The sequence below is a fragment of the Pseudomonas sp. HS6-2 genome (assembly GCF_049325675.2).
GTDB lineage: Bacteria > Pseudomonadota > Gammaproteobacteria > Pseudomonadales > Pseudomonadaceae > Aquipseudomonas > Aquipseudomonas putida_N.
Genome location: NZ_CM143906.1, coordinates 5464098 through 5688813, shown reverse-complemented (window position 1 = coordinate 5688813; position 224716 = coordinate 5464098). Strand labels below are relative to the sequence as shown.

General features: G+C 60.7%; 220 protein-coding genes, 1 tRNA gene, 3 pseudogenes, 1 riboswitch and 1 other annotated feature (2 of these 226 only partly in view). Of the genes and pseudogenes, 124 read left to right on the top strand and 100 right to left on the bottom strand.

All coding sequences use genetic code 11. From position 1 onward, the window contains the following. The 5 genes from ACOKS3_RS26660 to ACOKS3_RS26640 form a co-directional block, all read left to right on the top strand. On the top strand, positions 1–164 hold the 3' portion of the coding sequence (locus tag ACOKS3_RS26660; protein ID WP_103448774.1) for a formate dehydrogenase subunit gamma. It extends 493 nt beyond the left edge of the window; 164 of the gene's 657 nt are visible here — the last part of the coding sequence; its start codon lies beyond the left edge, outside the window; the stop codon is at positions 162–164. A gap of 4 nt (positions 165–168) precedes the next feature. Beyond that, on the top strand, positions 169–1089 hold the full coding sequence (gene fdhE / locus ACOKS3_RS26655; RefSeq protein WP_422763606.1) for a formate dehydrogenase accessory protein FdhE: 921 nt from the start codon (positions 169–171) through the stop codon (positions 1087–1089). Positions 1090–1234: 145 nt separating this feature from the next. Further along, positions 1235–2662, top strand: a complete 1428-nt coding sequence (selA, locus tag ACOKS3_RS26650; RefSeq protein WP_103448776.1) for an L-seryl-tRNA(Sec) selenium transferase — start codon at positions 1235–1237, stop codon at positions 2660–2662. Continuing rightward, complete coding sequence (gene selB / locus ACOKS3_RS26645; RefSeq protein ID WP_422763607.1) at positions 2659–4581, top strand: selenocysteine-specific translation elongation factor; 1923 nt, start codon at positions 2659–2661, stop codon at positions 4579–4581. The genes selA and selB overlap by 4 nt, the downstream gene beginning before the upstream one ends. Before the next feature lie 6 nt (positions 4582–4587). Beyond that, positions 4588–4683, top strand: a tRNA-Sec gene (locus ACOKS3_RS26640). 68 nt (positions 4684–4751) lie between these two features. Here the strand turns inward: ACOKS3_RS26640 and ACOKS3_RS26635 are convergent. Together ACOKS3_RS26635 and ACOKS3_RS26630 are read right to left on the bottom strand one after the other, a co-directional pair. Continuing rightward, positions 4752–5738: an asparaginase gene (locus tag ACOKS3_RS26635; protein ID WP_422763608.1), complete on the bottom strand. Its 987-nt coding sequence runs from the start codon at positions 5736–5738 to the stop codon at positions 4752–4754. 72 nt (positions 5739–5810) lie between these two features. Beyond that, positions 5811–7253, bottom strand: a complete 1443-nt coding sequence (locus ACOKS3_RS26630; RefSeq protein WP_103448779.1) for an alanine/glycine:cation symporter family protein — start codon at positions 7251–7253, stop codon at positions 5811–5813. Between the two features lie 178 nt (positions 7254–7431). Between ACOKS3_RS26630 and ACOKS3_RS26625 the strand changes: the two genes are divergently transcribed. Beyond that, positions 7432–8241: a helix-turn-helix domain-containing protein gene (locus ACOKS3_RS26625; protein ID WP_422763609.1), complete on the top strand. Its 810-nt coding sequence runs from the start codon at positions 7432–7434 to the stop codon at positions 8239–8241. A gap of 8 nt (positions 8242–8249) precedes the next feature. Here the strand turns inward: ACOKS3_RS26625 and ACOKS3_RS26620 are convergent, their stop codons facing one another. Continuing rightward, the gene (locus tag ACOKS3_RS26620) at positions 8250–9044 is read right to left on the bottom strand and encodes a TSUP family transporter (protein ID WP_422763610.1); all 795 of its coding nucleotides are present in this window, start codon (positions 9042–9044) and stop codon (positions 8250–8252) included. Then, entirely contained in the window at positions 9041–10102 is a 1062-nt protein-coding gene (locus ACOKS3_RS26615; RefSeq protein ID WP_422763611.1) for a Fe(II)-2OG oxygenase family protein, read from the bottom strand. Before ACOKS3_RS26615 ends, ACOKS3_RS26620 begins: the two co-directional genes overlap by 4 nt. Positions 10103–10380: 278 nt before the next feature. On the opposite strand from ACOKS3_RS26615, the gene ACOKS3_RS26610 reads away from it, so the two are divergent. Further along, positions 10381–11265 carry a sugar nucleotide-binding protein gene (locus ACOKS3_RS26610; protein ID WP_103448783.1) on the top strand — a complete coding sequence of 295 codons (885 nt, stop codon included), beginning with the start codon at positions 10381–10383 and terminating at the stop codon, positions 11263–11265. After that, positions 11258–12190, top strand: coding sequence for an NAD-dependent epimerase/dehydratase family protein (locus ACOKS3_RS26605; protein WP_103448784.1), 933 nt, complete (start codon positions 11258–11260; stop codon positions 12188–12190). The genes ACOKS3_RS26610 and ACOKS3_RS26605 overlap by 8 nt, the downstream gene beginning before the upstream one ends. Positions 12191–12220: 30 nt before the next feature. Here ACOKS3_RS26605 and ACOKS3_RS26600 read toward each other — a convergent pair whose 3' ends face one another. Beyond that, on the bottom strand, positions 12221–12664 hold the full coding sequence (locus tag ACOKS3_RS26600) for a winged helix-turn-helix transcriptional regulator (protein WP_422763612.1): 444 nt from the start codon (positions 12662–12664) through the stop codon (positions 12221–12223). 61 nt (positions 12665–12725) lie between these two features. Here ACOKS3_RS26600 and ACOKS3_RS26595 point away from each other — a divergent pair, with 61 nt between their 5' ends. Next, the gene (locus ACOKS3_RS26595; RefSeq protein ID WP_422763613.1) at positions 12726–13961 is read left to right on the top strand and encodes an MFS transporter; all 1236 of its coding nucleotides are present in this window, start codon (positions 12726–12728) and stop codon (positions 13959–13961) included. Here ACOKS3_RS26595 and ACOKS3_RS26590 read toward each other — a convergent pair. The 5 genes from ACOKS3_RS26590 to ACOKS3_RS26570 all read right to left on the bottom strand — a co-directional run bounded on the left by ACOKS3_RS26590 (position 13949) and on the right by ACOKS3_RS26570 (position 17819). Then, the gene (locus tag ACOKS3_RS26590; protein WP_054886541.1) at positions 13949–14632 is read right to left on the bottom strand and encodes an OmpW/AlkL family protein; all 684 of its coding nucleotides are present in this window, start codon (positions 14630–14632) and stop codon (positions 13949–13951) included. The two genes, ACOKS3_RS26595 and ACOKS3_RS26590, sit on opposite strands and share 13 nt — an antisense overlap. 109 nt (positions 14633–14741) lie before the next feature. Continuing rightward, on the bottom strand, positions 14742–15257 hold the full coding sequence (locus ACOKS3_RS26585; protein ID WP_103448786.1) for a DUF3299 domain-containing protein: 516 nt from the start codon (positions 15255–15257) through the stop codon (positions 14742–14744). A gap of 9 nt (positions 15258–15266) precedes the next feature. After that, a complete protein-coding gene (locus ACOKS3_RS26580) occupies positions 15267–16532 on the bottom strand; it encodes an ABC transporter permease (protein ID WP_103448787.1) in 1266 nt (421 codons plus the stop codon). Further along, complete coding sequence (locus ACOKS3_RS26575; protein WP_103448788.1) at positions 16532–17242, bottom strand: ABC transporter ATP-binding protein; 711 nt, start codon at positions 17240–17242, stop codon at positions 16532–16534. Before ACOKS3_RS26575 ends, ACOKS3_RS26580 begins: the two co-directional genes overlap by 1 nt. Before the next feature lies 1 nt (position 17243). Beyond that, positions 17244–17819 (bottom strand): DUF2796 domain-containing protein, encoded by a 576-nt coding sequence (locus ACOKS3_RS26570; protein ID WP_103448789.1) that lies wholly within the window; start codon positions 17817–17819, stop codon positions 17244–17246. A 130-nt stretch (positions 17820–17949) separates the two neighbouring features. On the opposite strand from ACOKS3_RS26570, the gene ACOKS3_RS26565 reads away from it, so the two are divergent. Next, positions 17950–18285: a hypothetical protein gene (locus ACOKS3_RS26565; RefSeq protein ID WP_103448790.1), complete on the top strand. Its 336-nt coding sequence runs from the start codon at positions 17950–17952 to the stop codon at positions 18283–18285. A 45-nt stretch (positions 18286–18330) separates the two neighbouring features. On the opposite strand, the gene trxA is transcribed toward ACOKS3_RS26565, so the two are convergent. From trxA to ACOKS3_RS26550, 3 genes are read right to left on the bottom strand one after another with little or no spacing between them, the layout of a single operon-like run. Then, the gene (trxA, locus tag ACOKS3_RS26560; RefSeq protein ID WP_422763614.1) at positions 18331–19203 is read right to left on the bottom strand and encodes a thioredoxin; all 873 of its coding nucleotides are present in this window, start codon (positions 19201–19203) and stop codon (positions 18331–18333) included. Positions 19204–19234: 31 nt separating this feature from the next. Further along, positions 19235–19894 (bottom strand): class I SAM-dependent methyltransferase, encoded by a 660-nt coding sequence (locus ACOKS3_RS26555; protein WP_103448792.1) that lies wholly within the window; start codon positions 19892–19894, stop codon positions 19235–19237. Beyond that, positions 19895–20347 carry a YbaY family lipoprotein gene (locus ACOKS3_RS26550; protein ID WP_103448793.1) on the bottom strand — a complete coding sequence of 151 codons (453 nt, stop codon included), beginning with the start codon at positions 20345–20347 and terminating at the stop codon, positions 19895–19897. Positions 20348–20452: 105 nt separating this feature from the next. Here ACOKS3_RS26550 and nrdR point away from each other — a divergent pair, with 105 nt between their 5' ends. The 12 genes from nrdR (at position 20453) to ACOKS3_RS26490 (ending at position 29172) form a co-directional block, all read left to right on the top strand. Beyond that, positions 20453–20917: a transcriptional regulator NrdR gene (nrdR, locus tag ACOKS3_RS26545; protein WP_009685710.1), complete on the top strand. Its 465-nt coding sequence runs from the start codon at positions 20453–20455 to the stop codon at positions 20915–20917. A 2-nt stretch (positions 20918–20919) separates the two neighbouring features. Next, on the top strand, positions 20920–22050 hold the full coding sequence (gene ribD, locus ACOKS3_RS26540; RefSeq protein ID WP_422763615.1) for a bifunctional diaminohydroxyphosphoribosylaminopyrimidine deaminase/5-amino-6-(5-phosphoribosylamino)uracil reductase RibD: 1131 nt from the start codon (positions 20920–20922) through the stop codon (positions 22048–22050). A 42-nt stretch (positions 22051–22092) separates the two neighbouring features. Further along, on the top strand, positions 22093–22758 hold the full coding sequence (locus ACOKS3_RS26535) for a riboflavin synthase (protein WP_103448795.1): 666 nt from the start codon (positions 22093–22095) through the stop codon (positions 22756–22758). A gap of 18 nt (positions 22759–22776) precedes the next feature. Continuing rightward, positions 22777–23868, top strand: coding sequence for a bifunctional 3,4-dihydroxy-2-butanone-4-phosphate synthase/GTP cyclohydrolase II (gene ribBA / locus ACOKS3_RS26530; protein WP_027917815.1), 1092 nt, complete (start codon positions 22777–22779; stop codon positions 23866–23868). Between the two features lie 91 nt (positions 23869–23959). Continuing rightward, on the top strand, positions 23960–24436 hold the full coding sequence (gene ribH, locus ACOKS3_RS26525) for a 6,7-dimethyl-8-ribityllumazine synthase (RefSeq protein ID WP_103448796.1): 477 nt from the start codon (positions 23960–23962) through the stop codon (positions 24434–24436). After that, positions 24433–24933 carry a transcription antitermination factor NusB gene (gene nusB, locus ACOKS3_RS26520; protein WP_003255393.1) on the top strand — a complete coding sequence of 167 codons (501 nt, stop codon included), beginning with the start codon at positions 24433–24435 and terminating at the stop codon, positions 24931–24933. The genes ribH and nusB overlap by 4 nt, the downstream gene beginning before the upstream one ends. 18 nt (positions 24934–24951) lie before the next feature. Further along, entirely contained in the window at positions 24952–25920 is a 969-nt protein-coding gene (gene thiL / locus ACOKS3_RS26515; protein ID WP_422763616.1) for a thiamine-phosphate kinase, read from the top strand. Continuing rightward, positions 25917–26420: a phosphatidylglycerophosphatase A family protein gene (locus ACOKS3_RS26510; protein WP_027917812.1), complete on the top strand. Its 504-nt coding sequence runs from the start codon at positions 25917–25919 to the stop codon at positions 26418–26420. Before thiL ends, ACOKS3_RS26510 begins: the two co-directional genes overlap by 4 nt. 16 nt (positions 26421–26436) lie before the next feature. Further along, positions 26437–27180, top strand: a complete 744-nt coding sequence (locus ACOKS3_RS26505) for a substrate-binding periplasmic protein (RefSeq protein WP_422763617.1) — start codon at positions 26437–26439, stop codon at positions 27178–27180. Positions 27181–27326: 146 nt separating this feature from the next. After that, positions 27327–27944 (top strand): GTP cyclohydrolase II, encoded by a 618-nt coding sequence (ribA, locus tag ACOKS3_RS26500; RefSeq protein WP_103448799.1) that lies wholly within the window; start codon positions 27327–27329, stop codon positions 27942–27944. Then, a complete protein-coding gene (locus tag ACOKS3_RS26495; RefSeq protein ID WP_103448800.1) occupies positions 27941–28360 on the top strand; it encodes an MFS transporter in 420 nt (139 codons plus the stop codon). Before ribA ends, ACOKS3_RS26495 begins: the two co-directional genes overlap by 4 nt. Continuing rightward, positions 28360–29172 (top strand): cobalamin-binding protein, encoded by an 813-nt coding sequence (locus ACOKS3_RS26490; RefSeq protein WP_422763618.1) that lies wholly within the window; start codon positions 28360–28362, stop codon positions 29170–29172. Before ACOKS3_RS26495 ends, ACOKS3_RS26490 begins: the two co-directional genes overlap by 1 nt. On the opposite strand, the gene ACOKS3_RS26485 is transcribed toward ACOKS3_RS26490, so the two are convergent. The 5 genes from ACOKS3_RS26485 to ribB form a co-directional block, all read right to left on the bottom strand. After that, complete coding sequence (locus tag ACOKS3_RS26485) at positions 29150–31021, bottom strand: TonB-dependent receptor domain-containing protein (RefSeq protein WP_103448802.1); 1872 nt, start codon at positions 31019–31021, stop codon at positions 29150–29152. The two genes, ACOKS3_RS26490 and ACOKS3_RS26485, sit on opposite strands and share 23 nt — an antisense overlap. Before the next feature lie 116 nt (positions 31022–31137). Further along, a complete protein-coding gene (dxs, locus tag ACOKS3_RS26480; RefSeq protein ID WP_422763619.1) occupies positions 31138–33033 on the bottom strand; it encodes a 1-deoxy-D-xylulose-5-phosphate synthase in 1896 nt (631 codons plus the stop codon). Between the two features lie 133 nt (positions 33034–33166). Next, positions 33167–34054 carry a (2E,6E)-farnesyl diphosphate synthase gene (gene ispA, locus ACOKS3_RS26475; protein ID WP_103448804.1) on the bottom strand — a complete coding sequence of 296 codons (888 nt, stop codon included), beginning with the start codon at positions 34052–34054 and terminating at the stop codon, positions 33167–33169. After that, positions 34051–34293, bottom strand: a complete 243-nt coding sequence (locus tag ACOKS3_RS26470) for an exodeoxyribonuclease VII small subunit (protein WP_008092375.1) — start codon at positions 34291–34293, stop codon at positions 34051–34053. The genes ispA and ACOKS3_RS26470 overlap by 4 nt, the downstream gene beginning before the upstream one ends. A 191-nt stretch (positions 34294–34484) precedes the next feature. Further along, positions 34485–35135: a 3,4-dihydroxy-2-butanone-4-phosphate synthase gene (gene ribB / locus ACOKS3_RS26465; RefSeq protein ID WP_103448805.1), complete on the bottom strand. Its 651-nt coding sequence runs from the start codon at positions 35133–35135 to the stop codon at positions 34485–34487. Between the two features lie 80 nt (positions 35136–35215). Then, positions 35216–35357, bottom strand: a riboswitch (FMN riboswitch). Positions 35358–35449: 92 nt separating this feature from the next. Here ribB and ACOKS3_RS26460 point away from each other — a divergent pair. Both ACOKS3_RS26460 and ACOKS3_RS26455 read left to right on the top strand, forming a co-directional pair. Beyond that, positions 35450–36655, top strand: coding sequence for an RtcB family protein (locus ACOKS3_RS26460; protein ID WP_103448806.1), 1206 nt, complete (start codon positions 35450–35452; stop codon positions 36653–36655). Further along, positions 36640–36774: pseudogene (locus ACOKS3_RS26455) on the top strand (DUF3077 domain-containing protein); the annotation flags it as partial. The gene ACOKS3_RS26460 and the pseudogene ACOKS3_RS26455, both read left to right, overlap by 16 nt. A gap of 210 nt (positions 36775–36984) precedes the next feature. On the opposite strand, the gene ACOKS3_RS26450 reads toward ACOKS3_RS26455, so the two are convergent. Continuing rightward, positions 36985–37659 (bottom strand): hypothetical protein, encoded by a 675-nt coding sequence (locus ACOKS3_RS26450; RefSeq protein WP_017736617.1) that lies wholly within the window; start codon positions 37657–37659, stop codon positions 36985–36987. 237 nt (positions 37660–37896) lie between these two features. On the opposite strand from ACOKS3_RS26450, the gene ACOKS3_RS26445 reads away from it, so the two are divergent. From ACOKS3_RS26445 to ACOKS3_RS26430, 4 genes are all read left to right on the top strand, one after another. After that, entirely contained in the window at positions 37897–39183 is a 1287-nt protein-coding gene (locus ACOKS3_RS26445; protein WP_017736616.1) for a hypothetical protein, read from the top strand. 68 nt (positions 39184–39251) lie between these two features. Beyond that, positions 39252–39482, top strand: a complete 231-nt coding sequence (locus tag ACOKS3_RS26440; RefSeq protein WP_017736615.1) for a helix-turn-helix transcriptional regulator — start codon at positions 39252–39254, stop codon at positions 39480–39482. 332 nt (positions 39483–39814) lie between these two features. Further along, entirely contained in the window at positions 39815–40780 is a 966-nt protein-coding gene (locus tag ACOKS3_RS26435; RefSeq protein ID WP_017736614.1) for a YagK/YfjJ domain-containing protein, read from the top strand. 178 nt (positions 40781–40958) lie between these two features. Then, positions 40959–41969, top strand: a complete 1011-nt coding sequence (locus ACOKS3_RS26430; protein WP_156796360.1) for a hypothetical protein — start codon at positions 40959–40961, stop codon at positions 41967–41969. On the opposite strand, the gene ACOKS3_RS26425 is transcribed toward ACOKS3_RS26430, so the two are convergent. After that, on the bottom strand, positions 41897–42628 hold the full coding sequence (locus ACOKS3_RS26425; RefSeq protein ID WP_231980899.1) for a GntR family transcriptional regulator: 732 nt from the start codon (positions 42626–42628) through the stop codon (positions 41897–41899). The two genes, ACOKS3_RS26430 and ACOKS3_RS26425, sit on opposite strands and share 73 nt — an antisense overlap. Before the next feature lie 474 nt (positions 42629–43102). Between ACOKS3_RS26425 and ACOKS3_RS26420 the strand changes: the two genes are divergently transcribed. The 9 genes from ACOKS3_RS26420 to ACOKS3_RS26380 all read left to right on the top strand — a co-directional run bounded on the left by ACOKS3_RS26420 (position 43103) and on the right by ACOKS3_RS26380 (position 53267). After that, positions 43103–44698, top strand: coding sequence for an ABC transporter substrate-binding protein (locus ACOKS3_RS26420; RefSeq protein WP_019751968.1), 1596 nt, complete (start codon positions 43103–43105; stop codon positions 44696–44698). A 67-nt stretch (positions 44699–44765) separates the two neighbouring features. Further along, complete coding sequence (locus tag ACOKS3_RS26415) at positions 44766–45806, top strand: ABC transporter permease (RefSeq protein ID WP_017736610.1); 1041 nt, start codon at positions 44766–44768, stop codon at positions 45804–45806. Next, positions 45803–46648, top strand: coding sequence for an ABC transporter permease (locus ACOKS3_RS26410; RefSeq protein WP_019818817.1), 846 nt, complete (start codon positions 45803–45805; stop codon positions 46646–46648). Before ACOKS3_RS26415 ends, ACOKS3_RS26410 begins: the two co-directional genes overlap by 4 nt. Continuing rightward, on the top strand, positions 46645–48303 hold the full coding sequence (locus tag ACOKS3_RS26405) for an ATP-binding cassette domain-containing protein (protein WP_017736608.1): 1659 nt from the start codon (positions 46645–46647) through the stop codon (positions 48301–48303). The genes ACOKS3_RS26410 and ACOKS3_RS26405 overlap by 4 nt, the downstream gene beginning before the upstream one ends. Beyond that, the gene (locus ACOKS3_RS26400; RefSeq protein WP_017736607.1) at positions 48300–49256 is read left to right on the top strand and encodes an NAD-dependent epimerase/dehydratase family protein; all 957 of its coding nucleotides are present in this window, start codon (positions 48300–48302) and stop codon (positions 49254–49256) included. The genes ACOKS3_RS26405 and ACOKS3_RS26400 overlap by 4 nt, the downstream gene beginning before the upstream one ends. Then, on the top strand, positions 49253–50176 hold the full coding sequence (locus ACOKS3_RS26395; protein ID WP_019751963.1) for an allantoinase PuuE: 924 nt from the start codon (positions 49253–49255) through the stop codon (positions 50174–50176). The genes ACOKS3_RS26400 and ACOKS3_RS26395 overlap by 4 nt, the downstream gene beginning before the upstream one ends. Beyond that, on the top strand, positions 50169–50930 hold the full coding sequence (locus ACOKS3_RS26390; protein ID WP_017736605.1) for an SDR family NAD(P)-dependent oxidoreductase: 762 nt from the start codon (positions 50169–50171) through the stop codon (positions 50928–50930). The genes ACOKS3_RS26395 and ACOKS3_RS26390 overlap by 8 nt, the downstream gene beginning before the upstream one ends. 154 nt (positions 50931–51084) lie before the next feature. Beyond that, positions 51085–52521 (top strand): dihydropyrimidinase, encoded by a 1437-nt coding sequence (hydA, locus tag ACOKS3_RS26385; protein WP_017736604.1) that lies wholly within the window; start codon positions 51085–51087, stop codon positions 52519–52521. Further along, complete coding sequence (locus ACOKS3_RS26380; RefSeq protein ID WP_019818812.1) at positions 52518–53267, top strand: fumarylacetoacetate hydrolase family protein; 750 nt, start codon at positions 52518–52520, stop codon at positions 53265–53267. The genes hydA and ACOKS3_RS26380 overlap by 4 nt, the downstream gene beginning before the upstream one ends. Positions 53268–54394: 1127 nt before the next feature. Here the strand turns inward: ACOKS3_RS26380 and ACOKS3_RS26375 are convergent. The 15 genes from ACOKS3_RS26375 to ehuR all read right to left on the bottom strand — a co-directional run bounded on the left by ACOKS3_RS26375 (position 54395) and on the right by ehuR (position 68501). After that, complete coding sequence (locus ACOKS3_RS26375) at positions 54395–54640, bottom strand: SDR family oxidoreductase (protein WP_256203226.1); 246 nt, start codon at positions 54638–54640, stop codon at positions 54395–54397. Between the two features lie 14 nt (positions 54641–54654). Then, complete coding sequence (locus ACOKS3_RS26370; protein WP_017736600.1) at positions 54655–54834, bottom strand: hypothetical protein; 180 nt, start codon at positions 54832–54834, stop codon at positions 54655–54657. 13 nt (positions 54835–54847) lie between these two features. Beyond that, positions 54848–55345 carry a RadC family protein gene (gene radC / locus ACOKS3_RS26365; RefSeq protein WP_017736599.1) on the bottom strand — a complete coding sequence of 166 codons (498 nt, stop codon included), beginning with the start codon at positions 55343–55345 and terminating at the stop codon, positions 54848–54850. Beyond that, on the bottom strand, positions 55317–56267 hold the full coding sequence (locus ACOKS3_RS26360) for a recombination directionality factor (RefSeq protein ID WP_017736598.1): 951 nt from the start codon (positions 56265–56267) through the stop codon (positions 55317–55319). The genes radC and ACOKS3_RS26360 overlap by 29 nt, the downstream gene beginning before the upstream one ends. 91 nt (positions 56268–56358) lie before the next feature. Then, positions 56359–57363 (bottom strand): YqaJ viral recombinase family nuclease, encoded by a 1005-nt coding sequence (locus ACOKS3_RS26355; protein WP_019818805.1) that lies wholly within the window; start codon positions 57361–57363, stop codon positions 56359–56361. Positions 57364–57438: 75 nt separating this feature from the next. Next, positions 57439–58407, bottom strand: a complete 969-nt coding sequence (locus ACOKS3_RS26350) for a DUF932 domain-containing protein (protein WP_422763620.1) — start codon at positions 58405–58407, stop codon at positions 57439–57441. Between the two features lie 92 nt (positions 58408–58499). After that, positions 58500–58829 carry a hypothetical protein gene (locus ACOKS3_RS26345; RefSeq protein ID WP_074059157.1) on the bottom strand — a complete coding sequence of 110 codons (330 nt, stop codon included), beginning with the start codon at positions 58827–58829 and terminating at the stop codon, positions 58500–58502. Between the two features lie 295 nt (positions 58830–59124). After that, positions 59125–60510, bottom strand: a complete 1386-nt coding sequence (locus ACOKS3_RS26340) for an aspartate aminotransferase family protein (RefSeq protein WP_017736594.1) — start codon at positions 60508–60510, stop codon at positions 59125–59127. A gap of 11 nt (positions 60511–60521) precedes the next feature. Next, positions 60522–61994 (bottom strand): NAD-dependent succinate-semialdehyde dehydrogenase, encoded by a 1473-nt coding sequence (locus ACOKS3_RS26335; RefSeq protein WP_017736593.1) that lies wholly within the window; start codon positions 61992–61994, stop codon positions 60522–60524. Positions 61995–62139: 145 nt separating this feature from the next. Continuing rightward, the gene (locus ACOKS3_RS26330) at positions 62140–62619 is read right to left on the bottom strand and encodes an Lrp/AsnC family transcriptional regulator (protein ID WP_017736592.1); all 480 of its coding nucleotides are present in this window, start codon (positions 62617–62619) and stop codon (positions 62140–62142) included. A 139-nt stretch (positions 62620–62758) separates the two neighbouring features. Next, positions 62759–63760 carry a N(2)-acetyl-L-2,4-diaminobutanoate deacetylase DoeB gene (gene doeB / locus ACOKS3_RS26325; RefSeq protein WP_017736591.1) on the bottom strand — a complete coding sequence of 334 codons (1002 nt, stop codon included), beginning with the start codon at positions 63758–63760 and terminating at the stop codon, positions 62759–62761. Positions 63761–63763: 3 nt separating this feature from the next. Beyond that, positions 63764–64954: an ectoine hydrolase DoeA gene (gene doeA / locus ACOKS3_RS26320; RefSeq protein ID WP_019818799.1), complete on the bottom strand. Its 1191-nt coding sequence runs from the start codon at positions 64952–64954 to the stop codon at positions 63764–63766. 43 nt (positions 64955–64997) lie between these two features. Next, complete coding sequence (eutC, locus tag ACOKS3_RS26315; RefSeq protein ID WP_017736589.1) at positions 64998–65990, bottom strand: ectoine utilization protein EutC; 993 nt, start codon at positions 65988–65990, stop codon at positions 64998–65000. A gap of 36 nt (positions 65991–66026) precedes the next feature. Next, positions 66027–66998 (bottom strand): hydroxyectoine utilization dehydratase EutB, encoded by a 972-nt coding sequence (gene eutB / locus ACOKS3_RS26310; RefSeq protein WP_019818796.1) that lies wholly within the window; start codon positions 66996–66998, stop codon positions 66027–66029. Between the two features lie 108 nt (positions 66999–67106). Continuing rightward, positions 67107–68501 (bottom strand): MocR-like ectoine utilization transcription factor EhuR, encoded by a 1395-nt coding sequence (ehuR, locus tag ACOKS3_RS26305; RefSeq protein WP_017736587.1) that lies wholly within the window; start codon positions 68499–68501, stop codon positions 67107–67109. A 276-nt stretch (positions 68502–68777) separates the two neighbouring features. Between ehuR and ehuB the strand changes: the two genes are divergently transcribed. From ehuB to ACOKS3_RS26280, 5 genes are all read left to right on the top strand, one after another. Further along, a complete protein-coding gene (gene ehuB, locus ACOKS3_RS26300) occupies positions 68778–69635 on the top strand; it encodes an ectoine/hydroxyectoine ABC transporter substrate-binding protein EhuB (protein WP_017736585.1) in 858 nt (285 codons plus the stop codon). A 69-nt stretch (positions 69636–69704) separates the two neighbouring features. After that, complete coding sequence (ehuC, locus tag ACOKS3_RS26295; protein ID WP_019818793.1) at positions 69705–70364, top strand: ectoine/hydroxyectoine ABC transporter permease subunit EhuC; 660 nt, start codon at positions 69705–69707, stop codon at positions 70362–70364. Then, positions 70361–71017: an ectoine/hydroxyectoine ABC transporter permease subunit EhuD gene (gene ehuD, locus ACOKS3_RS26290; protein WP_017736583.1), complete on the top strand. Its 657-nt coding sequence runs from the start codon at positions 70361–70363 to the stop codon at positions 71015–71017. Before ehuC ends, ehuD begins: the two co-directional genes overlap by 4 nt. An 80-nt stretch (positions 71018–71097) precedes the next feature. Further along, positions 71098–71892, top strand: a complete 795-nt coding sequence (gene ehuA, locus ACOKS3_RS26285; protein ID WP_017736582.1) for an ectoine/hydroxyectoine ABC transporter ATP-binding protein EhuA — start codon at positions 71098–71100, stop codon at positions 71890–71892. 100 nt (positions 71893–71992) lie between these two features. Continuing rightward, on the top strand, positions 71993–72232 hold the full coding sequence (locus ACOKS3_RS26280) for a hypothetical protein (RefSeq protein WP_017736581.1): 240 nt from the start codon (positions 71993–71995) through the stop codon (positions 72230–72232). A 484-nt stretch (positions 72233–72716) separates the two neighbouring features. Here ACOKS3_RS26280 and ACOKS3_RS26275 read toward each other — a convergent pair whose 3' ends face one another. Further along, positions 72717–73049 carry a hypothetical protein gene (locus ACOKS3_RS26275; protein ID WP_017736580.1) on the bottom strand — a complete coding sequence of 111 codons (333 nt, stop codon included), beginning with the start codon at positions 73047–73049 and terminating at the stop codon, positions 72717–72719. A 233-nt stretch (positions 73050–73282) separates the two neighbouring features. Here ACOKS3_RS26275 and ACOKS3_RS26270 point away from each other — a divergent pair, with 233 nt between their 5' ends. Then, a complete protein-coding gene (locus ACOKS3_RS26270) occupies positions 73283–73501 on the top strand; it encodes a hypothetical protein (protein WP_017736579.1) in 219 nt (72 codons plus the stop codon). A gap of 116 nt (positions 73502–73617) precedes the next feature. On the opposite strand, the gene ACOKS3_RS26265 is transcribed toward ACOKS3_RS26270, so the two are convergent. Then, positions 73618–74238 (bottom strand): tyrosine-type recombinase/integrase, encoded by a 621-nt coding sequence (locus ACOKS3_RS26265; RefSeq protein ID WP_017736578.1) that lies wholly within the window; start codon positions 74236–74238, stop codon positions 73618–73620. Positions 74239–74387: 149 nt separating this feature from the next. Then, positions 74388–75305 carry a LysR family transcriptional regulator gene (locus tag ACOKS3_RS26260; RefSeq protein WP_017736577.1) on the bottom strand — a complete coding sequence of 306 codons (918 nt, stop codon included), beginning with the start codon at positions 75303–75305 and terminating at the stop codon, positions 74388–74390. 143 nt (positions 75306–75448) lie between these two features. On the opposite strand from ACOKS3_RS26260, the gene ACOKS3_RS26255 reads away from it, so the two are divergent. From ACOKS3_RS26255 to ACOKS3_RS26245, 3 genes are read left to right on the top strand one after another with little or no spacing between them, the layout of a single operon-like run. Then, positions 75449–76873, top strand: coding sequence for a purine-cytosine permease family protein (locus ACOKS3_RS26255; protein WP_017736576.1), 1425 nt, complete (start codon positions 75449–75451; stop codon positions 76871–76873). Positions 76874–76923: 50 nt separating this feature from the next. Further along, positions 76924–78537, top strand: a complete 1614-nt coding sequence (locus tag ACOKS3_RS26250) for a class I adenylate-forming enzyme family protein (protein WP_017736575.1) — start codon at positions 76924–76926, stop codon at positions 78535–78537. Further along, a complete protein-coding gene (locus ACOKS3_RS26245) occupies positions 78534–79526 on the top strand; it encodes a thioesterase, FlK family (RefSeq protein ID WP_017736574.1) in 993 nt (330 codons plus the stop codon). Before ACOKS3_RS26250 ends, ACOKS3_RS26245 begins: the two co-directional genes overlap by 4 nt. 164 nt (positions 79527–79690) lie before the next feature. On the opposite strand, the gene ACOKS3_RS26240 is transcribed toward ACOKS3_RS26245, so the two are convergent. From ACOKS3_RS26240 to exaC, 10 genes are all read right to left on the bottom strand, one after another. Next, positions 79691–80896 (bottom strand): tyrosine-type recombinase/integrase, encoded by a 1206-nt coding sequence (locus tag ACOKS3_RS26240; RefSeq protein WP_017736573.1) that lies wholly within the window; start codon positions 80894–80896, stop codon positions 79691–79693. Between the two features lie 388 nt (positions 80897–81284). Further along, positions 81285–81983, bottom strand: coding sequence for a LexA family transcriptional regulator (locus tag ACOKS3_RS26235; RefSeq protein ID WP_103448807.1), 699 nt, complete (start codon positions 81981–81983; stop codon positions 81285–81287). A 176-nt stretch (positions 81984–82159) separates the two neighbouring features. Further along, positions 82160–82687: an inorganic diphosphatase gene (ppa, locus tag ACOKS3_RS26230; RefSeq protein WP_003255365.1), complete on the bottom strand. Its 528-nt coding sequence runs from the start codon at positions 82685–82687 to the stop codon at positions 82160–82162. Between the two features lie 93 nt (positions 82688–82780). Then, complete coding sequence (locus ACOKS3_RS26225; protein ID WP_103448808.1) at positions 82781–83596, bottom strand: M90 family metallopeptidase; 816 nt, start codon at positions 83594–83596, stop codon at positions 82781–82783. An 8-nt stretch (positions 83597–83604) separates the two neighbouring features. Beyond that, complete coding sequence (locus ACOKS3_RS26220; protein ID WP_103448809.1) at positions 83605–84252, bottom strand: DedA family protein; 648 nt, start codon at positions 84250–84252, stop codon at positions 83605–83607. Positions 84253–84533: 281 nt separating this feature from the next. After that, positions 84534–84992 carry a GNAT family N-acetyltransferase gene (locus ACOKS3_RS26215; RefSeq protein WP_103448810.1) on the bottom strand — a complete coding sequence of 153 codons (459 nt, stop codon included), beginning with the start codon at positions 84990–84992 and terminating at the stop codon, positions 84534–84536. A gap of 109 nt (positions 84993–85101) precedes the next feature. After that, positions 85102–85932, bottom strand: coding sequence for an ethanolamine ammonia-lyase subunit EutC (eutC, locus tag ACOKS3_RS26210; protein ID WP_103448811.1), 831 nt, complete (start codon positions 85930–85932; stop codon positions 85102–85104). Positions 85933–85941: 9 nt separating this feature from the next. Continuing rightward, positions 85942–87336 (bottom strand): ethanolamine ammonia-lyase subunit EutB, encoded by a 1395-nt coding sequence (locus ACOKS3_RS26205; protein WP_103448812.1) that lies wholly within the window; start codon positions 87334–87336, stop codon positions 85942–85944. A 46-nt stretch (positions 87337–87382) separates the two neighbouring features. Next, positions 87383–88831 (bottom strand): ethanolamine permease, encoded by a 1449-nt coding sequence (gene eat / locus ACOKS3_RS26200; protein WP_103448813.1) that lies wholly within the window; start codon positions 88829–88831, stop codon positions 87383–87385. Between the two features lie 116 nt (positions 88832–88947). Further along, complete coding sequence (gene exaC / locus ACOKS3_RS26195) at positions 88948–90468, bottom strand: acetaldehyde dehydrogenase ExaC (RefSeq protein WP_103448814.1); 1521 nt, start codon at positions 90466–90468, stop codon at positions 88948–88950. A 255-nt stretch (positions 90469–90723) separates the two neighbouring features. Between exaC and ACOKS3_RS26190 the strand changes: the two genes are divergently transcribed. The 4 genes from ACOKS3_RS26190 to ACOKS3_RS26175 all read left to right on the top strand — a co-directional run bounded on the left by ACOKS3_RS26190 (position 90724) and on the right by ACOKS3_RS26175 (position 95038). Next, positions 90724–92712: a sigma-54-dependent Fis family transcriptional regulator gene (locus tag ACOKS3_RS26190; protein WP_422763621.1), complete on the top strand. Its 1989-nt coding sequence runs from the start codon at positions 90724–90726 to the stop codon at positions 92710–92712. Between the two features lie 66 nt (positions 92713–92778). Then, positions 92779–94128, top strand: coding sequence for a UDP-N-acetylmuramate:L-alanyl-gamma-D-glutamyl-meso-diaminopimelate ligase (gene mpl, locus ACOKS3_RS26185; RefSeq protein WP_103448816.1), 1350 nt, complete (start codon positions 92779–92781; stop codon positions 94126–94128). Then, on the top strand, positions 94125–94754 hold the full coding sequence (gene ubiX / locus ACOKS3_RS26180; protein ID WP_060509549.1) for a flavin prenyltransferase UbiX: 630 nt from the start codon (positions 94125–94127) through the stop codon (positions 94752–94754). The genes mpl and ubiX overlap by 4 nt, the downstream gene beginning before the upstream one ends. 8 nt (positions 94755–94762) lie before the next feature. Further along, positions 94763–95038 carry a YceK/YidQ family lipoprotein gene (locus ACOKS3_RS26175; RefSeq protein WP_422763623.1) on the top strand — a complete coding sequence of 92 codons (276 nt, stop codon included), beginning with the start codon at positions 94763–94765 and terminating at the stop codon, positions 95036–95038. Between the two features lie 3 nt (positions 95039–95041). On the opposite strand, the gene ACOKS3_RS26170 is transcribed toward ACOKS3_RS26175, so the two are convergent. The 3 genes from ACOKS3_RS26170 to ACOKS3_RS26160 form a co-directional block, all read right to left on the bottom strand. After that, a complete protein-coding gene (locus tag ACOKS3_RS26170) occupies positions 95042–95686 on the bottom strand; it encodes an oxidoreductase (protein WP_103448818.1) in 645 nt (214 codons plus the stop codon). Positions 95687–95713: 27 nt separating this feature from the next. Next, the gene (locus tag ACOKS3_RS26165) at positions 95714–97447 is read right to left on the bottom strand and encodes a C13 family peptidase (RefSeq protein ID WP_422763624.1); all 1734 of its coding nucleotides are present in this window, start codon (positions 97445–97447) and stop codon (positions 95714–95716) included. Positions 97448–97639: 192 nt separating this feature from the next. Then, the gene (locus ACOKS3_RS26160) at positions 97640–98095 is read right to left on the bottom strand and encodes a MaoC family dehydratase (RefSeq protein WP_103448820.1); all 456 of its coding nucleotides are present in this window, start codon (positions 98093–98095) and stop codon (positions 97640–97642) included. Between the two features lie 143 nt (positions 98096–98238). Between ACOKS3_RS26160 and ACOKS3_RS26155 the strand changes: the two genes are divergently transcribed. From ACOKS3_RS26155 to ACOKS3_RS26145, 3 genes are read left to right on the top strand one after another with little or no spacing between them, the layout of a single operon-like run. Continuing rightward, complete coding sequence (locus ACOKS3_RS26155; protein ID WP_422763625.1) at positions 98239–98604, top strand: CidA/LrgA family protein; 366 nt, start codon at positions 98239–98241, stop codon at positions 98602–98604. Further along, on the top strand, positions 98601–99317 hold the full coding sequence (locus ACOKS3_RS26150) for an LrgB family protein (RefSeq protein WP_103448822.1): 717 nt from the start codon (positions 98601–98603) through the stop codon (positions 99315–99317). The genes ACOKS3_RS26155 and ACOKS3_RS26150 overlap by 4 nt, the downstream gene beginning before the upstream one ends. 9 nt (positions 99318–99326) lie before the next feature. Next, positions 99327–99917, top strand: a complete 591-nt coding sequence (locus ACOKS3_RS26145) for an LON peptidase substrate-binding domain-containing protein (RefSeq protein ID WP_422763627.1) — start codon at positions 99327–99329, stop codon at positions 99915–99917. Positions 99918–99944: 27 nt separating this feature from the next. On the opposite strand, the gene ACOKS3_RS26140 is transcribed toward ACOKS3_RS26145, so the two are convergent. Then, entirely contained in the window at positions 99945–101261 is a 1317-nt protein-coding gene (locus tag ACOKS3_RS26140; RefSeq protein WP_103448824.1) for a bifunctional DedA family/phosphatase PAP2 family protein, read from the bottom strand. A 3-nt stretch (positions 101262–101264) separates the two neighbouring features. Then, entirely contained in the window at positions 101265–101975 is a 711-nt protein-coding gene (locus tag ACOKS3_RS26135; protein ID WP_374755319.1) for a DNA-3-methyladenine glycosylase, read from the bottom strand. A 186-nt stretch (positions 101976–102161) separates the two neighbouring features. Between ACOKS3_RS26135 and ACOKS3_RS26130 the strand changes: the two genes are divergently transcribed. The 13 genes from ACOKS3_RS26130 (at position 102162) to ACOKS3_RS26070 (ending at position 114588) form a co-directional block, all read left to right on the top strand. Beyond that, positions 102162–103433 (top strand): glutamate-5-semialdehyde dehydrogenase, encoded by a 1272-nt coding sequence (locus ACOKS3_RS26130; protein ID WP_103448826.1) that lies wholly within the window; start codon positions 102162–102164, stop codon positions 103431–103433. 1 nt (position 103434) lies between these two features. Beyond that, a complete protein-coding gene (gene nadD, locus ACOKS3_RS26125) occupies positions 103435–104094 on the top strand; it encodes a nicotinate-nucleotide adenylyltransferase (protein ID WP_103448827.1) in 660 nt (219 codons plus the stop codon). A 44-nt stretch (positions 104095–104138) separates the two neighbouring features. Beyond that, on the top strand, positions 104139–104561 hold the full coding sequence (rsfS, locus tag ACOKS3_RS26120; RefSeq protein ID WP_103448828.1) for a ribosome silencing factor: 423 nt from the start codon (positions 104139–104141) through the stop codon (positions 104559–104561). Between the two features lie 9 nt (positions 104562–104570). After that, the gene (rlmH, locus tag ACOKS3_RS26115) at positions 104571–105038 is read left to right on the top strand and encodes a 23S rRNA (pseudouridine(1915)-N(3))-methyltransferase RlmH (protein WP_008090421.1); all 468 of its coding nucleotides are present in this window, start codon (positions 104571–104573) and stop codon (positions 105036–105038) included. 16 nt (positions 105039–105054) lie between these two features. Then, entirely contained in the window at positions 105055–106944 is a 1890-nt protein-coding gene (mrdA, locus tag ACOKS3_RS26110; protein WP_103448829.1) for a penicillin-binding protein 2, read from the top strand. Positions 106945–106982: 38 nt separating this feature from the next. Beyond that, complete coding sequence (gene rodA / locus ACOKS3_RS26105; protein ID WP_050437190.1) at positions 106983–108086, top strand: rod shape-determining protein RodA; 1104 nt, start codon at positions 106983–106985, stop codon at positions 108084–108086. 17 nt (positions 108087–108103) lie between these two features. Continuing rightward, positions 108104–109114 carry a lytic murein transglycosylase B gene (gene mltB / locus ACOKS3_RS26100; RefSeq protein ID WP_103448830.1) on the top strand — a complete coding sequence of 337 codons (1011 nt, stop codon included), beginning with the start codon at positions 108104–108106 and terminating at the stop codon, positions 109112–109114. Then, positions 109114–110115, top strand: a complete 1002-nt coding sequence (locus tag ACOKS3_RS26095) for a septal ring lytic transglycosylase RlpA family protein (RefSeq protein ID WP_103448831.1) — start codon at positions 109114–109116, stop codon at positions 110113–110115. The genes mltB and ACOKS3_RS26095 overlap by 1 nt, the downstream gene beginning before the upstream one ends. A 223-nt stretch (positions 110116–110338) precedes the next feature. Further along, entirely contained in the window at positions 110339–111499 is a 1161-nt protein-coding gene (locus ACOKS3_RS26090; protein ID WP_103448832.1) for a D-alanyl-D-alanine carboxypeptidase family protein, read from the top strand. A 73-nt stretch (positions 111500–111572) separates the two neighbouring features. Next, entirely contained in the window at positions 111573–111848 is a 276-nt protein-coding gene (locus ACOKS3_RS26085) for a DUF493 domain-containing protein (protein WP_103448833.1), read from the top strand. Next, positions 111848–112495: a lipoyl(octanoyl) transferase LipB gene (gene lipB, locus ACOKS3_RS26080; protein ID WP_103448834.1), complete on the top strand. Its 648-nt coding sequence runs from the start codon at positions 111848–111850 to the stop codon at positions 112493–112495. The genes ACOKS3_RS26085 and lipB overlap by 1 nt, the downstream gene beginning before the upstream one ends. A 2-nt stretch (positions 112496–112497) precedes the next feature. After that, on the top strand, positions 112498–113514 hold the full coding sequence (lipA, locus tag ACOKS3_RS26075) for a lipoyl synthase (RefSeq protein WP_060509515.1): 1017 nt from the start codon (positions 112498–112500) through the stop codon (positions 113512–113514). A 135-nt stretch (positions 113515–113649) separates the two neighbouring features. Then, a complete protein-coding gene (locus ACOKS3_RS26070; protein ID WP_103448835.1) occupies positions 113650–114588 on the top strand; it encodes a S66 peptidase family protein in 939 nt (312 codons plus the stop codon). 33 nt (positions 114589–114621) lie between these two features. On the opposite strand, the gene ACOKS3_RS26065 is transcribed toward ACOKS3_RS26070, so the two are convergent. The 5 genes from ACOKS3_RS26065 to leuS all read right to left on the bottom strand — a co-directional run bounded on the left by ACOKS3_RS26065 (position 114622) and on the right by leuS (position 120616). Continuing rightward, positions 114622–115938 (bottom strand): lytic murein transglycosylase, encoded by a 1317-nt coding sequence (locus ACOKS3_RS26065; RefSeq protein ID WP_103448836.1) that lies wholly within the window; start codon positions 115936–115938, stop codon positions 114622–114624. A gap of 60 nt (positions 115939–115998) precedes the next feature. Beyond that, positions 115999–116163 (bottom strand): alternative ribosome rescue factor ArfA, encoded by a 165-nt coding sequence (arfA, locus tag ACOKS3_RS26060; RefSeq protein ID WP_145190513.1) that lies wholly within the window; start codon positions 116161–116163, stop codon positions 115999–116001. A 105-nt stretch (positions 116164–116268) separates the two neighbouring features. Next, positions 116269–117306 carry a DNA polymerase III subunit delta gene (gene holA, locus ACOKS3_RS26055; RefSeq protein ID WP_103448838.1) on the bottom strand — a complete coding sequence of 346 codons (1038 nt, stop codon included), beginning with the start codon at positions 117304–117306 and terminating at the stop codon, positions 116269–116271. Between the two features lie 36 nt (positions 117307–117342). After that, positions 117343–117948, bottom strand: coding sequence for an LPS-assembly lipoprotein LptE (locus tag ACOKS3_RS26050; RefSeq protein ID WP_103448839.1), 606 nt, complete (start codon positions 117946–117948; stop codon positions 117343–117345). Positions 117949–118009: 61 nt separating this feature from the next. Then, on the bottom strand, positions 118010–120616 hold the full coding sequence (leuS, locus tag ACOKS3_RS26045; RefSeq protein WP_422763631.1) for a leucine--tRNA ligase: 2607 nt from the start codon (positions 120614–120616) through the stop codon (positions 118010–118012). 228 nt (positions 120617–120844) lie between these two features. On the opposite strand from leuS, the gene ACOKS3_RS26040 reads away from it, so the two are divergent. Together ACOKS3_RS26040 and ACOKS3_RS26035 are read left to right on the top strand one after the other, a co-directional pair. Continuing rightward, on the top strand, positions 120845–121159 hold the full coding sequence (locus ACOKS3_RS26040; protein WP_103448841.1) for a hypothetical protein: 315 nt from the start codon (positions 120845–120847) through the stop codon (positions 121157–121159). A 131-nt stretch (positions 121160–121290) separates the two neighbouring features. Continuing rightward, entirely contained in the window at positions 121291–122052 is a 762-nt protein-coding gene (locus ACOKS3_RS26035; RefSeq protein ID WP_422763632.1) for a YdcF family protein, read from the top strand. Between the two features lie 110 nt (positions 122053–122162). Here the strand turns inward: ACOKS3_RS26035 and lnt are convergent, their stop codons facing one another. Genes lnt through ACOKS3_RS26015 form a run of 4 tightly spaced genes read right to left on the bottom strand, consistent with a single transcriptional unit; the run spans position 122163 to position 126018 of the window. Then, positions 122163–123680 carry an apolipoprotein N-acyltransferase gene (gene lnt, locus ACOKS3_RS26030; RefSeq protein ID WP_103448843.1) on the bottom strand — a complete coding sequence of 506 codons (1518 nt, stop codon included), beginning with the start codon at positions 123678–123680 and terminating at the stop codon, positions 122163–122165. Positions 123681–123688: 8 nt separating this feature from the next. Continuing rightward, on the bottom strand, positions 123689–124528 hold the full coding sequence (locus ACOKS3_RS26025; RefSeq protein WP_103448844.1) for an HlyC/CorC family transporter: 840 nt from the start codon (positions 124526–124528) through the stop codon (positions 123689–123691). A gap of 25 nt (positions 124529–124553) precedes the next feature. Continuing rightward, positions 124554–125027 carry an rRNA maturation RNase YbeY gene (gene ybeY, locus ACOKS3_RS26020; protein WP_103448845.1) on the bottom strand — a complete coding sequence of 158 codons (474 nt, stop codon included), beginning with the start codon at positions 125025–125027 and terminating at the stop codon, positions 124554–124556. Then, a complete protein-coding gene (locus ACOKS3_RS26015; RefSeq protein ID WP_103448846.1) occupies positions 125020–126018 on the bottom strand; it encodes a PhoH family protein in 999 nt (332 codons plus the stop codon). The genes ybeY and ACOKS3_RS26015 overlap by 8 nt, the downstream gene beginning before the upstream one ends. Before the next feature lie 174 nt (positions 126019–126192). On the opposite strand from ACOKS3_RS26015, the gene ACOKS3_RS26010 reads away from it, so the two are divergent. Further along, positions 126193–126519 (top strand): DUF1820 family protein, encoded by a 327-nt coding sequence (locus ACOKS3_RS26010; protein WP_103448847.1) that lies wholly within the window; start codon positions 126193–126195, stop codon positions 126517–126519. 3 nt (positions 126520–126522) lie between these two features. Here ACOKS3_RS26010 and ACOKS3_RS26005 read toward each other — a convergent pair whose 3' ends face one another. The 4 genes from ACOKS3_RS26005 to ACOKS3_RS25990 form a co-directional block, all read right to left on the bottom strand. Continuing rightward, a complete protein-coding gene (locus tag ACOKS3_RS26005; protein WP_103448848.1) occupies positions 126523–127068 on the bottom strand; it encodes a tetratricopeptide repeat protein in 546 nt (181 codons plus the stop codon). A 198-nt stretch (positions 127069–127266) separates the two neighbouring features. Beyond that, positions 127267–128550 carry a glutamate-1-semialdehyde 2,1-aminomutase gene (gene hemL, locus ACOKS3_RS26000; protein ID WP_103448849.1) on the bottom strand — a complete coding sequence of 428 codons (1284 nt, stop codon included), beginning with the start codon at positions 128548–128550 and terminating at the stop codon, positions 127267–127269. 17 nt (positions 128551–128567) lie between these two features. After that, complete coding sequence (thiE, locus tag ACOKS3_RS25995) at positions 128568–129191, bottom strand: thiamine phosphate synthase (protein WP_422763633.1); 624 nt, start codon at positions 129189–129191, stop codon at positions 128568–128570. Between the two features lie 13 nt (positions 129192–129204). After that, positions 129205–130002 carry a hydroxymethylpyrimidine/phosphomethylpyrimidine kinase gene (locus tag ACOKS3_RS25990; protein ID WP_103449865.1) on the bottom strand — a complete coding sequence of 266 codons (798 nt, stop codon included), beginning with the start codon at positions 130000–130002 and terminating at the stop codon, positions 129205–129207. 265 nt (positions 130003–130267) lie between these two features. Here ACOKS3_RS25990 and ACOKS3_RS25985 point away from each other — a divergent pair, with 265 nt between their 5' ends. From ACOKS3_RS25985 to ACOKS3_RS25970, 4 genes are all read left to right on the top strand, one after another. Next, complete coding sequence (locus ACOKS3_RS25985; RefSeq protein WP_422763634.1) at positions 130268–132259, top strand: sensor histidine kinase; 1992 nt, start codon at positions 130268–130270, stop codon at positions 132257–132259. 117 nt (positions 132260–132376) lie between these two features. Beyond that, the gene (locus tag ACOKS3_RS25980) at positions 132377–134029 is read left to right on the top strand and encodes an acyl-CoA dehydrogenase family protein (RefSeq protein WP_422763635.1); all 1653 of its coding nucleotides are present in this window, start codon (positions 132377–132379) and stop codon (positions 134027–134029) included. Positions 134030–134113: 84 nt separating this feature from the next. After that, complete coding sequence (gene amn / locus ACOKS3_RS25975) at positions 134114–135577, top strand: AMP nucleosidase (RefSeq protein ID WP_103448853.1); 1464 nt, start codon at positions 134114–134116, stop codon at positions 135575–135577. Between the two features lie 6 nt (positions 135578–135583). Further along, positions 135584–136219, top strand: a complete 636-nt coding sequence (locus ACOKS3_RS25970) for a pseudouridine synthase (protein ID WP_103448854.1) — start codon at positions 135584–135586, stop codon at positions 136217–136219. A 4-nt stretch (positions 136220–136223) separates the two neighbouring features. Here ACOKS3_RS25970 and ACOKS3_RS25965 read toward each other — a convergent pair whose 3' ends face one another. Both ACOKS3_RS25965 and ACOKS3_RS25960 read right to left on the bottom strand, forming a co-directional pair. Next, a complete protein-coding gene (locus ACOKS3_RS25965; RefSeq protein WP_103448855.1) occupies positions 136224–136427 on the bottom strand; it encodes a DUF2788 domain-containing protein in 204 nt (67 codons plus the stop codon). Positions 136428–136479: 52 nt separating this feature from the next. Then, complete coding sequence (locus ACOKS3_RS25960; protein ID WP_003249795.1) at positions 136480–136956, bottom strand: Lrp/AsnC family transcriptional regulator; 477 nt, start codon at positions 136954–136956, stop codon at positions 136480–136482. Between the two features lie 391 nt (positions 136957–137347). Here ACOKS3_RS25960 and ACOKS3_RS25955 point away from each other — a divergent pair, with 391 nt between their 5' ends. Next, positions 137348–138178, top strand: coding sequence for a DUF6515 family protein (locus tag ACOKS3_RS25955; RefSeq protein WP_103448856.1), 831 nt, complete (start codon positions 137348–137350; stop codon positions 138176–138178). Between the two features lies 1 nt (position 138179). On the opposite strand, the gene ACOKS3_RS25950 is transcribed toward ACOKS3_RS25955, so the two are convergent. Together ACOKS3_RS25950 and ACOKS3_RS25945 are read right to left on the bottom strand one after the other, a co-directional pair. Next, positions 138180–139049, bottom strand: coding sequence for a cation diffusion facilitator family transporter (locus tag ACOKS3_RS25950; protein ID WP_422763636.1), 870 nt, complete (start codon positions 139047–139049; stop codon positions 138180–138182). A 25-nt stretch (positions 139050–139074) separates the two neighbouring features. Beyond that, the gene (locus ACOKS3_RS25945; protein WP_060509604.1) at positions 139075–139494 is read right to left on the bottom strand and encodes a hypothetical protein; all 420 of its coding nucleotides are present in this window, start codon (positions 139492–139494) and stop codon (positions 139075–139077) included. A 115-nt stretch (positions 139495–139609) separates the two neighbouring features. Between ACOKS3_RS25945 and hrpB (ACOKS3_RS25940) the strand changes: the two genes are divergently transcribed. The 6 genes from hrpB (ACOKS3_RS25940) (at position 139610) to hrpB (ACOKS3_RS25915) (ending at position 150699) form a co-directional block, all read left to right on the top strand. Continuing rightward, positions 139610–142093, top strand: coding sequence for an ATP-dependent helicase HrpB (gene hrpB / locus ACOKS3_RS25940; RefSeq protein ID WP_422763637.1), 2484 nt, complete (start codon positions 139610–139612; stop codon positions 142091–142093). Between the two features lie 98 nt (positions 142094–142191). Then, positions 142192–143685, top strand: a complete 1494-nt coding sequence (locus ACOKS3_RS25935; RefSeq protein WP_028698519.1) for a site-specific integrase — start codon at positions 142192–142194, stop codon at positions 143683–143685. After that, the gene (locus tag ACOKS3_RS25930; protein WP_028698520.1) at positions 143675–145567 is read left to right on the top strand and encodes a hypothetical protein; all 1893 of its coding nucleotides are present in this window, start codon (positions 143675–143677) and stop codon (positions 145565–145567) included. Before ACOKS3_RS25935 ends, ACOKS3_RS25930 begins: the two co-directional genes overlap by 11 nt. After that, positions 145567–147618, top strand: coding sequence for an integrase (locus ACOKS3_RS25925; protein ID WP_028698521.1), 2052 nt, complete (start codon positions 145567–145569; stop codon positions 147616–147618). The genes ACOKS3_RS25930 and ACOKS3_RS25925 overlap by 1 nt, the downstream gene beginning before the upstream one ends. Position 147619: 1 nt before the next feature. Continuing rightward, positions 147620–148033 carry a hypothetical protein gene (locus ACOKS3_RS25920; RefSeq protein WP_028698522.1) on the top strand — a complete coding sequence of 138 codons (414 nt, stop codon included), beginning with the start codon at positions 147620–147622 and terminating at the stop codon, positions 148031–148033. A gap of 131 nt (positions 148034–148164) precedes the next feature. Beyond that, positions 148165–150699 carry an ATP-dependent helicase HrpB gene (gene hrpB / locus ACOKS3_RS25915; protein ID WP_028698523.1) on the top strand — a complete coding sequence of 845 codons (2535 nt, stop codon included), beginning with the start codon at positions 148165–148167 and terminating at the stop codon, positions 150697–150699. Between the two features lie 79 nt (positions 150700–150778). On the opposite strand, the gene ACOKS3_RS25910 is transcribed toward hrpB (ACOKS3_RS25915), so the two are convergent. Further along, the gene (locus ACOKS3_RS25910; protein WP_028698524.1) at positions 150779–151264 is read right to left on the bottom strand and encodes a helix-turn-helix domain-containing protein; all 486 of its coding nucleotides are present in this window, start codon (positions 151262–151264) and stop codon (positions 150779–150781) included. Positions 151265–151488: 224 nt separating this feature from the next. Here ACOKS3_RS25910 and ACOKS3_RS25905 point away from each other — a divergent pair, with 224 nt between their 5' ends. The 3 genes from ACOKS3_RS25905 (at position 151489) to ACOKS3_RS25895 (ending at position 152989) form a co-directional block, all read left to right on the top strand. After that, a complete protein-coding gene (locus ACOKS3_RS25905) occupies positions 151489–151869 on the top strand; it encodes a hypothetical protein (protein ID WP_028698525.1) in 381 nt (126 codons plus the stop codon). Between the two features lie 3 nt (positions 151870–151872). Beyond that, positions 151873–152268, top strand: coding sequence for a DUF6957 family protein (locus ACOKS3_RS25900; RefSeq protein WP_028698526.1), 396 nt, complete (start codon positions 151873–151875; stop codon positions 152266–152268). Between the two features lie 79 nt (positions 152269–152347). Further along, on the top strand, positions 152348–152989 hold the full coding sequence (locus tag ACOKS3_RS25895; RefSeq protein ID WP_463581460.1) for a metallophosphoesterase: 642 nt from the start codon (positions 152348–152350) through the stop codon (positions 152987–152989). Between the two features lie 131 nt (positions 152990–153120). Here the strand turns inward: ACOKS3_RS25895 and istB are convergent, their stop codons facing one another. Further along, a complete protein-coding gene (istB, locus tag ACOKS3_RS25890; protein WP_013970780.1) occupies positions 153121–153921 on the bottom strand; it encodes an IS21-like element helper ATPase IstB in 801 nt (266 codons plus the stop codon). Then, the gene (gene istA / locus ACOKS3_RS25885; protein ID WP_169725187.1) at positions 153914–155413 is read right to left on the bottom strand and encodes an IS21 family transposase; all 1500 of its coding nucleotides are present in this window, start codon (positions 155411–155413) and stop codon (positions 153914–153916) included. The genes istB and istA overlap by 8 nt, the downstream gene beginning before the upstream one ends. Positions 155414–155867: 454 nt before the next feature. Between istA and ACOKS3_RS25880 the strand changes: the two genes are divergently transcribed. Then, a protein-coding gene (locus ACOKS3_RS25880; RefSeq protein WP_087535084.1) for an IS3 family transposase occupies positions 155868–157018 on the top strand; the annotation gives its coding sequence in 2 pieces (ribosomal slippage) (positions 155868–156102 and positions 156102–157018; 1152 coding nt in all). A gap of 396 nt (positions 157019–157414) precedes the next feature. Then, positions 157415–158395 (top strand): IS5-like element ISPa41 family transposase, encoded by a 981-nt coding sequence (locus ACOKS3_RS25875; RefSeq protein ID WP_014003920.1) that lies wholly within the window; start codon positions 157415–157417, stop codon positions 158393–158395. Positions 158396–158520: 125 nt separating this feature from the next. Here ACOKS3_RS25875 and ACOKS3_RS25870 read toward each other — a convergent pair whose 3' ends face one another. From ACOKS3_RS25870 to ACOKS3_RS25860, 3 genes and pseudogenes are all read right to left on the bottom strand, one after another. Beyond that, positions 158521–159378, bottom strand: a complete 858-nt coding sequence (locus tag ACOKS3_RS25870; RefSeq protein ID WP_028697826.1) for an SDR family oxidoreductase — start codon at positions 159376–159378, stop codon at positions 158521–158523. 252 nt (positions 159379–159630) lie between these two features. Beyond that, on the bottom strand, positions 159631–160170 hold the full coding sequence (locus tag ACOKS3_RS25865) for a type 1 glutamine amidotransferase domain-containing protein (protein ID WP_028697825.1): 540 nt from the start codon (positions 160168–160170) through the stop codon (positions 159631–159633). A 291-nt stretch (positions 160171–160461) separates the two neighbouring features. Then, positions 160462–160726, bottom strand: a pseudogene (locus ACOKS3_RS25860) (SDR family oxidoreductase); the annotation flags it as partial. 198 nt (positions 160727–160924) lie between these two features. Here ACOKS3_RS25860 and ACOKS3_RS25855 point away from each other — a divergent pair. The 4 genes from ACOKS3_RS25855 (at position 160925) to ACOKS3_RS25840 (ending at position 162607) form a co-directional block, all read left to right on the top strand. Beyond that, complete coding sequence (locus ACOKS3_RS25855) at positions 160925–161218, top strand: DUF6555 family protein (protein WP_028697823.1); 294 nt, start codon at positions 160925–160927, stop codon at positions 161216–161218. A gap of 212 nt (positions 161219–161430) precedes the next feature. Then, the gene (locus ACOKS3_RS25850) at positions 161431–161655 is read left to right on the top strand and encodes a DUF2188 domain-containing protein (RefSeq protein WP_028697822.1); all 225 of its coding nucleotides are present in this window, start codon (positions 161431–161433) and stop codon (positions 161653–161655) included. Then, positions 161652–162086, top strand: a complete 435-nt coding sequence (locus tag ACOKS3_RS25845; protein ID WP_028697821.1) for an HhH-GDP family DNA glycosylase — start codon at positions 161652–161654, stop codon at positions 162084–162086. The genes ACOKS3_RS25850 and ACOKS3_RS25845 overlap by 4 nt, the downstream gene beginning before the upstream one ends. An 83-nt stretch (positions 162087–162169) precedes the next feature. Continuing rightward, positions 162170–162607 carry a response regulator gene (locus ACOKS3_RS25840; protein ID WP_028697820.1) on the top strand — a complete coding sequence of 146 codons (438 nt, stop codon included), beginning with the start codon at positions 162170–162172 and terminating at the stop codon, positions 162605–162607. Here the strand turns inward: ACOKS3_RS25840 and ACOKS3_RS25835 are convergent. Further along, positions 162604–163020: a low affinity iron permease family protein gene (locus tag ACOKS3_RS25835; protein WP_028697819.1), complete on the bottom strand. Its 417-nt coding sequence runs from the start codon at positions 163018–163020 to the stop codon at positions 162604–162606. The genes ACOKS3_RS25840 and ACOKS3_RS25835 overlap by 4 nt on opposite strands. Positions 163021–163185: 165 nt before the next feature. Here ACOKS3_RS25835 and ACOKS3_RS25830 point away from each other — a divergent pair, with 165 nt between their 5' ends. Next, positions 163186–164520 (top strand): cation:proton antiporter, encoded by a 1335-nt coding sequence (locus ACOKS3_RS25830; RefSeq protein ID WP_028697818.1) that lies wholly within the window; start codon positions 163186–163188, stop codon positions 164518–164520. A 15-nt stretch (positions 164521–164535) separates the two neighbouring features. Here ACOKS3_RS25830 and ACOKS3_RS25825 read toward each other — a convergent pair whose 3' ends face one another. Beyond that, positions 164536–164916 carry a response regulator gene (locus ACOKS3_RS25825; RefSeq protein WP_028697817.1) on the bottom strand — a complete coding sequence of 127 codons (381 nt, stop codon included), beginning with the start codon at positions 164914–164916 and terminating at the stop codon, positions 164536–164538. Positions 164917–165058: 142 nt separating this feature from the next. Here ACOKS3_RS25825 and ACOKS3_RS25820 point away from each other — a divergent pair, with 142 nt between their 5' ends. Both ACOKS3_RS25820 and ACOKS3_RS25815 read left to right on the top strand, forming a co-directional pair. Beyond that, positions 165059–166039 (top strand): IS5-like element ISPa41 family transposase, encoded by a 981-nt coding sequence (locus ACOKS3_RS25820; protein ID WP_014003920.1) that lies wholly within the window; start codon positions 165059–165061, stop codon positions 166037–166039. Positions 166040–166271: 232 nt separating this feature from the next. Further along, the gene (locus tag ACOKS3_RS25815) at positions 166272–167825 is read left to right on the top strand and encodes a sensor histidine kinase (protein WP_028697816.1); all 1554 of its coding nucleotides are present in this window, start codon (positions 166272–166274) and stop codon (positions 167823–167825) included. A gap of 376 nt (positions 167826–168201) precedes the next feature. Here ACOKS3_RS25815 and ACOKS3_RS25810 read toward each other — a convergent pair whose 3' ends face one another. Together ACOKS3_RS25810 and ACOKS3_RS25805 are read right to left on the bottom strand one after the other, a co-directional pair. After that, entirely contained in the window at positions 168202–168486 is a 285-nt protein-coding gene (locus ACOKS3_RS25810; RefSeq protein ID WP_028699941.1) for a con-10 family general stress protein, read from the bottom strand. A gap of 136 nt (positions 168487–168622) precedes the next feature. Then, complete coding sequence (locus tag ACOKS3_RS25805) at positions 168623–169075, bottom strand: response regulator (protein ID WP_009681427.1); 453 nt, start codon at positions 169073–169075, stop codon at positions 168623–168625. 267 nt (positions 169076–169342) lie between these two features. Between ACOKS3_RS25805 and ACOKS3_RS25800 the strand changes: the two genes are divergently transcribed. Continuing rightward, positions 169343–169621 (top strand): hypothetical protein, encoded by a 279-nt coding sequence (locus tag ACOKS3_RS25800; protein ID WP_028697813.1) that lies wholly within the window; start codon positions 169343–169345, stop codon positions 169619–169621. 57 nt (positions 169622–169678) lie between these two features. Here ACOKS3_RS25800 and ACOKS3_RS25795 read toward each other — a convergent pair whose 3' ends face one another. Genes ACOKS3_RS25795 through ACOKS3_RS25785 form a run of 3 tightly spaced genes read right to left on the bottom strand, consistent with a single transcriptional unit; the run spans position 169679 to position 172486 of the window. After that, a complete protein-coding gene (locus tag ACOKS3_RS25795; RefSeq protein ID WP_028699940.1) occupies positions 169679–171004 on the bottom strand; it encodes an SDR family oxidoreductase in 1326 nt (441 codons plus the stop codon). 32 nt (positions 171005–171036) lie between these two features. Continuing rightward, a complete protein-coding gene (locus ACOKS3_RS25790) occupies positions 171037–171270 on the bottom strand; it encodes a PLDc N-terminal domain-containing protein (RefSeq protein ID WP_028697811.1) in 234 nt (77 codons plus the stop codon). A gap of 13 nt (positions 171271–171283) precedes the next feature. Next, a complete protein-coding gene (locus ACOKS3_RS25785; protein WP_028697810.1) occupies positions 171284–172486 on the bottom strand; it encodes a zinc-dependent alcohol dehydrogenase in 1203 nt (400 codons plus the stop codon). A 206-nt stretch (positions 172487–172692) separates the two neighbouring features. Here ACOKS3_RS25785 and ACOKS3_RS25780 point away from each other — a divergent pair, with 206 nt between their 5' ends. Continuing rightward, the gene (locus tag ACOKS3_RS25780; RefSeq protein WP_028699939.1) at positions 172693–173001 is read left to right on the top strand and encodes a hypothetical protein; all 309 of its coding nucleotides are present in this window, start codon (positions 172693–172695) and stop codon (positions 172999–173001) included. 1 nt (position 173002) lies between these two features. Here the strand turns inward: ACOKS3_RS25780 and ACOKS3_RS25775 are convergent. Further along, a protein-coding gene (locus ACOKS3_RS25775; RefSeq protein ID WP_154670344.1) for an IS3 family transposase occupies positions 173003–174225 on the bottom strand; the annotation gives its coding sequence in 2 pieces (ribosomal slippage) (positions 173003–173940 and positions 173940–174225; 1224 coding nt in all). Then, positions 173831–173947: a sequence feature (AL1L pseudoknot), on the bottom strand. It overlaps the preceding gene by 117 nt. A gap of 181 nt (positions 174226–174406) precedes the next feature. On the opposite strand from ACOKS3_RS25775, the gene ACOKS3_RS25770 reads away from it, so the two are divergent. Beyond that, a complete protein-coding gene (locus ACOKS3_RS25770; RefSeq protein ID WP_049275214.1) occupies positions 174407–175261 on the top strand; it encodes a hypothetical protein in 855 nt (284 codons plus the stop codon). Positions 175262–175416: 155 nt separating this feature from the next. On the opposite strand, the gene ACOKS3_RS25765 is transcribed toward ACOKS3_RS25770, so the two are convergent. Both ACOKS3_RS25765 and ACOKS3_RS25760 read right to left on the bottom strand, forming a co-directional pair. Then, on the bottom strand, positions 175417–176538 hold the full coding sequence (locus tag ACOKS3_RS25765) for a YiiX/YebB-like N1pC/P60 family cysteine hydrolase (RefSeq protein ID WP_028699936.1): 1122 nt from the start codon (positions 176536–176538) through the stop codon (positions 175417–175419). 86 nt (positions 176539–176624) lie between these two features. Next, on the bottom strand, positions 176625–177197 hold the full coding sequence (locus tag ACOKS3_RS25760) for a hypothetical protein (protein ID WP_028699935.1): 573 nt from the start codon (positions 177195–177197) through the stop codon (positions 176625–176627). Between the two features lie 388 nt (positions 177198–177585). Here ACOKS3_RS25760 and ACOKS3_RS25755 point away from each other — a divergent pair, with 388 nt between their 5' ends. Further along, positions 177586–178497, top strand: a complete 912-nt coding sequence (locus ACOKS3_RS25755; protein WP_028699934.1) for a CAAX amino protease — start codon at positions 177586–177588, stop codon at positions 178495–178497. An 88-nt stretch (positions 178498–178585) separates the two neighbouring features. Here the strand turns inward: ACOKS3_RS25755 and ACOKS3_RS25750 are convergent, their stop codons facing one another. The 4 genes from ACOKS3_RS25750 to ACOKS3_RS25735 all read right to left on the bottom strand — a co-directional run bounded on the left by ACOKS3_RS25750 (position 178586) and on the right by ACOKS3_RS25735 (position 183636). Continuing rightward, positions 178586–181066 carry a DEAD/DEAH box helicase gene (locus tag ACOKS3_RS25750; protein WP_028699933.1) on the bottom strand — a complete coding sequence of 827 codons (2481 nt, stop codon included), beginning with the start codon at positions 181064–181066 and terminating at the stop codon, positions 178586–178588. Then, complete coding sequence (locus tag ACOKS3_RS25745; RefSeq protein ID WP_422764593.1) at positions 181067–181822, bottom strand: Hachiman antiphage defense system protein HamA; 756 nt, start codon at positions 181820–181822, stop codon at positions 181067–181069. Positions 181823–182386: 564 nt separating this feature from the next. Beyond that, positions 182387–182881 carry a hypothetical protein gene (locus ACOKS3_RS25740; protein ID WP_422764594.1) on the bottom strand — a complete coding sequence of 165 codons (495 nt, stop codon included), beginning with the start codon at positions 182879–182881 and terminating at the stop codon, positions 182387–182389. Positions 182882–182979: 98 nt separating this feature from the next. After that, the gene (locus ACOKS3_RS25735; protein ID WP_422764595.1) at positions 182980–183636 is read right to left on the bottom strand and encodes a YciC family protein; all 657 of its coding nucleotides are present in this window, start codon (positions 183634–183636) and stop codon (positions 182980–182982) included. A 155-nt stretch (positions 183637–183791) separates the two neighbouring features. Here ACOKS3_RS25735 and ACOKS3_RS25730 point away from each other — a divergent pair, with 155 nt between their 5' ends. From ACOKS3_RS25730 to ACOKS3_RS25710, 5 genes are all read left to right on the top strand, one after another. Beyond that, positions 183792–184559: a DUF2076 domain-containing protein gene (locus ACOKS3_RS25730; RefSeq protein WP_103448873.1), complete on the top strand. Its 768-nt coding sequence runs from the start codon at positions 183792–183794 to the stop codon at positions 184557–184559. A gap of 68 nt (positions 184560–184627) precedes the next feature. Next, positions 184628–185107 carry an NYN domain-containing protein gene (locus tag ACOKS3_RS25725; RefSeq protein ID WP_103448874.1) on the top strand — a complete coding sequence of 160 codons (480 nt, stop codon included), beginning with the start codon at positions 184628–184630 and terminating at the stop codon, positions 185105–185107. 9 nt (positions 185108–185116) lie between these two features. Then, on the top strand, positions 185117–185722 hold the full coding sequence (locus tag ACOKS3_RS25720; protein WP_422764596.1) for a 3'-5' exonuclease: 606 nt from the start codon (positions 185117–185119) through the stop codon (positions 185720–185722). 109 nt (positions 185723–185831) lie between these two features. Continuing rightward, complete coding sequence (gene yedA / locus ACOKS3_RS25715; protein ID WP_422764597.1) at positions 185832–186746, top strand: drug/metabolite exporter YedA; 915 nt, start codon at positions 185832–185834, stop codon at positions 186744–186746. Between the two features lie 55 nt (positions 186747–186801). Then, on the top strand, positions 186802–188133 hold the full coding sequence (locus ACOKS3_RS25710; protein ID WP_103448876.1) for a DEAD/DEAH box helicase: 1332 nt from the start codon (positions 186802–186804) through the stop codon (positions 188131–188133). Positions 188134–188176: 43 nt separating this feature from the next. Here ACOKS3_RS25710 and ACOKS3_RS25705 read toward each other — a convergent pair whose 3' ends face one another. The 3 genes from ACOKS3_RS25705 to pmrG all read right to left on the bottom strand — a co-directional run bounded on the left by ACOKS3_RS25705 (position 188177) and on the right by pmrG (position 191201). After that, entirely contained in the window at positions 188177–189412 is a 1236-nt protein-coding gene (locus ACOKS3_RS25705; RefSeq protein WP_422764598.1) for a TIGR03862 family flavoprotein, read from the bottom strand. Positions 189413–189561: 149 nt separating this feature from the next. Further along, entirely contained in the window at positions 189562–190476 is a 915-nt protein-coding gene (locus tag ACOKS3_RS25700; RefSeq protein ID WP_103448878.1) for a histone deacetylase family protein, read from the bottom strand. Positions 190477–190514: 38 nt separating this feature from the next. Next, complete coding sequence (gene pmrG / locus ACOKS3_RS25695) at positions 190515–191201, bottom strand: lipopolysaccharide core heptose(II)-phosphate phosphatase PmrG (protein WP_103448879.1); 687 nt, start codon at positions 191199–191201, stop codon at positions 190515–190517. Between the two features lie 167 nt (positions 191202–191368). On the opposite strand from pmrG, the gene ACOKS3_RS25690 reads away from it, so the two are divergent. The 4 genes from ACOKS3_RS25690 to ACOKS3_RS25675 all read left to right on the top strand — a co-directional run bounded on the left by ACOKS3_RS25690 (position 191369) and on the right by ACOKS3_RS25675 (position 194661). Beyond that, on the top strand, positions 191369–191941 hold the full coding sequence (locus tag ACOKS3_RS25690) for a GNAT family N-acetyltransferase (RefSeq protein WP_103448880.1): 573 nt from the start codon (positions 191369–191371) through the stop codon (positions 191939–191941). A gap of 90 nt (positions 191942–192031) precedes the next feature. Then, positions 192032–192901 (top strand): acyl-CoA thioesterase II, encoded by an 870-nt coding sequence (gene tesB, locus ACOKS3_RS25685; protein WP_027917732.1) that lies wholly within the window; start codon positions 192032–192034, stop codon positions 192899–192901. Beyond that, positions 192898–193488: an HAD family hydrolase gene (locus ACOKS3_RS25680; protein ID WP_103448881.1), complete on the top strand. Its 591-nt coding sequence runs from the start codon at positions 192898–192900 to the stop codon at positions 193486–193488. Before tesB ends, ACOKS3_RS25680 begins: the two co-directional genes overlap by 4 nt. A 162-nt stretch (positions 193489–193650) precedes the next feature. After that, positions 193651–194661, top strand: coding sequence for a zinc-dependent alcohol dehydrogenase family protein (locus ACOKS3_RS25675; RefSeq protein WP_103448882.1), 1011 nt, complete (start codon positions 193651–193653; stop codon positions 194659–194661). A 40-nt stretch (positions 194662–194701) separates the two neighbouring features. Here ACOKS3_RS25675 and ACOKS3_RS25670 read toward each other — a convergent pair whose 3' ends face one another. Beyond that, a complete protein-coding gene (locus ACOKS3_RS25670) occupies positions 194702–195400 on the bottom strand; it encodes a FadR/GntR family transcriptional regulator (RefSeq protein WP_422764599.1) in 699 nt (232 codons plus the stop codon). A 258-nt stretch (positions 195401–195658) separates the two neighbouring features. Here ACOKS3_RS25670 and ACOKS3_RS25665 point away from each other — a divergent pair, with 258 nt between their 5' ends. The 4 genes from ACOKS3_RS25665 (at position 195659) to gabP (ending at position 200652) form a co-directional block, all read left to right on the top strand. Continuing rightward, on the top strand, positions 195659–197011 hold the full coding sequence (locus tag ACOKS3_RS25665; protein WP_103448884.1) for an MFS transporter: 1353 nt from the start codon (positions 195659–195661) through the stop codon (positions 197009–197011). A 19-nt stretch (positions 197012–197030) separates the two neighbouring features. Further along, positions 197031–198386, top strand: a complete 1356-nt coding sequence (gudD, locus tag ACOKS3_RS25660) for a glucarate dehydratase (RefSeq protein ID WP_103448885.1) — start codon at positions 197031–197033, stop codon at positions 198384–198386. A 102-nt stretch (positions 198387–198488) separates the two neighbouring features. Further along, positions 198489–199109, top strand: a complete 621-nt coding sequence (locus ACOKS3_RS25655) for an MFS transporter (protein ID WP_422764600.1) — start codon at positions 198489–198491, stop codon at positions 199107–199109. Between the two features lie 151 nt (positions 199110–199260). Further along, on the top strand, positions 199261–200652 hold the full coding sequence (gene gabP / locus ACOKS3_RS25650) for a GABA permease (RefSeq protein WP_103448886.1): 1392 nt from the start codon (positions 199261–199263) through the stop codon (positions 200650–200652). Between the two features lie 392 nt (positions 200653–201044). Here the strand turns inward: gabP and ACOKS3_RS25645 are convergent, their stop codons facing one another. Further along, positions 201045–201908 carry a LysR family transcriptional regulator gene (locus ACOKS3_RS25645; RefSeq protein ID WP_422764601.1) on the bottom strand — a complete coding sequence of 288 codons (864 nt, stop codon included), beginning with the start codon at positions 201906–201908 and terminating at the stop codon, positions 201045–201047. A 104-nt stretch (positions 201909–202012) separates the two neighbouring features. On the opposite strand from ACOKS3_RS25645, the gene ACOKS3_RS25640 reads away from it, so the two are divergent. Then, positions 202013–203539, top strand: coding sequence for an MFS transporter (locus ACOKS3_RS25640; RefSeq protein ID WP_422764602.1), 1527 nt, complete (start codon positions 202013–202015; stop codon positions 203537–203539). Between the two features lie 227 nt (positions 203540–203766). On the opposite strand, the gene ACOKS3_RS25635 is transcribed toward ACOKS3_RS25640, so the two are convergent. Beyond that, positions 203767–204441: a hypothetical protein gene (locus ACOKS3_RS25635; RefSeq protein WP_009683502.1), complete on the bottom strand. Its 675-nt coding sequence runs from the start codon at positions 204439–204441 to the stop codon at positions 203767–203769. 219 nt (positions 204442–204660) lie between these two features. On the opposite strand from ACOKS3_RS25635, the gene ACOKS3_RS25630 reads away from it, so the two are divergent. The 12 genes from ACOKS3_RS25630 to ACOKS3_RS25575 all read left to right on the top strand — a co-directional run bounded on the left by ACOKS3_RS25630 (position 204661) and on the right by ACOKS3_RS25575 (position 220910). Then, the gene (locus ACOKS3_RS25630; protein WP_031635429.1) at positions 204661–205968 is read left to right on the top strand and encodes a hypothetical protein; all 1308 of its coding nucleotides are present in this window, start codon (positions 204661–204663) and stop codon (positions 205966–205968) included. Positions 205969–206037: 69 nt separating this feature from the next. Further along, positions 206038–206268 (top strand): helix-turn-helix transcriptional regulator, encoded by a 231-nt coding sequence (locus ACOKS3_RS25625; protein ID WP_009683504.1) that lies wholly within the window; start codon positions 206038–206040, stop codon positions 206266–206268. Between the two features lie 337 nt (positions 206269–206605). Next, positions 206606–207613, top strand: coding sequence for a YagK/YfjJ domain-containing protein (locus ACOKS3_RS25620; protein ID WP_009683505.1), 1008 nt, complete (start codon positions 206606–206608; stop codon positions 207611–207613). Positions 207614–207680: 67 nt separating this feature from the next. Beyond that, positions 207681–208520, top strand: a complete 840-nt coding sequence (locus ACOKS3_RS25615) for a DUF2950 family protein (RefSeq protein WP_079279884.1) — start codon at positions 207681–207683, stop codon at positions 208518–208520. 141 nt (positions 208521–208661) lie between these two features. After that, positions 208662–209927: a cytosine permease gene (codB, locus tag ACOKS3_RS25610; RefSeq protein ID WP_023101490.1), complete on the top strand. Its 1266-nt coding sequence runs from the start codon at positions 208662–208664 to the stop codon at positions 209925–209927. Then, complete coding sequence (locus ACOKS3_RS25605) at positions 209924–211141, top strand: PucR family transcriptional regulator (RefSeq protein WP_023101489.1); 1218 nt, start codon at positions 209924–209926, stop codon at positions 211139–211141. Before codB ends, ACOKS3_RS25605 begins: the two co-directional genes overlap by 4 nt. A gap of 4 nt (positions 211142–211145) precedes the next feature. Then, positions 211146–212387, top strand: a complete 1242-nt coding sequence (codA, locus tag ACOKS3_RS25600) for a cytosine deaminase (protein WP_422764603.1) — start codon at positions 211146–211148, stop codon at positions 212385–212387. A gap of 210 nt (positions 212388–212597) precedes the next feature. Continuing rightward, a complete protein-coding gene (locus ACOKS3_RS25595) occupies positions 212598–213854 on the top strand; it encodes a beta-ketoacyl synthase N-terminal-like domain-containing protein (RefSeq protein WP_280076033.1) in 1257 nt (418 codons plus the stop codon). A 120-nt stretch (positions 213855–213974) separates the two neighbouring features. After that, positions 213975–215300: an MFS transporter gene (locus ACOKS3_RS25590; RefSeq protein ID WP_009683512.1), complete on the top strand. Its 1326-nt coding sequence runs from the start codon at positions 213975–213977 to the stop codon at positions 215298–215300. A gap of 117 nt (positions 215301–215417) precedes the next feature. Beyond that, complete coding sequence (locus ACOKS3_RS25585; RefSeq protein ID WP_023101487.1) at positions 215418–217508, top strand: hydantoinase/oxoprolinase family protein; 2091 nt, start codon at positions 215418–215420, stop codon at positions 217506–217508. Positions 217509–217525: 17 nt separating this feature from the next. Continuing rightward, a complete protein-coding gene (locus tag ACOKS3_RS25580; protein WP_009683515.1) occupies positions 217526–219286 on the top strand; it encodes a hydantoinase B/oxoprolinase family protein in 1761 nt (586 codons plus the stop codon). 142 nt (positions 219287–219428) lie between these two features. After that, on the top strand, positions 219429–220910 hold the full coding sequence (locus tag ACOKS3_RS25575) for an NCS1 family transporter (protein ID WP_023101486.1): 1482 nt from the start codon (positions 219429–219431) through the stop codon (positions 220908–220910). Here ACOKS3_RS25575 and ACOKS3_RS25570 read toward each other — a convergent pair. Beyond that, complete coding sequence (locus ACOKS3_RS25570; RefSeq protein ID WP_009683517.1) at positions 220901–221812, bottom strand: LysR family transcriptional regulator; 912 nt, start codon at positions 221810–221812, stop codon at positions 220901–220903. The two genes, ACOKS3_RS25575 and ACOKS3_RS25570, sit on opposite strands and share 10 nt — an antisense overlap. Before the next feature lie 124 nt (positions 221813–221936). Here ACOKS3_RS25570 and ACOKS3_RS25565 point away from each other — a divergent pair, with 124 nt between their 5' ends. After that, entirely contained in the window at positions 221937–222626 is a 690-nt protein-coding gene (locus ACOKS3_RS25565) for an isochorismatase family protein (RefSeq protein ID WP_009683518.1), read from the top strand. Between the two features lie 151 nt (positions 222627–222777). Next, positions 222778–222962: pseudogene (locus ACOKS3_RS25560) on the top strand (helix-turn-helix domain-containing protein); the annotation flags it as partial. Positions 222963–223291: 329 nt separating this feature from the next. Here ACOKS3_RS25560 and ACOKS3_RS25555 read toward each other — a convergent pair. From ACOKS3_RS25555 to ACOKS3_RS25545, 3 genes are all read right to left on the bottom strand, one after another. Beyond that, positions 223292–223480 (bottom strand): hypothetical protein, encoded by a 189-nt coding sequence (locus ACOKS3_RS25555; RefSeq protein ID WP_009683519.1) that lies wholly within the window; start codon positions 223478–223480, stop codon positions 223292–223294. Between the two features lie 56 nt (positions 223481–223536). Continuing rightward, entirely contained in the window at positions 223537–224430 is an 894-nt protein-coding gene (locus ACOKS3_RS25550; RefSeq protein WP_009683520.1) for a recombination directionality factor, read from the bottom strand. 87 nt (positions 224431–224517) lie between these two features. After that, positions 224518–224716 carry the end of a YqaJ viral recombinase family nuclease gene (locus tag ACOKS3_RS25545; protein ID WP_034023887.1) on the bottom strand. It continues 806 nt past the right edge of the window, so only the last 199 of its 1005 coding nucleotides appear in the window; the start codon falls outside the window, past its right edge; its stop codon occupies positions 224518–224520.

The window sequence follows — 224716 nt, the reverse complement described above, 5'->3', positions numbered from 1 at the left end:
GCATCATCGTGCACATCTACGCCGGTATCTGGATCAAGGGCTCGATCGGCGCCATGCTGCATGGCTGGGTCAGCCGCGCCTGGGCACGCAAGCACCATGAGTTGTGGTACCGCGAAGTGACCGGCGACAAGACGCCGGGCAATCACGGACGAAAAGAAGGATGAGCGCTTGAGCACGATACTCGAACCCGGGCAGATCGAAGCGTCGGCGGTGATGCCGCCGTTTCTGCATCTGCCGCCTGCCAATCTGTTTGCACTGCGCGCAGTGCGCCTGGAATACCTGGCCGAGGGCAACACCCTGGGTGATTACCTGCTGTTGATCGCTCAGTTGTGCCGCGTCCAGCAGCAGCTTGTGGATGACCCTCCCGGCGGGTTGCCGGTGGCCGAGGAGCGTCAGCGCCTGTGCATAAGTCATGGCCTGCCGCCGCTGGCAGCTGACAGCCTGGTGCGTGAGGGGCCGTGGCTGGTCTGGTTGCAGGCCTTGCTTTCGCACTTCGATAGCGAGGCCAGTGGCGCGCTGGGTGAGGCGCTGCAAACCCTGCGTGACAGTGACGAGACTCAGCGCAAGGGCTGGGGTATCGCCTTGCTGTCCGGGCAATACGACGCGGTGCCGGCGGCGTTGGTACCGTTCATTGGCGCTGCCTTGCAGGCCGCCTGGTCGAGCTGGTTGCTGGCGCTGCCTGCCCCTGAATTGAAGGCTGCCGGTAGCCTGGCGCAGTGCCCGGCCTGTGGTTCGCCGGCAATGGCCGGGGTGGTGCGCAACCGTGGCAAGCACAACGGCCTGCGTTATCTGGCCTGTTCGCTGTGCGCCTGTGAGTGGCATGTGGTGCGGGTCAAATGCGTGTATTGCGAGTCGAGCAAGGATTTGCGCTACACCAGCCTTGAAGACGACCGCCATGTGCCGGGGAAGGCGCCGCTGCGGGCCGAATGCTGCCCGGAATGCGAGAGCTACCTGAAGCAGAATTACCTGGAAAACGATGCGGCGGCCGAGCCGTTGGCCGACGACTTGGCCAGCCTGGCGCTGGACATTCGCCTGGACGAGGAGGGCTTCCATCGCCTGGCACCTAACCTGATGCTTGCGCCTGGGTAGTGAGGGAGTGTCTACACTGTAATACCGAGTCGCCTGTTTCGCTGGACAAGCCCGCTCCTACAGGGACATGCGTTCTCCCTGCAGGAGCGGGCTTGTCCAGCGAAAGGGCCATCAATGACAACGGATCAGTCCAAGGTAGTACCGCATGTCCTCCAGCCTAGCCAGCGACACCCCACGCCTGCCCTCCATCGACACCCTCCTGCGCCACCCGGCCTGCCTTGCGCTGATCGACCGCCACGGTCGCGACGCCGTGCTGGCCACCTTGCGCCAGCTGCTCGATGACCTGCGTGACCCCGCCCGCAACGGCGAGCTCAGCGGCGCCGAACTGGCCCCTGAAATCCTCCTTGGCCGTACCGGCGAACGCCTGTCGATTCAGCAGCGCAGCCAAGTCCGCCGCGTGTTCAACCTCACCGGTACCGTCCTGCACACCAACCTCGGCCGCGCACTGCTGCCCGAGGAAGCGGTCGAGGCCATGCAGACTGCCGCCCGCTACCCGCTCAACCTGGAGTTCGACCTGGCCACCGGCAAGCGTGGCGACCGTGACGACCTGATCGAAGGCCTGATCCGCGAGCTGACCGGCGCCGAGGCCGTCACCGTGGTTAACAACAATGCCGCCGCCGTGCTACTGGCGCTCAACAGCCTGGGCGCACGCAAGGAGGGCATCATTAGCCGCGGCGAGCTGATCGAGATCGGCGGTGCCTTCCGCATCCCCGACATCATGGCCAGGGCCGGGGTCAAGCTGCATGAGGTCGGCACCACCAACCGCACCCACGCCCGCGACTATGAAGCCGCCATCGGCCCGCGCACCGGCCTGCTGATGCGCGTGCACTGCAGCAACTACAGCATCCAGGGCTTCACCCATCAGGTACCGACGGCCGAACTGGCGCGCATTGCCCACCAGCATGATCTGCCACTGCTCGAAGACCTCGGCAGCGGCAGCCTGCTCGATCTCACGCGCTGGGGCCTGCCCGCCGAACCGACAGTACGCCAGGCCCTGACCGATGGCGCCGATATTGTCACTTTCAGCGGCGACAAGTTGCTGGGCGGCCCCCAGGCCGGGATCATTGTCGGTCGCAAAGCGTTGATCGCCAGGATCAAGAAGAACCCGCTCAAGCGTGCACTGCGCGTCGACAAGATTACCCTTGCGGCACTCGAGGCGGTGCTGGCGCTGTACCGCAACCCCGACCGCCTGGCCGAGCGCCTGCCGAGCCTGCGCCTGTTGACCCGCAGCCAGGCCGAGATCCAGGCCCAGGCCGAACGCCTTGCCCCCGAACTCAAGGCACACCTGGGTGAACAGTGGCGGATCAGCGTCGAGCCCGCGCTGGGCATGATCGGTAGTGGCAGCCAGCCGGTGGCGCGCTTGCCCAGTGCGGCGCTGTGCCTGCGCCCGCAAGTATCGAAGAAGCTGCGCGGGCGCAGCCTCCATGTGCTGGAGCGGGCCCTGCGCGACCTGCCGGTGCCGGTGCTCGGGCGTATCGATGACGACGCCTTGTGGCTCGACCTGCGCCAGCTTGACGATGAGGCCCAGTGGCTGGCGCAACTGCCGGCCTTGCAGTTGGGGCCAGTGCAATGATCGTCGGCACTGCCGGCCACATCGACCACGGCAAGACCGCGTTGCTTCAGGCCCTCACCGGGCAGGCCGGTGACCAGCGCCAGGAAGAACGCGCCCGTGGCATGACCATCGACCTCGGCTACCGCTACGCGGCGCTGGCCGAAGGTGCGGCGCTGACCGGTTTCATCGATGTGCCGGGGCATGAGCGGTTTATCCACAACATGCTGGCCGGCGCTCATGGCATCGACCTGGTGCTGCTGGTGGTGGCCGCCGACGACGGGGTAATGCCGCAGACCCGCGAGCACCTGGCGATCATCGAGCTGCTGGGTATTCCCCAGGCATTGGTGGTGATCAGCAAATGCGACCGGGTCGAGCCCGAACGCCTGGCCGAGGTGCAGGCGCAGGTCAGGGCATTGCTGGTAGAGGGGCCTTATGCCAAGGCCCGGCAATTCCCCGTGTCGAGCGTCACCGGGGAGGGTATCGATGTTTTGCGCCGGGCCTTGCTGGAGGCCGAAGTGCGGGTGCGCCAGCGCAGCGTGCGCGGCGGTTTTCGCCTTGCGGTCGATCGGGCCTTCGCCGTGACCGGCGCCGGGGTGGTCGTGACCGGCACGGCACTGGCCGGGCGCCTCAGTACCGGCGACACATTGCTGCTGGGCAAGGCCGGCAAGCCGGTGCGGGTGCGTGGCCTGCACGCGCAGAACCAAGTGGCATTGGTGGCAGAGGCCGGCCAGCGGGTGGCGTTGAACATCACTGCCGAACGCCTGGCGGTGGAGCAGGTGCACCGAGGCGACTGGTTGGTGCCCGAATGGCTGCATGCACCCAGCGTGCGGGTGGACATCGAACTGTGCCTGCTGCCCGGGGAAACCCGCATTTTCGAGCATTTCAGTGCTGTTCACGTACACCTCGGTACCCAGGATGTGACGGCCCGGGTGGCCTTGCTCGAAGGCGAAACCCTGGCCGCTGGCCAACGCATGTTTGCCCAGTTGCTGCTCAACGCGCCGTTGCAGGCGGTTCACGGTGACCGCCTGGTGCTACGGGATCAGCGTGCCCAGCGCACCCTTGGCGGCGGCAAGGTGCTCGACCCATTCGCGCCGAGTCGGCAGCGCCGCAGTGAAGAACGCCTGCGCCAGCTACAGGTGCTGCGTGATGCCGAGAGCCTGGAGGAGGCACTGCCGGCCTTGCTTGCCAGTGCGCTCGGTGGCCTCGACCCGCAGCGCCTGGAGCGCCAGTTCAATCGCCAGCGCGATACCTGGTTGTTGCCCAATGATGTACTGGTGGTAGCCACACGCCAGGGCCCGTTGCTGTTTGCCAAAGGTCGATGGCTTGCGCTGAAGCATCAGGTGCTGCAGCAGCTGGCGCGTTTTCACGAACAGGAGCCTGACCAGCTCGGCCCGGACCGTGACCGCCTGCGGCGCTTCGCCGCCTTGCCGCTAGAGCGTCCCGCGTTTGTCAGCTTGATCGATGAGCTGCTTAATGAGGAGGTGATAGCCAGCAGCGGACCATGGCTGCATTTGCCTGATCACAAGGTGCAGTTGAGCGCCGCCGACAGTGTTTTGTGGGAACGACTGCAGCCGAAGTTGCTGGCAGGGCAATATGACCCGCCCTGGGTCCGGACGTTGGCTGCTGAAGAAAACTGCGCGGAGGCGGATGTGCGCCTGCTGCTGCGCAAGCTGGCCCGTCTGGGCCTGGTGCATCAGGTAGTGCGCGACCTGTTCTACCCTGAGGTGACGCTAGGGCGCATGGCAGAGCTGCTGCTGGGGCAGGCCAGCGAGACGCCGATAGTGCAGGTTGCTGCGTTTCGCGATATGTTGGGCATCGGTCGCAAGCGCAGTGTGCAGATTCTCGAATACTTCGACCGCATCGGCTTGACCCGTCGGGTGGCCGACCAGCGCTACATTCGCGCCGACAGCGCCCTGGCCCAGCAGCAGGCCAGGCACTGAGTTCAAGGAAGGCAATCGCGCCCGGTGGCGCGGCCGGGCTTCAAACCCGGTTGGGGACGGCAGCCGTTCCCGGGCAGGTTCGACTCCCGCTGCCTTCCGCCATTCTTACTGCCAGTCAGGGCCTTTGTGTGAGCGGGCTTGCCCCGCGAAGAGGCCCTGGCAGGCGATAATCAGGCTCGCTCCCCGCACAGATCCAGCGCAAACCACCGCTCCGCCGCATCGACATCCAGCCCAGCCCCCAGCAGCGCAAACATCTTGCCCAGCGCCGCCTCACGGGTCATGCCACCACCACTGACCAGTCCGGCGCCACGCAAGCGGTTACCCGCTGCATAGGTATCAAACACCACCGCCCCTTCCGGACACTGGCTGATGGCAGCCAGCAGCACACCACGCTGGCGCGCTTCACGTAGCACGTCGAGCAGCGCCTGGTCATCCGACGGCCCGGTACCGCTGCCATAGCATTCCAGCAGCAGACCTTGCACGCCGCTGTCGAGCAGTGCCTTCAGGTGCCCGGCCTGCAGGCCCGGGAACACCGGCATCACCGCCAGGTTGACTGGCTGGCGCTGCTGCCGATAGCCCAGGGCAGCAGGCAGTTCGGCGGCACGCTCACCGTCACGATGGCGCGGCAGCGCGGCAAAGGCATCGAAGGCCTCGCTGCGCAGCTTCGAAGCCCGGCAGCCATGCAGCAGCTGGCCGTGGAAGTACAACTGCACGCCAGCTTCCAGGCCCTGTTCGACCAGGCGCAAGGCCCCGCACAGGTTAGCCCAGGCATCGCTGCCCGGCGCACCGGCCGGCAGCATCGAGCCGGTCAGCAGCACCGGCACCGGCAGGCCCAGCAGCAAGAACGACAGCGCCGCGGCGCTGTAGGCCAGGCTGTCGGTGCCATGCAGCACCAGCACACCGTCATGGCCGGCGTCCACCGCCTCGACGATGGCATCGCGCATCGCCAGCCAGTTGTGCTGCTGCATGTTGGCGCTATCGAGCAGCGGGTTCATATCCTGTAGTGTCCATTGCACCTGGGGCGCATCGGTCAGCTGGGCGAGGTGTTCGCGCATCCGCGCATCGAAACCACCGGCCGGTGCCAGGCCTTCGGCGGTTTCGAGCATGCCGATGGTGCCACCGGTGTAGAGGACAAGGAGATTCTTGACTGCACGCATGGAAAACATCCGTAGCGGTGAGCGGAGGTAGAGCAGCCGCCCACGGACGGGGCGGCTGGGCAGGGCAGGATATCAGCGCTGCAGCTGAGCTTGGCCGACTGCTTTGTCAGTGGCTGTTTCCGCCTGCAGATTGGCAGGCCAGGCGTTGCGGTCCAGATCCAGGTCGGCGAACTTCGACGAGTCGAACACTGGCTGCTTGATGCCAGCCTTGCGCTGGTCATCATAGTCGCGCATCACCCGCAGGCCGACCTTGAACAGCAGGGCCAGGGCCACCAGGTTGACGAAGGCCAGGCAGGTCATGGTGATGTCGGCGAAGGCGAACACGGTCGACAGGTCCTGCATCGAACCCCACACCACCAGCGCCAGTACCAGGGCGCGGAACGCCAGCAGTACCATGCGGTTGCGGCTGAGGAACTGCAGGCTGTTCTCGCCCAGGTAGTAGTTGTAGAGAATGCAGGTGAATACGAACAGCGACAGTGCCACGCTGACGAACAGGCGACCCCAGTCACCGACCACGGCGGCCAGCGAGTTCTGGGTCAGGACGATGCCGTCACCTTCGAAGCCTGGGGTGTAGAAGCCCGACAGCAGGATCAGCAGCGCGGTGCAGGTGCAGATCACGAAGGTGTCGAGGAACACGCTGAACGCCTGGACCACGCCCTGGGCGCCCGGGTGCTTCACCGCAGCCACGGCGGCCACGTTTGGCGCACTGCCCAGGCCTGCTTCGTTGGCGAACACGCCACGCTTCACGCCCATGACGATGGCGCTGCCGAGCAGGCCGCCGAATGCCGGGTCGAGGCCGAAAGCGCTCTTGAAGATGGTTTCCAGCATGGCCGGCACGTGCTCGATCTGGGTGCCGATCACGTACAGGGTCACGCCGATGTAGGCCAGGGTCTTGATCGGTACCAGCAGGTCCGACACCGCCGCGATGCGCTTGATGCCACCGAGGAAGGTGATGGCCAGCAATACGGCCAGGACAATGCCGGTGTGGCGCGGGTCGAAGGCGAAGGCGTTCTGCAGCGAGTGGGTCACGGTATACGACTGCAGGCCGATGAAGGCGAAGCCGTAGGTGACCAGCAGCAGGATCGAGAACACGATGGCCATGCTTTTGCGCTTCAGGCCGTGCTGGATGTAGTAGGCCGGGCCGCCACGGTACAGGCCGTCGCCGTCGGCGCGCTTGTACACCTGGGCCAGGGTGCATTCGAAGAAGCTGCTGGCCATGCCGACCAGGGCAGTGACCCACATCCAGAACACCGCGCCTGGGCCACCCAGGGTCACGGCGATGCCGACACCGGCGATGTTACCGGCGCCCACGCGGCCGGCGAGGCTCAGCATCAGGGCCTGGAAGGAGCTCAGCTGGCCTGCCTGGCCACGCAGCGATTCCTTGAATACAGCGAACATGTGGCCGAAGTGGCGGAACTGAACGAACCGGGAACGGATGGTGAAGTAGCTACCCAGCCCCACGATCAGCACGATGAGAAGTTTCCCCGAGAGGAAATCGTTGATTACTTCGAGCATTGGAAAATGACCTCGATTCTTATTGTTCGCGTGGAAAGACAGCGGACGGCAGGCGCACCGCTATTCGTTGGGGCGCATGGTTGGCCATGACAAAGGTGGTTACAATTTCGCGGGTTGCTCTGATTTGGTGCGACTTGATGCTAGACTGGCATCATTCGCGTCACCTGAGCCCCCTGTCATGAGCGATCATTTCGCGACCAACCTCAAACTGGCCTGCAGCCATTACCGCTCTATCTCGGAAGTTTGCCGCCAGCTGTCGATCAACCGCGCGCAGTTCAACAAGTACCTGAGCGGCCAGAGCCGCCCGACGCCGTTCAACCTCAAGCGCATCGGTGATTTCTTCGGTGTCGAGGATTACGAGCTGAATTTGCCGGCCGAACAGTTCGCTCGCCTGATCGGCGCACGTGTGTCGGCGGTCTCCGACCAACCCGACGACCCGATCAGCGAACTGTTCCGCCCACTGCACGAACACGCCGGCAACCTGTCACGCTATTGCGGCTATTACTTCGAGTATTCCAACTGCATGTCGGTACCCGGCACCATCCTGGTGTCGCTGGTGCACCTGTGGGAAGAACGCGGCCGCTTCCTGTTCGAGCGCCAGGAACGCCAGGAGCGCTCCAGCGCCACCGACCAGCATGCCGAGGTGCGCTGCCGCTACCTGGGCGCGGCGTTCCAGCTGCAGGACCGGATGTTCCTCATCGACTACGAGTCGCTGACTTTCAACGAGATGAGCCAGACCATCCTCATCCCCAGCTTCAAGAGCCGCATCACCCGCCTCAACGGTCTGAAGTCCGGGGTGTCCAGCGGCGACCGGCGCAACCCGGCATGTACCCGGGTGGTGTGGGAATGCCTGGGGGAGGAGATCAACCGCATCAATGCCTATCGGCAGGTCAGGCTGTACCGGCCGGATGACCCACGCATCGATGACGATGTGCGTGAGCGGTTAAGTGTAGGGCCGTTGCGTAACAGCCTGTTCGAAATCGAATGATGACGCCTTCAAAGCGTCAGCCGGCGTAGCCACTCGCCGATTGGGTTGCCTGAGTCGAGCAACAACTTGGTTGCCATGATGCAGCACACGCAGACCAATAATGGTTTGATCAGGCGGGGGCCGAAGTACACGGCGCAGCGAGCGCCCAGTTGAGCACCGACAAACGCCGCGCTTGCCATGGCCAGCGCTAGAGGCCAGATGATTGCTCCGCTCAGTGAAAACACTGACAGTGCGCCCAGGTTGCACGCGGCGTTCAGCAGCTTGCTGTTGCAAACGGCCTGTAGCAGATGCTGGCCCAACAGGATGACGCAGGCGAGCATGAAGAACGAGCCGACGCCTGGGCCGAAGATCCCGTCATAGAAGCCAATGACTGGCGCCACGGCAATGCAGAACACGCTGGTTGAAAGCTTCGCCTTGCGCGACTGCTCATTGGGTTTCGGGCTGAACGCGAAATACGCGGCTACCAGAATCAGCAGTATGGGAACGGATGCCTGCAGTAGCGTCTTAGGTATCAGGCTGACTGACAAGGCGCCGAGCGCGCCGCCGATGAAAGACATAAGTGCCATTGGGCTGCCACGTTTCCAATCGATCATGCCTTTACGGGCAAAGGCGCATGTAGCCGATACCGTAGCCGAAGCGGCCTGAAATTTGTTGGTGGCAATCGCCGCCAGAGGTTCGATACCGGCTACAAACAATACCGGCAGTGTAATCAGGCCGCCGCCGCCGGCGATCGCATCGAAGAAGCCGGCGGTGAAAGCGACTAGGGCGAGTATGAGAATGAATGAAAAATCGAGTTCGATCATCGGGTAACTTCCTGTTCTCTGCCACGAACCAGCAGCGGGTCTTCAGCGATCACGATGGGTGCAGCGAAACGGGAGTATCCGAACTGGCGCACCAGTAAGCGTCGGTTGTCCTGAATGATGTTGCGGCCATGCAAGGCGCGCCCGTTGTTGATCAGCAGCGCGGTGTCAGCCTGCAGGTCGAACGTCTCGGGTTGCGCGCTGTGCACGGCTTCCTGAAATGCATCAAAAGCACGGGCAACTGTGCTGTCAGCATTGTCATTGAGCGAAAAGCGGTAGCTGTTGTACCGAAGCGAGAAGCCGCCATTGGCGTTGTACTGCAGTATCGACACGGCTTTGCCTGGATTGCCGTGCCCGTGAGCGAAGCAGTCACTGCGGGTGAAGTCGAAAGAAGGCGAAGTAAGGGCAAGTACATCAAGGCTGGCCATGCCTTCGATGATGCCGCGAAGTGGAATTACATGCGTCGGTTCATGGGCAGGGTTCCAGCGTGCGGTGAGGATCAGTGCGCAAGGCGCGGGTGAGTGGCCATCACTGGCAATTGTTGAACAGTTGTAGGGCGCTTCGGTGTGTGGTCCCAGCTGCAATCCCGCATGTGAGCTGATTTCGATTTCAGCATCGGGTCTCTCGTCGGGCCTGGGGATGCAGCCGCCCCCTTTGAAGTTACCGACCAGGCGCACTTGCTTGCCTTCATTGTCGATGTCGAAAGCGAAACTTCGATGTTGCGCCAGCGCCAACAGCACTTGGTTGCGTGAAGCCAGGTATTGGCAGCGGTTGCTGCGCGCCATTACTGAAATGTCCGCCAACTGCTCTGGGGCCGAATCGGTGGGGCAAGGCATTCCCCTGAACATCAACGCGGATAGCAAGCCGTCGCTAAAACGCTGCAGTGTCGATTTTTGATCAGTACTCAATGTTGATTTGAGCTGCTTGGCGAACAAGCTTGCCTGATCTGCCACTTTTCCAGCCTGAGGTCCCCCTAAGCCGTTAAGAAAATCGCTTGCAAGGTCTATGGCGTGTGCTTGCCCCTGGTTGAAGTCCAGATACGCGACTTCTGAATGCGGCATGGAACGTTCCTTGTAAAAATGGGTGAAGTACCCCTGCCGCCGCTCGAAAAATGCTTCAGCAACCGGCAAGTAGACAGGTCAACAATTCAATGTCGTTATGCTGTTGAACTAAAGTCAGCTTGTTCGTTGAGAGCTGTAGGAGAATTCATCTTGTAATCGCGCTGATCGATGAGGAACCTGGACATTGGTGCCGTCCAGACCCCGTGTTGGACTTCCCCGCCCGGAAACCGCAAAATGGCTCCTTTCCTTCTATCAACCTGTTCGGATCTGCTGACTCTATGCGTATGCGCCTGATGCTGTTGGGTGGTGGCAATGCCCTCGGGCAAGCGCTGATTCGTCTCGGGGCCGAGGAGGACATCGCATTCCTGGCACCTCGCCCGCCGGAGAACGGCTGGGCTCCGGCCAGCCTCACTCAGCTGCTTGACGATCATCGCCCCGATGCCGTGGTCAACCTGGCCTACTACTTCGACTGGTTCCAGGCCGAGTCGGTCAGCGATCAGCGCCTGGCTCTGCAGGAGCGGGCAGTGGAGCGGCTGGCGGAGTTGTGCCAGCACCACCAGATCACCCTGGTGCAGCCTTCTAGCTACCGGGTGTTCGACGGTTCGCGGGCCACGGCCTACAGCGAGAAGGATGAGCCGGTACCGCTGGGCCAGCGTGGCCAGGCCTTGTGGCGTATCGAGCAGAGCGTGCGCGCGGCGTGCCCGCAGCATGTGCTGCTGCGCTTCGGCTGGTTGCTGGACGAAAGCATCGACGGTGCCCTTGGCCGCTTCCTGACCCGTGCCGAGCAACCGCAGGAGCTGCTGCTGGCTGATGACCGCCGCGGCAACCCGACGCCGGTCGACGATGCCGCGCGGGTGATCCTCTCGGTGCTCAAGCAGCTCGATTGCAGCGCACCGCTGTGGGGCACCTACCATTACGCCGGCAACGAAGCGACCACGCCGCTGGCGCTGGGCCAGGCAATTCTCAGCGAGGCTGGGCAGTACCGTCAGCTGGCCGTACAGGCGCCGACCGCGCAGGCCCATGCCGCACGGCCGGATGCCAGCGAAGAGCCGCAGCACGCGGTTTTGGCCTGCAAGAAAATACTTCACACTTTCGGCATCAAGCCGCGTGCCTGGCGCGCAGGCTTGCCGCCACTACTGGATCGATTCTACCGCCATGGCTGATGCCCCCATCCTGATCACCGGCGGTGCCGGCTTCATTGGCTCCCACCTGTGCGATGCGTTGCTGGCCAAGGGCTTTGCCGTACGTATTCTCGACGACCTTTCCACCGGCAAGCGCGACAACCTGCAACTGGGCAACCCGCGCCTCGAACTGATCGAGGGTGATGTGGCCGATGCCGAGCTGGTTCAGCGTGCCACTGCCGGTTGCGGTGCCGTGGTCCATCTGGCTGCAGTGGCGTCGGTGCAGGCGTCGGTCGAAGACCCGGTGAAGACCCATCAGAGCAACTTCATCGGCACCCTCAACGTGGCCGAGGCCATGCGCGTACATGGCGTGCGCCGCGTGCTCTTTGCATCGAGCGCGGCGGTATATGGCAACAATGGCGAAGGCGAGTCGATTGCCGAGGACACGCCGAAGGCGCCGCTGACGCCCTATGCGGTGGACAAGCTGGCCAGCGAGCAGTACCTGGACTTCTACCGCCGCCAGCATGGCCTGGAGCCGGTGGTGTTCCGCTTCTTCAACATCTTCGGCCCGCGCCAGGACCCATCCTCGCCGTACTCCGGCGTGATCAGTATCTTCAGTGAACGGGCGGTGCACGGGTTGCCGATCACCGTGTTTGGTGACGGCGAGCAGACCCGTGACTTCCTCTACGTCGGCGACCTGGTGCAGGTGATGGTGCAGGCGCTTGAGAAGCCGCAGGTGGAAGAGGGCGCGGTGAACGTCGGCCTGAACCAGGCAACTTCGCTGAACCAGATGCTCGAGGCACTGGAGCAGGTGGTGGGCAGCTTGCCGGCGATCAGCTACGGCCAGGCGCGCTCGGGTGACATTCGCCATTCGCGGGCGGACAACCAACGATTGCTGGCGCGCTTTGCTTTCCCTCAGCCGACCCCGATGGTCGAGGCTTTGGCCAAGCTGCTCGGCAAGGCTTGAGATAGCCGGGGCCGCAAAGCGGCCCCAGGTTCATGAATGCCGCACAACCTTGCGCAGGCAATCCTCCGCTGCCAGAAGCCTGCCATCCTCGGATCGCACCTGCAGAATTCCGACTGGTCGCCCCTTGGCACTGTCCACCAACTCCGACCGCGCTTCCCCCGTCGCGAACAGATACCGCTCCCCCCACTGGCGCAACCCCACCACTATCGGAAACAACGCCCGCCCTTTCTCGGTCAGCACATATTCCTTGTAGGCGCTGCCATCGGACGCCGGCTGCAACGCCAGCAACCCACTCTCCACCAGCAGCTTTAGCCGCGACGCCAGGATGTTCTTCGCCAGCCCTAGGTTCTTCTGGAACTCGCTGAAACGGCGTAGGCCATCGAAGGCATCACGCAGGATCATCAGCGCCCAACGGTCACCCAGCACTTCCAGCGCTCGGGCCACAGGGCATTGAGCATTCACTTCATCGAGCATTGGCAGCACCTGCATGATTCATCTGGTTGCAGATTAAAACCACATTTGCTAAATATCCATCATGTGGTTTCAAATTGAAACCAGATGTGAAGGAGTCAGCCCGATGAATCGCTGGATAACCCTGTTGCTTGCCGCCACCTGCGCCATGGCAGTGGCCACGGTCTATTTCGCCCAGCCTCTGCTCGAGTCGATCGCCAGCGATCTGGGGGTGGCGCAGCAGCAGATCGGTTGGGTAGTTGGTGCGACCCAGGCGGGTTATGCCCTTGGGTTGATCCTGATCGTACCGCTGGGCGATCTGATCGAGCGCAAGCGCCTGCTGCTGGTGCAGTTGCTGGTTGCCGCTCTGGCCCTGGTCGGTGTTGGCCTGGCACAGGACTGGCTGGGTCTGCTGGCAGCCCTTGCCCTGGTCGGGCTGATGGCGGTCATGGTGCAGGTGATGGTCGCCCACGCCGCGACCCTCGCCACCCCAGCCAGCCAGGGCCAGGCGGTGGGTACGGTCACCAGCGGGGTCGTGCTGGGCATCTTGCTGGCGCGTCTGGTCTCGGGAGCGCTCGCCGACCTGGCCGGATGGCGCAGTGTGTACTTCGTGGCGGCGGCACTGCTCATGCTGATGGCCGTGGTGCTCTGGCGCTGGCTGCCAGTGAGTCGGTTACCCGCGCAACGACCTGGCTACCTGCAACTGATTGGCTCTTTGTACGCCTTGTATCGCCACGACAGCCTGCTGCGCCGGCGTGGGTTGCTCGGCCTGCTGATCTTCGCTGCATTCAGCGTGCTGTGGAGTGCCATGGTGCTGCCCCTGAGCGCACCTGCGCTTGCGCTCAGCCATACCGAGATCGGCCTGTTCGGCCTGGCAGGTATCGCCGGCACCTTGGCGGCGTCGCGAGCCGGGCGTCTGGCTGATCGAGGGCTGGGCGAGCGCACCACCGGCCTGGCGCTGGCGCTGTTGACGCTGTCATGGCTGCCGACAGCCTTCGTTGGTCAATCGTTGGCGTTGTTCGTGCTGGGTGTGCTGATGCTGGATTTCGCCGTGCAGGCGGTGCATGTCACCAACCAGAGCCTGCTGCTGGCGGGGCGTGGTGCGATGGCCAGCCGCTTGATCGGCGCCTACATGTGTTGCTACTCGATCGGCAGCGGTTTGGGGGCGGTGCTGGCGAGCTGGGTGTATGCGCGCTGGGGCTGGACTGCGGTATGCGGGCTGGGGATGGTGATCAGTGCGCTGGCGCTGGGGTACTGGTCGTGGGGGCAACGAGAAAGGGCGGCCGAAGCCGCCCTGCCGTGTTCAGGTCAGAACTTGTAGCCAAGGCCGACCATGTACACCCAAGGGTCGACATCGACGTCGACTTTGGTCTTGCTGTAGCCCAAGGCGGTCGGGCCGTTGACGCTGGCCTTGGTGTCGATGTCGACGTACCAGACCGAGGCGTTGACCAGCAGGTTGTCGGTGATCATGTAGTCCATGCCCAACTGGCCGGCGATACCCACCGAATCCTGCAGCTTGAGGTTGCTGAAGCCCTGTTGCTTGCGCTCGCTGGTCAGGTCTTCGTCGAAGAACAGGGTGTAGTTGATGCCGACGCCGGCATAGGGCTGGAACTTGGAGTTAGGCTCCATCGGGTAGTACTGCACGGACAGGGTCGGTGGCAGCTGTTTGATGTCGGCCAGTTTGCCGTCCAGCCCGCCGCCCAGGCCTTTGACGCCTACGCTGTGCTTGAACGGGGTTGCGGCCAGCAGCTCCAGGCCGATGTGGTCGGTGAGCATGTAGGCGAAGGTCAGGCCCAGCTGGGTGTCGCTGTCCAGGGTCGCCTTGGTGCCCGACACCTTGTTGCCGTCGAATTTCAGGTCGCCGCTGCTTTCGTTCGGGGCAGTGGTGATGGCACCGGCACGGACGATGACATCACCCGCCTGGTGGGCGTGGGCAACAGGGGCGGCGAGCGCAAGGGCCACAAGCGAGGCGCCGAGCAAGGACTTGTTCATGGAAGCTCCCAAAGGACGTGAGTAATCGAGTAGTCCAATGGTACGGATGCGTCTGAACCGAAAGTTTGACCCAGCTCAAAGAAGCGTCGTCACGAATTCGAAACAGTTCTCACTTGAGAACATAAGCGTATATTTTCTCTGCTTCCATCTGATATCCGGCGTCGGCCAATTCGCTGCTGGAGGCTCTAACCTGCATCTTTCCCTCGATCCAGTAGGGCTGGTAGAGGTCCTCCACACGCACACCCATTTCGCTGAAAATGTGCACGATCTGGTTCGAGGGCGGGGGCGGCACATGGATGCAGGCGCCGTAGTAAGGCACCAGCAGGAACTCCGTGGTGCGGCCTTCTTCGCTCACCTCCAGCGGTACGATGTAGCCCGGGATCTTGACCTGTTGGCTATCGAGGCTTTTCACCACCGGGGCGTCGGGCGCCTGCTGGCGTGCCGGCGGGGCCGACTCGGCAGACAGCGCGTCGCTCAGCTGCGACATGTCGTGCAGCGGTGCCAGTTGTGGCGGGATGACCGGCGCGCCTTCGGGAATCAGCGCGGGCCAGTCCAGTTCGCGTACCTCGCCGGCCCACACAGGGGCGGCAAGGAACAGGATCGATAGCAGTAGTACGCGGAGCATGGTGCGTTCTCAAAGGTGAATGGACAGGCCATCGGCCAGCGACTGCCGATAGGCACGCCAGGCCGGTACGCTGCCCATCAGCAGCGCTGCGCCAAGGATGATAGCCAGCAGCGTCCATTCATGTGCGCTGGGCAAGGTCAGGGGCAGGTACAGTCCATAGTTGGCCTGAAGGTAGCCCTGGGCCAGGGCGATGCCCGCATACAGCAACCCAAGCCCTGCGGCGATGCCCGTCACCGCCAGTGCCAACGCTTCAAGCACCAGCAGCCCGGCGATATGCCATGGCCGCGCACCCACCGACCGCAAGATCGCCATCTCCCGGCGGCGTTCGTTGAGGCTGGTGAGAATCGCTGTGAGCATACCGATCAAGCCGGTCAGCACCACGAACAGCGACACCACGAACAACGCCTGCTCGGCGGTGCCCATCAGGCTCCACAGCTCCTGCAAGGCAACCCCAGGCAAGATCGCCAGCAACGGCTCGTTGCGGTATTCGTTGATCTCGCGCTGCAGGCTGAAGGTGGCGATCTTGTTGTTCAGGCCAAGCATGAACGCGGTGATGGCTGCTGGCTGCAGGTCCATGGTCCGCGCCTGTTCCGCACTGATGCGCCCTGCACCGCGGGCCGGCACGCCGTTGTGCCAGTCGATGTGGATGGCCTCCATGCCGCCAAGGCTGATGTGCAGAGTGCGGTCGACTGGCGTGCCGGTGCGCTTGAGCACGCCGACCACGGTGAACGGCTTGTCGTCGTGCTTGACCAGGCTGATCGCGGCGACACCGTGCGCCAGTACCAGCTTGTCGCCCAGCTTGTAGTGCAGCGCGTCAGCTACTTCGGCGCCGAGCACCACTTCGAACGGGTCGCTGGCGAATTCACGGCCCTGGCTCAGCTCCAGATGCTGCTTGCGCCCGTACTGGTAATGGCTGAAGTAATCGGTGGTGGTCCCCATCACACGGTAGCCACGGTGCGAGTCACCCAGCGAGATCGGGATCGCCCACTTCACCCGTGGGTCCTGGGCATAGTGCTGGAAGCTGTCCCAGCGGATGTTGTTGGTGGCGTTGCCGATACGGAACACTGAATACAGCAGCAGGTTCACCGAACCCGAGCGGGCGCCGACGATCAGGTCGGTGCCGCTGATGGTGCTGGCAAAGCTGGCGCGCGCTTCGGTGCGCACGCGTTCGACGGCCAGCAGCAGGCACACCGACAGGGCGATGGCGAAGGCGGTGAGGAATGCGGTGAATCGGCGGTTGGCCAAGCTGGCCAAGGCAAGACGGAGCAGGTACATCAGGCCTCCTGGGGCTTGGCGGCGCGGTTGAGTTCGGCCAGGGAAAGATGACGGTCGAACAGCGGTGCCAGGCTCTGGTCATGGCTGACGAACAATAGGCTGGAGCCGGCTGCGCGACATTCGTCGAACAGCAGGCGGATGAACGCTTCGCGGGTGTCGGCGTCCAGGGCCGAGGTCGGCTCGTCGGCTATCACCAGTTCGGGCTGGCCGATCAGCGCGCGTGCAGCAGCAACGCGCTGCTGCTGGCCGATCGACAGGCTGTCGGCACGCCGTGCGAGCAGCGCCGGGTCACCCAGGCCCAGGTGCGCCAGCAGCTCGCTGGCGGCCTGGTCGACACTACCGTGGCGCTGGATGGCACGCTCGGCGCGGCTGCGCGAGAAACGGCAGGGTAGCTCGACGTTCTCGCGCACCGAGAGAAACGGCAGCAGGTTGAACTGCTGGAAGATGTAGCCGGTATGGTCGACCCGGAAGCGGTCACGCGCACCCTGGCCGAGCAGGGCGAGGTCCTGCCCGAGCAACTGGATACGCCCCTGGCCCGGCCGGTTGACCCCGCCGAGCAGGCCCAGCAGGGTGGTCTTGCCACTGCCGCTGGGGCCCTTGAGGAACAGTGCTTCGCCGGCTTCCAGGCAGAACGCCGGGATATCCAGCAGCGGCGCCTGGCCGGGCCAGGCGAACACCAGGTCCTGCAGTTCAATCAACGCCTGGCTCATTTCAGAACGCGACCACGGCCTTGGCCGGCGAAGTCTCGACCCCTTTCTGGCCGTTCGGGCCGATCAGTTGCACGTTGATCTTCTGGGTGGCCGGGAAGGCCTTGTACAGCGGGGAAAGGTCGATCTGGGCGAGTTTTTCCGGGGTGGCGCAGGTCAGCTGGTAGTGGGCATTGATGTCGCTGTGCACGTGGCCTTTCTCGTGCTCGTCACCGTCGTCGTCAGCCTTGGCTGCATCGCCGAACAGCGGGCTTTCCAGCTCTTGCTGGTCTTCCTTGCAGCCGGCGGCCGAGGCCAGGGCGAACAGCTTCAGCGGCTGTTCGAGTTGCTGGCGCACGGCGGCAACCTTGGCCTTGTCGGCGTCGCTGCTGGCCATGTGCTCGAAGCCGACCAGGTTCATCGCCGGGCTGTCCAGCTCCAGCTCCAGGGTGTTGCCGTCGAGCACGGCATTGAGCTTGGCCACGCCATGCTCGTGGGCGCCGAGGGTGCCGTGGGCGTGATCATGGTCATGTTCGTCGTGGGCATGGGCCACGGCCAGGGGCAGCAGGGCGAAGGGCAGGGCGAGCAGCAGACGACGCATGGACGACTCCGGGAGCGGGCTGGAAGATTCGGTTATGTTATAACAACTTTTCTTCGCGTCGCCAGCCTGTGTGGCGCAGGTTTCATGTTGCGGTAGCATGGTGCATTGACCTGAGTTCAAGGAACGCATCGTGAGAATTCGTGGACAGATTGGTGACTGGCCGGTGGACCTGACCATCGAACTGGAGCCGCAGGAGTGGGCGCAGTTGGGGCGGCAGATCGAGGTGCCGGGGGCTGAACCGGTCGCCGCGGTAGCAGCGCCGCGCCAGGATGATAGGCAGTGGCACGCGGCATGTGAGGTGCTTCGCCTGGCCGGGCAGATGAGCGGGCCGGAGTTGCTCGACCGGCTGGAGGGGCTGGCCGGGAGTACGGCGGCGGGCAAGCGGCTGCTGGTGCGCTTGCGGCACAGCAGTGAGGTGAAGGTGGAAAGTGGCGTGGATGCGCCGGTGTATCACTGGGTGGGTTGAGGCTCTGGATTCTGGGGCCGCAAAGCGGCCCCGGCAATCTCAAATTCAGAACATGGCGGAGGACAAACGGCGGCGGTAAACACCCACCAGCGGATGATCACTGCCCAGCAGTTCGAACACTTGCAGCATCGCCTTCTGCGGCAAGCCGTTCTCATACCCACGATTACGCTGGAACAGCTTCAGCAACCCGTCCAGTGCTGCTTCATACTGCTGACGCGCCAACTGCTGTACACACAGCTGGTAGGTCGCCTCATCATCCTGCGGATTCTGCGCCAAGCGGCTCTTCAAGTCGGCAACTTCCGGCAGGCTGGCGGCCTGGCGCAGGAAGGTCAGCTGCGCCTTGGCACCGGTCAGTGCAGCCTTGTGCTCGTCAGTCTTGACCGCATCCAGCACCACTTGAGCCTCGCCCAGTTCGCCACGCTCGGCCAGGCAACGGGCATACAGGATCAGTGCTTCGGCATTGCTGTTGTCTTCACCCAGCAGTGCCTTCAGCGCAGCCTCGGCCTCGGCGAAACGGCTTTCGGCGAACAGCACCTTGGCCTGCTCCAGCGGCGAAGCGGCTGGCGCGGCCGGCAGCTGCACATGAGGCTCGAGCATGGCGCGGATCGCCGATTCCGGCTGCGCACCGGCAAAGCCGTCAACCGGCTGGCCATCCTTGAACAGCACCACGGTCGGCAGGCTGCGGATGCCGAACTGGGCCACCACTTGCTGCTCGACGTCGCAGTTGATCTTGGCCAGCAGCAGCTCGCCCTGGTAGCCCTCGGCGATCTTCGCCAGCAGCGGCATCAGCGCCTTGCACGGCGCGCACCACTCGGCCCAGAAGTCCACCAGCACCGGTTTGTGGAAGGAGTTCTCGATCACCAGTTGCTGGAAGGTGGCATCGGTAGCGTCGAAAATGTAAGGCGTGTCTTGGGTCATCGCGACTCTCGCAAACTCGTGGATAACACCACTATAAGGTGTCGCGGCTGGCGTGGTACAGGCTGACCCGGCGGAATTCGTGCGGCTCGGCCAGGTCCGGCAGGGTCAGGGCTTCGAGCACGCCAAGCTGGCGGTAAAGCGGGTGGCTGAAATCACGGACACGCGAGTCGGCCACCAGTGCCTGGCGGCCACGGCTCAGGAAGGCATCGAGCAGCGGCAGGTTGGCGCAGTCATAGAGCACGTCGGCGACCAGGATCAGGTCGAAGCGGTCGGCTTCGGCGAAGAAGTCGCTGCTGTATCCCAGTTCGACATCGTTGAGCAGGGCATTGGCACGGCAGGCTTCCAGGGCCAGCGGGTCGAGATCACAGGCGATCACTTCCAGTGCCCCGGCACGGGCCGCCGCGATCCCGGCGATGCCGGAGCCGGCGCCAAAGTCCAGCACGCGCTTGCCGGCGACCCACTCGGGGTGCGCACCCAGGTAGCGGGCCATGGCCAGGCCGCTGGCCCAGCAGAAACTCCAGTACGGCGGTTCTTCGAGGATGCGCCGGGTTTCCTCACTGCTGAAGGCGCGGTCCATGTTCTGATCATCGATCAGCCACAGCTTCAGTTCGCACTCGGGCAAGTCGCTGACCACCAGGCGCGCTTCGCCGATCAGGCCGCTGAGGGCCTGTTGCAGGGCAAGCGGCGCCACTTACGGCGCCTTCTCGAAGCGCAGCGGGCCAGTGGCCTGGGTCTGGGCCTGGATGATACGCACGGGGGGCAGGTGCATGATCAGCTGGCCGGAACTGCTGGCGCGCCCGCGCAGCTCGACGCGGGCCCCGGCAGGGAAGGCTTCGGGGTTGAAACGCAGGTGATAGGGCAGGGCCTGGCCGGTGCCGGTCAGGGTGCTGCTGGCCAGCAGCTGTTGCGGGCGGTCACGGTCGTCGATGACCAGCAGTGCCAGCTCCACGTCGGCGCCGGCGGGGATTTCCAGCAAGGTGCCGCTCAATTCACGCTGATAGGCCGGCAGCGGGCCAAGCGGTTCGGCATTTTTCGCCACCTTGGCCGCTGTTGGTGCGGGGACTGCTTCGGTCTTGGGGCGGTCACTGCCGCAGGCAGCGAGCAGGGAAGCGCAGCACAGCACGACGAGCGCACGAAGATGCATGGGTGGGTCCTTCACGGGCAGAATTGTATGGATGTTAACCCCTTTGGCTTGTCTTGCCAGTGCAATGCGCTACCATGGCCCTCCCTTTTTTTGTTGCCTGCCACCATGCACTGTCCCTTTTGCGGTGCCAACGACACCAAGGTCATCGACTCGCGTCTGGTCGCCGAGGGCGAACAGGTGCGCCGCCGCCGTGAATGCGTTGCCTGCGGCGAGCGCTTCACCACCTTCGAAACCGCAGAGCTGGTATTGCCCCGGCTGATCAAGCAGGACGGCACGCGCCAGCCCTTCGATGAAGACAAACTGCGCGCCGGCATGCAGCGTGCGCTGGAGAAGCGCCCGGTCAGCGTCGAGCGCCTGGAAGCTGCGCTGGCGCATATCAAGAGCCGCCTGCGCGCCACTGGCGAGCGTGAGGTCAAGTCACTGGTGGTAGGCGAAATGGTCATGGCCGAGCTGCGCAAGCTCGACGAAGTGGCCTATATCCGCTTCGCCTCGGTGTACCGGCGCTTCCAGGACCTTGACGAATTCCGCGAAGAAATCGACCGCCTGGCCCGCGAGCCGGCCAAAGAGTGAGCATGCCCAGCCAGACCGCGATCCTCGACGCCCATTACATGGCCCGCGCGCTGGAGCTGGCGCGCAAGGGCGTGTACACCACCCACCCCAACCCGCGCGTGGGTTGCGTGATCGTCCGCGATGGCGAGGTAGTCGGTGAAGGCTGGCATGTGCGTGCCGGCGAGCCGCATGCCGAAGTGCATGCCCTGCGTCAGGCCGGCGAACTGGCCCGCGGCGCCTGCGCCTACGTGACCCTGGAACCGTGCAGCCACCATGGCCGCACGCCGCCGTGCGCCGAAGCGCTGGTCAAGGCCGGCGTGGCCCGTGTGGTCGCCGCCATGCAGGACCCCAACCCGCAAGTCGCAGGCCGAGGCCTGCGGCGCCTGGCCGATGCCGGCATCATCGTGGCCAGCGGCGTGCTCGAAGCCGAGGCCCGCGCCCTCAACCCCGGGTTCCTCAAACGCATGGAACACGGCCTGCCGTTCGTTCGCGCCAAGCTGGCCATGAGCCTGGACGGCCGCACCGCCATGGCCAGCGGCGAAAGCCAGTGGATCACCGGGCCCGCAGCCCGCTCGGCGGTGCAGCGCCTGCGCGCCCGCTCCAGCGCGGTGCTGACCAGCGCGGCCAGCGTGCTGGCCGACAACGCGCGGATGACCGTGCGTGGCGCCGAGCTGGGCCTGGATGCCGAAACCACCGCCCTGGCGCTGAGCCGCACGCCGTTGCGCGTGCTGATCGACGGCCGCCTGCGTTTGCCGCTGGACGCGCCGTTCTTCCAGGCCGGCCCGGTACTGGTGGTCACCGCCGTCGCAGATGACCCGCGCTTTGCCGCTGCCGGCCATGAACTGCTTAGCCTGCCGGGCGACAATGGCCAGGTCGACCTGCCAGCACTGTTGCAGGTGCTGGCTGCGCGCGGCGTCAACGAAATCCTGCTGGAGGCCGGTGCCGGCCTGGTCGGCGCCTTTGCCCAGCTGGGCCTGATCGACGAATACCAGCTGTTCGTCGCCGGCACCTTCCTCGGCTCCCAGGCCCGGCCATTGCTGGACTGGCCGCTGGACAAGATGAGCCAGGCACCGCGGCTGAAAATCACCGAAATGCGCGCAGTGGGCGATGACTGGCGGGTCACGGCCATCCCTCTGCCAGCGCCCGGCGTATAATGCCGGGCTTGCCCCGCGCAACCTGTTTCTGAGGAAGTCCCCATGTTCACCGGCATCATCGAATCCATCGGCACCATCCGCAGCCTGACCCCCAAGGGCGGTGACGTGCGCGTCTACGTCGAAACCGGCAAGCTCGACCTGGGTGACGTAAAGCTCGGCGACAGCATCGCCGTCAACGGCGTGTGCCTGACCGCCGTCGAGCTGCCGGGCAACGGGTTCTGGGCCGACGTCAGCGTCGAAACCCTCAAGCGCACCGCGTTCATCGACCTCAAGAGCGGCAGCAAGGTCAACCTGGAAAAAGCCCTGACCCCGACCACCCGCCTGGGCGGCCACCTGGTCAGCGGCCACGTCGACGGCGTCGGTGAAATCATCTCGCGCAGCGATAACGCCCGCGCCATCCAGTTCCGCGTGCGCGCGCCCAAGGAGCTGGCCAAGTACATCGCCCACAAGGGTTCGATCACCGTCGACGGCACCAGCCTGACGGTCAACGAGGTCAATGGCGCCGAATTCGAGCTGACCATTGTCCCGCATACCCTGTCCGAAACCATCATGGCCGACTACCGCGCAGGGCGTCGGGTCAACCTTGAGGTCGACTTGCTGGCCCGTTACCTGGAGCGTTTGCTGCTGGGCGACAAGGCTGCCGAACCGAGCAAGGGCAGTGGCATCACCGAAAGCTTCCTGGCCGCCAACGGCTTCATGAAATCCTGATTGAGAAGGGGGTGCCGAGTGGCGCTCAACAGCATCGAAGAACTGGTCGAAGACATCCGCCAGGGCAAAATGGTCATCCTCATGGATGACGAAGACCGCGAGAACGAAGGCGACATCATCATGGCGGCCGAGTGCTGCCTGCCTGAGCACATCAACTTCATGGCCAAGCACGCCCGCGGCCTGATCTGCATGCCGATGACCCGCGAGCGCTGCGAAACCCTGAAACTGCCGCTGATGGCGCCGCGCAACGGTTCGGGCTTCGGCACCAAGTTCACCGTGTCGATCGAAGCCGCCGAGGGCGTCACCACCGGCATTTCCGCCGCTGACCGCGCGCGCACCGTGCAGGCTGCCGCTGCCAAGGACGCCAAGGCCGAAGACATCGTCAGCCCAGGCCACATCTTCCCGCTGATGGCCCAGCCGGGCGGCACCCTGGCCCGCGCCGGCCACACCGAAGCAGCTTGCGACCTGGCGCGCATGGCGGGCTTTGAGCCGAGCGGCGTGATCTGCGAAGTGATGAACGACGACGGCACCATGTCGCGCCGCGCCGAGCTGGAAGTGTTCGCCGCCGAGCACGGCCTGAAGATCGGCACCATTGCCGACCTGATCCACTACCGCATGATCCACGAGCGCACCGTGCAGCGCGTCTCCGAGCAGCCGATCGAGAGCGAGCTGGGCGAGTTCAACCTGGTTACCTACCGTGATGCGGTGGAAGGCGACGTGCACATGGCCCTGACCCTGGGCAACATCTGCGCCGAAGAGCCGACCCTGGTGCGCGTGCACAACATGGACCCGCTGCGCGACCTGCTGCTGGTCAAGCAGCCGGGCCGCTGGAGCCTGCGCGCGGCCATGGCCGCCGTGGCCGAGGCGGGCAGTGGCGTGGTACTGCTGCTGGGCCACCCGCTGGACGGCGACGTGCTGCTGGCGCACATCCGCGAGAGCGCGGGCGATGCACCGACCAAGGCACCGACCACCTACAGCACCGTCGGTGCCGGTTCGCAGATCCTGCGTGACCTCGGCGTGCGCAAGATGCGCCTGATGAGTTCGCCGATGAAGTTCAATGCGATATCCGGATTCGATCTGGAAGTTGTAGAATACGTGCCCTCCGAGTGACTTGAGGCGGCATTGACGCCCTGAGCTCGAGTCCAGACCCCTGTCGAGGCCGCTTGTATGCGGCCTCGCTCTTGAAGATGAGAATATCGGAATGACCCTGAAGACCATCGAAGGTACCTTCATCGCCCCCAAAGGTCGCTATGCTTTGGTGGTTGGCCGCTTCAACAGCTTCGTCGTCGAAAGCCTGGTAAGCGGCGCCGTTGATACCCTGGTACGCCACGGTGTCAGCGAAAGCGACATCACCATCATCCGTGCCCCGGGCGCGTTCGAAATCCCGCTGGTGGCACAGAAAGTCGCCCAGCAAGGTGAATACAACGCGATCATCGCCCTGGGCGCAGTGATCCGTGGCGGTACCCCGCACTTCGAATACGTGGCGGGCGAATGCACCAAGGGCCTGGCCCAGGTGTCCATGGAGTTCGGCGTTCCGGTGGCCTTCGGCGTTCTGACCGTCGACTCCATCGAGCAAGCCATCGAGCGCTCCGGCACCAAGGCTGGCAACAAAGGCGGTGAAGCTGCCCTGTCCGCTCTGGAAATGGTCAGCCTGCTGGCGCAGTTGGAGGCCAAGTGATTAGCGACGAAAGCGATCGTTTCAACCCGCGCGATCCAAAACCTGCGGATGCCGGCAAGCCATCGAAGAGCGCCAAGCGCCGCGAAGCCCGCAAGCTCGCGACCCAGGCTCTGTACCAGTGGCACATGGCCCAGCATTCGCTGAACGAGATCGAAGCGCAGTTCCGGGTGGATAACGATTTCACCGATGTCGACGGTGCCTATTTCCGCGAGATCCTCCACGGGGTCCCGGCGATCAAGGGCGAAATCGACAAGGCGCTGGTGCCTTGCATGACCATCGCCCTGGAAGAGCTCGACCCGGTCGAGCTGGCCGTGTTGCGGCTGTCCACCTGGGAACTGATCAAGCGCGTCGACGTACCGTACCGCGTGGTGATCAACGAAGGCGTGGAACTGGCCAAGGTCTTCGGTGCCACCGACGGCCACAAGTTCGTCAACGGTGTGCTGGACAAGCTCGCCCCGGCCCTGCGTGAAGCAGAAGTCAAGGCGAACAAGCGCTGATTCTGGCGCTGCCTGCCCATGGGTGAGTTCGAGCTGATCAACCATTACTTCGCCGCCGCGCCTTGTGCGCAGGGCGGCGAGGGTGTGGCCCTGGGTATCGGCGACGACTGTGCCCTGCTGGACCTTCCACCCGGTGAACAACTGGCGGTGTCGACCGACACCCTGGTCGCCGGGGTGCATTTCCCCGCGGTGTGCGATCCGCTGCTGCTTGGCCAGCGCACGTTGGCCGTGGCGGCCAGTGACCTGGCGGCCATGGGCGCGACGGCGATCGGCTTCACCCTCGCCCTGACCCTGCCTGATGTCGGCCCCGACTGGCTGGCGGCCTATGCCGACGGTCTCAGCCGTATGGCCCACCGTTGCCGCATGAGCCTGATCGGTGGGGATACCACCCGTGGTCCGCTGAGCATCACTGTCACCGTGTTCGGCCGCGTGCCGGCCGGCCAGGCGTTGCGCCGCAGCGGCGCACGGCCGGGCGACCTGCTGTGTGTCGGCGGCTCGCTCGGCAAGGCGGCAGGGGCGTTGCCGCTGGTACTGGGTGAGCGCGAGGCGCCGGTGGAACTGGCCGAGCCGCTGCTCCAGCACTACTGGTCGCCGATGCCTCAGCTCAACCTGGGCCAGCTGCTGCGCGGCCGGGCCACGGCGGCGTTGGACATTTCCGATGGCCTGCTCGCCGACTGTGGGCATATCGCCAAGGCGTCCGGGGTCGCACTAGAGGTGAACCTGGCGCAGGTGCCAGTGTCTCCTGCATTGGAAGCCTTCCTTGGCCAGGATGCGGCACGGCTGGCAGCGCTGACCGGTGGCGACGACTATGTACTGGCCTTCACCCTGCCGCCTGCGGCGCTCGCCCCGCTGACCGACCTCGGTTTCGCCGAGGTGCACGTGATCGGCCGCGTGCTCGAAGGCCAGGGCGTGACCCTGCGCGACTCGCAGGGCCAGGACATCACCCCGGTTCAACGGGGCTATCAACACTTTAGGGAGACACCGTGACCGACCACCCCAACCAGGTGCCTGCGGAGTTCGTTCCGCCATCGGTCTGGCGCAACCCGTGGCACTTCATCGCCTTTGGCTTCGGCTCTGGCACCCTGCCCAAGGCCCCCGGCACCTGGGGGTCGATGGTTGCGATCCCGTTCATCCCGCTGTGGCAGATGCTGCCCGACTGGGGCTACTGGCTGCTGCTGGGCGTGATGATGCTGTTCGGCTTCTGGCTGTGCGGCAAAGTTGCGAATGACTTGCGTGTGCACGACCATGAAGGCATTGTCTGGGACGAGATGGTCGGCATGTGGATCACCCTCTGGCTGGTGCCGGAAGGGTGGCAGTGGATCCTCGCCGGGTTCCTGATGTTCCGCTTCTTCGACATTCTCAAGCCATGGCCGATTCGCTGGATCGACCGCCATGTGCACGGGGGTGTCGGGATCATGCTCGACGATATCCTGGCCGGTGTTTTCGCCTGGCTGGGCATGCAGATTCTGGTGTGGGCGGTAGGCTGAAGCGGGGAGCGTTTCGATGGCCATAAGGACTGTGCTGCTGGCAATGATGCTGAGCCTTGCTCCTTGGGCGATGGCGGCCGATGCGCTACCGAAGCAGATTCATCTGGTCAGCGAAGAGTGGATTGATTACACCAACGCCGATGGCAGCGGTGTGGCCTGGGATGTGTTGCGCAAGGTGTTCGAGCCTGCCGGGGTCAAGGTGGTGCCTCAGAGTGCGCCTTACAGCCGCGCGGTTGGCCTGGTCAAGCGTGGCGAGGCGGATGCCTGGGTCGGGTCGTACAAGGAAGAAAACGACGACAACCTCTACCCGCGCTGGCATTTCGATATGGACCACATCTATGCCCTGGGCCTGGCCAGCAAGCCGGTGCCGACCTTGGCCACCGTCGGCCAGTACCGCCTGGCCTGGGTGCGTGGCTATGACTACAGCAGTTACCTGCCCAACGCGCACAACTTCCGCGAAATCCAGCGCCGTGAAGGCATCCTGCCGATGCTCGAACATGAGCGTGTGGATTTCTACATCGATGCGCAGACCGAAGTTGACTATGTGCTCGGGCAGGCCTCGCAGCCGGAGCGTTTTCGCAGCACCCATGTGGCCGAGCTGCCGTTGTACCTGGCGTTCTCCAGGAGCGAGCACGCCAAAGCCCTGTGCGACCTGTTCGACAAACGCATGGCCGAGCTGGTGCACAGCGGCGAGCTGAAGCCGATCTTCGAGCACTGGAAGCAACCGTATCCCTTCACAGCGGACAGCAAACCGCAATAACCCGTTCTGGCACAGCTCGCTCCCACAGTGACAGCTAAGCATCGAACTTTTCGATCTTAAGCCACGGTATTCAACGAGCGCACACGCGGCGACCTGCTGATACAATCGGCTCACGAGAAATTTCCTACTTTATCCAGGAGCACAACGTGCCCGTCGTCTTTGTTGCCGCCTCGAAACTCCCGACTCCTTTTGCGATCTTCACCATGCATGGCTTCCTCGACGAAGCCACTGGCCGTGAGCACGTGGTGCTCAGCCTGGGTGATATCGCCGACGGCGAGCCGGTGCTGGGGCGTCTGCACTCCGAGTGCCTGACCGGCGATGCCCTGTTCAGCCAGCGCTGCGACTGTGGTTCGCAGCTGGAAGCCGCGCTGCAGGCCATCGCCCGCGAAGGTCGTGGCGTGCTGCTGTACCTGCGTCAGGAAGGCCGCGGCATCGGCCTTTTGAACAAGATCCGCGCCTATGAGCTGCAGGACGGTGGTGCCGACACCGTCGAGGCCAACGAGCGCCTGGGCTTCGCCGCCGATCAGCGCGACTATGCCATGTGCCTGCCAATGCTCGAGCACCTGGGTGTGAAAGCGCTGCGCCTGATGACCAACAACCCGCGCAAGGTCAAGGCGCTGACCGACATGAACATCAAGGTCGCCGAGCGCGTGCCGCTGCACACCGGGCACAACCCGCACAACCGTTACTACCTGGCGACCAAGGCCGGCAAGCTCGGTCACATGCTGGGTAACGAACACCAGGGCGAGGTGCCCCAGGCGTGACCCGCGGCGAGGTCAAGCGGCGCCTGGCGCTGGCCTGGTGGCAGTACCTGGCAGTCGGCCTGGTGCCGCTGCCGGTGATGGCCTGGGCCTTTGGCGGCGGCGATGCGCTGATCCCGGTGCTGGCGATGCCGCTGTTCATCGCCGGTGCCGCGACCATGTTCCTCAGCCTGCCGCGCTTCGGCGCCTACAAGCGGGCACTGATCGCCACCTCGAAGGTGCTGGGCACGGCTGAAGAGCCAGCCGCCTGGATCATCCTGGCGCGGGTGCGGCGCATGGCCATGCTGTTTGCCTGCTTCCCGGCCTGGATCGCTGCGCTGTCGGTGCTGGTCGGGCTGGAGGCGGTGCCGCAGATCCTCCTCGCGCTGTCCACCGTGGTGCTGCTCTACCTCTACCGCATTCCGCGTCAGCTGGGCTGATGCGCATCCTGCTTTGCCTGCTGGCATTGCTGGCCCTTGGCGCAAGGGCCGACGAGCCTTTGCGCGTGGTCAGCCTCGCGCCGTCGATGAGCGAAATCATGCTCGAACTGCACGCCGATGACCTGCTGGTGGGCGTGCTCGACGGCGGTGAGCGGCCGCAAGCGCTGCATAGGCTGCCTTCGGTCGGGCGCCAGGGCCAGCTGGACATGGAAACCCTGCTCAGCCTCAAGCCCGACCTGCTGCTGCTCTGGCCCGGTAGCGTGGCGCCCGCCCAGCGCGACCAGCTCAAGCGCTTGGGCATTGCCACTTACAGCGCCGAACCCCACGACCTGAATCAGCTGCTCGAGCAGATCGAGGCCATTGCCGTGCACGTCGGGCGGGGCGAGCAAGGCAGGCCCTACGTGCAGGCGTTGCGCGAGCGCCTGCAGCAGCTGCGCCAGCAGTACCGGCGCGAGCAGCCGTTGCGGGTGTTCTATCAGGTGTGGGATCGGCCGCTGTACACCCTGGGCGGGCGGCAGGTGGTCAGCGATGCCCTGGCCGTGTGCGGGGCGCGCAATGTCTTTGCCGATCTGAGCCAGCCGGCACCGCAGGTGAATGTCGAGTCGGTGCTGATGCGTGACCCGCAGGTGATCCTGGCGGCTGATGAGGCGCAGCTTGCGAGCTGGAAAGCCTGGCCACGGCTGAGCGCGGTGGCCAGCGAGGGCTTGCTGGTGGTGCCGGACAAGGGCCTGGAGCGGCCCAGTGGGCAGATGATCGAAGCCACCGCCCGCCTGTGCGCGCTACTGGCGGCTAGAGTGCCGGCGTCCAGGTGACGCTGAACAGCGCGGTGCGGCCTTCTTCGCGGTAGCCGTAGCTGGCCCCATCGAAGCTGTACAGCGCCCGGCTGTAGTCTTTGTCCAGTAGGTTATCCAGCTTCATTTCCAGCTTCAGTTCCTCGGTTACCAGCCAGCCTGCCCGAAGGCCCAGCAAGCCGTAGCCACCGAGTCGATTGCGGTTGGCTTCGTCATCGTAGCTGGCGCTCACGGCCTGCCAGCTGGCGCCCAGAGTGAAACGTTCGAACTGGCGATCCAGGTCAAGGCTCAGGGTACGGCGGGCGCGGCGGGCGAGGGTATGGCCACTGTCGCGGTCGCGAGGGTCGATCAGCGCCAGGCCAAGTTGGCTGCGCCATTCGCCCCATTGCTGATCCAGTGCCATTTCCAGGCCGTTGATACGTGCCGTAGCGACGTTTTGCGGAATCGAGTCCTGGCCGAAGATGATCGCGTCGCGCAGGTCGGTGCGGTACAGCGAGGTCTCCAGGCGGCTGTCGTGGGTCAGCTGGCTGCGCCACTGTACTTCATAGCTCTTCGAACGCTCGGGCTTGAGGTCCGGGTTGCTGAATTGCGGGTAGTACAAGTCGTTGAACGTCGGGGCGCGGAAGCCTTCGCTGTAGGACAGCAGCACGTCATTGCGGGCATTCAGCGGCACGGTGAGGCTGCCGCTCCAGGTGGTCTGGCCGCCGAACTGCTGGTTCTCGTCGTGCCGTACACCCAGCTCGGTGGAGAAGTCTTCACCGCTGTAGCGGTGCTGGATGAAGGCCGCACGGTTCCAGCGGCTGTCTTCGGTAAAGTCGGTGCTGCCATGCACGCGGTCTTCGTACCAGTCACCGCCCAGCAACAGGTTGTGCCGCTCGGCCAGCTTCAGGTCGTTCTGCCAGGTGATCTGGTCGCGGTAGGTGTTGAACACGAAACGCTCGTCGCTGAGCTTGTCGCGCTTGTCGTCACGGTTTTCGCTGTGGGCAAGTTCCAGGCGCGAATGCCAGACATCGTTGAGCTGAGCGTCAAGATAGCTGCCCAGGCTGCTGACGCTGAAGTCGGTGTAGGGCTTTTGCCCGAAGCTCTCGAAGGTGACCGGGTCGAAGCGGCCGAATGGGTTGTCGTATTCGCTGCGGCCACGGCTGTCGAGCAGGTTCATGCCGGCCTCGAAGCGCTCGTCGAAGGTATGACTCAGGCTCAAGTTGAGCGACTGGTTGCGGTAGGCGTCGTGGTCGCCGTCACTGGCAAACGACGGGCCAGTCGAGTCGATGCCAGCGGTTTCATCGAGGCTGGCGCCGAGGTTGAAACGGGTTGCATCGTCACCGCCGGACAGCCCGAGGCTGCGCTGGAACGTCTGGTTACTGCCTGCTGCCAGGCGCAGGCGCGGTTGCAGGCCGGGGCCGCTGCTGCGGCGGGTGAAGATCTGGATAACCCCGCCAATGGCATCGCTGCCATACACCGCCGAGCGCGAGCCGCGCAGTACTTCGACGCGTTCGATCTGGTCGACATCGAGAAACTGCAAGCCGCTGTCGCCGGAGGTGGCATTGGCGATGCGCACGCCATCGACCAGCACCAGGCTCTGAGCGGTCTTGGTGCCACGGATGAAGATGCCCGGCAGGCTGCCGCGGCCTCCAGTGGGCGCGACTTGCACGCCGGGCACGCGGGTGAGCAGGTCGGTGACGCTGCTGGGTTGCAGGCGGTCGATGTCGGCGCGGGTGAAGACGGTGTTGGCGGCGCTGGTGGCGGTACGCGATTCGACCTGGCGGTTGGCGCTGATCAGCATGTCGGGGAGCTTGAGGGCGTCGTCGCGCTCGGCGGCCAGCAGGAAGGTGGGGGCGCAGAGTAGCGCGGCACAGGCAGACTTTTTCATGGGCAGTTCCATAGCATTCGCGGGACAAGTCGGGTCGCCGCACCGCCGCTCCTACAGGATCGTGAAGACCTGGAGGAGCGGCGGTGCGTCGATCCGACTTGTCCCGCGAAAGGGCCTTACAGGCCGAGCTTGGCCATTCGAGCTTTGACGGAGGCCTCGATACCAGCAGCATCCAACCCGCACTCGGCCAGCATCTGCGCAGGCTTGGCATGCTCGACATAGATGTCCGGCAGCCCCAGGTGCAGCAGCGGCTTGACCACGCCCTCATGGGCCAGGAACTCGCCCACGGCCGCCCCGGCGCCACCCATGATGCTGTTTTCCTCGATCGTCACCAACAGCGCATGGCTGGCAGCCAGTTCCAGCACCAGGGCTTCGTCCAGCGGTTTGACGAAGCGCATGTCGACCACGGTGGCGTTGATCTGCTCGGCAACCTGCAGGGCCTCGGCCAGCTGCACGCCGAACACCAGCAGGGCAACGTTCTCGCCTTTGCGGCGAATCACGCCCTTGCCGATCTCCAGCGGTTCGAGGTCGCCACTGATCGGTGCATTCGGGCCGGTGCCGCGCGGGTAGCGCACAGCGGCCGGGCCGTTGTACAGGTGGCCGGTGCTGAGCATCTTGCGCAGCTCGTTCTCGTCGCTCGGGGTCATCACCAGCATGCCAGGGATGCAGCGCAGGTACGACAGGTCATAGGCGCCGGCGTGGGTCGGGCCGTCTTCGCCGACCAGGCCGGCGCGATCGATGGCAAACAGCACATCGAGGTTCTGCACCGCCACGTCGTGGATCAGCTGGTCGTAGCCACGCTGCAGGAAGGTAGAGTAGATCGCCACCACCGGCTTGCTGCCCTCGCAGGCCATGCCTGCGGCCAGGGTCACCGCGTGCTGCTCGGCGATCGCCACGTCGAAGTAGCGCTCAGGGTAGCGCTCGCTGAAATCGACCAGATCGGAACCTTCCTTCATCGCCGGGGTGATGCCCACCAGGCGGTTGTCGGCGGCGGCCATGTCGCACAGCCACTGGCCGAACACCGCAGAGTACTTCGGCCCGCTGACCTTCTTCGGCGCAGCTGGCTTGTCGGCGGGTTCGAGCTTGGTGATGGCGTGGTAGCCGATCGGGTCGACCTCGGCCGGGGCGAAGCCCTTGCCCTTCTTGGTCACCACGTGCAGGAACTGCGGGCCTTTGAGGTCACGCATGTTGCGCAGGGTGGCGATCATGGTCGGCAGGTCATGGCCGTCGATCGGGCCGATGTAGTTCCAGCCCAGCTCTTCGAACAGCGTGCCCGGCACCAGCATGCCCTTGGCGTATTCCTCGGTGCGACGGGCAATTTCCCAGGCGCCTGGCAGGCGCGACAGCACCTTCTTGCTGCCCTCGCGCATGCTCGCGTAGGTGCGGCTGGAGAGGATCTTGGCCAGGTAGTTGGACAAACCGCCGACATTGCGCGAAATCGACATGTCGTTGTCGTTGAGGATCACCAGCATGTCGGCGTTGACTTCCTGGGCGTGGTTCAACGCTTCGAAGGCCATGCCGGCAGTGAGGGCACCGTCGCCGATCACGGCGATCGACTTGCGTGCGCTGTTCTGCAGGCGGGCGGCGATGGCCATGCCCAGCGCGGCACTGATCGAGGTGCTGGAATGGCCGACGCCGAAGGTGTCGTACTCGCTCTCGCTGCGGCGCGGGAAGGCGGCGATGCCGTCCTTCTGGCGCAGGCTGAGCATGCGCTTGCGGCGCCCGGTAAGGATCTTGTGCGGGTAGGCCTGGTGGCCAACGTCCCACACCAGCCGGTCGTCCGGGGTGTCGAAGACGTAGTGCAGGGCGATCGTCAGTTCGATGACGCCCAGGCCGGCGCCGAAATGCCCACCGGTCTGACCAACGGTGTAGAGCAACTCCTGGCGCAATTCGTCGGCCAGGGTCTCCAGGTCGGCTTCGGCCAGCCGGCGCAGGCCGGCAGGCGTGTCAGCGCGGTCGAGCAACGGCGTGACCGGGCGTTCGCGGGGGATCTCTTGAAACGTCGTGGGCATCAGGCGAGTCGTTATAGGTGTGTGAAGACGCGGCAGTTTACCCCATTGTGGGAAAAGTGCCCATTCGACCACGGGTTGCGCGAACCCTGTGGGAGCGGGTAAACCCGCTCCCACAGGGGATTGCTATCAGGCCTTAATGGCGGCGTTCGACGATATAGCGTGCCAACGCCCGCAGCGGCTCGGCATTTTCGCCAAACCCTTGCAGTGCGACCAGCGCCTGGTCGCGCAGTTCGATGGCATAGGCCTTGGCGGCTTCCAGCCCCAGCAGGGCCGGGTAGGTCGGTTTGTCACGGGCGATGTCGGCACCCTGGCGCTTGCCCAGGGTGGCGGTGTCGCTTTCCACGTCGAGGATATCGTCCTGCACCTGGAAGGCCAGGCCAATGGCCTGTGCATAAGTCTGCAGGGCGTCCAGCTGCGCTTGCTCGGCGCGGGCACTGGCCAGGGCGCCCAGGCGCACGCTGGCTTCGATCAGCGCACCGGTCTTGTGCCGGTGCATGAATTCCAGGGCCTGCTGGTCAAGCTTCAGGCCGACCGAGCCGAGGTCGATGGCCTGGCCACCGACCATGCCTGCAGGGCCTGCAGCCTTGGCCAGGGCCTGGACCATGGCCAGGCGGGTGCTATCGGCCTGCGGGCTCAGGCGTGGGTCGAGCAGGGCGCTGAACGCCAGGCTCTGCAAGCCGTCACCGGCGAGAATCGCGCAGGCTTCGTCGAAGGCCTTGTGGGTAGTTGGCTGGCCACGGCGCAGATCGTCGTCGTCCATGGCCGGCAGGTCGTCATGGACCAGCGAATAGGCGTGGATCAGCTCTACCGCACAGGCGGCACCGTTGGCTTGCTCGGCCGGCGCGCCAAGGGCTTCGCAGGCAGCGTAGGCGAGCAGCGGGCGCACGCGCTTGCCGCCGTTCATTACGCTGTAGCGCATGGCGGCATACAGGCGTTCAAGCTCTTTGGTCGGGGCGATGAACAGCGGCTCGAGGGCAGCATCGACACGGGCCTGGCAGCTGGCCTGGTAAGCGGTGATCATGCTTCTGGCTCCGCATCGAACGGCTGCGCGGCGAGTTCGCCGTCACGTTCCAGCAGGATCTGCACCTTCTGTTCGGCCTGGGCCAGGGCGCCCTGGCAATCGCGGGTCAGGGCGATGCCTTGCTCGAACGCGGCCAGCGAGTCTTCCAGCGACAGTTCGCCGTTCTCCAGGCGCTCGACCAGGGCTTGCAGGTCGGCGAGGGATTGTTCGAAATCGATGGAGGCTTTTTTGCGGGCCATGGCGACAGTCTCGTTGGCGGATCAGAACCGCGCGACGTTAGCAGAGCGGGGCTAGGGGAGCAAACTTCCGCTGGATTTGCCGGCCTCTTCGCGGGGAAAGCCTGCTCCTACAGGTATCGCACAGCCTCACAGCGCCCTGTAGGAGCGGGCTTGCCCCGCGAAGAGGCCGCAAAGCGGCCCCGTGCGGTCTATCAGGCCGGCTCGGCTTCCAGCTCCACCATGGCTTCACGGCACCGTGCCAGCTCTTCGATGGTCAGCACCGGCAGGTTGTACTGCCGCGCATACACCGCCACCTGCTCGCCCCGCGCCATGCTGCCATCGGGGTTCATCAGCTCGCACAGCACCGCCGCCGGCCGCAGACCGGCCAGGCGTGCCAGGTCCACCGAGCCTTCGGTGTGGCCGCGGCGGGTCAGCACGCCACCATCACGCGCACGCAGCGGGAATACATGGCCCGGGCTGACGATATGGCGTTGCTCGGCGGTCGAACGCAGCGCCGCTTCGATGGTGGTGATGCGGTCCTGCGCGGAAACGCCAGTGCTCACGCCTTCGGCCGCTTCGATGGTGACGGTAAAGCCGGTGCCGTGACGGGCCTGGTTGTTCTGCACCATCGGCGCCAGCTGCAGGGCATCGACCGTGGCTTCGTCCAGGCACAGGCAGACGATACCGCTGCAGTCGCGGATCATCATGGCCATGGTCTGCAGCGGCAGGTTCTCGGCGGCGGCGACGATGTCGGCTTCGTCCTCGCGGTCGTCATCGTCGAGCAGCAGCACAGGGCGCCCGGCCTGGAAGGCGGCGATGGCGGCGAACACATTGGGAAATTGTTTTTGCAGCAAAGGGGACATGAAACGCTCCTCGTGATTGATCGATGAACGTCTCGGGGCGAACAAAATGCGCGCGCAGGGGCGCCCGAATGGCCCCTGCCTGACGCCTTCTTTCATCCGGACTATGACCGTCGGCTCTGGAGTCGCACCAGATCTGCTGACCCCCGGCATGGCCGGGGCGCTCGCGGGCTCATCTTTCGATTTACCGCCGGTGGGGACTTTCACCCCGCCCTGAAGACCGGCCAAGCATACAGCACTGTGCCACCTTGCTGGCAAGCCGCTGCTCTACGACCTTCGGCGGTATCATGCAGGCATGGCTCAACAGGAACAGCTCCATGGACATTCTCCAGGTCGCCGGTGGCAAGCCGGTCAAACTGTGGACCGACGGCGTGCCGGTCGAAGACGACGCCCGCCGGCAACTGCTCAATACGGCGAAGATGCCGTTCATCTTCAAGCACCTGGCGGTGATGCCGGATGTGCACCTGGGCAAGGGCTCGACCATTGGCAGCGTGATCCCCACGGTCGGCGCGATCATCCCCGCCGCGGTGGGCGTCGACATTGGCTGCGGCATGATCGCCGCGCGTACCTCGCTGCACGCGCGTGACCTGCCGGACAACCTGCACGGCCTGCGCAGCGCCATCGAGCAGGCGGTACCCCACGGCAAGACCTTCGGCAAACGCGACCAAGGTGCCTGGGAAAAGGTACCGGGCTTGGCAGACAAAGCCTGGGGCCAGCTCGCCGGGCGTTTCAAGGCCATTACCGACAAGTACCCGCGCCTGGAAAAGACCAACAGTCGCCACCACCTGGGCACCCTGGGCGGCGGCAACCACTTCATCGAAGTGTGCCTGGACGAGGCCGACCGGGTGTGGTTCATGCTGCACAGCGGCTCGCGCGGTGTCGGCAATGCCATCGGCAACCTGTTCATCGAACTGGCCCAGGCCGACATGCGCCAGCACCTGGCCAACCTGCCCGACAAGGACCTGGCCTACTTCAAGGAGGGCAGCCGCCATTTCGCCGACTATGTCGAGGCGGTGGAATGGGCGCAGGACTTTGCCCGGCGCAACCGTGAATTGATGATGCAGGCTGTGGTCGCCACCACCCGCAAGGCCCTGGGCAAACCCTTCGAGGCAAGCCTGGAGGCGGTCAACTGCCACCACAACTATGTGCAGCGCGAGCAGCATTTCGGCCGCGAGGTACTGGTGACGCGCAAGGGCGCGGTTTCGGCGCAGAAGGGGCAGCTGGGCATCATTCCCGGCTCCATGGGGACCAGGAGTTTCATTGTGCGGGGGTTGGGCAACGAGGAGTCGTTCTGCTCCTGCAGCCATGGCGCGGGCAGGGTAATGAGCCGGACCCGGGCCAAGAGCCAATTCACCCTGGAGGATCAGCGGCGGGCGACGGCACATGTGGAGTGTCGCAAGGACAAGGACGTGATCGACGAGATTCCGATGGCGTACAAGGACATCGATGCGGTGATGCGGGCGCAGAGCGAACTGGTGGAGGTGGTGCACACGCTGCGGCAGGTGGTGTGTGTGAAAGGTTGACCTGTACTGGCCTGTTCTTCCAAGGTGAAAACCAGACCCACCCATTGTTCCGCATCGAACCCGGCATCCCCTGCCACGATGCCCGCGAGCTGGCCTCGGAATTGATGGGCTATGTGCGCTTTACACCTTGCTCCATCTGATTGTCCGGAAATTCGGGATAGGAGGTGTAAACCTTTATTCAAGACGGGACAAAGGGCATTAAAAAGCCGGCTTGTGGCCGGTGTTCTTATTAAATATGTTGTTGATTTTAAAATACTTTATTTTTGCTTGTCGTATTGACCCACACTTTGACCCACACTGATGCGAGTTGCTGCCCTGGGAGGCTGATCTCAGATGTTCCTAGGGCTCATCATTTCATGCTTCGCTAGGACGGCCCTGATTGCCTCCTGGATCTCGCGCATTCGCTTCTCGGCAATCCTGTTAGCTTCTGACTCCTGCTCAGCCGAAAGTTCGGGGGTCTGTTCGTTGAGGTATACCTGCCAGCCAGCCAGTCGTCTCAGGCTGGCGTCCAGGTGCTTGGTGGTCACCTCGAGCCTGATCTTGTTCAGCTCCTGCGCAAGCTTGCTTGAGTTGCGGGTGATTGTTTTCTCCAGGGCCTCGCGTCGCTTTCCCTCTTTCTGATCTTGGCTCGACTGCAGGGCGCCTGCGATCAGGCTTTCTATGATCGCTGTTTCGGTGGTGTCAGCATTTTTTGCAAGGATTTTTAGCTTGTCCTTGGTGTTGAGAGGCAGGGTGAAAGAGCACGTTTTTCGCCCGCCTTCCGCCAGTCTATAGCGCCGCTGTCTGATGGAGTTTCTCATCCGTTCAATGAGCTTTACGCCTGCTGCATATTTTTCTAGCTCATGGATCGACTCGGCGAGCGAGTGGTAAAGCATGGGGGGTGTCGGGCTGGGCTTGGCCTTAAGCCCTTCAGGCCATCGCTTCGACAGGTAGCTCGCTGCCCACTCCGCCTCTTTGCGATCGAGTTCATTTAGCCAGCTTGGCGCATTTTCAGTCTCAGCCATCCCCTCTTACCCCTCCCGTTTAGCGGTGCCGGTGCGCCGCACTCGTTCGATTTTTGACGATCGTTAACAGTGAGATTAACAGATCTGTTAATTGGCATACGTCATGCGTGTTTAATGGTAAGGTTAACTCATTCATTACAGGATGTGTTAATCGTCCTGTTACATGAATTATGGTTTGTGGGAAAATAGGGTATAAAGTCTGATCTAATTTGATCATGAAATTTTAGGTTAAGAGCTATGATAGCCTTCTTGAAGATTGATGTTGAGGCTGAATCAAGATTCTTCCTGCAAGCATTTCTATGCATGAATGACTTGAGTCTGGAGGCCCCTTACAAGATCAAGTCGGTAGCGAAGCAGCTCTGCTTGACGGAGAGATTTGTCCGGGACGCATCGCAAGAGTTGGTCAGGGCTAGGCTTCTGAGGGAAAGCAAGCAGGAAGGCGGGGTTGGGCGTCCTGGTGTTGGATACGTTGCCTCGGAGCGCTTGCTTAGAGTGCTCGCCGAAGTAGGCAGAGAATTCACCCACCAAGAGCTAATGCTTCGCCTTTTTCTTGAGCCGGACATTTACGCAGTTGGAGAGGGTGAAACGTCGGCATCGACAGATCAGGAGGAAAAGTCATCCCGCTCCGCTACCCGCAAAGACGGTCGACCTGCTGCCCCTGGTGCCAAGGGGCGGCTGGGGGCTGCCTCCCGGATGTTATTGGCCGCTCTTCTCAGCGAGGCTGACGAGTGCGGTGTCGTGACTGGGCTTGGAGGGCCGAGGCTCAGGGCCATGACTGGACTCGACTCCTTATCGATCAAGCATCAATTGAAGCGTCTTTTGAGCTTGGGGTTCGTTCGTAGCTATGTGCCGGGGCTGTCGAATGGGGTTTTCGTTGGCTCAAAGGTCACGAGCATTTACTACCTGAACCTTGATCACCCACAGCTCCGTGTGAAGCAGAGGCAGCGGGGATTGGTGGTGTACGCAACTCAGGGGCCGAACAAGTACGACATGCTTGAATCGGCAATGCCTACGACAGAGGCACTAAAAGTATTGGGGCCTAGAGCTTTGGATATGCTCTATCACAAGCTGGCAAGCCATACATCCCACCTGCTGACGGCTATTTGGGCGGCCCCTGAGTACGAGCTTGTTGACGTTAAAGCGGCAGTTCTTGAAAGGATTGCTGGTGAGCTGGGTGGGCCACTGACTGTTGGTGCTGATCGGGGTGTGCCTGGCCCATGGGATGGCTTGATGGAAAGCTTCCATGCTGAAGCGTGTAGATGGGCCGAGAGCATCTACAAAGGGCTGCGCCGAATGAAAGTGTGGCAAGGATACAGGCCCCAGCTGGTTAGACTCATCCCTGCTCCAGTCAGAAGCGATGGCTGGAGCATTGTGTCGCTGGTTGTCTATCCAGCCCCCAGAGCCAGCAATACATGTCTTTGGGTATGGGACGTGCGCGGAGGGAGGCTTGACTCGTATGTGCGAGAGGATGCATTGGACCTGGCGCTGCGCTATGAGGTGGCGCTTTTGACCAAGGCACCCTAGGCGAGCTACAGGCCGGTCATTTTTTACCGCCACCGCAGATCCTCTGAGCCATACAGAGGAGCCTGCTCATGCGAATCATGCGATTGAAAGAGGTAATCGATACAACTGGCCTGTCTCGGTCGACCCTGTACAAGTACATCGGGGAAGGCAGGTTCGTTTCCCCGGTCTCGCTAGGCGATAGATCAATTGGATTTGTCGAAAGCGAGGTCTTTGATTGGATTCTGGCCAGGATCGAAGAGCGTGACCTGGCGGAGGAGGCTGCAATGCGTTCCACCAGCCGCCTAAGTGTAGCCAAGTAGAGCCGATCATAAACGCCATGACTCGCTAAGGCTGGTCATGGCGTTTATGCCGTTGGGGGGCAAAGTTCTCAGCTAACTCTCCCAACGTTAAGCGCGGCGAATCTCTCGGCTGGCCGAGCAATGTTGCTCCCATTGCTCGGCCAGCCTGGGGTGGCCGCTGGGGCTTGGATCGGGATCTAGTTATATAGCTCTGGACTATCAATTTATAACCACGCAATAGCCTGAGCTCTAATGGCAGCACGAACTCTAACACCCTGCCTATGGGTTAGGTCATCGGTGAAAAAATACACATCACGTACCTGATATGCCAAAAACTAATCAGGTACACAACCATGACCAAACGAAACACCCACACCAGTCCATCCCGGTCCGATACCTCTATCCGGATTGAGCGTCTCATCAACGCCATCCAGCGTTCAGATAGCCAAGCCTACCGAATCAGATACTCGAAGCATGGTGATGAACTGGTCAGTGAAACCAGGCTGTCAAAGTACTTCGATGGGATCGAGCAGATGATCGCGCTGTTCGAGGGAGATGTGGAGTACCAGTCCAGCTGGCACTTGAGCCTCTTTCAGCAAGCCTGCCAGACCATTGGGGTTGAGCTCAGCCCATGTGGCATTACCTGCTTGAGCGAGGACGGAACACGCTACCTGAGCACCAGCGAGACACTGAACGAACTGACCAAGTGCATCCGTACTCTCCGCACCCAAAAGAGGTTCATGCGTCGGGACGCTGACCAGCGCTACCTGGCTATTCAGCAGGAGATCGAGATCGGTAGCTACGTGGATGCCGTGCTTGATCGCTATGCCCGTACCTGCGTGGTCAGGGTTGATCTGTATTACCGGACAGAGGTCCAAGCGAGGTTGCGTGTGGAGCGCGTATTCGACGACCTGAATCGGTTGATTGCTGAGCGTGAGCGTAACCTGATTTTTGACCATGAAACCGGCTACATCTGCAGCGTTGAGCAAGGCGAGGATCGGGGCTATCACATCCATGCTGCGTTCTTCTTCAACGGTGCTGAAGTGAATGCCGACATCTACAAGGCCCAGCGGATCGGTGAGCTGTGGGAGCGCATTACCCGTGGTCAGGGCTGCTTCAACAACTGCAACCTCGAAAAGGATAAATACCAAGACAGGCTTGGCATTGGCCTGATCCACCGGCGAGACCTGAACGCGCGGGGTAACGTGCATTACGCCATGCGTTACCTGGTCAAGAATGATCAACACCTGCGACTCAAGCCGGTTGGTGCTCGTTGCTTGCGTAAGGGGCAGGCAAAGAAAGGCTTGCGGGGCGACTAATCGGTTCGCTCCCCTGGCGACCATATTGATCACGCAGGTTGGGTCGGTAGTTCAAGCTCGCGCTGGTGATCTGGTGGGTTGCCAGCGTGCTGGACGCTAGCGCGGTGCCTGTGGAGTCCTGGTCGGCCGATGGTTTAGGCTCTGTCCAGGAATCTAAGGCTGCTGTGAGTGCTGTGGGATGACAGAGAAAGGAGAACGATGCCGGCAGCATTACCAGTCGGTGTATGAAAGGAATCAGCCTGCACTCGGCAAAGGCCGTGCTCTTGATGAATCTTTGCATCATTTCTTGGATCAGCGGCCTGCAGGTAAAAACCTCTCTGCACTTGACCGCGCGACTGGCCTGGCTTCAGCACCGTTTTGGCATGATGCGGAGGCGGTCACTCGCTCCGAGCTGGCAAGCCTTGCTCTCAGTCGGGTGCTGCTCTTCGACAATGCAGTCAGTGTCGACCTACTGCTGGAGCTGGCCAGCCATGCCCCAGACACCCTCAGATGGGCAATCCGCTACTCGAAGCTGTTTGAGCGTACTGCTTCGCCGCTATGGCTTGCGCTTCGTGCAGCGCTCGTGGGGGGAGAGTGGCAGATATTCTTCGGTGTCTGTGACCGTTTGCTGGATCAGCTCAAGCCCTTTGATGAGCTGATTGGCAACGCTGAAAAACAGCTTGGGCACTTATCCCTGCTGGAATTGTTTTCCTACCTCAGCGTGCTGGCCTATCAGGCGTTTTCTGAAGACGCTTCCGATGATCGTTCCGGTCAGCAGTGGAAGCTCTACAACCGCATTATCCTGAGGAAACTCCAGGCTTGCCCGGAGGAAGATTTTCGCCTGAACGAGTCACGGCTCGGGCAGTCGCTGAAGCGCCACCTGTCACCGATTATTTTCCCCGAATCGTCCACCGCTGATGCAGCTAGATGTCGTGAAAACCTCGAATGGCTGGCTGTTCTGATTGCGGCAACCCAAGAGCGGATCGACTACGAGGGTTCGATTGACTGGTTCTGCTTCGGTCCGGAGTGCAATTACCAGCTAAAACCGGGTGTCGAAGGAGCGGCAAACACCGTTGTGGGATGGACCTTAATGCTCTGCAAGGAGGGGTTCGGAATATCTTCCCAATTTCGTACCGTTCAACCGAAGATTTCGTCCAGATCCACCTCCTGTTCTTCCCCTATCGAAAGATCCAGCGTGTTCTCGATGTGATTCAGGTGCTCTATCACGAGCCTGACCGCCTCCTCAGTTTCGCCTGACTTGATAGCGTTCACGATCTCAAGATGCTCATGGTTTGGGCATGCCGGCACATTGGGCGCGTCGTACAACAGGATAATCAGACAGGTCAGCGAAGACAGCTCTCGCATAAGTTTCAAAAGTGGGGGACTGCCGACCATTTCTGCGATCCGTAGGTGGAACTCTCCAGACAAGCGAATAACCGCGCGCTTGTCATTGTTTTCCCGAGCAGCGCGCTCTAGGGCCACATGGTCATAGAGTTGAGTGATCTGGTTTTCACCCGCGTGCGCTACGAGCGTCCGAATTAGCGCCGGCTCCAGAATCCTGCGTGCGTTAAATATATGCCGAGCTTCCTCTACAGACGGACTGGCTACGAACGCGCCACGGTTGGGAATCGTGGTGACAACACCTTCATGTGCGAGCCGGGCGAGCACTTCGCGAATGCGGGTGCGGTTGACCTCAAATACGCTGGCAAGCTTCTCCTCCACAAGCTTGGTACCAGGGATGAGCCGGTGTTCCATCACCGCATTCAGGATGCGCTCATAAATGGCGTCGCGTTTCTCGGCTGTTCCAAGAATCTGGCCAGTAGTGCGGGCTTTGCGAGGACGTGCTGTGGGTGAGTCGTCGATGAGCATGGGTGCCGTCTGCATGGTTTGTTACCAAAGAATTAGCGATTGTCACAGAATTACCCGGGATTGTTCAAATGTGCACCTCGAATGACCACGAATCATGGGTGCGCACCGAGAGTGAGCAAGAACTCGGCCAGGGTTGGTTGGTGCTTGACTGGCTGTTGGCTTACCCCGTTGCACATCGTGAAGTTCCTGATTTCGGGGCCTGTAAGACTATTGTCATTGACGTTCAAACCGGGAGCGAAGTTTTGTCACACCGATGGCACAGGGATTGCTATGTGATTGTCACAATTTCAAATTGTTTAGCAACAATCTTGGGGCTGCATGTCAGCTATCGATTCTCTCACTGCCCAAGCCATAGACAGCCATTCTAGAGCGGGGGGGGTGAGCCATAAGTTTATTGGCATCACGTCTTCGTATTTGAGAAGGGCTTACTCAATCACCTCCAACCAAGAATCCTATCCTATGAATACGAAAATAATGCGGTTCCTTCTGAGGCCCGCTGCGCAGGCGCTGGCAGTCGTTTCGCTACTTGGTGGGGCTGTTGCTCCGAATGCATTTGCCCAGAATGCGAGCGCCATCCTGGTGGTTGCAGGCCCTCGCACGCCTGAGTCGCTCGATCAGGAATATCCGCCGACCGAAGCCACCCACGAAGCCAAGCGCAACATCTACGAGCGCCTGCTGGCCTACGACACCAAGGTCGTCGACGGTGTGCAGGTGGAAAACTTCGACAAGCTGGTGGGGGCGCTGGCTGAAAGCTGGACGGTGGCAGACGACAAAACCTCGATCACCTTTCATTTGCGCAGTGGCGTCAAGAGCGCAGCGGGCAACACCCTGTCCGCCGACGATGTGATGTGGTCGTTCGAAAGGGGCTGGAACAAGAACGCGAATTTCCGCTGGTACATGAGCCAGATCCTCGGCATCAAATCCTTTGAAGAAGCGTTCAAGAAGCAGGATGAAATGACCGTCACGGTCACCTTGCCCAAGACCTCTCCGCTGATCGAGCGAATCTGGGTCAACAATGACCTCGGCATTCTGGACGCCACTGCTGCCCGCAAGAACGTCACCAGTGACGACCCTTACGCATCCAGTTGGCTGGCCACTCACTCGGCCTCGTTCGCGCCCTATCAGGTGACGAAATTCCAGTCAGGCCAGGAGGTGGTGTACGAAGCCAACCCGAATTATTACCGGGGCGTGCCGCGTCTTTCGAAAATCATATTCCGCGAAATGCCGACATCGGCCAACCGCCTGGCAGCACTGCAAGCTGGGGCCGTGGATGTAGCCGAATGGCTTTCGCCACGTGAGCTGGCGATGCTGGAGAAGAATCCTCAGCTGAAGATTTGGCAGGTGTTTGGCAACTACATTCACCGCGTTGAAATGAACAACACCACACCTCCGTTCGATAACCCCAAGGTTCGCCAGGCGTTGAATTATCTGGTGCCGCGCGAAGATATTCTGAAGGCGGTGTATTACGGCAAGGCACGGGCAACCAAGAGCCCGATCTCTGAAATCTATCCGTCCTATACCGATGAATATTTCACGTACACCCAGGATGTGGAGAAGGCCAAGGCACTGTTGAAAGAGGCGGGCCAGGAATCGGGCTTCAAAACCCAGCTTGGCTACCGTACCGGTGATCAGATCGAGGAAGAGATTGCCGTCATCCTCAAGACCGCGTTCGCCCGCGCCAACGTTGACGTGGAACTGGTGAAGTTGCCCGCCTCGACGCTGGTGGAGAAGTACTCCAAGGGCACGATCCCCATGTATTTCTTCCGCGACATGGCCATTGTCCCCGATGCGGCTTATGTGGCGAATCTCTGGCTTAACAGCGCCTCACTTATCAACTACCCGAAATTCAACAATGCCGAAGTCGACAAGCTGATCAACGACGCGTTGTCGAGCACGGACGAGGCGGCGAGGGATGCTGGCATGAAGCGCGTCCAGCAAATTGTTGTGGACGAGGCGCCTTGGGTGTTTTTGATGAATCCAGGCTACCAACTGGCCACCCGCGCCAATGTCGCTGGTTTCAGTTGGTACACGCCCAACAGCAACAGTTGGTACGACCTCTACAAGAAATAAGTAGAGCCAGCAGCGGGGTGGTGCTTTGCCCCGCTAGCTGCGCAAGACTACTTGCAAGGAAACCAGTATGAGACTTAGCAATTCATTGCGGTCGCTGCCTCGCCCACTACGTATCGTACTGGCCAGGCTGACTATTCTTGTTCCGCAGATGTTTGGCGTGCTGCTTGCCACGTTTCTGCTGATTCGTTTACTGCCTGGTGACCCGGCCCTGCTGATGCTAGGCAATATGGCCACGCCCGAGCAGATTCTGAGCCTGCGCGAGCGGCTGGGCCTCAACGGCAGCATCTGGTCGCAGTTCACGAGCTACCTTTCAACGGTCGTTCACGGTGACCTGGGAACGTCGATGTTCACCTCCAACCCTGTGGCCGTTGATTTGCTCGACCGGGTGCCGGCAACGCTCGAGCTGATTACCTACGCAATGATTCTGACGATCATGGTGAGCGTGGTGCTTGCGGTTGTTGCAGTGACCAAGCCCAACGGAATGATCAATCGGTTCAGCAAGGTCTACGGCCTGGCGGCGGGCGCGGTGCCTGACTTCTGGGTGGGTCTGCTGCTCATCTACTTTCTGTTCAATGTCGCCGGCATTGCTCCCGCACCGTTCGGCAGGCTGGACCCGATACTCACTGCGCCGCCAGCCGTTACCGGGTTTCTGACCATAGACACGTTGCTTGCCGGTGATACCGCCGCATTCGCCTCGGCTGTCGGCCGCCTGTGGTTGCCGGTGCTTACGCTGACCATCGTCAACGCCGGCGCGTTGATGAAGATGACCCAGATTGTTTTCGCCGATAACTACCGCAGCGAGTTCATTCGTCATGCACGGGCGAGCGGTCTTTCTGAATGGCAGTTGGTTCGGATCGCGATGCGCAACAGCCTGCCACCGATCATCACCATGGTCGGTTTTCTCTTCGGTTTTCTGCTGGGCGCGGCGGTTCTGGTTGAAACGATTTTCGCCTGGGGCGGCCTCGGCCAGTACGCGGTATCCGCTGTCATGAACAGCGATTACCCCGCGTTACAGGGATTTGTGCTGGTCGCTGCCGCTTTCATTCTCATCGTTTACACCGTCGTAGATGTTCTGTACGGCATTGCTGATCCGAGGATTGAAGTATGAGACCGCTATCTGCACAGCGTAGCGTTGCCGGCAAGGCAACCTTGATCATCGGCCTGGTGCTGCTGGCTATTCAGTTTGTGGCGATCATCTTTGCGCCATGGATTGCCCCTTACTCGCCGGAAACCGCTGATCCGATAAATGCACTGCAAGAGCCATCGTTGATTCATTTTTTCGGCACCGATGTGTCCGGCATGGACATTTTTTCCCGTGTCATTTTCGCGACCCGAATCAACCTTCTGATCAGCGTGACCGCCGTGGCCATCGCCTTTGTCATTGGCGTTCCACTCGGGCTCGCCATTGGCTACTACAAAGGCTGGGGCAGCTCCCTGGCGATGCGTTTTTTTGACTTTATCCAGTCATTTCCTGTGTTTGTGCTGGGCATGGTGCTGGTGTCCGTCATGGGCCAGGAAATATGGAACGTTGCCATTGTGCTGGCCGTACTTTTCACACCGGTCTTCGCCCGGCTGATCCGGGCTGAAGTCTTGTCGCTGCGTGATCGTCCGTTTATTGCCGCGGCCAGATGCAGTGGTGCCACGGACAGCGCAATCATGTTCCAGCACATCCTGCCAAATGCGTTGACGCCTGCCATCGTGCAGATATCCATCAGCATCGGCATGGCCATTCTGCTGACGGCGGGCCTGTCCTTCGTCGGTGCCGGCGTGCGCATGCCTACTCCGGAATGGGGTCTGATGGTCAGCAACGGCGCGCAGCAAATGATCCTGGGTATCTGGTGGGTCGCGCTGTTTCCAGGGCTCGCCATCGTTTTTTCAGTACTGACGTTTGCGCTTCTCGGAGACGCGGCCAAGCAACTGTTCGACCCGCAGACAAGGAGCTCCTCATGACAAACACCAACGAACCCTTACTTGAGGTACGCAACATCAGCGTCGGGTTTTCGGACCGATCAATGCCGCCTGCCTTACAGGAAGTGAGTTTCTCGCTGAAGAAGGGGGAGATTCTCGGCATTGTTGGTGAGACAGGTGCAGGAAAGTCGCTTCTTGCGCGCGCCATTATCGACATGCTGCCAGGCGACGGATGCATTGTTGACGGCGAGATACGGGTCAACGGGCACGCGATTTCCACGATGACACCGCAGCAAAGACGCGGCTATCGAGGCGGCGAGGTTGCGCTGATCGGAACCAACGCTAAATCGTTGCTGGACCCGGTAGTGAAGGTGGGCGAGCAAATCGCCAGAGTTCTTCGGGCCCATCGAGGGATCAACAAAAAAGACGCATGGCAGGAGTCAATTCGCCTGTTTGAGCAAGTCGGAATTGTGAACCCTGAGAAAAGGGCGCACGCCTACCCGCATGAGCTTTCCGGTGGTATGGCGCAGCGGGTGGTAATCGCCATGGCGTTGATCGCACAACCGAAAATTCTGCTCGCCGATGATGCGACCCTGGGGCTTGATGCAACGATCCAACTGCAGGTGCTGGACCTGCTAGTGGAAAAAGGGCGTGAGCTTGGGCTGGCGGTTGTTCTGATTACCCATGACCTCGGCATGGTGGCCAGCTACTGCGATCGGGTCGGCATCATGAAAGCCGGGCGTTTGGTGGAGCTCACCACCATCCGCTCTTTTCTTAACGATGGTCCTCAGCATCCCTATAGCCGGGAGTTGCTGGAGGCAGCCCGTGTACGTCCGTTGCCGATGGATGGCCAGCCGGCACAACCCGGCGCCGAGGCTGCACCGCTGCTAGAGGTCACGAACCTGGTGAAGTTGTTCCATGTGGAGGGCTCCACTGAGCCGGTTCGCGCGGTAGACCATGTGTCGCTGACCATCCGCAAAGGGGAGACCTTGGCCCTGGTTGGGGAAAGCGGATCCGGCAAAACCACGACCGGCCAATGCCTGGTTCGTTTACTGCAATCGGACTCGGGCTCGATCCGGTTCGATGGCCAGGAAACACTGACCCTCTCTGATAAGCAGTTCAGAAACGTGCGCCGGCGGATGCAGATGGTGTTCCAGGAGCCTTATGTGGCGCTTAACCCCAGGTGGCGGGTGCGCGATCTCGTTGCCGAGCCTCTCAAGTTGGGCGCACCGCTGACCCGCGCGGCCAAACAGGCGCGGGTTTTGGAGTTGCTCGATCTGGTTGGCATATCCAGGGCCAAGGCAGATGTTTACCCCCATGAGCTGACGGCCGGCGAGCAGAAGCGCGTAGGCGTGGCCAGGGCCTTGGCGGTCAATCCTGATTTTGTGATTTTCGATGAGCCGACAACGGCACTCGACATTCGGGTTCGAGCGCAGATCATCGACCTTGTGCGGGATTTGCAAAAGCGTATGGGGCTGTCGGCGCTGTTCATTACCCATGATTTGAACTCAGTCCGGTCATTGGCGCATTACGTTGCCGTGATGCGCCACGGCAAGATCATCGAGCAAGGCCCGACGGAGGAGATTTTTGCCAATCCGAAGGAGGCCTATACCCGCAAGCTGCTCGAGGCCGAACTGCCTATCGAGGTCCGAGAAGAGGCGCCAATGCGCGCCCCACAGGCGGAGCTGCGCGCATGAGTTTCGATCAATCGATAAGCAAACCGGTATTGGTCACCGGAGCGGCAGGGTTGGTAGGTCGCCAGGTGGTGCGTCGTCTGGTCGAGCAGGGCCGACCGGTGCTGGCACTGGATCGGCTCGCCTCGGTCACCCAGGAGGGGGTCAAGATCACAGCGTGCGACCTTGGCGATATCCATCGCCTGCATGCCATCGCTCTGGATGGAGTCGATTCCATCATTCATTGCGGTGCGTTTTCCGGGCCAATGGTGGCGCGTGATGCGCCGTATTCGATGGTGCAAGTGAACATTGTCGGTACCGCCAACGTACTTGAGTTGGCGCGTGTTCACGCTGTTCGGCGCTTTGTGTATTGCTCCTCGACCAGTGCTTATGGGGTGGTCGAGTCGGGTCCCGCTTACGAAGACGTTTTACTCAAGCCAGGCAGCCTCTACGGTGCCAGCAAGGTTTCTTCCGAGTACATCACCACGGCCTACGCCGAACAGTATGGGCTGTCTGCGGCGAGTGTTCGACTGTCCTGGGTCTACGGCCCGGGGAGAACCACTGACTGTGTGATTCGTAAGATGATTGAAGATGCCTTGGCCAGGCGCGCCACCCGAATGTCTTTCGGAGCGGACTTCCCCAGGCAATTCATTCACGTTGAAGACGCCGTTCAGGGCTTGCTTTGTGCGCTGGATGCCCCCGTGCTGCCACGCACCACCTACAACGTCACCGGCGACACCCGTGTAACGCTTGAAGAGATCGCGCAGGTCGTGCGCACTATCTTTCCCGGTGCCGATATCGCCCTTGAGCCGGGCGCGGATCCTGTCGATGAATTCCAGCAGAAATTCAGTATTGATGCGGCGCGCCGTGACCTGGGTTACGTGCCAAAAATATCCCTTGATGACGGCATTCAAGCGTACGCGCGCTGGCTGGAATCGACTCACCTTCCTCATAGTTTCGAGGTGCAGAAAGCATGAGTGATCTTCAACGAGATTTTGTCGGCTATGGCCGTAATCCTCCTGATCCTAAATGGCCCGGGGGCGCCCGACTCGCACTGAATTTCGTCATGAACTATGAGGAAGGCTCGGAGCCGTCCATTCAGGACGGCGAGGACAGTAGCGAAACGTGGTTCACCGAAAGCAGCGGCCTCAATACCGGTGTAAAGGGCCGGGATCTGGCCGCTGAAGGGCTATTCGAATATGGCAGCCGAGTGGGTTTCTGGCGGGTGATGCGCCTGTTCCAGGAGCGTTCCCTGCCAGCGACCATCTATGGCTGCGCGCTCGCCCTGGAGCGTAATCCGGATGCCTGTGAAGCCATCCGCGAATCGGGCTTCGATGTGTGCTCCCACGGCTGGCGGTGGATCCAGCACTACCAGCTCAGCGAGGAACAGGAGCGCGAGCACATCCGTAAAGCGGTGGAATCCCTTGAGCGTACAACGGGCGTTCGGCCCCAGGGTTGGTATTGCCGCTACTCCCCGAGCGTCAACACCCGTCGGCTGCTGGTCGAGGAGGGCGGGTTCACCTACGACTCGGATTACTACGGGGACGAGTTACCGTTCTGGACCCAGGTAAGCGGCAAACCTCACCTGATCATCCCGTATTCGTTGACCAACAACGACGGACAGTTCGCGGCTGGCGTCAGTACCGGAAGCCAATGGTTCAGCTTCCTCAAAGATGCGTTCGACATGCTCTACAAGGAAGGAGAAACCCAACCCAAGATGATGTCGGTCGGTCTGCACCTGCGCTTGGTGGGGCATCCGGCCCGGGCAGCTGCATTGGAGCGATTCCTCGATTACGTTTTGAGTTTCCCTGACGTATGGATCACTCGACGCATCGATATTGCCAACCACTGGCAGAGCGTCCATCCCGCTCGAACACTGGGAGTCGGTCATGAGTAACGTGTTTGATCTTTCGGGCCGCAAGGCTGTTATCACCGGCGCAAGCAGGGGAATCGGTGCGGCGATTGCGCAATTGTTTCTGGAGCATGGTGCAGAAGTTGCCATTTGCCATGTGGCAGATCATCAGAATGCCGAGGCGTTCCAGAATCGCGTGCGCTCGCGAGGCCTTGAACTACACGCCAGCGAATGCGACGTCTCTGATCCAGCGGCGGTAAACCGTTTCTGCACCTGGGCGCAGGAGCGTTTGGGGCAGGTCGACATCGTGGTCAATTCGGCCGGTGTGGGTGGCGGCGACCGTCCATTTGCCATGACCGATGATCAGGATTGGGATCGTATCATCGGGATAAATCTGCGCGGGACGATGCTGGTCACTCGCGCCTTTTTCGCCGGGATGCTCGAACGCCAGTATGGCCGCGTCATCAACGTTGCTTCACAACTGGCATACAAGGGCGCGCCAGGGCTGGCGCATTACTGTGCGGCGAAGGCCGGGGTGGTGGGGTTTACCCGAGCACTGGCTTATGAGGGTGCGCCACACAATGTGATGGTCAACGCGATTGCGCCGGGGCCGGTCGATACCGACTTGTTGCGCAATCACAGCGCGCAATGGCTTGAGGCCAAGAAAGCACAGTTGCCGGTGGGGCGCTTCGGCCAGGTAGATGAAATCGCACCTACCGCTTTGCTCCTGGCTTCGAGCGCTGGCGCATTTTATGCCGGGCAAACACTGTCCCCCAATGGCGGCGATGTAATGCTCTGACTACGTAATGCGCGCGCGAGGCATGGCATTCGAGCGACGCAATGTGAACCCGTGATTCCAGATACCACCCGTAGGTTCGAACGCTTCGAGCAGCCGGGCGTGGCTTGCTACGCCCGGAATAACGGTGGCTGGCTCCTGCTTGAAAGAGGTTGATATGCAAATTCTGGACACTGTTATCCGTAATGCCCGCGTGGTTACAGCCGCTGACATTTTTACCTGCGACATCGGCATTCGTGATGGACAAATTGTTTCACTGGCGACTGACTTGCCCACTGGATTGAAAGAGATTGACGCGGCGGGGCGGCACGTTACGCCGGGGGGCGTCGATAGCCATGTGCACCTGGATCAGCCGACCGGCGACGGTTCTGTCATGGCGGACGACTTCTACAGTGGCACCGTATCTGCCGCCTGCGGTGGCACTACCACGGTCATTCCCTTTGCCAGCCAGCAGAAAGGCGAGAGTTTGCGTGCCGCTGTCGAGGACTACCATCGGCGAGTTGGCGACAAGCCGGTGATCGATTACGCATTCCACCTTATCGTGACTGACCCCACGCCTGATGTGCTGCAACGGGAGTTGCCCGCTCTGATTGCCGAGGGCTATACCTCGTTCAAGATCTACATGACCTACGACGCGTTGAAGCTCGGTGACCGGGAAATTCTCGAGACGCTGTCGGTGGCACGTCGGGAAGGAGCCATGGTGATGTTGCATGCCGAGAACAGCGATTGCATCGCCTGGCTTACCGAGCGCCTGCTGGCTGCAGGCCTGGACGCGCCCCGTTATCACGCCACCTCCCGGCCCATGCTGGTTGAGCGTGAGGCCACGCATCGAGCGATTGCATTGGCCGAGTTGGTGGATGTGCCAATTCTGATCGTCCATGTGTCTGGTCGTGACGCAGTCGAGCAGATTCGCTGGGCGCAGAGCAAAGGCCTGAAGGTCTACGCCGAGACCTGTCCTCAGTATCTGTTCCTGACGGCGGCTTCGCTCGGATGCGACGACAGCTTTGAAGGCGCGAAATGCATCTGCAGCCCACCACCGCGCGATCCTGCCAACCAGCAGGTCATCTGGGACGGCCTGGAAAATGGTTCATTCGAGGTGTTTTCATCGGACCATGCGCCGTTCCGGTACGAAGGCCACGACGGTAAAAAAGCCCATGGTGAAAGCCCGACGTTTGAACAAGTCGCCAATGGTATTCCTGGGATCGAAACGCGAATGGCGCTTCTCTGGTCCGAAGGTGTTCGCAAAGGCCGGATTACCCCGCAGAGTTTCGTCGCACTCACATCCACCAATGCCGCAAAAATGTATGGTTTGTACCCACGCAAAGGCAGCGTCGCAATTGGCGCCGATGCTGACCTGGTCATCTGGAACGAAGGTGAGCCAGTACGCATTACCAACGAAATGCTGCACCACAATGTGGATTACACCCCCTATGAAGGTATGCAGTTGAGTGCATGGCCGGCCATAACGCTGGCACGAGGAGAGGTCGTTTGGGACGGCGAACCAAGAGGCGCCGCGGGCCGCGGGAAGTTTTTACCGTGCCAGAAGCCTGCTCCCGCTCAAACTCGTCGTCGCCCGCATGAACTGCCGCTATGAACGGCGCGACCCAGGTAGCGGCGGCATTGGTCCAAGCATGGCGACAGCGGCGTAATGTGCCATATGACGGGCTTGGTTTGCTGACTGAAGCCGATGCTTACCAGGTTCAGGAACTTGTCGCCGCCGAGCTTGGCTGGTTCGGTGACTCGTCGGAGACTGCGTGGAAGCTTGGCGGCAGCCCTGGAAGGCTGGTCAGCACTGCGCGCGTGCCGAGCCACTCCATTCATTTATCGGGTTGGGCGGTCCCTGAGGGCTATTGCAGCCGTTTCGGCATCGAAGGTGAGCTGATCGTGCGACTTGGGCGAGATGTCGATGGCGATTCCGATCATGCAGCAGCCTATGAAGCGATTGATGCATGGCATGTCGGGATCGAGCTGTGTGATACCCGCTTTCAACAGGGAGAGCAGGCGCATCCCTTGCTTCGCCTGGCTGATCAGCAACTCAACCGCGCATTGGTGCTGGGCGAAGCGACTCAGCCTCCGGCAAACTGGTCGCAGCAGGCAGTCGAGGTCTGGGTGGATGGGCGGCTGCAGATAGTTGATGTTGGAAGCCATCCCTTCACTGATCCACTGGCCTCGCTGCCGTGGTTGGCGAGGCATGCTGCATCGCAGAACCGGCCCTTGAGGGCTGGTGATCTGATCGCCACAGGAAGCTGGACAGGCCTTTTTTGGGCCCCGCCAGTCGCAAATGTGAAAATTAAATTTCCAGAATTAGGAGAGGTATTGCTCTCAACAGGACCCGCTTAGAGGCGACTTGAAGCTGCCACCCGCCCTGAGAGCGTTGAAACATGGCGTTTATGGAATGCGAGGAGTTATGGCGAACCGCGCAATCTGATGGCGATGCTGCGCGAGAGGTTCTGAAGGTAAAGGGTAAGCCAGCCTCTGGTTTCCGACAGTTCAATTCTGTCGGCGTGGGAAAAAACGCCCCGACAAAACCCTAAAACAGGGACTCAGATAGCTGAGTCTTTGCAGGAAATGGCTGATTAGTCGGTGCGCATCAAGCCGAATTTTCTGGAATCAACGATAACGCCCCCGGGCAGCTACTTCGTTCGTAGCTGAAGCTCTCAATCTGATGCTTGGCAGACGGCTTCCAGATTTACCTCATCAGGGCCTAGCACATAGGCCGCGTAATATCCGGCGTGGTAATGGGACCTGATTCCTGGCGCTCCGTTGTCTTGACCCCCAGCGACCAGCCCGGCCGTATGGAACGCGTCGACTGCCTCATGACTCTGGGCGATCAAAGCTATATGCGCCCCGATGCTAGGGGAGGTGGTGGCATGCACCCAGAGAAATGGCTTGCCAGAAGAGCCGAAGCCCAATCTCCGAGGAGCTGATTGCGGAGGGGGGCTTCTATGCTCGCGAGGAGGGTAATCCCCAGCGGCTTCAGCGCTTGTTCGTAGAAGGCGCGAGCATGTGAAATGTCCGAAACACCAATACCCAGATGATCGATTAACGAACCAGAAAATTCATCCATCAGAGTGTCCTAAGGAAGTTGAAGTTAGGTAGGTCAAGCTCACATTGGCCGCGGGCGCCGCATTGGTCCGTCTCCCAAGGTCGCCAGAAGCAACGTCGCCGGCCAGCGTGAGGACAATGCCGCCATAGCAAAGGTCGCGGCCGATCCAGCAAATGAACTTGTTCGGTGCCAAGAATGTATGTGTACGCAGCGGCACCTAGAGCATGGCCTATCTGCTGATCCCTTTGCGTCAGTCCTTACACGCTACCGGGGTTCCGCCTGGAGGCTCTACGTATACCCGCACCGGCAACACGACACCACGGCGACGGTCCAGCATCCGCACCAGCACTACACCGATGCAGCTTCCTTAGAAATCCACCTAAGGGTCGGCGTTAACCGGAGCGAATGGTTGGTGGCCTGCTCAGGTCTGGGAGGCGCCGCCGTCCGCGAACAGTTCGGCGCCGTTGACGTAGCTCGACGCATCGCTCGCCAGGAAGAGCGCGGCGGCCCCAATCTCGTCTGCTTGGCCGATGCGGCCCAGGGTTCTCTGTTCGTCATAAGGCTGCGAGGCTTGGTCAAACACTGCCAGAAATTCAGCATTGCCCGATGAACAGGGGAAAAAAGAAAATACTCCTGTTCCAGTATGGGCAGCCTTGCGACTGCCCATACTGATGATGCCGCTTACCGAGGTGCTCCTCGTGAAGATTTCAGCAACCGATTGACGATCCAGCATGCCAGCACCACGGCAATCAGCAGTGGTGGAAAGCGCACCATCAGAAGTACCAGCAGCAGAAGGGCCAGGCAGCCCGCGAGGATGCCGGCGAACAGGAACACGGCAGCAAAGATCCGCAGTAGCTTCATCGTCGTGTTCTCCTCACAGGTAGCCCAGTTCCGCCAGCGATACGCAGCCCTCCTGGCCCACCACGATATGGTCCAGCGTTCGCACCCCGACTAGGTTCAGGGCCTCCCGCAGTTTGTGGGTCAGGGTGAGATCTGATTGGCTGGGTTCCGGATCACCGGAAGGGTGGTTGTGGACCAGCACGGCTGCCGCGGCGTTGTGCTCCAGGGCAGCCTTGACGACTTCTCGGGGATAGACGCTGGCGCTGTCCAGGGTGCCCCGGAACAGTTCATGAAAGACGATCACCCGGTGCCGGCTGTCGAGCAGAAGCAGGGCGAATACCTCATGCTCGTAATCGCCCAGCAGCGCCTGCAGGTGGCCGAACACTTCCTTCGGTGAGGTCAGTGCTCGCCCCCGGCGCAGGCGCAGACTCGCCAACTGGCGGGCCATCAGCAGGATGTCGGTTTCGGTGACCGGTGAATCGACCAGGTAGGTGCCGGTCGATTCACTGGCCTTCAGCTTGTGCAGGCGCATGGTGGGCTCCTTGATGGTTATCGATCGGTGGGGTGTGGCGCTGGGCTTGTGCGTCCAGCTTCTCGGCCAGGCTGGCTTTCGCAGAGCGCTGGGAGGTGTTGGGGGATGGAGATTGGCTTTCCTCGGCGGGGTAGAACTCTTCGGCGATGGCACCAGAGTCTTCCTCGCTGTCCTCGAAGGCGCCATTGCCGAAGCCACGCTGCGCCGCTTCATCCAAGGCGGCCTGATCGAAGCCTGCTGCTTGCCGCTGTGCATCGAGCCCATTGGCGGCCTGCAGCGCCTCCGTCATCACCATACCGCCGCGTACCGTCAGGTCGACGTAGAAGATCGGCGTACCATGGCTTTGCCGGGTGGACTTTCCACGCAGACGCAGCTCCAGCGGCAGGCAGGCCAGGCGGTTGCCGGAGATGGCCTGGAAGTAATGCAGGCGAGCCGCCAGAGTGCGGATGCTGTTGAAGCCGGTGGTGCGGAACACGAAGCTGCCCAGCGGATCGTCGTCGCCGATGATCACGTTCAGCCGGCCGTAGGGCCTGCAGGCATTGCCTTTGGCTAGCGGGCAGGCATCCGGCGAAGGGCAGGGCAGTGTCTGCATGCCGTCCTGGGTGACGCGCCTGCAGGTTTCGCCATTGCCGACGCAGAGCGGGCGCCCGGACTGGCGGTCGAACAAGGTGTAGTCGGCGCGGAAATTCAGTTCCGGCTCGTTGAACAGCAGGCGTACCGGAATGTTGCGCAGCTTGTCGTCCTTGCTCTGGCGCAGCTCGTCATTGAGCGGGTGGAGCAGCCAGCCGTCCTTGCCTTGCACCTGTGAGGTGATGGTGAACTGGTCATCCTTTTCCGGCAGGCGCTTGCCGTTCTTCTCGACGACCTTGCCTATCGAGATGCGGCCGAGCACCGGCGGGGTGATAGCTAAACCTTTGAGCATGATGGCTCTCCTGGAAATGAAAAAAGGCCAGCTACGCAGCGCGAACTGCATGGACTGGCCAAGGGGAGGGAAGAGTTGATGGAGACGGAAATCAGCTGACCAGGAAACGGCGCGCACCGGGTTTCAGCAGCGGGTACTTGGCCTGCAGGTAGGGCTTGTCCTGGAGCAACTGAGCGACATCGAGACCGATGCTGTCCTTGGCCTTGCGCCAGCTGACGTAGCCGCTGGAGAATTCCACCCGACTGGCATCGCCCATGGCCTGCTGCAGCATCTGCTTGAGCTCGGCCTCGCGTTTTTCCTTGTCGGCAATCGACTGACGCACGGCTTTCAGCTCGATGTAAGCCGCTGACAGACCAGCATGCTGGCTGAGGTCGATGACCTGGCCGTTGTCCTCCGGGTAGAGGCAGCGCAGGGCTGATTCAGCGGAGGCGGTGCCATCGGCCGGCGGTGGGGTGTCGGTTTCCACGTAGTGCCAGAACTTTCGCTCCAGCTCGATCAGCCGAGCGATCATCTGCTCATCTCGCTCGATGCGGTGGATCTCCAGCATCTGGCCACCCAGCAGTACCGCCACATCCGCCGCCTGCTTGCCGGTGACGGCGAGCTGGTGCATCACCTGCAGCTGCACATACTCCGGCACGCCCTCCTTCCAGAGGCGTGCCCCGTTTATGCCGGCTGTTTTGCATTCGAGGATCTGCACGTCGTCCGCCCCGATCACCTCGCGGTCGATGTTGGCCAGCATCCAGGGCAGCTCCGGATCCGGATGTTGGAGCACGGCATTGATGCGCCGTACCTTGTTCTTCGTGCGCTTGCTGTAATGCCAGGCCACGATGGGCTCCAGCACGTTGCCCCAGTACATAGGGCTTTCCTCATCCTGAGGATCAGCCTTCGGCATGCCGGCATCACGCCCGGTCTTTTCAATCCACAGCTCCAGTTGCGACTTGTAGGGGTTCAGTCCTACGGCTGCGGCAGCGTCCGAACTGCCAATACCTTGCTTGCGGATCTGCAGCCAGTCTTCGCGCGGTAGCTCCTTGGTGCTGACCAGGCGCAGGGCAGGGCGTTTCTTGCCGGTGCTGCTGTTCAATGACGTTGCTTTCATGGGATTCACCTGCAGACATAAAAACGCCCGACCAGCACAAGGCTGACCGGGCGCGAGGGTTGATGTGAGTAAGGGTTAAGCGGCGAGCTGCAGCGCGGCATCCATGGCGCGTTGCTTGATCTGCGCGCCTTGGCCGAACCAGGCCGAGTCCATGCGGTACTCGTTGCTGCGCGCACGGCGCTCGTGGTCGACGTATTCGGTCACGGCGTTGAGCAGGCCCCAGGCGGTGCCGCGCGCCGAGTCCAGCTGGCTACCGCGACCACGGCCTTCGTACAGCTCCTGGACCTTGCGCAGGGCGCGCTCGTTGGGCAGTTGCTCCGGCAAGGCGCCGGTCGGGCTGGTCTCGCACAGCACGTTCATGAAGAAGCCCAGGGCCTCATGCCACTGAACCTTGCGCTCGGCCAGCACGCGCATGCGGTACATGAAGTCGTCCCATTGCGAGGCGGCGATGCCGAGCTGCTTCTTCACCACCTTGGGATCGAAACGGGTGTTGTGCGGTACCTTGATTGCCCGGCTGGTGCCATCCAGGGCGATGGTCAAGGTGTTGTTGCACACCACGCGCACTGTGGTCGGCGTTGCCGTGGTGGCCAGGGTTCCGTCGCAGGAAGTGGCCAGCAGCAGGTAGCCATTCACCTGATCGTTACCCTTGAGCGCAGCGCCTTGCCCGGTACGCGCCAGCGCCCAGAACTTGCGTCCGCCTTTGAGCACGCCAGCGGTCTCCAACTCGTAGCCGGAGACCTCGGTGAGATCCCTGTAGAACTCCAGAACTTCCCGAGGCTGCACGGTGTGATAACGCTGCGAGACCACCGACAGCGGCGCCTTGGTGTCGGAGCGGAAGAGCACCTTCTGCTCGGGAAAGGAGTGGATAGCGCCCAGATGCCCGGCGACTTCTGATTTGAAATGCACCGGGCTTTCGAGGATCTGCCAGTCCATGCCGGCTTCGCGTTGCCAGACTTCGATGGGCTGTTTCTGAGTCAGCTGATTGCCCAGGCCGTGCCACGGAGTAGCGCCAGCGTAGGCCATGGTTTCGACGAGATGTGCCATGAGAGTGATTCCTTTGGGTGCAGGTCGGCATAAAACGCCGCGCCAGGCGCAGCACCGACCGGACGAGAAATAAGAGGAGAGAAAGAGCCGGGTCAGGCCGGCAGGTTGAAGCGGTGACCGCAGAGCAGGCAGAGGTTATGGGCCAGGACGTGGCGGTCGAGCGACTCACCGAGCTGGGCACCGAGCGCACAGCCACCGACGCCTCCGGCAAGACCGCCGAGAATGGCACCGGATACCGAGCCCAGGGTTATACCGACAGGGCCGGCAATTACGCCGAGCGCTGCGCCGGCCTTGCCGCCAGCCAGAGCAGCGCTAACGCCACGTGCGATGCCACCGACCGCGCCGATAGCAGCGCCGGCCTTCATGGCGTGATGGAAAGAAGCGACTTTGGGGGAGTGACAGCGAGGGCACTGCAATGACATGGGACGAACCTCCTTGGTGCTGATGTCATTGCGGTAATGTGTGGTTGAGATTTTTTTCGATCGAATGGCTGCTTTTCAGCAGCGCTAACTGAGTGCGAACTGGCTGGAGTCGGCCAGAAGCAGTCATTCGATGGGCCTTCAACAGTGCATCTCCGGCTCCCCTTACTCCCAAAATGAGTTTATGTAATCACAATCTTCTCTTCGCAGTTTGTTCACAACAAGACCAAACTTGCGATACAAAAAACCACCCGAACGGTGAAGGATCGAGCGGTTTTTTGGGGGGGAGCGGTAAGGCTTAGCCCAGTATCTCGCTGGCCACGTGATCGACCGCACTTTTGGTGATGTCGACAATCAGGTCGGCCTCCTCCTCGGTCAAGATCAACGGTGGTGCAAAACCGAGAATGTCGCCATGGGGCATCGCTCGGGCAATCATTCCGCGTTCAAGACAGGCTGCCGATACTTTCGGACCGACCTTCAACGCAGCATCGAATGGTGTGCGTTGCTCACGATCGGCCATGAACTCGACCGCGGCAAGCATGCCGTCGCCGCGCACTTCGCCCACCAGTGGATGACCTTCCAATACTTCCCGCAATCGACGATTCAGATAGCTGCCAACATTCTCTGCGTTGGCCGTCAGGTTTTCCCGCTCCAGGATGTCGAGGTTGGCCAGGGCCGCCGCCGCGCAGATCGGATGCCCGGAGTACGTCCAGCCATGTCCCATGGCACCTTGAGATTCGGAGGCTTTTTCGATCACGTCCCAGACTTTTTCACCGACAATCACTGCTGACAAAGGCGCATAGGCACTGGTCAGGCCTTTGGCCGTGGTGATCAGGTCAGGACGCATGCCATAGCGCCGACTGCCCATCTTCGAACCCAGGCGACCGAAGGCGCAGACCACTTCGTCGGCGATCAACAACACGTCGTATTTGTTCAACACCGCTTGTATGGCGGCCCAATAGCCGGCCGGCGGAACGATGATGCCGCCGGTGCCCATCAGCGGTTCGCCGATGAACGCGGCGACGGTGTCCGGCCCTTCGGCCAGGATCATTTTCTCCAGCTCGTCGGCGCAATAGCGCACGAAAGTGGCTTCATCCATACCTGCCGGTGCCTTGCGGTACCAGTGCGGACAAATGGTATGTTTAACGCCTTCGGCCGGGAGGTCGAAATGCTGGTGGAAAGTCGGTAGGCCGGTCAGGCTGCCGGTCATGATGCCTGAACCGTGATAACCGCGATCACGGGAGATGATTTTCTTCTTCTGCGGGCGACCCAATACGTTGTTGTAGTAACGCACTAGTTTGATCTGGGTTTCGTTGGCGTCGGAACCGGACAGGCCGTAGTAGACCTTCTTCATGCCCTCCGGCGCCCAGTCGATGATGCGGCTCGACAGCTCGATGATCGCTTCGGTTGAGTGCCCGACATAGGTGTGGTAATAGGCCAGCTCCTTTGCCTGCTTGTAGATCGCATCGGCGACTTCGGTGCGCCCGTAGCCGATGTTCACGCAGTACAGCCCGGCAAAGGCGTCGATGAAGTCGCGGCCTTCGTGGTCGCGGATACGAATGCCTGACGCGCTCTTGATGATGCGTCCCTTGAGCGTGCCGCTGGCGTGGTCATGGGCATGGGTTGACGGGTGCATGAAGTGCGCACGGTCTTGTTCGAACAACGAATCGAGTTTTTGGCTCATGGCGGATCTCCTTAGAACTGGCCTTGATGGTGCAGGCAAAAGTATTTGGTTTCGACAAAGGCTTCGAAGCCCTCGGTACCGCCCTCGCGGCCCAGCCCCGAGGCTTTCATGCCACCGAACGGGATCGGATGGCCGGTGAACTTGACGCCATTGACCGCGACCATGGCGTGGTCGAGGCGGCGAATCAGGGGGTAGATTAGGTCCAAGCGGTTGGAACAAATGTAGGCAGCCAGACCGTATTCGGTGTCGTTGGCCATTTCGATGGCTTGCTCGAGGGTGGCGAAAGGCATGACGCCAGCAATCGGCGCGAAATTTTCTTCGCGGTAGATACGCATCTGCGGCGTAACGTCGGCCAGCACCGTCGGCTGATAGAACAATCCGCCGAGGGCATGCGCTTCGCCGCCCACCAGACGTTGCGCGCCCAGCTTCAGCGCATCAGCCACACGCTCGACGGTCACATCGAAGGCGGCCTGATGCATCAGCGGGCCGATGTCGACGCTTTGCTCTTGATCACCCACCAGCGCGGGGCCGACCCGCAGTTCGCGCACCGCAGAGGCAAAGCGGCTGAGGAACGCCGGATAAATCGAGCGTTCGACCATAATCCGATTGGCCGCGCAGCAATCCTGGCCGGAGGTCTGGAACTTGGCCTCTACCGCGACTTTCACCGCCAGCTCCAGATCGGCATCGGCGCAGACAATGAACGGCGCATTGCCGCCCAATTCCAGCGATACCTTCTTCACATCCTGGGCTGCCGCTTGCAGGACCAACTTGCCGACCCGGGTCGAGCCGGTGAAGCTGACCGAACGCACGCGAGCGTCCTGCACCAGGGTTTGCATGGTCATTTGCGGTTCGCCCAGCACCACGTTGAACACGCCGGCGGGGAAGCCTGCTTCTTCCGCCAATTGCGCCAACGCGAACGCCGAGTAAGGCGTTTCGTGGGCCGGTTTGATGACCACAGTGCAACCGGCGGCCAATGCGGCGGCGGCTTTGCGGGTGATCATCGCCGAAGGAAAATTCCACGGCGTCAGCAGTGCACAGACGCCAACCGGTTCCTTGATCGTGCCCAGATGCGCGCCGGGGATATGGCTGGGGATGTTCTGCCCGTAAAGGCGCCGCGCCTCTTCGGCAAACCATGGAATGAAACTGGCGGCGTAGGCGATTTCGCCGCGGGACTCGGCCAGGGGCTTGCCTTGTTCCTGGCTGAGAATCCGCGCCAGGTCTTCCTGATGCTCAAGGATCAACGCCGCCCAGCGCCGCAGAATCGTTCCGCGGTCATCGAGGCTTTGTTCACGCCAGGCTGAAAACGCCCGGTGTGCGGCATCTACGGCGGCGATGATCTGAGGCTGATCGAGCATCGGCACATGACCGATTAACTTCTGATCGGCCGGATTGTGCACGGCGACGCTATGGCCGCTGTCACTGTGGACCCAATGGCCGTCTACGTAGCAAAGTGCTTTGAACAACAGCGGATGTTTGTATGTCATGGCGTTCACTCCAAACCGTGTGCGTGAATCCATGCTAGGGCAGCGCAGCCAAGATGATTTGGCGTTTGGCGGGGTGTAACCATAGGTTTTTTCTGATTGAACGCCGGTAAACAGGGACTTTTTGCGGTGAAGGTTTTGCCCCGATTTATGGTTCTTGCGCCACCTCGGCCGGCAAGGCACCCGCGGTCTTGATGGTTTTAGTGACGATGTAGGTGAAGTAGCGCTCAATGCCCAGGTCATCGAGCAACAACTGGTCGATAAACCGCTGGTAATGGTCAATGTCCGGCGCCTGGATCATCGCCATGTAATCAACACCGCCACCGGTGGCGTAACAGAATGCCACTTCGGCGGCCTCGTTCATGCGTTGCTCGAACCGCCGCATGTCCTGGGCGGTGTGTCGGGCCAGGGTGATTTCCACCAGCACCTGCTGGCCTTTGAACACCGCGTTCCAGTCGATCTGTGCCCGGTAGCCCTTGATAAGCCCTAGCGACTCCAACTTGCGAACCCGCTCCCACGCCGGGGTCACCGAGAGATTGATCGCCTCGGCCAGGCTCGACTTGGTGATCCGACCATCTTCGGCGAGGATTCGCAGGATTTTCAGGTCATAGCGATCGAGCTTGTGCATGGTCCGAGGACCTCCGGGCATTGAAAATTGTGGCAGAACCTGTGGGAGCGGGCTTGCCCGCGAATGCGGTATGTCAGTCACATCGATGCTGGATGTGCCGCCGCCATCGCGGGCAAGCTCACTTTCACAGGGGTTGGGGTCAGGTCAATACATCGGCGATGACTGCAATGATATCGCCGCACTGCACCATTCCTGGAAAGTGGCGCGCCGCCAGCAGCCCGCTGCGGGCCGCGCGATATTCCACCGGAGCGACGCCGCTACGGGTAGCGTCGTAAACGCGGGCAATCACTTCTCCCTTGCTCACGTTGTCGCCCAGATCGCGGCACATTTCCAGCAAGCCATCGTGTTCGCTATCGATGAAGCAAGTGGCATCGGGCATGCCTAACATGATTGACTCCGCGGGCTGGATCTCACCTTCAAGAATCCCTGCATGCACTAGCAGATTGCGCACCCCGCGCTCGGCAATCGCCACACTGCGCGCCGTGGACGAACCACCGCCACCCAGTTCGGTCGTGACAAAGACTTTGCCCTGACGCTCGGCGGCGGTGTCGTACATCGACCCTGCATCGAGCTCCAGCATGCGCATGCTGTAAGGCGCATTGAAAGCGCGCATGCCGGCTTCGCATTGAGCCTGCTGTTTTTTGTCGGGCAGCACATGACAGGCTGCAAAAGGCAGGAAATCCAGGGTGCGGCCACCGGAATGGATGTCCAGCACGATATCGGCCAAGGGCAACAGAGTCCGATTGAAGTAATCGGCAATTTTCTCGGTCACGGTGCCGTCCGGCTTACCGGGGAAACTGCGATTGAGATTGCCCTTGTCGATCGGCGACGTGCGCCGACCAGCATGGAACGCCGGGGTGTTCATGAACGGGACGATAATCACCCGCCCCGTTACCTCGGCGGCCGTCAGGCCCTGCGCCAGCTTGCTCAGCGCCACCGGGCCTTCGTATTCGTCACCGTGGTTACCGCCGGTAAGCAGCGCAGTCGGACCCTGGCCGCGCTGAATCACCGTTACCGGAATCATCACCGCGCCCCAGGCCGAATCGTCCCGGGAATACGGCAATTTGAGGAATCCGTGCTGCACGCCTTCGCGGGCAAAGTCCACCGTGGCATTGATCGGATTGTCAGGTAAATCGCTCATGGCTCAATCCTTCACGAACAGTTGGCGTGGCACATTGCACAGTGTCTCGACACCGGTCTCAGTGATCAAAATGCTTTCGGTGATCTCCAGTCCCCAATCGTCCATCCACAGGCCCGGCATGAAGTGGAACGTCATGCCCGGTTGCAACACACTGGTGTCGCCGGGACGCAGGCTCATGGTGCGTTCGCCCCAGTCTGGCGGATAGCTGATCCCGATCGGGTAGCCGCAACGGCTGTCCTTGTGGATGCCGAATTTCTCCAACACTTTGAAAAACGCCACAGCGATGTCGCCGGTGGTGTTGCCCGGTTTGGCTGCTTCCAGTCCCGCGGCGATGCCTTCGACCACCGCTTTTTCGCCGTCGAGGAAGTGCTGTGGAGGTTTGCCCAAATAGATCGTGCGCGACAGCGGACAGTGATAACGCTTGTAGCAACCGGCGATTTCAAAGAAGGTCCCGGCGCCTTTTTCGAACGGCGAATCGTCCCAGGTCAGGTGCGGCGCGCTGGCGTCGGCACCCGTGGGCAATAGCGGCACGATGGCCGGGTAATCGCCGCCATGACCGTCAGCGCCGAGGATCCCGCTGCTGTAGATTTCAGCCACCAGTTCATTTTTGCGCATGCCCGGCTCGATTCGTTCGAGGATCCGCCCGTGCATGTTTTCGACGATGCGCGCAGCGATGCGCATGTAAGCGATTTCCTGGGGCGACTTGATCGCCCGCTGCCAGTTCACCAACCCGACCGCGTCGATCAGCTTGGCCTGCGGCAGGTTTTTCTGCAGCGACAAATACGCGGCGGCGCTGAAATAATAGTTATCCATTTCCACGCCGATGGTCAGCGCGTCCCAACCCCGGGCACTGATGACTTCCCGCGACAGGTAATCCATCGGATGGCGTTCCCGGGACTGCACGTAGATGTCCGGGTAACCGACGATGTTCTCGTGCTGCATGAACACCGTGCGCTTGGCGCCGTTGGCGTCTTGCCCGCGACCGAACCAGACTGGCTCGCCGTCGAGCGCCAACAACACGCATTGGTGAACGTAAAACGACCAACCGTCATAGCCGGTCAGCCAGGCCATGTTCGACGGATCGGTGACCAGCAACAGCTCGATGCCCTGAATCTGCATGGCCGCTCGAACCTTGGCCAGACGCTGGGCGTATTCCTCCCGTTCGAACGGGAGATTGATGACTATCTGAGACATGCACATGCCCTCTGATAAATGACGCACGGATGAAAAAAGTGGATTAGCTGCCGAACTGAAAACCCTTGCCGGCCGAGCGCGCGCGCTCGAAGGCCAGATTGGCCATGGCGGTGTCCTGGGCGCCGGTGCCGGTGAGGTCGCACAAGGTGACTTGCGCCTCGCTGGTCCGACCTGGGCGCTGGCCTGCGAGCACTTGCCCCAATTCGGCCAAGCCCGATTCGTCGGTAATAGCGCCGGCCGCCAGAGCGTGATGCAACTCGCCGAGGATTCGCGTCTGGCTCAAGCGATCCGCCACGTAGCGGTCGACCTGCGCCAGCGCCTGGGGGGAAATTTCGTTTTTGTGTTCGGCGTCCGAGCCCATGGCTGTGATATGCAAGCCGGGGTGCAGATGGCGCGCTTCGATCAAGGGTTCGCGGCTCGGGGTGCAGGTGATCGCAATGTCCACGCCGGTCATGGCCTCGTCGATGCTCGCGCAAGGCGTGACCGTCAGGCCGCTGTCGCGCGCCAGTTCAGCGCTGAAGTCTTGAGCCTTGGCGCTATCACGTGCCCAGACTTGAACGGATTCAATCGGTCGCACCAGGCGCAATGCCTGAAGCTGTAACGCGGCCTGCTCGCCGGCACCGATCAGCGCCACGCTGCGACTGTCGACCCGCGACAGGGCGCGAGCCGCCACGGCGCCCGCCGCGGCTGTGCGTACGGCGGTCAGATAACCGTTGTCCAGCAGCAAGGCGTCGAGCAAACCGGTGCGCGCCGACAGCAACATCATCATGCCGTTGAGGCTCGGTAGGCCGAGTTTCGGATTGTCGAAAAAACCCGGACTGACCTTGATCGCAAAACGCTCCAGGCCCGGCAGGTACGCAGTCTTCACGTCCACTTCGCCATTGTGCTCGGGGATGTCCAGACGCAGGATCGGCGGCATTGCCACCGCTGCTGTGGCCAGCAGCACAAAGGCTTGTTCGATGGCTTCGATGCTCGGCAGGTCTAGTGCTACGCAGGCACGCAGATCCGCTTCGCTCAATAAGGTGATGTCACTCATCAATGCGGCACTCCATTCAGTCGTTATTGTTGGGGTTCACGCATCTGCGCCCGCGAGGACGCGCAGGTGCTGATCGATGTCGACGTTACGGCCGCTGACCACCACCACGATCGGCCCGCGCGGCTCAATCAATCCATCAAGCAACGCGGCAATCCCGACCACGGCCGCGCCTTCCAGCACCAGACGCTCTTCGCGATAGGCATGGCGTAGGGCATTGGCGATGGAAGTCTCGCTGAGCAAATGCAGGTGGTCACACAGATCGCGAGTCATGTTGAAGGTGTAACGGTTGTTCAGGCCGATGCCACCGCCGAGCGAGTCGGCCAGGGTCGGCAGCTCTTCGACTTCCACCGGATGCCCGGCTGCGAGGCTGGCGTGCATGGCTGCACCGCGTTGCATGCTGATGCCGTGGGTGATGATGTTCGCGCTGACGCTTTTGATCGCCAGCGCAACCCCGGCAAACAAACCGCCGCCGGACAACGGCACGAGAATTTGCACCACGTCCGGTTGCTGTTCGAGGATTTCCAGCCCCAGCGTGCCCTGCCCGGCGATGATGGTCGGGTGATCGAACGGCGGCAGCAATGTCGCGCCTTGCTCGTTGGCGATCCGTTCGGCTTCACGCTGGGCGTCGTCCTGAGACTGGCCGACGATGCATACCTCGGCGCCCAGATCACGAATGGCTTGAACCTTGTTCGCCGGCACCAGATGCGACAGGCAAATCGTCGCCTTCACGCCTTGCCGGGAAGCGGCATACGCCAGAGCACGACCGTGATTACCGGTCGACGCCGCCACCACGCCACGCGCTTTCTCCTCGGCGCTGAGCTGCGCCACGGCATTGCTCGCGCCGCGCAATTTGAAACTGCCGGTGATTTGCTGGGATTCGAGTTTGAGGTACACCGCCACGCCCAATCGTTGCGAAAGGCTGGGCGAGTATTCCAAGGGGGTACGCCGGACAAGCGATTCGATGCGCTGGCGAGCGAGGTAAACATCATGTAGCTGCAACGTTGACATGACCGCGTCCCGACTGTGGTGTTGGGCGCAGTCTAAGAGGACTGGATTGTCGTAATGAATGTACTAGGGCAATTTATCCGACAAACTTTTTTGCGGACTTTTTCCCGGTCAAAAATCATGGATTTGCGGGTACTGCCCGAATATCTCGCGCATGCTTATCAATGCATCACGCATTTCTTCGTCGCTGCATTCGGCGCCGACACACACCCTCACCGCTCGAGCTCGCGGCGTTCCACGCACGGTGAACGGATCAGGCGATGCGACAGCGATGTGCCGGTGACGCAAGGCCCGCACCAGGCTGTCGACCTCCCAGTGTATTGGAATGCCAACCCACGCGTTCAGTGCATGAGGATGCTGGCCGAGCAGGTGCTCGCCCAGGTATTTGCTGACTATCGCCTGCCTGCCGGCCAACAGTTTGCGCTGCAATCGCACGAGCGTGTCGGCGCGACCGTCACGAATCCAGCGCGCAGCGATTTCGGAGACCATGGGCGTGGCCATCCAGCTGTTGACCCGCAAGATACTTTCGGTGCGCAACGCCAGTCGCTTGGGCACTACCAAATAGCCGATGCGCAAACCGGTCAGCACTGACTTGGTCATGCTAGTGCAATAGAACGATAACTCCGGCAGGTAATGGCTGATTGGCGGCGCGCGATGCTCATCCAGCAACGGCCCGTATACATCGTCTTCAATGATGTGCACACCGAAACGCCGGGCGATATCGGCAATCTCCCGCCGACGACTGTCGGGCATCAGGCTGGTGGTCGGGTTGTTCAGGTTGGGCGTGCACACCAGCGCGGTGATGCGCTCATTGCTGCACATGTCTTCGAAGTGTTCCGGGTCTATGCCATAGCGGTCCATTTCCAGGCCTTTGAGGGTGAATCCCAATACCTGAGAGTTGCCGATTACCCCGTGATCGGTGATCCCTTCGCAGAGCACGACATCATCGGGACCGGCCAGAGACGCCAGCGCAAGGAAGATGCCGTGAGCGGCGCCGTTGGTAATCAGGATGTCATCACGCTCGACCCGCAGTCCTTGCCGTCCGATCCAGTGCGTGGCCTCTTCGCGGTGCGACTCGAAACCCGCAATCGGACGAAATGCGTGTATCCACGGCTGATCCTCTTCCGTGCTGAGTTCGAGACAGGTGTCACGCCAGAACTGGTCGTGCTCGCGGGTGTGCAGGATCCGCGCGATGGAAAAATCCACCAGGGCCCGTTCGGGGCTATCGAGAATATAGGTAGCCACTCGATCGCTCATGCGCCGCGACACAAAACTGCCGCGCCCGACTTCGCAACGCACCAGCCCCTGACGCTCCAGCTCTTTATAGGCGTTGGTGACCGTCTGCACGCTGATGCCCATGGTATCGGCAACATGCCGCTGCGGTGGCAGGCGCTGATCATTGGCCAAGACACCCTGCTCGATATCATCGGCAATCGCCTGCACCAGAATCTTGTACTTTGACTCGCCACTGCGGGCGATATCCAGTGCCGCTTTCCATTTGTCCATCAGCGCTAAAACTCGGGTCTGTGCTCGTCGGGACAGCATCGCGCTAGTATCCATGCAATGCAATTGTCCTAGTGCAATACAATGATGCTCAGCGCTTTTGTATGCTCGGCTCAAGGTCGACAGCGGGCACCTTAAAGCCCACAACAAAATCAATCGACCTGTACCGGACTGCGCCCAGCTCCATGAGATCAGTCCTTGTACGCTTTGCTCTTGTAACACTGCCTCCTACCACAGAGCCGTCACCGACGGGTCAACAAGAAACAGGAGATTTTATCGATGAGCAATTTCCCTTCCCGCAGCACCCATGCATTGCGTCACCTGTTCATAGCTTGCGCGATGTTCGGCCTAGCCGCCGGCGCCCAAGCCGCTACGACACTGGAAACCGTCAAACAGAACAGCAGCATCCGTATCGGTTATGCCAACGAAACCCCATTCGCCTTTACCGAAACCGACGGCAGGGTCACCGGTGAATCACCGGAAATCGCCAAAGCCATCTTTGCCAAAATGGGCATCAAACAGGTTGACGGCGTGTTGACCGAATGGGGCTCGTTGATCCCGGGTCTGCGCGCCGGGCGCTTCGACGTGATTGCCGCCGGCATGTACATCACGCCGGCTCGCTGCAAGCAGGTGCTGTTTACCGATCCGCAGTATCAACTGCCAGACGCGCTGCTTACGGCCAAAGGCAACCCGAAGGGGCTGCACAGTTACGAAGACATCGCCAAGAATCCCGAGGTGAAGCTGGCAATCATGGCCGGCACGGTGAACCTGGGCTATGCCCGCGACTCGGGTGTAAAGGATGAGCAAATCCTCCAAGTACCGGACACCACCGCCCAGTTGCAAGCCGTGCGCGCCGGTCGTGCCGATGCGGCAGTGGGTACTCAACTGACCATGAAAGGTTTGGCCGCCAAGGGTGGTGAAAAAGTTGAAGCAGTCACCGAGTTCAAGGATGACCCGTCACACATTGGATACGGTGCTCTCGCCTTCCGTCCGGAAGACAAAGACCTGCGCGATGCGGTCAACGCCGAGTTGAAAAAATGGTTGGGTTCCGAAGAGCACCTCAAGGCAGTTGCCCCTTTCGGGTTTGACAAATCCAACGTGACAAGCAAAACGGCTGCCGAGCTCTGCGCTCAATAGTCGAAACAGGCATGGCGCCACGGCGCGATGCCTATTTCCCTGCTTAACCCGGATGGACAGGTTTAAACCATGGGTGAATTACTTCCGCTATTGATACAAGGCGCTTGGGTGACGCTCCAGGTGACGATCTTCGGTTCGCTGCTGGCGATTGTCGCGGCGATTCTCGCGGCCCTGGGGCGCATGTCGCCCTGGCGGCCATTGCGCTGGTTTTCCATTGCTTACATTGAAGTGTTTCGCGGCACGTCGTTACTGGTGCAATTGTTCTGGCTGTTTTTTGTGCTGCCGCTGCCGCCCTTCAACCTTGAACTGAGCCCCTACAGCGTGGCCATCGTCGGCCTAGGCTTGCACATTGGTGCTTACGGCGCCGAGGTGATGCGCGGTGCGATCAGCTCCGTCGCCAAGGGTCAATACGAAGCGTCCACGGCACTCAACTTCAGCGGCTACAAACGCTTTCGCCGCATCATTCTTCCGCAGGCGTTGCTGGCCGCTATACCGCCGGGTACCAACCTGCTGATCGAATTGCTTAAAAATACTTCGCTGGTGTCGTTGATCACCCTGTCAGACCTGAGCTTCAGGGCTCGTCAACTGGATCAGGCCACTTTCCAGACCCTGGAAATCTTCAGTCTGGCGCTGGTGATGTATTTCATCCTGGCGCAAGCCATCAACATCGGCATGCGCCGCATTGAGCAGCATCTGGCTCGCGGGCGGTTGCGTGGAGGTCTGTCATGACACTGTTCGACTGGACCTATGCCTGGCATATCCTTCCCGATTTGCTGCGCGCCTCGCTCAACACCGTGGGCATTACCCTGATCGGTTTCCTGATCGCCATTGTGCTGGGACTGTTCCTGGCTATCGGCCGACGGAGCCGCAGAGTCTGGCTGTCGTGGCCGACCACCGCTGTGATCGAGTTCATTCGCAGTACGCCACTGCTGATCCAGGTGTATTTCCTTTACTACGTGCTGCCCAATTACGGCGTCAGCATGACCGCCATGCAAGTGGGCATTCTGGGTATCGGCCTGCATTACGCCTGTTACATCGCCGAGGTGTATCGCGGCGGCCTCGATGCGGTGCCGCGCGCACAATGGGAAGCAGTCACGGCGCTGAACATCGCCCCGTACAGCGCATATCGCAACATAATCCTGCCGCAGGCCCTGCGGCCGATCCTGCCGCCATTGGGTAACTATCTGGTGGCAATGCTCAAGGATACGCCGGTGCTGTCGGCGATTACCGTGGTGGAAATCATGCAACAGGCCAAGAACATCGGCTCCGAGAACTTCCGCTATCTGGAGCCGATCACCATGGTCGGTCTGTTTTTCCTCGCCCTAAGCATCGCTTTGGCTTATCTGGTACGGCGCCTTGAAGTGCGCCTGGAGCTACGCTAATGACTACCCCACTGTCGACACCCGGTGACCTTTCAAGGCACAGCAACCCGACCCCGCTGCATCCGCAAGAGGCCACGGCCATGCAGAAAACCAAACCGGTAAAGCCGATCGTCAGCTTCCAGGACGTTACCAAGAGCTACGGCAACTTTACCGTGCTCGATCATTTGAACCTAGACGTCACGCCGGGTGAAAAAGTCGCGATCATCGGCCCCAGCGGCTCCGGAAAATCCACACTGCTGCGGGTACTGATGACACTCGAAGGCATCGATGACGGACTGATTCGCATTGAGGATGACTTGCTGACCCACATGCCCAATCGCAACGGTGTATTGGTGCCCGCCAATGACCGGCACATCCGCCGAGTGCGTGGCAAGATCGGCATGGTGTTCCAGAGTTTTAACCTGTTCCCTCACATGACAGCGTTGCAAAACGTTATCGAGGCGCCGGTGCAGGTGCTCGGCATGAAACCGACCGAGGCCCGTGAACGTGCAGCAGACTTGCTGGAACTGGTGGGTCTGGGCAGCAAGCTCGGGCATTACCCATCGCAGTTGTCCGGTGGTCAACAACAACGGGTGGCGATCGCCCGGGCACTCGCCATGCGCCCGAAAGTCATGCTGTTCGACGAAGTGACCTCCGCCCTCGACCCGGAACTGTGCGGTGAAGTGCTCAACGTGATCCGCAAGCTCGGCACCGAACACAACCTGACCATGCTGATGGTGACGCATCAAATGGGTTTCGCCCGTGAGTTCGCTGATCGTGTGTGCTTTTTCTACAAAGGGCAGATTCACGAGCAGGGCACCCCGGCGCAAATCTTCGAACACCCGCAGCAGGAACGCACGTGCGCGTTTCTCAGTGCGGTGAAAGAAGCAAACTAGGCAAGCTCACCAGCCCTGGCCGCCACTCGGGTCGATTACGCGTTGGGATTGCAGTTCATCGTCCCGCTGGGGGATTTGGTAAAGCCAAAAGGAGTAGTTCATGACTTGCTTGATTTGTGGTGAAACTGCGGCGGTCGTTGAAACTGATGGTGAATACGAGGAAGGAATCTGTCCGAGCTGTGGGCATTGTCGAATTACGGGTGCGGCGCTTGTGCTGATGAAAACCCACGGCCGGTATTTCGATATAGAGCTGACTCGGAAGTGGATCACAGAGCACCAAGGCATCGGATTTATTCCAACAATTGATTCGCGCCAGGCAGTTCGCCTGATTGACGTTTAATCGGCGACTCAATTCAGATCCGTCACTGTCCCGCTGAGGCAAATACGCTTTTCTGTGGGCATAGGGGCCCAATCCAGGGGCATGTCCTGGCGGTGACGTGATTCGGATTTATGGGCTATTGGTTGATGGCCCGGTATATGGTCTGATTCAGGAGCTTTGTAATGACAGATACCCCCTTACAGAGATGCCGACGTGGTGTTGGCGTGCCCAAAATGTGGAAGCAACCACTTTGAACGTCCGCTTCCGCGAAAGTCGTAAGACCGCTTAGGGTCGATTTTTGCCTGTCGCCACCCTCAGATATGTGGCTTGGGGTTGGCGACCATTTAAACATTGAGAGTGGGATCGGGTGATGGTTTTAAATCCAATCCGGGATACGACTAACGCCCCTAATATTTGAGGCTTCAATCGACACGAATCTGTTGGGTGGCCCGCGGTAAAGTGAATGCGGCATGATGCCCAGCGGGCGAAAAGTGAGAGTACCCACTTACATCGGTTTGACCGAGACTACTTCCACAAACCTGAATTTTTTTCTGGCCGTCTTTGTAGCTTCTTGTTCTGCAACTAGGGAGCTCAGCGTATCGGCCTCATGCACCATCTCGTACATCTCGCCTTCAAATTCGTTTCCCACACGGAGCGTAACTCTCAACCTAGGAGTGAAGCCTTTTGAGACTGCCTTTTTCTTCGCTGCCTTCACCGGTTGTACGATCACAACATCCGGGACTGTGTCCTGCACGTCTGAGTTAATTGCCGGCGCAGAGGGCTCAGAATCACCGAATAGCGCCCGGCGCATCTCATCTTCCATCAATTCCGTATTCATACCATTTCTCAGAAGGGTGTTATCTATAACCTGATCGATTCTATCAGGATGGCCGGACTCTGTAGTAAAGCGTCGTTGGGTCTGACCTGAGGTGACAAAGGCCAACAGAGCAGATACCGGCGAGCGTCAGCATCTGTCCATCTGCCGCCTATCATGGCGGGCAGCTGTCGGCCAGTCTCAGCCAAAGACGAGATGAGCTAGGCTTCCGGCATCATTCCTCAAGGACGACCGCCATGCCAGATAACTCAGACTGCAAGATCGCCACGGCGGACGCTCTGACATTGCTCCTCCACAACCAGCACGCCTTAAGTGCAGCTATAGAAGAAATAACCAAGTGGCTCTCAGAAAATGGGGTAGGAAGCGTCGCCGCTAATGCGATGTCGGCTATGGAAACGCTGGACACTAATGCTCAAGCCATCACAGATTCCATTTTGAGGATACGCCAGTCATAAATTACTCAGCGCAAGACTGCCCTCTGATTTGAATGCCCCCCGATTTTGTAGACACAATTGACTGGCGGCTATGGGACGGATAGCGACGGTCTAGCATCGACCGTCGCAGTGAATGGTCAGACTTCCGTCTGCTCGGCCATTTCCAAGGCATCATCGACCTCGATTCCCAGGTATCTGACAGTGCTTTCAAGCTTCGTATGACCAAGCAGGAGTTGGACGGCTCTCAGGTTCTTCGTCCTGCGATAGATCAACGAAGCCTTGGTTCTCCTTAGCGTGTGGGTTCCGTACATGGTTGGATCAAGGCCAATAGCTGTCACCCAAGCTTTGACTATTCGAGCGTATTGCCTGGTGGAAAGATGGTCTGAGGCGTGCAACCGGCTCGGGAACAAGAAGTCCTCGCTGCGGAGACGCGCCTCGCGCATCCAAGCCTCCAGAACCGTTCGGGTTTGCTCAGTGATTTCAAACTGCACTGGGTGCTGAGTTTTTTGCTGCATCACGATGGCCCGTGACGACACATGCTCCCCATGGGCGATGTCTCGGACTCGCAACTTGGTTAAGTCACAGGCACGCAGCTTGCTATCGATGGCCAAGTTGAATAGCGCCAAATCACGCGCCTTCTCAGCAAGCTGAAGTCTTACTCGGATAGCCCAGATATCTCTGACTCGGAGCGGGGCTTTCTGACCGACAAGCTTTCCCTTGTTCCAAGGCTGATGGCTGTATGTAGCAATGGTGTTCATGGCTCGTCCTCCACGTTGAGGGAGGACAAGAGTGGATCAGTCACAATGGCTGGTGGTCGCTATCCGACCCATAGCTGTCGTTCACCAGCGGAAAACTGCTCCGCAACGGACTGTCGAAAATAGCTCGGCGGAGAAATCAAAAACCTTCATCAGATTGTCGAGGTTTCAAGCGTATCGGCTTCATTGAACAGTTCGCGCATCACCACCACGAACGCTTCAGCCGGGCGGGATGGGTTCTGGGTTTGCGACGAGGCGATCACGACTCGTTGCGGTGGGATGCTAGCGTCAAATGGGCGACACACGATGGGTCGCCCGTCGTAGCTCAAGTCTCCAGCGGGTCGAGTGACGAGAATCGACACTCCGTGCCCATGTGCCACGAGTGAGCGCACCATTTCCACCGAGCGCAACTCCATAATGACATTGGGCTCTACACCGCCCGAGCGGAACAGTGACAGGAAATAGTCGCGACTGTGAGGTAGGTCTAGAAGGATAAAGGGCTCGGTTTGCAAATCCTGAATACACAAGCTGGCTTTTGCTGCCAGATGATGCCCTTCGGGCAGCAGCACATAAGGTGATTGCAGTCCCACCGCCTGTAGCTTGACCTTACGAGCCAGGTTCATGTCATAGATCAGCGCTAAATCAAGGGTGCCGCGCTCCACCCGTTCAATCAGTTCCTCGGTGTCACCTTCGACAATGGCGACTCGTACCTCAGGAAAGCGCTGCTTGAAGCGCTCGACCATGGTGGGGACATGTCGCGCGCCCAACGTTGCAAAGCAACCCACCGAAAGGTCCCCCACCACGCTATCAGTCTCCTTGGCAGAGAGCTGCGCGGCACTTTGCAGTAGCTGCCTTGCTTGCTGGTAACGGCGGGTTCCGGCGGAGCTGAGTTCGATCCCTTTGCCTGGAATCCTCACGAACAAGCGCTCATCCCATAAGGCTTCCAACTCCGCAATCGCGTTTGATATCGAGGGTTGGGACACACTCAGCGACTTCGCCGCATTGACGGTACTTCGACATTGGGCCGCTGCTACAAAATATTCGATTTGCCGAAGGCTGAAGTGAATCATTATTTTTAATTCGCTGTATCAACAGTGCATATTTTTAATTATATACCCCGCCGCTTAACCTCAGTCCATCCACAGCCTGTGTCCTTCCAAAAAACGCGCTGATCTGGCGCAGATGCTGCACTAACAATATCGAGGATTCGCCCATGGCTAGTTCAACTGCGCCTGTTGCACCGAGGTCGGTAATTGAAACCCGCTCCATCGATTACATACCGGAAAACGAGCGCCATGGCAGCGCCTTCGGTCAGTTCACACTGTGGCTGGGTGTGAACCTGAACATCACGGCCATCGTCACCGGGGCTTTGGCGGTGGTGCTGGGAGGCGATGTATTCTGGTCGTTGATTGGCCTTCTGATAGGCCAAGTACTTGGCAGCATCGTCATGGGCCTGCAAGCTGCCCAGGGGCCGGCGATTGGCCTGCCACAGATGATCCGCAGTCGCGTGCAGTTCGGTGTCTATGGTGCGGTCATTCCGCTTGTACTGGTGAGTTTGTTGTACGTGGGGTTCTCGGCGGGCGGCACGTTGCTGGCCGGTCAATCGGTGGCGAAAGTGCTATCGATCGCGGACTGGCAGGGCATCATTCTGTTCGGCCTGGTAACCCTGTTGTTGGCGACCCTTGGGTATCGCACCATCCACTCCATCGCCAAAGTAGCCAGCGTGGTGGGCGTCATTGCCTTTATCTACATGTTCGGTGCGTTGCTGGCCCGGCACGATATCCATGCGCTGCTCGACAATCGTCACTTCGTCGCTGCCAACTTCGTGTTTTCGATCTCGTTGGCAGCCGCCTGGCAGATTTCGTATGGGCCATATGTAGCGGACTACTCCCGATATTTGCCCAGTCAGACGTCCAAGTTGAAGATCTTTCTGGCTGCATCGCTGGGCACAGTACTGGGATCACAGGCCGCCATGACCTTCGGTGTGTTTGCCGCAGCCCTCGCCGGAACCGCCTTCTCGGGCCATGAGGTAGAGTTTGTCGTCAGCCTGGGCTCGACGGGTGTGTTGGCCATGATCCTGTATCTGGTGGTCGGCTTCGGCAAGATCACCATGATGACCCTCAACGCTTACAGCAGCTACATGTCCAGCGCGACCATTGTCAGCGCGTTCTGCGGCGTCAGCAGAGTGTCTCTGGCCCATCGCTTCATCTATGTGCTGGGAATGGTGTCCGTTGCAGTGCTGATTGCCCTGGCCGGTTCCCACAGCTTTATCAGTGCGTTTTCTTCCTTCCTCATTTTTCTCCTGGCGTTCATCACCCCCTGGAGCGCGATCAGCCTGGCCGACGTGTTCTTCGTCAACGGCACGCGCTATGACCTGGCAGCTCTCAATGATCCCGCTGGCCGCTATGGCCGTTGGAACTGGCCGGTTATTGCCACCTACTGCTGTGGGGTACTGATGGAGTTGCCGTTCATTTCCAGCGGTTTCTACACCGGACCGGTCGCCCGTGCGCTGAACTATGCAGATGTTTCCTGGGTGGTCGGCCTGCTGGGTACCGGAATGCTTTATTGCCTGGTCAGTCGGCGAATGGCCGCCAGGGTGCCACCGTCCCTGACGCCTGCTCTCGACAGCAAAGCCTAACTGGATTTCCAATCCAATCAGCCTTCACTTCACTCTCAGGTAGTCTTTTCATGACATCGGATAAATCCCGCTTCGCACGCGAAAACTTGCCCGGCGACCCATACGCAATGCTGTTGCACTGCGCGAACCGCTGGCCGGACAAGGAGGCGCTCGTATTTGACTCCACACCTCAGCGGCTGACCTTCAGCCAATGGTTGCTTGCTTCCCAGACACTGGCCTGTGCCTTGCGGCGGCGCGGGATTCAACCCGGCAGCTCGGTGGCATTGTGGGCGGAAAACAGAATCGAATGGCCAATCGCGCAGGTCGCCATCGCTGCCATTGGTGCGGTGCTGGTGCCGGTTAATACGCACTTTCGCGAGGACGACCTCCTGCATGTGCTGGACCACAGTCAGTCGGTGGCGATCTTGCTTTCCGCGCGCTTTCGCTCCAGTGACTATCTGTCCATGACACTGGACACTCGTAACCGGTTACCCCTTCTGCGCGACGTGATTTGTTTCGACGGACCTGGGCTTCACGCTGAGAATTGCTGGAGTTACGCAGCACTGATGAGCGAAGGACCGCAGCTGCCATTTCAGGCGTGGCCCTGGTCGCCTCGCGAGCTGGCCAGCATCCAGTACACCTCCGGCACCACAGGGCGGCCAAAGGGCGCTGAACTGTGCTTCGAAGGCATGTTGATGAATGCACGAGGAACCGTCGCGCGTCTGGCGGTTACCGCCGAGGATCGCTGGACTTCCATCATTCCGCTATTCCACTGCGCGGGCTGCATTATGAATGTGCTCTCAGCGCTGGCCGCAGGGGCTACGTATGTGGGGGTCAGTGCCTTCGAAGCCGAGCGAATGTTGCACCTCGTGGAGGCCGAGCGCTGTACGCTGCTGACGGGCGTTCCCACCTCTTATCTGGCCATGCTGGAGCACCCGCGACGAACACAGTACGACCTTGGCTCGTTGCGGGCGGGCACTTGCGGTGGCGCCGATTGCGACCCGGCTTTGCTCGAACGCTGCGCGTCTGCGTTCCCGATTCCAGGCCTGGTACAGGTGTACGGCCAGACTGAAGCCAGCACCCTTATCGCTTTGGACAGTTGCGAGAGTGCGCAGCGATTCACCACCGCCGGCATGCCATTGCCAGGCATGCAGGTGCGCGTGTGTGATCCGGACAACGGCCAGGTGCTGGCCTGCGGTGAGACCGGGCAGGTTCAGGTGCGCGGGCCCATGGTGATGCTCGGTTATCATCGTGACCCGCTGGAGACTACTCGTTGTATCGACCTCGATGGCTGGATGCAGACGGGGGATCTCGGACGCGTTACCGCCGATGGCCGAGTGGAACTTGTGGGAGGACGGTTACGCGACATGATCATCCGCGGTGGCGAGAACATCTACCCGGTGGAGGTGGAGAACCTGCTACGCGGCCACCCGGCGATCACCGAAATCGCTGTATTTGCCATGCCGGATCCTTTCTACGGCGAAGTGGTCGCCGCGGCGGTCGAGTTGGGTGGGGCGCTCTCCGCTGCGCAGGTGAAGCAAGCGTGTGCCGGAAAAATCGCTGGGTTCAAGCATCCATCCAGGGTGTTCAAGGTCAGCCAATGGCCCATGACGTCCAGTGGAAAAATACTCAAGCGCGAGCTGAAAGCCCAAGCCATGGCGATGCAGTTGGAGGAATTGCCATGAGCACACCGATCATCGGCCACCGGCATCACTGCGCATTCGTACCAGGGCTTCAACAGACGGCTGCCGCCATCGGTAATGCCGGGGTGCAGGTGGTATCTACGCCGGCACTTATTGCTCTGCTGGAGGAAACGGCGGGCAGTGGCGTTCAGGCTTTCTGCGTTCCGGGATGGGGCACGGTTGGCACTAAAGTGGATATTGCGCATTTGAGCCCGGCCTGGCCGGGCATTGAGGTCCAGTGCGAAGCCGTGTTGGAGTCGACCAAGGGCCGCACGTTGAGTTTCGCGGTGAGCGCGAGCCAACAAGGGCGGTTAGTGATGCGCGGCCATCACGAACGAGTGAGGGTCGACCTCAGCCGCTTCTCCCTACCGCAACCGATCAGTGCGGGCGAGCCAATTGAGTTTTTTTTCGATTTTCACAGTCCATGGTGCTACCTGGCTATGCCGCGCTTGCGAGAAATCGCCGCTGCCCATGGTCGAGCGATTCATTGGCGGCCTATGCACTTGGCCAACCTGATCGATCACATCGGGGGGCGGCGACCACTGGAAGCATCGCCAGCATTTGTGCGGTGGTTTCAGCAGGATTTGCAGGATTGGGCTCGACTGAGACGCTTGACGCTAAGCTACCACCCTCAGTTTCCATTACGGCCTTCCCGAGCTTTGCGTTGCAGCTTGTATGCAATCGAGAAGGGAAAGGGCGTGGAGTTCATCTTCAACGTGATGCGAGCTTACTGGAGTGAAAACCGGGATATCAGCGACCTGGAGATCCTCGGCGATCTGGCGATTGCAGCAGGCCTGGACCGAAGTGCAACTATTCAAGCTGCTTCCGATGAGCGATTCAAACTGGCACTGGAGGCTAACAACGATCAAGCCGTGCAGGTAGGCGTTTTCGGTGCTCCGACCTTCATCGCCGATTCGAAGCTGTTCTGGGGCAATGATCGGCTGGAAATGATGGGAGATTATCTAGCCCAGAGTAACGGTCAGAACAATTAGTCCCTGGCGATGGAGGAGCGTTGAATCAGGCTTAAAGAGTGGGAAGGTTTCTGTATTGCTTCATTTGACGAACCGCTCCTCAATTCATACCCGGGAGCAAGTCGACTGACTGCTTATGGCCGGTTTCTGCCTGTTGTTACCGGCTGCTTTGGGCTGGCTGTGGGTCACTTCTTGCTCGTGCAGAACTTGGCCCATTCCGCCATCAGTGCCCTGCGCTTCTCCAGAAGGTCGGAGCGCGAATAGGCCGCCTCGGTCTGGTCGCGTTCATCATGGGCAAGCGCAAGCTCGCATACCTCTCGCGGGTAGTTGGTGCATTCGTTTGCCCAGTCCCGGAAGGTCGATCGAAAGCCATGTCTCGTGATGTCTGCATATCCCAGCTTGTGCAGCAGGTTGCGTATGGCGTTGCCATGCATGACACCATTCTTCCCTTGCCCAGGGAAGAGATATATTGAATGAGTCGTATTCATGATATCCAGCATCTCGACTACCGGGGGCGATAGAGGAATGACGAAAGGTTTTCGCATCTTCATGCGCTCAGCCGGCAGTGCCCAAGTGCCAGTTTCGAGGTCAAACTCAGACCATTGAGCATGTTGGATCATGTGGTAACGAGCACCGGTCAGAATCAGTAATCTGGTTGCGATGGCGTCACGTGTATCGATGTTGGCCAGGGTGGATATCAGCTTCGGAGTGTCTTTCCACTGCAGTGCTGGGAAGTGTTGGCGCTGCCTGGCCTTCTTCTTCTCTGCCTTGCTCAGCAAGTTGTCCAAGTGCCCGCGCCAGCGGGCAGGATTGTCTCCCTCGCGTAAACGCCGAGTCTTGGCTGCATCCAGTATTTGCTCGATCTGGCCCCTGATTTCATCAGCAGTCCGTGTCTTGGTTACCCAGATGGGTTGCAATGCAGCAAGCACATGCTCGGTGCTGATGATGTCAGCCGACAACTTGCCCATGGTCGGGAAGGCGTAGAGCTCCAGTTTGCGCAGCCAGCCTTTCCGCCACTTCTCAGACCAACTGCTGCCGTGTGCTTGTTGGTATTCGCGAGCGAGATCTTCGAACGTCGTGCGACGTGCTGCAGCCTGGCGTTCCGCTTCGCGCTTGGCTTCCTTTGCTGCATCGCGGGTTGCCAGTGGGTCGCTTCCGGAAGCTAGAAGCTTGCGTTGATCGGCGGCCAACTGCCGGGCTTGGCTGAGTGTGACGGTTGGGAAGGGGCCTAGCCCCATTTCGCGGCTGCGGCCATCCAGCTTGTAGCGGAAGATCCAGCTGGTGCCGCCGCTCTTGGATACCTGGAAGTACAGGCCATCGCCATCATTGGTTTTTCCTGGCGTTGCAGCCTTGGTTATCGACTCCACGGTCTTGCTGGTCAGCTTGCCCATTACTAGCTCCTACTCCAACCCACACCCCTCGACCCACACTTTGACCCACACCTTGGTCGCGGATTTTATGGATGGTTACTGGATGTCCTAGGACGAATGCTAAGCTGCAGGGCCCGTATTTGCTAGTGCTGTAGGATCTTGTCGGATTTCTTCGGGCAATAAAAAAGCCGGCTTGTGGCCGGCTTCTCGGGGACGGTTCCGACTAATTTATGGTAAGTCGCAACCGCCTTAACTGTGTGGCCAGCAAGGGCCTGAAAGAGATGGCAAACGGTCGTGTGGAGCGTCGCCTAGCCCTCTGGAACGCGGCTTGCGCCGGCCGGGGCTGAATGTGCCGCGTAGCATACAAGGGCTGGCGCGGTATGCCCAGAAAAAAATGGCACAGCGTGTGTCAGCCGGGGCGTCGCTGGCGGTAATGCGACCAATGGAACACCCAGCCGAGTACTTCCAGCTTCTGCGCCTTGCGCTGTAACGGTGTGTAGCGCTCCACCACCTCACGCCGGTTGTGGCTGTGCAGGCACAGGGTGCCTTGGTGGCCGAGGCTCAGGCTGTTCACCCTGAGCCTGCCGTTGTGCAGCAGGGCATAGATCTCGCCATCAACCACCCGGGTGTAGCTGAGGTCGATCGCCAGGATGGCATCGCGCGGAATCCACGGCGCCATGTTGGCGGCCGGCATGGTCATGCAGATGGCTTGCTCCACGGGTACGGCCAATGCCTCCAGCGCAGGTGCCGGCATGGCCAGGTGATGGCCGTCGAGCGCGATGACCTGGCCATTGCGCAGCTCGTGGAAGGGCACTTGAACCAGCGGGACAGGCTGGTCCGATGACGCACCGAATGCGTCTATCGGCATTGCCTGTGGCGCGTACATGCGCAGAAGCGAATGCGGGTGCTTGGGGCCTTCGCCCGTTTGCAACCAGCGACGCTGCACACAGAACAATTCGGCCATTTCATCGAGGCGGGCAATCGGGATGCCGCGGGTGAACCAGTTGTTGATGTGCTGCGACGTGACGCGGCGCTGGGCAGCGAAGTCTGCGGGGGTCAGGCCACATTCCCGGAGGAGTGCCTTGAGTCGGTCACCGGATCTGTTCATGACGCCGAGTGTAGCGGCCGGTTGCCAGTAGCGAAATGAACGTGATGTTGACGTGAACGGTGTGAAAACGGCCTGAAGGTAGGGCAAATGTGTAGGGCTGCGTAGGAATTTTTACCTACCTTCGGCGTCGCCCATAAAAAAACCCGCCGAGGCGGGTTTTTTTATGCAAGGCGGTATCAGCCCTTGTAGGCAGCGACCGACTTGGTGATCGCGGCACGGGCGGCGTCAGCGCCTTCCCAGCCTTCGATCTTGACCCACTTGCCCTTCTCGAGATCCTTGTAGTTCGCGAAGAAGTGCTCGATCTGCTGGATCAGCAGGGCTGGCAGGTCGGTGTATTCCTTAACGTCGACGTACAGCTGGCTCAGCTTGTCGTGAGGAACGGCGATGACCTTGGCGTCGCCGCCGCCGTCGTCGGTCATGTTCAGCACGCCGACCGGACGGGCACGGATGACCGAGCCTGGAGCAACCGGGTATGGGGTCACGACCAGCACGTCCAGCGGATCACCGTCGTCGGCCAGGGTGTTCGGGATGAAGCCGTAGTTGGCCGGGTAGAACATCGGGGTGGCCATGAAGCGGTCGACGAACAGGGTGTCGCTGTCCTTGTCGATTTCGTACTTGATCGGCGCGTGGTTGGCCGGGATCTCGATGGCGACGTAGATGTCGTTCGGCAGGTCTTTGCCAGCCGGAATCTTGCTGTAGCTCATTGGGCAGTGCCCCCGTGTTTGATCAAAAAAGTGGCGGCGATTATAGGCATATTCCGCCAGGCCATGCCACGTGTGGACGGATGTGCGGCCGCATCAGGCGTGGCTTTCACGGTAATCCGGGTGCCCGGCCTGCAGCTTCAGCAGGCGCTCGAGAGGGTTCTGCCGGTAGAACAGCGTCAGCTGCCGGTACACCTGTGGATAAGCCTGCTCCAGCAAGTCGGGAGCGCTGAAGAAGTACTCACTGGTGACGGCGAAGAATTCCGCCGGGTTTTCCGCGGCGTAAGGGTCGATGGCGGTTTCGGCATCGGGGTTGGCGTCGAGCTGGCGATTGAGGTCGTCATAGGCTTGCTGCATGGCTGCAGCCCAGTCTTCCACGTGCATGCCTGGGTGCAGCGGCGGCAGGCCGTTGGCATCGCCATTGAGCATGTCGAGCTTGTGCGCCAGCTCGTGGATCACCAGGTTGTAGGCCTCCCAGCCGCCACTGGCCAGCACTCCGGCCCAGGCCAGGATGATCGGCCCCTGTTGCCAGGCTTCGCCGCTGTGCTCGGCATCCCACACGTGCTCTACGCCGCTGGCATCGCGGTGGCGTTGCGGGCTCTTGAAGTCGTCGGGGTAGAGGATGATCTCGTGGAAACCCTGATACCAGTTCAACTCGCCCAGGTGCAGCAGTGGCAGCTGCGCCTGGGCGGCAAGAAACAGGCGCTGCTCGTCGTCAAGTTCGACCCCGGGGAGGGTGGTCAGGTGCTTGTCGAGCAGGAACAGGATGCATGCTTCGCGCAGCCACTGGTCTTCCGCATCGCTGATGCCATCGAGCATCGGCAGGCGATCACGGATCACCTGCCATTGCCCTGGCTCGATCGGGTAGCGCGCGAGGTTGCGCTTGCGCCGCCAGGCGCTGAAGGACCACATGTCGGCTGTCAGTGGGCCTTGGCGGTGCGGCCCAGGCGGCTGCGCAGCAGGCCGAGGATCATCGGCACCAGCGACAGCACGATGATGCCGACCACCATCAGCGACAGGTGCTGCTTGATGAACGGCACGTTGCCGAAGAAGTAGCCCAGGGTCACCAGGCCGCCGACCCACAGCAGCGAACCCGCCACGCTGAAACCGAGGAAACGCGGGTAGTGCATGTGGGCGATACCGGCTACGAACGGTGCAAAGGTGCGCAGGATCGGCAGGAAGCGCGCCATGGTCACGGTCTTGCCGCCATGGCGTTCATAGAACTCGTGGGTGCGCTGCAGGTAGTCGCGCCGGAAGATCTTCGAATTGGGATTGCTGAACAGTTTTTCGCCCGTCGTGCGGCCGATGATGTAGTTGGTGCTGTCGCCGAGAATGGCGGCGGCCATCAGCAGGCCCGCCAGCAGGACGGGGTCCATGCCGCCACCGGCGGCCACGGCGCCGGCGATGAACAGCAGTGAGTCGCCCGGCAGGAACGGCATCACCACCAAACCGGTTTCGCAGAAGATCACAGCAAACAGGATCGCGTAGATCCAGGGGCCATAGTTGCTAACCAGCAGGTCGAGGTAGGTATCGAGATGCAGGATTAAGTCCAGCGGGTTGAATTCCATGTACAGCACCTGTGTTCTTGACCCGCTTTACGGGCACGCGATGACGGACAATGCCCTGGGCGTCGGCATGACTACCTGTGGGTGGGGAAATTTCACACATGACAGGTCGAAGCATTATACGGCGAAGTCGGAAACCTGCCCGGGGAGTTTGTAGCGGGGGGTTACTGCGTCAAACGTACCGGCTCTTTCGCGAGGCAGTTGGCTCCCACAGGCATCATGTAATCATTGGGCCTGTGAAAATCCTGTGGGAGCGGCACTTGCCGGCGATGGGCCGGTACAGGTCAGTCCGGATTGATCGGCAGAATGTAGTTCTCGAACTCGGTGTCTTTGCGAAAGCCCATCGACTCATAGGTCTTGCGCGCCACCTCGTTGTTGGCGCTGGTCGAAACCCGCATGCGCACCGCGTTGGTTTCCTTGGCCATCTTCTTGGCCTCGCGCATCAGGTGGTCAGCTACCAGCATGCGCCGTGAGTCTTCGGCCACGAAGATGTCATTGAGAATCCACACCCGCTTCAGCGACAGCGACGAATAGCTCGGATAAAGCTGACAGAAACCCAGCAATTTGCTGTCATCGTCAACCGGCAAAGCCAGGTAGATGATTGATTCACTGCGCATAAGGCGCTTTTGCAGAAACTTGCGCGAACTGTCCGGATAAGGGAGCTGCCCATAGAACTCGCGATATCTGACGAACAGCGGGGTGAGCAGGTCGAGGTGTTCCAGGGTTGCCTTGATGATGCGCATGTGCGGCCCTCAGAGTCCATTTGGGGAAACAGCGGAATGCCTGCAGCTTTCATGGGCATGCTGCCCCAATGCTGGCCATCAGCGCAATCCGCCTTCCGTTACATGTTCTTTAACGTTCACCGAGCAGGAAGTTGCCTCGCTGGGTGGGGGCATTTTCACTGTCGATGCTATGGACCTCGGCCTCGTCCTTAAGATTCACACCGGAAAGCTGTCGCCTGCAGGCTTCGCGCATCAGGTATAGGAGGCGATGGGCCGCCATGCCGTAACTCAGGCCTTCCAGGCGGATATTGGAGATGCAGTTGCGATAGGCATCGGTCAGGCCGACCTTGGGCGCGTAGGTGAAATACAGGCCCAGGCTGTCTGGCGAACTCAGCCCCGGGCGTTCGCCGATCAGCATCACGGTCATGCGCGCCCCGAGCAGCTGGCCCACTTCATCCGCCACCGCCACCCGGCCTTGCTCTACCAGCACCACCGGGGCGCTGGTCCAGCCATCGGTAGCGGCCTGCTCCTCGAAGCGGGCCAGGAACGGCAAGGTATGGCGGTGCACGGCCAGGGCCGAGAGGCCGTCGGCGACCACGATGGCCAGGTCGACGCCATCGGGGTTGGCTTGGGCATGCTGGCGCAAGCGTTCGGCCGAGTCTTCGTTCAGCCGCCGGCCCAGGTCGGGGCGTTGCAGGTATTGGTGGCGGTCGCTGGCGGCACTGTGCAGCACCAGGCTGTCGCGGCCACGGTCCTTGAGCTGTTCGCTCAGGGCTGCGTGGTCGAACGCCAGGTGCACGGCGTCGCGGGCCTGGGCGTGGGCGAACTGGAAGTCCAGTTGCGCGCCGGTGGGCAGGCTGGTGCCGCAACGGCCCAGGGCGATACGCGCCGGGGTCAGGTTGCGCAGGGCCAGCCAAGGGCTTTCCTGGGTAGAGAGCGTGGGTGGGGATCGGTCTGCCATGGTCACCTCTTATGCCAGTTGCGCCAAGGCCTGGCGGAATGCCGGCGGCAGGTTGTCGCCAAAGCGCACGCGGCCATCGGCCTGGGTGAAGATGCCGGTGCGTTGCAGCCAGGCCTCGAATTCCGGCCCGGGCTTCAGGCCCAGGGTCTGGCGCGCATACAGCGCGTCGTGGAATGACGTGGTCTGGTAGTTGAGCATGATGTCGTCGGAGCCGGGGATGCCCATGATGAAGTTGATCCCGGCCACGCCCAGCAGGGTCAGCAGGGTGTCCATGTCGTCCTGGTCGGCTTCGGCGTGGTTGGTGTAGCAGATGTCGCAGCCCATCGGCACGCCGAGCAGCTTGCCGCAGAAGTGGTCTTCGAGGCCGGCGCGGATGATCTGCTTGCCGTTGTACAGGTATTCGGGGCCGATGAAGCCGACCACGGTGTTGACCAGGAACGGCTTGAAGTGGCGGGCCACGGCGTAGGCGCGGGTCTCGCAGGTTTGCTGGTCGACACCGTGGTGGGCGTTGGCCGACAGCGCGCTGCCCTGGCCGGTCTCGAAGTACATCAGGTTCTGCCCGAGGGTGCCGCGCTTGAGCGACAGGCCGGCCTCGTAACCTTCCTGCAACACGTTGAGGTTGATGCCAAAGCCGGCGTTGGCCGCCTCGGTGCCGGCGATCGACTGGAACACCAGGTCCAGCGGCACGCCGCGGTTGATCGCTTCGATCGAGGTGGTGACGTGGGTCAGCACGCAAGCCTGGGTTGGGATGTCGTAGCGCTGGATGATGGCGTCGAGCATTTCCAGCAGGGCGCAGATCGAGGCGATGCTGTCGGTGGCGGGGTTGATGCCGATCATGGCGTCACCGTTGCCGTAGAGCAGGCCGTCGAGGATGCTGGCGGCGATGCCGGCCGGCTCATCCGTCGGGTGGTTGGGCTGCAGGCGGGTGGACAGGCGCCCGCGCAGGCCCATGGTGCCGCGGAACTGGGTGACCACGCGGATCTTCTGCGCCACTAACACCAGGTCTTGCACGCGCATGATCTTTGACACCGCGGCGGCCATTTCCGGGGTCAGCCCTGGGGCGAGGGCACGCAGGCTCTGTTCGTTGGCCTCTTCGCCGAGCAGCCAGTCGCGCAGGCCGCCAACGGTCAGGTGGCTGACCGGGGCAAAGGCTTGGGCATCATGGCTGTCGACGATCAGCCGGGTGATCTCATCCTCTTCGTAGGGGATCAGCGCTTCATTGAGGAAATGGCTGAGCGGGATGTTGGCCAGGGCCATCTGCGCGGCGACCCGTTCGCCGTCGTTGCTGGCGGCAACACCGGCCAGGAAGTCCCCGGAACGGGCCGGGCTGGCCTTGGCCATCACCTCCTTGAGGCTGTCGAAGCGGTAGACCAGGTGGCCCACTGTGTGTACGAAACTTGCCATACAGAATCTCCAGAGCCGCGGGCTGGCCCGCGGCAGGTGGCGGCGATCAGTGCAGGGCCTCTTCGGCCTTCTGGATCGCGGCGAATTCCTCTTCCGGTGTGCCCGCCACCAGGTGGTGGCGGCTGTAAAACGCAAAGTAGGCAATAAGTACCGCATAGATCACCGCAGCGCCAATCACCACCCGTGGGTCGACCAGGAAGCCCGCGACCACGGCGATGCAGGCCAGCACCAGGGCCAGGCCCGAGGTGAAGATGCCGCCCGGGGTGCGGTAGGGGCGTTCCATTTTCGGCCGACGGATGCGCAGGGTGATGTGCGCAGCCATCATCAGCACATACGACAGTGTGGCACCGAATACCGCCACCAGGATCAGCAGGTCGCCCTGGCCGGTCAGCGACAGGGCGAAACCGATGATGCCCGGGATCACCAGCGCCATGACCGGGGCCTTGCTCTTGTTGGTTTCCGACAACTTGCGCGGCAGGTAGCCGGCGCGGGAGAGGGCGAAGATCTGCCGCGAATAGGCGTAGATGATCGAGAAGAAGCTGGCGATCAGGCCGGCCAGGCCCACCAGGTTGACGAAGCTGCCCATCCAGGTGGCGCCGCCGTAGGCCTTGGCCAGCGCCTCGACCAGCGGGTTGCCCGAGGCCTTCAGGGCTTCGGAACCCGCACCGCCAGGGCCGACCACCAGGATCAGCAGGGCGAAGGCCAACAGCACAAGCATCGCGCCAATCAGGCCGCGGGGCAGGTCACGTTTGGGGTTCTTGGTTTCTTCGGCGGCCAGCGGCACGCCTTCGACGGCTAGGAAGAACCAGATGGCGTAAGGGATCGCGGCCCACACACCGACATAGCCGAATGGCAGGAAGCTGCTGGCGCCGGCGGCGTCCGTTTTGGCGATGTCGAACAGGTTGGCTGCATCAAAATGGGGCACCATTGCCACCAGGAACACGGCCAGGGCGATAGCCGCGATGGCGGTGATGATGAACATCAGCTTCAGCGCTTCACCCACACCGAAAATGTGGATGCCGATGAAGACCACGTAGAACGCCAGGTAGATCATCCAGCCGCCGATGCCGAACAGTGACTGGCAATAGGCGCCGATGAACGTGGCGATGGCGGCCGGGGCGATGGCGTATTCGATGAGGATCGCGGTGCCGGTCAGGAAGCCTCCCCATGGGCCGAAGGCGCTGCGGGCAAAGCCGTAGCCGCCGCCCGCAGTGGGGATCATCGAAGAAAGTTCGGCCAGCGAGAAGCACATGCACAGGTACATGGTGGCCATCAGCAAGGTGGCGAGGAACATGCCGCCCCAGCCGCCTTGGGCCAGGCCGAAGTTCCAGCCGGCATAGTCGCCGGAAATCACGTAGGCAACGCCCAGGCCCACCAGCAGTACCCATCCGGCGGCGCCTTTTTTCAGTTCACGTTGCTGGAAATAGTCCGAACCGACTTTTTCGAAGTCGACGGAAGACCCTGCCGGCGCACCGGCGGAATGATCGCTTGGCATAGATTCACCTGTTCTTTTTCTTGATGGCCGGAAGGGGGCCGGCCGATGGTGATAGGTACTGCAGGAAGCGAGCCAGAGCGGTTGGGGCCGCCATTCGGCGGCCCCAGTGCACTGTTTTAGAAGAAGCCCAACGGGTTGATGTCGTAGCTCACCAGCAGGTTCTTGGTCTGCTGGTAGTGGTCGAGCATCATCTTGTGGGTTTCACGGCCGACGCCGGACTTCTTGTAGCCACCGAACGCGGCATGCGCCGGGTACAGGTGGTAGCAGTTGGTCCACACGCGGCCGGCCTTGATGCCGCGGCCCATGCGGTAGGCGCGGTTGATGTCGCGGGTCCACACGCCGGCACCGAGGCCGAACTCGGTGTCGTTGGCAATCGCCAGGGCTTCGGCTTCGTCCTTGAAGGTGGTGACGCTGACCACCGGGCCGAAGATTTCTTCCTGGAACACGCGCATGCGGTTGTTGCCCTTGAGCAGGGTCGGCTGGATGTAGTAACCGGTGGCCAACGCGCCTTCGAGTTTTTCCACCTTGCCGCCGGTCAGCAGTTCGGCGCCTTCGTTCTGGGCGATCTCGAGGTACGAGAGGATCTTCTCGAACTGCTGCTGCGAGGCCTGGGCGCCGACCATGGTGTCGGTGTCGAGCGGGTCGCCGCGCTTGATCTGCAGCACCTTCTTCATCACCACTTCCATGAACTGCGGGTAGATCGACTCCTGCACCAGGGCGCGCGATGGGCAGGTGCACACCTCGCCTTGGTTGAAGAACGCCAGCACCATGCCTTCGGCGGCCTTGTCGATGAAGCTCGGCTCGGCCTGCATGATGTCTTCGAAGTACACGTTGGGCGACTTGCCGCCCAGCTCGACGGTGGACGGGATGATGTTCTCGGCCGCGCATTTCATGATGTGCGAGCCGACCGGGGTGGAGCCGGTGAAGGCGATCTTGGCGATGCGCTTGCTGGTGGCCAGCGCTTCACCGGCCTCGCGGCCATAGCCTTGCACCACGTTGAGCACGCCCTTGGGCAGCAGGTCACCGATCAGCTCGACCAGCACGGTGATGCCCAAAGGGGTCTGCTCGGCCGGCTTGAGCACCACGCAGTTGCCGGCGGCCAGGGCCGGGGCGAGCTTCCAGGCGGCCATCAGGATCGGGAAGTTCCACGGGATGATCTGCCCGACCACGCCCAGCGGTTCGTGGATGTGGTAGGCCACGGTGGTTTCGTTGATTTCGGCGGCGCCGCCTTCCTGGGCGCGGATGCAGCCAGCGAAGTAGCGGAAGTGGTCGACGGCCAGCGGGATGTCGGCGTTGAGGGTTTCGCGGATCGGCTTGCCGTTGTCCCAGGTTTCGGTGATGGCCAGGAGTTCCAGGTTCTGTTCGATACGGTCGGCGATTTTCAGCAGGACGTTGGAGCGGTCCTGGACCGAGGTGCGGCCCCAGGCGTCGGCGGCGGCGTGGGCGGCATCCAGGGCCTTTTCGATGTCTTCGGCAGTGGAACGAGGGAATTCGGCGATCAACTGGCCGTTCACCGGCGAGGTGTTCTCGAAGTACTGGCCTTTGACCGGGGCCACGAACTCACCGCCGATGAAGTTGCCGTAACGGCTCTTGAAGGAAACCTTCGCGCCCTCGGTACCGGGATGTGCGTAACGCATGGTGTGTCTCCTGGCTGTTATGTTTGTTGAGGAGTTGAAAAGCGTAGAGCAAAGGTTGGGCCAGCGTGGTGCACCCTCGTGGAATCAACGACTTGGGTCATGCCCAGGTGCAGCGGGAAGGCGCGCTGTGCCAGGCCTGGCACGGCCGGGGTGACACTTTGTACCGTTTGCGACACGTGGCGGGCGGGCACGTTGCAAAGCCTGCGCGGGTGGAGGATGCTGGCGTGAATCTCTATCTGCGGAGAACAACAACAAATGCAGAGCAACTCATTCAGCCGCCATGCCCAGCAGGTGCATACCGTTGCCCGAGGCGAAGCGGGTAGCGATCCGTCCATTGCCCGCTCTTGGTTGCGCTGCCTGGACGACTATCACCTCGACCCGTCGGTGATCGAGGCTCCGGTGGTGCTTGAGCACGGCCGCCTGCTGGAGAGCCGCGAACGGCTGCGCCAGGTGCTGAAGATCGCCGACAACGAAATGAACAGCCTGCACCAGCAGCTATCCGGCGCCGGCCATGCGGTGCTGCTGACCGATGCCCGTGGGGTGATCCTCAACTGCGTGACCGCGCCCTCCGAGCGGCGCAACTTCGAGCGCGCCGGGCTGTGGCTGGGGGCGGACTGGAGTGAGGCCCGCGAGGGCACCAACGGTATCGGTACCTGCCTGGTCGAGCGCCAGGCCCTGACCATTCACCAGAATGAGCACTTTCGCGGCCGCCATACCGGGCTGACCTGCTCGGCGAGTCCGGTGTTCGACCCGCACGGTGAACTGCTGGCAGTGCTCGATGTGTCCTCGGCGCGGCCGGACGTGTCGCGCCAGAGCCAGTTCCACACCATGGCACTGGTCAACCTCTCGGCGAAGATGATCGAGAGCTGCTATTTCCTGCGCCATTTCGAGCAGCAGTGGTTGCTGCGCATTCACGTGCAGGCCGAGTCGGTCGGCCAGTTCAGCGAAGGGTTGCTGGCGTTCGACGGCGATGGCCGCATTTGCGCCGCCAACCAGAGTGCCCTGAACCTGTTAGGCACCATTCGCGGTGGCGTGCTGGGCAAACCGCTGGAAATGTTCTTCGCCTGCAGCCATGACGAGCTGTTCAGCCGTGCCACGCCCGGTGGCAGTACGGTCTGGCCGTTGCGCACCCGTGATGGCCGCCAAGTGTTTGCAAGCCTGCGCGGGCAGGCGAGGGCGCCGCTGTGGACGGTGCCGGCCAGCCTGCCCCAGGCCAGGGCCGCCGCGGAGCCGGGCATCTGCCTGCTGGACCCGGCCTTGCAGCACGACTTCTACCGTGCCGTGCGCGTGTTCGAGCGCGATGTGCCGCTGCTGCTGTGTGGCGAGACCGGTTGCGGCAAAGAGGCCTTCGCCCAGGCCGTGCACCAGGCCAGTCAGCGCCGTGGCAAACCTTTCGTAGCGGTGAACTGTGCCTCGATTCCCGAGAGCCTGATCGAGAGCGAGCTGTTCGGCTATCGCGGCGGAAGTTTTACCGGCGCGCGCAAGGAGGGCATGCGCGGCAAGCTGCTGCAGGCCGATGGCGGTACCTTGCTGCTGGACGAGATCGGCGACATGCCGCTGGCCTTGCAGACCCGCCTGTTGCGGGTGCTGGAAGAGCGCCAGGTGGTACCGATCGGGGGTGAGCCGCAGGCGGTGGATGTGCGTATCGTCAGTGCCACCCACCGGGACCTGCTGGAGCGGGTGGAGCAGGGCAGTTTTCGTGAAGACCTGTACTACCGGTTAAATGGCTTGGAAGTGGCGCTTCCAGCGGTGCGCGAGCGTAGCGACAAGGAGGCGTTGCTGGACTTTCTGTTACGCCAGGAGGCGCAGGGGCAGGTTGTGCAACTGGCGCCAGAAGCGCGTCAGGCGCTGCTGAGCTTTGCCTGGCCGGGGAACGTGCGGCAGATGCGCAATGTGTTGCGGACCTTAGTGGCCCTGTGTGAAAACTCGCTTATCAAGTTCTCGGATCTCCCCGCCATCATCAAAGCTCATGAGACCTCTGTAGGAGCGGGCTTGCCCCGCGAAAGCGTCCGGCCAGGCTTTTACACTGGTGCTGATGGCCTCTTGGCGGGGCAAGCCCGCTCCTACAAGTCGGGTTTAGCTATGGACGGGGGCGCGCTTCTTCAAGATGCCGAGCGTCAGGCGCTAATGGACATCCTGGAGGCAAAACACTGGCACTTGACCCGGGTCGCCGAGCACCTGGGCATCAGCCGCAATACCTTGTATCGAAAACTGCGCAAACACGGCATCGCCAGGGGCGTATGAGCAAAACACCGGGTGCGATTTCCCGCGCCCTGGGCTACCCTGCCTCGAAGTTTTGCGAGGTCGACCATGCATATTCATATTCTCGGTATTTGCGGCACTTTCATGGGGTCGCTGGCAGTGCTGGCCAAAGAGCTCGGCCACCGCGTCACCGGCTCCGACGCCAACGTCTATCCGCCAATGAGCACCCAGCTCGAAGCCCAGGGCATCGAGCTGACCCAGGGTTACGACCCGGCTCAGCTGGACCCTGCACCTGATCTGGTGGTGATCGGCAACGCCATGTCGCGGGGCAACCCGGCGGTGGAGTATGTGCTGAACAAAGGGCTGCCCTATGTGTCCGGCCCGCAGTGGCTGGCCGACCATGTGCTGCAGGGCCGCTGGGTACTGGCCGTGGCGGGCACCCACGGCAAGACTACCACCAGCAGCATGTTGGCCTGGGTGCTGGAGCATGCCGGCATGAGCCCGGGCTTCCTGATCGGCGGCGTGCCGCAGAACTTCTCGGTGTCGGCGCGTCTGGGCGGCACGCCGTTCTTCGTGGTGGAGGCCGACGAATACGACAGCGCCTTCTTCGACAAGCGTTCGAAGTTCGTGCATTACCACCCCCGCACCGCGATCCTCAACAACCTTGAGTTCGATCACGCGGACATCTTCCCTGACCTGGCGTCCATCGAACGGCAGTTCCACCATCTGGTGCGGACCATCCCGAGTGAAGGCCTGGTCATTCACCCGACCACCGAGCAGGCGCTAGAGCGTGTGATCGGCATGGGATGCTGGACCCCTGTGCAGACCACCGGCGAAGGAGGCCAATGGCAGGCGCGCCTGCTCAGTGCCGATGGCTCGCGTTTCGAGGTGCTGTTCGAGGGTGAAGTGCAGGGTGTGGTGGACTGGGCCCTGACCGGCCAGCACAACGTCGCCAACGCCCTCGCCACGCTGGCCGCTGCCCGCCATGTGGGCGTGGTGCCGGCCATGGGCATCGAAGGCCTGAGTGCGTTCAAGAGCGTCAAGCGGCGCATGGAGAAGGTTGCTGATGTTCAGGGTGTGACCATCTACGACGATTTCGCCCACCACCCGACCGCCATCGCCACCACTCTCGACGGCCTGCGCAAGCGGGTTGGCGAAGCGCCGGTCATCGCCATCATCGAGCCGCGCTCCAACTCCATGAAGCTCGGCGCCCATCGGGACGGCCTGCCGGAAAGCGTCAACGACGCCGACCAGGTGATCTGGTACGCACCCGCCAACCTGGGGTGGGACCTGGCTGCCACTGCCGCGCAGTGCAAGGTGCCAAGCGTGGTCGCCGACAGCCTCGACGCGATCATCGAGCGGGTCAAGGGCCAGGCCCGCCCGGGCACTCATGTGGTGATCATGAGCAACGGCGGCTTCGGCGGCCTGCATGGCAAGCTGGCCGAGGCCTTGAAGTGAGCGGACCGGAACGTATCACCCTGGCCATGACCGGCGCTTCCGGGGCGCAGTATGGCCTGCGCTTGCTCGATTGCCTGGTGCGTGAGGACCGTGAGGTGCATTTCCTCATCTCCAAGGCTGCGCAACTGGTGATGGCCACCGAGACCGATGTGGTCCTGCCGGCCAAGCCGCAGGCCATGCAGGCGTTTCTCACCGAATACACTGGTGCTGCCGACGGGCAGATCCGTGTATACGGCAAGGAAGACTGGATGTCACCGGTGGCCTCGGGCTCCGGTGCTCCAGCGGCAATGGTGGTGGTGCCGTGTTCTACCGGCACCTTGTCAGCAATCGCCACCGGTGCCTGCAACAACCTGATCGAGCGGGCCGCCGACGTCACTCTCAAGGAGCGCCGGCAGTTGATCCTGGTGCCGCGCGAGGCACCGTTTTCGACCATTCACCTGGAGAACATGCTCAAGCTTTCGCAGATGGGGGCGGTGATCCTGCCTGCGGCGCCGGGCTTCTATCACCAGCCGCAGACCATCGATGACCTGGTCGACTTCGTCGTGGCGCGCATCCTCAACCTGCTGAACATTCCGCAGGACATGTTGCCGCGCTGGGGCGAGCATCATTTCGGGGCGGATGATTGAGGCGTTTCATGGCCGGGTTGCTGGCGGCAAGCCTGCTCGGCGGCTGCGCCACGGTGCGCACGCTGGATGCCAACAAACCAGGGGCACCGGTGGTATACGCCGGGACCCGGCTGGACATGTATGTGATCAATGGCGGGTGTTGCCCCAGGGATCGCTTCGGGGCTGAGGCGCCAGCGTATCCGCACCTGGACCTGCCTGGCAGCATGCTGCTGGATACACTTTTCCTGCCGCTGTCATTGCTGACGGCGGCAGGCATAGGGTTTCAGGCTACGGGCGGCCTGTAGGGGCTATTTCTTGCCGAGTTTGCGCAACTCGTCAGACTCGATAACCCGAATGCCGTCTTCTTCCTCCAGCGCCAGGCGCCAGAGTGCACGGGCCAGGGTGCAGGCCTCGATCCCCCGGTATTTGCCCGGTATCAACTTCGAAAACGGTGACGCCAGTTTCTCGCCCAACCGTGGTTGTATCCGTTCTCCGAGCAACAGCGAAGGCCGCACGATGGTCAGTTGAGGCCAGTCCTGAGCCTTGAGCGCTTCTTCCATCTCACCTTTGACCCGGTTGTAGAAGATCGACGACTTGGGGTCGGCACCAAGGGCGCTGACCACCAACAGGTGGCGCGCACCCATTTCCCGCGCGCGCTTGCTGAAGGCGACGACCATGTCCAGATCGACGGCGCGAAACGCCTGCTCCGAGCCTGCCTGCTTGAGGGTGGTACCCAGGCAGCAGTAGGCAATATCGACCCGACCGGCCAGTTGCGGGAGAAACACTGCCGGGTCGCCCACCGGGTTTTCCAGGTGAGGGTGTTCGGCCAGTGGCCGGCGGGTCGGTGCCAGCACGCGACTGATGGTGGGTTCGTTGAGCAGGCGGTCGAGCAGGTGCTCACCGGTAAGGCCGGTAGCTCCGGCAAGCAGGACATGCTGAGGCGTCAAATACATGATGTCTCTCCCTTGTTACACACAAGCTTAGCGGCTGGCAGGCGTTTTTGCCTGTTCCTCGGCCTTGGCCTGTGCCGCATTGCGCAAGGCTTCTTCGGCCTGTTGCTGACGCAGTTGCTGCCAGTGTGCCAGTACTGCGGGCGGCGCCCAGAATTGTGGCTCGGAGGCTTCGAAACCTTCCCTTCGTTCTCTTTCGGCAACACTGGTGCGCGCCAGTTCAAACGCCTGTTTCAGGTCGTCGGTCTGGTTCAGCGCCTCGGCGAACAGGGCATCGCCGAAGTAGGTGAAATCGGCTTCTTCCGAACAGCCGAACGACACCCGGTCGGCGCGTGCCGCAGTCATGATCAACGTGCGATCGTCCTTTAGCGGAGCGATGTAGCCACCTGAATAACAGGCGGAGATGACAATGATCTTGTCGCGGTCCTTGAGCGGTGCCAGGGCGCTGGCCAGTTCGTCGGCGGACAGGTCGGCCAGTTGCAGTCGTGGCTGATCGAGTACCAGCTGGTGGTCCTGGCTGCCGTGGCTGGTCAGGTAGATGAAGATCAGGTCTTCCGGGCCGCTGCGCTCGGCCAGGGTGCGGGCGGCGCGCGTGAGGTTCTCTCGGGTAGCCATGGGGCGGGTGGCCATCTGGTCGCGGTGGTTGACCAGGGTGACCTGGCCGCGGGCACCGAAACGCACCTTGAGCATGTTGCTGACATAGTCCGCTTCACGCAGGAACACGCTCTGCTGGCCATCGCCGGCCAGTACCAGGCTGTACAGCTGGATGGGGGGGGCCGAGCGCGGTACCCGGGCCAGGGCTTCTTCGAGCAGGCGGCCTTGGTTGAGCAGGGCCAGGTCCAGCGGGTCGGGCAGCAGTTTGCCTTTCTGGTCGCGAATGCGCACGCCATTGGCCCAGATGCCGCTTTCGACCTTGCCACTGGCCAGGGTCAGCTTGCCGTGACCCTGGTAGGCATCGTTGTCGAAACCGCCGACGTACTTGCTGCCATCAGGCAGCTGCAGGCTGCCTTGGCCGGAGAGGCGCCAGTCAACGAAGGTGCCTTTATAGTGGCTGCCGTCGCTGCCGAGCAATTCACCTTCGCCAACCAGTGAACCGTCCTTGAAATCGCCGATCCACACGTCGCCGTCGGCATTTTCATAACGGCCGCGGCCTTCCAGGCGGTTGTCCTTGAATTCACCGATGTATTGCTCGCCATCGACGCTGTCGTAGGTGCCGCTGCCTTGCAACTGGCCATCGACAAAGTGGCCGCTGAACTGGTTGCCGCTGGCATCGCTGCGCACGCCTGCGCCATTGGGCTTGCCTTTGGCGAACAAGCCCTGGTAACGGCTGCCGTCAGCCATTTCGAGTATGCCTGCACCTTCGTACTGGTCGTCCTTGAATTGGCCGCGGTAGGTCTGATCGGCCTGCTTGAGGCTACCTTCACCGTCGCGCCGGCCGTGGCTGAACGTGCCGGCATAGTGGCTGCCCGGGGTGGTCAGGTCGCCCAGGCCGTGAAACAGCCCCTTGTCGAACTGGCCACGGTAGATCTCGCCATTGCTGCCGTGCCACTCGCCCTGGCCATGCCATTGGCCGTCCTTGAAGCTGCCGGCGTACCAGCTGCCGTTGGGGTAGTCGATGCGCCCCTCGCCCTGCAGCAACCCATCGACCACCTGGCCCCGGTAGCGGCCACCGTCGGGCAGGCGCGCGTCGGGCGGGGACAACGACTCACCATCGCCACAGGCAGCGAGCATCAGGAACAGTGCGAAGGGGAGCAGTGGACGCATGGCGGAATCCAGGCAAAAAGTCTGCCGAGTATGCCGCAGAATGGGGGGCGCAGGTATCTGTGATCTGGCTGAATCAGTACTGAATTCTTCGCTGGTAAACCCGCTCCCACAGGGGGCCGTACAGCTTCAGGCTGGCGCGGTACCGCTGGGAGCGGGTTCATCGAGGCGTCGAACCGTCGCGAATAGGGCCAATCAGACGAAGCAGAGCGAGAGGGGTTCGGCGATATAGGCCGGTTTCTCTTCGCCTTCGATCTCCAGAGTAACGGTGGCTTTCAGCAGCCATTGCCCAGGCTTCTTCTCGATCACCTCACCCAGGTCCACCTTCAGTCGTACCCTGCTGTCGACCTTCACCGGCTGAATGAAGCGCACGCTGTCCAACCCGTAGTTGACAACCATCTTCACCCCCTCAGGCAGCAGCAGGATGTCCAGCATCAGCATGGGGATCAGCGACAAGGTCAGGAAACCATGGGCGATGGTGGTGCCGAACGGGGTTTTCGCCGCCTTTTCCGGGTCGACATGGATGAATTGGAAATCGCCGGTGGCCTCGGCGAACAGGTTGATGCGCTGCTGGTCGATCTTCAGCCAGTCGGAACGTCCCAGCTCCTTTCCAACGTACTGCGATAGCTCGTTTACCGGTACATAGGGCATCGCGACTCTCCAGGTTGTCATTTGGTACGAGAGTGCAAGATCAGCACGGCGAACCGTTTCAGTCAAGATGCCCGCTTTTCGGCGAATATCGGCTTACAGGCAGCCCATGCTTATAATGGCCGGCATGCCTGAAGGAGATACTTATGCTGTTGCGTGGTTTGACCTGGCTGGTGCTGTTTCAGCTGCTGGGTACGGCGCTCAATCACTTGTGCGTGCCAATTCTACCGGGGCCGATCATTGGCCTGTTGTTGCTGCTGTGCTTCCTCATGGCCCGTGGCGAAGTCGGCAAGCCGCTGAGCGAGGCCGCCGGTAGCCTGCTGCGCTACCTGCCACTGCTGCTGGTGCCGCCGGCGGTGGGGGTGATGGTCTATGCCAAGGACATTGCTGCAGACTTCTGGGCGATTGCCGGTGCCTTGCTGATTTCCTGCCTGGTGACCCTGGTGTTCGTCGGCCTGTTGATGCAGAAGCTCATCGATCGCCAGCATGGCAAGCGTGAGGAGCGGCCATGATTCTTGACTGGCAAGGCGCGCTCGACGCAGTCATCCATCATCCCTTGTTCGGCATCGGCATCACCTTGGGTGCCTATCAGATCGTACTGGCAGCCTATGAAAAGACCCGCTGGATCTTCCTGCAGCCGGTGCTGGTATCGATGCTGCTGGTGATCGGCGTGTTGCTGACCTGCGGCATCAGTTACGCCGAATACCGCAAGAGCACCGAAATCATGAACATCCTCCTCGGCCCCGCCACCGTGGCCTTGGCGGTACCGCTCTATCTCAACCTGCGACGCATCCGGCAGCTGTTCTGGCCGACTTTTACTACGCTGGTAATCGGAGGCCTGTTCGCCACGGTCTGCTGCCTGCTGCTGGGCTGGTGGTTCGGTGCCGAGCACATGATCCTGATGACCATGGCGCCGAAGTCGGTCACTTCGCCGATCGCCATGCTGGTGGCCGAGCAGATTGGTGGTGTGGCGGCTTTGGCGGCCGTGTTTGTATTGATTACTGGCGTGATCGGGGCGATCTTCGGCCCTGCGCTGCTGACCCGCCTGGGTGTGCTCAGCCCGGAGGCGCGTGGCATGTCGCTGGGGGTGACGGCCCATGCCGTGGGCACTTCGGTGGCCTTGCAGGAAAGTGATGAATGCGGCGCTTTTGCCGCGCTGGCGATGAGCCTGATGGGGGTGGCCACGGCGGTGTTCCTGCCGTTGGCGGTCAGCCTGGTGGCTTGAGGAATTGTGATGACGCTACCGCTGTTTCCCCTCAATACCGTGTTGTTTCCTGGTTGCCTGCTGGATCTGCAGATCTTCGAGGCGCGCTACCTGGACATGATTGGCCGCTGCATGAAGCAGGGCACCGGCTTTGGCGTGGTATGCATCGTCGAAGGCGAACAGGTCGGCAAGGCGCCGCCAGTGGTGGCGTCGATCGGTTGCGAGGCGGTGATCCGCGACTTCGTCCAGCAGGACAACGGCTTGCTGGGTATTCGGGTGGAGGGTGTACGACGCTTCGAGCTGAGCCAGACCGAAGTGCAGAAGGACCAGTTGCTGTTGGGCGAGGTGCATTGGTTGACGGAGCAGCCGGACAGCCCGCTCACCGAGCACGACGATGACCTGCTGGCGCTTTTGGTGGCGCTGGGCGAGCATCCGATGGTCGAGGCGCTGGACATGCCGCGGGAAGTCGACGGGCGCCAGGCGCTGGCCAACCAGCTGGCCTACTTGCTGCCATTCATGGAAGAAGACAAGCTGGACTTGCTCGCGATCGACTCGCCGGCGCAGCGACTGGAAGAGATCCAGAAGCTGCTGGAGCGGATTCAGGGCGAATTGTTCGCCTGATTGAATTCAGTGGCCTGTACCGGCCTCTCAATATTGGTAACGCAGCAGGGCGTGGGGCAACGCATGCATGGCAAAGAATGCCAGCAATGCGATACACGCCGGCAAAACCAGCCACCACACCTTCTGCGGCAGCGCAGTCAGCGGCTGTCGATGCTGCACCAGCGTCAGGCTCAGCGCACACACGCAACAGGCCAGCAAGGCCCCGGCCATGATGTCGGTCGGCCAATGCGCGCCCAGATACACCCGCGACAAGGCAATTGCCAGCGCCGGAATGCAGCCCAGCATCACCCAGGTCAGGCGCATGCGCGGCGGCATGCCGCGCCCGGCGAGTACCGCCAGGGTCAGGAAGAACGCGAACGAAGCCGAACTGTGCCCGCTGGGCATGCTGTAGCTGGTCAGCGGGTCGCTCAGTACTTCCGGGCGGGCACGGGCGAACAGCCATTTCAGCGTACCATTGGCCAGCGCCGTGCCAATCAGCGTGCCGCCCGCGAACAGGGCATGGCGCCACTGACGCGCCAGGAGCAGCAAGCCGGTCAGCAAACCGCCCAGGAAAAACTGAGTCTTGAAGTCGCCCAGCCGGGTCACCAGCACCACGGTGCCGTCGATCACCTTGCTACGGTGCTCCTGCACCAACGTCATCACCCCCTGGTCGAAGGCCTGCAGGTAGGGCCAGCCAAGAAACACCGCTGTCAAGGCGATGAAACTGAGGCCGGCGATCAGTCGGGTGCCATGACGCTGATCGCGCAGGCTGCTGTTCAGGCTCAGGCCGATCAGCACCGCCAGGGTCCCGGCAATGATGCCCGCATCCAGCCAGAAGCCTTCCGGCAAAGGCAGGCGCATGGCCGCACCGGTGGCCCAGCCTGGCAGCAGATAGGCGACCGACCAGCCCGCGCCCGCCACCAGACTGACGGCGATGAAGCGTGGCAGCGGCATGTCGAACATCCCGGCGACCATCGGCAGCATCGGCCGCAGCGGGCCGATGAAGCGGCCGACCAGCAGGCTGGCAATGCCGTAGCGCTGGAAGTAGGCCTCGGCGCTGCCGATCCATTCCGGGTGGTGGCGCAGCAGCGGCAGGCGGCGGATGTTCTGGTGGAAGTACTTGCCGATGGTGTACGACAGCGCGTCCCCGAGCAGGCCGCCGAGGAACCCCAGCAGCAGGGTTTCACCCAGGCTGAAGGCGCCACTGCCCGCCAGCACGGCAACGGCGAACAGCAGTACCGTGCCTGGCACGATGATGCCGGCAATGGCCAGGCATTCCACGCAAGCCACGAGGAAAATCGCCAGGCCAAGCCACTGGGGGTGAGCACTGAGCCAGCCGGTCAGGCTGTCGAGCCATTGGCCCATGTTTCAGCTTCCTTGTTTGAGGATGAAAAAGTCTTGCCCTTCGACTTGGCCCCGTCGCAGCGGGTTCCGGGTGCAGAAACGGGCGAATTCGGCATCGACGAAGCGGTACGGCAGGTGCTCGTCGCGCCCATGGGGTATGCCCAGGCGCGCGGCCTGGATCACCCGTGGCACGGCGATGTTGCAGTCTTCGACGTACAGGCGCTCAGGGTCGAAGCGTTGCGCGTCCCAGTGCGGCACTTTCAGGCCCATGGCCTTGCACAGCAGGGTCTGCCCGGCGCACAGGCGCTCGGGTGGGCGCAGGTTGCCGCTGGCGTCGGGGTTGTTCAGCTGCATCTGTGCCAGGCTGTTGGCATCGGAGATGGCATCGACCCAAGGGTAGGCGGACTTGATCAGTACCGCGTTGCCTGGGCCCTGGGCGCTGAAGTTGAGCGAGTCGCCACCGCGGGCGTAATACATGTAGATGTGCCCGCCGTCGAGGAACAGCGCCTTGCGTTTTTCGGTATAGCCGAGCGAGGCATGGCTGCCTTTGTCGGTGAGGTAATAGGCCTCGGTCTCGATGATCCGTGCGGCCAACCACAGGTTGCCATGCCGATGACGGATGACTTTGCCCAGCAACGCCTTGGCCAAAGTCTGGGCGTCGCGGTCGAAGAAGCTGTCAGGGAGGGCGCGTGCAGGGCAGGGAGCTGGGGCTGGCATGCTGGCGGTTCGTGGCATTAAAGGCGGGGATGATAGCAATGAATAGCTTAATCGAGGCTTAACCGGGACAGTTCGATAAGCGCAGTTACATCTTTCTTATGGATTCTTGCGAGCCATTTTCTACCATCCGCCACCCGCCGCTGGGCGTATACCTGCGCGACAGTTATAATCAGCCGATTTCCCCTTCGCCAAGACACCGAACCCATGACTGAGTCCGTTCTTGACTACATGACCCGCCTGGGTCGCGCCGCTCGCCAGGCTTCCCGCGTCATCGCACGTGCCAGCACCGCGCAGAAGAACCGCGCCCTGCAGGCCGCCGCCGATGCGCTGGATGCTGCGCGCGCCGAGCTTGCCGCAGCCAACGAACTGGACTTGGCCGCCGGCCGTGCCAATGGCCTGGAGCCCGCGCTGCTTGACCGCCTCGCACTGAGTCCCGCGCGCATCGACGGCATGATCACCGGCTTGCGCCAGGTGGCCAGCCTGCCAGACCCGGTCGGCGCGATCCGCGACATGAGCTACCGCCCGTCGGGCATTCAGGTCGGCAAGATGCGGGTGCCACTGGGAGTGATCGGGATCATCTACGAGTCGCGTCCGAACGTGACCATCGATGCCGCCAGCCTGTGCCTGAAATCGGGCAACGCCACCATCTTGCGTGGGGGCTCCGAGGCCATTCATTCCAACCGCGCTATCGCCATCTGCATCCAGCGTGGCCTGGCTGCGGCGGGCCTGCCGGCTGCCGTGGTGCAGGTGGTCGAGACCACTGATCGCGAAGCCGTTGGCGCCCTGATCAGCATGCCCGAGTTCGTCGATGTCATCGTGCCGCGCGGCGGCCGTGGCCTGATCGAGCGCATCAGCCGCGATGCCCGCGTGCCGGTCATCAAGCACCTGGACGGCATCTGCCACGTCTATGTGGCCGAGCACGCCGACCTGGACAAGGCCTGGCGCGTGGCATTCAACGCCAAGACTTACCGCTACGGCATTTGCGGCGCGATGGAAACCCTGCTGGTCGACCAGCGCGTGGCCGAAGGCTTCCTGCCGGAAATGGCCCGCCGCTTCCAGGAGAAGGGCGTCGAGCTGCGTGGCTGCGAGCTCACGCGTGCGCTGATCGACGCCAAGCCGGCCACTGAAGACGACTGGCACACCGAGTACCTCGACGCGATCCTGTCGATCCGCGTCGTCGACGGCCTGGACCAGGCCATCGAGCACATCAACCAGTACGGCTCGCACCACACCGACTCGATCATCACCGAACACCAGGGCCAGGCCCGCCAGTTCATGGCCGAGGTCGATTCGGCATCGGTGATGCTCAACACCCCGACCTGCTTCGCCGATGGCTTCGAGTATGGCCTGGGCGCGGAAATCGGTATTTCCACCGACAAGCTGCACGCCCGCGGCCCGGTCGGCCTGGAAGGCCTGACCTGCGAGAAGTACGTGGTGATCGGTGACGGCCAGCTGCGTGGCCAGGAGTCCTGCTGAGTTGAGCAAGGCCCAGGCAGTCCGGCGCATCGGCATTCTTGGCGGTACCTTCGACCCCGTGCACATCGGCCACCTGCGCAGCGCGCTGGAGGTGGCCGAGTTCATGGCGCTTGATGAGCTGCGCCTGTTGCCCAACGCCCGCCCGCCACACCGCGATACCCCGCAGGTGGCGGCGCAGGATCGCCTGGCCATGGTCCGTGAAGCAGTGCAGGGCGTTGACTGCCTCAGCGTCGATGCCCGCGAGCTGGAGCGCGACAAACCGTCGTACACCATCGACACGCTGGAGTCGATCCGCGCCGAGCTGGGCGTCGACGACCAGCTGTTCCTGGTGCTCGGCTGGGATGCCTTCTGCGGCCTGCCCACCTGGCACCGCTGGGAAGAACTGCTGCAACACTGTCACGTCCTGGTGCTGCAACGCCCGGATGCCGACGTTGAACCCCCTGACGAGTTGCGCAACCTGTTGGCTGCGCGCTCGGAGAGCGATCCCACCGCCATGTCCGGCCCGGCGGGGAATATTTCGTTCGTCTGGCAGACGCCGCTCGCGGTGTCGGCTACACAGATCCGACAGCTGCTGGCCAGCGGCAAATCGGTGAGGTTCCTGGTGCCGGACGCCGTACTGGCCTACATCGAGGCGCACGAACTGTATCGTGCCCCTAACTGACGGTGCCCCAGGGCGCCTCATTCAAACGAGTTGAAGAGTTTTATATGAGCAAGCAGAAAATCAATGGCGAAGCACTGGTCAAACTGACCATCAGCGCCCTGGAAGACGTCAAGGCCCAGGACATCCAGGTCATCGACGTGCGCGAAAAGCACAGCCTGACCGACTACATGATCATTGCCACCGGTACCTCCAACCGCCAGATCAACGCGATGCTGGAAAAGGTCCGTGAAACGGTCAAGAAAGAAGGCGCGCAGCCGCTGGGCGAGGAAGGCAAGGGCGACAGCGACTGGGTACTGCTGGACCTGAACGACGTCATCGTGCACATGATGACCGCCGCTGCCCGTCAGTTCTACGACCTGGAGCGCCTGTGGCTGGGTGCCGAGCAGAGCCGTGCCGTTGATGCCAAGCACCACAGCCCGGAAAACGCCAGCGACTACTTCACCGACAAGCTGAAAGACCGGGAATAAGGAAGCGTCGTGCGTCTGCGCCTGATCGCGGTCGGCTCGCGCATGCCCAAGTGGGTCGAGGAAGGCTGGCATGAATATGCCAAGCGCCTGCCCCAGGAGCTGTCGCTCGAGCTGGTGGAAATCCCGCTGAACACCCGTGGCAAGAATGCCGACGTCGCCCGCCTGATCCGTCAGGAGGGCGAAGCCATGCTGAGCAAGGTTCAGCCTGGGGAACGCATCGTCACCCTCGAGGTCCATGGCAAGCCCTGGAGTACCGAGCAGCTGGCAACTGAGCTGGACCGCTGGCGCCTGGATTCGCGCACGGTGAATTTGATGGTGGGCGGCCCGGAAGGGCTGGCGCCTGAGGTCTGTGCGCGCGCCGAGCAACGCTGGTCGCTGTCGCCGCTGACCCTGCCGCACCCGTTGGTAAGGATACTCATCGGCGAGCAGATCTACCGCGCCTGGACCGTGTTGTCCGGGCACCCTTACCACAAATGAGCCTGTAAGCAGTCCGATGTCGCAGCCGATCCGTCTCAAGGACCACGAGAAAGACGCCCGCCTGGTGCGTAACCGCGTCGTGGTCGGCGCGGTGGCGGTCATCCTGCTCATCTGCGTGCTGGTCGCGCGGCTGTACTACCTGCAGATCATCCAGTACGACTATCACTCGACGCTGTCGGAGAACAACCGGGTGCATGTGCAGCCGATTCCGCCTACACGTGGCCTGATTTTCGACCGCAACGGGGTGATCATCGCCGACAACCGGCCTAGCTTCAGTCTGTCGATGACCCGCGAACGCGCAGGCAACTGGCAGGAGGTGCTGGATAACATCGTCGAAGTGCTGGACCTGACGGCGGACGACCGGGCGCTGTTCGAGAAGCGCATGAAGCAGGGACGTCGGCCGTTCGAGCCGGTGCCGATCCTGTTCGAGCTGAACGAAGAGCAGATCGCCCGCGTGGCGGTCAACCAGTTCCGCCTGCCGGGTGTGGAAGTTGTTGCCCAGCTGGTGCGCCACTACCCACAGGGCGCGCACTTCGCTCATTCGGTTGGTTATGTCGGCCGGATCAACGAAAAAGAGCTGAAAACCCTCGATCCGGTCAACTACAGCGGCACTCACCATATCGGCAAGACCGGCATCGAGCGCTTCTACGAGCCCGAGCTGCATGGTCAGGTCGGTTATGAGGAAGTCGAGACCAACGCTCGCGGCCGGGTCCTGCGGGTGCTCAAGCGCACCGACCCGAAGCCGGGCAAGGACATCGTGCTGAGCCTCGACATCAAGCTGCAGGAAGCCGCCGAGGCCGCCCTGGGTGGCCGACGTGGCGCAGTGGTGGCGCTCGACCCGCGTACAGGTGAGGTGCTGGCGATGGTCAGCCAGCCGAGTTTCGACCCCAATCTGTTCGTCACCGGCATCAGCTTCAAGGCCTATGCCGAGCTGCGTGATTCGATCGACCGGCCACTGTTCAACCGCGTGCTTCGTGGCCTGTACCCGCCGGGCTCGACCATCAAGCCGGCGGTGGCCATCGCCGGCCTCGACAGCGGGGTGGTCAATGCCAGCAGCCGAGTATTCGACCCTGGCTACTATCAGTTGCCCAACTACGATCACAAATACCGTAACTGGAACCGTACCGGTGACGGTTGGGTCGACCTGGACACCGCGATCATGCGCTCCAACGACACCTACTTCTACGACCTTGCCCACAAGATGGGTATCGATCGGCTGTCCGGCTACATGAACAAGTTCGGCATCGGCCAGAAGGTTGCCCTCGACATGTTCGAGGAGTCGCCCGGGCTGATGCCGTCGCGCGAGTGGAAGCGCGCCACCCGCCGCCAAGCCTGGTTCCCGGGTGAGACACTGATTCTCGGCATCGGCCAGGGCTATATGCAGGCCACGCCGCTGCAGCTGGCCCAGGCCACCGCGCTGATCGCCAACAAGGGCGTGTGGAACCGTCCGCACCTGGCCAAGACCATCGAAGGCCAGCCGCCGGTGGACCCCAACCCGATGGAAGACATCGTCCTGCGCGACAAGTCTGACTGGGCCAAGGTCACCCACGGCATGGAGCAGGTGATGCACAACGCCCGCGGTACCGCGCGCAAGGCCGCAGCCGGCGCCCAATACCGCATCGCCGGCAAGAGCGGTACCGCTCAGGTGGTAGCGATCAAGCAGGGCGAGAAGTACGACCGCAACAAACTCCAGGAGCGCCACCGCGACCACGCGCTGTTCGTGGCCTTTGCCCCGGCCGACGATCCGAAGATCGTGGTTTCGGTGATGGTCGAGAACGGTGAGTCCGGCTCCGGCGTCGCCGCGCCAGTGGTGCGGCAGATCATGGACGCCTGGCTGCTCGACGAGAGCGGCCGGCTGAAAAGCGAATTCGCGCCTGCCACCGTCGCCCAGGAAACGGCCCAGTGAAGAACAATTTCGATCGCATGCTCTCCAGCGAGGACGTGATGCGTCGACGCGCCAGCTTCCTGCAGCGCATCCACATCGACGGCCCCTTGTTGATCATCCTGCTGACCCTTGCGGCCGGCAGCCTGTTCGTCCTCTATTCGGCTAGCGGCAAGAACTGGGACCTGCTGCTCAAGCAGGCTACCTCGTTCGGCATCGGCCTGGTCTCGATGTTCGTCATCGCCCAGCTGGAGCCACGCTTCATGGCGCGCTGGGTACCGCTGGCGTATCTGGTCGGGGTGTTCCTGCTGGTGGTGGTGGACGTCATGGGCCACAACGCCATGGGCGCCACGCGCTGGATCAACATCCCCGGGGTGATCCGCTTCCAGCCCTCGGAATTCCTCAAGATCATCATGCCGGCGACCATCGCCTGGTACCTCTCCAAGCGCACCTTGCCGCCGCACCTGAAACACGTGGCAATAAGCCTGGTGTTGATCGGCGTGCCGTTCATTCTTATCGTCCGTCAGCCTGACCTGGGCACGGCGCTGCTGATTCTCGCCTCCGGTGCATTCGTGCTGTTCATGGGTGGTCTGCGCTGGCGCTGGATCCTCAGCGTGCTCGCGGCGACGGTGCCGGTGGCGGTGGCGATGTGGTTTTTCGTGATGCACGACTACCAGAAGCAGCGTGTACTGACCTTCCTCGACCCGGAGAGCGACCCGCTGGGTACCGGCTGGAACATCATCCAGTCGAAGGCGGCGATCGGCTCCGGTGGCGTGTTTGGCAAGGGCTGGCTGCTGGGTACTCAGTCGCACCTGGACTTCCTGCCGGAGAGCCACACCGACTTCATCATTGCGGTGCTTGGCGAAGAGTTCGGCTTGGTCGGTATCTGCCTGCTGCTGATCGTCTACCTGCTGCTGATCGGCCGCGGGCTTATGATCACCGCACAGGCGCAGACCCTGTTTGGCAAGCTGCTCGCGGGCAGCCTGACCATGACCTTCTTTGTGTATGTGTTCGTCAATATCGGTATGGTCAGCGGCTTGTTGCCCGTGGTGGGCGTGCCGCTGCCCTTCATTAGCTATGGCGGAACTTCGTTGGTGACGCTGCTGTCAGCGTTTGGCGTTCTGATGTCGATCCACACGCACCGCAAGTGGATTGCGCAGGTTTGAATAAGGTGAAGAATTTCATGCAAGCAGTGCGTAACTGGGCTGCCCGTTGTGCGCCGTGGATCGGCGCGGTGGGCCTGTTCGGCGCTGTACAGCTGGCCCATGCCGGCGATTACGACGGCTCGCCGCAAGTGACCGAGTTCGTGCTCCAGATGAGCCGCGACAATGGGTTTGCCCCCGAGCAATTGAATGGTGTGTTTCGCGAGGTGCAGCGCAAGCAGTCGATCCTCGACGCCATCTCGCGCCCGGCCGAACGGGTCAAGCCGTGGAAGGAATACCGGCCGATGTTCATCACCGACGCGCGCATCGCCCGTGGCGTTGACTTCTGGCGCCAGCACGAAGCGGTGCTGGCCCGTGCCGAGCGAGAATATGGCGTGCCGGCGCAGTACATCGTCGCGATCATCGGCGTGGAAACCTTCTTCGGCCGCAACACCGGCAATTACCGGGTGATCGATGCCTTGTCGACCCTGGCCTTCGACTACCCGCCGCGCGCGGAATTCTTCCGCAAGGAACTGCGTGAGTTCCTGCTGCTGGCCCGTGACGAGCAGATCGATCCGCTCACCCTCAAGGGTTCTTATGCCGGGGCCATGGGCCTGCCGCAGTTCATGCCGAGCAGCTTCCGCAACTACGCGGTGGACTTTGACGGCGACGGCCACATCAATATCTGGAACAACCCCGACGACGCCATCGGCAGCGTGGCCAGCTACTTCAAGCGCCATGGCTGGGTAGCCGGCGAGCGCGTGGTCAGCCGCGCCCAGGTCAGTGGCGCACAGGCGGATCTCGGCCTGACCACCGGTATCGAGCCGGCGAAAACCTTCGGGGAGTTGCGGGCGCTGGGGTGGTCGAGCCATGATGCTTTGCGCGATGATCTGCCGGTTACTGCCTTCCGCCTGGATGGCGACAAAGGCCCCGAGTACTGGATGGGCCTGAAGAACTTCTACGCGATCACTCGCTACAACCGCAGCGTGATGTATGCCATGGCGGTGCATCAGCTTGCGGAACAGCTGGTCCAAGTACGGGGCGTCAAGTAATGCGCGCAATCCTCTCTGGCAACATCTTCAAACTGCTGACCTGCATGACCGTCGGCATGCTGCTGGTCAGCTGTTCTTCCAGCCGCCCGACCTCACAGGGCAGTGGCAACGTTGTCCGCTCGCAGCCCGGCCTGGACATCAACCGTGCCCACAAGGACGGTGCGCCGTGGTGGGATGTGGACGTCAACAAGATCCCCGATGCCACCCCGACCATGCATACCGGTGCCTATAAGGCCAACCCGTACACCGTGTTGGGCAAGACCTACTATCCGATGCAGGACGCGCGCAACTATCGTGCCGAGGGCACAGCGTCGTGGTACGGCACCAAGTTCCACGGCCAGAACACCGCCAACGGTGAGCTGTACGACCTGTACGGCATGAGTGCGGCGCACAAGACCCTGCCATTGCCGGCCTATGTAAGGGTGACCAACTTGGCCAACGGCCGCAGTGTGATCCTGCGGGTCAACGACCGTGGCCCGTTCTATTCCGACCGCATCATCGACCTGTCCTACGCCGCAGCGAAGAAGCTCGGCTACGCCGAGATCGGCACCGCGCACGTGCGAGTGGAGGGTATCGATCCGCAGCAATGGTGGGCACAGAAGGGCCAGCAGCCGCCGTTGATGCTGAAAGAGCCGCAGGTCGCCCAGACCCAGGCGATTCCGGCCAGCACCGGGCGGGTCGAGCAGTGGACCCCGCCGCCGCAGCAGCACGCGGCGCCAGTGGTGCCGGTGCAGGTGGGTGGCGGCAACGTGCCAGCTGGCGCTGCTGGCAACGTCCTTCAGGTGGGCGCCTTCGCCAACCCGGATGCTGCCGAACTGCTGCGCTCCAAGCTCAGCACCATGGTCAGCGCGCCGGTATTCATCAGCTCCATCGTGCGTAACCAGCAAACCCTGCACCGCGTGCGCCTGGGGCCGTTCAGCAGCCAGGGCGAGATCCAGCAGGCACAAGACAGCATTCGCCTGGCGAACCTTGGCCAGGCCAAGCTGGTCACAGCTGACTGACAGTTCTGTGGGGCCCCTGGCCCCCACAAACTGTCGGTTTTGTCATGAATTGCCGGCCCCGGCCATGTACAATGTCGGCTTTTGCCCGCAGCGACATAAAGCCGCACCCTGATTCAGCCGTTCAGGGGTGGGCCGGCCATGGCCATCAAAACTAGACTGACTGGCGCTGGGCACACGATGTGGCCCAGGGAACATCAGACCATTAGCGATTTTCGAGAGACGGATGAACATCACCAACCTTGCCAAACGACTTTGCCTGCCCGTACTGCTGATGCTCACGCCTGCTGCCTTTGCAGCAGAGCAGATGATGCCGGCGCCACCGCAACTGGCAGCCAAGTCTTACGTACTCATGGACGCGTCCAGCGGCAACGTGCTGGTCGAGAACAACGGTGACGAGCGTCTGCCGCCAGCCAGCCTGACCAAGCTGATGACCGCCTACATCGCCACCGTCGACATCCGTCGTGGCCAGATCGGCGAGAACGACCCGGTCACCGTCAGCGAAAACGCCTGGCGTACCGGCGGTTCGCGCATGTTCATCAAGGTCGGCAGCCAGGTCACCGTCAGCGACCTGCTGCACGGCATCATCATCCAGTCGGGCAACGATGCCTCGGTCGCCCTGTCCGAGCACATTGCCGGCAGCGAAGACGCCTTCGCCGACATGATGAACAAAACGGCTTCTGAACTGGGCATGTCCAACAGCCACTTCATGAACCCGACCGGCCTGCCGAACCCGGAGCACTACTCCTCGGCTCACGACATGGCCCTGCTGGCCCGCGCGATCATCAACATCGACCCGGCCCACTACGCGATCTACTCGCAGAAAGAGTTCTTCTGGAACAACATCAAGCAGCCAAACCGCAACCTGCTGCTGTGGCGTGACAAAACTGTCGACGGTCTGAAAACCGGCCACACCGAAGAAGCTGGCTACTGCATGGTGGCTTCGGCCGTACGTGACGGTCAGCGCCTGATCGCCGTGGTGTTCGGTACCAACAGTGAACAGGCTCGTGCCGCCGAGACCCAGAAGCTGCTGACCTACGGTTTCCGCTTCTTCGAAACCCAGACTTTCTACCAGAAGGGTACCGAGCTGGCCCAGGCTCCGGTCTGGAAGGGCGCTACCGGCCAAGTCAAGGCAGGCCTGGCCGACGACCTGACCATGACTATGCCTAAAGGCCAATTGAAGCGCCTGCAGGCTTCGATGACCATGAACCCGCAGCTCACCGCACCGATCGCCAAAGGTGACGTGATCGGCAAAGTGGAAGTCAAACTGGACGAGAACGTGGTTCACAGCGCCGACCTGATCGCCCTCGATGGCGTCGAGGAAGGTGGTTTCTTCCGCCGTATGTGGGATAGCATCCGTCTATTCTTCTACGGGTTGTTCAACTGATACGTGACCTGCAAGCCCCCGCGCATCCTGCGGGGGCGTTGTTGTTGCCACGGCTTACGAGGCCGTTTCCGCCATGAGCGAACCTGACGTCAAGTCGCACAAGATCGAATTCCCCTGCGCCGATTACCCGATCAAGGTCATCGGCGATACCGTTGTCCATTTCAAGGACACGGTCATCGAGATCCTCAAGAAGTACGCCGAAGTCGATATGACTACTTTGGCCGAGCGTCAAAGCAAGGAAGGCAAGTACACCACGGTGCAACTGCATATCGTTGCCACCAGTGAAGACCAGCTACACGACATCAACAGTGCCCTGCGTGCCACCGGCATCGTGAAAATGGTGCTCTGATGTCGCTTAGCCTCGGTATTCGCGAGCTTGGCCTGCAGCCCTATGAACCGGTGCTGGAGGCCATGCGTCGCTTCACCGAGCAGCGTAGCCCGGACAGCCAGGATGAAATCTGGCTGGTCGAGCACCCCGCGGTCTTCACCCAGGGCCAGGCCGGCAAGGCCGAGCACTTGCTGGTACCGGGCGACATACCGGTGGTGCAGACCGATCGCGGTGGCCAGGTGACCTACCATGGCCCCGGGCAGCTGGTGGCCTACCTGCTGCTGGACGTGCGCCGTCTGGGCTTTGGCGTGCGCGAGCTGGTCAGCCGCATCGAGCAGACCCTGATCGACTTGCTTGCCAGCTATGGCGTCAATGCCGTGGCCAAGCCCGATGCGCCGGGTGTCTATGTCGACGGAGCGAAAATCGCCTCCCTCGGCCTGCGAATCCGCAACGGCCGTTCCTTCCACGGCCTTGCTCTGAACGTGGACATGGACCTTGCGCCATTCCGCCGAATCAACCCCTGCGGGTATGCGGGGCTGGCCATGACCCAGCTGCGCGACCTGGCAGGCCCGATCGAACTCGACGAGGTCAGGACAAGGCTGCGCGGACAGCTGGTCAGGCACCTCGACTATGCTGAGCAGACGACCCTCACGGGCGGAATCGACTGAATATGACAACTGTGCAAGAAGCCGTGCCGAACCTGATCCCTACCCAGGATGCCACCGCGCGCCCAGCGCCGAAGAAAGTGGAAGCCGGGGTTAAACTGCGTGGCGCCGAAAAGGTCGCGCGTATCCCGGTGAAAATCATCCCCACCGACGAACTGCCGAAAAAGCCTGACTGGATCCGCGTGCGCATCCCGGTATCCCCGGAAGTCGACCGCATCAAGCAGCTGCTGCGCAAGCACAAGCTACACAGCGTGTGCGAAGAGGCGTCCTGCCCGAACCTGGGCGAGTGCTTCTCCGGTGGTACCGCAACCTTCATGATCATGGGCGACATCTGCACCCGTCGCTGCCCGTTCTGCGATGTCGGCCACGGTCGGCCGAAGCCGCTGGACCTGGACGAGCCGAAGAACCTGGCCGTGGCCATCGCCGACCTGCGCCTGAAATACGTGGTGATCACCTCGGTGGACCGTGACGACCTGCGTGACGGTGGTGCCCAGCACTTCGCCGACTGCATTCGCGAAATCCGTGCCTTGTCGCCGGGCGTGCAGCTGGAAACCCTGGTGCCGGACTACCGTGGCCGCATGGACGTCGCCCTGGAAATCACCGCGCAAACGCCACCAGACGTGTTCAACCACAACCTCGAGACTGTACCGCGCCTGTACAAGGCCGCGCGCCCTGGTTCGGACTACGACTGGTCGCTGGACCTGCTGCAGAAGTTCAAGCAGATGGTTCCGCACGTACCGACCAAGTCGGGCCTGATGCTCGGCCTGGGCGAAACCGACGAGGAAGTGATCGAAGTAATGCACCGCATGCGCGAGCATGACATCGACATGCTGACCCTCGGCCAGTACCTTCAGCCGTCGCGCAGCCACCTGCCGGTGCAGCGCTTCGTCCACCCGGACACCTTCGCCTGGTTCGCCGAGGAAGGCTACAAGATGGGCTTCAAGAACGTCGCGTCGGGCCCGTTGGTACGTTCGTCGTACCACGCCGACCAGCAGGCTCACGAAGCCAAGATCAAGCTCTGATCCGCGCGCCCGCTGAACATGCCGATGCACGCTGAAAGGCGGCATCGGCATTTTTTATGGGGGATTTTATCCCCGTGGGTGAGGCTGGTGATCACGAAGATAATCGCCAGCCATCTACCAGCAAGGAGTTGTGCGATGAATTGCCCTGAGAATATTGAGTCCTACCTAACCCGTCCATTGTCGCAAGGTGCCTGCTTCGCCATCGTTGCTCCGGCCGGCCCGGCCCGTCTGGATGTGCAGAAGGCTGGCCAGTGGTTCACCGAGCGTGGCTACCGCTGCCGTATCTACCCGGGCGTTCACGAGGCCGAGGGTTACCTGGCCGGTAGCGACGAGCAGCGCCTGCAGGACCTGCATGCGGCCTTTGCCGATACTGAGGTCGACGCGATCCTGTGCATGCGCGGTGGCTATGGCAGCATGCGCCTGCTCGATAGGCTCGATTTCGAGCTGATTCGTTGCAACCCCAAGCCGCTGATCGGCTACAGCGATATCACCGCGCTGCACACGGCGATCTATCAGCGTACCGGGCTGATCACTTTCCACGGCGCGATGCTCAATGCCGACCTGTTGGGGGCCAAGTTGCAGCCGACCGAGTCGTCGCTGCTGGCGCAGTTGGCCGGGCTGCTGGGGGAGGGTGATCAGATTGTCCACCCGGGCGACTTCGCCTTGAGTTGTGTGATACCCGGTGTCGCCAGCGGTCGCTTGCTGGGGGGGAACCTGTCGATGCTGGGGGCGACCCTGGGGACGGTGGCGGAAATCGATACCCGAGGCTGCATCCTGTTCATCGAGGACGTCAACGAGCCGTTGTATCGTGTGGATCGTTTGCTGACCCAGTTGCGCTTGGCAGGCAAGCTAAAGGGCATCAAGGGCGTACTAGTGGGGGATTTTGCCGGAATAACCGTTGCGGCGTTGGTTCCACTGCTGGAGCAGACCTTCGGGCCGCTGGGCGTGCCGGTGCTGGCCGGGTGGCGCAGTGGGCATTGTGATCCGAATGTGTGCTTGCCGCTGGGGGCCTGGGTGAGGCTGGACAGTGATAAGCAGACGCTGATGCTGGATCAGGATTTGTTCAAGGCTTGAAATAGCCGGGGCCGCCAAGCGGCCCCATGTGCATCAGCGCTGACGCAGGCTATCGAGCAGCTTGTGGGTTGGATAACCGTCCGCCGGCCACCCCAGCTGCTGCTGGGCATTACGAATCGCCTTGCGGGTATTGGCCCCGATGATGCCATCCGGGTTCCCCGCCTCATGCCCGCTGGCATTCAGCAGATTCTGCAACTCCATCCGCTCGCTGCGGCTCAATGGCAGGTCTTCTTTCGGCCAACTGCCGCTGATGAAGCCCCAGCCCGAGAAGCGATCACCCAGCAGGCTCACCGCCAGGGCATAGGACGACGAGTTGTTGTACTTGAGGATCGCGCGGAAGTTGTCCAGCACCAGGAACGCCGGTCCACGGGCACCGGCCGGCAACAGCAGGGCCGCTGACAGCTGGTTGCTGCCGGCTGGCAGCTGGGTACCCGCCGGTAGTTTCACGCCCATCTGCAGCCACTCGTAGACCGGCTTGCGCAGCGCGCCGTCGGCCTGCCAATAGTCGAAGCCTGCTGGCACCTGCACTTCGAAACCCCACGGCTGGCCATGCTTCCAGCCCGAGCTTTGCAGGTAGTTGGCCGTCGAGGCCAGGGCATCGGGTGTGCTGTTCCAGATATCGCGACGGCCGTCACCGTCGAAGTCCACCGCGTAGGTGTTGTAGGTGGTCGGGATGAACTGGGTCTGGCCCATGGCACCGGCCCACGAACCACGCATGGCCTCAGGCTGGATATCGCCATGCTGGATGATCTGCAGGGCGGCGATCAGCTGGTCCTGAGCGAACTGTGGGCGACGCCCTTCATAGGCCAGGGTGGCCAGCGAGCGGATCACCGACTTGCTGCCCTGGAACTGGCCGAAGTTGCTCTCCATGCCCCATACCGCCACCAGCGCCTGGCGGTCGACGCCATAGCGCTGCTCGATGCGGGTCAGCAGATCGGCGTTCTGTTCCAGCAGCTTCTTGCCATTGCGCACGCGCAGGGGCGACAGCGCTCCATCGAGGTACTCCCACACCGGGCGGGTGAATTCGGGCTGGCTGCGGTCGGCCTTGATCACGTCCATGTCTGGCGTGACGCCGAGAAATGCACTGTCGAAGGTGCTTGCCGCGATGCCGGCCTGCAGTGCCTGTTGGCGGAAACCGGCTTGCCATTGAGCGAAGGTTTGCAGCGGCTGTATTTCAGTGCTGACGTCGGGCGTGGCGCCAGGCAGGGTAACCACCGGGGCAGGCTGGGCGGGGGCCAGCGGCAGGGCGTCGGCGGCGGTGGGTTTTTCCGCGCAGGCGACGAGCAGGATGAAGCTGGAGGCCGCGAGCAACTGGCGGGAATTCCAACGGGGGAGAAGACTCAAGAGCATGCACAGATCCAGAATTGCAGGTCAGGTGCCGACCATATCATGCCTGCGCTTGCGATGCTTTCATGCGGCCAAAAAGTAGGAAGCCTCCCAATCTCTCGATTGGAAGGCTTCGCGGCGGTAGCTGCCTTTGCCCTTTTCCGGTCGTTCCTGGCGGCAGCGGAACAGCGGTTGGGCGATGATCGACTTGGCCTTGTTGGGGCCGTGCTTTTTCGGCTTTTTGCTCATGGCGGGGTTCCCGATTGGGTGGGTTTCGGGGTGCACTCTAGGCCTGAGAGGGTGGCGGGGCCAATTGATTGTGTTTATGGCTGAGGCCTTGGGGCCGCTTCGAACTTATTCCGAAGGAAGCACCAATCGCTGCCCGGCCATCAACAGCGCCAACCGCGACAACCCGGTCCAGGGCGAGCCCTCGGCCTGCCCCTTGATCTGCGCATCGATACGCTGGGCATCCTGCAGCAACTGCGCCCAACGCTGTGCCGAGAGGCGCTGCAGGGCCTTGCTGACCAGTGGTCGGCGTTTGTCCCAGACGGGTGGGCGCGCCTGGCTGAACGCCTTGTCCAGCGGCACACCTTGACTGAACTGTTGCGCGAGCCCGGCCAGTAAGCGCAATTCACGGGCCAGTGCCCAGAGAATCACCGGAGGTTCCACGCCTTCTCCACGCAGGCCTTCGAGCATGCGCAGGGCATGCGCGGCTTCGCCATTAAGGATGGCATCAACCAGCCCGAAGACATCGAAGCGCGCACTGTCGGCCACAGCAGCCTGCACCGTTTCGACGGTGATCTGGTTGCCTTCTGCCAGCAGCTTGAGCTTTTCGATTTCCTGGGCGGCGGCCAGCAAGTTGCCTTCGACCCGTGCGGCGATCAGGTCGACCGCGTCGCGTTGGGCCGACAGCCCGGCCTGAGACAGGCGCTGGTTGATCCACTGGGGTAATTGCTGGGCATCCACCGGCCAGATCTGGATGAACTGGCAGTGGGCACCTTCGATCAGTGCCTTGCCCCACTTGGTCTTCTGCGCACTGCCATCGAGCTTGGGCAGGCTGATCAGCAGCAGGGTGTCTTCGGCGGGCTTGGCGCAGTACTCCATGAGCGCCGCAGCGCCTTTGTCACCGGGCTTGCCTGAAGGCAGGCGCAGCTCCAGCAGACGCCGCTGGGCGAACAGCGACAGGCTGGCACCCGCTTGCAGCAGGGTGCCCCAGTCAAAGTTGGCGTCGGCGCTGAACACCTGGCGCTCGTCAAAACCTTGCTGGCGCGCCGCATTGCGGATGGCGTCGGCAGCTTCCTGGCACAGCAGCGGGTCGTCACCGCTGACCACGTAGACCGGGGCCAGGCTGCCTTGCAGGTGCTTGTTGAGTTGGGCGGGGGCGAGTTTCATGGGAGCAGGAGGGGCACCGGAGTGCCCCGCGCGGGCTTAGTTGCCCGGGACTTCCAGAGGCGACTGCTGCGGCGTTTCCGCCTGCTGGCGGCGCGCGGCCTCCAGTGCGTCAGCTTCAGCCTTGGCGCGTGCGTCGGCCTTGCGTTGCAGCTCATCGAGCTGCGAAGGGCTCAGCAGTTGCAGGCGCGCAACCATCGACTGCACCAGGTCGCGGCGCATTTCTTCGCGCGCCCGCTGGGCTTCCTGATCGGAGCCGGTGATATTGCCGCCGTCACGCACATACACTTTGCGTACGTCGACTTTGTCGCTCAGCAGCTCGAGGTTGTTCAGGCCCACGATGCTGTAGTTGAGCGTGGTGGTGAGCTCGTATTCGGCTGTGCTGTTGCCGCCGGCGTAGCTCGCCGAGCGCGAATTTTCCTGCTCGTTGGTCAGTACCAGGCGATAAGGTGCGCCGGTGTGCACATTGACGCCGCTGCGCTCAAGTGCCTGGCGCAATTGCACCACGGTCTGGCCGTAGGCGTTGCGCGCGCTGACGTCCATCTCCTTGACGCTCAGGGCGTTGGTGCCGGTGCCGCGCAGCTGGAAACCGCAGGCGCTGAGCAGGACAGCCAGGCCCATTACCAGCAGATTGCGTTTGATCATGTTGTTGCTCCCTTGTGGGCCGATACCGCCCACCCGCATGGGGTGCAGGTGGGCGTTGCCATCAGTTGGCGACGATGTTGACCAGTTTGCCCGGTACCACGATGACCTTGCGGATGGTCAGGCCATCGATGAAGCGCAGGACGTTTTCGTTGCTGCGGGCAGCGGCTTCGACTTCCTCGCGGCTGGCGGCGGCGGGCATTTCCACCTGGCCGCGCAGCTTGCCGTTGACCTGCACTACCAGGGTGATGCTGTCCTGTACCAGGGCGCTCTCGTCGACCGCCGGCCAGCCAGCGTCGATGACAGCCTGATCGTGGCCCAGCTGCTTCCACAGCTCGTGGGAGATGTGCGGGGTGATCGGTGCCAGCAACAGGGTCACGGCTTCCAGGCCTTCCTGCAGCAGGGCACGGTCCTGTTCGCTGGCTTGCGGGGCCTTTTCCAGCACGTTCATCACGGTCATCACCTGGGCGATGGCGGTGTTGAACTTGTGGAACTGGCCCACGTCGGTGCTGGCCTGCTTGATCGCGGCGTGGATGGCGCGGCGGATGACCTTCTGCGCGTCGTCCAGTGCGGCGACATCCAGCTTGCCCGGCAGCCCTTGGGCAACATGAGCCTGGGCCAGGCGCCATACGCGGCGCAGGAAGCGGCTTGCACCTTCGACGCCGGAGTCGGACCACTCCAGGCTCGCGTCGGGCGGCGAGGCGAACATCATGAATAGGCGGCAGGTATCGGCGCCGTACTGGTCGATCATCGATTGCGGGTCGACGCCGTTGTTCTTCGACTTCGACATCTTCTCGGTGCCGCCGATTTCCACCGGCAAGCCGTCGGTCTTCAGGCGGGCGCCGATGATCTTGGCCTTGGCATCGCGCTCGATTTCGACGTCGGCCGGGTTGAACCAGTCCTTGCCGCCGTTGCTGGCCACGCGGTAGTAGGTCTCGGCGACCACCATGCCCTGGGTCAGCAGGTTCTTGAACGGCTCGTTGGAGGTGACCAGGCCTTCGTCGCGCATCAGCTTGTGGAAGAAGCGCGCGTACAGCAGGTGCAGGATCGCGTGTTCGATACCACCGATGTACTGATCGACCGGCAGCCAGTGGTTGGCGGCTTTCGGGTCGACCATGCCACCTTCGTAGTTCGGCGAAGCGTAGCGGGCGAAGTACCAGGACGATTCCACGAAGGTGTCCATGGTGTCGGTTTCGCGCTTGGCTGCGGCGCCGCATTTCGGGCAGCTGCATTCGTAGAATTCGGGCATGCGTGCCAGCGGCGAACCGGCGCCGTCCGGCACCACGTTTTCCGGCAGGGTGACTGGCAGCTGGTCTTCCGGCACTGGTACGTCGCCACACGATGGGCAGTGGATGATCGGGATCGGGCAGCCCCAGTAGCGCTGGCGGCTGATGCCCCAGTCGCGCAGGCGGAACTGGGTACGCGATTTGCCCAGCTCCTTGCGGATCAGGGCCGCTTCGATGGCGTCGAAGGCACCGGCGAAGTCCAGGCCGTCGAACTCGGCGGAGTTGATCAGCTGGCCATGCTCGCCATAGGCGGCCAGCCACTCGCTGCCGACGTCATCGCCAGCGCTGGTGCGCACCACGGCCTTGACCGGCAGGTTGTACTTGTGGGCGAACTCGAAGTCGCGCTCGTCGTGGGCCGGCACCGCCATCACGGCGCCGTCGCCGTAGTGCATCAGCACGTAGTTGGCGACCCACACCGGCAGTTTCTCGCCGGTCAGCGGGTGCTCGACGAACAGGGAAGTGGGCATGCCCTTCTTCTCCTGGGTGGCCATGTCGGCCTCGGCGACGCTGCCGCTCTTGCATTCGTCGATGAACGCCTGCAGTGCCGGGTTGCCTTGGGCGGCCTGGGTGGCCAGCGGGTGCTCGGCGGCAACGGCGACGTAGGTGGCGCCCATCAGGGTGTCCGGACGGGTGGTGAAGACCTTCAGGGTGCCTTCGTGGCCAATGCTGGCCTGGTCGAACGGGAACTGCACTTCCATGCCGCGCGACTTGCCGATCCAGTTGCGCTGCATGGTCTTGACCTGTTCAGGCCAGCCCGGCAGCTCGTCGAGGCTTTCCAGCAGCTCGTCGGCATAGTCGGTGATGCGGAAGTAGTACATCGGGATTTCGCGCTTCTCGATCAGCGCGCCCGAACGCCAGCCACGGCCGTCGATGACCTGCTCGTTGGCCAGTACGGTCTGGTCGGCCGGGTCCCAGTTCACGGTCCCGTTCTTGCGGTAGATGATGCCTTTCTCGAACAGGCGGGTGAACAGCCACTGTTCCCAGCGGTAGTAGTCCGGCTTGCAGGTGGTGACTTCACGCGCCCAGTCGATGGCCAGGCCCAGGCTCTTGAGCTGGGTCTTCATGTAGTCGATGTTTTCGTACGTCCACTTGGCCGGGGCGACGTTGTTCTTCATCGCCGCGTTTTCCGCAGGCATGCCGAAGGCGTCCCAGCCCATCGGTTGCAGGACATTCTTGCCCAGCATGCGCTGGTAGCGGGCAATCACGTCACCGATGGTGTAGTTGCGCACGTGGCCCATGTGTAGCTTGCCGCTCGGGTACGGGAACATCGACAGGCAGTAGTACGTGTCCTTGCCTGGCTGTTCGGTAACAGCGAACGATTGTTGCTCGTCCCAGAAGTTCTGGGCGGCGGCTTCGATATCACGGGGCGTGTATTGTTCGTGCATGGCTACTTTTTGCTGAGAGAGAAGAGACCTTGTTCCAGGCAGCGGAACCTCGCTGCGTCCGGCACTCCGGTGTCGTTTAGAGTGAACGCCGTAGCATACAGCAGCGCCGCGCATCGTGGGAAACCTTGATTGCGAATGCCCGCTGGTCGCGGCATCCGGCTGCTTTTTGCTGCGACGCTAAGCTCAGGTGTGGGGGGAGATAATCTTTATCTTCAATGAGGTGAACGGATGGGAGAGACGCAGCTACCCGCAAGCAAACCGGAGCTTTACGAACGCCTGATCGACCGTCTTGGCCTGGCACTGGAAGTCGCCAGGACCTCGGTGAGATTACGCGACGAGATGCCAGCCGAACTGGAGTTGCGTGGCTTGAGCCATGCAGAGTTCGAAGTGATCAAGGCTTACCTGGAGTCCCTCCCGGAACGCCGAAATGCCTGCGCCGGTACATTCCCGCAAGCGGAACCGGCAACGGCCAAGATTATCTGGCTCAAGGACAAGAAACGCCCCGCCAATTCGGCGAGATCCAGGACGCTGCCACATCGCTAGCCGTTCAGGACGCCAGGCGCGGGCTATCGCGCGCCGGTTCTTCAACACACTTCCCATGATCGACGCCGGCCCGGACTTGTTGGCCGGCGTCGATCCTCTATAGGCTGCACACCTTCCATGGAGGTGTGTCGATGCCGATTCGGTTCTTCATCAAGCAATGGCTGATGCCGCCTGGCGTCCTGTTTCTGCTGCTGCTCGCTGCGTGGTGGTTGCGCAGGCGGCGCCCGCGGCTGGCGGCGCTGTGTTTTGCCGTGGGGCTGGGAGGCCTGTGGCTGATGAGCTTGCCGCTGGTGGTGCAAGGGTCCGCCCGCCTGCTGGAGACCGAGCCGCCTCTGTCGACGGGTGATTGGGCCGGCCTGGCGAGCAGGGCGGACGCCATCGTCGTGCTTGGCGCTGGGCGCGAACGCGGTGACCCGGCCTGGGGCGGTGATGACCAGCCTGCGGCTACGGCCCTTGAGCGCATGCGTTTTGCTGCTCGGCTGGCGAAAGCCTCGGGGTTGCCGGTGCTGACCAGCGGTGGTTTGCATTACGGTACGCCGCCTAGCGAAGCACAGTTGATGGCGGATCGCCTGCGCGAAGATTTCGCCGTCGAGGTGAAATGGAAGGAAGAAGCCAGTCGCACCACCTGGGAGAATGCCCAGCTGAGCGCCAAGGTGTTGCGGCCGCTGGGTATACGCCGCGTGGTGGTGGTGACCCAGGCGTGGCACATGCAGCGCTCACGCTGGAGCTTCGAGCGGGCCGGGTTCGAGGTGGTGCCGGCACCGGTGGGGTACCTGGGGCGCGATCATGCACGGCCGTTCGGTGGCTTGCTGCCCGAGAGCCGGGCCATGTGGCAAAGCGGGCAGTTGCTCAATGAAGCGGTGGGGTTGGTGGGGTATCGGTTGTTCTACTGAGCCTTGTTGCACCTGCACTGGCCTCTTCGCGGGGCAAGCCCGCCCCTACAACAGAATGCGTTGCCGTGTAGGAGCGGGCTTGTCCCGCGAAGAGGCCAGTGCAGGAAGCCTCAAACTGTCTTGGCGATACGCCCGGCCAGCAGCGCCCAACCCAGCAACAGCACACACAGAATGGCCAGCGGCCAGGATCGCCACTGCAGGTAAGGCGTCAGCTGCTGCATCGGCACCACTTCGCCATACAGCACAGCCCGCTGGAATTGCGGCACTTCTGCGGTGATCTTGCCAAACGGGTCGATCAGTGCAGTCACGCCATTGTTGGTGGCGCGGATCATCCAGCGGCCGGCCTCCAATGCACGCATCTGTGCCATCTGCAGGTGCTGCAGCGGGCCGATCGAGGTGCCGAACCAGGTGTCGTTGCTGATGGTCAGCAGCAGGTCGCTGCGTGCTGCCAGGCCTGCGGCGAACTCGGGGTAGACCACCTCATAGCAGATGAACGGCGCAATCTGGTAGCCCTTGGCCTGCAGCAGTGTCTGGTCCGCCGGGCCGCGGGCAAAGTCAGACATCGGCAGGTTGAAGAACTCGATCGCGCCGCGAAGCAGGTCCTGCAAGGGGACATATTCGCCAAACGGCACCAGTTTCTGCTTGAGGTAGGTACCGTCGCCTTCGCCGGTAACAGTGACGCCGTTGTAGAAGCGGCGCTGGTGATGCACCACTTCACGCACCGGCACGCCGGTGATCAGCGCTGAATGCCGGTCGGCGGCAAAGCGGCCCATCACATCGATGTACCCCTGGGCCTGGTCCTTGAGCACCGGCACAGCGGTTTCCGGCCACACCAGGAGGTCAACCGGCTTGGAGCTGAAGCTCATGTCGCGGTACAGCGCCAGCTGCGCGTCGATGTGCGCCGGGTCCCATTTCAGGTCTTGCTCGACGTTGCCCTGCAGGGCGGCAACCTTGAGAGGGTCTCCGGCTGGCTTGGTCCAGGCGTGGCCCTTGAGGGCCATGCCGATCACCCACGGTGCCAGCAGCAGTACTGCACCGATGGCCAGGAACGACGGGCGCTCGCGCAAGCGGTGCAGGTTGCACAGCAGCGCGGCGCTCAGTGCCAGGGCGAAGGAAATCAGCCACACGCCACCCAGCGGCGCAAGGCCCGCCAGCGGGCCATCGAGCTGGCTGTAACCGGCATACAGCCAAGGGAAGCCGGTAAGGAACCAACCACGGAAGGCCTCCTGCAACAGCCACAGGGCGGCGAAGCACAGGGCGTCGGCCAGGGGCGCCTCATTACGCCTGAACCAGCGCGCCCACAACCAGGTGGGCAAGGCGAAGAACCAGGCGAGGGCGGCGAAGAACGCCAGCAGCAACACGATCGCCAGCAGCGGCGAGGCGCCGCCGTAGGTGTTCATGCTGACGTAGATCCACCAGGTGCCTGCGCCGTAGAGGCCAAAGCCGAACCACCAGCCACGCCACATGGCCTGGCGCGGGCTGAGCTCGCGCAGGCCAAGGTAGAGCAGGGCGATGGACAGCAGGGCCAGCGGCCAGATGTCGAACGGCGCCAGGGCCAGGAGGGTCGATGCGCCGGCCGCCAGGGCCAGCAGGTTACCGGGCCAGCCGGGGCGGGTGATCCAACGCATGTTTGTCCTTAGCGGGTGATCGGGGTCAGGCGCAGCAAGTGTATCCGCCGGCTGTCGGCATTGAGAATACGGAACTTGTAGGCGCCGATCTCGGTGGTCTCGTTGCGCTTGGGCAGGTGGCCGAAGGCGCTCATCACCAGGCCGCCGACGGTGTCGAACTCGTCATCCGAGAACTCGCTGTCGAAGAAATCGTTGAAGTTGTCGATCGGGGTCAGTGCCTTGACCAGGAAATCGCCGCTGGGCAGCGGCTTGATGTAGCTGTCTTCCTCGACGTCGTGCTCGTCCTCGATGTCACCGACGATCTGTTCCAGTACGTCCTCGATGGTCACCAGGCCCGCCACGCCGCCGTATTCGTCGATGACGATGGCCATGTGGTTGTGGTTGGCGCGGAACTCCCGCAGCAGCACGTTCAGGCGCTTGGACTCCGGCACGAAGGTGGCCGGGCGCAGCAGGTCCTTGATGTTGAAGCTGTCGCCGTTCTCCTTGAGGATCAGCGGCAGCAGGTCCTTGGCCAGCAGGATCCCGAGCACATCGTCATGGCTTTCGCCGATCACCGGGTAGCGCGAGTGGGCGGCGTCGATGACGGCCGGGAGGAACTCGCGCGGCGATTGGGTCGCCTTGATGCTGATCATCTGCGAACGCGGAACCATGATGTCGCGAACCTGCAGGTCGGCGACCTGGATGGCGCCTTCGACGATGGTCAGCGCTTCGCTGTCGAGCAGCTTGTTCTGATGGGCTTCGCGCAGCAGCTCAAGGAGCTCCTGGCGGTTTTTCGGCTCATGGGCAAAAGCCTGGGTCAGTTTACCCAGCCAGGACTTTTGCCCGTTGCTCGATCGATCTTCGCTCATGGCGGTTCTCGTGATCCTTGGTGTATCAGTGTGTGAGAGGTTCGTTTTCATCGTCGGCGTACGGGTCAGGGTGACCCAGTTCTGCCAGCAATTCCCGTTCCAGTGCTTCCATTTCCTCGGCCTCATCGTCTTCGATGTGGTCGTAGCCGAGCAAGTGCAGGCAACCGTGGATGACCAGGTGAGCCCAGTGCGCTTCCAGTGACTTGCCCTGTTCGGCCGCCTCGCGCTCGACCACCGGCACGCAGATCACCAGGTCCCCCAGCAGTGGGATGTCGAGCAGCTCATCGGGCACGTCGGCCGGGAACGACAGCACATTGGTCGCGTAGTCCTTGTGCCGGTAGGTGTGGTTGAGTTCGCGGCCTTCGGCTTCGTCGACCAGACGAATGGTCATTTCCGAGTCGGCGGTACGCTGACGCAGGGCCAGCTCGCACCAGCTACGGAAGGCGGCGTCATCCGGGGCGGCAGCATCCGTGGCCCGTTGCAGGTCAAGTTCAAGCATCTTTGCCGGGGACCTCGGGCTTGGCCTGGCGCGCTTCGAAGCGGTCGTAGGCCTCGACGATACGCTGCACCAGTGGGTGACGAACCACATCTTTGGGTTGGAAATGGGTGAAGCTGATCCCCGGTACGTCCCTGAGCACTTCGATAACATGGGCCAGGCCCGACTTGGTGCCACGGGGCAGGTCGACCTGGGTGATGTCACCGGTGATCACCGCGGTCGAACCGAAGCCGATACGGGTGAGGAACATCTTCATCTGCTCGAGCGTGGTGTTCTGGCTCTCGTCGAGGATGATGAAGCTGTTGTTCAGGGTGCGGCCGCGCATGTAAGCCAGCGGGGCGATCTCGATCACCTGGCGCTCGATCAGCTTGGCCACGTGCTCGAAGCCGAGCATTTCGTACAACGCGTCGTACAGAGGGCGCAGGTACGGGTCGATCTTCTGGGCCAGGTCGCCAGGCAGGAAGCCGAGCTTTTCGCCTGCCTCGACCGCCGGGCGCACCAGCAGGATGCGGCGCACCTGCTCACGCTCCAGGGCATCGACGGCGCAGGCCACGGCAAGGTAAGTCTTGCCTGTACCGGCCGGGCCGATGCCGAAGTTGATGTCGTTGCCGAGGATTTCCTTGACGTAGCGCTGCTGGTTGACGCCGCGGGGGCGGATATTGCCCTTGCGCGTGCGCAGCGAGACGCTGACCTCGTTGACCGCCGGGTTGTCGATGTTCTCCACCGTCGACTCCTGGAGGTACAGGTGCACGGTTTCCGGCGACAGGTCTGTGGCCTTGGCCTCGCGATAGAGGCGGCGCAGCAGTTGTTCGGCAGCGGAAGTGGTCTTGGGTTCGCCGATCAGCTCGAATTGGTTGCCGCGGTTGCGGATTTCGATAGCCAGGCGTTGTTCGATCAGGCGCAGGTGCTCGTCGAACTGGCCGCACAAGTTGGCGAAACGGTGGGCCTCGAAAGGTTCGAGGATGAAACGATGGGGTTGTATGGGTGCGTTCAAGGTCGTTTTTAGCCGCTCGACGGCAATGAATGTGAACTCAAGAATAACCCTTGAAGGGCAGTGGCGAAAGCACTGAAACGATCAAGGGTTGCTACAGGCCGTGTACCTGCGCAGGCCAGGGCCTGCTCTGCTATGATGCGCGCCTTTTCTTACGCATGTGTTATCCCGCCGAACATGAGCAAACGCGAACCCGCCATCTATAAAGTGATCTTCCTCAACCAGGGGCAGGTCTTCGAGATGTATGCCAAGCAGATCTACCAGAGCGACCTGTGGGGTTTTCTGGAAATCGAAGAGTTCGTTTTTGGCGAACGCACCCAGGTGGTGGTCGACCCGAGCGAAGAGAAGCTGAAAAATCAGTTCGAAGGGGTGATCCGCAGTTTTGTGCCAATGCATTCGATCGTGCGCATCGATGAGGTGGAGCGCCTGGGCACGGCCAAGATCAGCGAGGCCAAGGCCAGTGGCAATGTGATGCCGTTCCCCATGCCGATGCCGGAGAAGTAAGAATCAGGGAAGTGGTGAGAACGGCGTGCGCCCTTCGGCGTTTTGCAGTTCCAGCAGGTATTTGCGGAAGATCTGGCCGAGCACCTGGGTGGCGTGCTCCAGTTCGTCGCGCGGCATTTGCTCGGTCACTTCGTCGGCCATGTCCAGCGCATCCTCGGCGCCGTTGACCGCGGCCATCTTCAGCAGGATATAGGCCTGCACGTTGTTGGCCTTGACCCCTTCGCCATGGAAGAACATGGCGCCAAGGCGGTACTGGGCTTCGGCGTGGCCTTGCAGCGAGGCCTTTTCGAACCAGTCCAGGGCCTTTTTCAGGTTTTTCGGCGTTAGTGTGTAGTAGTACTCGCCCAGCTCGAACTGTGCCTGGGCGTCCCCGGTCGCCGCTGTCTCCTCGCAAGCTTTCAGCGCGTTCTGCAGGTCTTCTGGCTGAACATTGAGCGTGCAGCGCCCCGTTGCCGGAATCAGCAACGAGTTACCGCCCTCCGCCATAGCCAGCAGGGGCTGAAGAAGCAACAGGCAGCCCAAGGTCAGGGCGCGGCCGGTGCGGTTCATGGGGATCGACTTACCTCTGCAAAGCTGCGGCCAATGTCTCTGGTGGCACATTATGGGATAAGCAGCGCCAACCTTACAAAGTTTTACGCGAAAAACTGTCCGGGTGGGGAAGATAACTGATTGTGCAGGGGCTTTTATTGCCTGTGCCGGTCTCTGTGGAGCGGCTTAAGCCGCGAAGAGGCCGGCACAGTTGCCACATTACTTCAGTGCAGCGAACGCCCGCTCAGCCGCATCCAGGGTGATCTGCAGCTCTTTCTCACCGTGGGCGATCGAAGTGAAGCCGGCCTCGAACGCACTCGGCGCCAGGTACACGCCACCGTCGAGCATCAGGTGGAAGAAGCGCTTGAAGCGTTCGGCATCGCTGGCCATCACGTCGTCGAAGGTGACGATATCGTCGGCACCGCTGAAGTACAGGCCGAACATGGCACCTGCCTGAGTGGTGACGAACGGCACACCCGCAGCATCGGCACGTTGCTGCAGGCCATCGAGCATGCGGCTGGTGAAGGCGGTCAGTTCGTCATGGAAGCCTGGGCGGCTGATCAGCTTCAGGGTGGTCAGGCCGGCGGCCATGGCCAGCGGGTTGCCCGACAAGGTGCCGGCCTGGTAGACCGGGCCCAACGGGGCGATGCAGCCCATGATTTCGCGTTTGCCACCGAAGCAGCCGACCGGCATGCCACCGCCGACGATCTTGCCGAAGGTCGACAGGTCTGGCTTGATGCCGTAGTAACCCTGGGCGCCGCCGAGCGAGACGCGGAAACCGGTCATCACTTCGTCGAAGATCAGTACCACACCGTGCTTGTCGCACTGCTCGCGCAGGCCTTCGAGGAAGCCTGGCGCCGGCGGTACGCAGTTCATGTTGCCGGCCACCGGCTCGACGATGATGCAGGCCACGGTCTGACCGACTTCGGCGAGGGTCTTCTCGACCGCAGCGATGTCGTTGAACGGCAGGGTCAGGGTGTGCTTGGCGAAGTCCGCCGGTACGCCTGCCGAACTGGGCACGCCTTGGGTCAGCAGGCCGGAACCGGCCTTGACCAGCAGGCTGTCGGAGTGGCCGTGGTAGCAGCCTTCGAACTTGATGATGGCGTCACGGCCGGTGTAGCCGCGGGCCAGGCGGATGGCGCTCATGGTCGCTTCGGTGCCGGAGCTGACCATGCGTACCATTTCCATCGACGGCACCAGCGAGCAGACCAGGTCGGCCATCTCGGTTTCCATCGCAGTCGGTGCGCCGTAGGACAGGCCGTGCTCCAGCTGGCGGCGTACCGCATCGAGCACGTCCGGGTGGCCGTGGCCGAGAATCATCGGGCCCCACGAGCCGACGTAGTCGACGTAGCGCTTGTCATCTTCGTCGACGACGTAGGCGCCTTCGGCATGCTTGAAGAACAGTGGGGTGCCGCCGACGCTCTTGAAAGCGCGGACCGGCGAGTTGACGCCGCCAGGGATGTGCTTCTGGGCTTGGGCGAACAGGGCTTCGGAACGGGACATGGGATCTTCTCTCGAAATCAGGAAGCGAACAGGGCGTTGAAGGCGCGGGCGCGGCGGGTGACTTCTTGCGCGCTGTCGGCACCAAACAGGCCGTGGATCACCGCCAGCAGATCGGCGCCATGGGCGATCAGCGGGGCGGCGTTGTCGAGGGTGATGCCACCGATCACGGCGATCGGCAGTTTCACCTGGGCGCGGGCCTGTTCCAGCAGATCGACGTTGGCAGCCGGCGCACCGGGCTTGGTGACGGAATTGAAAAAGCGGCCGAAGGCCACGTAGCTGGCGCCTTCGCTGGCAGCCTGGGCGGCCAGCTCGAGGCTGGCGTGGCAGGTGGAGCCGATGATCGCCTGGCGGCCGAGCAGCGCGCGAGCCGGTGTCAGCGGGCCGTCGGTCTGGCCCAGGTGCACACCGACGCCCAGGCGCGCGGCCAGTTCGGCGTCGTCGTTGATGATCAGCTGGGTGTCGTAGCGCTCGCAAAGCTTCATCAACGCTTCGGCCTCGCGCAGGCGCCGGGCGGCATCGTCGCTCTTGTCACGGTACTGCAGCAGGCACACACCGCCTTCCAGCGCGGCTTCGACGTGAGACAGGAAACGGCCGGCGAGCAGCTGGCTATCGGTGATTGCGTACAGGCCGCGTAGCTTCATTTAAAGCCTCGTATCAGGAGCAGAAATCCAGGGGCAGGCGGCGCGGAACGTACTGGCCCTTGCCCAGCTGTTCGGCATCGCGCAGGGTGCGCCAGGTGTAGTCCAGGGCGCTTTTCACCGCGCTTTGCAGTTGCTCGCCAAGGGCCAGCCGACCTGCCAGGGCGCTGGCAAGGGTGCAGCCCGAGCCGTGGTAGCTGCCCGGCAGACGCTGGCAGGTCCAGGTGTGGCTCTGGCCGTCGCGGCTGTACAGGCGATTGTGGATTTCATCCTCGTCGCCGTGACCACCGGTAATCAACAGGTGTTTACAGTACGGCAACAGTTTTTCGGCACACTCGTCGGCGGTGCCTTCAGGCAGTTCGGCCAGAATGCGCGCCTCTGGCAGGTTCGGCGTGGCGATGGTCGCCAGCGGCAGCAGGCGTTCGCGCAAGGCATAGCCGACTTCGTCCTTGCCCAGGCGGCCACCGCCACCGGCACGCAGCACCGGGTCGCAGACCAGCGGCAGGTGCGGGTGGGCACTGAGCAGTTCGGCGACGGTGTCAACCATGTCGATCGAGCCGAGCATGCCCAGCTTGACGGCGGCGACCGTGGAGTCGGCCAGCACGGCATTGGCCTGGGCCAGGACCCACTCGCGGTCGAGCACGCGGAAGTCGGAAACGTTGACGGTATCCTGCACGGTCAGGGCGGTCACGGCAGGAGCGGCGTGACAGCCTTGGGCGATCAGGGCTTCGATATCTGCCTGCAAGCCGGCGCCGCCACTTGGGTCGTGGCCGGAGAGACAGAGGACAACGGGGCGGGAGCTGTAGGTATTCATGGTCGGCGAGCTTACCACCAAACCCATTTGTGCGGATCGTCCTACAAACGAGATTTGTTGATCGAGCGGTCAGATTATTTTGTTAATTTTCTTTGAAAGCATTGTTCTAGAGCCTTTTCTTTGAAAATCACAGTAGCCCGTCGACAGCGTTGAAAGCTATGCTAGAGTGCTCGGATAACTCGACAAACGGGCTCTGCCGGATTTCGTCGTCTCAAAAGGATCGGAGGCCATCGCGACGCGACCGGACAAGCCATGCTGGGGCTGTATGCGCTATTTGCTGATTGTGCTTCTGGGCTTGCTGCCCGTGCTGGCCGGAGCCGTCGAATTCGACGAGGCGACCCGGCACCTTCCATTGGGCAAAATCATGCAGGTCTATGAGGACCGTGATGGTAGCGCAAGCATTGCCCAGGTCAGCGCGCCGATCTTTGCCAGCCGTTTCCGCACGCATCACCAGGACGTGCTGAACGCCGGTTACTCGACTTCGGTGTTCTGGCTCAAGGTCGACCTGCACTATGTGGCCTCTGCCGATGCGCAGCCGCGCCAGTGGTTGCTGGAGCTGGCTTACCCTCCCATGGACCATATCGAGCTGTACCTGCCGGGCAGCGATGGCACGTTCCGCCTGGCCCAGCGTACCGGCGACGCCTTGCCCTACGACAGCCGGCAGATACGCCAGAACAATTACCTGTTCGAATTGCCGCTGCAGCCCGGACAGTCGATCACCGCCTACCTGCGCCTGCACAGTCAGGGTTCGGTACAGGCACCGCTAGCGCTGTGGTCAGCCGAAGCCTACATGGAAGACCAGCCGACCCGCCTCTATGTGCTGGGCATGATCTATGGCGTGCTGCTGGTGATGGCGGTGTACAACCTGTTCATCTCCCTCAGCGTGCGAGACGCCAGTTACCTCTACTACATCCTCTACATTGCCTCGTTCGGCTTTTATCAGGTGTCGGTCAACGGCGCAGGAGTTGCCTACTTCTGGCCTGACAGCCCGTGGTGGGCCAACGCCGCGACGCCGCTGTTCATCGGCGCTACGGGCCTGTTCGGTTGCCAGTTCGCGCGCCACTTCCTGCAGTTGGGCAAAATCAGCCGCAGCTTCGACCGGCTGCTGCAGCTGTTGATGCTCGGTGGCGTGCTGGTGATGGTGTTGTCGGTGAGCATGCGCTACGGAATAGCCTTGCGCATGGCCACGGTGCTGGCCCTGCTGTTCACTGTGGGTATCTTTGCCGCAGGGTTGTATGCCTGGGTACGTGGCCTGCGTGTGGCGCGTTGGTTCATCATCGCCTGGACGGCATTCCTGCTTGGCGGGCTGGTCAATACTCTGATGGTGCTGGGTTACCTGCCCAACCTGTTCATCACCATGTATTCCAGCCAGCTGGGCTCGGCGCTGGAGGTGGCATTACTGTCGCTGGCGCTGGCCGACCGCATCAACAGCATGCGCGAGCAGCAGGCGCAGACCCTGCGTGATACCGGCGAGGCGTTGGAGCAGATGAACCAGCAACTGGCCAGGAGCAATCATCTGAAGGACGAGTTCCTCGCCACCGTTACCCACGAACTGCGCACACCGATGAATGGCGTGATCGGCTCGCTGGAATTGATGCACACACTGCCCATGACCGCCGAGATGGCCCAGTACCATCGCACCGCAGTCGGCTCGGCCCAGGACATGATGGGCATGGTTGACGACATTCTCACCTTGACCGAGCTGCAGGCCGGCCGCATGCGCCCGCAGGCGCTGCCGTTCAGCCTGCGGCGCACGCTGCAGGACCTGCGTGCCGGCTATGCCGGAACAGCCCTGGGCAAGGGTTTGTACCTGAGCCTGGATATCCCCGCCGAGCTGCCCGACGAGTTGCTGGGCGATGCGCAAAAAGTCGCCCGCTGCCTGGGCTGCCTGGTGGACAACGGCCTGAAGTTCACGCATCACGGTGGAGTGATGGTGCAGGTCCGTGGCCGTCGCCTTGGCCCGGACAGCCTGGCGTTGACCTTCACCATCAGTGACAGTGGCATCGGTTTCGATGACCTGGACCAAGCGATTCTCTATCAGCGGTTCTTCCAGGTGGATGGTTCGATGACCCGGCGCTACGGCGGGCTCGGTATTGGCTTGTCGATCTGTCGGCAGTTGGCCGAACTGCTCGACGCCAAGCTGTCCCATGAGTCGACGCGTGGGTTGGGGAGCCGCTTCGAGCTGACTTTGAATGTGGCGATTGCACAGGTGCAGATCCCGCCGGGCAGAGTTGTGTCGGGTGCTACTCGATTCTGATTCAGGGGGCTTTTCCAGGGCTGCTGGCCACATGTTTAGTCATTATTGTCACTTTGACTGACCCGCAGGGAGTGCTTCACTGGGCCTTTCAGGCATGCCCGGATCCAGGAGCTCCCAATGAACCTGCACCAGTACGCTGAAACCCACGAAGTCACCAACCAACCGCCGTCACTCGACGGTGCCAACCTGTACCGCCTCGACCTGCCGCTGCAGGAGTGGTCGCGGCGTTTCGGGGCCGGTTGGGCCGAAGCGCGGATCGACGCCTATGGTGCCTTGGCCGGCGGGCCGTTGATGGCCGCAGGCTTCCTGGCCAATGCGCACAAGCCGGAATTCAGCAGCCATGACCGCTACGGCCATCGCATCGACCTGGTCGAGTTCCACCCCGCTTATCACGAGCTGATGCGCACCGCCGTCGAACACGGCCTGCCATCCTTGCCTTGGGCCGAACCTCGCCCCGGCGCCCATGTGGCGCGGGCGTCGATGACCTACCTGCACAGCCAGGCCGAGGCCGGTAGCGGCTGCCCGCTCACCATGACCTTTGCAGCCGTGCCGGCTTTGCGCTTGCAGCCCGAGCTGGCCGAATACTGGCTACCGAAGATCCTCGCCCGCGAATACGACCCGCGCAATGTCGGTGACCGCCACAAGGCCGGTGTGACCCTTGGCATGGCCATGACCGAGAAACAGGGTGGCACCGACGTGCGCGCCAATACCACCCGCGCTTATCCGGTCGGCAGCCCCGGCCCGGGGCAGGCCTACGAACTGGTCGGGCACAAGTGGTTCTGCTCGGCACCGATGAGCGACGCCTTCCTGACCCTGGCGCAAACCGACAAGGGCCTGAGCTGTTTCCTGCTGCCGCGCCATCGGCCTGATGACAGCCGCAACCAGTTCTACATCCAGCGCCTGAAGAACAAGCTGGGCAACAGCTCCAACGCCTCCAGCGAAGTCGAGTTTCGCGGTGCCCTGGCGTGGATGGTGGGAGAGGAGGGGCGTGGCGTGCCGACCATCATCGAGATGGTTGCCATGACCCGCTTCGACTGCATGGTCGGCTCCAGTGCGTTGATGCGCCAGGCGCTGACCCAGGCGGCACACCATTGCGCCCATCGCAAGGTCGGCGGCCGGGTGCTGAGCGAACAACCCCTGATGCAGAACGTGCTGGCCGACCTGGCCCTGGAAAGCGAGGCCGCTCTGGCCCTGAGCCTGCGAATGGGGCAAGCCCTGGAGCAGCTCGACGATCCGCAGCAGGCGCACTTCGCGCGGCTGGTCACGGCGGTGGGCAAGTACTGGATCTGCAAGCGGGCACCGGCCATGATCAACGAGGCCGCCGAGTGCCTGGGCGGTGCCGGTTATGTCGAAGATAGCATCCTGCCACGGCTTTATCGCGAAGCGCCGGTCAACTCGACCTGGGAAGGTTCCGGCAACGTGCAGTGCCTGGACGTGTTGCGGACGTTGTCCAAGGAACCCGGGGTGCTCGATGCGCTGTTCGCCGAGCTGGGCGACGGGCACGGCGACCCGCGTCTGGCCACGCATATCGGCAACCTCAAGGGGGCCTTCGCCGATACCAGCGATATCCAGTACCGGGCACGTCAGTTGACCGAGGACATTGCCTTGGCACTGCAGGCCAAGCTGTTGCTGGAAGCAGGCAATGCCGTGGTCAGCGATGCCTTTATCGGGAGTCGGCTGACCGGTGGCGGGCGGGTGTATGGCGCCTTGCCGCGTGGCATCGATGTCGGGGCACTGGTGGCGCGGGCGACACCGGCCTGGCCAAGTTGAATATGACGGCTGACCACCGGGGATGTATTTAGCAACAAAGGCAGGCAAGATGGCTGACATGCATTTCCAGACAGGAAGCCCAGTGTGAGCCAAGCTTTTGTAGTCGTTGATACCCCCGAACAGGCCGTCGACCGTCTGGCGGCCTTGCATGAACAGGCCACCGGGGCTCTGAGCCAGGCCCTCAAGCGTTACCTGAAGGACCGTACCGAGCCGGGTGCCGACGAGCGCGCCTTGTACCGCTACCCGGCACTGCGCCTGACCTATTACAGCCACGGTGAAGTGGCCGCCACCACGCGTGCCTATGCCAAGGTCCAGGTGGCGGGCACCTACAGCGTCACCGTTACCCAGCCTGCGGCATTCCGGGGTTACCTGCTGGAGCAGCTGCGCCCGTTGATGCATGACTACACGGTGACCGTGGAAGTCGGCGTCAGCGAGCAGAACATCCCGTACCCCTATGTGGTCGACCAGGGTGATGAGCTGGCCGGCAGTGGCATCACCGCCGCCGAACTGGCGCGGGTGTTCCCCAGCACCGACCTGTCCGCAGCTACCGACAACATCGCCGATGGGCTGTGCGACTGGGGCAATGCCGAAACCCTGCCACTGGCGCTGTTCGATGCCGCCCGCGTGGACTTCTCGCTGCGCCGCCTGGTGCATTACACCGGCAGCGACTGGCGCCACGTACAGCCGTGGATCCTGCTGACCAACTACCACCGTTATGTCGACCAGTTCATCAGCCACGGCCTCGAGCAGCTACGCGAAGACCCGCGCTTCGTGCGCATGGTGCTACCGGGTAACGTGGTGATCGAAAAGGGCATGGACCACGGCGAAACCCAGGCCTTGGTGGCCAGCGTGGTCTGGCACCGCTATCAGATGCCGGCCTACCACCTGATCGCTGGCGACGGTGATGGCGTGACCCTGGTCAATATCGGCGTCGGCCCGTCCAATGCCAAGAACATTACCGACCACCTGGCGGTGCTGCGCCCGCACTGCTGGCTGATGATCGGCCACTGTGGTGGCCTGCGTCAGTCGCAGACCATCGGCGACTATGTCTTGGCCCACGCCTACATGCGCCGCGATGGCATTCTCGACCGTGTGGTGCCGCCGAACATTCCGATTCCGGCCCTGGCCGAAGTGCAGCTGGCGCTGCAGGAGGCTGCGGCACAGGTTACCGGCGAGCGTGGCGAAGAACTGAAGAAGCGCCTGCGCACCGGCACCGTGCTCACCTACGATGACCGTAACTGGGAGCTGCGCTGGGCCCAGGAACGACCGTTGATCAACCTGTCGCGTGCCGTGGCGGTGGACATGGAAAGCGGCACCATCGCTGCCCAGGGTTATCGCCTGCGGGTGCCATACGGCACCTTGCTGTGTGTTTCCGACAAGCCGCTGCACAGTGAAATCAAGCTGCCGGGTTCGGCTAATGCCTTCTACAACCGTGCGGTCAGCCAGCACTTGAAAATCGGCATCGCCGCCCTCGACCTGCTGCGCACCGAGCTCAATTCGTTGCACTCGCGTAAACTGCGCAGCTTCGATGAGCCGCCGTTCCGCTGAGGATCCATGCCACTGCCACCCCGTTCCAAGCCGCGCCGCCCCCAGGCGCGGCCAGTCGGCCCCCGTCGCCAGCCCAAGGCGCCACCGGCCGAGCCACGCCTGATCCTGTTCAACAAGCCATTCGACGTGCTGACCCAGTTCAGCGACGGAGAAGGGCGCGCGACGCTCAAGGATTTCATCGACATCCCGGGCATCTACCCGGCCGGGCGGCTCGACCGAGACAGTGAAGGCTTGTTGCTGCTGACCAACGATGGCGGGCTGCAGGCGCGTATTGCCGATCCGAAGCACAAATTGCCCAAGACCTACTGGGTGCAGGTGGAAGGCGAACCGAGCGACGAACAGATCCAGCGATTGCGCGATGGTGTGGAGCTCAATGACGGGCCTACGTTGCCTGCTGAAGCCCGGCGCCTCGACGAGCCCGAGCTATGGCCGCGCAATCCGCCGGTACGTTTTCGCAAGAGCGTGCCGACCAGTTGGCTGGAGCTGGTGATTCGCGAGGGGCGTAATCGCCAGGTGCGGCGGATGACTGCTGCAGTGGGCTTGCCGACCTTGCGCCTGGTGCGGGTGCGGATTGGTGAATGGGCGCTGGATGGGCTGGAGCAGGGGTGTTGGCGCGAAGTGGCCCCGAAGCTCACACGTTAACGGCCTAGACCCCTTCGAGAAACGCCACCACCACGCTCTTGATGATAAACGCCAGCACTCCCAGGCCGAGCACGAAGAACAGGATCAGCGTGCCAAAGCGCCCCGCCTTGGACTTTTTCGCCAGGTCCCAGACAATGAAGCCCATGAAACCGATCAGTACGGTGACCAGCACGATCATCATCCACTCTTCGAATACGGCGGGATCCATCTGTGTTCTCCAGGCAGGCTGAGCTTGCGATTATACGCGGGCGAGCGGGCGTTTAGCGCAGGTGGGTCAATGGCAGCTCGGTGCTTGCCAGTACCTGATTGAGCACGAAGCTCGAACGCACGCTGGTCACGCCTTCGATACGGGTCAGGCTGCCCAGCAGCAGTTTCTGATAGTGGTCCATGTCCGGCACCACCACCTTGAGCTGGTAGTCGGCATCCATACCGGTGACCAGGCTGCATTCGAGCACCTGCGGCAGATTGCGGATGGCGGCTTCGAAGGTTTCGAAGCGCTCCGGCGTGTGCCGGTCCATGCCGATCAGCACGTAGGCGGTCAGGCTCAGGCCGAGCTTCTTGCGATCGAGAAGGGCGACCTGGCGTGAGATATAGCCGTCGTCTTCCAGTTGCTTGACCCGACGCGAGCACGGCGATGGCGACAGGCCGATGCGCTCGGCCAGCTCCTGATTGGAGATGCGCGCGTCGCGCTGCAATTCGGCGAGGATGCTCAGGTCGTAGCGGTCAAGTTTGCTCATGGAAAAGGCCTTTTCTGTTCGGATTGCGGTGAATTATCGATCCAGGGTTAAAAATTGCGCAAGTGCTATTTATCTGAGCAATCTTCGCAATCCTCTGCCGCAGCCAATCCCGTATCGTTACCTACAGAATCACTGCCCGGACATCAGTCCACGGCGACGCGCCCTAGGCGGGCGGTCGCGGCCAGCCATCCAACAGGATCTGCAGGCCCCCGGGCTACACAGCTTCCAGAAGACGCTGTGAGGTGAGCCGGCGCCACAAGTGCCGAGCACGGACGACAATTCTCAAAGGGAGGCCAATGGCCTCCCTTTTTTCATGTCCGCGATTTCATCTGTCCGTGGTACCAGCGCGGTAGACTGGCAGCATGCCGTTTTCTTTACCGTGAGGAACAACATGAAGTCGCGCATCTGGCAGTTGGCAGGTGTTGGTTTGCTGGGTTTGAGCATCAGCCTCGGGGCCATGGCCGAAGGGCCGGATGAGGGGCATGGCGAAGGGCATGGCAACGAGGGTGGCCCTGGCCGCCCGCTCAACTCGCGTGGCGAAGTGCAGCAGACCCAGCCCGCGCGGCAGGGCTATTACCAGGATATCCCCCGACATAACGGCGACAACCGTCATTGGCAAGCTGGCGGCCCGGGGCAACGGCCCGGCGGCGACTGGCAGGGGCGCCCGGATGGCCACGGCAATGGCTGGGGCCCCGGGCCGCAGTATCGCCCAGGGCACACCATCGATCACTTCCCGGACCGCTACTGGAAGGTGCCGTACCGCGGCAATGACTACTTCTACTCCGGTGGCTACTGGTACCGCCCGCAGGGTGGCAGCTATGTGGTGGTGACCCCGCCTTACGGCGTGCGGGTCAACTACCTGCCTTCCTATGCGCGGGAAGTCTGGCTGGGCGGCGCACTGTTTTTCCTGGTGGCCGACACCTATTACCAGTACCTGGCCGACAGCCAGGAGTATGTCGTGGTCAACCCGCCCGCCATGGCCCCGGCCCCGTTGCCGGCGGCAGCCCCGGCCAGCAACAGCTACGACGTGATTGCCTACCCGATGTATGGGCAAGGGCAGGAGCAGCAGGACCAGGACCGCTACCAGTGCCACCGCTGGGCTGTGAGCCAGTCAGGCTTTGACCCGGCAACGGCACCCTATGCGCCACCTGTCGAAGTGGCGAGCAATTACCGACGGGCGCTGAGTGCCTGCTTCAGTGGCCGAGGCTATAGCGTCAACTGATTTACACCGGATCGGCATGCACCATCACATCCGCCCGTGGATAACGCTGGCGGATGACTGCCGAAGCCTGCACGCACAGGTCGTGGGCTTCAATCAGTGGCAGCTGCCCCGGCAGCTCAAGGTGCAGTTGCACGAACCACTGGTTGCCCGACACCCGCGTACGCAGGTCATGTACGCCTTGCACGCCGGGAATGCCCAGGACCAGCTCGACCATCCCTTCGCCAATGTCGCCGGGCAATTCCTTGTCCATCAGGGTCGCCGTGCTTTCGCGGGCGATCTGCAGGGCACTCCAGAGGATGTAGAACGCGATGCCGAGACCGAACAGCGCATCCAGCTGCGGCCAGCCGAAGCGCGCCAGCAGCAGGGCGAGCAGGATGCTGCCGTTAAGCAGCAGGTCGGAGCGGTAATGCAGCGAGTCGGCGCGCACCGCAGTGGAACCGGTCAGGCGAATGACCTTGCGCTGCAATGCCAGCAAGGCCACGGTAAGCGCCAGCGATAGCAGCATCACAGCGATGCCGATTGCTGTGTCGCCCAGCGGTTCGGGCGCTTTCAGTCGCTCGACAGCCTGCACCCCGATCAACACCGCGCTGACCCCGATGAACAGAGCCTGGGCCATGCCCGCCAGGGCCTCGGCCTTGCCGTGGCCGAAACGATGGTCGTCATCGGCCGGGCGCAGGGCGTAATGCACGGCGAGCAGGTTGAGGAACGAGGCAACGGCATCCAGTGCCGAGTCGGTCAGCCCGGCCAGCAGGCTGACCGAGCCACTCAGCCACCAGGCGACGGCCTTGCTTATGACCAGAATGCTGGCCACCGCCAGCGATGCGCGGGTGGCCAGGCGCAGCAGGCGCTGGTGTTCGGTCGGGGTAATCATGCCCAGGGTCATGTCCTTGTGAAGATCAGGCTGCAGGTACCAGACCCAAGGCCGCCAGCTGCTCGACGCTGCCGCGGTGCTGGATCAGCCGTGGGTCATCCAGCGGCAGGCGCTGGCCCAGTTCGCTTTCCAGAATGGCCTGCAGCTTGAGGTTGTCGACCTTGCCATCGGGGCTTACGGCGTCACGCAGTTTTGCCGGGTCGACCTGGGCCGTGTGCCCGCCCTTGTAATAGATGGCGCCCGTGGCGAAGTCGATGCCAAAGGCGATCAGGCCCGGGATCACATAGAACAGGATGCCGATGGCGTCCATCGCGGCAACCACGGGGTCGATCTTGCCGCCAATCTGGCCACGGCGTTCGGGATAGAAGATGGTGCCGCAGGCCGTCAGCTGGGTCAGCAGGGTGACGATCAGGGCGCCACCAATGACGCGGGATGGGATGCGCATGTAAATCTCCGAAAAGTATTCAGCAGGGCAAGCGAAGCGCCAGCACCTGAAGCTAAGACCATGATAGAGCAGGCTGGGTTCGCCGTTATACTCGCCAGACTGTTCGAGGACCACCATGATTTCTTTACCGATCGATGCTGTCTTGCCCGCCTTGCGCGAAGCCTTGGAAAACCGCGACGAAGCCGTGCTCGAAGCGCCCCCCGGTGCGGGCAAGACCACCCGCGTGCCGCTGGCGCTGCTCAACGAGCCGTGGCTGGCCGGGCAGACCATCCTCATGCTCGAACCGCGCCGGCTGGCTGCGAGGGCGGCGGCCGAGCGCCTGGCCAGCGAACTCGGTGAAAAGGTCGGTGAAACCGTCGGCTACCGTATCCGCCTGGACAGCAAGGTCGGGCCGAACACACGCATCGAGGTGGTCACCGAAGGTATCCTCACCCGCCGTTTGCAGGCCGACCCGGCACTCGACGGCGTAGGGCTGCTGATTTTCGATGAATTTCACGAACGCAGCCTGGATGCCGACCTGGCCCTGGCGCTGAGCCTCAATGCCCGCGAGCTGTTGCGTGACGACCCTGCGCTGAAAATCCTGCTGATGTCGGCGACGCTGGAAGGCGAGCGCCTGTCGCGCTTGCTGGGCGACGCACCGGTGGTGAGCAGCGAAGGCCGCATGCACCCGGTGGATATCCGCTGGGGTCGTCCGTTCCAGCCGGGCGAGTTCATCGAGCCGCGGGTTGTGGACAACGTGCTGCTGGCATTGGCCGAACAACCCGGCAGTGTGCTGGTGTTCCTGCCTGGCCAGGCCGAGATCCGCCGTGTGCATCAAAGTCTGCAGGACGCTTTGGGTGAGCGGCCGGATGTGCTGCTGTGCCCGCTGCACGGCGAACTGGACCTCAATGCCCAGCGCGCCGCCATCGACCCGCCGGCCGAGGGCTTGCGCAAGGTGGTGCTGGCCACCAACATTGCCGAAACCAGCCTGACCATCGACGGTGTTCGCGTGGTCATCGATGCCGGCCTGGCGCGCGTACCGCGTTTCGATCCGGGTAGCGGTATGACCCGCCTGGACACCCAGCGAATCTCCCGCGCAAGTGCCACCCAGCGCGCCGGCCGGGCAGGGCGCCTGGAGCCCGGGGTGTGCTACCGCCTGTGGTCCGAAGCCCAGCATGACCAACTGGCCGCCCACGGCAGCGCCGAGATCCTCCAGGCCGACCTCGCAGGCCTGGCCCTGCAGCTTGCTCGCTGGGGTGTTACCCCTGACCAGTTGCGCTGGCTAGACCAGCCGCCGGCAGCCGCCTTCTCCCAGGCCCAGGACCTGCTGGCGCGGCTGGGCGCGTTCAAGCCGGGCAGCCGCGACAACCTCAGCGACCACGGCCAGGCCATGGCCGAGCTGCCGGCTCACCCACGTATCGCTCACCTGCTGTTGCGTGGTCAGGACCTTGGCCTGGCAACGATGGCCTGCGATGTCGCCGCCTTGCTGGGCGAGCGCGATATCCAGCGCGGTGGCGGCGCCGACCTGCACAGTCGCCTGGCGCTGGTCAGCGGCGAAAGCAAGGCCAATCGGGGTGGTCAGGGTGGCGTGCAGCGTGCACGGCAACTTGCTCGGCAATACCGTGGCCTGTTGCGCGGCAAGGCCGCAGCGGCGGTTGCCGACCCCGATCATCCGCGCTGGCTTGGCGCCTTGCTGGCGCTGGCCTATCCCGACCGGGTTGCCCAGCAGCGTCGCGAGGGTGGCGCTGAATATCGCTTGGCCAATGGCCGTGCCGCCTTGTTCGCCGAGGTTGACGCGTTGATGAAATGCCCGTGGCTGGTGATCGCCGACCTCGGTAGCCGCCAGGGCCAGCGGGATGAGCGCATCTACCTGGCGGCCGAGTTCGACCCGGCGCTGCTTGACGATGTGCTGGCCGAGCAGGTCGAGCGCATCGACATCCTCGACTGGGACGAGCGCGAGCAGGCGCTGCGTGCCGAACGCCAGACCAAGGTCGGCGAGCTGGTGCTGGGCCGCGAACCGTTACCCAAGCTGGATGATGAAGCCCGGGCCAAGGCGCTGCTTGGCTTGGTGCGGCGCAAGGGCCTGAACCTGCTGACCTGGACTCCGGAGCTGCGCCAATGGCAGGCGCGGGTGGCGCTTTTGCGCCAGCTGGATCTGGACAAGGAGCGGCAAAGCGAATGGCCCGATCTGGGTGACGAGACACTGCTGGCGACCCTGGAAAACTGGCTGCAGCCCTACCTGGGCAAGGTTTCGCGCCTGAGCCATTTCGCCGCCCTGGACCTGTCATCAATCCTGCGCAATCTGCTGCCCTGGCCATTGCCACAGCGGCTGGACGAATGGGCACCAGCGCATCTGGCAGTCCCGTCCGGCTCGAACATCCGCCTGGACTACAGCGAAACCCCGCCGATTCTTGCCGTGCGCTTGCAGGAGCTATTCGGCTTGGCTGATACCCCGCGTATTGCCCAGGGGCGCCAGCAGGTGAAACTGCACCTGTTGTCACCCGCGCGGCGGCCAGTGCAGGTGACTCAGGACCTGGCCAACTTCTGGCGCACGACCTATGCCGAAGTGAAGAAGGACTTGAAGGGGCGCTATCCCAAGCTATCATGTCTCGTTAAATGAAAGTGTTTATCGTGAAACATTCTGACATTGACTGATATCTTGTTTTTCTTACGCATAACATTCAGGCTTGACACTCGAAGAATGGGTGGGGCGGTTTGGTGGCAGCGTTTGAAAATCCGGCACACAAAGGCCGCATTGTAATAATCCCCGAAGTCAGCGAAGTTTTTGCTGAACTGCACGTTAGTAATGAACCTTCTAATTCAATGCCAGTAACTATTAATGGCATTAGTGAAAGTATCATTGCTTATCAAGTAAATGAGGCGGCGCTTCCTGATGCGCTCACTAGGGCTGTATATAATCTGCCGTTTATCTTTCATAAAGATGGCACTCCGTGGATAGAGGCAAATTCTTTCCTGCTTAGTTTGATTCAGAACAAGCATGCACAGAATCGCCCAACAGATGATGCGAGAAGAAAGGCAAGTCGCCTTCTCGATTATTTGATGTTTTGTGAAAGCCATGGTATCGACTGGCTGGACTTTTCTGGGCGACGCCTTCCGCAGCGACCAACATACAAATACCACAGATATCTGCTCGATAATCCAAATCGCGGTGCGGCGGTTGCCAATCAATATACGGGTGTGGTTTATCAGTTCTACAAGTATGTGTCTAGATTTTGGCATGATCTAGATATAGAACGTGTTGATACAGTTAAGCAAATAAGTATCTATATTGAAGGGGCTCACGGGTTCCAAAAGAAGGTAACTGTAGAAAAACGTAGCCAAACCAGAGCATTAGCGCCGAAAGCCCCTACGCCAGCTGGATTTGTTAATGATGAAGGTGAGCTTCTACGGCCTTTAACGAATGTTGAGCTAGCGCATGTTGTGAAAGTAATTGAAGGCGACGCTTGGACAGCTCAAGAGCGACTGATCGTCTTGTTCGCGCTTATGACAGGCGCGCGCAAACAAACCGTGCTGACGCTGAGAGTGAGGCATGTTGAAGCGCTAGCGAATGGGTTGCTACAGCCAGATGGCTCCTATCTTTTGAAGGCTGGCCCTGGTACTGGGATCGACACTAAATTTAGTAAGGCTCAAAACCTATATGTCCCTCAGCAATTGGCTCAGGACTTGCTGACGTATTTGCGAAGCCCCTTTGCTATAAAAAGGCGTGAAAAATTCCAATCTGAGTTTACCCTAAACCATCCAGGGCTTGAAAAAATTGATGATAAGGATATGTATGTTTTCTTGTCTGAGCAGTGTAATTGTTATTACATGGCGTCGACGGATCCGAGGTACATGTACGCGAAGTCACGACCAGTAGGTGCTGTTGCGAACACATTGAAGAAAAAACTTTTAAGAAAAGCGAATAAAGAGCTTTCCACGGAATTTACATACCATTGGCTTCGTGCGACGTATGCATATCAGATTTATCAACGACTAGTTCCCCGGATAGCTGACGGTACACTTCAGCCCGGAGAAGAAATCACAATTATTCAAGCTCGGCTTCATCATGAAAGGCGTGAGACGACGGAGAACTATCTTAAATTGTTCTTGATGACGTCCGAGAAGATCAGTGCTCAAGAAAGCTACGAGAATGTGCTTTTCAAAATGTCTGGTTACAGTGACTTGATTTTGGATAATGTTGATGTCGGCTAATCGTGTGCCTCGTAAAATCCACGCTATTGATTTGTCCTATGTTGGTCAAGAACATGAGATTCTCCATCCTGAGAGTTTAGCTCTTTCACTGTCAAATCGAGTTTCGGCCTTAGATATCGGCGTGTTCGTATATTCTGTGCGTGAAAAAATACGGGGAGCTGGATATTGGGTGGATGAGAGCTCGCTGATTCCTAGTCGACGGAAGATGGTCATCGCCTGGCTTGACAAAATGTGGTCGTCAGGCACTAAAGGGAATAGCATTGAGACTGACGTAAAGAATTTTGAGTACGCAATAAATTGGTGCGATGGGTATGGTTACCGTGATGTAATGTGTACGCCTGAAGGCGCTCAGCGTGCATATATGGCGTTCACCAGCTATCTGTATCAGGAAATCGCCAGTGGCCAAGCGAAGCCACTAAGTTGCCAAGCCCGTCAAACTATTCTTCGTAGAGTTCTGGCGTTGCAATTTCCGGAAGACTATGGGTACATAATCGCAAGTGCTCCACCAATAAAAAATCGTCGTGAAGGTCTGGAACCGCCTGATGAAGACGACGTAAAGCTATACATAGACATCACACTAAATATTGCGCTATCTGTATCAAGGTTCTTGGTGGGTTTTCAAGCCTTCCCTCTAAGATTCGATACCAACGAATATCATACGTATTTTTTTCCAGGTACCGGTAAATTCATTACTCCATTGACAGAGGGTGAACATGGTTATTCTGCGTACGATTACCGAGAGGGCCGCCTCCTTACTATCGAAGAGCTAAGTATAGCTAAACCTGAGGCTAGACTAGCTGACCTGCGCGAAACTCTTAAGCGAGCTCAGCGTGTGATTGATGATGCAAATGCGGATTCCCATCATCAATTTAGGGTAAGGCTGGCAGGCCTCGCCATGAAGGCTTACGCGTGTCTTATAAACTTAGTGGTCGGAGCCAACTCCGGTGAGGTTATACAGTTTCTTTACGAAGACGCCCTTGAAGTTGTCCGTTCTCCTTTGAAAAAAGAGCTGTCAGCAGTGAAATTGAGAGCGAAGGGGTTAGTAGTTAACTACTCTATAGGCAGAGGGCCTGGCATGAAGCTTCTGCGCGAATATCTTGAGTTTCGTAGCTGGATCCTGAACGGCCGCTCATCAGAACTGCTTTTCTTTCATGTAGTTGATGGTCGAGGGCTGCCGTCCACTGATTTCCCTAGTCTCGAAAATAATTTCTCCACGAAATTTTATAACAAATTGCAAGGGGTTTTTGTTAGTAATAGTTCGAAGAATATTCCACCTAGGCTTGTCCGCAAGTTTAAGAGTTTGACTCTGCACCATCTGCGTCATTCGCCAATGCTGGTGAGTGCAGTGCTTAACCATACTGAGCGCACGAATGCGCAGTTTTACAGTGGAGTAACTGATAAACAGCAGAAGGAAGAGTTTGGAGGGTTCTGGGCCTCAATGCTGGAAGCAGCCAAGCGCTTTAGTTCTGAAAGCCAAGTGGGAGGGATACCTATTGCTGCAGGCCACTGTGACGGTTTGAATGATCCAGTGGCAGAAATTCCCGTGGTTACTATTGAACCTGATTGCAATAGCCAGTATGGATGTTTGTACTGTATACATTACTTGGTGCACTCTGATGAGGCTGATATCCATAAGCTGATGAGCTTCAAATATGTAGTCGAAGCCATTAGGGAAAATGCTCCGAATTTTGAATTCTCCGAAGAAGTTTTAAAAGGCGTAATCGTCCGTATTAGTTTTATTTTGGAGGGGATTTCAAAAAGATCCAAGAGTGCGTCTGATTTGATAGGGGTTATGAATAAGAAGGTTTTTGAACTGGGTATCCTCACTCCTTTCTGGGAGCGCCGCTTACAACGCTATGAGAAAATGGGGATCTACATCTGATGAAAAACTTTTTTGATGAATTGAATCAGGGGTTACAGGTTGCAGAAGTTATTCAGCAATCGCATGGCAAAAGCTGGAGGCCTTCGGCGGACTTTGTTCTTTGTAGGGATCTTGAGGGAAACCCGACAGCTGTCTTTGGTAAGCCTTATTGGGACTTCAATCCAATGCGGCTTAGAGCTAACAAAATCTGGGCCATTCGCTTTGATGGCGTGTTTGGCACAAGTGGCACAGCTCAAAACTCACTGACCGAGGAGATCAAGTGGATTCTTTTTTGTTTGCTTTTTTTTGTCAGCACTGGCCATATTGGTCGGATGAGCGTAAGTATGCTGTCACAGTATTTTCTAACACTGCGTACCGCTGCGCGATTTTGCTATGAGAAGGGTGCTGGTGAACTGGCGGGAGTGATTTCCCTACAAGAGCTTCTTACCACGCCTGCCTACTTGACGGCATACGCTCGCTGGATGAAGGTTAATGAGGTTGGAAGCACGCAGCGCAAGCTGATGCGAGCCCTTCTCGGCCATCTGGTGAGCGTGGGCGAGGATCGGCTTGGCTATAAGTTACAGGGGGTATTTGATATCGATTTCGATATTGATGAAGACGCTAAACAGCACCCTGTGATTCCGACCAAAATCTATCTTGCTGTAATCAATGCACTTGGTCTGTCTCTTGATGTTCTTTATGATCATCGCGAGCCGCTTGAGCAGTACTTGGGCGAGTTCGATAATCCTCGTTACGGGTATACTCATTATCACCAAAAAAAGGTCAATGGAAACAAAGCCCCTAAATCTTATGAGCCAGTCTTCGAAGAAACTTTGAAGATTCATAAGATAGAGTCTCTGTTCAGTGGTGATTTCTCATGCTCAGGAAGAGGCGTTTTGTCATCAACTGTTTTGAAGATGCAGTGGGTAGCTAAGACGGTTATTCATTTGTATACAGGCATGAGAGACCAGGAGGTGTTGCGATTGCCTTACGATTGTATCGATCAAGACGAAGTGGTGTCAGCTACGCTCGATGAGGGTGGCTTGGCACGGGATAAGCCCATCATAGTCAAGGTTTTGTCTACCACTACTAAGTTTACCGGGTATCGTAAAACAGTATCTTGGTTAGCCACTGATGAAGCTGTTCGCGCGGTAGAGGTGGCCCGTGCCATATGTCGTGGTATTTCCAAGTTGTACGGTGTTGACCCTAAAGCAATGCCGCTATTCTTAAATCCGGCCATCATTAATCGTGCTCAAACTGAAATCGGCGTACCGTTTTGGAATGATGTTTCGAAGCCGGACTTCCTGCTGGAAGGGTTTATTATAACTCCATCTGATTTAGAAGAGTTGCAGCTCACCGACCCCAGTCGTGATTTTTCAAATGAGAAATTTTTCCAGGTAGGGAGCCCATGGAATTTCACTAGCCATCAGTTTCGTAGGTCACTGGCATTCTATGGCAGCAGCAGTGGTTTCATATCCATGCCTAGCCTTAGGAAGCAGTTCAAGCATTTGTGTACTCAGATGACACGTTACTATGCCAATAACTTTGAGCTTCTCAAAACGATATTTGGATACTATGACGAGAAGAAGGGTGAGTACGTACTTCCTAAGACTCACGTTCTCTTTGAGGTGCAGACCGGTGTGCCAATGAACATCGCATATGATCTTTTGGCACATGCATTTGGAGATGACGCTCCTCTGTTTGGTGGAGTTGGTAGCTATATTTCAAATCAACGTGGCAAATTAGAAAGCGGTGATGTGCATATAGTTGACATGCGAAAGGAAACGGAGAGGCAGGCTGCCGATGGCAAGATCTCATACCGTCCGACCTTGCTAGGTGCATGCACACGAACTGGCAAATGTGAGCACTTCCTACTCGGTGCGGCTGTGAGCTGTCTAAGTTGCGCTGATGGCATTATCGAGAAGGAAAAACTCGACGAAGCTATCGAGGATAACGAGCGTGATCTCGAATTGTATGAGCCCGGAAGTGGTGAGTATCAAGTTGTACAGTATGAGCTGAGCAATATGAGAAAATTCAGGGAGCGTCTCATTCCAGCAGTGGAGGTAGCCTGAGATGGCGAGTGATGGTGTAAAAGCCTGCGTAGAGGCATTTGAGCGTCTTAAGGCTGGGAAGCCTCACGTTGCTGCTCACGTTGGACTTGATGGCACGAAGATCACTGCTGGGATCGTCAGCTTTGAGGCCGGTTTCGACAGAGGCTACCTCAAGAGAAAGAGACCCAGTCACCAGGCATTGATTGCTCAGATTGAGGCGTTCCGCACTAGCTTCGGTAACTTGGCTGCCTCAAAAACTCTTCAGATAAAGCGCGCTAACGATAAGGTCGTCAAGGCTCGTAGTGAGCTGGATGTAGTGCGGGAGCAGTTGTATCAAGTGATGACGCACAACATCCAGCTTGTAGAGCGGGTGAGGCTTTTGGAGGATCAGTTGAAGCGTCTATCCAACGTCAAGACCATGCCGAAGCGAGAGTAGCGCCGGCTAGGCGAGGCGCCCCTAGCAAGGTCGCCTTAGCTTTTCCAAGGTCGCCCTTTTTCACCGACTTCACCTGCCCTCTGTCTCCTATCGAACGCTTGTATACTGCCGAGCATTAAGCAGGAGTACACATGAGTTCGTTGCCAATTGACGCTGCGTTGCCAGCTCTTCTCAAAGCCCTTCGCGAACGCAATGAGGTGGTGCTGCAGGCGCCACCTGGTGCAGGTAAAACGACGAAAGTCCCGCTCGCTTTGCTCGAGGAGTCCTGGCTGCAGGGCCAAACGATCATCATGCTCGAACCACGTCGTCTTGCCGCACGCGCCGCTGCGGAGCGAATGGCCAGCGAGCTTGGTGAGAAGGTTGGCGAAACGGTGGGCTATCGGATTCGCCTCGATAGCAAGGTCGGGCCGAAAACCCGTATCGAGGTGGTGACTGAGGGGATTCTTACGCGCCGCCTGCAGAGCGATCCTGCCCTCGAAGGTGTCGGCCTGGTGATCTTCGACGAATTCCACCTTCGAAACTTGGATGCCGATCTCGGTTTGGCGCTGACGCTCAATGGGCGCGAGCTTTTCCGGGACGATGCTCCATTGAAGGTGCTGCTGATGTCGGCAACGCTCGAAGGTGAAAGGTTGTCGCGCCTGCTGAATGACGCTCCGATCGTGACGAGCGAGGGTCGAATGTTCCCGGTCACCACCATCTGGAGCAAGCCGCAGCAACCGGGTGAGTACATCGAGCCCCGGGTCATCAGCGCATGCCTGGACGCCCTCACCGATCAGGCCGGCAGCCTTCTGGTTTTCCTTCCCGGCCAGGCCGAAATTCGCCGCGTGTTGTCAGGGCTTGAGGAAGGGCTCAATGCCTCACCGTCGCTGCAGAAAAACACGCTGCTTTGCCCGCTGCACGGCGAGCTCGATCTTAATCATCAGCGAGCTGCAATCGATCCCGCCCCTCCAGGCATGCGCAAGGTTGTGCTGGCCACGAATATCGCAGAGACCAGTGTGACCATCGACGGTGTGCGTGTGGTCATCGACGCTGGCCTTGAGCGTGTTCCGCGTTTTGATCCTCGCAGTGGCATGACCCGGCTGGATACTCAGCGGATATCCAAGGCCAGTGCCACCCAACGGGCAGGGCGTGCCGGTCGACTGGAACCGGGTGTCTGCTATCGACTCTGGTCTGAAACCCAGCACGACCAAATGGCGGGTTTCAGTTCGCCCGAAATTCAACAAGCGGATCTCACAGGTTTAGCCCTGCAGCTTGCTAAATGGGGCGTTCATCCAAGTGACCTGAAGTGGCTTGATGCCCCACCTGCAGCTGCTTACTCGCAAGCGAACGATTTGCTTCGACGGCTCTGCGCCTTGCAACCAGATGGGCAACTTACTAAGCACGGCCAAGCGATGGCCGAGCTGCCGAGTCATCCACGGATTGCTCATCTCCTGCTGCGAGGTCACGAGCTGGGACTGACTGAGACAGCGTGCAACATCGCAGCATTGCTCGGTGAGCGCGATATTCAGCGTGGTGGCGGAGCAGACCTTCATAGTCGTTTGGCCATCCTATCTGGTGAGCAACGTGCGCAAAGAGGTGAGCAAGGTGGTGCTCAACGTGCGAAGCAACTCGCCAGGCAGTATCGGTCATTCTTGCGTGGCTCAGGATCGCAATCAGTCGCTGATTCAGACCACCCGAGGTGGGTGGGCTGCCTTCTTGCGTTGGCGTATCCCGACAGGGTCGCTCAACAGCGTCGTGCGGGTGGAGCTGAATATCGATTGGCAAATGGTCGTGCAGCGATGTTCACCGAGACCGATGCACTGATGAAGCATTCTTGGCTGGTGATTGCCGACTTGGGTAGCCGGCAAGGCCAGCGTGAGGAACGTATATACCTCGCTGCCGACCTAGACGAAGCGTTGTTCGACACTGTCTTGAAAGACCAGGTCAGCCAAGTAGATGAACTTGAATGGGATGAGCGGGAGGGGGGACTCCGCGCTGAGCGACAAGTGAAAGTAGGGGAGTTGGTTCTGTCCCGCGCGCCGCTAACGAACCTAGGTGATGAAGCGCGAGTTCAAGCGTTGCTCAACTACGTGCGTCGAAAAGGGCTGGAGCTTCTGCCGTGGACACCTGAGCTCCGTCAGTGGCAGGCGAGGGTCGAATTGCTGCGCGTGCTTGATGAGGAAGCTGGTAGTAAGAGTGCGTGGCCTGATTTACGTGATAAAACATTGCTGCAGTCGCTGGAGGAGTGGTTGGGGCCATACGTGGGAAAGGTGACCCGGCTCAGTCATTTTGGCCAGCTCGATCTGTCCAGCATCATTCGCAACTTGTTGCCCTGGCCTCTGCCGCAACAGTTAGACACACAGGCGCCTCAGACGATTGCAGTACCCTCGGGATCGAACATCCGTGTGGACTATGGTGAGCGTCCCCCTGTACTTGCCGTGAGGCTACAGGAACTCTTCGGGCAAGCGGATACGCCGCGCATTGCTAATGGTCGCCAAGTGCTCAAGCTGCACTTGCTATCGCCTGCTCGCCGACCGGTTCAGGTTACTCAAGACTTGGCGAACTTCTGGGCTTCCACTTACGTTGAGGTGAAGAAGGATTTGAAGGGTAGGTACCCCAAGCATTTCTGGCCTGACGATCCCCTTGTCGCACAAGCAACTGCAAGAGCTAAGCCTAGGGGGACATGATCTAGATGTGAGGCATGACCACGTCTCAATGTCGCATACGTGAAGTGGCGGTCGACCTATAGCGTTCCGCCATCTTACGTCACTGATCTGCAACTGGCATGTGCCAGAACTTGTGGACTGTGGAATATGGCATTTCCAGCTTCACTGAGGTCTCTTTTTGAGTGAGGCCCTCTGCCTTGCAGTCGAGGATTGCTTGAATTCTGTCTGGTGGGATTGGCGGCTTACCTGATTTCGCTGCGATCAATGCTTTACCCGAGAATTGCGCAGGCAGGCTTTCCATCACACGCATCTCACCCAGCTTGCCCAGCTCCGCCCAGAGGTGGGTCATAAACTCTTCGAGTGATTCCTGGCGTTCGTAGGAGGCGGCAGCGGCGAGGAGTGCCACCGAATCGACGTCCAAGCGCTTACTGATGTCTTCGAGCATCTCGAGGCTGACATTGGATTTCGCGTGCTCGATCTTGTGCAAATGACTAGGCTCCACCGTGGAGGCGAGCTGTTCTTGGGATAGGCCACGAGCGGCACGCGTGGTGCGAAGGACTGCTGCCAGAGTGTATCGCGTTGGCATGGGAGAGCTTCCCGCAAAGGGAAGCATAAGGCCACACTGAAAACTCTACATCCACGTACTATAGGCAGTGAATGTGGAATGGTGGTATGGTGGTCTCACTAGCTCCCACAGATGACTTGCGTTCTGCATGGACATTTACTGCTGGGCGCAAAGTTGTCAATTTATATGAATCGTTTCTGGGCGAAGTGCTAGCTAGTTGCCCCGATTGATAGGTGGAGTGTGTTGTGCTGGTCACCCAAAGAACCAAACTCCGAGGGCAGTTTTTAGCTCTGGACAGCCTGAATCTGTTTTGGGATTCAGCAAGTCTCAATCCCGATTGCTATTACTTTGTCGTTGAAGGAAGTGGCTTCGTGAATGGATGCCTAGGCCCGTCTGTGCGTTTGGTGTCGAGCGTTGAGGTGGTTGACTCCCTGTGCAAAGGGGATGCGGTGGATTTCCTGAGTGTCAATCGAGTTCATTTGCTTGCTCCACCGGCGATGACCAATCAATCCGAGTTTTCGATGAAGCTGCTTTCCGAGATTCGGATCAAGGATGGTACCCAGCCGACCCCGGTTTACGAATTTGTCACGTCTGAAGGACACGTCTACTCGAGCGCGAGAGGTTGATTCATGGCGGTCACGTTGGATGAGGTTACAGAGTTTCTTTACGGCGGCGGCGAGGTTGTCCATGGTTGGGCTGACGATAGAGGAGAGCTGGTTCAAGCAGCAGAGCAGCGCTTTCCAGGAAAAGCGTTTTGCTTGGTGAAGCGTTGGATCATCGTTGAGATTCCCGCGAATGAGGTTGAGCCGTTGCCGGACGGGATCGCGCCGATGATTGTGCTCGCTCATGAGGTCATATACGACAGCCGTGGACGGTTCGTACCTGGTTGCTGGGTGAGATCTACGTACGCGATCTCGCATGAGCATCCTTGGATTTTTGAGACTCGCAACACCGTCTATCTGCTTATCGGCGACGGATACAAGAAGCAAGCCTCGCTCGAGATGGTTCTGTCATTTCGTCCGTGATGACCCAGTTCTTGAAGCCCGGGCGTCCGTCGGACGGGCCCGGGATTAGCGACCCAGCCCTTGTATCATGGAGCGAGGTATGAAGATTGCGGTTTACTCCGACCTACACAACGAGTTCTCCGAGTTCGTGCCACCTATGCTGGACGTCGAGCTGGTCGTGCTCGCGGGTGACATCTCTGTGCGCGGTCAAGGGGTCGAGTGGGCAAACGCGGCGTTCGACTGTCCAGTGATCTACGTCCCTGGGAATCACGAGTTCTACCGGGGGCACTTAGACCGAACGCTGACGAAGATGCAACAGGCGGCAGCTGGGCATGTTCATGTTCTGGATAACCATACACTGATCGTTGGTGATGTGAGATTTTTAGCGGCGACGGGGTGGACAGATTTTACGTCCACAGGGGATTACCGCGTAGCGATGTCGTTGTGCTGGGAGTGGATGAGCGACTTCACGCAGATCCGAATCGGCGAGGGCTTTAGGAAGCTTCGCCCTGTCGATCTCATCGCTCGCAACATTTGTGCGCGGGACTTTCTGGCTACGGAGTTGGCTAAGGACTTCGGTGGCAAGACGGTCGTCGTCACGCATCATTGCCCGATTGAAGCGGTCGCTGGTGATGCTCATGAGGGCCACCTCGGTGCTGCGTACTTCAACCAGTGGGGTGACCTAGTTTCGCAGGCTGATGCCTGGATCTTCGGCCATATGTCGGCGCTGATTGAAAACTGACCCACCCTGCCGATTGAAAAATGACCCAGGGCTGCTTGCCGATTTAGACCCCGGCAATTGTGGATAAGCCTAGCAGTCGACAGCGTCGTGAAAGTGCTGACCCTGCACTCAGCAAGGCCAGCCCAAAGAGGTCAAAACGGGTCGTCCTCCGATTCCTCGACATCCTGCCGTCTGCGCTCCCTCGCCTGGATCTTGGTCTTGGCCACCAAGGTGCTGTTTTGCAGGCGGTATGATTCATTCCCCGTCTCGACGATGTGGCAGTGGTGTGTCAATCGGTCGAGCAAGGCCGTGGTCATCTTGGCGTCGCCAAATACGCTCGACCACTCGGCGAAGCTGAGGTTGGTGGTGATGATCACGCTGGTGTGCTCGTAAAGCTTCGAAAGCAGGTGGAACAGCAGGGCTCCGCCGCTCTGACTGAAAGGTAGGTAGCCAAGCTCATCAAGGATTACCAGATCTGCACGCAGTAGTCCTCGGGCGATACGCCCTGTCTTGCCCTCATGTTTTTCACGCTCCAGCAGGTTGACCAGATCGACTGTGGAGTGAAAACGCACACGCTTGTTATGTTGGGTGATGCCGGCCACTGCCAAGGCAGTAGCGAGGTGCGTTTTACCGGTGCCAGGGCCACCGATGAACACCACATTTTGCGCTGTGTCGGTGAAGGCCAGAGTGGACAGTTCCCTGATCAATCGGACATCGGCGCTGGATACACCGAAGTCGAAGCCAGCCAGGTCACGGTGCATGGGCAGTTTCGCCATGCTCATCTGATGATGCACCGAGCGTACTGCTCGGTCGGCGTGCTCTTGATCAAGGAGATGCTCGATCAGCCATTTCGATGACGCAGTGGAAGATTCGCCTTGTGCGGCCAGCTCTGCCCAGGCATCGGCCATGCCGTGCAGGCGTAAGTCTTTGAGTTCCTCTGTGAGATCACGCATTGCGCACCTCCTCATCCGTGCTGCGCAACCGGTCATAGCGTGCGGTATTGGCAACAGGGGTAACGTTCAGTTGCAGGTTGGTTTCGACCGAGGGTGGTGCTTCACGAGCGGTCAGACGGGCCACGATGTTGAGGATGTGGTCAGCGCTCAGGCTGCCAGACTCCAAAACCAGCTCAACCGCTACGAGAACAGCATCCAGGCCAGCGATGGGCACGGCGGCCAAGACCTGGGTCATAACCCGGTCACCCTGTAGATTCCGCAGCAGCCCGCGCCTGAGCAGGCGTAGTGGCTTAGGCAGATCGGCAAACGGGGCACCATTGCGTAGGGCCCCCGGTTTGCGTTCAATGAGGGGGATGTAGTGTTGCCAGTCGTAGCTGACCTGATCGCGATCAAACAGGCGCTCATGGCTAGCAATCACACCCTCATCGGCAATCACGACGATTCGCGAGGGATAGAGCCGACTGCTGACCCACTGGCCAACACGCTCACAGGGTACTGAATAGCGGTTGCGAGCCACGTTGATCAGACAGGTGCTGGAAACGCGAACCGTGCGTTCTACATATCCGTCGAAAGGCGTCGGCATCGGCATCATTTCGACGCGCTCCAATTCCAAGACTTCTGCGACGGTAAGGCCGTTGTACTGCGGATGAATCAGCTCATGCCAGAGAGCCCGGCAGCGCTGGGCAAGCCAGGCATTCAACTCTTCGAAGCTATGGAAAGTATTGTCGCGGGCGGACAGCCAGATGCGGCGCCGACTGTCTTGGACATTCTTTTCGACGATACCTTTTTCCCAGCCGGACGCTACGTTGCAGAAGTCCGGGTCGAACAGGTAGTGCGAGCACATCACCATGAAGCGAGCATTGACCGTGCGGCCTTTACCCTTGGAGACCTTGTCGACCGCAGTTTTCATGTTGTCGTAGATGCCGCGACGCGGCACGCCACCTAAGGCGGCGAATGAGCGGGTATGGGCATCGAACAGCATTTCATGCCCTTGGCTGGGATAGGCCACTAGCCAGAAAGCTCGGCTGGCACATAGCTTCATGTGCGCGACCTGGACGCGCCTGAAAACACCGCCAACCAGCAGGCCTTCCTCGCTCCAATCGAACTGGAAGGCCTCGCCCAAGGCGAATGCCAACGGCACAAATGCCCGTACCGCCTTGCCTTGCTCTCCGCGCCAATGACGAACGAAGGCAGTGAGCTGGCTGTAGCCGCCGTCATAGCCTTCAGCGCGGATCATGGCCAGCAGCGCCTTGGCACTGCGACGATGTTGCTTGGCCCTTAAGGCATCAGCCCGCAGCGCTTGCTCCAACATCTCGTGAAAGGGACTGAGCTTGTTGAACACGGCTCGACGCTGATAAACCGGCTGTTTGGACTCCGGCGCTCTGACCCATTTTCGGATGGTGTTGCGCGACAGTCCGGTGCGCTTGGCTATCTCATGCAACGACAGCTTGTCGCGGAAATACATCCGCCGAATTTTGCCCATCATTTCCATGCTGATCACCCTGTGTTCTCCTGCTCAAAAATTGAGCAGGTGCAGTGGAACACCTGGGTCAGTTTTCAGTCAGCACAACGGGCGAAACTGGGTCAGTTTTCGGTCAGCGGCAACACTGTTGAGCTTCTACCGGTTCTCTTTCCATCAGCATGCCTTCGAGATCACGTGTTCTCATTCCGACAGGGCTATCTGGCGTCTGGTTCGTCTTATGTGAGCGCTGCGTAAATAGAGGGAATTTAGAATTGGCATGGATATCTCATGTAAAGCGAGACACAAGGGAGCTTCGTTGCCTCGCATTTACCCTGCAGGGAACAAGAACAAAAGGGGGCTTACATGAGTTGTCTGATTTGCGCGGGGCAAGCTGAGTCCGTTGAATGCACCGGTGGCTGGGTGAATCGCCCCTGGTTTCGTAGACACCTCCAAGCCTCATAATGAGGCCCAAATAGGAGGTGCCATGAGTCGTCAGCGTTACCCCGAAGAATTCAAGATCGAAGCGGTCAAGCAAGTGACCGAGAAAGGCAAACCTGTCGCCGATGTCGCCCAGCGCCTGGGCATGTCCGTGCACAGTCTTTACGCCTGGATCAAGGTCTACAGCAAGCCCCAAGAGCAGCGTCAGCAAGACGACGATCAGCAGGCCGAACTGCGCAAGCTACGCGCTGAACTCAAGCGCGTGACGGAAGAGCGAGACATCTTAAAAAAGGCCGCCGCGTACTTTGCCAAGGAGTGCGGCTGAAGTACGCCTTCATCAAGAAGCACTCGACTGATTACCCGGTGCGGCGCCTTTGCCAAACCCTCAAGGTGCACCCCAGCGGCTATTACGCCTGGCTGGCCGAGCCTCAATCTGCCCGAGCAAAAGAAGATCAACGTCTGCTTGGCTTGATCAAACACGCTTGGCTGGAAAGCGGAGGTGTATACGGCTACCGCAAAATTCACGATGACCTGCGTGAGCTGGGAGAGGAATGCGGCCGAAATCGAGTCAGGCGCTTGATGCAGGCGGAGGGACTGCGTTCTCAAACGGGCTATCGGCGGCGTCCAGGGTTCTATGGTGGAAAACCAACAGTGGCCTCGCCCAACCACCTCGCGCGGCAGTTCAAGGTAAGTGAGCCGAACAAGGTCTGGGTGACAGATATCACTTACATCCGCACCTATGAAGGGTGGCTCTACCTCGCGGTAGTGCTGGATCTGTTCTCACGCCAAGTAATTGGTTGGTCAATGAAGCCAAGGATGTGCAGCGACCTGGCTATCGACGCGATGTTGATGGCTGTTTGGCGACGCAAGCCTCAGCAGCAAGTTATGATTCACTCAGATCAAGGCAGTCAGTTCAGTAGCTCGGATTGGAAAAGCTTTTTGAAGGCCAACAATGTAATCAGCAGCATGAGCCGGCGGGGAAACTGCCACGACAATGCCGTAGCCGAGAGCTTTTTCCAGCTTTTGAAGCGAGAGCGAATCCGACGAAAGATCTACACAACCCGTGAAGAAGCCCGAAGTGATATTTTCGATTACATCGAGATGTTCTATAACCCTAAACGCCGACACAGCAGTGCTATGCAGCTGTCTCCAGTAGAGTATGAGAAACGCTATTTCCTGAGCTTGGAGAGTGTCTAGAAAACCAGGGGCGATTCATCGCATCTAATGCCCGGCTATCTCGGGGAGTGAACCTGACCTGAACTTTGCCTCGTACATTGGCTTCTTTTATTCAAAGACAAGGGTAGGAGAGCAAGATGAAGAATGAGAGCGATAGGCAAAATGCAGGTGCGCAGACGAGGCCGCATGGGGAAGAGGAGCGAGACAACGATGCTCATCGTCCGGACGGATCAACGGGGACAGCCCACGACTCCACGGCGCAAAAAACGGCCCGTGATCACGATCAGCAAAAACGCTGAAACTGCCCACGAAAAGGGTTTGAGGCTCGCCAACTCGGCGAGCCTCTTTTCGCTAGGGAATCTCCGAACAAGCCTTCAGTTATGCGAGAATCCCCGCAACACCTGATCCGAGCCGCCCATGAGCCAGATGAGCTTTTCCGACTTTGAGTACGCCGGCAAGCGCAAGCAAACCCGCCGAGAGCGCTTCCTCGCCGAAATGGATCAGGTGGTGCCCTGGGCAGGCCTGCTGGAGCTGATCGAACCGTTCTACCCCAAGGCCGGCGGCGGTAGAAAACCCTATCCTCTGGAAACCATGCTGCGCATCCATCTGTTGCAGAACTGGTTCTCCCTGAGCGACCCGGCCATGGAAGAAGCGCTCTACGAAATCACGCCCATGCGCCAGTTCGCACGCCTGACGCTGAGCGCGCCAATCCCCGAAGACACCACGATCATGAACTTCCGGCACTTGCTGGAGAAGCATCAGCTCGCACCGGCAATCCTTGCGGTCATCAATGGTTATCTGCAGGAAAAAGGCCTGTCGCTGCGCCAAGGCACCATCGTCGATGCCACCATTATTCATGCCCCCAGCTCGACCAAAAATAAAGAAGGCAAGCGTGATCCCGAGATGCACCAGACCAAGAAAGGCGGTCAGTATTTCTTCGGGATGAAGGCGCACATCGGTGCCGATGTCGAGTCCGGCCTGGTGCATCACGTCCATGGCACCGCTGCCAATGTGGCCGATGTCACGCAGGTGGCTGAACTGCTGCATGGCGAAGAAAACGCCGTGTATGCAGATGCCGGTTACACCGGTGTCGAAAGGCGCGAAGAGCATGAAAATCGGGGGGTGATCTGGCAGATTGCAGCGCGTCGCAGCACCTATTCCAAGCTGAACCAGCGCAGCGTACTGTACAAAGCCAAGCGCAAGATCGAGTTCTGCAAGGCTCAGACACGGGCCAAGGTCGAGCATCCGTTTCGCGTGATCAAGCGGCAGTTTGGTTACGTGAAAGTACGTTTTCGTGGGCTGATGAAAAACACGGCTCAGTTGACCACGCTGTTCGCCCTGGCAAACCTGTGGAGGGTTCGAAAACAGCTCATGGGTATGGGTGAGGTTCGCGTTTAACACGGAGAACCGGTCGAAAAAGCTCTCCGTACATGATTTTTCGGTCACTTTTCGTCCAATGACGCTGTAGGTGCCTGGAAAATTGCAACTTGCCGCGGCTGCACGACAAGTTGATCGGAGCATCCCTAAAGGATCGGTTTACCGCCAGTCACTGCGTAACGTGAGCCACTGATGTAGCTGGCCTCGTCGGAGCCCAGCAGCACGTAGATCGGCGCGACTTCGACCGGCTGCCCCGGGCGCCCCATCGGGTAGCTGGAACCGAAGTTCTTGACGGCCTCGTCCGGCATGGTTGCCGGAATCAAAGGCGTCCAAATAGGGCCTGGCGCGACGCTGTTGACCCTGATGCCTTTCTTGGCTAGCAACTGAGCCAAGCCAGCAGTGAAGTTGGCAATGGCTCCCTTGGTCGTGGCATAGGCCAGCAGGCTGGGGGATGGATCGTCGGAATTGACCGAGCTCGTATTGATGATCGAGCTTCCCTTGGGCATGGAAGGCAGAGCCGCCTGGCAAATCCTGAAGATCGCGGTGATGTTGGTATCGAAGGTCTTCACCCATTCGTCATCGTCGATTTCTTCCAAGGTCTCGTGGGACATCTGGAACGCCGCGTTGTTGACCAGGATGTCGATGCGCCCGAACTGGCTAACGGTCTTTTCGACGATGTCGTAGCAGTGCTGTTTCTGCGCCAGGTCTCCGGGCAACAGCAGGCATTGACGGCCTGCGGACTCAACCCAGCGCGCGGTTTCTTGGGCGTCTTCATGCTCATTCAGATAAGCGATGGCGACGTCGGCTCCTTCACGGGCATAGGCAATCGCTACTGCCCGCCCGATGCCGCTGTCTGCTCCGGTGATGAGTGCAATCTTGCCTTCGAGTCGATTGTGGCCGGTATACGATTGCTCACCACAATCCGGGTAGGGCTCCATCTTGCGCTGTGAGCCGGGGACATTTTGAGGCTGTGAAGGGAAGGGCGGGGTAGGGAAGTCTCGCATGGTGGAAGCTCCTGCAGTTGAGAACGCTTGTTATCGTTCGAACGGAGCTAAGGGCCGACGTTGAGATGAATTCAGGGTTTGAACGACGGGCGGTCACTCCTTCTATCTCCATTGAATTATCGGGAATTGGTCGGCTCTACCGCTGACCCGTGTCGCGCTTTCTGTGTGAGGCTCCACTACATCCAGCTGGCGTGACCCGCGCCCTCCAGGTGCCTGAGGCATCACCGGAGGGCGCGAAGCAGAAAGCTGGACTCAGCCTGCCAGCGCTTTGATCAACTGTTCGTTGAAAGCCGGAATATCGTCTGGCTGGCGGCTGGTGATCAGGTTGCCGTCCACTACAACCTGCTCATCCACCCAATTGCCGCCCGCATTGCGAATGTCGTCCTGCAATGTCTTGTAGCTTGTCATCCGCTTGCCTTTGGCCAAGCCACTGGACACCAGGAGCCAGCCTCCGTGGCAGATGACGGCCAGCGGCTTGCCAGCCGCGTCGTGGCTCTTCACCAGGTTCTGCGCACCGGGGATCAAGCGAATCGTGTCGGAGTTCTGAACGCCGCCGGGCAGCACGAGGGCATCATAGAGATCGAGTTGGGCACCTTCGAAGGTTGCATCCACGGCAAACTCGTCGGCGGGCTTGTCGTGATTCCAACCACGCACAGTGCCTTCCTTATCAGCGAGGATGTCGATCACCGCACCAGCTTTCTCCAAGGCCTCACGAGGCCCTGTTAACTCGACTTGTTCAAAACCATCAGTCACCAGGAAGGCAACGCGCTTGCCACTCAGTTGTGTACTCATCTTTGAATCTCCATTTTCGATAAAGCTGACAGGGGAGGCCTCAACGGCGTCGACGTTGGGCATGAGCGATGAGAAGTCCCGCGAGCAGACCGATGACTGCCGCACTTAGCAACAGCGGTATCTTGTCTTTAGGGGTTAGGCCGATGCCGTCCATGCTTCCCGGCCTACCTGTTGGCGTGGACAGATTCTCGGAGGACTCCAGTGCGTCGGAACTGCGGTTCAATGGTGTGTCCGGACTGGACTGAGCGACGGGCTCAACCTCCTCAGCCGTGGCGCTGACGTCCAATTGGTTCAGCTTCAACGCTGTGCCGTCCACCAGGGTCAGTGTCAGGTTTTCAATGTCTCCCGCTGCGCGACCTGGAAAAACCGGTTCGCCTGCAGCATCGAGGTTGTCGTAAATGAAGCGCTTGCCCTCCAGCCAGCCAACGGCTGTGAGTAACTCGGGGCCGAGGTAGTATTTTCCATCGAGGAAGAAGCCTGGAAACTGGTGAGCGCGTTCGACGTTCTCCACGGAGTAACGCTCACCCGCCTTCATGCCTGTTGTTGGATCAATCATGACCACGACCTCCGTATGCTGGTATAGCCATGGAGGTTGCCGAGGCAGTACGTGTTCCTAAGGGATGACCAATGGACTTCAGTCCAATCTGTTGGTGGGTGGCCGGTGGTTGAGCGCAGGGTCTGCCGTCTGACTTTTCAATTGAATTTTTACGCGTACATCCCCCTCTGTAAATTTGGGTCAAAGGGAGATACTCACGTGCCTGGGCAGCAATTATTTGTTATCGATTACACACTCCATGGCGAGAGCCGGGCGTTCATTATTCGCTTGGAAAAAATGGACGATCCCGTGGCCTGGCACTGGGCTAGTTGCGATGCCGGTGTTGGCATCATCCCGCGATTCAGTCAGCAGAACATCAAGCTGGTCAGTCGTCCAATGGCAGAGGGCTATGGCATCGCGAACGTGAAGTGGCGACTTGCCGGCAATGGCCCTGAATTCATTCCCCAACCTATCGATGTCGGCAAATTTTCAGGTGCTGGAGAAGGTGCCTGAACCCCTGAGGCCGGCCACTTTTTTGGAGATGTTGCTATGCAGCCTAAAACCGAAGGCTCTGAAGAGAAAGGCCCAAGCGACTTACCTTTCATTAACGATCCGGAAAAGCCCACGTCGCCTCCTTTGAATGACGCTGATGCCACTGAAGCAGCCGAGGCAGAGGAAGACATTGAGGATGACGGCCAACCCATATGAGCCAGGAGGAGCACACGATGGACAATTACCACCTCAGCCCTACAGCAAATGGATGGGAATTGAAGAAAGCCGGTGCTGAACGCGCCTCCAAGCGAGCGGCGACTAAGCATGAATTGGTCAGCGCCCTCGCAGATTTCTTTGATGGCAAGACGGCATCGGTGAAGATCCATAAGGCGGATGGCACTATCGAAGAGGAGCGCACCTACCCACGATCTGCTGACCCGCGCCGTAGTAAAGGTTGAAGACCGTAAATGCCTGTGATCTCGGCATCGAAGTCACGGATGTCGGGGGTGTGTTCAGGTGGTTGATGGCCAGCTTTCTCATGGGCAAGCGCATACGATCTACTGTCGCCTTGAGGGCGTACCGGATACTTGTCGATCAGCAGGGGCTTGATACGCCGCAAAAGCTTGCGCAGGCCACACATGCGACCCTTGTGAGGCTGCTCGGGCAGGCTGGGTATGCGCGATACGATGAATCCACTGCCCGACGATTGCATGCCCTTGGTAAGAAGGTAGACGCGGAATTGGGTGTTCAACTTGAGGCGCTGCGGGACGATCCAGGTTGTGAGAACTTCAAGCGCTGGCTGCTAAGCTTCGAGGGTATAGGCCCTAAGACGGTGGAGATTTTCATGCGAGAGGCGCTTGGCTATTTGTCAGTGTCGGAAGGCCATTGAGCGGATGACGGCGATTGGCCTCCATCGACGCGCGTCCAGATGAGTGGAACACTCAAAGAATCAATTATGGACTGGAGAGGGTGATGAAGCTTGACATCGAGAGTTTATCGCTATCAGGGAAGACAGTAGTTGTCGTGGAAGATGATCCAACGCTTCAGACCCTGCTGGTGGAGATCCTAATCGAGTTGGGCGCCGCCTGCGATGCCTTCGATAACGCCGAAGACGCTTTGATTCACTTGATGGGACTTGGGAGCGACTGCTCGTTGATCGTCGCCGATCACGGTGTTCCTGGAAGCATCAAAGGCATGGAGTTCATCTCCATGGCCCACGAAAGGTGGCCAAGATTACCAGCCATTCTCACCTCGGGCTATCAGCTTGATCCATCGCAGGTCACCCCACCTGTCACTTACCTGTTCAAACCATGGTCAATTGACGAGCTCGCTGAAGCTATTAACCAGGCGCTCAGCTCTGCAAGTGTTCCGCCAGCTCTGCCCGCATCGTCCGACCATAACGCTCTTTAGCGCTGCAGGTTGTCTCGATCTGCATCGTCCGCCCGCTGCTCGCTAGACATTTGGTGGGGCGTCTCGCAGTGGCTGCCCATCGCCTGATATTCCTTGCGAAGTTTATGGATTTCTCGATTGTCGAGTGCTTCAAGATCGAGCACCGACTGCTCTGCGGATTTTGTAGCACGGATAAGCTCGTCGAGCTTCACGTGGATGATGTCGTTGTCCCGGTTCTGGGTATTCTGAATCAGGAAAACCATCAGGAATGTGATGATGGTGGTCGACGTATTAACGATGAGTTGCCAGGTGTCGTTGTAGTGAAACCAGGGCCCGGATGCAGCCCATGTGGCAATTAGTACCACGGCGATCAAGAAGGTACTCGGTTTACCGGCGTGGTTAGCGAGCGATTGGCAGAACTGGGCGAATTTCATGACGATAACTCCAATGCGACCTATCGGTTTTGACAGCAGAGGAGCGCTGAAATCTTTTTTTACATTTCGCCGTGATGATGGACGAACGTAGTAAGTGCAGCGGAACGACGTGTTTAGCCAGAAAGTCAAAAAATAATCGAAAATTCTCCCAAGGCTTCTGCGCAGATGACCTTCATCGTCTGGTTCGCCATGCTGGGTGCAGTGCTCCTGCTACTCTCGCTTTCATCCTCGTACCTGCGCTGGATTCCAGTTACAACGTCCGTTGTGTGCCTTGGCTTAGGTATGGCTCTGGGAACATCGGGCCTGGGTTTCCTACAGCTCGACTTGAGCAAGTCGAGTGGCTGGATGGAGCACCTCACCGAAGTCGCGGTGTTGTTTTCGCTGTTCTTCAGTGGCCTGAAGTTGCGCTTGCCCTTGCACAACCGCAGCTGGTTGAGCGCTTTCTATCTGGCGGGGCCGGTGATGTTGCTCTGCATCGGTGGGGTAACGCTGGTGCTGCATTACGGCCTCCACCTGGGGTGGGGAGTGTCCGTTCTGATTGGAGCTATCCTGGCACCCACAGACCCGGTGCTGGCAACCCTGGTACAGGTGGTTGATGCCCAGGACGATGATCCTGTCCGTTTCAGCCTGTCCGGTGAGGCAGGGCTCAACGATGGAGTGGCTTTTCCCTTCGTCATCCTCGGCCTGTTCCTGCAACAGGATACCGGGCAAGCCTGGTTCTCTAGCTGGCTCCTCAAGGACATGCTGTGGGCAGTCACTGCAGGTCTGCTGCTGGGCTATTGGATGGGGCGTGGCTTGGGCAAACTCACGCTTTTCTTGCGTTTGCGCAACGACGACAGCACCGTGTCGCCCAACGACTATCTCGCCCTTGCCCTGATCGCGCTGGCTTATGTGAGCGCCGAGACTATTCAGGCCTATGGGTTTCTCGCGGTGTTCGCTGCGGGCCTCGGTTTGCGCCAGGCGGAGGTTCACACCTCAAATAGCCCCGAGGATCCAGCTGCCGAGCATCTAGTACAGCCTGTGGTAGGACACCAGCATGTCGCGCCGGAGCTGGCCGTCAAAGGTGATGTGGAAGGGCTCGATGACTCACAGGTGGCAGCGGGGATAATGTTGGGGGACATGCTGGCATTCGGTAGCTTGATCGAGCGGGCACTGGAAGTGTTTCTCGTCACCATGCTCGGGGTAGTGCTCATTGAACATTGGGACTGGCGGGCAGTGCTGGTAGCCGGCGCCTTGTTCTTTGTCATTCGCCCCGTCAGCATTCTGCTTTTCCCGGCTCGGGGAATGCTGGATATCCGTCAGCGCGGGCTTCTGGGGTGGTTTGGCATCCGAGGTATCGGCAGCTTCTACTACCTGTTCTATGCCCTCAATCATGGGCTGCTTCCCACCTTGGCCGCACAGAGCATTAGCTTGGTTTTGTCGGTGGTGGCGTTGAGCATTCTGCTACATGGATTGAGCGTTCAACCGCTGCTAGCCAAATACGAAGCATGGAAGGGGTAGGCAGCGTTCTTTGGATCAAGCTTCTACTTGCGGCGGGAGCGTTACTAATTTGTTGATCAGCGAGGCGAGATCAGAAATCTCCCAAGGTTTGGGGAGAAATGCTGTCCGAGCAGGCAGCAAACCGGTGTCGATTACTGCGTCGCCCGAAGTCAGAATCACTGGCAGGGTAGGCCATCGACGCCAAATCTCGTGTGCAAGGCCTAAACCGTCCATGCTTCCAGGCATATGAATATCGGTCATCACCAAGCTAGGGACATCCTTATTGCAAAGGTAATGCAACGCCTCGTCAGCATTTGCGCAGCACGTCATAGCAACGGCGTAGAGTGACGAGAGGCTCTCGGCAGTTAGGTCTCTCAGGAGGTCGTCGTCTTCCACAATGAGGATGGTTTTCGGCATGTAAGGTTTGCTCGCGGGTCATATGCATTAGGGCTCTGGGCCTCTACGCCGTTGCTCCTGGGCGATAAGTGGTGCCCTAGGGAATCTCCGAACAAGCCTTCAGTTATGCGAGAATCCCCGCAACACCTGATCCGAGCCGCCCATGAGCCAGATGAGCTTTTCCGACTTTGAGTACGCCGGCAAGCGCAAGCAAACCCGCCGAGAGCGCTTCCTCGCCGAAATGGATCAGGTGGTGCCCTGGGCAGGCCTGCTGGAGCTGATCGAACCGTTCTACCCCAAGGCCGGCGGCGGTAGAAAACCCTATCCTCTGGAAACCATGCTGCGCATCCATCTGTTGCAGAACTGGTTCTCCCTGAGCGACCCGGCCATGGAAGAAGCGCTCTACGAAATCACGCCCATGCGCCAGTTCGCACGCCTGACGCTGAGCGCGCCAATCCCCGAAGACACCACGATCATGAACTTCCGGCACTTGCTGGAGAAGCATCAGCTCGCACCGGCAATCCTTGCGGTCATCAATGGTTATCTGCAGGAAAAAGGCCTGTCGCTGCGCCAAGGCACCATCGTCGATGCCACCATTATTCATGCCCCCAGCTCGACCAAAAATAAAGAAGGCAAGCGTGATCCCGAGATGCACCAGACCAAGAAAGGCGGTCAGTATTTCTTCGGGATGAAGGCGCACATCGGTGCCGATGTCGAGTCCGGCCTGGTGCATCACGTCCATGGCACCGCTGCCAATGTGGCCGATGTCACGCAGGTGGCTGAACTGCTGCATGGCGAAGAAAACGCCGTGTATGCAGATGCCGGTTACACCGGTGTCGAAAGGCGCGAAGAGCATGAAAATCGGGGGGTGATCTGGCAGATTGCAGCGCGTCGCAGCACCTATTCCAAGCTGAACCAGCGCAGCGTACTGTACAAAGCCAAGCGCAAGATCGAGTTCTGCAAGGCTCAGACACGGGCCAAGGTCGAGCATCCGTTTCGCGTGATCAAGCGGCAGTTTGGTTACGTGAAAGTACGTTTTCGTGGGCTGATGAAAAACACGGCTCAGTTGACCACGCTGTTCGCCCTGGCAAACCTGTGGAGGGTTCGAAAACAGCTCATGGGTATGGGTGAGGTTCGCGTTTAACACGGAGAACCGGTCGAAAAAGCTCTCCGTACATGATTTTTCGGTCACTTTTCGTCCAATGACGCTGTAGGTGCCTGGAAAATTGCAACTTGCCGCGGCTGCACGACAAGTTGATCGGAGCATCCCTAGGCGCCGTCATGAATTAGCGGCTATGGTAGGAAAGCGGTAAGCGAAACGACTGTACGCTCTGAAAGGATTCTGGGCGTTTCCCGTTATTGCGGAAGGGAAGACTATGCAGCAGCTACCAGTGGACGAAACCATCCGAGCGGCATTGAAGAAGACTCATGCGCGCTTGCACCGCCAACATGAGCTCGTGGTCGAGTTTGGCGTAATGTCCCTGAAGGCTGCGGACTTGGATCTGTTGCTGACCCGTGCATGTGAAGTAGTCGCTGAAGGGATGAGCACTCGTTTTTCCAAGGTGCTCCAGCCAGCAGAGGACGGGGAAGGGGAAGGGTTTGTTCTGACCCACGGCGTTGGCTGGGATGCTTCTGACATCGGGCGGGCAACCGTGGGCGGCGATGTGGCTAGTCCCGCAGGCTATGCATTGGCCACCTACAGGCCCGTACTCTCGAATCATTTGGGTATGGAAAACCGCTTTCGAACGCCGGAACTGCTGAAAAAATATGGAATCGAGCGGGCCATCAATGTCCCGATCCGGGGTTTGCTCAGCCCGTTTGGTGTACTGGAAGCCGACAGCAGCAACGGGGACGATTTTGTAGAGAGCGATCTGGTATTTCTGGAAGGCATCTCGAACGTCATTTCCATGGCTGTCGAAAGAATATCTGCAGGCGTGGATGTTCCAGTTCCCGACCCTTATTCCGAGACCATTCTGAACGCAAGCCCTGACTGGGTGGATATCTTGGCCCCGAACGGCGAGATCGAGTTCATGAATGAAGCCGGGCTGACATTCCTGGATACCCAACTGACCACTGTTAAAGGTCAGCGATGGTATGACTTGTGGCCTGAGGAGTCGCGATCATTTGTTTGGGAGGCGGTAGCTAAAGTCAGCGCTGGCGAAACCATGAGGTTCGAATCGTACTGCCCAATCGCTCCCGATGAACCCAAATGGTGGGACGTGACGGTGGCGCCGATCCTCGGAGCGGACGGCAAGGTCGAGCGAATGATTGCCGTATCGCGAGATATCACCGAGCGTCATCAATATGAGGCTCAATTGCTGTCGCTCATCGAGGCTCAGAATAGCAAGCAGAACCGAAGCGACCTCTATCTCGAAGAGATCCACCATCGCGTCAAGAACAGCCTTCACCTGGTAAACACACTGCTGTTGCTACAGGCCAATCTCACGCCCGATGCAGCGGTTAAATTGCAGCTTGAAACCGCTGCAGGCCGAGTAGTGACCATTGCCACGGTTCACGAGCGGCTGTACCAGGCTGCCGAAGATCAAGAACTTCGTGCGCGTGATTACCTCACTGCTCTGTTGGGGGATCTGGGCAGAGCCTTAGCCGAGCGCAAAATTGTGCTGGACGCTGACGAGTTCGTATTGCCTTCAGAAAGAATGGCGCCCCTGGGACTGGTAATTTCTGAACTGATCACCAATGCCCTCAAGTATGGTAAGGGCAACATTGAGGTGGCCGTCAAGCATGCCGGCGACCATGCGCTACTCACCGTCAGGGATGAGGGCGACGGCTTCCCTGATAATTATCCAAAGCCGACAGGTACGGGGCTTGGCATGCGATTGGTCAAAAGCTATTCCGGTTACGGTAGCGCGGCAGTGGAGGTTGATCGGCAGGATAGTAAAAGCTGTATCCATGTACGCTTCAAACTTTAGGCGCGCCTGCACACACCGATGGCACTTAGCCAAATGCGTATGGTCGTAATGAGGCTGATTCGAGACCTGGGATCATCATTGGAGGAGTAGGGTATGCGTAACTGGGGATGGCTGATGACTGCGGTAGGTTACGCTGGGCTTTCAGGAATGTTAGCCATAATCGGCGTTGCGGTTTCAGGGTTTCACAACCTCACTAGCGAGATGCTAGGGGTGAGCCTGTTGCTAGCGGCAGCGTCATTGGCGCTGGTGTTCGTTGGTGGTCGTCTTCGAGCGAGAGGCAAACCCTTGTTGCCCATTTCGCTGTCTTCTTAACACCGCTTTCATTTTCTCTAAAAGTGGCCAGAGTGCCATGCACCCCGGCCTGGCTCATTTCAAGTTAACGGTTCTCGCTACCGCGACCGCCGCCGTGGCTGTTTTGCCCGCCTTTACGGCCAGCCTCCGAGGCACGCTCACGGTCGTTGGCAAAGTTGCCGCCTGAGCTCTGCCCGCCTTTACGGCCAGCCTCCGAGGCACGCTCACGGTCGTTGGCAAAGTTGCCGCCTGAGCTCTGCCCGCCTTTGCGACCTGCCTCCGACGCTTTCTCGCGATCATTGGCAAAATTGCCAGGATTGTTCTGAGCAGTACCACCTTGATGGCCACGATTGGTTTGGTTGTTAGCCATGATCTTTCACCTCATGTCGTCACACAGGAAAGTCTGTGTTCAACTCGGACGTCCTGGGGCGGGGTGTTTACTCAGTGGGTTTTGGCCAAGGCCGACGGGTTGCGCGAAAGAACCGGTGCAGGCGTGTGTGGCGTCCTTAAGCTTTGTTCGCGAACGTTTGGGAAAGATCAAGCTTGGCAGACGCCGACCTCCCACCCCCGTCGGCGTGGTTCAGCTGAGCGCAGAGCAGTTCCTGGAGCTGGGTTATTGGCCACGGCTTAGGAAGGAACTCCGCACCTGGCGGCAACACTCTCCCTGCAAATTCGTAGTATCCGCTCATGACAATGATGCGCGTCTGAGGTTTTTGCTGGCTTGCCATCCAGGCAAGATCAACCCCATTGAGTAAACCAGGCGTTTGTACATCCGTTATCAGCAGCGTCCAATCTTGCTTCCTCAACGCCTCATTACCGTCATCGGCAGTCGCCACCGCTGTCACCATGGCCCCCCATTCTTCCAGGTACAGGGTCAAAAGCTCTCGAATCATGGGTTCGTCCTCAACGATGAGAACAGTTGGGCGAATTATCTTCGCAGCGGAAAGCAGCTCTTTCATATGTGTACTCGGACATGCGGCTGCAGGAAGGGAGGGACATCCAGGTCTGCTTGCTTTCTTCCAGCAAGACGTAGCAGCGCGCCATCACTACGACATCGCTAGCGTTCAAGAAATTCACTCCAGCTTGAGTCAGTGCCATACATTCCCATCCGTGAGCGGATCTATAACGGGGGCGACCATCTGGACGCATCCATGCCGCTGACACCGCCCTACTGAACCTCTGCAATCTGCGTGACTCAACCCTCCATCAGCGTATGAGGCCTCCTGATGCGAACGCTCGAGAAAAACCTGTCTGCCGCCCAATTGCTGAAGCTCAATTGTTTGGCGGTTTGGTATCGGATGCTTGAAGACAGGGCATTGCGCATGGACTCGCCTGACGACTATCACGAGGAACTGCTTCGCCAGGCCGATGAGATGGATCGTCGAGGGATTATCTGCTGGCAGGAATGGCGCGATCTTCGTCTGGAGGCTGACGTTGCTTACCTGAGAGCGGTAGCAGGGGAGGACTATCACCCGGTTAAACCCACGAGCTCGTCAGCAGAGTAGGGATCGAACGTGATCTCGCAATGAAACCACGCTCATTCCTCTGTAAGCAGATCTTCTCTATCTATCCCTGCGTCGTGAATGTGTGAGTGTAAAACCCACAAGGATTCCCAGCGCCGCTGCGCCGATCAGCAGGGGCGTTTTATCTTTTGGCTTCCTCCAACCTCCTTCGATACCCCTCCCGCCACTTGGAGGCTCAAAGAGGTTGCCTGATGATGCTTCGGCTATGGGGCTGCGATTTATCCCCCAGCGCGACAGCCTTCCTGACAACAGAGGCAGGCCTGGTATCAGGTAGCTGGCCAAATGCGCGAGGCGCGCCGCAGCGCCAACCGTGGTGTGAGCACGAGGCGAGATTGCGCAGGCCACCATAGCCTTCGCCACCATTTCGGGATCGTATATGGGGCCTGGTGGTGTCAGCGCGTGCCCTGTGTAGTTGCCGCCGTCTCGGAAGCCAGGTGTGTCCATGACTGCTGGATAGATATCGCAGACATGGATGTTGGGATATTCAGTCAGCTCGCCTCGCAATGCCTCGGTCAGTCCACGTAAGCCGAATTTGCTCGCCGAATAAGCGGCGGCGTAGGGCTGGGCCACCCAGCTGCCCAGCGACAGCGTGTTGATGAGCGTGCCGTTACCCTGAGCCTTGAAGTAGGGAAGGGCGACGTAGGCACCTCGCAGGTAACCGATCAGGTCAGTCTGGATGACCTGCTCGTGCGCCTCCAACGGCGTTTCTTCGAAATTGCCGACCGCGCCGACCCCGGCATTGTTGACCCAGATATCGATCCGTCCATGTCCAAAGTCTGCGGCCTGAACGGCAAGCGCTTGAACCTGGTCGCTGTGGGTAACGTCGGTCGTGATCGCTATGGCGTCCGTACCGCAATCGGTGCATTCATCCAGTACGTCGAACAACGCCTCTTCGTCGCGTGCGGCGAGTACCAGGCGAGCACCTTTGCACGCAAAGGCATGCGCGGCTGCTCGGCCTATGCCGCTGGATGCGCCGGTGATGACCACGACCTTGCCGCGCAGAGGCCCTTTGAGCGGAGCGCCACGGACAGGCGCTTCTCGTTGCGCACCCGAGGCGCTGGGGTCAAGGGGGGCAACGGTTTCGCTGGCCTCGATCCGCGAGAGCTCAAGAGAGGTGCCATCGATCAGGGTCAACGTCAGCCCTTCCACCGTGCCTGCCTCCCGGTTTGGAAATACGGGCTCACCTTCGGCATCCAGGCTGTCGTAGATGAAGCGCGTACCTTCGAGCCAGCCCACGGCGGTGAGAAGCTCAGGGCCGAGATAATACTTCCCGTCTTGAAAGAAGCCGGGGAACTGATGAGCGCGCTCCACGTTTTCCACGCGATAGCGTTTGCCTGATTTCATGCCTGTCGCTTGATTGATCATGTTGAAACCCCTGTAAGTGGAGCTCGGAAATGTCAGCCTTTGCTGTGCTCATCGGAAGTGGGCCCGGTGCCTCGCTTGATGCCTCGCGGGCCGGCAACGCCCCAGATACCCAGGCCAACCAGCGGTAGCGCGAGTATCAGCAGAGCCCAGGCCGCTTTGACTGCATCTGACTTGTCGCTTCTGAAGACGCTGACGATGGCCCACAGATCGATCAGTAAAAGGATTGCCGCGACGGCAATCCAGAAGTAGCTGGCGATACCGTTCATGTGCTTGACTCCTCTACACGAAGTCAGGGCCCAAGGCGCCCGCTGCCGCGCCTGGCACGAGGATGACCTTGCGACAGTTGTCCTGCTTCTGATCGAACATTTTGTAGCCCATGGCCGCTTCTTCGAGGGCCAGGCGGTGGGTGACGATCAGCTCTGGTTGCAGGCGTCCTGCCTCGATGTGTTCAAGAAGTTCAGGCAAATATTTCTGCACATGGGTCTGGCCCATCTTGAAGGTAAGGCCTTTGTCGAAGGCATCGCCGAACATGAACGCGTGGATGAAGCCGGCGTACACACCGGGGACGCTGACAACGCCACCACGACGCACTGCAGCAATGCTCTGGCGCAGCGCCTTGCCGCTGCTGCCTTCGATCTTCAGCGCCGTCATTACCGTTTCGGCAGTGCTGCCTTTGGCCTCGAATCCGACCGCATCGATCACCGCATCGACCCCGCGCATGCCTGGAGTCTGACGGATGATGCTGTCGGCTGGATCGTCGTCCTGCTCGAAGTTGATGGGTATGACGCCGTAAGCCTCGCGGGCGTAAGCCAGGCGGTAGCCGTTGTCATCGACCATGAAGATGGTCTGGGCACCGAGCATTCGCGCACAGGCGGCGCTCAGCAAGCCCACCGGCCCGGCGCCGTAGATCGCCACCGATGACCCTTGGCCTATTTCGGCATTGATGACCGCCTGCCACGCGGTCGGCAGGATGTCCGAGAGAAACAGTACCTTGTCATCGGCCAGCTCGGTGGGCACTTTGAACGGGCCGACGTTGCCCTTGGGCACCCTCACGTAATCCGCCTGGCCGCCAGGGATACCGCCATAGAGATGGCTATATCCAAACAGCGCGGCGCCTGGGGGAATCCCCTTCTTGTTGATGATCGCACCACGACCTGTGTTGGTGGTTTCACAGGCAGCAAACAGATCGTGCTGACAGAAGAAGCAACTGCCGCAAGCGATCACAAAGGGAATCACTACGCGGTCGCCGATCTGCAGATTGGTGACGGCACTGCCAGTATCTTCGACGATGCCCATGAACTCATGGCCGAAGATATCACCCGCTTCGGTTTCTGGAATTTTGCCTCGGTAGAGGTGCAGGTCAGAGCCACAAATGGCCGTGGCGGTGACCCTGAGGATGATGTCGTCTTCGTGCTCGATGATGGGATCGGGGACGTTATCGACCCTGACGTCGTGTGCTCCGTGGTAGGTGAGCGCTCTCATGAGGGTAAGCTCCTGCAGGCGTTTTTCCGTGGTAGGTATGCAGGGGAAGCCAGGACAGATGGCAAAGTTCAGCCCAACAAGTCCGGTGGTACTTAAAACTCATTCTCGACGCCACCATTTCAAGCTGAACATTCCTGATCACACCGGTATCGAACGATCTGAGCCCGTGCCACAAGAGCCAGGCCGATTAAACGAGGGGCGGGGCGATGGACGACACGATGTTGGCATTCATGGTGTTCGCTGCCTCACGACCTGAAGTGCTTGAGCAGGTACAAGCGCTTACAGAAGCGGAGGCATTGGAGGCTGGCGAAGCACTCCCGGATCTGCGTGAAACCATGGCCGTTCAGATCCTCACTGCTGAAGCCAAGGCTCAGCGCAAAACCCTGGCCACGCTCGTTGAGGTGATTTTGGGCAAGGTCGTCATCGAGCCCGATACGGCCACCAATCCCGGTGCCTCCAGCCTTGAAAAATACAACCTGAATCGCCCCGGGTTTCGTGGAGGCCGTTTCGTTTAAGTCAGGCCGCAATGGCCTGACCTGCTTGTTGCTGGTGGAAGTTTGCCTCAGCCTCCGCAGGCGGGATATAGCCGATTGAGCTCAGCAACCGCTGGTGGTTGTACCAGTGCACCCATTTCAAGGTCGCCATCTCAACAGCCTCGCGGCTCTTCCACGACTGGCGGTAGATCAGCTCGGCCTTGTACAGCCCGTTGATAGTCTCAGCCAGGGCGTTGTCATAGCTGTCGCCCTTGCTGCCAACTGAAGGTTCAATGCCGGCCTCTGCCAGTCGCTCGGTATAGCGGATCGAGACGTACTGGCTGCCACGGTCGCTGTGATGGATCAGGCCACCCGTACGATGTGGCTGGCGGGCATACAGGGCTTGCTCCAGGGCATCCAGCACGAAGTCGGTCTTCATGCTGGTACTGACTCGCCAGCCGACGATACGGCGTGCAAAGACGTCGATCACGAACGCCACATACAGCCAGCCCTGCCAGGTCGACACATACGTGAAGTCCGATACCCACAGCTGATTTGGGCGGTCGGCATGGAATTGGCGCTGCACGCGATCCAGCAGGCAGAGCGACTTGTCGCCGGCCACCGTTGTGCGCAGGATCTGGCCGCGCCTGATGCCCTGCAATCCAGCCCGACGCATCAACCGCTCTACCGTACATCTGGCCGCCTCGATACCTTCTCGCCTGAGTTGCTTCCAGACTTTCACTGCGCCATAGCACTGCATGTTGGTGTCCCACACCCGCTGGACTTCCAGGGTCAACGCGTCATCACGCTTAGCACGGCAGCAGCGTAGTGCCGGGTTGCGTTGCTGTGCCGCGTGCCTGCGGTAACCGGACGGGGCGATTTGCAAGACACGGTAAATCGACTCGACCCCGAGACGGTCACGATGCTGATCGACGAATGCCCTCAGGACTTGGTGCGGCGGTCGAGCTCCGCCTGGGCAAAATACGCACTGGCCAGGCGCAGGATCTCGTTGGCTTTGCGCAGCTCGCGATTCTCTCGCTCCAGGGCCTTGATGCGCTCACGCTCTTCACTAGTCTGACCGGGGCGCTGCCCCACATCTGTCTGCTGGCGACGAATCCAGCCATGCAGGGTTTGCGCGGCACAGCCAATCTTCGGGGCAATGGCCTCAATGGCCGCCCACTCGGAGGGGTAGTCATTCAGGTGTTCCAGAAACATGCGCACGGCACGTTCACGGACTTCAGGGGAGCAGGTCGTAGTCTTTCTCATGGCCTCATCTTCTCAAGAGTTGAGGCCTCCACGAAACCCGGGGCTATTCAGAATAGATTGTCTGCGATGATGTCATTAAGCTATGATCGTGAAATTACTTATCAAATACGCTAGAGGATCCCTTTGAGGATATTGATCCCTTTGAGGATATTTAGTGCTTTCATTGTCTGAGCCAGTGTGAATGAATAAGCCGGTTAAATTTCTAAAATTTCTTTGGTCGCCTCCGCAGTCTGTCGAGATGCTTATCTGGATGGTTGTGCCATTACTTTTGTTCTTCCGTCAGACATATGTTTACGGGTACAGAGCTATTGATTATTCTCTTCAGGAAAATTTTGGATTAATTATTGTTTCTACGCTATTTATCCTTTTTCCAATATTCTTTAGGCAAATATTCTCAAGCTTTCCTTTGGAGTTTTTGCTGAAAGGTAAGGCTTTCCATCAGGCATCTGCCAGTCTAGAACATAATGTCCCACCAAGGGTTGGGGATGGTTTAGACGGTAGCCATGCAAAGCGTTCTCGCGTTGCAAGCGGAGCGGATCTCCTGTTTGATCAGGCTGAAAATTCCCGCAATTTGGCCAGAAGCATTTATGGGCGTGCTGGCGTATATCTACTTCTCGGTATATTGGTGGCATTTTCCGGCCTTGCTTTTTTCTATATCCAGACGCCCGTTTTAAATGAGCCGGGTCAGCTGATCGATAAGCTGCTGCTTTTGGCGCCAAAGTTCGGGATACTGTTCTTTATTGAGTTTGTTGCTTTCTTTTTCTTGAGGCAGTATCGATCGGCTATGGATGAGTTTAGGTATTACGAGTCGATCGCAAGAAGGCGGGAGGAAGTCAGCGCGCTGCTCATACTCTCAGCTGAATCCGAGCCGAAGATCAATTTGATGGAGCTTCTGAAAAGCGACTGCTATTTCTCAAAGATTTCCGCACTTGAGAAAGATCAGTCTACAGAGATCCTTGAAGCCAGAAAGCTGGAGAAGGGTGAACTTGAGCTCTTGGAAAAAGTCGTAGATACGCTTGCTAAAGTTAAGCGCTGAGGATAAATAGGCTGCCATTCCTTTTGGCGATTCCAGGTTCTCGGAAGGGCGGCGTCACCCCATCGGCATTCGTGTAGAGGCTACATGCTGATAGGTGGCGCATCCAAGTGTCTGCTTTCGTAGCATCCCTATCAGCGCAACCCCTGTGATCTTATTCAGATTGGGCGATGTCCATCCAACAACTCTTGCCCTTGGCGAACCACAGATGCAACGGTCTCAATGGTTGAATTCAGATTTTGGGCCTCTTCCGGCATTCTAAGACTAAGGTAAGTGTCCCGAATTACCGATACTCGGATAAGGATTTCCTTAAGCATATTGTTGTAGAGTCTTATCTGTAGCCAGAAAAAATTAAGATTTTTTTCTTTATATAGCTGCGAAAGCTGATATTGCATTGTTCCAAACCTTCGGAAAAGGCCAGGCTCCTTTTCAAGCTCGTCGTCGATATAGTCGCCAGGATCTTCAATTTGCCTAAGTTGATGTATGAGGAGTTTGCTGCTGTATCGATGCGGGTTGTTTATTGATTCTATTTTGTAGAATTCAAGATAACCGCTGCTCTGCATGAATTCAGATATTTGTTGGTCGTACTCTGGGTGAGCAAGCAGGAAGCTGTTGACATCATCAAGCGCTTGGATATCCCATTTTTTAGCCAGTTCCTCATTCTCACCTACTAGATGTCTGACCTTGCCTAGCCAGTCATAGGTTTGCCGCTGATGCGTCTGGTTTGGATCCTCCGTCATCGCGAAGGTAACCTCTGCTTCGCTAGCAGGCCTAACCACCCCTGGAACGGGCTCAAAGGCTTGACACAGCGAGAGTTGTCTCGGAGTGCAGAACGCGGGATTTCTCAAATTGATGAGATTGAAGTTTGCGTGTTCAAAGGACTTAGCTACCAAGCGAGAACAGAACTGTCGTTCACTTTCCTTGTGCCGCAGTAGCGATCTCGCTCTTACCGTGATTGCCTCATTGACCGAGTAAAGACTTCCAACCTTCGATTGTGCATAGTCGCATATAGCGTTTACCTCTTCTTCGGAAAGTGGCCGTTTGGCGCGTAGTACAAGAATATCAGTTGCTTTGTCAAAGATCAGGCGCTGTGGACTTTTGGAAAACACACCATCGAGAGTAGCTTCGATTGTGGTTCCTCCGATGTAAAGGGCAGCATGAGAGTATCTGCTTGCGGTGGCGGCTCGGATCCCCAGACTGGTGAGGCTCTTATCACCGGTCAGAAGGATATCGGCACGGCGGAGCAGTGAACGCTCTAGGATGAATTTATTGGAAGACATCGAAAGTCCTTCTTCTAGTTCTCAAATATGATTTTAATTGAGGGGTAGTGACGAAGGCCACGATTGGCATTTCTGCCGCCTGCGGCTCATCGGCGCCTAGTCCTGGTATGGCCGGAGACATGGTGCGATCTCACCGCCACGGGGCCATTGCGGGTGTTTCGGATGTGACCGCTTCGAACGTGTCCACTGACATGCTGAAAGATCGGCCAATCGGGCAGGAATGACAGCCCCTGTGTGTGGTGCCTGTAAACCTCAGGCATGTATTTCTTCAGGTACTCCTCCAGCGAGTCCTCTGCCACCTCGAAGTTGTAGACCCGCCAGTAGGCCTCGACCAGGTCTCGGTTTCGACGAAGGTAGTAGCGCTCGAGCCATCCTGGGTTATCCGTCTCGTATTCGTATTTTGCCAAGGCAGCAGCGTCGCTCAGCGATGCCTTGAAGCCCTCCTTCCAAGCCAGGAGCAGCATCAGGAGCACGCCTACGACGGCCATGTGATCTTTGTCGTAGATGAAGAAGTAGACGGCTGCCGGCGAAGCAAATCCGAATGCCAGCCAGCCAATAAGAGTGAAGGGAAAGAACAGGATCGGAGCAATGAGCAGGACAACCGCGGAGACGAACCAGGCTCCGAGAACGCCCGACAGCTTGAGCCAAATGTTCGGCATGAGTTCCCTCTGATCAACCAGTTCTGAGCCTGAAGGCCTAAACGAGCGTTACGAAGTGATGGCTATATGGTGGCAGGTCGATGGTAGCCTAACGGCTGACTAGCAAGGAATACGTGAACGATTTAGGGCGCTTTTTAGGTGCAGGAATGGCGGTTTGGAAGCGGGATGATAACGGGGGAGGCGACGTGTACGAGGGGGTGAAATGAGTACTTATATTCCAGAAACGAAAACCCCGGCTCGAGGCCGGGGCGGGTGTTTCGTGGTCTTTGCAAGGAGTCGTAAGCTTTCGCTCATTGGAGCTCAATGCCAACCGTTTCTCAATCCTACGAGCGGTTGACACTGATGTCAACCCCCTTTATACAGGCACCTGGCCAGTAGGAAGCCGAGCATGCCTCACACCATCCAGTATAGACCCCAGCTGATCGACCACCTCATCAGCTCTCACCGAATCGCCAGTTACAGCAAGGTATTTTCGACCAGCAATGACGCTGAGCTAGTGGGGGCCTACCTGTGGAACTCGCACGTTTGTGGGGTTCTCTACCCCCTGCTCAGCGCGGCGGAGGTCACGTTACGGAACTCGATTGACACCGCCCTGACGGCTGATCTTGGGAAATTTTGGTGGAAGGCAAAGACGCTTAAGTACAAGAGCTTTACTCCCGGAGGCCAGGTGCCCGATGCGGTCGCGAAACTGACTAAAAATTTCGGGTCAGCCTTCAACACCGCCTGGTACGAGCGCAAAAGCCGGCAGGTCAGTGGGCAGCCAGACCACCAAGAGGTCGTATCCAAAACGGAATTTTCCACGTGGGAATTCGTTCTGGACAACGAATATATGGGTAACAACCTTATCTGGCCGAAGAATCTTGGGCGGGTTTTCAAGGGCCAGTGGCCAACGAGTCAGGCGAGCGCCATGCTGGCCGGGTGCAAGGATCAGGTTGCGCCGGTACGGAAGTTCCGAAATCGAGTGTTCCACCACGAACCCGCTTGGAAGCGCTTCAACGTCAATGATGAACACCAAGCAGTGGCCCACCTGCACGAGAAAATCAGCAAAATCACTGAGCTGATCTCATGGATTTCGCCCGAAAAGATCGACCTTCTAGAGAGATCCGGGGTGATCCGAACGGCCTACCGTGCCTGCTCCGTGGCCGAAATCGAACGGTTCAAGTACCAGTCCAAGACGAGCACGGTCAACAGCATGGTCAAGCTCATCAAGGTTGCAGAGGCTGCAAGCGCTGGAAATGAGGTTATGAAAATCGCGTTATATGGAAAGCGGAAGGCGGTCTATACCCTTCAGGCTGACTGATAGGTGTTCTGCTGGCCGCCTCCGAGTCCTGCCCGCCCTCCCGGTATCAACCAGGCCAGCGGGCATCATCCTTCAGCTCTCTGTGGAGCTACGCCGACTGCTCTGGCACAGGTTTCAAGTTCAGCTGGGCTTCAAAGATCAGCAGGTCACTTTCTTCGTTCCGTCTCATCAGCCCGATTACATGGGAGCTGACCTCGATCTCACCATTCGCATTCATGCGCACATACCGAGGGTATCGATCAAGCAACAGTTCGGATAATCCGCGACTATACCCCTCGCGAATCAATTTGATTTTTGATTCATCGTCGGTACCGTACTTCACTCGCTTGTAGAAGCTAGGCTCTACGGCGCCCACTCCATTGAGGATCTCAAGGAATCTGAAGATTTTGTTGTCAAAAAAGTCGTCTTCGTCTTTGAGCCTTACGATTGCGAGATTGACTCGTTCTACGTCGTTCTTTCGTGAAATTCTTACATAGTGAGCACTATGGCTATTTTTGTACTTGGTGTCGCCCCAGCTGGACACGTATACATAGTCAGTGCCTTTCGTTTGGGGGAGATCTTCCCAGTATTTTAACGTGTGTCTGATGATTTGTTTTGTAGTGCGTTTTTTTAGTTTCCAATCCAGGAACATTGCGTAAAAGTCCAACGCTGCCTGATTTTTTAGGCGCAGCATGTCGCTATTTTTTGTTCCTGCATGAAACTTTTCGATGAAGCAAGTCTTGATGTCGGTTAAGAGCCGGTCGGCGGTATTGATTGGCCCATTCGCCTCGAGTGATAGGCTAATGGCTTCGTCCACGTCTTCTTCTGAGGCAAATACGTCGATTTCGCTGACGCTGTTGGCGATCATTAAGCGGCCAACCTCTGTCTTTACATATTTGCATTCTTCGCCAGTGACAACGCCTGGCTGAAGGTTTTCAAGCCTTGATACCGCGTCCTTGTGGCGTAGGGCGGCCTTGTCATCACTTATGTCAGCTGCTTCGAGGAGAACATTGTTGACCGTGTCTTCGTCTTCTTTCGAGACGTTTACGGAATTTTCGTAGAACGTCTTGAGGTTCGCTCTCTTGTGGGTGTATTCATCAACACCCAAAAGGTAAATGCTGGATTCAAGCTTTTGCAGCGCAGAACCCGCCTTGGGGTCAAATACCTCACTAAATCTGTTTACCCGACCAATCAAATTTTTGAACTGTGATGACGTCAGGTTTCCTATTCCTTTGGAGTAGTCAAATATAAACAGTCGCTCGATTGGTAAATTTACTCCTTCAAGCAACGTTGAGTTGCATACCAGGTATTTCATCGCCTTGGACTTATTGAACAGATTTTCAAGATAAAGACGGATGGTATCTGGGATTGAACCGTGATGGTACATCACACCCTTTCGTAGGCAAGCGATGAGCCGATAGCGCTTGTCGAACGTTTCCTCGAGTTCGTCGCAAGCTGTTTGAACCAGTGGGCATTCAATGTTTGGCAAGCTCTCGGCTAGTTCGAGCGCAAATTGCTCGATCCGTTTTTTCGTGTTTCCGTAGATAATGTTCTTGGCAAGGGATTCATTTTTAATAAGGTCAAAGCAGTTCTTGTGCTTGCGATCTAAGTCAATCCAGTGGTTAAGGAAATGATCATAGAGCTTAAGCTTTCCATCATCCTTTCCGGTTCTGAAGTCCCTAACAAGGAAACGCTCGGATTTTATATACTCATCAATCCTGAATCCCTTCGGTGTCATGTCCAAGTAGCGAACACGAACATTAAGCTCATTGCAAAGGAATGGAGTTAGAAACTTGAAGGAAGTGTCGGGGTTGCGAGCTCCCAAAATACATAGCATCGTGGCCAATAGTTCGTTGCGGCTATCGCCCTGGAGGAGGTTGTGCGCCTCGTCCACGAACACCATGTCGAATTTTAAATAACTATGCTCGTTAAGCATGCGATTCAGTCGTTCTTGAGTCAGTACAAAAACGCGGCAGTTTCGCTCAGGAGAATACATCTCGGGGTGCGTGATGACTTTGCCCATGTCGTTGATGTCAGCATAAATCAACCGCTTTTTTGTCTGAGCCAGTAAGGCTTTTGAGGGTACAAGAATGAGTACACGTTTTTCAGGGTTGTCTCTAACGGACTTAATGATCAGCTCTGATTTGCCGTAAGAGGTCGGAGCTACTACAACTGATGAATTTTCATACTCAGCTTGTACGAAAGTTCTCAAGGTGTCCTGCTGCTCTGTAAGCACCATCTCTTGATCGCGGAAGGTATCTACGTAGCTACTTACGATGTTCTGGATAAAAGAGTTGCTCAGCCGTTCATCTTGCTCAAACGACTTTCCGATAACGGCAGAAACTGGGAGAAGCCCGCTGTTCACGGCTACGTCGTAAAGAGGCTCGTATCGGCCAGTAAGGTTTCCATAAAGCAGGGTGATTCGATAACCTAGGCGCTTAATTTCTGCCGCGCTGTGATTAAGTAGTAATACAGCGATAGCGAGAAGTTTTACAGTTTCCCCATCGGACATTTCATGACCGCGCAGAAGGTTCATGTAAATGTCTTTGAAACGGGTTTTTGCTAACTCCTTGATGGTGAGCTCTTGCATTTAGCATCCTGCCTCTGTGCGAAGGAAGTCTTCTAGCTTCTGAAGCGTTCCTTTCTGAAGCGATAGCACTAGAACGGTTTTGAATATCGGGTTGGCTATCAGCTTGTTTGTGAAATGTTCGACTGTCTTCTCTTCTACTTTTCGCGTCGCATCGTTGAATAGCGCAGATACCAGAACGACATTGTTGTCTGAGGCAACAGCAGTGTTCAGGTAGGCGTTGTCACCCTCTAGACCTAGAATCTCAAGAACTGATTCTTTGTAGCCTTTACTTTCATTGATTGATTTCTGGGCGGCATTGATCGCGTTGTGCCAATGGTTCGTCTCGGCCTCGGCAAGTCGGCCCTTTAAGTCATCTCGAGCCTTGGCCAGCAATGCGCTAGTAGCTGCGCAAGAGGTTCTTGTGCCTGCTCCGCCCGACTTTACCTCGGTGATCCACACTTCATTCGAAGCGGATTCGTACAGGACGAGGTCAAAGCCTTTCCTGATGTGTTTTTCTTCCATGTTGAAGAGCGGGGAAATGACATCGAAGCTATCGAGCTTTTTAAGAATGATCACGTGTGCCAGGAGTTCTCCAAGCATACCAATTCGCGTCTTATCTTCTTTAGTCGAATAGCGATCCCAGAATGATTTGAGGGTGGCTGCATACTTGAACATGATTGAGCTGCGGCTGGCGAGATCGGCGCCATGGCAGATACGCGTTAGGTTGTCTCGTATCGTGGTCTTTAGCTCATCAGAAAAGTTTTCAACACAGCACACTGCGTACTAACCGGTTTGCTTGAAAATTACGCCATCCATAACACGATCTTTCCAAAGGGGCCGCAGCCTTTGCTTTCCCCATCGCCGTAGGCGACAGGACTCGAGGATCTGGCAGAAGAATCAGCTCCCCGGTGAGCGTCTGCGCTCGCGATCAGAGAGGCAATTCACGGCAATCAATGCCATGGAGGCACTGTGCCATTTAGTAGGAAGTATAGCGAGAGGTGTCTTTCACACCCCGAGATTTTCCCGCTCCCAAACTTAGCGTGGATTACCGTTTTAGGGTGAGGGGCGCGGGGTGTCAATCGTTGTGGAGCTGGATGCAGTCTGCGCACATTTTGGCTGTCAATATGTCCTCAAAATACCTGCAGAAGCGTCAATCCAGGGCGAATCCATTGACAGTCAATCACCGTCAATGGGTATGCGGGAGAAACCCAGGTTTTCTGCTGGTTTGAGCGTGTCAATCTATGCATCGCAGTTGCGATGGTGGTAACTACTGGCCGGATGACCCGTTGGTGGCTGAAGCGACCGCGCGGGCCAAGCCGCGCGGTACCTGAGCACCTCGCATCAGGCGCTTTGCCGGAGCAGGAAAGTGAGTGTTTCGCCTTCCTTTGTGTTCAGCAGATACATGGGCTGGCGGCTGTGATGCGGGACGTCTCTGATGGCACCTACCCGGTAGCCTTCATGATCGCGCACGTAGCAGATCAGGCCATGTTCGGTCAGCTCCAGCGGCTCGATCTTCCAGCAATCGGTTACTTCCGTTTTCTGGTAGAAACCCAGATAGTCGTTGCGGCTCAAGCCTAGCTTTTTGGGAGGGTGCCCGTTACTGGCGAGGCTGATGTGGTAGTGCAGGCGATCGTGTGTCTGGGAGTCAAAGGCAAAATCCAGGCGTATGGATTGTTCCTTGCCGCCGGCCATCAGCCAGTCGTACTGGGGGGCGATGCCCCAATCCCATTTGTCGCCGGTCTCGCTCAGTCGCAAGGGCACATATTTGTTGGCCGCGATTGCAAACAGGCGGCCGCTGAACGATTTGGCAAATGCAGTCTGTATTTCCGGGTCCATGGGGAGTCTCCAGAGTTATCGAGACCCCACTTTATGGAGCAGCCAGCCTGCGCTTAAGGCCGAACAGCTTCCTCCAGCACGTTGCCGTCATGGCGCAGTCAGGCGGCTGCGTCACTTTCCAGCAGCATGAACAGGCGATACAGCACCACGGTGCTGAACAGCTGCAGGAAGCCACTCAAGCTGTCCATGGCCAGTTCGGCTGCTGGCGAGGGCTCGGGGATGGCCATCAGCAGCAGCCCGTCGATCAGCCAGATCGGCGCCAGCACACCCACCACGCAGATCATGATGCGCATGAAGTGCCCGGTGGTCATACGCGCACTCTCGCGCATCGACTGCACCACTGGCAGGCCACGCAGCACCAGCAGGTATTCGGCGAACACCAGGTTGATCATGATCCACACGCCCGGGAAGATGAACAGCGCCAGCCCGGCCATGATCAGCAGCGAGCTGATCATGATCAGCAGGGCCAGCTGCGGCCACAGCTGCAGGGCGCGGGCGAACAGGTCGCGTTTGCGGATCTCCTGGCCGTTGCTGCGGGTATCCAGGTAGAGGATCAGCGCCGCGCTGTACAGCGGATAGAACAACAGGCTGATCAGCATGCCGTAGGCCGGCGAGGCCTGGTCGCCCAGCTGGCGATACAACAGTTGGGTAATGAGGGCTTCGAGCACCACCAGCGGCAGGCACAGCGGGATGATGCTGGCCAGGTGGCGGCGGAAGAAGTACAGGGAGTCGCGCAGAACGCTCAGCGGATTCATCAGTCAACATCGCAAGGCAGTAAAAGCAGGGGCATAACTTTAGCCCAGAGCTGTCACTTGCTGAAAAAAGTTTCACCCGTGCGGTGATTGAATCCGCAGCCCATGCGCCCCATCTTTGCCATGTCCGATGTCCTGCTAGCCCATGAGGTAGCCCAATGAACACAGATGAACAAACCCTGATCGACGGCCTGTTCGGCCGCATCAAGCAAGCCGAAGACCCGAGCCAGCCGCGTGATGTGCAGGCGCAGGCACGGATCGAGGAGCATGTGCGCCAGCAGCCGGCAGCGCCCTATTACATGACCCAGGCGATCCTGGTTCAGGAAGCCGCAATCAAGCAATTGGACGAGCAGAACAAGCAGCTGGAGGCCGAGCTGAAGCAAGCCCGCGCCCAGCTCGACGCGACCCGTGCCAGCAGTGGCAATGGCGGGGGCGGGTTCCTGTCGAGCATCTTCGGTGCCGGTGCGCGCAATCCGGAGCCGGTTCAACCGCAGCGCCCAAGTGCGCCGGTAGCGTCGGGTGGCGGTTGGCGTGAGCCGAGTGCGCCGGGCTTCTCCCAGCCGCAGCCGCAAATGCAAGCACAGGCACAACCGCAACAGGCCGGCTTTGGCGCCGCGCCGGCGCGCAGCGGTGCCAGCAGCTTCCTCGGCGGCGCGATGCAGACTGCTGCGGGCGTCGCCGGTGGTGTGTTGCTGGCGCAAGGCATCAGCAGCCTGTTCAACCACCACTCGCAGCCTGAGGAGGTGGTCGAGGTGATCAAGGAAGAGCCGGCACCGGCCAGTGACAGCGGCGGCTGGAATGACCAGGGCGGGCAGCAGCAAGTGGCTGACAATGACGGCTGGGGCAATGATCAGGGTGGTTTTGCCGACACTGACTATGGCAGCGATGACGGTGGCTTCTTCTCGGATGACGATACGTTCGTCTGATCGGTCTGGCATACTGCTGGCATTTCCGAAGGGGCGCTTTGCGCCCCTTTTCATGTCGAGGGTATGTGGTGAAAAAGATCGCGCTGTTCGCCGATGTGCAGAACCTCTACTACACCGTGCGCCAGGCCCACGGCTGCCACTTCAACTACACCGCACTGTGGAAGGAAGTCAGCCGCGAAGGCGAGATCGTCGAGGCCGTGGCCTATGCCATCGACCGCGGTGACAGCAAGCAGCAGCAATTCCAGCAGATCCTGCGCAACCTCGGTTTCGACGTGCGCCTGAAACCGTTCATCCAGCGCAGCGACGGTTCTGCCAAGGGCGACTGGGACGTTGGCATTACACTCGATGTGATCGATGCGGCCAGCCGGGTCGACCAGGTGGTGCTGGCCTCCGGTGATGGTGACTTCGACCTGCTGCTGGAGCGGGTCATCCAGCGCCATGGCGCCGAGGCGGTGGTCTATGGCGTCCCAGGCCTGACGGCGTTGTCGCTGATTCGCGCCGCCACCCGTTATGTGCCCATCGAGGGCGCGCTGTTGCTCAAGCACTAAGGTTTTTTCATGGAACGTATTGCTGTCATCGACTTTGAAACCACCGGTATTTCCCCCGGTGCCGGCTGCCGCGCCACCGAGGTGGCGGTGGTGATGCTGGAACGCGGGCGCATCGTCGAGCGCTATCAGAGCCTGATGAATGCCGGTGTGCCGGTGCCTGCCTTCGTCGCCGGACTGACCGGCATCACCACTGCCATGCTGCGCTCAGCGCCGCCGGTGGACAAGGTGATGAACGAAGTGGCCGAGTTCGTCGGTGATACCCCGTTGCTGGCGCACAACGCCGCCTTCGACCAGAAGTTCTGGGATTACGAACTGGGCCGCATCGGCCGCAGTCGTTGCCAGTCCTTCGCCTGTTCCCTGCTGCTGTCCCGGCGCCTGCTGCCGGCGGCGCCGAACCACAAGCTGGGCACCCTGACCCGTTGGGCCGGGCTGCCGGATACCGGTACCGCGCACCGGGCGATGGCCGATGCGGAGATGGCCGCCAACCTCCTGCAACATTTGGCCGGTGTGCTATGCCAGACCCACGGCATCCAGCAACTCTCCCACGAGCTGCTTTGCCGCCTGCAGAAAACGCCTGCCGCGAAAGTCCGCGAAACCTTGGCTAAGTACGCCTGATGAGCGCACCAAAAGTGTGCCGCTCATTTCGCGCTGTTTTGTAACTTATCTTTGCTTGCACACAGCCCTAAACTCAGTCACCCGAAAACGGATTTCTGAGTTGCCTGCCATGCCTGCCTCCCGTCGCTTTCCGCTGTTGCTCGTCGGCGCCTTCCTGGCCTTGTACCTGGTCTGGGGTTCCACTTACCTGTTCATTCGCATCGGCGTCGAGTCATGGCCGCCGATGCTGATGGCGGGGGTGCGCTTCCTGATTGCGGGCGGACTGCTATACGGCTTCCTGCGCTGGCGCGGGGTGCCGGCACCGACCTGGCCGCAATGGCGTGCGGCAGGTGCCATCGGCTTTCTGCTGTTCAGCTGCGGCAACGGCGGTGTGACCGTGGCCGAACATGCTGGCGTGGCATCGGGCGTGGCGGCGTTGGCAGTGGCCACCGTGCCACTGTTCACCCTGGTCTTTGGCTTGCTGTTCGGCCACCGCAACTCGCGCCTGGAATGGGCCGGGATCTTCCTCGGCCTGCTCGGCATCGGTTTGCTCAACCTCGGCTCGAACCTGCAGGCCAGCCCCATCGGCGCGGCGCTGATCCTGTTCGCGGCGGCTTCGTGGGCATTCGGTTCGGTGTGGAGCAAAAGCCTGCCGCTGCCACAGGGGCCGATGGCCAGTGCTGCCGAGATGCTGGTTGGCGGTGCGGTATTGCTGCTGGGCAGTGTGCTGTCTGGTGAGCGCATGACGCAGATGCCGACTGCTGCTGGCTGGGGCGCGCTGGCTTACCTGGTGCTGTTCGGTTCGATACTCGCCTTCAGTGCCTACATGTACCTGCTCAAGAACGTGCGCCCGGCCGCTGCCACCAGTTATGCCTACGTCAACCCGGCGGTGGCGGTGCTGCTGGGCATCCTCTTCGCCGGCGAAGAAATCGGCGCGGAAGAATGCCTGGCCATGGCGGTGATCATCGGCGCCGTGGTGCTGATCGGCTTGCCGCAGTGGCGCAAGGCTCCCGAACAACCGCTTAAGGGCGAAATCTGCAAGTAGCCAGGGGCGATGCGGTAAACTTGCCGCCTTCGCTGAACCCCCTGACGGTATTGCCATGAATTTCGCCCAACTCGGCCTGATCGAACCGCTGCTGCGCACCTTGCAGCAGCTGGACTACACCACCCCGACCCCGGTCCAGGCCAAGGCCATCCCTGCCGTGCTGGCCGGCCGCGACCTGATGGCCGCAGCCCAGACCGGCACCGGCAAGACCGCCGGTTTCGCCTTGCCAGTGCTGCAACGCCTGGCCTTGGAAGGTGAGAAGGTCGCCAGCAATTCGATCCGTGCGCTGGTACTGGTGCCGACCCGCGAGCTGGCCGAGCAGGTGCACAATAACGTGCGCGAGTATGCCGAGAACCTGCCGTTGAGCACCTATGCGGTGTATGGCGGGGTCAGCATCAACCCGCAGATGATGCGCCTGCGCCGTGGCGTCGACCTGCTGGTGGCGACGCCCGGTCGCTTGCTCGACCTGTTCCGTCAGAACGCGGTGAAGTTCAACCAGGTACAGACGCTGGTCCTCGACGAAGCCGACCGCATGCTTGACCTGGGTTTTGCCGAGGAGCTGCAGTCGGTCTACGCCGCCTTGCCGCGCAAGCGTCAGACGCTGCTGTTCTCCGCCACGTTCTCCGAGCAGATCCGCATGCTTGCCGGCCTGGCCCTGAACGACCCGCTGAGCATTGAAGTCAGCCCGCGCAACGCTGCGGCGACCACGGTCAAGCAGTGGCTGGTGCCTGTGGACAAGAAGCGCAAGACCGACTTGTTCATGCACCTGCTGCGCAAGCAGCGCTGGAAGCAGGTGCTGGTATTCGCCAAGACCCGCAATGGCGTCGATCAGCTGGTCGAGCGCTTGCTGGCTGAAGGCGTCAATGCCGACGGCATCCACGGCGACCGCCCGCAGGCCACCCGCCAGCGCGCGCTGGACAGTTTCAAGGCGCGGGAAATCCAGGTGCTGGTAGCGACCGATGTCGCGGCCCGTGGCCTGGATATCGACGACCTGCCGCTGGTGGTCAATCTCGACCTGCCGATCGTGGCCGAGGATTATGTGCACCGTATTGGCCGTACCGGCCGGGCTGGCAATAAGGGCGAGGCGATCTCGCTGGTGTGTGCCGATGAAGTGCAGATGCTGTCGGCGATTGAAGTGCTGACCCGGCAAACCTTGCCGCGTCATGAGGAACCGGACTTCATCCCCGAGCACCGGGTGCCGATGACCGATGCCAGTGGCCAGGTGATCAAGAAGCCGAAGAAGCCCAAGAAACCGAAAGAGAACAGCGCCAAGCGTGGCCTGGGGCGCTGGATGGACAGTGCCGAGGCGGGAGCGGCAGAGCCTTCGGTGAAGGCTGTGCGCAAGGTGCCGAGCTTCAACGGCGGGCCGCGCAAGCGCAAACCCTAGTTTCGGGATCTCTAAAAGCCTGTGGGAGCGGACGATGCCTGCGTCAGGAATGCAGCCAGTCTGCTGCAGCTCGCCCCGCTCGCAATCCACTGGCAAAGCACGCCGTCAGCAGATACCCCCCTGTCGGCGCCTCCCAGTCCAGCATCTCGCCCGCACAGAACACTCCCGGCATCCGGCGAATCATCAACCCTTCATCCAGCCCTTCGAAACGCACGCCACCGGCACTGCTGATTGCTTCGTCCAGCGGTCGCGTGCGTACCAGCGTGACTGGTAAGGCCTTGATCGCCCGTGCCAGCGCCTGAGGATCGGCAAAGGTCGCCTGATCCGTCAGCTCCCGCAGCAACCCCGCCTTGACCCCATCGATCCCCAACTGGCTGTGCAGATGCTTGGCCATCGACCGCGACCCGCGTGGTTTGGCCAGCGCCTGGGCAATCTTGTCCACAGGCTTGTCCGGCAGCAGGTCGAGCAACAGCCTGGCCTGCCCCTGATGCTCGATGGCCTGGCGCAGTTGCGCCGACCATGCATACACCAGGCTGCCCTCGACACCCTGGGCGGTGAGGATGAACTCGCCCTTGCGCGGCGCCATGCCCGGCACGCTCAGGGCAATGTTCTTCAGCGGTGCCCCTGCGAACTTGTCCACAAGCACTGGACTCCAGCCTTCGACCTCGAAACCGCAGTTGCTCGGCCGCAGCGGCGAGATATCCACAGTGCGTTCGGCTAGCAAAGGCTGCCAGGCACCATCGGAGCCTAGCCTGGCCCAGCTGGCGCCACCGAGGGCCAGCACCACGGCGTCGGCCCTGACCTGCAATTCACCCTGTGGATAAGCGATTCGCAAGCTGCCGTCGGCATTCCAGCCCAGCCAACGATGGCGGGTGTGGATAACTACCCCGTTGTCACGCAGGCGCTTCAGCCACGCGCGCAGCAGCGGGGCCGCTTTCATGTCGCTCGGGAAAACCCGGCCCGACGTACCGACAAAGGTTTCGATACCCAGCCCGTGAATCCACTGGCGCAGCGCATTGGCATCGAAGTCGCGCAACAACCCGTCGACCTCGTTCTGCCGCTCGGCATAGCGCGAAACGAACTGTGGATAAGCTTCCGAGTGGGTGATGTTCATGCCGCCGACGCCGGCCAGCAGGAATTTGCGGCCCACCGATGGCATCGCGTCGAACACTTCCACCGCCAGGCCCGCCTGGGCCATGGCTTCTGCAGCCATCAGGCCGGCAGGGCCGCCGCCGATAACGACGGCCAGGGGAGGGGAAGCGGGGGATTTTTCAGACATGATAGGCAGCAGGCTGTGGAAAAGACTGCACATTCTAGCGCAGCCGGGCCAACGTAAGCACTGAACAAAAAATGATCAGTGTTCTGCAGGGCACGCAGGCAAAGGGCTGTAGCGCCTTTCCCGCAGGTTATCCACAAGCGGTTCCACAGTCATTGTGAACAACCCATGACGCGCGCCGCACTGTGGTGAAGAATGCCGTGGCGCCTGGCCAAGGCTTCACGGTCCTTGCTGTAGCCGCCGCCGATCACCCCGACCACCGGTATATCCCGGCCCAGGCAGTGGCGCATCACCAACTCGTCACGCGCCGCCAGCCCTTGGTCGGTGAGTTGCAGGTAGCCCAGGGCATCGTCCTTGTGTACATCGACGCCGGCGTCGTACAGCACCAGGTCGGGTTGATACAGCGGCAGCAGATAGTTCAGCGCATCTTCCACCACCTTCAGGTAAGCCGTGTCGCCCATGCCGCGTGGCAGGGGAATGTCCCAGTCACTGTGGGCCTTGCGTGCCGGGAAGTTCTGCTCGCAGTGCAGTGACACGGTGATGGCGTCCGGGGTGTCGTGGAGGATGCGTGCCGTGCCGTCGCCCTGGTGCACATCGCAGTCGAAAATCAGCACCCGGTGCACGCGGCCGGCCTCGAGCAGGTAGCGGCTGATCACTGCCAGGTCATTGAAGATGCAGAAGCCCGCCGGGTGGTCGTAGTGGGCGTGGTGGGTGCCGCCGGCCAGGTGGCAGGCGATGCCGTGCTGCAGCGCCATCTCGGCGGTCAGCAGCGAGCCGCCCACTGCGCGCACGGTACGCCGGGCCAGGGCTTCGCTCCAGGGCAGGCCGAGGCGGCGCTGGTCCTCGCGGGACAACTCGCCGTTCATGTAGCGCTCGATGTAGCTGCGGTCATGGGCCAGGGCGAGGATATCGTTGGGGCAGATGTCCGGGCGCAGCAGGGCCTGGTCGGTGGTCAGCCCACTGTCGACCAGGTGGTCGCGCAGCAGGCGGAACTTGTCCATGGGAAAGCGGTGCTCGGCGGGGAATTCCGGGCTGTAGTCTTCGTGGTAGATCAGCGGCAACGGCATGGGGACTTCGCAATCAGGGCCAGCGCTGATCTTGCCAGTTATTTCCCCACGCTGGCCAATACGCGTTGCCAGTCTGGCTCGTTCAAGCGTCCAAGGATTCGCGCCTTGCCGTTGGCATCCACCGATACGAACAGCGCGCTGGCGTAGTTGCTCTCGCGCTCACCACCGGCCACCCGCTGCTGGCGGGCGAAATGGTCGATGCAGCCATTGTGGGTCACCAGCACCAGGTTGTGCCCCGCACGCTTGCGTGCCAGCGCTTCAATGGCGAACTGGTTGTCGCAGCTTTCCAGCCAGGCTTCGCTCGGTACGGCCTGGCCGAGGATGAAGTGCGCGGTTTGCAGGGTGCGCACTTTGGGGCTGGCGAGCACATCGGCATTGGTCAGGCCCAGTTGCTTCAAGCCTTGGCCGACCCGCGTGGCAGCCTCGCCGCCGGCCACGGTGATACCGGTAGGGTCGTTCAGGCACGGGCCGGGTGCGCTGTCACAACGTTCGGCATGGCGGATCATCACGATCACTGCGCCTTCGGCCCAGTCTTGCAGGAGGCCGCTTTCACTCAACTGCTGCTCGTTGCCAAGGTCCACGATATGGGTCCTCGTCGCCAGCCAGGTGGTCACTGCCGCGATGACCATGCACAGGCCAAGAGCGGCACCGAGGGCTTTGCGTGACATGCGTCGCTTGCGACGGGCGTGGATGGCGGGATGGCCCAAGGTGTTGCTCGGCTGCATGCGTCACTCCAATGGCGCGGCGGTGGTTTGGCGGTATTGTGCTCAGCCGTCTGTCGGGGGCTGGTGAAGGGGTTGTGAAAATTGCATTCCGGGCGCCGCCAGTTGCGTGAAAAACCCGGCCGCGCCTACGCTGTTAAGTGCCAAAGCGCAAAACCGGAGCTCGTCCCATGACCCCCATTCTCCACCTGGAAAGCCCACGCCTGGTGCTGCGCCAATGGCGCGACGACGACCTGCGCGAGTTCGCCGCGCTGTGCGCCGACCCGCAGGTGATGCGCTATTTCCCTGCGCCGATGACGCGGCTGGAAGCGGCGGCGCTGATCGGCAGGATCCGTGGGCACTTCAACGAATACGGCTTTGGCCTATGGGCTCTGGAGCGAAAAGATAGCGGCGCTTTCATCGGCATGACGGGGTTGCTCAATGTCAATTTCGACGCGCCGTTCGCCCCGGCGGTGGAGATTGGCTGGCGCCTGGCCCGACGCCACTGGGGCCTGGGGTTTGCCAGTGAGGCGGCGTGGGCCTGCCTGCGTTGTGCTTTCGCCCAATTGCGCGTGGAAGAGGTGGTGTCGTTCACTAGCGAGAGCAACTTGCCGTCGCAGAAGGTCATGCAGGCCATCGGCATGGTCCAGGACGCCAATGGCAGCTTCGATCACCCCCGCCTGCCCATCGGCCACCCACTGCGCCCTCACGTGCTGTACCGCATTGACCGCGCACATTGGGAGCAGACCCTGCGCACTGAATGAGCCGCCATGCACGGCGTCAATGGCAAACCCTGTATCATTTCCCACCTGAGAGCGCCGTAGAGCTGTGATGCCTTGCTAGGAGAACCCCCGATGAGTCATGTGTTGGACGACCTGGTCGACCTGTTGAGCCTCGAGTCGATCGAGGAGAACCTGTTCCGTGGCCGCAGCCAGGACCTGGGCTTCCGCCAGCTGTACGGTGGCCAGGTGCTGGGCCAGTCGCTGTCGGCCGCCAGCCAGACGGTCGAGGACGCGCGCCATGTGCATTCGTTGCACGGTTACTTCCTGCGCCCGGGCGATGCCAGCCTGCCGGTAGTCTACTCTGTCGACCGCGTGCGTGACGGCGGCAGCTTCAGCACCCGGCGGGTGACGGCGATCCAGAAGGGCCAGCCAATCTTCACCTGCAGTGCGTCGTTCCAGTACGACGAGGAAGGCTTCGAGCACCAAGTGCAGATGCCTGACGTGGTAGGCCCGGAAAACCTGCCGACCGAAGTCGAGCTGGCCAGTGCCCATGCCGACAAGCTGCCCGAGCGCATCCGCGACAAGGTGCTGTGTGCCAAGCCGATCGAGATCCGCCCGGTGACCGAGCGCGACCCGTTCAACCCCCAGCCCGGCGACCCGGTGAAGTACGCCTGGTTCCGCGCCGACGGCACACTCCCGGACGTACCTGCACTGCACAAATACCTGCTGGCCTACGCCTCCGATTTCGGCCTGCTGACCACCTCGCTGCTGCCCCATGGCAAGTCGGTGTGGCAGCGCGACATGCAGATCGCCAGCCTCGACCATTCGCTGTGGTTCCACCGCAACCTGCGCGCCGATGAGTGGCTGCTGTATGCCACCGACAGCCCATGGGCAGGCAATGCCCGTGGCTTCTGCCGCGGCAGCATCTTCAACCGCGCCGGCCAGCTGGTGGCCTCGTCGACCCAGGAAGGCCTGATTCGCCACCGCAAGGACTGGGCATGAGCCTGGCCGAAATCCGCAACTGGGTGTTCGACATGGACGGCACCCTGACCGTGGCGGTGCACGATTTCGCGGCTATCCGCGTCGCCCTGGATATCCCGGCCGAGCACGACATTCTCACCCACCTGGCGGCGCTGCCGGCGGCCGAAGCAGCGGCCAAGCATGCCTGGTTGCTGGAACATGAACGCGACCTGGCGATTGCTTCGACAGCGGCCACCGGGGCGGTGGAGCTGGTGCGTGAGCTGGCCGAGCGTGGCTGCCGCCTGGGCATCCTGACCCGCAATGCGCGGGAGCTGGCGCATGTGACGCTGGAAGCGATCGGCCTGGCGGACTGCTTTGCGGTAGAGCACATTCTCGGGCGCGATGAGGCTGAGCCGAAGCCGAGCCCGGATGGGCTGTTGAAGATTGCCAACGCCTGGGGCGTGGCGCCCGGCGAGCTGGTGATGGTCGGGGATTACCGCTTTGACCTGGACTGTGGGCGGGCCGCTGGTGCGCGCACGGTGCTGGTGAATCTGCCGGATAATCCATGGCCGGAGCTGGTGGACTGGCATGCGGCGGATTGCCGGGCTTTGCGGGTGATGCTGGGCTGAGTTTTGTGTGACCTGTGAGGCCTCTTCGCGGAGCAAGCCCGCTCCTACAGGATTACCGCAGGCTCGGACTCTGTGCGATACCTGTAGGAGCGGGCTTGTCCCGCGAAAGGGCCGGAACTGGCTATGCTGAACCCCAGTCTTTCTCTGAATGGAGCCTCAGTCATGACCAGCAAGGCCATCTATGTGCAACCCGGCGGCGGCTACGACAAGGTCGAAGTCGGCACCTGCGAGGCCCCAGCGCCCAAGGCCGGCGAGATCACTGTGCAGCTGCATGCCAGCTCCCTCAACTATCACGACTTCGCCGTGGTCAGCGGCATGTGGGGGCCGAGCGAGCGGCGCATTCCCATGGCCGACGGCGCCGGCGAAGTGGTCGCGGTCGGCGCGGGCGTGAGTGAATTCAAGGTCGGCGACAACGTCGTCAGTACCTTCTTCCCCGACTGGCTGGACGGCCAGGCGAACGTCGAAGGCTTTGGCCGGGTGCCCGGCGATGGCATCGACGGCTACGCGCGCGAACAGGTGACCGCTCTTGCTACCGCCTTCACCCTGGCCCCCCAAGGCTTCAGCCACGCCGAGGCTGCGACCCTGACCACGGCCGGTCTCACCGCCTGGCGCACATTGATGAGCGATGACCACCTCAAGCCGGGTGACACGGTGTTGGTGCAGGGCACTGGCGGTGTGTCGATCTTCGCCCTGCAGTTCGCCAAGCTGGCGGGGGCCACGGTTATCGCCACGTCGTCCAGCGACGCCAAGCTCGAGCGCCTGAAGGCCCTCGGCGCCGACCACCTGATCAACTACAAGAGCACCCCGGCCTGGGGCGAGAAGGCGCGTGAACTGACGGGCAATCGCGGCGTCGATCATGTGATCGAAGTGGGTGGGCCGGCGACCCTGGAGCAGTCGATGATCGCTGCGCGCATCGGTGGGCACGTGTCGCTGATCGGCATTCTCACCGGCGTGGCCGGGCAGCTGCCGCTGGTGCAGGCACTGGTGCGCCAGATCCGCCTGCAAGGTGTGCTGGTGGGCAGCCGTGCGCAGCAGCAGGCGATGGTACGGGCGATCGACGCCAATGGCTTGCGGCCGGTGGTGGACAAGCATTTCGAACTGGAGCAGATCGTCGAAGCGTTCCGCTATCAGGAGAGCAACCGGCATTTCGGCAAGATCTGTCTGACCTGGTAACCCGCCCTGATGCGCTCCCACAAGGGCAAGGGGCAGCTTGTCAGTCTGGCAGCAGGCGATCCCGGCTGTTGGACAGGTGCAGGCAGATCGCCGCCCGCGCCGCGTCCGTGTCCTGCCGGCGGATGGCGTTGAGGATCGCCTCATGCTCAAGGTTGGCCAGGTAAGCATGCCGCGCCAGCTTGGCCCCGGTGCGCTCGGCCAGGGCCATGCGGTTACGCGGGATCAAGCCGTTGCCCAGCTGCGCCATCATCTCGCTGAAATACAGGTTGCCGGTGGCCTCGGCGATCAACAGGTGAAAGCGCCGGTCCGCCTCGATACAGCTGTCCCCGGCAGCCGCCAAGTCCTGATAGTCATCCAGCGCCTTGCGCATGCGTGCCAGGTGCTCGTCACTGCGGCGCACGGCGGCGAGGGCGGCCGCCTGGCCCTCCAGACCGATGCGCAGCTCCAGCAGGTCGCGCACGCTGGCGGCATTTTCCGCTCCCACGCGCAAACCCGCCTGGCCCTGGCGCTCCATCACGAAGGTACCGATGCCGTGGCGCGGTTCCACCAGGCCTGAGGCCTGCAATTTCGACAGTGCTTCGCGGACCACGGTGCGGCTGACGCCATGCTCGCGCACCAGGGTGTTCTCCGATGGCAGCTTGTCCCCGGGTTTGAAGGTACCCAGCAGGATCTGCTGGGTCAGGCTCGACACCAGGTCATGGGCACGGCTGTGGCTGCGTTTGGCGGGGGAAGTGTCCATGGAAATTCCGGATAGGGTTGCTTGTACGACAAGTTAACCAATAAAAATAATTTCTGCCTGGTTTTTCTCTGCACGGTACAAGGCTGTTAATTACGTTGTCGGCATATTCGGCGCCATGTTGCTATTTATAAGCTTGTATTTTGCTATTTAAGCGATATTTGGCTCCTTGTCGTACAACCTCGCTGCGCATATGCTCCATCCCACTGTCATGTCAGACAACCTCGACCCGCACAAAAACAATTAGTGGGAGATCCACCCGTGAACGACACCCTCGCTCCGTCTGCCCGGAATGAAGGCGACGCTTTGGCCAGTGCCGTGGCCAAGGTCAAACGCCACGTCCTGCCGCTGTTCGTCATCATGTTCATCGTCAACTACCTCGACCGCGTCAACATCGGCTTCGTCCGCCCGCACCTGGAAAGCGACCTGGGTATCAGTGCCGCCGCCTTTGGTTTCGGCGCCGGGCTGTTCTTCATCGGCTACGCGCTGTTCGAAGTGCCCTCGAACATGCTGCTGCAAAAGGTCGGTGCGCGGCTGTGGTTGACCCGCATCATGTTCACCTGGGGCCTGGTGGCCACCGCCATGGCCTTCGTCCAGAACGAAACCCAGTTCTACGTGCTGCGCTTCCTGTTGGGCGTGGCCGAGGCGGGCTTCTTCCCTGGCGTGATCTACTACTTCACCCGCTGGCTGCCGGCCGCCGAGCGCGGCAAGGCGATCGCCATCTTCCTCAGTGGCTCGGCCTTGGCGTCGTTGATTTCCGGGCCGCTGGCCGGCGCGCTGATGCAGATCCAGGGCCTGGGCCTGCATGGCTGGCAGTGGATGCTGTTCATCGAAGGCATGGCCTCGGTGACCCTGTGCTTCTTCGTGTTCTTCTGGCTCGACTCCAAGCCGCAGGATGCCAAGTGGCTGAGCCAGGCCGAACAGGACGCGCTGGTAGCGACCATCGACCGCGAGCAGCGTGAGCGTGAAGCCATCGGTGCGGTGAAACCTTCGGCCTGGAGCCTGCTCAAGGACCGCCAGATCGTGCTGTTCTGCCTGATCTACTTCTGCATCCAGCTGACCATCTACGCCGCCACCTTTTGGCTGCCAAGCATCATCAAGCGCATGGGCGACCTCAGCGACCTGCAGGTCGGCTTCTTCAACTCGATCCCGTGGCTGATCTCGATCATCGCCATGTACGCCTTCGCTGCTGGCTCAACGCGTTGGAAGTTCCAGCAGGCCTGGGTTGCCGGTGCCTTGATAGTCGCCGCCATCGGCATGTTCATGTCCACCACCGGCGGCCCGGTGTTCGCCTTCGTCGCCGTGTGCTTCGCCGCCATCGGCTTCAAGTCGGCCTCGTCGCTGTTCTGGCCGATTCCTCAAGGCTACCTGGACGCCCGTATCGCCGCGGCCGTGATCGCCCTGATCAACTCGGTCGGCAACCTCGGCGGCTTCGTCGCCCCTACCACTTTCGGCCTGCTCGAGCAGCAGACTGGGTCAATCCAGGGCGGGCTGTATGGCCTGGCCGTGACCTCGGTGCTGGCGGCCATCGCCATCTTCTTCGTACGCATTCGCCCCAAAGGCGCTCCCGTTGACGACCTCAAGGCGCCTTCGGCCTTGGGCCAGACCCACTGATGACTGCGAGACAACAACCATGAACATGCAGACCAATCCCGCCGTTCACACCAGCACCCCCGTTGTCACCGACCTGCGGGTGATCCCCGTGGCTGGCCACGACAGCATGCTGCTCAACCTCAGTGGCGCCCATGGCCCGTACTTCACCCGCAACGTCGTAGTGCTGCGCGACAGTGCCGGCAACACCGGGCTGGGCGAAGTACCCGGTGGCGAGAAGATCCGCCAGACCCTGGAAGACGCCCGCAACCTGGTGGTCGGCCAGCCGATCGGCCACTACCAGCGCGTGCTCAACGCCATGCGCCAGACCTTCGCCAACCGCGATTCCGCCGGCCGCGGCCTGCAGACCTTCGACCTGCGCATCACCGTGCACGCGGTGACGGCCATCGAGTCGGCGCTGCTCGACCTGCTCGGCCAGCACCTCAACGTGCCAATGGCGGCACTGCTGGGTGAAGGCCAGCAGCGCGAAGCAGTAAAAATGCTCGGCTACCTGTTCTACATTGGTGACCGCCAGCAGACCGACCTGGCCTATCGCAACGAAGCCGACGCCGATGACGACTGGTTCCGCCTGCGTCACGAAAAGGCCCTGACCCCGGAAGCGGTGGTGCGCCTGGCTGAAGCGGCCAAGCAGCGCTATGGCTTCAGCGACTTCAAGCTCAAGGGTGGGGTGCTACGGGGTGAAGAGGAAATGGAAGCGGTGACGGCCCTGGCCGAACGCTTCCCCGAAGCGCGCATCACCCTCGACCCGAACGGCGCCTGGTCACTGAAGGAAGCCATCGCCCTGTGCCGCGACAAGCACGATGTGCTGGCCTACGCCGAAGACCCGTGCGGTGCCGAGAACGGCTATTCGGGCCGTGAGGTGATGGCTGAGTTTCGCCGTGCCACCGGCCTGCCGACCGCCACCAACATGATCGCCACCGACTGGCGGCAGATGGGCCATGCGATCCAGTTGCAGTCGGTGGACATCCCCTTGGCCGACCCGCATTTCTGGACTTTGCAGGGTTCGGTGCGGGTGGCGCAGATGTGCAACGATTGGGGCCTGACCTGGGGCTCGCACTCGAACAACCACTTCGATATTTCGTTGGCGATGTTCACCCAAGTGGCGGCGGCAGCGCCGGGGGAAATCACGGCCATCGATACCCACTGGATCTGGCAGGACGGCCAGCGCCTGACCCGTGAGCCGCTGCGCATCGTCGACGGCCATGTGCGTGTGCCGGAGCGTCCGGGGTTGGGGGTGGAGTTGGATGAGGACCAGTTGGCCAAGGCCCATGAGTGCTACCGCAACATGGGGTTGGGGGCGCGAGATGACAGCGTCGCGATGCAGTTCCTGATTCCGGGTTGGAGTTTCGACAACAAACGGCCTTGCCTGGTGCGTTAAGGCATCCGGCCTCTTCGCGGGACGAGCCCGCTCCTACAGGATTTGCGTCACATCCGGGATGTGCACTGAACCTGTAGGAGCGGGCTTGAAGAGCTGGACTACATGCGTGAAGGCGGTGCCCTGGTCGACCAGGAAAAGGAACGCAAGAAGGCCAAGAGCAAACCGACCCGCGCCGAACTTGCGCAGCTGTTCACCAGCCGCAACCTGTGGGTGGTGTACCTGGGCCAGTACTGCATCACCGCACTCACCTACTTCTTCATCACCTGGTTCCCGATCTACCTGATCAAGGGCCGTGGCATGACCATCATGGAAGCCGGCTGGGTCGCTGCGCTGCCAGCCATCTGCGGTTTCACCGGCGGCATTCTCGGCGGCTTCGTTTCAGACTGCCTGATCCGCCGCGGCGTGCACCCGTCCAGGGCGCGCAAGACTCCGTTCGTGATCGGCATGGCGCTGTCCACCAGCCTGGTGCTGGCCAACTATGTGGACGGTAACGCGGCAGTGATTGCCCTGATGACCCTGGCCTTCTTCGGCAAGGGCCTGGCGGCGGTGGGCTGGTGCCCGGCCGAAACACATCCAAATGAAAAACAAAAGCGTCAGACGGCCCGCTGGCGTGATCGGATAAGCCATTCGCGACATCTGGCGTTTATGGAAATACGCTGTCGTGATCGAACAGTTCCGAGGCGTTCTCGTGTAATTTCCCACAGCCTCGCGGGGCTTAAATGAAGCCCGAACCACACCGGCATCTTGCTCTGTGACGTGTGCCAAAGATCAACAACAGAGCACCAGCAACGTGTCGACTTCTTGAATTGAAAGGAGATATTTTCGCCTACGCCTGCCCGTCCTTCCTTGTGTCAGCAAAAAGAGAACAAGATCAATGAACACCGTGGGATCTGATGGCAACCTTGCACAAGGTTTCAAGCCACGTCATGTAACGATGCTGTCGATTGCGGGCATTATCGGTGCAGGACTTTTCGTAGGCTCCGGGCACGCCATCGCGGCGGCCGGGCCAGCCACCATACTTTCGTACTTCGTGGCCGGGACCCTGGTGGTGCTGGTCATGCGCATGCTCGGCGAAATGGCTGTGGCACACCCAGACACGGGATCGTTCTCCACCTACGCTGACCAGGCCATCGGCCGCTGGGCCGGCTATACCATCGGCTGGTTGTACTGGTGGTTCTGGGTGCTGGTGATCCCGATCGAGGCACTGGCGGCAGGGCATGTGCTCAACGCCTGGTTCCCCGACATCCCAAGCTGGATCTTCGCCCTCGCCTCAGTGCTGTTGCTGGCCGGCACCAACCTGTTCAGCGTGGCCAAGTACGGCGAGTTCGAGTTCTGGTTCGCCATCCTCAAGGTTACGGCGATTCTCGGTTTCATCGGCCTCGGTTTTGCCGCGCTGATGGGGTGGCTGCCCAACCGTGAAGTCAGCGGCCTGAGCGGGCTGATGGCCGAACATGGCGGTTTCGCGCCGAAAGGCTGGTCGGCGGTGGTCGGAGCGTTCATCACCGTGATGTTCAGCTTCATCGGCACCGAGGCCGTGACCATCGCCGCTTCCGAATCCAGCGACCCGTCGCGCAATATCGCCAAGGCCACCCGCTCGGTGATCTGGCGGATCAGCACCTTCTACATCCTGTCGATCTTCGTGATCATCTCTGTGGTGCCGTGGAACGACCCGCAGCTGGCAGTGGTGGGGTCGTACCAGCGCGCGCTGGAAATCATGAACATCCCCAACGCTGCCTTCATGGTCGACCTGGTGGTGTTGGTGGCCGTGACCAGTTGCATGAACTCGTCGATCTACATCGCCTCGCGGATGATGTACTCGCTGGCCAAGCGCGGCGACGCCCCGGCGTTCCTCAACAAGACCTCCAAGGTCGGCGTGCCACGTTCCGCAGTGTTCGGCAGCACCCTGATCGGCGCCGGCATTGCCGTGCTGAACTACTTCGCACCCAAGGGCGTGTTCGAGTTCCTGCTGGCCAGCTCCGGCGCCATCGCGTTGCTGGTGTACATGGTCATCGCCATCTCCCAGCTGCGCATGCGCCGCCGCCTGGAGCGCGAGAACACCGAGCTCAAGTTCCGCATGTGGCTGTTCCCGTACCTGACCTGGGCGGTGATCATCTTCATCGCCGGCGCGCTGGCGGTGATGATGTACACGCCTGAGCACCGGGCGGAAGTGAGTTCGACCTTGGGCCTGGCGATCGTGATTTCCTTCCTGGGGATCGTCACCTCCCGGGGCCATGCGCGAACGGTGGGGGCGCGGTCGATGGGGTGATTGAGTTCACCTTGCAACAAGGGCGAGGGCACCAGTGGATGGGTGCCCTTGTTTTTTTGTGTTCGGCGATATTGATTCAGCGCCTATGAGATCGAGCGCCGCCCGCGCGGCGCATCGCGAGCTTTGCTCGCTCCTACGTTTGTTTCAGGCCAGTGACGCCTGTGGCAGACGCGCGCGACCGCCTTGTTTGTTCCACGCGATATTGCGCCATGCGCCAAGGCGTCCGCGCACAAATCCCACAGGACTAACTGGCCCGAAACAAACGTGGGAGCGAGCGCTAGCTCGCGATGCGCCGCGCGGGCGGCGCTCGATCTGCTAGGCGCTGAAAATGTTGTGGTGCAAGCCTGCCAGCGATAAAAGTCTCACCAGTGGTGAGACAATTTATTCGAGGTCTAGTCGCTTACCATCTCGATGTACCTGTTCACAGCCGGCGCTTTCTCGAAGCGCCGATGCACCAGGCTCAACCACGAGCTGGCCTGGCAATCGGCAATCCGCCGGTAGTTCACCTGCGGCAGGTTGATGCGCTGCACCACCGACTCCGGCACCACGGCGATCCCTTGTCCCAGCGACACCAAGGTAATCACCGCCACCAGGCTGCCCGGCTGCGGCCCCAGCCGTGGGACGAAGCCACCCTGCGCCGCCACTTCCAGCGTGCCGGAAATCTGTTCGGGCAGAATGAAGGTTTCGTTGGCCAGGCGCGCTGCAGGAATCTGCGGCAGTTCGTTGATCCGCGAGCTGGCGGGCAGGGCGAGCACGAAACCTTCCTGATGCAGGGCGATGGCTTCGAGTTCATCCGGCAGCTCCATCGGTGAACGCACATAAGCCAGGTCGAGCAAGCCATCACCCACCATGCCCGGCAGCTCGGCCATGGGCAGTTCACGAATGTTCAGGCGCACTCCGGGGTGGGCATCACTGAAGCTGATCACCTGCCGCTGCAACATGCCCGAATACGCCGCCGACGCCACGTAGCCCAGCTCGATACGCCCGCTGTCACCCCGCCCGGCACGCTGCGCCCCCAGTTGCGCCGCATCGAACTGGCGCACCGCCTGCTCGGCCTCGATCAGCAGCGCCTGGCCGGCAGCGGTGAGGTTCACTTCGCGCTGATTGCGCTCGAACAGCCGTACGCCCAGTTCGCGTTCCATGTCCTGAATCTGCCGGCTGAGAGTGGGCGGGGCGATGCCCAGCTGCTCGGCGGCACGGGTGAAGTGACCGTGGCGGGCGACGCAGAGGAAGTAGCGGAAGTGACGGATTTCCATGCGGTGTTACCTGCAGGCTAATGACGCGGTCCCTTGAGGCTAACAAGCTTCGGGGATGGTGGCATTAAGGTAAGTGCAACCCGCTCGCTTCCTGGAGCCCATCCATGCCCTCAGCACGCTTCACCCTGCTCACCGCCTCCCTGGTCTGCGCCCTGATCATCCTCGACACCAACATCGTCGCCGTGAGCCTGCCCAGCATCGCCCGCGACCTGTCCGGCTCGTTCGCCGATATCGAATGGGTAGTCAGCGCCTACCTCCTGGCCTTCGCCGCCTGCCTGCTGCCCGCCGGCAGCCTGGCCGACCGCTTCGGCCGCCAGCGCATGCTGCTGACCGGCCTGGCCGTGTTCGGCATTGCCTCGCTGGCCTGTGGCGCAGCCCCCAGCCTGCTGTTCCTCGACCTGGCCCGGGCAGCCAAAGGCATAGGTGCAGCCATGCTGCTGACCTCGGCCCTGGCCGCCATCGGCCATCGCTTCCACGAGCCGCAAGCGCGCATGCGCGCCTGGGCGTTCTGGGGTGCCTGCATGGGCGCGACCATCACCTTCGCGCCACTGCTCGGCGGCGTGATCGCCAGCACTCTTGGCTGGCGCTGGATCTTCTACATCAACCTGCCATTGGTCGCGGTGTTGGCGCTGATGGTGCTGCGCAGTATCGAAGAGTCCCGCGACAGTGACGCCGCACGGCTCGACCCGATGGGCAGCCTGACCTTCGCCAGCAGTCTGGGCTGCCTGATCTGGGCGATGATCGATGCCAACCAGGTGGGTTGGACCAGTGTCGATACGCTTGGCCGGCTACTGATCAGCGCGTTCCTGTTTGGGCTGTTCATCATGGTCGAGCGGAGCCAGGAACGGCCGATGATCGACCTGCAACTGATGCGCAGCGGGCGCTTCATCGGGGCCTTACTGGGGATGTTCGCCTATGCAGCTTGTGCGCAGGTGATGATGACGTTGCTGCCGTTGTACCTGCAGAACGGGTTGCAGTTGTCGGCGCTGGCGGCGGGGGCGGGGATGTTGCCGTTTGCCTTGGCGATGTTGCTGACGCCGCAGTGGGGGATGCGACTGACGGTGCGGTTGAGCCCGGCGCAGGTGTTTGCACTGGGGTTGGTATTGGTGGGGGTGGGGAATTTGCTGTGCGCCTGGGCTGTGGGGGTTGGGGGGTATGGGGCGTTTGCCTTGGCCAGCCTGGTTCTGGGGGCGGGAGCTGGGCTGCTTAATGGGGATACGCAGAAGAACATCATGGCGTGTGTGCCGCGGGAGCGGACGGGGATGGCTTCTGGGTTGAGTACGACTACGCGGTTTGGAGCGATCGTGCTTGCCATCGGCATCTTCGGTGGCGTGTTGGTCACACGCGGTGAACAGTTGCTGCGTCAGGCGATACAGCAGGTGGCGCCTGAGCAATTGAGCAATGTTGGCGCCATGGCGACTCGGGTAGCAGCGGGTGACGTGCCTGCGGCGCTTGCGATAGTCGAACCGAGCTTGCGCGAAACTGTGGCCCCCTTGGCGTTGCAAGCGTTCGTGGGGGCTTTCCAGACGATGTTGCTATGTGCCGGCGGTGCGGCATTGGTGTTCTCCGTGCTGGTTGGATTGCTGCTCAGCCGTCCGCTGCCGGCACTGATGCTGCAATCTGCGCGCTAAAGGTCCAGACACAAAAAAAGACGCCCTAGGGCGTCTTCTTTTTTGGATTTGGTGGGCCGGGGTAATCTGAAACGATAGCCTATCTTAATGAAAAATATGAGAAAAGTTCGGTTTGATATTTGTCTGGAATACCATTTGGAATACCGGGCGGCTGGATTTGAACTCAGGATGTCGGGGCGCTGAGAAGATCCATGGCTTGGGATTTAGGTGGCAGGCTCGAAATTTGCTCAGACTGACCTCGGGCTCAGCATCTCATGCTTGGCGACGGAGGCATCGATGGCCTCTTGGACTACACGCATTCGGCGTTCTGCAAGAGCTGTTGCGGCTGCTTCGTCTTCGTAGGATAGCTCGGGCAGTTCTTCTTTTAGAAAGGTTTCCCACCGCGCGAGCTGCTTCATGCAGTGGTGCAGCTGCTTTCTGGTCTCATCAATCCGAACTTTGTCCAGCTCCTGCGTAAGCTTGCGCGCATTGCGTGTGACTTTGGCCATTTGAGCGTCGCGACGCATCACCTCTTTCTGTTCTGCGGCTGCCTGGGCGGCGACTTCGATCAAGCGCTGAATCAGCGCTGTTTCGGTTGTTTTGTGCCCTTTGGCGAGGCTTTTGAGTGTGGTCTTGGTTTCGAGTGGGAGCGTGAAGGAGCAAGTCTTTCTGCCGCCTTTGGCTAATCGATACCGCCTTTGTCTGATGGCGTTTCTCAATCGCTCGATGAGCTTTACACCTTCAGCCTCGGATTCGAGGGCATGGATCGATCTGACCAGATGGCTGAAACCACTGTCGGCAAGGAAGCTGATCTTGCCTTGCAGCGACGGAGAGCACCGGCTCGATAGGTAACTTGCTGCCCATTGCCACTCTCCTCTGTCCTTCTCGTTCAGCCAGCCTGGTGCTGCTTCGGTCTCGCTCATTTTCGAGTTTCCTTCTCCGTCGCCATATTCAGGGTGCGATCAGTCGCCTCACTACTGGACGGTGTTACATGACCTGATGGTAGGTCTGTTGATCAGAATTTTTGTAAATGTTAGCGGTCATGTTATCGACGTAGTTAACAGATACGTTACATGATATTGATAAGCTGATTTTATAGGGTATAAAACGTGATCTAAATTTCCAGTTTTTCGGTAGGTGAAATGGCTAATCTTCTGGCTTTTTATGAAGACCTAGAGGTTGGTGCAGAGTCTAGGTTTTTCCTGCAAGCCCTGATATGCCGAGAGCAGGCACTCTTGACCGCCTCGTTCAAGGTCAAACCAGTTGCGAGACTCCTCTGCTTGACGGATAGATTGGTCAGAGACGCAGTGCGGGAGTTAGCCGAAGCTGGGCTGTTAGTGGCCAAAAAACAGGCTGACAAGGTGGGTCGTCCGGGGCAGGAATATGAGGCGTCGCAATACCTCCTCGATCTGCTTGCCCAGCCAAGAGGTAGTTCGCTTACTCATCGGGACCTGGTCCTGCGTCTCTTTAATGAGCCGGAGATTTATGCCGAGGGACCTCGGCCTGAAACAGATACCGGGAGCGAGAAGGTTGCGCGCAAACAGGTATGCAAGGACGGGCGGCCGGCAGCACCTGGGGCTTGTGGACGCCTGGGGACAGCCACGAGAGTGCTTTTGGCTGCCCTTTTAACCTTTGCCGATCAGTGCGGGGTTGTGGCCGGGGTGGGGGAGGCGAAGCTTCGTGCAATGACGGGCCTGAATCCGATTGCGCTCAAACATCAGGTGAGGCGACTAGTCAGCCTGGGCTTCATACGTGTTCATGTGCCGGGTGTATCCAATGGTTTCTTCGTTGGAGCCAAGGTTCCCAGTACCTACTACCTGAACCTTGACCACACGCAGATGGGGGCGCGGCGCCCTCATTGCGCAGTGCTGGTTTACGCGGAAGCTAAGCAGTCCCGTTATGAACGGTTGACCAGCGGGCTTACGCAGCCTGATGTAGCAAGAGCTCTTCTCGCTTTGGGACCTGCTGCGCTGGATGTCCTCTATCACAAGCTGGCCTGGTACACGTCGCATCTGCTGTCCCTGACATGGGGAAGGCCAGGCGAAAGGTACGGCGAAATTCCTGCTTCTCTGGAGGGCATGATTGGTCGAGAGTTAGATCAACTGAAGGTCGGTAAGCCGGGGCAGGACGAGGCTGGCTACTACTGGCCTGGAGTGCTCGATCACTTTTTTGAGGTGGCGTTTGAGTGGGCCGAGCATTTGAAGCAGAAGTTCAATGGCAAGGCATGGTCGGGGTACCAACCCCAGGTGATTAGGCTGATACCTGTGCCAAAGCCAGAAGGGCGCGATGATGCCTTGGAGGTCGTTTCTCTGATCGTCTATCCGGCTCCCGAGAATCAGAACTGCTGCATTGTGTACAAGGATGTCCGGGGCGGGTTTCTTCGTGAGTTCGACAGCGAGGCTGACCTGGATGTGTGGAACCGCTATGAGTTTGGCTTGCTAACCGAGTAGGTGACGGGGCTTCAGGTTATTTCTTACTGCTCCTGCAGATCCTCTGAACGAATATGAGGAGCCCCGTTCATGAGGATCATTCGCCTGAAAGAAGTCATCGATTCGACTGGTCTTGCCCGATCGACCATCTACAAACACATCTCGGAAGGTACCTTCCCGAAGCCGGTCTCGTTGGGCGACCGCTGTGTCGGCTGGGTCGATAGCGAGGTGCATGACTGGATCCTGGCAAGGATCGAGGAGCGGGACCTGGCAGAGGGGGCTGCGGTGCGCCCCACCGGCCACCTGAGTATGGCTAGCTAGAACTATCACCTACGCCATGACCGGCTAAGGCTGGTCATGGCGTTTATGCCGCTTGGAAAGTCCAGCGCTCTCAGCTAACTCTCCCAGGATGCGATTGGGTGAATCTCTCGGCAGGCTCGGTAATGTTGCTCCCCATTGCCAGGCCAGCCTGGGGTGATCGCTGAGTCTTGGAGCGGGATCTAGTTATATAGTTCTAGGCTATCACCGTGTCAATACTCGATAGGCTGAGTTTTTAGTAACCACACCGGCACTATCACCCTGCCTCCGGGTTAGGTCATCGGTTAATAAATACACATCCCGTACCTGGTATGCGAAACCACTCACCAGGTACAGAGCCATGACCAAACAAAACGCCAACACCCTCCAATCCCAGTCCGATATCGCAATTCGAATTGAGCGCCTCATCAACGCCATCCAGCGTACAGATAGCCAGGCCTGCCGAATCTCATATTCAAAGCATGGAGATGAACAGGTCAGAGAAACCATGCTTTCAAAATACTTCGATGGGATCGTGCAGATGGTCGCGCTGCTCGACGGAGATGTGGCGTATCAGTACAGCTGGCACTTGAGCCTTCTTCAGGAAGCCTGCCAGGCCATTGGGATTGAGCGCAGCCCCTTTGGCATCACCTGCTTGAACGAGGGTGAAACGCGCTATCTGAGCACCAGTGAGACGCTGAACGAGCTGACCAAGTGCATCCGTACACTCCTTGCCCAAAAGAGATTCAAGCGTAGGGAGCACGATCAGCGCTACCAGGCGATTCAGCAAGAGGTCGAAGTCGATCGCTACGTTGATGCCATGTTTGATCGCTACGCCCGGATCTGCGTGATCAGGGTTGATCTGTATTACCGTGCAGAGGTCCAGGCGAGGTTGCGTGTGGAGCGCGTATTCGACGATCTGAATCGGCTGATAGCTGAGCGTGAACGCAACCTAATTTTCGACCATGAAATTGGCTACATTTGCAGCGTCGAGCAAGGCGAGGACCGGGGCTATCACATCCATGCAGCGTTCTTCTTTAACGGTGCTGAAGTGAGTGCCGATATCTACAGGGCTCAGCGGATCGGTGAGCTATGGGAGCGTATTACCCGTGGTCAGGGCTACTTCCACAACTGCAACCTCGAAAAAGATAAATACCAAGACAGGCTGGGGCTTGGCCTGATCCACAGGCGGGACCTGAATGGGCGGGCTAACGTGCTTTGCGCCATGCGTTACCTGGTCAAGAATGATCAACATCTGCGGCTCAAACCGGTAGGAGCTCGTTGCTTGCGCAAGGGGCAGGCAAGGAAGGTTTCCGGGATTCCTAATCGATCCATTCCCCTGCGAGGTGCCGAACAAACATGTCGATGAGCCCAGCCTGCCGGCCGATCACCCGTTCAGCGAAACCAACCTGAACCCTGGCCTAAATGGTCGCGACATGCGCAAGGTGTCCGACACAGATGCTGGGACAGTGGCTGCACTCGCTTTGAAACGGTCATTGGAGACGATTCGCGCTGAGGCAAGTACTGTCGGCCGCATTCGGCCGCTACTGGATGCTACGGTCGGGAAGCTAGCTGAGCGTGCATCTGATGCAGAACTGGTTCGGCTGACCAAGGCTACCAACGGCTGGCGCTTCGACCGCAAGGCCGGCAGCGCCGAAATCCACGCCCGGCGCATCGGCCGTAACGAGCTGGCTGCATTGCAGTCGGTCCTAGCCTATCACGACGCGCAGATGGACTACGCCTCGAAGGACCGCAACAGCAACGGCGCGCTGGAATATGCCCAGCAGATCTTCAGCACGCCCGGCAAGCATGACGGCCTGTTCTGGGAGGACGAAGAGGGCGGCGAGATCAGCCCGCTGGGGCCGCTGTTCGGCAAGGATGTGGTGGGCGATGCCTGGTACGGCTACCACTTCCGCATCCTTGATGGCCAAGGCTCGTCGGCCCCGGGCGGCGCCTACAGCTACCTGATCGGCAACCAGATGAGCCGCGGCTTCGCCCTGGTCGCCTGGCCGGCGAAATACAACGATAGCGGTGTCATGAGCTTCATGATCAGCCACGACGACCAGGTGTTCGAGAAGGATCTGGGGCCACAGGGCGACAAGATTGCCAAGGCCATGAAACGCTTCGATCCGGATGACAGCTGGAAGAGGTGGATGTCAGCGCCAGCGAATGACGGCCGGCGCGCACCGCCGACGGCAGGCTGCGTGGAAACTATCCAGTGCTGTTCCGCGTTGGTGCGCGCCCGCATCAAAACAGGTCTTAACGCACAGGTTTAATTCATCAATTCGGCAAAATAGTGTGCAAGGTGAACAGGTAAAGTTGTGCCGATTGCCCGCAAATTTCCTGTTTTTCGCGCTTGGCAAAAGCGGCCCGCATATTGCTCCCCTAGTCGCAACGACAACCCGGAGCACCGTGCCATGAGCTCACCTACCGAATTCCCGCTTTGCGAAGCCCCGCCATCCTCGCGCAAAGGGCTGCTGCCCATTGCCATGGTGTTGTTCAGCTTTACCTTCTTCACCGGCACCATGTTCGCCGGTGGCAAGCTGGGCATGGCCTTCAACTTCGTCGACATGCTGTGGGTCGCCGCCATCGGCAACACGCTGCTGGCGTTGTACGCGGCGGCCTTGGCCTTCATCGCCTCGCGCAGCGGCTTGAACAGCGTGCTGATGGGGCGCTTCTGTTTCGGCGAGGCGGGCAGCCGGCTTTCCGACTTCATCCTGGGCTTCGCCGAACTTGGCTGGTACGCCTGGGGCACCGCGACCGTGGCGATCGTGCTGGTCAAGTTGCTGGGCCTGGCGGGTGGTTTCACCGTGCCGCTGATGGTGCTGTTCGGCCTGGGTTTCAGCATTACCGCGATCATCGGCTTCAAGGGCCTGGACCTGCTGTCGCGGGTGTCGGTGCCGCTGATGTTCGCGCTGCTGCTGGTTTCGATGTATATCGCCACCGCCGATGCCGGGGGCTTTGCCGGCCTGGCGGCGGTGGTGCCGCATGAAACCATGACCTTCTCGGCAGCGGTGACCATGGTCTTCGGCACCTTCGCCAGCGGTGCCACCCAGGCCACCAACTGGACCCGGTTGTCGAGCAGCGGGCGGGTGGCGGTGGTGGCCAGCATCGTCGCCTTCCTGCTCGGCAACGGCCTGATGGTGGTGGCCGGGGCCTGGTGCGCGATGGTCTACCAGCAGGCCGACATCGTCGAAGTGATGATGCTGCAAGGCCTGTCGTTCGCGGCGGTGGTGATGCTCTGCCTGAACCTCTGGACCATCCAGGGACCGACCATCTACAACGTCTCGGCAGCGGCCTGCCACTTGCTGCGCAGCGAGCGTCGACGCATCGCCACGCTGGTCGCGGCAGCGGTGGGCATCGTGCTGGCGATTGGCGGGATGTATGAAATGCTGATCCCGTTCCTAGTGCTGCTGGGCTCGATCATTCCGCCAGTGGGTGGGGTGATCATGGCCGACTTCTGGTACCGCCACCGCGGCAAGTACCCGGCGCTGGCCTCGGTGCAGCTGCCGCGCTACAACTTCTTGGGCCTCGGGTCCTATGCGCTGGGTGCGGTGCTGGCCTACGCCTCGCCGTGGGTCGCGCCGCTGGTGGGCATTGGCGCCTCGGCCCTGTGCTACATCGTCATGCTTGAACTGAGCGGCCGGCGCCGGGCGCTGGGCCAGGCGGGTGTCGAACCGTGAGCCTGGCGCTGGACGAAATCCTGCACCTGCCCGGCCTGCAGGACATGACCGTCCGGGCCGGCGCGCGCAACCTGCAGCGGCGGGTGCGCTGGCCGTATGTGGCCGAGAACGAAGGCATTGCCGAGTGGGTGATGGGCGGCGAGCTGGTGTTCGTCACCGGCATCAACCACCCACGCGGCGAGGCCAACCTGCTGAGCCTGGTGGAAGATGGCGACGCCGTGGGCATTGCCGGCATGGTGATCCTCACCGGCGGCACGTTCATCCACGGCATTCCGCCTGTAGTGATCGAGCGCGCCGAGCAACTGGGGCTGCCGCTGATCGAGCAGCCGTATGCGCTGAAAATGGTGGTCGTCACTCACCTGATCGGTACGGCCCTGGTGCAGATGACCCAGGTGCGGCGCTCGCGCAATGACATCCTCGGCCAGTTGCTGACCGGCGACTACCCGAGCCTGGCCATCGCTCGGCAGCGGGCCGCGCACCTTGAGCTGGCGCTGGACGAGCCACGGCGCCTGGTGACACTGCGGCTGTCTGGCGTCGATGGATTGTTCGAGCGCCATGGGCTGGCCCAGGGCGAGCGCGTGTGGCAGGGCATTCGCCAGGCGCTGGAAGATCAGCTTGAGGCCTGGTGTCGTGGCAGGCCGGGGACTGTGACCGCGCAATTGCCGGGTGACCTGTTCGTGTTGTTACTGGCCGATGCCCACGGCCTGCACGCCACCCTGGCCGCGCTGCACCGGCAGTTGGCGGGCGTGGTCGGTGAACTGGGCCTGTTCATGGGCCTGTCGCGCCTGGCCGAGGATTGCGCCCACTACCGCCAGGCGCTCAATGAAGCGCGCCAGGCCTTGGAAGTGGCGCAGAACCTGCGCCCGGCCACCGGTTTCTGCGACTTCAGCGAGTTGGGCGTGCTGCGCCTGCTGCAAGGCATCGTCGATCGCTCGCTGATCGACGACTTCGTCGCCGAAACCCTTGGCCCACTGATCGCGCCCGGCCGCAAGCACCCCCATGTGCTGGTGCATACCCTCGACGCCCTGCTCAAGGAAAACGGCAATGGCCTGAAGGCCGCCCAGCGTCTGGGCCTGCACCGCAACACCATCAACCAACGTATTCAACGTATCGAACAACTGAGTGGGCAGTCACTCGACGACCCGCTATTTCGTATGAACGCTTCGGTCGCCATGCTGGTATGGCGCATGAGCGAAGCCCAATGCAAGGAGTAACAGCATGAACATCATCAACGCCCGTCTGCGTGGCAAGTCGGGCCTGTTTCGTATCGAACTGAACGGCGACCGTATCGCCGCCATCGAGCCCCAGGCCGATGTGGCGGTGCTGGCCAACCCCGACGACCTGGACGCCCAACAGAACCTGGTGGTGGCGCCCTTCGTCGAGCCGCACATTCACCTGGACGCCACCCTCACCGCCGGCGAGCCGAAGTGGAACATGAGCGGCACCTTGTTCGAAGGCATCGAACGCTGGGCCGAGCGCAAGGAAATCACCACCCACGACGACATCAAGCAGCGCTCGAAGAAGACCATCGACATGCTGGTGGACCATGGCATTCAGCACGTGCGAACCCATGTGGATGTGACCGACCCCAAGCTCACCGCGCTCAAGGCCATGGTCGAGGTGCGCGAGGAAGTACGCCACCTGGTTGACCTGCAAATCGTCGCCTTCCCCCAGGAGGGCATCGAGTCGTTCGCCAATGGCCGGGCCCTGATGACCGAAGCGGTGGCCATGGGCGCCGATGTGGTCGGTGGCATTCCGCATTTCGAGAACACTCGCGATCAGGGTGTGTCGTCGGTGAAGTTCCTGATGGAGCTGGCTGAGCGCACCGGTTGCCTGGTGGACGTGCACTGTGACGAAACCGACGACCCACAGTCGCGCTTCCTCGAGGTGCTGGCCGAAGAGGCCCGGGTACGTGGCATGGGCGCTCGGGTCACGGCGAGCCACACCACGGCCATGGGCTCTTATGACAACGCTTACTGCTACAAGCTGTTCCGCCTGCTGAAAATGTCGGGCATCAACTTCATCTCGTGCCCGACCGAGAGCATTCACCTGCAAGGGCGCTTCGACACTTACCCCAAGCGCCGCGGGCTGACCCGCGTGGCCGAGATCGACCGCGCCGGGATGAACGTGTGCTTCGGCCAGGACTCCATCGTCGACCCGTGGTACCCGCTGGGCAACGGCAACATCCTGCGCATTCTCGAAGCCGGGCTGCACATCTGCCACATGCTCGGCTACGAAGACCTGCAACGCAGCCTGGATCTGATCACCGACAACAGTGCCCGCACCCTCAACCTTGGGGAGCGTTATGGCATCGAGGTCGGGCGGCCGGCCAACTTGCTGCTGCTGTCGGCGCCGGATGATTACGAGATGGTCCGCAGCCAGGGCCACGCACTGGTTTCGGTGCGCAACGGCAAGGTGTTGATGCGCCGCACGTCGGCGCAGGTCGAACGCTTTACCTGACGCCACCCTCTAGCAACGGCATTCATCATGCCCCGCCGGCTTTGGCCGGGCGGGGTGCTTTGCCATGGGCGCAGGATAATTACTGATGCCAAATTCGGTATCAATGGCTAACGAAATACGAATTATCAGAATCAAAGCCGCCCCTTAGACTCGAGTCCATGGCAACCCAGCCAGGTTGCCCGGACAGTTCTGAACCTGTGGAGTCAGTGCATGTTATCGAAGCAGACAATCGGGCTACGCCGCGTGGTCGTGACCGGCATGGGCATCGTCTCATGTCTGGGCAACAGCCCTGCGCAGGTCCTCCAGGCATTGCGCCAGGGGCGCTCGGGAATCGCCTTCAACCTGGCCTATGCGCAAGCGGGGCTGCGCAGCCATGTCAGCGGCCGGCTGGAGGTCGACTTTCAGCGCATCGACCGGCGCCACCGGCGCTTCATGGGCGATGCCGCAGCCTATGGCTACCTGGCCATGGCCGATGCCATCGCCGATGCACGGCTGACGCCCGAGCAGGTGGCCGACACCCGCACCGGCTGCGTGATGGGCTCGGGTGGCGGCTCCAGCGAAGACATCGTCGAGGCCAACCAGCTGCTGCACAGCCAGGGCGTACGCAAGGTGGGGCCGTACCGTGTACCCCGTACCATGACCAGTACGGTCTCAGCGTGCCTGGCCAGTTTCTTCGGCATCAAGGGCCTCAACTATTCCATCGCCTCGGCCTGCGCCACCAGCGCCCATTGCATCGGCCACGCCTTCGAGCAGATCCAGTTCGGCAAACAGGATGTGGTGTTTGCTGGCGGTGCCGAAGCCGAGCACTTCAGCCAGAGCTGCATGTTCGACGCCATGGGCGCGTTTTCCACCGGCTACAACGACCGGCCGGCCACTGCCAGCCGCCCTTATGACGTGGCCCGTGATGGCTTCGTTATCAGCGGCGGGGCAGGGGTGCTGGTGCTGGAGGCGCTGGAGTATGCCCAGGCGCGCGGGGCGACCATCCTCGCCGAAGTGATCGGCTATGGCACTGCCTCCGATGGCCAGGACATGGTTTCCCCCAGCGGCGACGGCGCACTGCGCGCCATGCAGATGGCCCTGGCCAGTTGCGCCGAACCGGTGGATTACCTCAATACCCATGGCACCAGCACCCAGGCCGGCGACCTGGTGGAACTGCAGGCGGCACTGGCTGCCTTCGACGGTGAACTGCCGCCGTTCAGCTCGACCAAGTCGCTGAGCGGGCACGCGCTGGGGGCGGCCGGGGTGCACGAGGCGATCTATGCGTTGCTGATGATGCGCCACGGTTTCATGGCGGCTTCGCACAACATCGAACAGCTCGACCCGCAGGTCGAGGGGCTGCCCTTGGTACGCAGCGTGCGCGAAGGGCAGCAGGTGAATTGCGTGATGTCCAACAGCTTCGGTTTCGGCGGGGCCAATGCCTCGCTGGTGTTCAGCCGTCGGGGGCTGGAGGCGCAGGGCGCACATTGACGGTGACGGCCCACCAGAGGCCCGCCCGGACTGAGCTTGAGGGCTGCGCCTGCAGCCCACTCGCTGCGTGAAGGTTTCGAACTGCCAATCGCTTGTTCTCCAACAGACAGTGAGGTGGATATGTCGGGTACGTCGCAGCAGCCGGTCGCGCCGGAGCAATTGAAACGCGTGGTCTGGGCCGCGTCCATCGGCAACTTCGTCGAGTGGTTCGACTTTGCCCTGTATGGTTTTCTGGCGACCACCATCGCCCAGTTGTTCTTCCCCTCGGGTGACAGCACCACGGCGCTGCTCAAGACCTTTGCCGTGTTCGCCGTTGCCTTTGCTTTCCGCCCGCTCGGCGGGCTGGTGTTCGGCATGCTGGGGGACCATTTCGGGCGGCGCCGGGTGTTGTCGATCACGATCCTGCTGATGGCCGCAGCCACCACCCTGATCGGGCTGCTGCCGACCTATGCCAGCATCGGCCTGGCCGCCCCGTTGCTGTTGACGCTGATCCGCTGTGTGCAGGGTTTTTCCGCCGGTGGCGAATACGCCGGTGCCTGCATTTACCTCATCGAGCACGCCCCGGCCGGGCAGCGCGCCCGCTATGGCAGTGCCGCGCTGGTGTCGACCTTCGCCTCGTTCGCGGCCGCCGCCATCGTCACCTATGCCCTGAACCGCTGGCTGACAGCCGAGCAGATGGCAACCTTCGGTTGGCGCCTGCCCTTTCTGATCGCCGCGCCCCTCGGGCTGGTGGGCCTGTACCTGCGCTGGCGCCTGGACGAGACGCCGGCGTTCAAGGCGCTGGCTAGCGCCGAGCGTGCCGTGCATGCACCGCTGGGCCAGACATTGCGCGAGCAGGGCGGGGCGATGTGCTGCCTGGCGGCGTTCATCTCGCTGACCGCGCTGTCGTTCTACATGTGCACCACCTACTTCGTGACCTACCTGCAACTGCAAGGCGGCCAGCCGCAGCCCACAGCGCTGTTGATCTCTTTGCTGACCTTGCTGTTCGCCGCAGCCTGCTGCCCCTTTGCCGGACGCTTTTCCGACCGCGTTGGCCGGCGCCCGACCATGGTCACGGCTGCCGCCTGGCTGGTGCTGACCATTTACCCGGCGTTTCTGCTGGCGCGCTCCGGGTTGTTCTACCCAGCATTGGCGGGGGCATTCCTGTTGGCCATCGGCGCGGTGCTGTGCGGTGTGGTCACGGCCGTGCTGTTGTCGGAAGTGTTCCCCACCCGCAGTCGCTACACCGCCTCGGCCATCACCTACAACATGGCCTACACGCTGTTCGGCGGTACCGCGCCGCTGATCGCCACCTGGCTGATCGAGCGCAGCGGTGACCCGCTGTCGCCGGCCTATTACCTGGCCGGTATCGCCCTGTTCGCCCTGGCGGGCGGGCTGTCGTTGCCGGAGACGGCGGGGCGCCCCTTGAGCCACGCCGCCGATCAACCCGCCAACCCCTTGGCATAAAAAAAACAGGCCCCGCTTGGGGCCCCCGCACCTCAACAACAACCATAAGACCCACGTGCGAATCGGCTCGGCGGCGCAGTTGCCGAGTGCATTCGCGATCACCAGGAGTGACGCAGAATGGCCCGTATAGGCGTAGATGTCGGCGGTACCAACACAGACCTGATCCTGGAAACCACGGAGCGCGACTCCATCGGCCGGCGGATCTTTTCCCACAAGGTCCCCACCACCCTCGAAGACCAGTCCATCGCTGTGATGCGCGGGATTCTCGAGCTGTGTGCCAAGGCCGGAATCGGCGCCGAAGAAGTGGACCTGATCGTCCATGGCACTACGGTGGCGACCAACATTTCCATCGAACACAATGGCGCCGAGGTGGGCATGCTCACCACCAGGGGCTTCCGCGACATTCTGCACATTGGCCGGCACAAACGGCCCTACAACTTCTCGCTGCAGTTCGATGTGCCATGGCAGAGCACACCGCTGGTGCGTCGGCGTAACCGCATCGCCATCAACGAGCGCATCCTACCGCCCCATGGCCAGGTCGAGACGCCGCTGGACGAGCAGGAAGTCCGCGAGGCCGCGCAGTTGCTCAAGGCCCGTGGCGTGCAGGCCGTAATCATCGGCTTCATGTACGCCTTCCTCGACCGCTCCCATGAGCTGCGCGCCAAGGCCATCGTGCAGAAGGTGATGCCCGAGGCGTTCGTCTGCTGCTCCACCGATGTGGTGGACGTGATGCGCGAGTACGAGCGCTTTTCCACCACGGCCATGAACGCCTACGTCGGACCGCGCACCGCCCACTACCTGACCCACCTGGCCAGCCAGCTGCGTGAAAACGGCATCCAGGCCGACCTGCGCATCATGCAGTCCAACGGCGGTGTGGCCACCGTTGAAAGCTGCTGCGAGCGGCCGGTGAACATCCTCATGTCCGGCCCCGCCGGTGGCGTGATGGGCGGGCATTACTTCGCTGGGCTCGACGGTGAGCGCAACATCATCACCGTCGACATTGGTGGTACCTCGGCGGACATCTCGACCTTGGTCGATGGCCAGATCAAGGTGATGAACCCGCGCGACTCCTACGTGTCCGGGCACCCGGTGCTGGTGCCGATGATCGACCTGATCACCATCGGTGCCGGTGGCGGATCGGTGGCCTTCATCGACCCGGCCGGTGGCTTCCAGGTCGGCCCACGCTCGGCCGGTTCCAACCCCGGCCCGGCCTGTTACGGCCGCGGTGGCGAGGAGCCCACCGTGACCGACGCCAACATCGTGTTGGGCCGTCTGGACCCGGACCAGATGCTGGGCGGCGACCTGAAGATCGACCCGGCGCTGTCGTTCCAGGCCATCGAGGCGAAGATCGCCAAGCCGTTGGGCCTTAGCGTGCACCGGGCGGCCCTGGGCATCCTGCGGGTGGTCAACAACAACATGGCCCTGGCCATTCGTTCCAACTCGGTGGCCCGTGGTATCGACCCCCGCGATTTCGTGCTGATGCCGTTCGGCGGGGCAGGGCCGGTGCATGGTCCGGCGCTGGCCGATGAGGTCAATGCCAAGTCGGTGCTCATCCCGCCAGCGCCGGGCATCACCGCCGCCGCAGGCCTGCTGACCACCGACCTGCAGTACGAGGCCCTGCGCTCGTTGCTGTGCACCCTGAATACCATCGACGACACGCAATTGAATCGGCTCGAAAGCGCCTTGCAGGAACTGGAAGCCAATGTTCGGCAACAACTGCGCAACGATGGCGTGGACGATGCCTGCATGCAGCTGACCCGCATCGCCGAATGCCGCTACGACGGTCAGGGCTTCGAGTTGCGTGCCCTGATCCCTGGCGGCAGGGTGGACCACCAGGCCATTGCCCAGGTCATGGCGCATTTCCACCAAGTGCATGAGCAGGACTACGGCTATTGCTACGCCGATGCCCCGGTGGAAGTCGTCAGCCTGCGTGTCATCGGCCATTCCCAGTCCGAGAAGCTGGCCTGGCAGCCGCTGCCGGCGGCGGTCGACAGCGACACCGGCCAGGCCTTCCTTTACGAGCGCGACACCTGGTTCGACGATGGCCAGTGCCTGCCCACGCCACGCTATGACCGCAGCAAGCTGCACGCCGGCCAGTACATCGAAGGCCCGGCCATGCTCATGCAGCACGACTCCACCTCGCTGGTGCCGCCGGGTTGGGTGGCCAGGGTGAGCGCCCACGGCAACCTGATCATCTCCCGCCAGTAACGCCAGAGGACACAGCCATGAATACGCAACCGGTCGATCCGATCACCCTGCAAGTCATCAGCGGCGCCTTGAAGACCATCGCCGAAGAGATGGGCCACGTGCTGTACCGCATGTCGTTCTCATCGATCATCCGCGAGTCCCAGGACATGGGCGCCGGGCTGTTCGACACCCGCTACCAGACCATCTGCGAGTCCGAATCCACGCCGATGCACATCGGCTCGATCCCGGCCTACCTGCGCGGCATCGAGGCCACCCTGCAAGGTGGCGCCTGGCACGAGGGCGATGTGGTGGTGCACAACCATCCCTATCACGGCTCCAGCCACAGCCCGGACCTGGCGGTGATCGTGCCGATTTTCCATGAAGGCGAGCTGGTGGGCTTTTCCGGCAACACCGCGCACCACATCGACATCGGCGCAGCTACGCCGGGGTTGATCATCGACGTAGGCGACGTGTACGCCGAAGGCATGCTGATGGCCGGGCTCAAGCTCTATGAGCGCGGTGTGCGCAACGAAGCGCTGGTGCAGATGTTCCGTTACAACAGCCGTGCATCCGACCAGCTGATTCGCGACATCGAAGCCCAGGTGGCCTCGGCGCAGCTGGGCGCCCGGCGCTTCAAGGAACTACTGACCCGCTACGGCAAGGACTTCAGCTTTACCGCGATCAACCAGTTGATCGACTACGCCGAAACCATCATGCGCCAGCAGATCGCGCAGATTCCCGATGGCGACTACCGCGCCGAAGGCTTCCTCGACGACGACGGCCGCAACCGCGAGCGGCGCCTGCCGGTGGTGGTCACGGTAAAAGTGAGCGGTGATGCCCTGGAGGTGGACCTGACCGGTTCGGCGTTGCAAACCGAAACCGCCTATAACGTGCCGTTCGAAGGTTCGTGCAAGGTGGCCGCCTACGCCGCCTTCCGCAAGCTGCTGCTCGACGCTGCCACGCTGCCCAGCCCGGTGCCGTCCAACGAGGGGTCGTTCCGCCCGATCAGCGTCGTGGCGCCGCTGGGCACGATTTTCAACCCAGTGTTCCCAGCCGCTGCCGAGGCGCGCTTCACCCAGTGCAACCGGATGATCGATCTCATCATCAAGGCCCTGGCCCCGGTGCTGCCGGAGCGGGTGATCGCCGGCAGCTCGGCGTCGATCTCCTTCGCTGCCTATTCCGGGGTGAAGGCCGATGGCGACTATTGGGTATTCCTCGAAGTCAACGAAGGGGCATACGGCGGGCGGCCGAAATCCGACGGGCCCGATGCCATCGACAACCTGATGGCCAACACCCGCAACAACCCCATCGAAGACCTGGGGATGCACCTGCCGATGATCTGCGACCGCTACGAGCTGCGTGACGATGTGCAGCCAGGCGCTGGCAAGTACCGCGGTGGCATCGGTGTGGTAAAGGCCCAGCGGGTGCTCACGGCGGGCTTCATCACCCACGAAAGCGAACGGCATTTCGATGTGCCCTGGGGGGTGTTCGGTGGCTGCGACGGGGTGGTAGGCAAGACCGAGATCTACAATGTCGCCAGCCCCGGGCAGGTGGTGTCGATGCCGTCGAAGTTCTCCGGGTACGCGTCCAAGGCGGGGGATGTGATGGCCTACTACTCGCCCTGTGGCGGTGGCTATGGCAACCCGCTAGAACGCAGTGCCGAGCAGGTGCGCGAAGACGTGCTGGATGACTTCTGCAGCCTCGAACAGGCCTTTGAGGTGTACGGAGTGGTGCTCGACGAGCAGGTGCGCCTGGACATCGAGGCCACCCGCGCCCGGCGCCAGCAACTGCAGGGCTGACCACAGGTCTGCCCGCCGCAGCCTTTGCTGGGTTGCTATTCGCCAGCAAAGGCCGTTGCCCACGTTCGTTCCTTTCCCCAAGAGCCTGCGGCCATCGCCATGGCAGGTAGGTTGCGCCTTCCATTCATGCACAGGTGCTTCGATGAACAGCCCCGAATTGACTTCTGTCTCACCGACTCCGGCCGTCTCCCGTCACAACCTGTTGGAACCGTCGATTCTTCCGGTACAACGACGACATCGCTCGATCGGTACCCTGGGTTTCACCTGGATCTGGATCGGTATCGCGTTCATGATCGCCACCTTCCAGCTGGGTGCTACGGGTGTTGCCGGCCTGCCGCTGCCACAGGTCGTAGCGATCATTCTGCTGGCCAACATCGTCCTGGCGCTACTGATGACCCTGACCGCGGACATCGGTACCGAACATGGTTTGTCTTTCGCGGTGTATTTGCGAGCGCCGTTCGGCGTGCATGGCACACACATTCCGTCATTGTTTCGCGGCCTGGTCGCGGCGATCTGGTTCGGTATCCAGACCTACCTCGGCGCCCTGGCCCTGAGCGGTATCGTCGAGTACTTGACCGGGTTCGACAACTGGGCCTTGTGGTATGTGATCTTCGCAGTGGTGCAAATCATCAATACCGCGCTGGGTATCAAGGCGGTAGAGTTTCTCTCGTCCATCGCAGCGCCGGCGATCATTGCCATCTCGGTTTGGATGTACCTGACCCTCGATGTGCTGGCAGTCACCAAAGGGGTCAATATCTGGACGTTCGTCGGCGACAAGCAGCTGACCATCATTACCCTGTTCCTGGCTAACGTGGCTTTCTGGTCGACCTTGGCCATCGACATTCCCAATATCACCCGTTACGTGCGGACACCAGTCAATGCTCGGGGGTTCCTGTCTCGTAACCGGCATATCTTTCTTGCTCAACTGGTCGCATTACCGCTGACTCAGACCTGGATCGCGGTCATTGGCGCGGCATCTTTCGTCGCCGCCGGAGACTGGAATCCAATCAATGTCATCCAGGCCCAGAGCACCGGGCTGAGCCTGGTCGTGCTGATGGTCCTGGTGGTGCTGGCACAGTGGTCGACCAATACTGCAGCCAACCTGATCCCGGCGGCGCTGACCTTCGTCAATGCTGGAGCACCACGAGTCAGATACCCGACTGCAGTGATGATCGCGGGAGTCATCGGTACACTTTCGATGCCGTGGGCCATCCTCGATAACCTGTTCGCCTTCCTGTTTTCGTATGGATCGTTCCTCTCGGCAATTGGCGGGATCATGGTGGCTGACTATTACCTGATTCGGCGACGCCGGTTGAACGTGCCGCAGTTGTATGAGCTGCAAGGGCAATTCCACTATTGGCGCGGTTTCAACCCTGCCGGCTTGTTAGCGTGGGCTGCGGCCAGCGTGTTGGCGTACTGTTCCGGTGACTGGGCATTTGTAGTCGGTTTCGTCAGCGGTTTGGTGATCCATGCCATGCTGATGAAGTTCTGGATCGTTCGGCGCTATCCCCAGCAAGAGCTCACCGGCAATGGCGCGCAGTGGCTGGCCAGCAGTGTCGGCCACGACTGGCGCTACGATGCCAGTACCGATCGCTTCGGCCTTACGCCATCAGATCAGGCGTGAAGCTCCGCAGCTCGGTGCCCTAGTAGGGCTTTGAAACGCGCGGCGGTAGGGCTCTGGTATTCCTCGTTCCACGCGGCGATGGTCTGCACCTGGGCATGCTCGTCCTGCAGCGGCACGATGACCACGCCTTCGCGCTGGATCCGGTAGGCGCATTCCGAATACAGCGACACCCCCATGTTGGCCGCCACCAGCCCGAGGATACCGATGCTGGTGGTGGCCTCCTGGTGAATGTTCGGGCTGAAACCGGCGCGCTGGCACAGCTGAAACGCCTGGTCGCGGAACAGGCTCCAGCCACTGGGCGCACCGAAGATGAAGCGCTCGTCGCGCAACTGTTCGATGCGCAAAGTGGCCTGTCCGGCCAGCGGGTGCCGTGACGGCAGAATTGCCACCATGCGTTCCTGGTTCACCGGCAATGAGGCGATGTCCGGCTCGGTCATTGGCCCCAGCAGGAACCCCACGTCGATCAGGCAATCGCGGATCGCCTTGTACTGCTCGTGAGAGGGCATGTACAGCAACTCCACGGTCACATCCGGGTGCAGGTCCTTGAAGCGCTCGAGAATGCCCGGCAGCGCGCCGTTGATGGCGAAGTCGTTGTAGGCCACGGTCAGGTGGCCGATGTCCCCCGCCGCGGCGCTACGCGCCAGGTCGATACCGCGTTCGATATGGCGGAACACCTGCTGGCATTCCTGCAAGAACAGCCGACCGGCCTCGGTCAGCGCCACATGGCGCGTGGTGCGCATGAACAACTCCGCCCCCAGCTCGCTTTCCAGCGCCTTGATCAGGCGGCTCAAAGCCGGCTGGGTGATGAACAGGGCATCGGCGGCGCGCTTGAAATGCAGCAGTTGCGCGACGCGGACGAAGGCTTTTATCTGCTTGAGATCAAAGCGGATATTAATGCTCATTTTGGTATCAATGCTCGCCAACAATGAATTGGATGTCATCAGTGGCCGAGATTATCGTGAGTTCCAGGTCAAGGCAAACCTTCCTTGCCGAACCGCTTACAACGACCCACTGGGGAGATTCACTATGTCGCAAGACCTGATGACCATGCTCGAACGCGCCTTCGAAGAATCGACCAAGCTCTACAAGGAGCGTGGCTTCCAGCGCCGTATCGGCTTCGGCAAGCGCCCGGCGCTGATCAACGTCGACCTGGCCAACGCCTGGACCCGCCCAGGCAACCCGTTCACCTGCGAAAAGATCGACGACGAAATCATCCCCGGCGTGCAGCGCCTGATGAAGGTGTTCCGTGCCAACCACTTCCCGATCGTCCACGTCACCACCTGCTACCAGAACACCGACCGCCATGACCCCAACACCGACATGGGCCAGTGGCACAACAAGATCCCGGTGGACGTGGTCAACCAGGCCGATGAGAACCTCTGGGCGATCGACTCGCGCATCGCGCCAGTCGATGGCGAGTTCGTGCTGGTGAAGAAGCGCGCCAGTTCGTTCAGCGGCACCTCGCTGGCCGGGTACCTGCGCTCGGCAGGGGTCGACACCATCCTGGTGACCGGCGTGACGGCCTCGGCTTGCGTGCGTACCACCCTGTGCGACGGCCTGGCCGAAGGCTTCCGCACCATCGCCGTGAAAGAGTGCATCGGCGACCGGGTACCGGGCGCGGTGGCCTGGAACCTGTTTGACATTGATGCCAAGTTCGCCGACGTGGAAACCGTCGACAGCTGCCTGGATTACCTGGCTAGCATTGGCAAACGTTGACCGCCCGGGTGTGACCCGCGCCATGCTGAAGCCGGGCTTCAGCATGGCGCGTTGCGTTTGTCCAGCCGCATGGCTGAAACACACCTGTACGCCAGGCTCATTGATTGCAAGCTAAGCGATTGTTAAGGTCGGTCCTCCCAAGAATCATCATGAGCGTCTGGTCGAGCTGGCAACTATCTTCAACTGCGAAACAGCCGACCTGCTGACCGAGGGAGCTCCCGCCCGGAGGACCAGGCCCGCAGGCTCCATGACCTTCTTTCCCGGCTGACAGCGGCAGACCGTGAGCTTGTCATGGACATGGTGGAGCGCCTGGTTGCCCGGCTCGGCCAGGACTGAGCGCTGAATCATGGCGACTACATGGCGGGCTCGGACGCCTCCTCTGTACCCGGCTCATCGAACAGCGATCCACAGCGCAGGCACAAATACCTGAACCCTCCGAAGTGATATTTGGCGACCCCAGGGTTGGGGTATCTGTGTCCGCCTCCTGAGCCCCCTGCAATGCACTGTCGGCCAGGCTGACCAGCAGGGCGATGCCCTTGGCAACGTCCCGCGTCAGAATGGCCTTGGACTCGCAGATTAAGCATCTGATCATGGTTCCTCGTGGTAATAACGGCCGAATGCACAGCCGCTGGTGATGACTGGTTGGCGGTTGTCGCTGGGGGGTTTCAGCAGGGATTGCCCGGGCGTGGGCAGAGCAATCTGAGCAGGCGATTCAGCATCCAGCAGGCCAGGACCACGGCGAGCAGCAGCGGCGGGAAGCGCAGCATGAGCAAGATGCTCAGCACCACCGTAGCAGCGGCCGCGAGCGCGCCGATGAAGATGAGCAGGTGGAGTAGAAATCGAAGTAGAAGCATAGTGAGTCTCCAAGAAAACCTGCCTGGCCGATGACGGCAGCGCAGGCAGGTGGGATTCAGTGGGGCTGTGAGGCGAGGGCTTCCAGTTTGTCTGCGAGGAATTTGGGCGCCGCCTGTGAATCAACGGGGGCGGTCGAGCTGGCTGGCTCTGGGGCGGTGAAGAACTCCTCGATCACGGCGTGACTGTCTTCTTCGCTGTCCTCAAAGGCGCCATTGCCGAAGCCCCGGCGGGCTGCCTCATCCAGCGCCCCTTGATCGAAGCCGGCGGTTTGCCGTTGCGCCGCGAGCTCGCCCGCCTGCTGCAGAGCTTCAGCCATGCCCATGCCGTTGCGTACCGTGAGGTCGACGTAGAAGATCGGGGTGCCGTGGCTCTGGCGCGTCGACTTGCCGCGTAGGCGCAGCTCCAGCGGCAGGCAGGCCAAGCGATTGCCGGAAATGGCCTGGAAGTAATGTAGCCGGGCTGCCAGGGTGCGGATGCTGTTGAAGCCGGTGGTGCGGAACACGAAGGTGCCCAGCGGATCCTCCTCGCCAATGACCACGTTCAGCCGGCCATAGGGCCTGCAGGCATTACCCTTGGCCAGCGGGCAGGCATCCGGCGAAGGGCAGGGCAGCGATTGCATACCGTCCTGAGTGACGCGCTTGCAGGTTTCGCCATTACCGACGCACAGTGGCCGTCCCGACTGCCGGTCGAACAGGGTGTAGTCGGCGCGAAAGTTCAATTCCGGTTCGTTGAACAGCAGACGTACCGGGATGCTACGCAGCTTGTCGTCCTTGCCCTGACGCAGTTCATCGTTGAGCGGGTGCAACAGCCAGCCATCCCGGCCCTGCACTTGGGACGTGATGGTGAACTGGTCATCCTTCTCCGGAAGACGCTTACCGTTTTTCTCGACGACCTTGCCAATGGAGATGCGACCGAGTGCGGGAGGGATGAGTGCGAGACCTTTCAACATGGTGGTGCTCCTGGAAATGAAAAAGGCCAGCCACGCAGCGCGAACTGCATGGACTGGCCAAGGGGGAAGGGGTGATGGAGGAGGAAATCAGCCGACCAGGAAGCGCCGCGCACCGGGCTTCAGCAACGGATACTTGGCCTGCAGGTACGGCTTGTCCTTGAGCAGTTGCGCGACATCGAAACCGATGTTGTCCTTGGCCTTGCGCCAACTGACGTAGCCGCTGGAGAACTCCGCGCGACTGGCGTCGCCCATGGCCTGCTGCAGCATCTGCTTGAGCTCGGCCTCG

Bases quoted from the DNA above. Each gene is read 5' to 3' on its own strand.
- selA (WP_103448776.1), top strand. From the start codon at position 1,235: ATGTCCTCCAGCCTAGCCAGCGACACCCCACGCCTGCCCTCCATCGAC.
- selB (WP_422763607.1), top strand. From the start codon at position 2,659: ATGATCGTCGGCACTGCCGGCCACATCGACCACGGCAAGACCGCGTTG.
- ACOKS3_RS26635 (WP_422763608.1), bottom strand. From the start codon at position 5,738: ATGCGTGCAGTCAAGAATCTCCTTGTCCTCTACACCGGTGGCACCATC.
- ACOKS3_RS26630 (WP_103448779.1), bottom strand. From the start codon at position 7,253: ATGCTCGAAGTAATCAACGATTTCCTCTCGGGGAAACTTCTCATCGTG.
- ACOKS3_RS26625 (WP_422763609.1), top strand. From the start codon at position 7,432: ATGAGCGATCATTTCGCGACCAACCTCAAACTGGCCTGCAGCCATTAC.
- ACOKS3_RS26620 (WP_422763610.1), bottom strand. From the start codon at position 9,044: ATGATCGAACTCGATTTTTCATTCATTCTCATACTCGCCCTAGTCGCT.
- ACOKS3_RS26615 (WP_422763611.1), bottom strand. From the start codon at position 10,102: ATGCCGCATTCAGAAGTCGCGTATCTGGACTTCAACCAGGGGCAAGCA.
- ACOKS3_RS26610 (WP_103448783.1), top strand. From the start codon at position 10,381: ATGCGTATGCGCCTGATGCTGTTGGGTGGTGGCAATGCCCTCGGGCAA.
- ACOKS3_RS26605 (WP_103448784.1), top strand. From the start codon at position 11,258: ATGGCTGATGCCCCCATCCTGATCACCGGCGGTGCCGGCTTCATTGGC.
- ACOKS3_RS26600 (WP_422763612.1), bottom strand. From the start codon at position 12,664: ATGCTCGATGAAGTGAATGCTCAATGCCCTGTGGCCCGAGCGCTGGAA.
- ACOKS3_RS26595 (WP_422763613.1), top strand. From the start codon at position 12,726: ATGTGGTTTCAAATTGAAACCAGATGTGAAGGAGTCAGCCCGATGAAT.
- ACOKS3_RS26590 (WP_054886541.1), bottom strand. From the start codon at position 14,632: ATGAACAAGTCCTTGCTCGGCGCCTCGCTTGTGGCCCTTGCGCTCGCC.
- ACOKS3_RS26585 (WP_103448786.1), bottom strand. From the start codon at position 15,257: ATGCTCCGCGTACTACTGCTATCGATCCTGTTCCTTGCCGCCCCTGTG.
- ACOKS3_RS26580 (WP_103448787.1), bottom strand. From the start codon at position 16,532: ATGTACCTGCTCCGTCTTGCCTTGGCCAGCTTGGCCAACCGCCGATTC.
- ACOKS3_RS26575 (WP_103448788.1), bottom strand. From the start codon at position 17,242: ATGAGCCAGGCGTTGATTGAACTGCAGGACCTGGTGTTCGCCTGGCCC.
- ACOKS3_RS26570 (WP_103448789.1), bottom strand. From the start codon at position 17,819: ATGCGTCGTCTGCTGCTCGCCCTGCCCTTCGCCCTGCTGCCCCTGGCC.
- trxA (WP_422763614.1), bottom strand. From the start codon at position 19,203: ATGACCCAAGACACGCCTTACATTTTCGACGCTACCGATGCCACCTTC.
- ACOKS3_RS26550 (WP_103448793.1), bottom strand. From the start codon at position 20,347: ATGCATCTTCGTGCGCTCGTCGTGCTGTGCTGCGCTTCCCTGCTCGCT.
- nrdR (WP_009685710.1), top strand. From the start codon at position 20,453: ATGCACTGTCCCTTTTGCGGTGCCAACGACACCAAGGTCATCGACTCG.
- ribD (WP_422763615.1), top strand. From the start codon at position 20,920: ATGCCCAGCCAGACCGCGATCCTCGACGCCCATTACATGGCCCGCGCG.
- ACOKS3_RS26535 (WP_103448795.1), top strand. From the start codon at position 22,093: ATGTTCACCGGCATCATCGAATCCATCGGCACCATCCGCAGCCTGACC.
- ribH (WP_103448796.1), top strand. From the start codon at position 23,960: ATGACCCTGAAGACCATCGAAGGTACCTTCATCGCCCCCAAAGGTCGC.
- thiL (WP_422763616.1), top strand. From the start codon at position 24,952: ATGGGTGAGTTCGAGCTGATCAACCATTACTTCGCCGCCGCGCCTTGT.
- ACOKS3_RS26505 (WP_422763617.1), top strand. From the start codon at position 26,437: ATGGCCATAAGGACTGTGCTGCTGGCAATGATGCTGAGCCTTGCTCCT.
- ACOKS3_RS26490 (WP_422763618.1), top strand. From the start codon at position 28,360: ATGCGCATCCTGCTTTGCCTGCTGGCATTGCTGGCCCTTGGCGCAAGG.
- ACOKS3_RS26485 (WP_103448802.1), bottom strand. From the start codon at position 31,021: ATGAAAAAGTCTGCCTGTGCCGCGCTACTCTGCGCCCCCACCTTCCTG.
- dxs (WP_422763619.1), bottom strand. From the start codon at position 33,033: ATGCCCACGACGTTTCAAGAGATCCCCCGCGAACGCCCGGTCACGCCG.
- ispA (WP_103448804.1), bottom strand. From the start codon at position 34,054: ATGATCACCGCTTACCAGGCCAGCTGCCAGGCCCGTGTCGATGCTGCC.
- ACOKS3_RS26470 (WP_008092375.1), bottom strand. From the start codon at position 34,293: ATGGCCCGCAAAAAAGCCTCCATCGATTTCGAACAATCCCTCGCCGAC.
- ribB (WP_103448805.1), bottom strand. From the start codon at position 35,135: ATGTCCCCTTTGCTGCAAAAACAATTTCCCAATGTGTTCGCCGCCATC.
- ACOKS3_RS26460 (WP_103448806.1), top strand. From the start codon at position 35,450: ATGGACATTCTCCAGGTCGCCGGTGGCAAGCCGGTCAAACTGTGGACC.
- ACOKS3_RS26450 (WP_017736617.1), bottom strand. From the start codon at position 37,659: ATGGCTGAGACTGAAAATGCGCCAAGCTGGCTAAATGAACTCGATCGC.
- ACOKS3_RS26445 (WP_017736616.1), top strand. From the start codon at position 37,897: ATGATAGCCTTCTTGAAGATTGATGTTGAGGCTGAATCAAGATTCTTC.
- ACOKS3_RS26440 (WP_017736615.1), top strand. From the start codon at position 39,252: ATGCGAATCATGCGATTGAAAGAGGTAATCGATACAACTGGCCTGTCT.
- ACOKS3_RS26435 (WP_017736614.1), top strand. From the start codon at position 39,815: ATGACCAAACGAAACACCCACACCAGTCCATCCCGGTCCGATACCTCT.
- ACOKS3_RS26430 (WP_156796360.1), top strand. From the start codon at position 40,959: ATGACAGAGAAAGGAGAACGATGCCGGCAGCATTACCAGTCGGTGTAT.
- ACOKS3_RS26425 (WP_231980899.1), bottom strand. From the start codon at position 42,628: ATGCTCATCGACGACTCACCCACAGCACGTCCTCGCAAAGCCCGCACT.
- ACOKS3_RS26420 (WP_019751968.1), top strand. From the start codon at position 43,103: ATGCGGTTCCTTCTGAGGCCCGCTGCGCAGGCGCTGGCAGTCGTTTCG.
- ACOKS3_RS26415 (WP_017736610.1), top strand. From the start codon at position 44,766: ATGAGACTTAGCAATTCATTGCGGTCGCTGCCTCGCCCACTACGTATC.
- ACOKS3_RS26410 (WP_019818817.1), top strand. From the start codon at position 45,803: ATGAGACCGCTATCTGCACAGCGTAGCGTTGCCGGCAAGGCAACCTTG.
- ACOKS3_RS26405 (WP_017736608.1), top strand. From the start codon at position 46,645: ATGACAAACACCAACGAACCCTTACTTGAGGTACGCAACATCAGCGTC.
- ACOKS3_RS26400 (WP_017736607.1), top strand. From the start codon at position 48,300: ATGAGTTTCGATCAATCGATAAGCAAACCGGTATTGGTCACCGGAGCG.
- ACOKS3_RS26395 (WP_019751963.1), top strand. From the start codon at position 49,253: ATGAGTGATCTTCAACGAGATTTTGTCGGCTATGGCCGTAATCCTCCT.
- ACOKS3_RS26390 (WP_017736605.1), top strand. From the start codon at position 50,169: ATGAGTAACGTGTTTGATCTTTCGGGCCGCAAGGCTGTTATCACCGGC.
- hydA (WP_017736604.1), top strand. From the start codon at position 51,085: ATGCAAATTCTGGACACTGTTATCCGTAATGCCCGCGTGGTTACAGCC.
- ACOKS3_RS26380 (WP_019818812.1), top strand. From the start codon at position 52,518: ATGAACGGCGCGACCCAGGTAGCGGCGGCATTGGTCCAAGCATGGCGA.
- ACOKS3_RS26375 (WP_256203226.1), bottom strand. From the start codon at position 54,640: ATGGGCAGTCGCAAGGCTGCCCATACTGGAACAGGAGTATTTTCTTTT.
- ACOKS3_RS26370 (WP_017736600.1), bottom strand. From the start codon at position 54,834: ATGAAGCTACTGCGGATCTTTGCTGCCGTGTTCCTGTTCGCCGGCATC.
- radC (WP_017736599.1), bottom strand. From the start codon at position 55,345: ATGCGCCTGCACAAGCTGAAGGCCAGTGAATCGACCGGCACCTACCTG.
- ACOKS3_RS26360 (WP_017736598.1), bottom strand. From the start codon at position 56,267: ATGCTCAAAGGTTTAGCTATCACCCCGCCGGTGCTCGGCCGCATCTCG.
- ACOKS3_RS26355 (WP_019818805.1), bottom strand. From the start codon at position 57,363: ATGAAAGCAACGTCATTGAACAGCAGCACCGGCAAGAAACGCCCTGCC.
- ACOKS3_RS26350 (WP_422763620.1), bottom strand. From the start codon at position 58,407: ATGGCACATCTCGTCGAAACCATGGCCTACGCTGGCGCTACTCCGTGG.
- ACOKS3_RS26345 (WP_074059157.1), bottom strand. From the start codon at position 58,829: ATGTCATTGCAGTGCCCTCGCTGTCACTCCCCCAAAGTCGCTTCTTTC.
- ACOKS3_RS26340 (WP_017736594.1), bottom strand. From the start codon at position 60,510: ATGAGCCAAAAACTCGATTCGTTGTTCGAACAAGACCGTGCGCACTTC.
- ACOKS3_RS26335 (WP_017736593.1), bottom strand. From the start codon at position 61,994: ATGACATACAAACATCCGCTGTTGTTCAAAGCACTTTGCTACGTAGAC.
- ACOKS3_RS26330 (WP_017736592.1), bottom strand. From the start codon at position 62,619: ATGCACAAGCTCGATCGCTATGACCTGAAAATCCTGCGAATCCTCGCC.
- doeB (WP_017736591.1), bottom strand. From the start codon at position 63,760: ATGAGCGATTTACCTGACAATCCGATCAATGCCACGGTGGACTTTGCC.
- doeA (WP_019818799.1), bottom strand. From the start codon at position 64,954: ATGTCTCAGATAGTCATCAATCTCCCGTTCGAACGGGAGGAATACGCC.
- eutC (WP_017736589.1), bottom strand. From the start codon at position 65,990: ATGAGTGACATCACCTTATTGAGCGAAGCGGATCTGCGTGCCTGCGTA.
- eutB (WP_019818796.1), bottom strand. From the start codon at position 66,998: ATGTCAACGTTGCAGCTACATGATGTTTACCTCGCTCGCCAGCGCATC.
- ehuR (WP_017736587.1), bottom strand. From the start codon at position 68,501: ATGGACAAATGGAAAGCGGCACTGGATATCGCCCGCAGTGGCGAGTCA.
- ehuB (WP_017736585.1), top strand. From the start codon at position 68,778: ATGAGCAATTTCCCTTCCCGCAGCACCCATGCATTGCGTCACCTGTTC.
- ehuC (WP_019818793.1), top strand. From the start codon at position 69,705: ATGGGTGAATTACTTCCGCTATTGATACAAGGCGCTTGGGTGACGCTC.
- ehuD (WP_017736583.1), top strand. From the start codon at position 70,361: ATGACACTGTTCGACTGGACCTATGCCTGGCATATCCTTCCCGATTTG.
- ehuA (WP_017736582.1), top strand. From the start codon at position 71,098: ATGCAGAAAACCAAACCGGTAAAGCCGATCGTCAGCTTCCAGGACGTT.
- ACOKS3_RS26280 (WP_017736581.1), top strand. From the start codon at position 71,993: ATGACTTGCTTGATTTGTGGTGAAACTGCGGCGGTCGTTGAAACTGAT.
- ACOKS3_RS26275 (WP_017736580.1), bottom strand. From the start codon at position 73,049: ATGAATACGGAATTGATGGAAGATGAGATGCGCCGGGCGCTATTCGGT.
- ACOKS3_RS26270 (WP_017736579.1), top strand. From the start codon at position 73,283: ATGCCAGATAACTCAGACTGCAAGATCGCCACGGCGGACGCTCTGACA.
- ACOKS3_RS26265 (WP_017736578.1), bottom strand. From the start codon at position 74,238: ATGAACACCATTGCTACATACAGCCATCAGCCTTGGAACAAGGGAAAG.
- ACOKS3_RS26260 (WP_017736577.1), bottom strand. From the start codon at position 75,305: ATGATTCACTTCAGCCTTCGGCAAATCGAATATTTTGTAGCAGCGGCC.
- ACOKS3_RS26255 (WP_017736576.1), top strand. From the start codon at position 75,449: ATGGCTAGTTCAACTGCGCCTGTTGCACCGAGGTCGGTAATTGAAACC.
- ACOKS3_RS26250 (WP_017736575.1), top strand. From the start codon at position 76,924: ATGACATCGGATAAATCCCGCTTCGCACGCGAAAACTTGCCCGGCGAC.
- ACOKS3_RS26245 (WP_017736574.1), top strand. From the start codon at position 78,534: ATGAGCACACCGATCATCGGCCACCGGCATCACTGCGCATTCGTACCA.
- ACOKS3_RS26240 (WP_017736573.1), bottom strand. From the start codon at position 80,896: ATGGGCAAGCTGACCAGCAAGACCGTGGAGTCGATAACCAAGGCTGCA.
- ACOKS3_RS26235 (WP_103448807.1), bottom strand. From the start codon at position 81,983: ATGAACAGATCCGGTGACCGACTCAAGGCACTCCTCCGGGAATGTGGC.
- ppa (WP_003255365.1), bottom strand. From the start codon at position 82,687: ATGAGCTACAGCAAGATTCCGGCTGGCAAAGACCTGCCGAACGACATC.
- ACOKS3_RS26225 (WP_103448808.1), bottom strand. From the start codon at position 83,596: ATGTGGTCCTTCAGCGCCTGGCGGCGCAAGCGCAACCTCGCGCGCTAC.
- ACOKS3_RS26220 (WP_103448809.1), bottom strand. From the start codon at position 84,252: ATGGAATTCAACCCGCTGGACTTAATCCTGCATCTCGATACCTACCTC.
- ACOKS3_RS26215 (WP_103448810.1), bottom strand. From the start codon at position 84,992: ATGCGCATCATCAAGGCAACCCTGGAACACCTCGACCTGCTCACCCCG.
- eutC (WP_103448811.1), bottom strand. From the start codon at position 85,932: ATGGCAGACCGATCCCCACCCACGCTCTCTACCCAGGAAAGCCCTTGG.
- ACOKS3_RS26205 (WP_103448812.1), bottom strand. From the start codon at position 87,336: ATGGCAAGTTTCGTACACACAGTGGGCCACCTGGTCTACCGCTTCGAC.
- eat (WP_103448813.1), bottom strand. From the start codon at position 88,831: ATGCCAAGCGATCATTCCGCCGGTGCGCCGGCAGGGTCTTCCGTCGAC.
- exaC (WP_103448814.1), bottom strand. From the start codon at position 90,468: ATGCGTTACGCACATCCCGGTACCGAGGGCGCGAAGGTTTCCTTCAAG.
- ACOKS3_RS26190 (WP_422763621.1), top strand. From the start codon at position 90,724: ATGCAGAGCAACTCATTCAGCCGCCATGCCCAGCAGGTGCATACCGTT.
- mpl (WP_103448816.1), top strand. From the start codon at position 92,779: ATGCATATTCATATTCTCGGTATTTGCGGCACTTTCATGGGGTCGCTG.
- ACOKS3_RS26175 (WP_422763623.1), top strand. From the start codon at position 94,763: ATGGCCGGGTTGCTGGCGGCAAGCCTGCTCGGCGGCTGCGCCACGGTG.
- ACOKS3_RS26170 (WP_103448818.1), bottom strand. From the start codon at position 95,686: ATGTATTTGACGCCTCAGCATGTCCTGCTTGCCGGAGCTACCGGCCTT.
- ACOKS3_RS26165 (WP_422763624.1), bottom strand. From the start codon at position 97,447: ATGCGTCCACTGCTCCCCTTCGCACTGTTCCTGATGCTCGCTGCCTGT.
- ACOKS3_RS26160 (WP_103448820.1), bottom strand. From the start codon at position 98,095: ATGCCCTATGTACCGGTAAACGAGCTATCGCAGTACGTTGGAAAGGAG.
- ACOKS3_RS26155 (WP_422763625.1), top strand. From the start codon at position 98,239: ATGCTGTTGCGTGGTTTGACCTGGCTGGTGCTGTTTCAGCTGCTGGGT.
- ACOKS3_RS26150 (WP_103448822.1), top strand. From the start codon at position 98,601: ATGATTCTTGACTGGCAAGGCGCGCTCGACGCAGTCATCCATCATCCC.
- ACOKS3_RS26145 (WP_422763627.1), top strand. From the start codon at position 99,327: ATGACGCTACCGCTGTTTCCCCTCAATACCGTGTTGTTTCCTGGTTGC.
- ACOKS3_RS26140 (WP_103448824.1), bottom strand. From the start codon at position 101,261: ATGGGCCAATGGCTCGACAGCCTGACCGGCTGGCTCAGTGCTCACCCC.
- ACOKS3_RS26135 (WP_374755319.1), bottom strand. From the start codon at position 101,975: ATGCCACGAACCGCCAGCATGCCAGCCCCAGCTCCCTGCCCTGCACGC.
- ACOKS3_RS26130 (WP_103448826.1), top strand. From the start codon at position 102,162: ATGACTGAGTCCGTTCTTGACTACATGACCCGCCTGGGTCGCGCCGCT.
- rsfS (WP_103448828.1), top strand. From the start codon at position 104,139: ATGAGCAAGCAGAAAATCAATGGCGAAGCACTGGTCAAACTGACCATC.
- mrdA (WP_103448829.1), top strand. From the start codon at position 105,055: ATGTCGCAGCCGATCCGTCTCAAGGACCACGAGAAAGACGCCCGCCTG.
- rodA (WP_050437190.1), top strand. From the start codon at position 106,983: ATGCGTCGACGCGCCAGCTTCCTGCAGCGCATCCACATCGACGGCCCC.
- mltB (WP_103448830.1), top strand. From the start codon at position 108,104: ATGCAAGCAGTGCGTAACTGGGCTGCCCGTTGTGCGCCGTGGATCGGC.
- ACOKS3_RS26095 (WP_103448831.1), top strand. From the start codon at position 109,114: ATGCGCGCAATCCTCTCTGGCAACATCTTCAAACTGCTGACCTGCATG.
- ACOKS3_RS26090 (WP_103448832.1), top strand. From the start codon at position 110,339: ATGAACATCACCAACCTTGCCAAACGACTTTGCCTGCCCGTACTGCTG.
- ACOKS3_RS26085 (WP_103448833.1), top strand. From the start codon at position 111,573: ATGAGCGAACCTGACGTCAAGTCGCACAAGATCGAATTCCCCTGCGCC.
- lipB (WP_103448834.1), top strand. From the start codon at position 111,848: ATGTCGCTTAGCCTCGGTATTCGCGAGCTTGGCCTGCAGCCCTATGAA.
- lipA (WP_060509515.1), top strand. From the start codon at position 112,498: ATGACAACTGTGCAAGAAGCCGTGCCGAACCTGATCCCTACCCAGGAT.
- ACOKS3_RS26070 (WP_103448835.1), top strand. From the start codon at position 113,650: ATGAATTGCCCTGAGAATATTGAGTCCTACCTAACCCGTCCATTGTCG.
- ACOKS3_RS26065 (WP_103448836.1), bottom strand. From the start codon at position 115,938: ATGCTCTTGAGTCTTCTCCCCCGTTGGAATTCCCGCCAGTTGCTCGCG.
- arfA (WP_145190513.1), bottom strand. From the start codon at position 116,163: ATGAGCAAAAAGCCGAAAAAGCACGGCCCCAACAAGGCCAAGTCGATC.
- holA (WP_103448838.1), bottom strand. From the start codon at position 117,306: ATGAAACTCGCCCCCGCCCAACTCAACAAGCACCTGCAAGGCAGCCTG.
- ACOKS3_RS26050 (WP_103448839.1), bottom strand. From the start codon at position 117,948: ATGATCAAACGCAATCTGCTGGTAATGGGCCTGGCTGTCCTGCTCAGC.
- leuS (WP_422763631.1), bottom strand. From the start codon at position 120,616: ATGCACGAACAATACACGCCCCGTGATATCGAAGCCGCCGCCCAGAAC.
- ACOKS3_RS26040 (WP_103448841.1), top strand. From the start codon at position 120,845: ATGGGAGAGACGCAGCTACCCGCAAGCAAACCGGAGCTTTACGAACGC.
- ACOKS3_RS26035 (WP_422763632.1), top strand. From the start codon at position 121,291: ATGCCGATTCGGTTCTTCATCAAGCAATGGCTGATGCCGCCTGGCGTC.
- lnt (WP_103448843.1), bottom strand. From the start codon at position 123,680: ATGCGTTGGATCACCCGCCCCGGCTGGCCCGGTAACCTGCTGGCCCTG.
- ACOKS3_RS26025 (WP_103448844.1), bottom strand. From the start codon at position 124,528: ATGAGCGAAGATCGATCGAGCAACGGGCAAAAGTCCTGGCTGGGTAAA.
- ybeY (WP_103448845.1), bottom strand. From the start codon at position 125,027: ATGCTTGAACTTGACCTGCAACGGGCCACGGATGCTGCCGCCCCGGAT.
- ACOKS3_RS26010 (WP_103448847.1), top strand. From the start codon at position 126,193: ATGAGCAAACGCGAACCCGCCATCTATAAAGTGATCTTCCTCAACCAG.
- ACOKS3_RS26005 (WP_103448848.1), bottom strand. From the start codon at position 127,068: ATGAACCGCACCGGCCGCGCCCTGACCTTGGGCTGCCTGTTGCTTCTT.
- hemL (WP_103448849.1), bottom strand. From the start codon at position 128,550: ATGTCCCGTTCCGAAGCCCTGTTCGCCCAAGCCCAGAAGCACATCCCT.
- thiE (WP_422763633.1), bottom strand. From the start codon at position 129,191: ATGAAGCTACGCGGCCTGTACGCAATCACCGATAGCCAGCTGCTCGCC.
- ACOKS3_RS25990 (WP_103449865.1), bottom strand. From the start codon at position 130,002: ATGAATACCTACAGCTCCCGCCCCGTTGTCCTCTGTCTCTCCGGCCAC.
- ACOKS3_RS25985 (WP_422763634.1), top strand. From the start codon at position 130,268: ATGCGCTATTTGCTGATTGTGCTTCTGGGCTTGCTGCCCGTGCTGGCC.
- ACOKS3_RS25980 (WP_422763635.1), top strand. From the start codon at position 132,377: ATGAACCTGCACCAGTACGCTGAAACCCACGAAGTCACCAACCAACCG.
- ACOKS3_RS25970 (WP_103448854.1), top strand. From the start codon at position 135,584: ATGCCACTGCCACCCCGTTCCAAGCCGCGCCGCCCCCAGGCGCGGCCA.
- ACOKS3_RS25965 (WP_103448855.1), bottom strand. From the start codon at position 136,427: ATGGATCCCGCCGTATTCGAAGAGTGGATGATGATCGTGCTGGTCACC.
- ACOKS3_RS25960 (WP_003249795.1), bottom strand. From the start codon at position 136,956: ATGAGCAAACTTGACCGCTACGACCTGAGCATCCTCGCCGAATTGCAG.
- ACOKS3_RS25955 (WP_103448856.1), top strand. From the start codon at position 137,348: ATGAAGTCGCGCATCTGGCAGTTGGCAGGTGTTGGTTTGCTGGGTTTG.
- ACOKS3_RS25950 (WP_422763636.1), bottom strand. From the start codon at position 139,049: ATGATTACCCCGACCGAACACCAGCGCCTGCTGCGCCTGGCCACCCGC.
- ACOKS3_RS25945 (WP_060509604.1), bottom strand. From the start codon at position 139,494: ATGCGCATCCCATCCCGCGTCATTGGTGGCGCCCTGATCGTCACCCTG.
- hrpB (WP_422763637.1), top strand. From the start codon at position 139,610: ATGATTTCTTTACCGATCGATGCTGTCTTGCCCGCCTTGCGCGAAGCC.
- ACOKS3_RS25930 (WP_028698520.1), top strand. From the start codon at position 143,675: ATGTCGGCTAATCGTGTGCCTCGTAAAATCCACGCTATTGATTTGTCC.
- ACOKS3_RS25925 (WP_028698521.1), top strand. From the start codon at position 145,567: ATGAAAAACTTTTTTGATGAATTGAATCAGGGGTTACAGGTTGCAGAA.
- ACOKS3_RS25920 (WP_028698522.1), top strand. From the start codon at position 147,620: ATGGCGAGTGATGGTGTAAAAGCCTGCGTAGAGGCATTTGAGCGTCTT.
- hrpB (WP_028698523.1), top strand. From the start codon at position 148,165: ATGAGTTCGTTGCCAATTGACGCTGCGTTGCCAGCTCTTCTCAAAGCC.
- ACOKS3_RS25910 (WP_028698524.1), bottom strand. From the start codon at position 151,264: ATGCCAACGCGATACACTCTGGCAGCAGTCCTTCGCACCACGCGTGCC.
- ACOKS3_RS25900 (WP_028698526.1), top strand. From the start codon at position 151,873: ATGGCGGTCACGTTGGATGAGGTTACAGAGTTTCTTTACGGCGGCGGC.
- ACOKS3_RS25895 (WP_463581460.1), top strand. From the start codon at position 152,348: ATGAAGATTGCGGTTTACTCCGACCTACACAACGAGTTCTCCGAGTTC.
- istB (WP_013970780.1), bottom strand. From the start codon at position 153,921: ATGCGTGATCTCACAGAGGAACTCAAAGACTTACGCCTGCACGGCATG.
- istA (WP_169725187.1), bottom strand. From the start codon at position 155,413: ATGGAAATGATGGGCAAAATTCGGCGGATGTATTTCCGCGACAAGCTG.
- ACOKS3_RS25875 (WP_014003920.1), top strand. From the start codon at position 157,415: ATGAGCCAGATGAGCTTTTCCGACTTTGAGTACGCCGGCAAGCGCAAG.
- ACOKS3_RS25870 (WP_028697826.1), bottom strand. From the start codon at position 159,378: ATGCGAGACTTCCCTACCCCGCCCTTCCCTTCACAGCCTCAAAATGTC.
- ACOKS3_RS25865 (WP_028697825.1), bottom strand. From the start codon at position 160,170: ATGAGTACACAACTGAGTGGCAAGCGCGTTGCCTTCCTGGTGACTGAT.
- ACOKS3_RS25850 (WP_028697822.1), top strand. From the start codon at position 161,431: ATGGACAATTACCACCTCAGCCCTACAGCAAATGGATGGGAATTGAAG.
- ACOKS3_RS25840 (WP_028697820.1), top strand. From the start codon at position 162,170: ATGAAGCTTGACATCGAGAGTTTATCGCTATCAGGGAAGACAGTAGTT.
- ACOKS3_RS25835 (WP_028697819.1), bottom strand. From the start codon at position 163,020: ATGAAATTCGCCCAGTTCTGCCAATCGCTCGCTAACCACGCCGGTAAA.
- ACOKS3_RS25830 (WP_028697818.1), top strand. From the start codon at position 163,186: ATGACCTTCATCGTCTGGTTCGCCATGCTGGGTGCAGTGCTCCTGCTA.
- ACOKS3_RS25825 (WP_028697817.1), bottom strand. From the start codon at position 164,916: ATGCCGAAAACCATCCTCATTGTGGAAGACGACGACCTCCTGAGAGAC.
- ACOKS3_RS25820 (WP_014003920.1), top strand. From the start codon at position 165,059: ATGAGCCAGATGAGCTTTTCCGACTTTGAGTACGCCGGCAAGCGCAAG.
- ACOKS3_RS25815 (WP_028697816.1), top strand. From the start codon at position 166,272: ATGCAGCAGCTACCAGTGGACGAAACCATCCGAGCGGCATTGAAGAAG.
- ACOKS3_RS25810 (WP_028699941.1), bottom strand. From the start codon at position 168,486: ATGGCTAACAACCAAACCAATCGTGGCCATCAAGGTGGTACTGCTCAG.
- ACOKS3_RS25805 (WP_009681427.1), bottom strand. From the start codon at position 169,075: ATGAAAGAGCTGCTTTCCGCTGCGAAGATAATTCGCCCAACTGTTCTC.
- ACOKS3_RS25800 (WP_028697813.1), top strand. From the start codon at position 169,343: ATGCGAACGCTCGAGAAAAACCTGTCTGCCGCCCAATTGCTGAAGCTC.
- ACOKS3_RS25795 (WP_028699940.1), bottom strand. From the start codon at position 171,004: ATGATCAATCAAGCGACAGGCATGAAATCAGGCAAACGCTATCGCGTG.
- ACOKS3_RS25790 (WP_028697811.1), bottom strand. From the start codon at position 171,270: ATGAACGGTATCGCCAGCTACTTCTGGATTGCCGTCGCGGCAATCCTT.
- ACOKS3_RS25785 (WP_028697810.1), bottom strand. From the start codon at position 172,486: ATGAGAGCGCTCACCTACCACGGAGCACACGACGTCAGGGTCGATAAC.
- ACOKS3_RS25780 (WP_028699939.1), top strand. From the start codon at position 172,693: ATGGACGACACGATGTTGGCATTCATGGTGTTCGCTGCCTCACGACCT.
- ACOKS3_RS25770 (WP_049275214.1), top strand. From the start codon at position 174,407: ATGAATAAGCCGGTTAAATTTCTAAAATTTCTTTGGTCGCCTCCGCAG.
- ACOKS3_RS25765 (WP_028699936.1), bottom strand. From the start codon at position 176,538: ATGTCTTCCAATAAATTCATCCTAGAGCGTTCACTGCTCCGCCGTGCC.
- ACOKS3_RS25760 (WP_028699935.1), bottom strand. From the start codon at position 177,197: ATGCCGAACATTTGGCTCAAGCTGTCGGGCGTTCTCGGAGCCTGGTTC.
- ACOKS3_RS25755 (WP_028699934.1), top strand. From the start codon at position 177,586: ATGCCTCACACCATCCAGTATAGACCCCAGCTGATCGACCACCTCATC.
- ACOKS3_RS25750 (WP_028699933.1), bottom strand. From the start codon at position 181,066: ATGCAAGAGCTCACCATCAAGGAGTTAGCAAAAACCCGTTTCAAAGAC.
- ACOKS3_RS25740 (WP_422764594.1), bottom strand. From the start codon at position 182,881: ATGGACCCGGAAATACAGACTGCATTTGCCAAATCGTTCAGCGGCCGC.
- ACOKS3_RS25735 (WP_422764595.1), bottom strand. From the start codon at position 183,636: ATGAATCCGCTGAGCGTTCTGCGCGACTCCCTGTACTTCTTCCGCCGC.
- ACOKS3_RS25730 (WP_103448873.1), top strand. From the start codon at position 183,792: ATGAACACAGATGAACAAACCCTGATCGACGGCCTGTTCGGCCGCATC.
- ACOKS3_RS25720 (WP_422764596.1), top strand. From the start codon at position 185,117: ATGGAACGTATTGCTGTCATCGACTTTGAAACCACCGGTATTTCCCCC.
- yedA (WP_422764597.1), top strand. From the start codon at position 185,832: ATGCCTGCCTCCCGTCGCTTTCCGCTGTTGCTCGTCGGCGCCTTCCTG.
- ACOKS3_RS25710 (WP_103448876.1), top strand. From the start codon at position 186,802: ATGAATTTCGCCCAACTCGGCCTGATCGAACCGCTGCTGCGCACCTTG.
- ACOKS3_RS25705 (WP_422764598.1), bottom strand. From the start codon at position 189,412: ATGTCTGAAAAATCCCCCGCTTCCCCTCCCCTGGCCGTCGTTATCGGC.
- ACOKS3_RS25700 (WP_103448878.1), bottom strand. From the start codon at position 190,476: ATGCCGTTGCCGCTGATCTACCACGAAGACTACAGCCCGGAATTCCCC.
- pmrG (WP_103448879.1), bottom strand. From the start codon at position 191,201: ATGCAGCCGAGCAACACCTTGGGCCATCCCGCCATCCACGCCCGTCGC.
- ACOKS3_RS25690 (WP_103448880.1), top strand. From the start codon at position 191,369: ATGACCCCCATTCTCCACCTGGAAAGCCCACGCCTGGTGCTGCGCCAA.
- tesB (WP_027917732.1), top strand. From the start codon at position 192,032: ATGAGTCATGTGTTGGACGACCTGGTCGACCTGTTGAGCCTCGAGTCG.
- ACOKS3_RS25680 (WP_103448881.1), top strand. From the start codon at position 192,898: ATGAGCCTGGCCGAAATCCGCAACTGGGTGTTCGACATGGACGGCACC.
- ACOKS3_RS25675 (WP_103448882.1), top strand. From the start codon at position 193,651: ATGACCAGCAAGGCCATCTATGTGCAACCCGGCGGCGGCTACGACAAG.
- ACOKS3_RS25670 (WP_422764599.1), bottom strand. From the start codon at position 195,400: ATGGACACTTCCCCCGCCAAACGCAGCCACAGCCGTGCCCATGACCTG.
- gudD (WP_103448885.1), top strand. From the start codon at position 197,031: ATGAACATGCAGACCAATCCCGCCGTTCACACCAGCACCCCCGTTGTC.
- ACOKS3_RS25655 (WP_422764600.1), top strand. From the start codon at position 198,489: ATGCGTGAAGGCGGTGCCCTGGTCGACCAGGAAAAGGAACGCAAGAAG.
- gabP (WP_103448886.1), top strand. From the start codon at position 199,261: ATGAACACCGTGGGATCTGATGGCAACCTTGCACAAGGTTTCAAGCCA.
- ACOKS3_RS25645 (WP_422764601.1), bottom strand. From the start codon at position 201,908: ATGGAAATCCGTCACTTCCGCTACTTCCTCTGCGTCGCCCGCCACGGT.
- ACOKS3_RS25640 (WP_422764602.1), top strand. From the start codon at position 202,013: ATGCCCTCAGCACGCTTCACCCTGCTCACCGCCTCCCTGGTCTGCGCC.
- ACOKS3_RS25635 (WP_009683502.1), bottom strand. From the start codon at position 204,441: ATGAGCGAGACCGAAGCAGCACCAGGCTGGCTGAACGAGAAGGACAGA.
- ACOKS3_RS25630 (WP_031635429.1), top strand. From the start codon at position 204,661: ATGGCTAATCTTCTGGCTTTTTATGAAGACCTAGAGGTTGGTGCAGAG.
- ACOKS3_RS25625 (WP_009683504.1), top strand. From the start codon at position 206,038: ATGAGGATCATTCGCCTGAAAGAAGTCATCGATTCGACTGGTCTTGCC.
- ACOKS3_RS25620 (WP_009683505.1), top strand. From the start codon at position 206,606: ATGACCAAACAAAACGCCAACACCCTCCAATCCCAGTCCGATATCGCA.
- ACOKS3_RS25615 (WP_079279884.1), top strand. From the start codon at position 207,681: ATGCGCAAGGTGTCCGACACAGATGCTGGGACAGTGGCTGCACTCGCT.
- codB (WP_023101490.1), top strand. From the start codon at position 208,662: ATGAGCTCACCTACCGAATTCCCGCTTTGCGAAGCCCCGCCATCCTCG.
- codA (WP_422764603.1), top strand. From the start codon at position 211,146: ATGAACATCATCAACGCCCGTCTGCGTGGCAAGTCGGGCCTGTTTCGT.
- ACOKS3_RS25595 (WP_280076033.1), top strand. From the start codon at position 212,598: ATGTTATCGAAGCAGACAATCGGGCTACGCCGCGTGGTCGTGACCGGC.
- ACOKS3_RS25590 (WP_009683512.1), top strand. From the start codon at position 213,975: ATGTCGGGTACGTCGCAGCAGCCGGTCGCGCCGGAGCAATTGAAACGC.
- ACOKS3_RS25585 (WP_023101487.1), top strand. From the start codon at position 215,418: ATGGCCCGTATAGGCGTAGATGTCGGCGGTACCAACACAGACCTGATC.
- ACOKS3_RS25580 (WP_009683515.1), top strand. From the start codon at position 217,526: ATGAATACGCAACCGGTCGATCCGATCACCCTGCAAGTCATCAGCGGC.
- ACOKS3_RS25575 (WP_023101486.1), top strand. From the start codon at position 219,429: ATGAACAGCCCCGAATTGACTTCTGTCTCACCGACTCCGGCCGTCTCC.
- ACOKS3_RS25570 (WP_009683517.1), bottom strand. From the start codon at position 221,812: ATGAGCATTAATATCCGCTTTGATCTCAAGCAGATAAAAGCCTTCGTC.
- ACOKS3_RS25565 (WP_009683518.1), top strand. From the start codon at position 221,937: ATGTCGCAAGACCTGATGACCATGCTCGAACGCGCCTTCGAAGAATCG.
- ACOKS3_RS25555 (WP_009683519.1), bottom strand. From the start codon at position 223,480: ATGCTTCTACTTCGATTTCTACTCCACCTGCTCATCTTCATCGGCGCG.
- ACOKS3_RS25550 (WP_009683520.1), bottom strand. From the start codon at position 224,430: ATGTTGAAAGGTCTCGCACTCATCCCTCCCGCACTCGGTCGCATCTCC.